Genomic DNA, 212838 nt, shown 5'->3' with positions numbered 1-212838 from the left:
ACGATTGCGTGAACGGACAATTGGAACTACCTCGTCGATCCAAATGGGTTCGCTTGTTAAAATGTTTAACTAGTTTTTGAACCGTTACTTAGTCAATCAACCGGAGCGTCATCCAGTTAAGGAGATATTCGATCTCCAAAAATTCGTAGAGAGTGTCTGTGCACCAGCAAGTGGGCATACGATCTTTATCGCTCTAACACATCGTTCGTTGCGTGAATACGGTTCAAGTACGCAAGCGGGTTTGGATGTCAAGAACCGCCTGGAGACCATTGAGGGACGCTTCAGCAGTTTGCCGGTTGCGTTGAAAAGCTCGGAGGCTGAAGGCTATCATCTTTTGAGCGCGTTGGTTGCGCGTACCTCATTAGGAGATACGCAACTACTACAATCTCATGCCCGGGCTGAGGCACTCGCACAAGCATGTGCAGCCATGCCGCTGTTCTACAATTTGATCACGGATATCAAGCAGATCGTGATCGGCTGCTATCCCTTGCATCCGCTCACAGCGGCCGGACTCTTTGCAATTGCGGCTCATGGCGTCTATTCCCAGGCGAACCGCACCGTCTTCACCTTCTACGCTAATCTAGATGCGGTGACCGCCGGAACCGCCCTTGAGCGTGATGTCGATCTCGACGCACTTTATGGTTCCGAGCTTGTTCGATTGCCGGAACTGCTTAAGGTCTACGAAAAAGATATCTTTGAGGAATACCCTGGTCTTGCCGACGCCTATCAACATGGGGTTGCGACTGTGTCGCAGGGGTTTCCGAACGGGGATGGTATTAAGCGAGATATCCTATCGCTCTTGCTATTGGCTAGGGTATTAGGCGAACAGTTTCAGCCCACTGACGCATTTTTGGGAGCTGCGCTCTATGACACCGCGTCTGAGACTGTAGCACTTAAACAAGAGTTGGAGCAATTACAGCGCGCAGGGTTGATCTGGCGCCGTGAAACAGATGTTCCTGTCTGGGAGTTGGAATCGGAAAGCGGAACTCAGATCGAACCGTTGATCGAGCAGGATTTGAAACAGCTGCGCAAGATCCCGCTCATCAGTTATCTGCAGAATCACGCCGAACTGCGCCAGGAGTTGTTTCCACAGTGTGGAGACATCGACCTCGATCCTTCACCCGCCGGTATTGTGCGTTCGTTTCAGGTACGACTCATCGGGGAGTTTGCGGGCGGCCATGCGCCGACGCCGACCGATCCGCGAATCTCTGCACTGGTCCTATTTCTTGCGCTCGAAGATGCCCGTCAATTCGAATCGGTCGTCCGCGCCTGCGATGTATTGTCGGATCCCACTGTACCGACCTATGTGTGGATTCCTAAGCGGGGACTAGCGGAACTAGTTGACCCGATCCGACGCTATATTGTCGTGACTTCCCTATTAAAGCAGCAGGCTACGGGAGAGGGTGTCGTGCGGCGTTTGCGCAACGAGTTAGACAAGACCCGCCGTCTGCTACGCTCCGAGATTCATGAGCGTATGGGTCGCGCCGCGCTGGAACGTGGCGAGGTCGTCATCAAACGGATCGGTGATCCGGACGAGCATGTCCAACTTGCCAGTTGGCATGGATTCACGGATTACATCGCGAGCCAAGTGCAGGCCTTATATCCGAAAGAGATCCAGGTTCGTGCGATGAATGCCAACCGGCTTTACAATCCGGGAGAGCGCAGGATCAATCGCATTGATACATTGCTGCGCAATATCCTGAATTTTGAAGAGTTGCCTGTGAATTTGCGCAATGATTTGCTTGGTGAAAACAGCGAGAGCAGCGAGTTGGCAGCCTTAATTGACGGCACACTCGGGGTCTACACGAACGCCATCCTGCAGGAGCGCCCCGATAGCTGGGCTATGAAGACGCCCGAGGAGCTTGACGGGCCGGTTCGTGATGTTCTGATGCTCATCCGGGATCGCCTACTTGATAAACGGCGTAAGACTAGTGATGTCGCCGAGCTGCGCACAGTTCTGATGTTGCCGCCTTACGGTATACCGCTAACAGTCATTCCGATTTTCGTGGCCGTCGCTATCCGCAAGGATGCGAGTCGCTTAAAATGGGTAGGCAAGTCGTCCGAATCATTTGAGTCTCATCTCTGGAGTGCGTTCAGTTCGGTCACTGACAAGACGAGCAGGCTGCGGTTTGACACCTTCAAGCCTCGACAGCTCCTCGTACTTGAGGCATTGCATCGGGTGATGAGGTTGCCGCAGGTCAGCGCACTGGATACGGAAGAGCAGGCGCGTGAGGCCCTGTCGGCATTGCGAAAGTACTACCGCGATCTTCCGGATACCGTTTGTAACTCTCCGAGACTGGGCGTCAAGGCTCGAACTCTGTTTGATACTCTCAGGCAACCTGGCACTGATGCACAAGAGGTCGCGGACAGCCTCTTGTCGCTCGTCCATGGTGCGGCCGATATCGAGGAAATAATCCCCATCCTGCGCGACATTCTGGATGAGGTCGAACGAATCCAAGACGAACGCGTCGCAACCGTGCGCCAGGTGGTTATCCCGATTTTGCAGAAGCCAGATCAGAAGCAGCGCATCATCGAGAATCTCGCGAAGACAGGCAACGATCGGATCGCAAAAATCCTTGACGGCCCCGACCCGCATGATCAGGCAGCACTTTCCGAGATAGCATCCGCCATCATCGGAAAATCACTGGATCAATGCAGCGATATTGAGATCGGTCGTTTGAGTGGCGATCTAGAGAGGCGGTTGGAGCAGGCTGCTAAACCGACAGAGGAAGATGCATCGATTGACCAGAATGTCACGTCCATCGTTGGAACTAGCCTGAGCGGCTACGAGGTATCGGCCGTGATGGATGACCTATGCCCCGAGCACGGTTTCAGGCGCGGCCTGTCCATCCTCATCGAGCATTATGGCGTCAATCTGGGACCGGACAAGATAATGCGAGAGTTATACGCCAAGATCACGCAGATTAGCCAATCTGTCTCCGATCTTGAGTCCACCCGCTGAAGATGGCGATCGCCGTACGCATTATTGTCGACGATCTCGGATGCCCACCCGTATCGGATGAGGAATCGTTCAACTCGCCTGATGTGAGGGAGATCCACGCCATGCGTGAACGTATCAGCCGAACGTTGCGCACGCCGCAGACCGAGCCGCTGATCATCCGAATGCCTTCGGGCATTTTCCGGCGCTTCGCGAATCTGGAGGGCCAACCAGGATTGCAGGTCGACCGAATCTCGCCTCGATCTCTGTTGCGCGAGCGCCTCGGTTGCGCGATTCCGCTGTGGTTGACCGACGCAATGGCAGTAGCCCTGCTTGCCGTCGAGAGCAGCGCAGAAGCCCTTAGGGTCTTACCTACAGGTGACGCGGTAGATCGACTCTTGGGTCAACTCGATTCAAGACTCGCGGGCGCACCCGATCTTGCGACCATGCTCCGGGTATTGTGCGCGCTTGCGCCCGATGTCAGAGAAATCCTAACCCAAGCCGAGATCCGAGAGCGCTTGAAGGAGCGCTTCACTAACTTGGGATTGGTCCGGGCGGATGAGGTTCTCGGACTTTTCTTCGATGCCTCACATGATCCAGATGCGGTGTGTCTAGTCCTGGCGCGTGCGTGCATTCGTGATCGCTTAGAGGCGTTGTCCTTGCGTGACGATTTGTCACCGGCGACTGCTCTACCTCCGCGTTTATGCTCACAGGCGCTAGCACGACAACTCCCAACCCTCCCGATCATGGAAGAGGACGCGGCCCCTTTTCCGGTCTATTTGTATCACCTATTGGTGCTCGCCGAGCGACGAACACACAAGGGGGGAATGCCGGTTGAGCGGCTCGCGGATTATGTTCTGCAAGATTGGCCAGGGTTGATAGATGCTTTACAGATGCTGTTCGAGCAGAATCCCGCGATCGCGAGTGAGCCACTCATCCTGGCGTTGCGCCAGTTAAACAACGAGATGGCGCATGATCTCGCGGTACGATTGCGTGAATATTTGGATCACAAGCATTGCGATCCACTGCCTTTGAACGCCGCGGTCAAGGATGTCCTGCGCTGGAGTGAACGCTATTTCCATTACGCGCGTGGCGCGTTCGATCGACTGGACGAGCCAGACGATAGGATTTGCCAGGATTTTGCAAGATGGGTTGTCAGGGAGCAACATCGTATTATCCAGTCCGACTATGACTGGAGGCAGGTGGCACGCACCGTCGAAGAGTTGCTGGCGTCCGATCATGTCGTGATCCTCTGCGTAATCGATGCGTTGAGCGCCATCCATCTCGATCTGATGGAGTTGGAATTGCGCCAGTGCCTAGTCGATCAAGCAACTCCGGTTATCAAACCACTGTTCGCGCCTCTGCCAACGATCACGGAAGTGGGGAAGATTGGTGTCCTGACCGGAAACGAGCCCGTCAATCAGGTAACCGATTACGAGAAAGCTCTATTGGAACGCTTCGGCGCCTACGTGGAGGCCGATAGTTTGCAAATCGTCAGGAGTTGGAAGGAGTTTAGACAGTCTCTGCGACCGGCGACCCGTCTGTTGGTCTGTCTAGACAATCGGGTAGATGACGACCTACATCAATGCACTGATTATCGCCATCATCGTGAACGCGTGCGAACGGTTGGCAAGCAAACCGCAGAGTTGATCGCACAATGGCAAATTGACGCGGCGCGCTATCACAAGCAGTCCGCGATCCTGATCACGGCGGATCATGGCGCTACCAAGATATCGCGGCTCGCTACTCCGCTACCCGGAACACAGGCGGTCGAGCGCCGCTTACTTCGGATCGAGACGGCGCCCGAAACGGAGTCCAAGGACTTCGCATATGTTATCTCCAGGGCTACGGGTTACCTCATTCCCTATAGTCGGGTCGCGTTCGGATCGACCGCTACGCTGCTGCACGGCGGACTCACGCCCGAGGAGGTCTTGATACCCTTCATTTTGATCCTGCCAGGAAATCAGGGCGCCGTATTTGGCCTCCAACTTACGTCTGTGGAGACGCATTGCCCTGCCGCGACCCAAGGGTGGTATGTAAGGCTCTCTCTCTCGAACACGAACCGCGAGACATTCTTCAACCTCAAAGTCGTGGCAAAGACCCCGTTCATTGGTGAAAGTCCAGTGATCGCGCGACTTGAACCGCACGCTAAGAACCAAGAGATTGTGTTCAATCTCCGATCCAACATCGAGCAGCAGGGCCGGACGCAGGTTTCATTCGATCTACGCTATACGAACGGACGCTCTGAGGGTTATCATCGAATCTCATTTAGCCTTGATCTTGATTTGGCTGGACATCTCATGGAGAGGACTGAAGCCGCCAATGAATTTGATGACTCTTTTGATCTATAACGATATCCAAAATAAGCATGGCAATTAATACGAATCTAGATCGAAAAATCGTCGAATTACTTGGTGATCTGACGATCGATAAGGAGCGCGTCCGAAATCTGCGTATTCGCGAGACGAGAACCATAACGACATTCGTCGAGGAGTGGTTGGTTTCGCGATATCAACGTCCCGATAAGTCTGATGATGCAGTCTTCAATGATATTACCAGCTTCATGCGTCAACACTTGCCAACGAAGAGCGAGAAAGAGGTCATCAAGAATCGAATTATTAACGGTGATTCAGTTGTTTTGCTGGATCGCTTCGATGTGCGTGTGGATATCAAGCAGGGCAAACGTTTCGTCACCATCCCGTGTCTCGACGAGAGTCGAGCCGAGGCCAGCAACGTACTGCTAGAAGAGCATTCTGCCCTCCTTAGCGGAGGGCAATGGGGAGCGGGGCGGTTACAATTGAGGCAAGAAAGCAAGGGGCCAAATGTTATCGAATTAATCGAGTTTCGCCCGATGCAATCGGGACAAGTTCGATTGCAAGCGATTATTGACGCGCGCAAGGAGTTTTCCACCGAGGAGTGGTTGGCTGTTCTGATACGAACGATGGGATATGAGCCCGACTCATACTCGGTGTCGCAGCGTCGGCAAATGGTTCTCCGGCTTCTGCCGTTGGTGCAGAAGAATCTGAACATGATGGAGTTGGCGCCTAAGGGGACCGGAAAATCATTCGTATTCTCGAACTTGAGTCGTCATGTCTGGTTAAACAGTGGGGGAGCGCTTACGCGCGCTCAATTGTTCAAGAATATGAACACCAAAGAGGAAGGGCTAATAGCTCGTTTCGATGTGCTCGTGCTCGACGAAGGGCAATCGATCGAATTCAAGGGCGAAAGTGAAATTCATTCAAAGCTAAAAGACTATCTGGAATCCGGGCATTATACGATCGGGCAGGATAAGGTCACTAGTGAATGCGGTCTTATGATTCTAGCCAATATTGATCTAGACTATCACGGACAGCCGTCGAGAGCAGATTTCATCCGGCAATTGCCGGACATGTTCCATGACGACGCCTTGATAGACCGATTTCACGGAATCATTGCAGGTTGGGAGATCCCACGTATCAGCATTAGTCACTTCGCGCAAGGACCTGGCATTAAGGCTGACGTCTTTGGTGAGTATGCGCACCAGCTCAGAACGGAGAGTTTCAGCATATTTCCATATGGTGAAGCGCCCATTTTGAAAGGCGACACCAGGGATGTAAAAGCCGTCGAGCGATTAGCGCGTGCTTTGTCTCGATTATACATGCTGAACCCTGATCAAGCGGATTATGAGGAATTTGTCCTGCAGCCCGCTGTCGAGCTCCGCCAGCGTGTCCGTTCGCAATTAGCTGCGCTGAATCCCAGCGAATTTTCGCCAAGGATCCAGATTGAAATTCACTAAGCTGAGGATTATGGGTGCTGGAAAGCGTCTATATTACATCGATTGCGGTCGGGTAGATCGTCATGCCTCAAGGCGCACTCAAAAAATCTGGCGCCGGCAAAGTCTGCTAAGCAATCGGCGGCTACGAATGCAAATCGGCCATGCTGATCTCTCGGCGCGTTTGCGCAACGATCTGAATCCGCACAAGGATCAACTGATCTTCGGCCAGATCGACTACGCGCCTTGGCAGGGTGTGATCGAGGCGCTGCATGCGAAGGCGCAATGCGTCGCATGCATCGATCCCTTCGTCGACAAACGGCTGTTGCGGGTGGGCGAGGGAGACGAGCGCCGCAAGATCGTCGGCTTCACCTCCGGTCTGGGCGACTACGGCGAGCTGAATCTCTCCATCTCCACCGAACAGGACACGCTCATGCAACTGGCCGGTCTGGTGCGGGGGCAGTTGCCTGATCTGATGCCGTATCAGGTCGGCGGCGCCCTGGACGGCATGGCCGCGAAGGTGGTCAACGAGGCCGAGGAGGTCATCGGCCTCTCGGCGCTGCGGGCGGTCGTCGGCGACGGCGAGCGGGTGCGCGAGGTGGTCGGCTTCGCGGCGATTCGGCGCGCGTTGGCGGTTCCGCCGGCAGCCATGTCGCAGTTGTTGCCGGTGGATTCGCTGTTGCATTGGTTCGCCGGCAGCGAGGTGACTCATCGTCCGGATCTGTTGCAGTTGTCCCTGATCCCGCGCGAGGACGATTTGCCGCTGCTGCACGCGGTGGTGATCGAGTGCAAGTTCGCGCAACACAACCCCGCGCATTTGATCAAGGCGAGCGACCAAGTCCAGGAGGGCCTGGCGCACCTGATGCCGTTGTTGGCGCCGAATCGCGACGATCTGCGGCGGGTGAGCTTCGACCGTCGCTATTGGTGGGCGCAACTGCAACGGGCGGTGACCTCGCGCGCGGTCGTGAATCTCTCCGAGGTGGAGTGGTGCAAGCTCGATCGCGCCTTGGAGAATCTCGCCGAGGGCTATTACGAGATGACCTGGCAGGGCGCCATCTTCACCTTCTGGACCAACGAGGCGGGTCCGGAAGCGGTGATGACGCCGATGAAACTGCCCGTCGGCGTCGTCGGGGCACCCTTCGCTGTGCCGGATGATTTCGCGGTCTGGCATGTGGCGCTCGGCCATGAGGGTCTGACCGCACTATTCGGGGCGGATACGCCGCAGGGCTCGGTCGCCTTGGGCGAGCCGCGGATTGCCATTCGTTCGGCGGCCAAGCGTGCGGAGGACGTGCAGGGAGATGCCGCGGATCGGTTGTCCGTTGCGCGCGAGGGGGTCTCGGCATCCTTGCCCGAGACGGAAGGCGCGGACACTTCCGTCACCGAGACGCCGATTCGTGTGGTGCGGCGGGCAGTGATTCCGCCGGGCTCGCGCGACGAGGACACGCGGGTTGTGATGCCGGGCGAGAAGGCGGGTCGCGCGTCCGCGAAGCCCGGTGCGTCGGACGCTCCGACAACCGCGCTCGAGGGATCCGATACCGCGGAAACGGTTCCCGATGCCTCGAGTGGTGTCGTTCGGCGGATCATGCGCTGGCCGCTGTTCGGGCGGAAGGCCGGTGAAGGGGAGACTGAACCCGCGCCGACGGGGGATCCCGGGAACCCGAAGGAGTCGGGGAAGGGGCATGTGGTCCGACGCATGGAGCCGTTGAAGCCCACAGTGAAGGTGCCGCCGGTCGACGCGTTTCGATACGGTCGTGAGGCCAGGGTGATCCTCCAGGGTGCATCGAACGACGGGGGCTGCGATATCGAGCGGAAGGTGGCAGACGAACCGCTGGATGAATCGCAGGGGCCGGCCGTGATGTCGAATCAGGTGACATCGACGGTTACGGTCAAGGTCGATCCAATACTCAAGAGCCCACCGCCTGCGACCGACCCGGTTCCGGAGAAGATCCTGATCGGCACCCGGGTCAACGGGGAGCCGGTCTATTGGCATTACGGGGATCCGCGTCTTCAGAATCGGCACCTGCTGGCCTTCGGCGCCTCCGGATCGGGCAAGACCTACGGCATTCAATGCCTGCTCGCCGAGATGGCGGCTCAGGGGTTACGCTCGCTCATCGTCGATTACACCGACGGTTTCCTGCCGAATCAGGTCGAAGAGCGCTTCACGGCGATTGCTAAGCCACGGAACCATTTCGTCTTCACCGAGAAGCTGCCGCTGAATCCCTTTCGACGCCAACGCCAGGTCATCGACCCATCGTTACCGGCCGTCGACGAGAAGCCTTACGATGTCGCCACGCGGGTTTCGAGCATTTTTACCTCGGTCTTCGAGACCATGGGCGATCAACAACAGTCCGCGCTGGTACGGGTGATCGACGCCGGCATCACCAGCTCCAGCGCCTTCTCGCTGCCTAAGCTCTTGGACGCACTGCGCGGGGATGGTCAGTACGGCGAGAGCCTGGCCAACAAGCTGGAGCCCCTGATCAAATCCGAGCCGTTCCACGAGGGTGCAGACTCGGCTTGGGCCGAGATGCTCGCCTCGCCCGATGCCTGGGTCCATGTGCTTCAGCTCAAGGGACTGGCGCGCGACATCCAGCGTCTCGTCACCGAGTTCACGCTCTGGGATCTCTACGACTACGCAACCAGCACGGGGAGCCAGTATCGGCCCATCCCGGTCGTGCTCGACGAGATCCAGAACCTGGATCATCGCAGCGATTCACCCATCGATAAAATGCTGCGCGAGGGCCGAAAATTCGGTCTTTCCCTGATTCTAGCTACCCAGACCACGAGCCAATTCAACCAAGAACAACGCGATCGCCTCTTCCAGGCCGGCCATAAGCTCTTCTTCAAGCCCGCCGACACCGAGATCGACCGTTTCGCCGTTCTACTGAGCCAAGCCACCGGCGATTCCAAAGCCGAATGGAGCCAACGTCTCGCGAAGCTGACCAAAGGTCAATGTTGGTCGCTGGGCGGGGTGCTGACATCGAGCGGTGGGCTTCAGACGAAACCGGTGTTGGTGAAGGTGACGGCGCTGGAAAGCCGGGAGTTTGGGCAAGGTGCCTGAGGTGCTTTAAGTTGAACTCGACCCCGCAGGGCGTCTCGTGGGCGGAAGAGGACGACTGCAAGTCGTCTATCCCGGGGGCGTCGGCGCTCCGCGACGGGTTTCACTGTCTTCTGCGAGAGAGCATGTCATGAGCGCCCCGGCCCTGAGAAGCCACGACCATGCGGATTACGACTCCCCGTGGAAGACAGTCCTGGAGCGCTATTTTCCGGATTTTCTGGCCTTCTTCTTCCCCGACGCACATGCCGGCATCGACTGGACGCACGGTTACAGCCTGCTCGACAAGGAACTGCAAAAGGTGGTCCGCGATGCGAAACTCGGTCGTCGCTGGGCCGACTCACTGATCCGTGTCACCAGTCTGGAGGGAGAAGAGGACTGGCTGCTGGTGCATGTCGAAGTCCAGGGGCGTAACCAAGCGGATTTCGCTCAGCGCATGTTTGTCTACAATTACCGGCTCTATGATCGCTATGCCAAGCCGGTGGTGAGTCTGGCGGTGCTGGGTGAACCGAGTCGGCGCAAACACGGCGAGTTTGGCTATGCGCGATGGGGTTGCCGCATGGGTCTGCGGTTTCCCTTGGTCAGCTTGGCCGCTTATCGGACACGTCGCACGGAACTGGAATCCTCGGCCAACCCCTTTGCCGTCGTCACCCTGGCCCACCTCAGTGCCCGGGAGACCGCCCGATCGCCAGCCGATCGATATCAGGCCAAGCTAGGACTGATCCGCAGCCTCTACCGGCGCGGTTTCGCCCGCCAGGATATTCTTGAGTTGTTCCGGTTCATCGACTGGGTACTGACGCTGCCGGAGGGACTGGAGCAGCAGTTGTGGTCCGAAGTCCAGCAATTCGACGAGGAAAAGCACATGCATTACTTGAGCAGCATCGAGCGGATGGCGCAACAAAAAGGCATCGAGCAAGGCATCGAGCAGGGCACCGAGCAGGGCATCGGCCAAGGTCAAGCCAAGCTGCTGCACGCCTTGGTCCAGCAACGTTTCGGCCAGGTCCCGCCCGAGATCGAAGCGCGGATCCGCAGCGCGCGCCCGGATCAGTTGGAACAATGGGCGCTGCTGATTCTGGACGCGCAATGCTTGGACGATGTGTTCGGGGCGACAGGAGAACATTGAATCGTGCCCGGAGTCGGCCTTGTTCACAAGATCCAGAGCAGATTGCTCTGCGCGGAGGTTTTGATTGATCAGTTTCGCAGCACAGAAGAAGACGGTGGACGCCTTATCGCGCGCGCTCAAGCCGCTGTCATCCGAGCAGGCACTGCCGGTCGGAGATCTCGCCGATGCATTCGAGGAGGCAATCAAGGCATGTGCTCATCTCGATCTCTCGTCCCTGGCCAATGATTTGAAAGAAGAGGCGGAAGGCGTCCGGCTGCGACTCGAGAAGGCACTGGCGTCGCGGCGCGAGGACCTATTGAAGGCCGCACGGGAGCATGAGTTTCCGCACAAGCGCTTTTCTGACTACGATCATGTCGGCCCCTTCAAGATCTCCTACAAGGGGCGGTCGGTCCTACTGGCGCTGGGAAGCGAACGCTTCGAGACTCTGAGCGAGGCGAATGGCGCAGCACTCTTCGAGCTGATCCAAGAGCGGACGACCGGACTTGAACGCGATGCCATGCCGCGCGAGGTCTTTTTCCAGACGTTGAAGGATGCGCTGCGATTGGCGAAGACAATGGGACATGCTGAAGACGGGCGCGTTGCCGTCCGAGCCCTCTATCCTTTCGTTGTTCTCGCCCGACACGGTCGCTCCGAAGCCTTCTTGAATAAGCCGGATGGTCGGACGTTTAAGGACTACCCGCTGACTCAGTTCCTGTATGAACTGGCTCGCTTCGGTCGCGACGGCTGGCGCTGCGGTGATGAGCTGCTGCGCACGCAAACCCCGAATATGGCGACGATCAGTCAAGGCAAGACCCTGATGTTACCGAATCTGGATGCGCAAGACGGGACGAGTCATCGCATCGCCGTCCTCTGGATCGAGAAGCGCGAAGGCTAATGGAGCCGATCGAGATTTTGGCTCATCTCGCGAGCGTCGGGACGCCACCGGACGCGCCGTCGGCTTATGATTTGGCCGTGGGCCTGGATGGATACACCGATCACCTGAGCCGCGAAACACTGCCGTTCTTGGCCGGCGGCGGATGCGAGCTGCAGTTTGTTTACGGTCAGTATGGCCGCGGGAAAACGCATTTTCTGCAGACGATCGGCGAGGTTGCGCGTCGCAGCGGCTACGTGACCGCGTATGTGGATTGCCGTATGGGGCAGTCGCCATTCAAGTCCCTCCAGGACACCTATCGCATGATCGCCGAAGCCATGGTCGCGCCCGTGACGAACGGTGATCCGATACACGCGAAGGGCGTGAGCGGCGTGATCAGGCAAGCTCTGATGCAGAGTGATGACGTCGACGACCGGCTGCATGCCGTGCGCACCCATTCCGGCCTGAGCCCGGACTATCGCAATCTCGTCTACGCTTTCGCGAGAGCCGACGCCTCGGCGGGCGCTTTTTCAGCTCTAGCCGAGGCACTGGCTTCGCTGTTGCGCGCCGATTCCGGCTACGCGGTTAGACTCGGTGCGCTCTATCGGGATCATCCTCATCTACCGAAACCGATCGGCAAGCTCGGTCGACGCAACGCCGCGGTTTGGCTGCGATCGCTCTTGTCGCTGCCGTGGGCGCTCGGATATCCCGGGTTGGTGTTGTTGTTCGACGAGACCGAGCGCGGACATTCGTTCGGCTCGCGATTTTCGATCGTTCAACAGGGACATCTTGCAAACCTGCGCAACTTTGTCGACCACATGGCCGTCGGCTCTTTCCGGGGTGTCTCGATCCATTACGCCGTCGTCGAGGATTTTATCGAATTGGCGCGCGAACGCTTGGAGGCATTAAGTCAACGCATCGAGCGGGTGCGCGTCGATATCCGGGATGCGGACGGTGCGCCGCTTGGTAATCCGCGAGCCGTCTGGGTCAGTCTGGACGAGCTGACCCGACCGTCCCCGCGGGAAACGGATTTTTTCCTGCAGCTAGGCTCAGGAATCATCGAGATCGGTCGTCAAGCCGGAGTTCCTGCTGAACGGATTCCGCGCCTGCAGGAGAAGTTCAGCGGAGCAGCCCAGACCTATGCCGAATCGATTTTCGAAGGGTCGGTGCGTGAGTTCGTGAAGTTTGCCGCTGCGGCGGTTGCGCGGGAGGCGAATCGCCGTGTCTGAGAGTCAACTGGAAAGAAGCGAGGCATTGCAGCTCTGGGCCGTGCTGGCAACCGAAGGGAAAGCGCCGACCGAGCTCGGCAGTGCGCGCCAAGTCATTCCGGCCTATTCGGTCGGCATCGATGGCTGGCTCGATCGCTTGGCGGCGCTGTATCTCCAGGACCTATGCCGTCGGTATGCTCACTTCAAGCTGGCTCTAGCGCCGTATGGCGGCGGCAAGACCCATTTCTTGATGTCGCTCGGGACTCGGGCGCTCGACGAAAATTTTGCTGTCGCCTATATCGCTTGTGGTCCCGGAACCAGTCTCGACAACCCTCTGGATCTCTATCGGGCGTTCGCCCGTCAGCTGCAACTGCCCGGCGATGAGCCCACTGCCGGGATCCGTTCGCTTCTGAAACGCATTGTCAGCCGCAAGCGTTTGCAGATGAAGGAGCATCAGGTGTCCAACCCGGATGCTGCTTTTGCGGCTTGGTTGCGCCAGGTTCGCGAGGGGCAGCATCCGGAGAATGCGTTCGGTCGCGTGATGTTCGAGGCACTAAGGGCCGAATGGGATGCCGACACGGCCGTGGCAGGCGACGCCGCGCTGCGATGGCTGCAGGGTGATGTCGACACCTTGACGAAAGACGAGCGCCTGACCCTGAGGCTTGGAACGCTGACCGGAGCAGCGAAAGGCGAACTCGGCCGCAACCTGCTGCTCTCGATGATTCGTTTCGCACGGGAAGCCGGCGTTTATGGGGTTGTCTTGCTTTTCGACGAGGTCGAAACCTTGTTTACCGCGCGAGGCAGGGCGCTGCTGCGCGTCCTCTCCGCAATGCGCGTGCTAGTGGATCTCCCGAACGGGGTGCCCGGTGGGGTGCCGATGCTCGGGATCTTCTCGGCCGTGCCGGACATCCTCAACGAACTGGGTCGCTATCCGGCCCTACAGCAGAGGCTGACGGTCGTCGGCGCCGGATTCGACGAGGGCAACGATTTTGCGGCGCAGCTTCCTCTCGACCGTTTGGATCGTCAGGAGCAACTGCTGGCCGCCATCGGGGTGCGGTTGATCGGCGTGGGCGAGCAGGCGCTCGGGGTGCAGTTCGACCGCACGCTTCAAAGTCAGAACGCGGCCTTGCTGGCGCAGGTTGCCTCGGAGCGCAATCTCGAGGTCGACGCCAGGCGGCTTTATGTGAAGAGCTGGGTGTCGCTGCTGGACTTTCAGAGCCGCGAGGGCGAGCGCCTTGTTTCGGAAACCGAGCTCGCTTCGCGCTATCAAGGCCATTTCAACGACCTGAGATCGGCCGATGCGCAGGAGGACAACGAGCCGTGAACGTCGGGGATGCCGTCTTCCATCGGGATTTCGGACGTGGCTCGATTGTGCGTCTGTATCCGGAAGGTCCAACCGCAATGGTGGATTTTGGCTACATGATGGATCTGATTCCCCTGTCTCTCCTGACGGGAATTGGCCCTGATGGTCTGCCGTTACCCGTTCCGGTGACGCCGACGACACCGAAGTCCGCGCCGGTGTCCCCTCCTGGTTCCACGAGAGCACCGCGCACGCAACCCGGCAAGTTATTACCGCCGGTGAGTGCGACACGATCGCAGCCCGCTAAGACGCGATCGCAGCCCGCTATGACACGATCGGAGCCCGCTAAGACACGATCGCAGCCCGCTAAGCCAAACCCAAACCCAAAGGAATCGCGCACCTCTGTGCCGTTGTCGGACGGCGAAGGCGTGCAGCGTCGGGCCGAGAGCGCCCTGCCGCGCAGCTCCATACCCGTCGCCGCCGTAGCGGCGCGGTCTGCGTTGACATCCGAGACGATCGACGCACGCAGGGCCATCGTGGCGCTGCGTCTGGGTCAGGTCCTGGAATCGCATGTCGATCATCTCAGCGTCGGGCTCGCTGAGGTGTCGAGCCGATTCGAGAGGAGCCTGGAGCAGGCGCAGGCCCACCATCCTGTCTTCATGATGGTCGAGGGTGCGTGGGGCCAGGGAAAGACGCATCTACTGACCCTCTTGACGGCGACCGCAGTGCGTCACGGTTTCGCTGTATCCAACGTCGTGATGGACGGCGTCGGCGTGACCTTGAGCGATCCCATGCAGTTGCTTGAAGCCGTGACGGCTGCGATCCGCTTCCCTGGCGACCATCTTGCCGCGGGGTTGGCGAGCCATCTTGCCGTTGCGCGAAGAAAGGGTGATCTCGAGCGTCTTGGCCATCTGGGTGCAACGACCCTTGCCTCTGTCTTCGATCAAATCCCGAGCATGGCTTTCGATGAGTTCGATACCATGCAAGTCATCGAGGATTACCTGGCGCTCGCCATGCCGGCAAGCAATGCCGTTTACCGTCTGGAGTATCTGGGTCACAGGGGCATCCGGCTGCCGGCATTGCGGGCGCGCTCGGTTGCCGATCGCGCGGCGCGCTTCACCGATTTGCTGTTCAATTGGACGCAGCTCTGCGCAGTGACCGGGGTCCGAGGTCTTGTTGTCATTCTGGACGAGTTGGATGTCGAGTACGCCACGACGGCCCGGCGCGGCCAGCAGCAGGCCCGACTGCGCGAGCGACGGCGTGAGCTGTTGGAGGCATTGAGGCGGCTGCGCAGCCAACGCTTGCCCTTGGTGTTGGCCTTTGCCTCGGCCCCCGCCGGTTTTGACGTCGATCCCGAACACGATGCATCCACCAATATCCCGGAGACGGTGGGAGCCCTCGACCAGCACATCATTGCTCCCGGTCCGAGCGACGAGGGATTGCGCGAGCTCATGACGAAGGTGCTGACCTTGTATGGTCAGGCATATCCCGATGCGCTGACCGGACGAACCTGGACTTCGGCCCGGGAACTGGCCGACCGTTTAATCGAGACCTATCGGAAACAACCGAATCCGGTGCCCCGTTACTTCCTTCGAAGCGCTCTGGAATCCCTTGACCTGCTTTGCGTTCAAGGGCGTTGAGGCGCTGCAGCCATGTTGAAGGATTCCGAGAGGCCAGCCCCGGTGCCGTCCGATCGCATCCTGGTGGAGCGATTGGGTCCGGTGGGCCGTGCCTTCTTCGGGCGGCGCTTTCAGGCATTGACCGAGATTCAGCGCCAGGCGATCGAACCCATCATGTCCGGACACAGCCTGCTTGTGGCCGCCGCGACGGCATCGGGCAAGACCGAAGCCTTGTGTGCGCCCTTGGTCGCGAGACTGCGTCTGCTGCCGACGGCGTCGAAGCCGCGCATTCGCCTGCTTGTCGTTGCCCCGACACGGGCCCTGGTCAACGACCTTTTCAGCCGACTTGCGGTCCCGCTCGCGGATCTCGGCTGGGACTGTGGGCGTCAGACCAGCGACCATCGCGACAAGCAGCGCAGGCCGGCTGTTTTGATCACCACGCCTGAATCGTTCGATTCGATGTTGGTTCGCGACAGCGTGAAGCATGAGGGTCGAACCGTCGATCACCTACTTGCAAGCGTGGAAGCGGTCTTCATCGACGAGGTGCATCTCTTCGACGACACCGCGCGCGGCGATCAACTGATCTGGCTGCTGGAGCGATTGGGTCGCCTACGCCGATTTGCGGTCCAACAGGGGTTGACGTCGACGAGCGCACTGCAGGTTTGCGGCGGAAGTGCAACGGTCTCCGCACCCGATCGGCTCGCGCGCCGGTTGCTCGGCGCCGATGCGCGGGCGCTCTCCGTACCGGGCTCGAGAACGATGCAGATCTTCGAGCCGGATGACGACGTTTGGAGGACGCTCGAGCCTGGATCCACTGCTTCGCAGATTCGCGATCGCATCGCCATTATCCTCGGCAAGACAGCCTCGGCAGCCTTGGTCGACCTGATCTGGCAGGTCTTGCGCAGGTCGGAGGACACGGGCGAGATCTGTCGCAAGCTCCTGGTGTTTGTGCCCACCCGTCGGCTGTGCGACGAGCTCTCGGTTGCGTTGGGCGCTGCTCTGACGAAGCGACGCGCCATGCAGGTTCTTGCGCATCACGGCAGCTTGGAGCGCGTGGCCCGCGAGCGCGCCGAAACGCAGTTTTCCGTCGCGCGCGATGCTGTGCTGGTTGCGACTACGACGCTTGAGGTGGGGGTCGATATCGGTAATGTCGATGCGGTCGTACTCGTCGGGCCGCCGCCGAATACAGGCGCATTGCTGCAGCGTGTCGGACGGGCAGGGCGTCGGACCGGGATCACCCGCATTCTTCCGATTGCGCGCGACGGTATAGAGCAAGCCGCCTTCGGCAGTTTGCTTGCCAACGCCCGAGAGGGCATTCTCGATGAAGGGCATGAGGTTCGGCGCTGGTCGGTTTATGTACAGCAGTGCGCCAGCTTCATTGCACAGCATCCGAAACAACGTCGTTCACGCAGCGACTTGATCGATTTGGCGCGATCGGTCTGGCCCGACACGGCATGCGATTCCGGAAAGCCCGAGCGCATCCTCGATCACCTCTGCCGAGGCGAGCACTTGGTGGCGACACGAGACGCGCTGAGTCTCGGCGATGATTGGAGTAACCGCTTCGGTTCCGGCATGGGCGCTTTTCACGGCAATATTGATGCGGATCGGACCGGACGCCCGGTCGTGGATGCATCGACCGGCGAGGTCATCGCGCACGTGCAGGGCGTAGATGGCATGTCCGGGACGATCGACTTCGGCGGCCAGCGCTGGACGCTTGTCGGAGACTCGAGCGAGATCCTGCTGAAGTCGGCTCGATCCGGCGGTTCAGCGGAAACCTTTCGGTACGGCTCGCGACGCGCACCGACCCGTCGCGCCTTTGCGCGCCATGTCCTGTCGGGGCTTGGCTATGCCCCGGAGGATGCGCCTCTGATCGAGGTCGATGGAGAGATGCTCTGGTGGCACTGCGGGGGCAGTGCATACGAGCGGGTTCTGCTGAAGTTGTTTCCGGATCGGCGTGCCGTCGCGGGCTTTGACGGGCTCGCCATCAGCAACCCACCCGAACCCGAACGGCTGGCCGATGCGGTCCGCCGGGTTGAAACGATTCGTGATCTTGTGGCAAGCATGGCCGATCCTCTTGCGCGCCTGCTTTCCCCCGGACCTTGGTATACCAACTTGCCCGACGATGTCCGGCGCGAGGTCGTCATCGACTTGTTCGGTGTCGAGCAGTTCGCGAGATGGCTCGGGTCAAGGCGCTTAAAAAGGACATATTGAACGCGCCTTTGATTGCGATGCTCTGTTTCAAAAGGAGATTCTCAGCATGAAGCCACTTCCCCTCAACTTCCCGCAAACCTTCCTGCCGGATCGGCGTCTGTTGGGCCAGCTCCTGGCATTCGCCGGACGTGGCGGCTCCGGCACCGTCGAGGAGATCAGCGACGAGACCGGGATTCCGAACGGGAAGAAGACCGGTAAGGTGGAGCCGATGATCCATTTCACGCGGGGCATGGGGCTGTTGAGCGCCGAGAAATCGACGGGCGTCTGGAAGCTTACGCGTACACCGCTCGGTGAGATGGTCTCCCGGGAGGATGCCTTTCTGAGCGAGCCACTGACGATGTGGCTCGCGCATCTGCTGCTGTCACGCCGGCTTGGTCGCGCGGCTCCGGCGACGGGCGTTGCCGATCCCTGGTTCGTCATGTTCGCGGAGGGACGGTTTCGTTTGGGAGAGCGCTTCGATCTTGACGCCTATCTGAGACTGCTATCCGAGCGACATGGCGCGAAGCAATATCTGAAGTCGCTGGCGGGTCTGGTGGCGCGCATGTACAGCGCAGATACGAGCTTTGCCGACGCTGCAATCCTGAGCAGCTCGAAGACTGCCGCGGGCGAACCCTTCTTCAGGCGCGAGTCGGCCCCGGCCGAGATCGTCTTCTATCCTGCGTATGCGGTCTTTTTGTGGTTGATCTGGGACGAAGCCTACAGCGATGTCGAGCAGATGAGCTTCGATGAGCTCGCGAGCGAAACACGTCTGCTGTCGTTGTTGGGTTGGGATGGTGCTCAGACGGCGGTGTGGCTCGATTGGCTGGCGGACCAACACCTCGCGCAGCTTGACCGCTACACTGGGAGCGTGGTGTTGCTTAGGCTGGTGAAGACGGGGCAGGTGATCGATCGCCTCTATAGTGAATTGGTTTAAACCGCGCCCAGCGCGGTATGTGACGTTTCTGGGTGGGATCGGCCTCGACAGACTCCACGATTTTTCGAGCTAGCGCGGTTTAAGATTTTAAAAAATATAGAATTTTCAACCGCGTCTCCGCCAAGGTCGGTGAAATCCCCAAGGCCGAATACAACATGAAAATGACGCATGTCGCTCTGGACGCGGTTTAGTCGAGCGGTAGTCTATCGCTCTGATATGGATTTCATAAGGGAGAAGACGGTGAAGATCGGAAGTCTGGTTCGATTCAATGATGAGCGGTTCTTCGAAGGTGCGGTACAGTTGCGGTGGGTGCAGGATCGCTGGCCGCAAGCCCAGCAGGCCGCGAACGCCTTTGTGTTTCACGGCCCTCGCTATCACGGTGCGGCCGAGGCCGAGCTGGACGGCATCGAGCGCGGCTACCGGCTAAAAGACACGGCAAGCGTCGTTGCGGATCTCTTGGATTCGATCATAGGGGGGCTGCGCGGCGAAGAGCACAATCCCTATGCCCTGGCCGTCGCCGGCTACGGCACCGGAAAATCCCACCTCTCGACAGCGATCGCCTGTTTGCTCGGCGAGCCGCAGGGCGCAACCCCTGGGAAAATCGTCGCGAACCTGACACAAGCCGACGCAGAGATCGGGCGGCGGGTCACGGAGCGGATCGCGCAGCTGCGCAAGCCGGTTCTAGTACTCTGTCTCGATGGTATGGCCGGGTTCCATCTGGGCAACGCGCTGATTCAGGCGGTCTTTGCCCAGTTGGTTCGCTACGGTGTGGATCCTGGCGCAATCCGCGATCTGTCGCCGCGTTTTCAAACAGCCGAGCAATTCGTCGAGCGTAATTTCGACATCCGTGCCGAAGCCTTCGCGCGTCATTGCCCCGGCCTGAAGCGCGAGGAGATCCTGACGCGGCTGCGGAACAACGACGAGGCCATCTACACGCAGGTCGACGCCCTCTATACGGACGCGAACGGCGCCGCTATTCCGGTCATCGGGCAGGAATCGGCCCAAGAGCTGATCAATACGCTCTGCGAGGTCTATTGCGGCGCGGACGGGGCATTTTCGAGCGTTCTGATCCTCTTCGACGAATTCGGACGCTATCTCGAATATGCAGCCGAAAAGCCGCAGCTCGCGGGCGACGCGGCCCTGCAGCAGATCTTTCAAGGCGTCCAGGACAACAGTAATCGGGTGCGTTTCGTCGGGCTGATCCAATACGAGTTGAAAGCGTATCTGAAGCGTTTCGGCAGTGCGGATCTGCGTCAACTGCAACGCTACATCACACGATTCGACACGGCCGAGAAGCTCTATCTCTCAACTAATCTCGAAACCATCTTCGCGCACATGATCGGTAAGGACGAGGGCGCTCTGACGGATGTCTGGCGTCGGGCGGGTGCGGATGCGGCGCAGCACACGAGCTGGCTGCGGATGTCCCGCGCCTTGCCCGGATTCGACCAGTATCCGGTGTGGAACGACCCTGCACGCTTCGAGCAGGTCATCGCGAAAGGCTGTTGGCCGCTGCATCCGCTGGCGACCTGGTTCCTCACGCGTCAGCGCGACATCGTGCAACAGCGTTCGGCACTGACCTTCATCAAGGATGTGATCGACCGTATCGGCGAGGAGGACGCGCTCGTCGGCGGACGTCTGCGTCAGGTCAGCGCCGGTGAGCTGGTGCTGCGCAGCATGCTCCCGGAGATGATCGCTGCCGAGCACGAGACTGGCTCGACCGTCGCCGAGACCCTGCAGCTGCTGCTGGAGAAGTTCCAGAGCCATCTGGGTGCTGCGGACGAATTGACGCTGGCCGGTGTCGCGATTCTGGAGAAGACCCGCGTCGGCAAACAAACGCGCGAGCAGGCCGATGCGCTTTTGTCCGAGGCCACGGCGTTGGATGCCGAAACCCTTCTGACGGCTGTGGGCCGGCTGGGCGACGAGCTGGGTGCATTGGAGTGGAACGGCGATCTCGGGCAATACGAGCTAATCGCCGATGCCTCGACGCGTGGCCAGTTTCAGCAATGGGTGCGTCACCGCACGGCCGCCATCGGCACCGAGGCGGTGCGCGAGCTGTTCGTCGGGCGTGCCGCGAAGGACGCCGAGATCGGCGACATCCCGACCGATTTCGGGCTGAATCAGGGCATCTCCACCTCCGAATGGTTCTTCGAGGCCCAGATCGCCAACCTGCTCACCCTACCGAATATCGTCAAGACGGCCTTCCATGACTGGCAAGCGGCCGCCTCGCCGAAGGATGCGCGCGGACGGGTGGTCTATCTCTACATCCACGCGGATGATGATCCGGCTGCGGTGGACGAAACGGTTTCGAACACATTTCAAGCCGAGTTGATGCGGATCAAACAGTCCGCCGCACCGATCTGGGTTGTCGGGATCGCGGATCCGAAGCAGGTCATCGCAGACGCGCTCAAGCGCCTCTATCTCTTCGACGAGCAGGTCTCGGGCGAGGAGCGCGAGCGTTTTCGCCGGTTCTTGCCGGAGGAAACCCAGCGGGGTCGTGCTGCCCTGAAGGCGTCGGTGCAGGAGGCGATCAAGGAGCGAAGCTACTGGGTCGCGGGATTCGAAGACGTTCCGGACGGTCGGCTGAAGGCGGTGGGCGAGCGGATCTTCGCGCAGATCTATACGCGCACGATTCCCTTTCCATTCGACGGCTTTGCAACAAGCGCCGGAGGTGGTCCTGCGGATGCTGCTCAACTCACGCGCAGCCTGATCGCGCGTCAGGTCGACGGAACTTGGGTGCAGGCGCAGCAGAAGAGGATGCAGAATCGGGTCGGAGAGGTGCTGGCCCGGAGTTGGCGAGCGCTTGCGCCGACGGGGAAGCTTACGGATCCCGTGAACCCAGCGGTTAAGGCGGTCTTCGACGAGCTGCAGTCGGCGCATCTGATTGATCCCACGCGAACCCTCGGGGCCTCCTATCAAGCCTTGATTGCCCCGCCATACGGTCTGAATACCGCCTCGGCGGGCCTGATGCTGGGGCTGCTGATCGGCGGCGCTCATCCGCCGCGCCGCCTCGAGCAGGGTGGACAGATGATCGCGTCGGCCGACTGGCTCAGCGATGCCTTCCCGACTCAGCGTGGGAAGCACGCCTTCGATCCTGCGGTTCTTCGCAAGACATCTCTGCGCTTTCTCTCCGAGGACGGCGAAGGCCGCTGGCGCACCTTGCTGAACCGCTGGGAGTCCGAGCCGAGCTACCGGGCGCTGGTCGCGCTTGCGCACGAGGCCGAGCAGATGCAGCGCGTCGACCCGATGCCCGAGGTGTTGGAAGGCACCTATCGGTATCTGCGCGACAAATCCACGAATGCACAGACGAAGCTGCACCACTTCCGCGTCGAGCTCGACGAGTGGGAGAAGAATATCGAGCGCGCCGAGCGTCAGAACAATGTAGACGAGCTGTTGCGCCATGCCCTGTTGCTGTTGCGACGACGCGAAGAGGTCGAGGGGGCCGCCTGTTGGCCCGAGTCTTTCGGGGTGGACTGCGAGAAACAGTTGGCGATCGTGCGCGAGCTGGTGGCCGAGCGTCTTGCTGACTGGATTCCGCGCCAGGGCTGTCACAACGCCGCCGATGTGGTGTCTTTCCGAGGTCGAATCGAGAAGGCGACCAAGAGTCTGACCCGGCTTGGCTTCACCTCCGAGGCGGTCGCGCTCGAAGAGCAGGCCCAGCGCTCGATCATGCAGGTCGAGAAACGCCAGCACTTCAAGCTGACCTTGGACGAGAGTGATGATTATCCGCGACAGCCCGCGCCCACGGAGTCGACGCCCGTGCGTGAGTTGCACGACGGGATCGCGAAGGGCGACGCCTTGATCGATGCGCTTGACGGCGCGCGATCGGCCTTGAGCGAGGATGAGATTCGCGCGCGCGTGAAGGCAATCCAGGACCGTCAGCAGCGGCTGCGGGAGGCGCTCGATCGCCAGCGGTCTCTACTCGGTGCCCTCTTTGCGGCCGTCCCGAAGACCCAAAGCGCGCTGCAGGAGGCGCTCGCGCGGGTAAATCGACTGCGCGAGATCTTCATCGGCACGCGCGATGAATCCGAAGTGAGCGAGCTGGCGTTTCAGCTCCAGCGGATCGCGGCCGATCTCGGGGCCTGGGAATCCGGCGATATGTCCCCGGAGCGGCTGGCCGAGATCCTCGCTCAGCAGATCGAGCACCAGTCGGCGGCCCTGGCGGAGGAGCTTGCCGCGCGTGAGATCGATCCCGCCTGGGATTTGGCCTCGGTGTATCAGGCGCTCGGCGCCGAACGCATCGATGCCGCGCGTCGGCGCTCCGACGAATGGATGGGCCCGCGTCGCGCACTCACGAACACGATCCCGACACTCTCCCGTGATGGCTGCGCTCGGATCGAGCCCGAGCTCAATGCGGCGCCCGGCTACCTGTCAAGCGAAGACCGTGAGTTGGTCGAGCAACTCCTGGAGATGCTGGCGCAGCGGATCGCAGCACTCGAGGGTGAGGCGCGGCGGGCGCGCATCGAGACCTGGCGCCGCGGTCTTCCCGGAATCGAGGAGATCGGGACGCTCGACAAACATCGGACAGAGGCATTCTTGAAGGATCTGCAGAACCCGCCCGAGGCCCTGTCGCCGGAAGAGCATGCCGCACTCGCACCGCTCGCCGACGCACTTAACGGTCACTACGATCAGATGAGCATGGACGAGATCATGGCCCGGATCGAGCGCTTGGGGATGGAGCGCCGGCAGGAATTGCTCAGGTGGCTTACCGGGAAAGTGGCGCATTGTTGAGCCGGCAGGCTCCAGTGACCGATCGGAGCATGAGCACGGGCTGACGCCTCTGGATCACCTCGTCGAGCTCGGCTCAGTCGGTCGATGCTAACCGATAGGTTCCACGCCCGGCAGCCTTGGCCTGGTACATGGCAAGATCGGCCCGGTTGAGCAGCGCCTTTGCATCGTCGCCGTGGTCGGGGAACATGGCGATTCCGATGCTGCCGCCGATGCGCACGGGTTGATCTGCGATCTCGAAGGGTTCGCGCAGGACCTGGAGCAGCTTCTCGGCGACCGTTTCCAAGAACGCGCAGTCCGCGATCTGTGCTGCAACGACGACGAGCTCGTCCCCGGCGAAACGCGCGACGGTGTCGGTGTCGCGTATGGACTGCCGTAGACGCTCGGCCACTTGGCGCAGCAGGAGATCGCCCGCGTCGTGTCCGAGCGAGTCGTTCACCTGTTTGAAGTCGTCCAGGTCGATGAAGAGGATCCCGACACGCGTGGACTCGCGGCGGGCACGTTTCAGCTCCTGATTCAGGCGTTCGAGAAGGAGGTTGCGGTTGGGCAGGCCGGTGACGGCGTCGAAGTTGGCCCGATAGAGCATCTCCTCTTCGGTCTGCCGCCGTTTGGTGATGTCGCGGAAGACGACGACCGCGCCGGTCGGGGTGCCGTCGAGCAGCATGGGCGTGACGGCATATTCGACGGGGAATCTACTGCCGTCGCGGCGGAGAAAACACTCGCTATCCGAGACCTCGGAGCGGCCGCTTCTCAGTGCGCGCAGCAGGACTGCGTCGTCGGCCCGTTCGGCGGGTCCAGCGTCGGCTCGGAACGGGAATAAGCGGGTGGCGTCTTGTCCTTGAATGTCTGCGCGGGTGTGGCCGAGCATGGTCGCCGCCGCGGGATTGACGAACAGGATCCGCCCGTCGCGATCGATGCCGAAAATGCCGTCGCCGGCGGTCTCGAGGATGGATTCGTAGCGCTGCGACAGCTCGCGTCGCTCGGTTTCGTCCGCGGACAAGCGCCGGGCGAGGCTGCGTGCGCGAAAGGCGAAGACCAGGGTCAGGCCGGCGACGCTCGAGAAGGCCAGCAGTGCAATGGGCAGGACGCTTGCGATCATGGATCGGCCCGGCGCCGACGGGGTCCACGTCAGGACTCCAGCAGGTGTCCCGTCGACGAGCGTGAGCGGCATGCGAGCCTTGCCGGATTCGGCTGCCGCATCGCGAACAAGTCGTACCCCCATGATGTCGCCGAGCACTGGAAGAACCTTCTCATCAAGTGCGAGCGCAAAGAGCATGACGGCGCCGGTGGCCTCGGCTGGCGGTGCGAAATCATCCTGGTCGAGGAATCGGCTCGTGGCCGCCAAATACACCGTTCCGTTCAGCTCGATCAGTCCCGTCGTCGCGGGTTGCAGAGCCGTGTAGGCGGGACTGCGCCGCTCCTTGTCCAACAATGCCGTCGTGGAGGGGGCCAGGGTGAGGTCGGATGGCTCGCGTCGTGTTCCATCGGGCAGCGAGATGAAATAGACCCGGTTACTGCCGTCCGCTGCGAGGGTAAGGGAGAGATTGAATGTCGAGAGCGCATACTGACCGGGGTTGTCGTCCCACCAACCCGTGTCGCGCGCAACGAGCACGCGCTCGATGGCTTCATCCCACGCGGCATAATCTTTGACGTGGTTGGCGAGATGACGACTGGTCATGAGGAGCAGCCCGTCGAGTTGCCGCAAGGATGCCTCCGCAGCGGTCTCGTCCTGGATACGCCCCGCGTGAAGAAGTATCAGCACGGTGAGTGTCAGGCTGACGAGGATGGCGACGATCACCACCTTGATCAGGGTGCCGAGCGTCTGTACGGCCGAGCCGGGTAGGGTTTTGGCCGATGTGCCCTTCGGATCCAGCAACGTCGTTGTTCTCCGAAAACCCCTCGCGAGTCGTCAAAATATCAGACTCTGTCGTCTGTTCCGGTGTGGTGGGGAGTCGCCGAGAGACGGCTCGAGCGCCGGGGTCGACACGCGCGATCGGTCGCGTTCGCGTTGTGATCAATCCTGAGCCGGTGGCTGCGATGCGATTGTGTTCCAAGTCGCTCTCGCTCGTCCAGCCTGCCGGTCGGCGTTATGATCAAGGTCGTCCGGTGCCGATGCTGTTTAAACGGAGAAACTGTCATGCCTCGAGCCGCACTCAAAACCGGTTCTTTCACCTACGGTGATTATTGTCTTTGGCCCGAGGACGAACGCTGGGAGCTGATCGACGGTGAAGCATTCGCGATGGCGCCAGCGCCGACGCGAATGCATCAGGAGTTTGTCGTCGAACTGGCCGCGCAGATTCACCCCAAGCTCGCGGGCAGCGGCTGTCGGGTCTATGTCGCCCCCTTCGACGTGCGTCTGCCGAAGCACGACGAGTCCGACGCTCGGGTCGACACGGTGGTGCAGCCGGATCTCGCCGTGATCTGCGATCCGCACAAGCTCGACGTGAAGGGGTGCCGCGGGGCTCCGGATTGGATCGTCGAGATCCTCTCGCCGTCGAGCGCGGTCCATGATCAGGTCCGTAAGCGGGCACTCTACGAGCGTCAAGGCGTGCGCGAATACTGGCTGCTGCACCCGACGGATCGCGTGCTGACCATTTATCGGCTCGGTGCGGACGGCGCTTACGGGAAGCCGGACGTGCAGGCTTTGGAAGGACAGACCTCTGTCGGCGTGGTCGATGGTCTGGAGATCCACTGGCCGGCTCCCGAGACGGATCCGTTGATGAGCACGGGGGACTGACGAACCGATGGGTTCCGGAAAGGCGGTCGCGGGGCGGCGTTACCTGCATCGAACGCTGCTCGACAGCGCCGAGCCCGCGTTGACGAGCGGCGTGGACGCGGCCTTGGAGATGCTTCGGGCGTCGGTCGAGCCCGCATTCAATGTCGTGCGCGTTGCCGAGGACGGCTCCGAGGTGGCCTTTCTGAATTATCCGGATTTTTTCGAGACCCCCTTCCCGGCGCTCAAGGAGAGCTGGCGTGTGGATCGCACAACAGGGGAGACGGGCTATCGCACTTACGAAGACTCGCTGAATCCGCCCATCCTGCATCGCAAGGAGCTTTTGCTGCCGGGCGATTATCCAGGTCGTGCAGAGTATGTCGCCCTGACCGAGCAAGCCGAATCGATCGGGCTGTTCGATGATCCCAAACGCATCGGCTATCGGCGTCAGTGGGAGGCGCTGGTCGCGGATGCCGGGTACCGGATCGAAGGGCACGCGCTGGTCCCGATCGGCAATCTCGACGGTGTTGCAGGCGAAGCCGCCGACGCCGACCAGGCGGCGACCGGGACGGGGGAGGGCAGCGTCTTATCTCGCGACGTCGCGGGACTCGGCGGTGCGCTCGATTGGGGGGCGGCGCGACACCGCACCGCGATGGTCCGCTACGGTTTCTCGGCGCCGGTGCAGACACTCGCGCGGCATGGCTTCTTGGATGGCCGCTATCGGCTGTTCGACTACGGCTGCGGACGCGGCGACGACGTGCGCGGCTTGCGCGAGAACGGGCTGACCGCCTCCGGATGGGATCCCTATTTCGCGCCGGACGAGCCGATCGCCGCGGCCGATATCGTCAATCTCGGTTTCGTGATCAACGTCATCGAAGACTTCGACGAGCGGCTGGTGGCCTTGACCCGGGCCTGGTCGCTCGCCGAGCGGCTGTTGGTGGTGTCGGTCATGCTGACCAACCAAAACGACCCGCGCGGGGAGCGGTTTCGCGACGGTGTGATGACGCAGCGCGGCACTTTTCAGCGCTATTACACCCAGTCCGAGATCAAGACGTATCTGGAGCAGGTGCTGGACGAGGAGCCGATCCCGGTCGCGCCGGGCGTGCTCTATGTGTTCCGCGACAAGGACGCGGAGCAGCGCTTTCTGGTGGAGCGCTATAGCCGCAGGAGCAATCGGCTCCGGATGCCGAGCACGCGCCCGGCGCCGCCCCCGCGTGAGCGGCCGGCTCGGCGCGATCGGGCAGCTGAACGCTATGCTGCGTACCGCGAGCCGTTGGAGCGCCTTTGGGAGATCTGGCTGCGTCTGGGACGCACGCCGGATAAGAGCGAGGTCGATGATCTGCTGCCCCTGATCGAGGGTTTCGGCAGTCTCGGCAAAGCGCTGCGCTTCCTCGCCATGCAGAAGGGACCGGATGGCGCGGAGGCCGCGCTGGCGGAGGCCGAGCAGGCGCGCATCTCAGACCTGGAGGTCTATTTCGCGCTTCAGCAGTTCAGTCGACGGCGTGCCTACAAGCATCTCGACGCGGGGTTGCAGCGCGACATCAAGGCGTTCTTCGGAGACTATCCGGCCGCGTTGGAGGCCGGTCGCACGCAGCTCTTTCGGATCGCCGACACCGAAGCGATCGCCGACGCCTGCCGATCGGCCGCTGAGCATGGGCTGGGCTGGCTCGATTCGGGCGCCTCGCTGCAACTGCATAGCCGATTGGTCGAGCAGCTCCCGGCGCTCTTGCGGGTTTATGTGGGCGCCGCGTCGATGCTCTACGGCGATATCCGCGAGGCGGATTTGGTGAAGATCCACATCGGCTCGGGCAAGCTGAGCCTGATGCGGTACGACGATTTCGATGGGCGGGTGCTGCCTCGGATGGTCGAGCGGGTGAAGATCAAGCTGCGGGAGCAGGATATCGATTATTTCGCCTACGGCGACGACTTCGAGCCGCCGTATCTCTATCGCAAATCACGCTACATCAACGAGGAATGCGACGGGTATCCGGAGCAGCTTGCGTTCGACGAGGCGCTCGATGCGCTCGGCCTCTTGCCGGCGTCGGGCTATGGGCCGGCGCCGGGTGCTTTTGATGCGTTGCTGGAGCGACAGCGTTGGACGATCGCGGACAACGCACTGGTGCGCTCGCGGACGATCCCCGAGGCGGACGCGCCGTGCGGGCGTGCTCTCACCTACCGTCAATTGATCGAATGCGGCGAGACGCAGGCCGCCACTGGGCTGGCCAACCGTCCCGAGCAACCCGAGACCTATACGGCGCTATGCGATCTGGCCACGCAGGTCCTGGATCCGGTGATCGACTACTTCGGGATGATCCGCCTGACCTATGGTTTCTGCTCCGCGCCGCTGGCGAAGGCGATTCCGGGGCGGATCGATCCGAAGCGCGACCAGCACGCCGCGCACGAGCGCAATCGGCTGGGTCATCCCATCTGTTCGCGACTGGGTGCCGCGGTGGATTTTCTGGTCGAGGACGAGGATATGTTGGAGGTCGCACGCTGGGTCGTCGCCGAGACGCCGTTCGATCGGCTGTACTTCTACGGCAGCGACATGCCGATTCATGTGAGTTATGGGCCGGAGCAGAGCCGTCAGGTGGTACTCATGTTGCCGGGTCCGAGCGGTCGGCTCGTGCCCAAGTGCGTACCGGTCGAGCGGTTTCTCGATGCGGATGGGTGATTCGGGTTCGGGGTTCAGGGGTGTGAAACCCAATCGGGTAGGGCGGCGCCTTCAGGCGGTTTCCCGGGATCGTCGACTTGCAGTCGACCCCGCGGCCGTCAGGCCAGCGGTAGACGATACCGATGCCGATACCGGTGCCGGGAAGAAGTCGACTGCAAGTCGACGATCCCCGGGGAAGCAGGGGTCCACACTGGCTCCCGAATGTTGGCTAATCGAACAGCCTATGCGTTTCCTGGACCTGCGTCGCGGCGACGAGCCAACGTCTCAACTGCCCGGGATCCTGCTCGCCGAGGATGCGTTCGCGTGACGGTGAGTCGACGACAAGCCCACGCTCGGCGAGCAGGGCGAGGATCGACTCGGCGATGCCTTGCGTGACTCCCGCTTGGCGCACGGCGTCCAGACTTTCATAACCCTCGCGTTGCAGGAGATTACGCAGCGTCGCGCGGTGGGCGGCATCGCGGTCGTAGAGCGCCTCGATCGGGACCGGGTTACGCAGCAGACCCGGTGCACTCAGGATCTCGCCGGGACCGACCAGGCGCATCGTCTCGCCGGGCCGATAGATCTCGACCCGCCGCGGACCGATCAGACGCACGACCCAGACCTGTTGGGTGCCGCTCTGCAGCAGCTCCGCGATCTTGTCCTGCAACTCCTGCTCGTCCTGTCCGCGCCCGGCATACTCGACCGCCAAGGGCGGCGCACCTGCTATCCAGCCCCGTTCCGAGCCGGCGGGGCCGATCGCTACATCGGGTGCGCGCAACGTCCCAGAATCCGGGGTAAAACCGGCATCGACACCCGCCCACTCGACATCCGGGTCGGTCTCCAGCGCTGCTGCGCCGATCAGATTCGTTGCGGCATGCTCGCGTCCGGATGGGGCGCAATAGATGGGGTGGCCGCTGGCGAGCTCGTAGCGATCGCCCTCGCGGAGTTGGTCGACGTGAAACGGACCCTGTCGATCGGTGCGTGGTCGGTGCGGCATCGGCGTCTCCGGGCAAGATGAATCTCTTGATATTCGGGCTCAATGATAGACCAATCGCAGCCGACCCTTGTTCCTTGTCTGGATTTGCTGCTGACTCCGGCCATCGTCGTACGTGGCGCAGAGCGCCATGGGACATGCGTGACACCGCGGAGCGGGTGTCACGAGTCTCGCGTGAAGCCGGCTTGGCTAAACCATCACACCCGGCGAGAAGCTGTAGCTGTCCAGGATGTTGACGTAGTTGGCGCGCTCGAGCTCGGCCGGGTTGGGGACCGAGATGGCGCTGACGCGACCGCGGAAGTCGTCCACGGACTCGAATCCCTGCTCCTCCATCCAGTCTTGGATCCCCGCGAGGATCTGCGCGGTGTAAGCCGGTCCTTTGCCGAGGAGCGCGCTGCACAGGTGCACCACGTCGGCGCCTGCGAGCAGGAGCTTGATAGCGTCCGCGGAGGTGTGTACGCCGCCGGTCGCGCCGAGCGAGAGGCCGTCGAAGCGCCCGTAGAGGATCGCGATCCAGCGCATGGCGAGCAGGGCCTCGGCGGAGGTCGAGGGGTGCAGGCTCGATTGAAGACGCAGGCTGTCGATGTTGATGTCGGGCTGGTAGAAACGATTGAAGAGAGCCACTCCGTTGGCGCCTGCCGCCGCGACCTGGCCGACGAAGTTGCCGATGGAGCTGAAGCTCGGGGAGAGCTTCATGTTGATCGGGATCTGGATGTGCCCGCGCAGCGCGCGCAGGAGGTCGAGGTAACGCTCTTCGACCTGGAGTCCGGTTTGGGTCACATCGCCGGCGACATAGTAGACGTTGAGCTCGAGGGCGTCGGCCCCGGCTTGTTGCAGCTCGGTTGCGTGCTTGATCCAGCCGCCGGGCGTGACGCCGTTGAGGCTGGCGATGACCGGGATGTCCAGTGCGTCCTTGAGCTTGCGGATGTTCTCCAGATAGCGCTCGAGTGCGCCTTCGAAGTCATGATGGGCGGGCAGAAAGCCGCTCTCGGCCTCGCCGAAGCCGATGTCCTGGTGGTGCAGAAAGCGCACCATGCTCTCGGATTCGGCGGTGACGGCCTCCTCGAAGAGTGACCACATGATGATGGCCGCCGCACCGTGGTCTTCGAGCTCGCGCGCGATGGCCACACTCTTGGACAGCGGCGAGGCGGAAGGAACCAGCGGATTCTTGATCGTCAGCCCGAGATAGTTGGTGGTGAGATCCATAGCGATTGCTCCGGCAAAGAATAAGGGGTCACCCGTCGGTGATCGAGGGGACTGGTCGCGACAAGGGCCGGGGCGTTCCGCCTCGGTTGCGGCGGGGGCATGATGCCCCGCTCGCGCGATACGCGGCTCCCGGTGAACATCTAAACCGCGTCCAGAGTGAAATGCGTCATTGTCATGTTGTGTCTGGCTTAAGGATCTGTCCGACCTTTGTGGAGACGCGGTTTAAAACAAATCTCTCTTCATTCCTTAAACCGCGCCGGCTCCGACAGTTGTCGGAACCGGCGTGGCTAATCCAATCCAATACACGACGCATATCTCACCGGGCGCGATTTAAGACGCTTTCGGTGTCGGCTCTTTTGCGGACGGCGCAGGTGCCTTTTGCACGGCTAAGTGCGCCAGCTGCTCGTAGAGCGTAAAGCGCGTCTGGACGTGCTTTTGGGCGAGCTGTAGATAGCGCTCGGCGGCCTCCGGATGGGTGCGGGTGAGGACGCTGAAGCGGGTCTCGGACGACACGAAGTCGCGATAGGGGACGCTCGGCGGCTTGCTGTCGATGTGCAACGGATTCTCGCCCGTGGCGAGCCGACGCGGGTCGAACCTGAACAGGCCCCAATGCCCCGAGTTGACCGCCATGTCCTGCTGACGCAGGTTTTTGGACAGATCCACGCCGTGCGCGATGCACGGCGAGTAGCAGATGATGACCGACGGACCGTCGAATGATTCGGCCTCGATGAAGGCACGTACCGTTTGGACGTCCTTGGCGCCGAAGGCGACCTGGGCCACGTAGACGTTCTCGTAGGCCATCGCCATCATGGCGAGATCCTTCTTGAAGGTCGGTTTGCCGGCGGCGGAGAACTTGGCGACCGCGCCCATCGGGGTCGCCTTGGAGGTCTGGCCGCCGGTGTTTGAATAGACCTCGGTATCCAGGATCAAGAGGTTCACATTGCGCCCGCTGGCGAGGACATGATCCACGCCGCCGTAGCCGATGTCGTAGGCCCAGCCGTCGCCGCCGATGATCCAGACGCTGCGTTTGACGACCTGGTCGCAGATGCCTTCCAGGGTGCGTGCGTCCAGATCCTTGATGACCTTCAGCTTTTCCTTCAAGGCAATCACGCGCTCGCGCTGCTCGAAGATGCCGGCCTCGTCGGATTGGTCGGCCGTGAGCAGGCCTTCGGCGCGATCCTCGCCGATCTTGGGTGCGAGCCGCTTGATGATCTCGCGAGCATGGGCGGCCTGCTTATCCACGGCGAGCCGCAGACCCAGACCGAACTCGGCGTTGTCTTCGAACAGCGAGTTGGTCCAAGCAGGCCCGCGACCCTGGGGGTTGGTGGTGTAGGGCGTCGTGGGGAGGTTGCCGCCGTAGATCGAGGAGCAGCCGGTGGCGTTGCCGATCAGCATGCGGTCGCCGAACAGCTGGGTGGCGAGCTTGACGTAGGGGGTCTCGCCGCAGCCCACGCAGGCGCCGGAAAACTCGAAGAGCGGCTCGAGCATCATGGCGTGCTTGATCTTGGTGTTGTCGAGCTTGGTGCGATCGTATTCCGGTAGGGTCAGGAAGAAGTCCCAATTGGCCTGCTCGGCGGCATGCGTCTGCTCGGCCGGGACCATGTTCAGTGCCTTGCGGTTGGGATCCTTGCGGTCGCGGATCGGGCAGACATCCACGCAGAGACCGCAGCCGGTGCAGTCGTCCGGGGCGACCTGGTAGGTGATGTGATGATCGGCAGGGAAGTCCTTGCCCTTGATCTGCACGTGCTGAAAGCTCGCCGGTGCGGTGTCCGTGAGCGCGGCCGGGTAGACCTTGGCGCGGATCGCGGCATGGGGGCAGACCAGCGGGCATTTGCCGCAATGGGTGCAGAGGTCCTCTTCCCATTTCGGCAGCTCGAGCGCGATGTTCCGTTTCTCGTAGCGCGTGGTGCCGGTCGGCCAGGTGCCGTCGGCCGGCATCAGGCTGACCGGGAGACTGTTCCCTTTTCCGGCGATCAGGGTCGCGGTCACGTTGCGCACGAAATCGGGTGCCGAGACCGGCACCACGGGCGGGCGCTCGAAGGCACTGGTCACCTGCGTCGGGACGCTGACCTGATGCAGCCCGGCGAGTGCGGCATCGATCGCCTTGTAGTTGCGATCCAAAAGACTCTGACCCTTCTTACCGTAGGTCTTCTTGACCGCATGCTTGATGTGCGCGATCGCCTCGTCCTTGGGCAGGATGCCCGAGATGGCGAAGAAGCAGGTCTGCATGATGGTGTTGATGCGCCGGCCCATGCCGGTGGCGCCTGCGATCCCGTAGGCGTCGATCACGTAGAAGTCGAGACCCTTGTCGATGATCGCCTGCTGCATCTTGCGGGGCAGCTCGTCCCAGATCCGATCGGGCGGGGTGTGCGAGTTCAGGAGGAACACGGCACCCGGACGCGCGTGATCGAGCATGTCGTAACGGGTGAGGAAGGTCGGCTGATGACAGGCGACGAAGCTCGCTTCGTTCTCCCCGATCAGGTAGGTGCTGTTGATCGGTTTGGGGCCGAAGCGCAGGTGGCTGATGGTGACGGCACCGGCCTTCTTGGAGTCGTACTCGAAGTAGCCTTGGCCGAAGTTGGGCGTCTCTTCGCTGATGATCTTGATCGAGTTCTTGTTGGCCGAGACGGTGCCGTCCGAGCCCAGGCCGAAGAAGACGCAGGCGGTGACGCCCGCCATCGCCGCCGGCTTGAAGTCCGGATCCCAGGCCAGGCTGGTGTGGCCGACGTCGTCGATGATGCCGACCGTGAAGGGGTTCTTGGGCTTTGGCGCGGACAGCTCGTCGAAGACGCCCTTGACCATGGCCGGGGTGAACTCTTTGGACGAGAGTCCGTAGCGGCCGCCGACGACGCGCGGCATGTTGGCGACACGGCCATCGGCGAAGGCTTGGGCCAACGCGGTCACGACGTCTTTATACAGCGGCTCGCCGTCGGCTCCCGGCTCCTTGCAGCGATCCAACACGGCGAGTCGCGTTGCGGTGACCGGGATGGCCGAGAGGAGGGCGCCTGCATCGAAGGGGCGGTAGAGCCGGATCTTGATCAGACCGACCTTTTCCCCGTCGTCTACGAGATGCTCGACCGCCTCCTGCGCGGCCCCGATTCCGGAGCCCATCAGCAGGATAACGCGCTCCGCATCGGGCGCGCCCACATACTCGAAGAGCCCGTATTGACGGCCCGTGAGTGCGGCGAAGCGGTCCATGGTGCGCTGCACGATGCCGGGAACCTCGGCGTAGTAAGGGTTGACCGTTTCGCGTCCCTGGAAATAGACGTCCGGGTTCTGCGAGGTGCCGCGGATCACGGGGTGGTCCGGGTTGAGTGCGCGCGCACGGCAGGCCGTGACCAGCTTCTCGTCGATCAAGGCGCGGATGGTCTCGTGCGAGACCTGCTCGATCTTGGTGACCTCGTGCGAGGTTCTGAACCCATCGAAGAAGTGCAGGAAGGGGACGCGGCTTTCCAGGGTCGCGGCCTGGGCGATCAGCGCGAAATCCATGGCTTCTTGGACGGAGGCCGAGCAGAACATCGCATAGCCGGTGGCGCGACAGGCCATGACGTCGGAATGGTCGCCGAAGATCGACAGGCCCTGAGCCGCCAGCGAGCGCGCCGAGACATGAAAGACCGTCGGGCTGAGCTCGCCGGCAATCTTGTACATGTTCGGGATCATCAGCAGCAGACCCTGCGAGGCCGTGAAGGTCGTCGCCAGCGAGCCGCCCTGCAGTGCCCCGTGGATCGCACCGGCCGCACCGGCCTCGCTTTGCATCTCAACGACATCGGGGATCGTGCCCCAAAGATTAGGAATGCCGAGCGACGACCACTCGTCCGCCCATTCGCCCATATTGGAGGACGGGGTAATGGGATAGATGGCGATGACCTCGTTGGTCAGGTGGGCAACGTAGGCCACGGCCTCGTTGCCGTCGAGGGTTACCATGAGCTTTTGCGACATCGAGCTTTCCCGGATTGGTGGGTAGAGGAGGCCGGCAACGCGGCCGAGCTGCGCCTTACTCCGACTCGGCGGCTGGCGCAGCCCGAAGCGAGGCGGGAGCCGAGTAACGGCGTCAACTATAGCCCGAAACGCTGCCGGATTGACCGTTGTTTTCGAGTGCTTTCAAGCGAATCGACCTCGGCATGATCCGGATCAGGTCGGCATTTTGCGCACCCTTATGGTGCCGATCTCGGGATCCGCGTGAGCACCGCCGTCCATCCGAGTGCAGGATCCTCGCTTACGCATGATCATGACGATTGGGTTACGGTTGTGTTTCTGGAACAATACCCCGCGACTCATCGGCATGCGGATCGGATATGGAGCTAACACACCTCAACGAGCTGGAGAAGGCGACCAAAAAAGGTCGGGCGCAGCTCTTTCGCCTCGGTATCGGCTTGCTCTTCATCATCGGGGTCATGCTCTACACCGTCGTCAGGATCGATGCGACGCACGGCGGCAGCCTCTTCATCGTGATTGCCGCCATGATCGGCGGCTACATGGCGATGAACATCGGCGCGAACGATGTCGCCAACAACGTCGGTCCGGCGGTCGGCTCCAGGGCATTGACCTTGGGCGGTGCGCTGATCATCGCGGCCATCTTCGAGGCGGCCGGGGCGATTATCGCGGGCGGCGAGGTGGTCGGGACCATCCGCAGCGGCATCATCGATCCGAACCTCATCCAGAGTGCCGACACCTTCGTCTGGATCATGATGGCAGCGCTCTTGGCCGCCGCGGTTTGGCTCAATATCGCGACCGTTATGGGTGCCCCGGTATCGACGACGCATTCGATCGTCGGTGCCGTGCTGGGCGCCGGGATCGCCTCGAGCGGGCTTGGCATCGCCGACTGGGACACCGTGGCAAAGATCGTCGCGAGCTGGGTGGTCTCGCCCCTCATGGGCGGGGCGATCGGGGCCGGCTTTCTGTATCTGATCAAACGCAGCATCACCTATCGGACCGACTTGATCGCCTCGTCGCGTCGGGCTGTGCCCTATCTGGTCGCTGCCATGGCGTTCGCCTTCGGCACCTACCTGATGATCAAGGGGCTCAATCGGATCTGGAGCGTGAGCATCGTCCAGGCCCTAGGCGTCGGTCTCGTTCTCGCGATTTTGGTTTTCTGGGGCGCACGCCCGATCATCGATCGTCAGGCACGGCTGATCGGGAACTCCAAGGCGGGTGTCAATCGGCTTTTCACGGTGCCTTTGATCTTTGCAGCGGCCTTGCTGAGCTTCGCCCACGGTTCGAACGACGTCGCCAACGCCGTCGGACCGCTGGCCGCGATCGTCGAGGTCGTCGGATCGGGCAGCGGCACGATCACGGCTGCGGCGCCGGTCCCATTGTGGGTGATGATCGTGGGTGCGCTCGGGATCGCGGTCGGGCTCTGGCTTTACGGACCAAGGGTGATTCGCACGGTCGGCTCCGAGATCACCGAGCTCGACCAGATGCGAGCCTATTGCATCGCCATGGCGGCGACCCTCACCGTCATCCTCGCCAGCCAACTGGGGCTACCGGTCAGCACGACGCATGTGGCCGTCGGCGCGGTCTTCGGCGTGGGTTTTCTGCGTGAATACCTCAAGAGCCAATACGCCAGGATGCTCGAGACCATCAAGTCGCATCACCCGGAGGGCGATCAAGCCGCCATCGACGCCTTTCTGGCGAAGTTTGCCAAGGCATCGATCGACGAGAAGGGGCGCATGCTGCGCGAGCTCAAACGCAAAGCCAAACGCAGCATGGACCCGGCCCATTTCTCCAAGCTCGAGCGCCAAAGCCTACGCAAGGTCTATCGCCATGAGCTGGTGAAACGCTCGCAGGTGCTGAAGATCGTCGCCGCTTGGGTCGTGACGGTGCCCGCGTCCGCGTTCATGGCGGCGATGCTGTTTTTCACCATCAAGGGGATGCTGACGGGTTGAGGCGAGCGGGACGGGCGATCATCCCGGCGACAGACCTTGCGTGCGCATGAACCCGGCCACGGCGCTGAGCCGATGATCGAAGGGGCAGGGTGGGCAAGCGCGGCGCAGTCCACCAAGGCTTGCGCGCAGGGCTCGGTGGCTGCGTGCTTACCGGCGTCGGCGCAACCTACAGTGCGCGCGCCAGCACGACCGCGTCCTCGCGTCCCTTGGTGGCGGGGTAATAGCCGGGTCGCTGACCGATCTCGCAGAATCCCTCGGAAGCATAGAGCGCGCGGGCACGACTGTTGGATGCACGCACCTCCAGGAAGGCGCTGTCCGCGCGTCGCGTGCGCGCGAAGGTCATTAGATGGCGGAGCAGGCGGCGCCCGAGTCCTCGGCCTTGCCAATCGGGATGGATGCAGAGATTGAGGATGTGACACTCGCCCACGGCGACCGCCATCGCGGCATGGGCGACGATCTTCCCCTCGATCTCGCCCACCCAGCAGGAGTAACCGACCCGCAGGCAGTCTCGAAAGATGCCCTCAGTCCACGGATACTCGTACGCCGCGCGATCCGCTGCGCAGACGCTCTCGACATCCCGCTCGGTCATGGCCCTGAGGCGAAGGGCGAGGGGGAGGGCGGACTCCTTGCGTGCGCTGTGCATCGTCGAACGGGCTTCTTGCATCGGCTGAAGGACTCGAATCGTCTGTTTCGGGTGATGGTGCTGCGTCGTGGCGTGTGCCTCGCGCCCGACAGTATACCGACCGGAGCGTTCGGCTGAAGCGCGAAGGCGCGTGGACGCGGTTTAGGTGAACGGCGGCCCGTTCGAGTCTATAATTCCGCGGTTTAGTCGCACGCAGCCCAGGCCGCACGAATCCCACATGAGCGAGCTCCAAGAACAACTCAATCGGCGTCGCACCTTCGCCATCATCTCTCACCCGGACGCCGGCAAGACCACCCTGACCGAGAAGCTTTTGCTGTTCGGGGGCGCCATCCAGCTCGCAGGGACGGTCAAGGGGCGCAAGGCCGCGCGTCACGCCACCTCCGATTGGATGGAGCTGGAGAAGGAACGCGGCATCTCCGTGACCTCCTCGGTCATGCAGTTTCCCTATGGCGAGAGCATCGTCAACCTGCTCGACACACCCGGACACCAGGACTTCTCCGAGGACACCTACCGGACGTTGACTGCCGTCGACTCGGCACTGATGGTGATCGACGTGGCTAAAGGCGTCGAGGAGCGGACCATCAAGCTGATGGAGGTCTGTCGCCTGCGCGACACGCCGATCCTGACGTTTATCAACAAGTTGGATCGCGAGGGCCGCGACGCCATCGAGGTTCTCGACGAGGTCGAGGAGATCCTCAAGATCCAATGCGCGCCCGTGACCTGGCCGATCGGGATGGGCAAGCGCTTCAAAGGCGTCTACGACCTGCGCTTCGACCGCACCCATCTCTTCAGCGCCCAGCACGGAGGGCGCATCACCGAAGGCGAGATCATCCAAGGGATCGACAATCCGCGGATGGACGATGTCCTCGGCGATCAGGCCGACGAGCTGCGCATCGAGATGGAGCTGGTCCAAGGCGCGAGCTATCCGCTCGACCTCGAGGCCTACATCGCCGGTCGGCAGACCCCTGTCTTCTTCGGTTCGGCAATCAACAACTTCGGTGTGCGCGAGCTGCTCGATGCCTTCGTCACTTACGCGCCGCCGCCGCGTGCGCGCCAGACACTGCAACGCCCGGTGGATCCCGCCGAAGAGCCCTTTACCGGCTTCGTCTTCAAGATCCAGGCGAACATGGACCCGGCGCACCGCGACCGAGTGGCCTTTCTGCGGGTCTGCTCGGGAAGCTACAAGAAGGGCATGAAGATGCGGCACGTGCGCATCGGCAAGACCATTCAGGTCGCCAATGCCATCACCTTCCAGGCCGACGAGCGTCGCCACGTCGAAGAGGCTTGGCCCGGCGACATCATCGGGCTGCACAATCACGGCACCATTCAGATCGGCGATACCTTCACCGAGGGCGAGGAGCTGAAATACGGCGGTATTCCGTACTTCGCCCCGGAGCTGTTCCGCCGCGTCGTGCTCAAGGACCCGCTGCGCATGAAGGCCTTGCAGAAGGGCGTGGTTCAGCTTTCCGAAGAAGGCGCGACCCAGGTGTTCAGGCCGCTCAAGAACAACGACATGATCCTGGGCGCCGTCGGCATCCTGCAATTCGATGTCGCCGCCTATAGGTTGAAGGACGAGTACGGCGTCGAGGCACTGTTCGAGCCCGCCAGCGTCAAGACCGCGCGCTGGGTCGTTTGCGAGGACTCGAAACGTCTCGAGCAGTTCAAGGAAAAAAACTACGAGAACCTTGCCCTGGACGGCGACGACCAGCTGGTCTATTTGGCGCCGACTCGCGTCAACCTGGACCTAGCCCAAGAGCGTTGGCCCGACGTGCGGTTTCTGGCGACGCGCGAGCTGTAATCGACAAGCAACTCAGGCGCTGTTGCAGCGCCCGGGGCTTGGTCGGATTGGCCGCGAAGCCTTCGGCCAACAGCTCTGCATCGGACCAATCCGTCCTGTCACGGAGCGGGTCCGGACGCCCCCGGTCCTTGTCCTTGATTTCGCATAATGTATATTATGTAAATTTATGTACGTGTCGATTGGATCACGTGGGTCGAACGTACCAACATGGACCATCCGACCCCGACCTCGGCAGATCAAGCATGTCCATCGGATCGACACCTTCGACTGCGGTAAACCGGCACTCGACATCTGGCTCGTGCGTCATGCCCCTCAGGCGCGCGCGCGGCTCGGCCAACACCTTCGTCGTGGCGGATCCGGATCGGGTCATCGGCTACTACAGCCTGACCGTCGGCCAGATCGACTGCCTCGACACCCCGCAGCGGGTCCGTCAGGGACTGGGCCAGCATCCGATGCCCGTCGTCATCCTGGCCCGGCTGGCCGTGTCGCGCGCTGACCAGGGCCGCGGCATCGGCCTTGCGATGCTGCGCGATGCGATCCGCCGCACACTGACCATTGCCGAGCAGGTCGGCATTCGTGCCCTGCTGACGCATCCGATCGACTAGGCATGAGCTGCACTCCGATGGTTCTTACAGGCGGATTTAGACCCGCCTGGTGGTTTTCGTCAATGCCCGATCAATTGAGCATCGGACCCGGTGCAATCGAGACCGGGTCGGCACCCGTGTGCTCGGCGAAGGCGCAGACCAGCCGCGAGAGCTCGAGGTCCCCGAATCGAACCAGCGCACGGACGAGCTGGCGCCGACGGATGTTCTGCGTGCGGGCATCGATGAGCTCGAGGTAAGCGACCTGGGCCGCCCGATCGTCGCGCAGATCGAGAGGGGACTCGGAGGCATCGTCCGGCCAGATGACCGACCCCGCCGGGTCGTCCCCCGAAACGGACCCGGGTGCAGCGGGTCGCTGTCGCCGATCCGCGAATCGATCGACCTCCACAAGTCGACTCAGGGCATCGGCGAGTGCCCCTGTCGAATCGGCACGACTGTGCTGTAATCCATGCAGGAGCGCCGTCTCGCGGGCCGAGGGCACCAGAATTGCTCCCGTACGTGCGATGACGGCGAGCAGGGTTTCAACCAACTCGGATCGCGGGTCGAGCCCTCGGGTATCGAGGAATCCGAACTGGTCGATGAGGCCGCTCTCGGTCTGGACATGGCACGACCATTGGTAGGGCAGCGGCTCCGAGGAGCGGACGCCGGTCGACGTCTGCAGCGGCGTGTCCAGGATGCCGATGCGCAGATAGTGGCGCGGGAAGGCGATGTCACACGGGAAAGCGGGGTTGGAGGGCTGGCGAGTCGTCATGATCCTTGGACTCCGGTCCGTTGTTCGGGGAAGTCGCGCTCGCCGCGACCCGAGACGTGTTCGCTCGGGAGCCGTGCGCGATGGACCTAGAGTGCACTCATGGCGCGACAGCTCTTGTCGCATCTCGGAAGGGTCAGGGGTGAGTGAGTGGTGAGCGGGCGCTTTGCTCGCTACTGCAACCTAAGGGCGTCGGATGCTGCGGCGACTGTGCTTGTGCAGGAGGTATCCGTAGAGGAGTCCGTTGCCGATCAGCAGGGCCAGTCCGAGCAGGATCTGGATCCCGCGGGTCAGGCCCGCAGGGTAGATCGCAGGCATGACGTAGTGGTCGATGAAACCGCCGGTGTAGCTGCCCTCGCCTGCTGCAAGTCGCCACTGGATCTCGAGCGGCGTGAGCGGGCAGATGAAACCGCCGAGCTCGATGGCGATGCCCCAGAGCAGACAGGGCAGATGCAGGTAGGCCAGGCTCGGCCAGCGCAAGACCAAGAGCCCGCCGAGTGCAACGAACACGATGAAGAAGGCATGCACCAGGACGAGACCGTCGGCAACGAGGCCCGGGTTCATGGGACCGCGGGCCGCGCGACGGTCGCGGGACGGACGGCCCCGGTGTCGGCCTTCGTGTCGACCTTCGTGTCGATCAGCGTCTCCAGAGGAGCTGGTCGACATAGCGTTTCACGAGCCGATGTCCGGGGGAGTCAATGGTCGTGAACTCGAGGTTGGTGCGGTGGAGTCCTTCGCTCGGGTGGGTTCGCAGGACCCGCGCATAGACCTCGGTGGCCGGATCGGCACCGAATTCAGGCACGAAGGTGAGGATCACCTCCGAGTAGGGCGGCAGAATCAGGGGTAGATCGGCGTTCATCCCGAAATAGCTCAGATCATTCGCCTTGCCCATGAAGCGTTGCTCCAGGATGCATTTGGACTCGACCCGGCGGAAGGCGATCGGAAAGTCCACCAGGACGCGAGGCGAGCGACGAACCTCGACCTGCGGAACCGTCAGGCGCCGAGGAGCGTTGACGGCGAGCAGCTCGTAGAGCGTAATCTCGCGGACCTTGCCCTTTACGAAGAGCGAGTTGGCGCTGCCGATATCGATGTAATCGCGGGCGGAGGCGTAGCTGGCGTCGCTGAGCAGTACCTGCCCGCGCAAGCTGTAGCCCTCCATCCGCGCGGTCAGATTAACCGTGTCGCCGATCACGGTGTACTCGTTGTAGACCCTCGAACCGAAGCTGCCCGCCATGACGCTGCCGCTGTTGACGGCGATACCGGCGTAGATGCTGGGCTCTCCGATGATTTGGCTTTCGCGGTTGAGCTCGAGCATCGCCTGCTGCATTTCGACCGCACAGGAGAGTGCGCACTGGAGGTGGTCGTCGCGACGCAGCGGTGCGCCGAAGAGCGCCATGACGGCATCGCCCATGAACTTGTCGACGACGCCCCCGTGATGATGGACCAGCTGCACCATTCGCGCGAAGTACCGATTGAGCAGTCTGATGATGGTTTCAGGGGGTTGGGATTCGGTCAGCGACGTGAAGCCGCGGATGTCGGCGATCAGTACGGTCGCCTCGACCGCCTCGATCGGCTGAGATTCGAGCAAGAAGGCGTCGAGCAGTGGATTGAGCCGCTGGGTCATTGCCTCTTCTTGTTGGTTCGGTGCCACGCTCTCGTAGACCTGCTGCGCCAGGCTCGAGATACCCGCAACCAACGACTGTCTGTCTCTGTGCTGCATGTGACGAAACTGCCTCTAAACCGGGTCCCGAGTGAAATGCATCGTTTCCAAGAATGGCACAGGTTCGGCGACGTTGGGACAGGAAAAGGAGTGATTGACGTTTTTCATGGGAGAATTGTCGGCATCCAGGCAAGCTGCGAGCTTCTGACGGGGATATCTTCGGTACCCCGGCCATTCACGCAACACATTCAGGAGTCAGCCACCGGATGGATCGTTTCACCCGTATCTACAGTATCGTAATCGGCATCATCGTGATCGGTGCCTTGGCGGTTTGGATCGGCTCGGCTTGGAAGCCGCAGGTTTGGGAGCTCGATCAGGTGTTGGAGGCCGATCCGCTGGTCTCGTCCTATCCGTATCGGTTCCGGGTCGTCTCGTTCGAGAACGGGGTCGCGACGATCTCGACGCCGCGCTCCTTCGACGTGCCGGCGTACCGTTTCCTCGCCATTATCCACCCGAATCTGACCAACAAGGCGGACAATGATCCAGAGATGATCGCCGCCCAACAGGAGCTGATCGATCACCAGAAGCGCGCCCAGGGTCTGATGCTGGCGCAGCCGCAGGTCGAGTCCGTTGAATGGGAGCTCGATACTCAGTGGCTCGCGGCGCGCGGGATTTCCGTCTCGCCCACGCCTTGATACGGCGGTCGAGAGACCCTGCTTCGCGCCCGGGGTGAACGGCTCCCGAGACGATCGGCGCCGCCGCTTGGTTGTCGCGGCATCGGTCGGTCATCTCTTCCGCTTGCGGCCGATGGGCGGATCCGGCGAGAGCCGCTATACTTTGCCGTCTCGCAGCCCGTTGGGCCGTTCAGGGGTCCTTCCGGATGGTGCGGAGCCCTCGGTGAAGCGCCCCGGATTCGGGCCGTCGAACCTCGGTGTCCCGTCGGAAGTCGATTCTCAGCCTGGAGCTCCAGATGCACGGCAATATTCCCGAGCAAGATCCTCTTGTCGCAAGCGTAGGCCGGAGCCGCCGCCGTTTTTACAACCTGTTGGCCTGGCTGTGCTTCGGATTGGGCTTTTTGGGGTTGGTCTTGCCGCTCATGCCGACTACGGTTTTTTGGATCTGTGCGACCTGGCTGTGGCTGCGAAGCTCGCCCAAGCGCGTGCGCTTCCTCGTCGAGCATCCACGGTTCGGAGAATCGATTCGTGGGTTTCTGGAGCGCGGCGAGATGTGCCGAACCGGCAAGACCGCGGCGATCGGCAGCATGGCGATCAGCTGGTCGGTCTGGTACGGGCTTGCCGCTCCGGGCCCCGTGTTGTCGCTGTCCGTCGCGGGCATTCTGGGCTTGGTGGCGCTGTGGATCGGAACGCGCCCGGAGGGCCCCAAGCCGCAAACGCAGGTCCGGGTCAGCTTGGACCTCAACACCTTCTCGCGTACGCCCGATCCCGCGAAACCGCCTCGCAACCCGCCGAGCTGAGCCGCGTAGGATGAGTCGGTAGAGCGCAGCGAAACCCATCCACCCCGCACCAACGCCCAAAAGAACCCGAAGGCTGGACGAACGCCTTAAGCCGAACAAGATCCGTAGGGTGGACAAGCGAAAGCGCAGCCCACCAGCGCCGGCGCTGGGTTCGGAGGACTGCGCTTTCGCTTGTCCGCCCTACGGACCGGTCGGTCAATCCCCGAGATCAATCGTAAATCAGCTCGGACCAATGTCCCTCGTCGATCATCTTTTGCTTGATCGCCGTCCACTCCTCGGACGATCCAACCCGATCCGCCATCACCTTATCGAACACCGCTGCAATCTTGCCCAGTCCAGACAGGAAGACATGCGTGTCGGGTTCTTTGATGAGCTGCAACGCATCCTCGGCGTTGTCGGATAGACCGCGCTCCAAGGCTTGCGAGGACGTCATCAAGGGGCGCGTGCCGAGGGCCCGGAACGCCTTGAAGGTCTTCTCGTCGTAATAGTTGGCGAGATCGGTGCTCTCGTCGTTGGTGTACATGAGATCCAGCCCGCTGCGGCCACCGTAATAGAGCCGAACCTGCCCCTTCCAATCGCCGCGCCGCTCGTAAATCAGCTGCGCGAAGGCACGGAAAGGTGCGATGCCGGTCCCGGTCCCGATCATGAGCAGGTTGGCGCGATTGTCCAACGGCATCTTGAAGGGACTCAGATAGGGGCCGTTGATCGTCAATGCGGCGCCCGTCTTCGCGTCGCAAAGATAGTTCGAGGCGATGCCCGGATAGCGCTCTCCGCTGACCTCGTCGATGTAGAAGCAGCGGCGTACCAGAAGATCGATCTCGACCCCGGTGTCGACCGGAAGACTGCGTGCGTTTGCAATCGAATAACGCCGGATATGGTACGGATTGCCGAACGGATGCGGGCCGGGAACGATCACGCCGATGCTTTGACCTTCGACGAATTGAAAAGCCGGATCGGCCACCTGAAGGGTGATGTGGCGGACCTCTTCGGATCTCTCGGGTGTGATTCGCCTGGAATCCTTGATGAACGCCTGAGTCGTCGGGCCCAAATCGGCCGGGGCTTCACTCATGGTTTAGCTGCTCCTTATAACTTTGTCGGCCCCATCGGAGCCGAGACGAGATGGATGTGATGATTCGCCGTCGCATCCGCGACGAAGAAGCTGAAAAATGCCCGCTTTCGGTCTCAGGCCCGAATCGGCCCGGCGATTGACAATCACCGCCGTTCGCAACTCCCGCTGCCGCATGAACAGCCGCCGTCGTTGCGTCGGAAGGGTCCGAGCTCCGGATGACGGGCGGCGAAGCCGGCATAGATGCGTTCCACCAGGACCCACGCCGCGAGCACCGCAAAGATGACCAGCGAGGCCGAGAGCACCTTAACCATGCGAGCCTCCGAGCCCGGCGAAGCCCATGAAGGCGAGCGAGAGAAGTCCCGCCAGCATGAGGCTCATGGCCGCGCCCTGGCTGACGCTGGGTACGCGGGCGAGCTCGAGCTTCTCGCGCAGCCCGGCCATCAGCATCAAGGCCAGCATAAAGCCGGCCCCCGCGCCGAGCGCATAGATCAGACTCTGTATGAAGTCGTATTCCTTCGCGGTTTGAAAGAGCGCGAGACCCAGGATGGCGCAGTTGGTTGTGATCAAGGGCAGGAAGATACCGAGCGAGCGAAACAGCGCGGGGCTGTAGCGCTTGACGAACATCTCGACCAATTGCACCGCCGAGGCGATCACCGCGATATAGCAGATGAGCCGCAGGAAGAGCAGATCCAGCTCGGTCAAGAGCCAATTGATCCCGTAGGCGCTCATGGAGCTCACCAGCATCACGAAGATGACCGCCAGCCCCATGTTCCAGGCGGTGTCTTTTTTCGCCGAGACACCGAGGAACGGGCAAATGCCGAGAAAGAGCGCCAAGACGAAGTTGTTGACGACAGCGGCATTCAGAAAGATGAAGTAGAGCGATTCATCCTGCATTTGCGGCGACTCCGGATTGTTCCATGACCTTGCGTTCCTTGCGCAGACGTAGCCAGTTGAAGAGCAGCAACCACGCCCCGAGCACGAAGAAGCCGCCCGGCGGAAGAATCATCACGACCCAGGGTTGGAAGCCCTCTCCGAACAGCGCGACACCGAGAATGCTTCCGCTGCCGAGGATCTCCCGAACGGTGCCGAGTGCGAGCAGTGCGATGGTGAATCCCGCGCCCATCCCGAGACTGTTGACGAGCGTCGTATGCAGTCGCTGTTTCGAGGCATAGGCCTCGGCGCGCCCGAGGATGACGCAGTTCACCACGATCAGCTGAATGAAGGCACCGAGTGCGGCGTAGAGCTCGAGGCTGATCGCCTGAATCCCGTAGTCGACGATGGTGACGAAGGTCGCGATGATGATGATGTAGCTGGCGATGCGGACCTGTTTGGGGATCCAGTTGCGCAGCAGCGAGATCAACAGGCTCGAGCACACCAGCACGAAGGTCGTGGCCAGCCCCATCGCGATGGCGTTCATGGTCGAGTTGGTGACGGCCAGCACCGGACACATGCCGAGCAGCATCGCGAAGACCGGATTCTCGGTCCAGAGCCCCCTCAGGAAGGTATCCAGGCTCAGGTTTTCTTGCGGATTGGGCAATTCAGCCATGGGTCGTGCCTCGTTGCGCGAAGAGGGTTCTGATCACGGCGCTGCCGCGGCGAGCTTGGCGAGATCCCTGCGAATGCTCGGCACGAATCGCTCCGCGGCGTCGTTGGCCGCACGTGCCATCGCCTTGCCGGAGATGGTCGCGCCCGAGATGCCGTCGATCTGCCAGGGTGCGGTCTTGGTGCCGTGCGCGACCAGGACAATCGGATTGGCCAAGGCGGTGCCCGCGGGGTTCAGGCTGGCGTCGAGCGCAACGAAGTTCTCGAGAAAGACCGGATCCGTGTCGATCTTGTCCCCCAGCCCCGGTGTCTCGGTCGATCGCAAGACCTTGCTGCCGACGATACATTCGCAAGCGGGATCGTAGCCGAAGAGGAACTGGATCACGTCCTGATAGCCCCGCGCCGCGCCCGGGAAGGCCACGCCCCGCAGCTCTGCATCGGCCCCGAAACCGACGAACACGGCCATGCCGACGGCCCCCTCGCCCGCCGGAGCCAAACCTTGCTCGGTCAGCACGAAATCGACCTTCGAAACGGCGCCCGGCAGGACTTCGAAGACCGCCTGCTCGGTCAGGATCCGCTCGTTCTCGGTAATGATGGGCTTGGTCGCCTGATAGACGAGGACCACCAAGAGGCCCGAGAGGATCGCGATGCCGGCCAGGGTGCGCAACATCGGCCAGCTCGGTGCGACCTGTGTACCGGGGCCCGGTTGTGATTGTGTTTGAAGCTCGACCTTGATACTCATCGGCTATTCCGCCTCCCGCGTCTTTTTGAGCGCACCGTAGACCCGTGGCTGTGTCCAGCTCGAGATCAAGGGTCCGGCTGCATTGGCGAGCAGGATCGCGTACATCACGCCCTCCACGAGCCCGCCGAACAGTCGGATGACAACCGTCACGATGCCGATGAAGAGCCCGTAGAGGATGACGCCGCTGGTGGTGACCGGCGAGGCGACCATGTCGCTCGCCATGAACCAGGCCCCGAGCATGAGTCCGCCCGAGAAGAGCACGAACCAGGGGCTCGGATAGAGGCTGCTGTCCATGAGCCAAAACGGCAGCGCCGTGAGTGCGGCACCAGCCATCACGGCGACGGGGATGCGCCAGTCCAGCATGCGTTTGAAGGCAAGCCAGAGTCCGCAGATCAGGATCAAGAGCGCGGAGGTCTCGCCGGCGGAGCCCGCGATCATCCCGGTGAAGACATCGGTAACGGATGGCTCGATCTGCTGGAACTTCTGCAACGCGAGCGGCGTGGCGCCGGTCCAGGCATCGAGCTGCAGAGCCGCGACCCAATCCTTGACCGGGATCGGCTGCATGAAGGGCAGCGTGAAGGTCGAGGGGATGACCTCGGTAAAGCGGCCGGGCGCGAACGCCGGCGTCCAGGTCGTGATCGCGACCGGGAAGGCCGCCTGCACGAAGGCGCGTCCGACCAAGGCCGGATTCATGACGTTGTAGCCCAGCCCGCCGAAGAGCGCCTTGCCCAAGGCCACGCCGACGAAGGCCGCGACCGCCGCCATCCAGAGCGGGAAGCCGGGAGGCAAGGTCAACGCAAGCAGGATGCCGGTGATGACGACCGACCAATCCGAGACGGTGTTGCCCCGCCCGCTCGCCCGCGCGAAAAACCACTCGGTCGCGATTGCCGCACCGGTGGTGGTGAGGATCAGGAGCAGGGCGCTCAGCCCGAATTGAAAGACCGCGAAGGCGCAGATCGGCAGCAGCGCAAAGACCACATTGCGCATGATGCGGTCGACGCTGAGCGCCCGCTTCAAATGCGGGGAGGTTCTGATTTCGATGGGTTTAGGCATTGCGATCTCGATTGATCGATTTGGCGATCCGGAAATACTGCGTCAGCGGGATGTTGGATGGGCACACATAGGCGCAGCAGCCGCATTCGAAGCATTGATCCAGGTTGAATTCCTCGGCCATGCGATCGTATTGGCGGGCCAGCGCGAGCTCGCCGAGCATCGACGGATTGAGCGAGACCGGACAGGCCTTGAGACATTCGGCGCACTTGATGCAGGGGTAGACCTTGCGCCGGTCCAGATCCGGGTCCTCCCGTTCCAGGGCGACGACACCCGAGACGGCCTTGGTCACCGGCACATCGAGCGAGGCGACGGCCATGCCCATCATGGGACCGCCGAGGATGACCTCGCCGACGCGATCCTCTGCGAGCCCGACCTGTCCGAGCAGGAACCGCAAGGGTGTGCCGATCGGGACCATGAAGTTGCCCGGATTGGATACCGCCGGACCGCTCACGGTGACGACGCGCTCGATCAGTCCCCTGCCCTGCGGCAAGAGATCGCCCATTTGGGCGAGTGTTCCGACGTTGTAGACCGCGACACCGATGTCGGCCGGCAGACCACCGACCGGAACCTCTTTGCGCAGAAGGCTCTTGATGAGCATCTTCTCCGCGCCCTGCGGATACTTCGTCTCCACGGCTTCCGCGGTGATGGGAAGATCCTTCGGGATGACCGCTCGTAGATGGGCGACCGCATCGAGCTTGTTGTCCTCCACACCGATGATCGCCCGCTTGGCGCCCGTCGCCTTGAGCGCGAGCTTGATGCCGCGAATCAAGGCATCGCTCTGCTCGAGCATGATCCGATGGTCGCAAGTCAGATAGGGCTCGCACTCGCAGCCGTTGACGACGACCGTCTCGATGAGCTTGCCCGCCGGGGGCTTCATCTTGACGTGGCTCGGGAAGGCCGCGCCCCCGAGTCCGACCAGCCCTGCATCCTGCACGGCCGCGACGATCTCCTCGGGCGTCATGGCGTCGAGGTCGCGCTCCAGGTCATAGAGGACCTCTTGGCTTGCGGCCTCGTAGACCTTGAGAAAGATGGCCGAGGTCTTGGGGCCGTCGGCGGTGGGCGTCAGTGCGATCGCCCGGATCACCCCGGTCGCAGGGGCATGCATGGGCACCGACACGAAACCTTCGGCGCGGGCGATCGGCTCGCCGCGGACGACCTCCTGGCCGACCTTGACCAGAGGAACGGCCGGCGCCCCCTTATGTTGGGCGAGCGGGATGACCAGCTCGGGCGCGAAGGGGAGCCGCCGGATCGGCTTGTCCGCCGTCAGCTCCTTGTGCTCGACCGGGTAGATGCCGTGGTCGAAGGTGCGATGGCGCTGGAAGAGACTGAAAAGACCCATGCGTGACTGCTGTGTTGGGTTGGGATCGGGATCGCGCACCGCATCGGGCCCGACGGGTCCGATGCGATTGCGCGTCGTGGTGAGCCTACTGGTACTTCGCCGCCCGCTTGAGCAGCTTATCGAGTCCCGCCTCGGCCGGATTCCACGGCGTCCCGGGGTGGATGCAGCCGGCTGTGCACTTCTCGGCGGCCTTGACGATGTCCTGATAGGAGCCGCCCTTGGGATCGATCACCTCGACCTTCTTCTCGCCGTTGTACTTGAAGATCTTGGGATTGATCGTGATGCACTCGTCGCAGGCGGTGCACTCGGGTGTTTCGACCCAGACCGCCTCCCAGTCGGACGCCCCGTTGCCGTTGCCGGCGCCGTTGCCGCCGGCTGCCGCGGCACCGTTGCCGTTGCCGCCGCCCGCCAAGGTCGCCAGCGCCCCCGCGTCGCCGCCCGCCATGGCGAGTAGGCTACTGGTGAGCTTCTGCGCCATCTCGGCCTTGGCCTGGTTGCGTACCTGCTCGACGTCGACCTTGTTGAGGTGTCCGCAGATCCCGCGCAGCTGCGTCCAGAAGGCGCGACGCTCTTCGCAGGACTCGACCAGTTCTTGGGAGACCAGGACGCGCATCAAGCGGTTCTTGGCGTCCACGCCCCAGACGTAGGGGAAGTGTCCGACGCGCGCGTCCTCGTCCATCTCCAGGAACTCGGCCATGGGGATCATGGAGTCGTTCCAGGTCTCGGGCGGGGCCTTGCGGAAGTGCTTGCGGAAGCGCCCCTCGGTCATCGCGAAGTCCGCAAAGGTAAAGGGGACGGTCATCTCGGCCGGCTCGCCCTTCTCGTCGGTGTACTTCAGCGTCCAGTTGATCCAATCCTGGTCGATGCTCGGGTTGCCCTCGATGGAGCAGCATTCCTCGAAGCTGGTGCCGGCATCCGGGTCGAACCGGAACAACGGATAGGCACGCGACTCGATCGCCATGCGGCTTTGGTGCGTGGACATCTCGTCACCGATGCCGTGCTCGGGCTGACAACTGGTGTAGATGTTGAACAGCGCCGGGTGACGGGCATTGAGTCCGTCGATGAAGCCTTCGAGCAGGTGCGTGAGGTTGGCGGCCGCACCGTTGAGCACGAAGCTGGTGCGATGGGCCATGCCGATCAGCCCCATCTCCTTGCGGATCTCGGTCTTGCCCTTGCCGACCTTGCCGTAGGGGGCCATGTCCGCGACCTGGCCGATGAAGCCGGAGGTGCAGGACTGACCACCCGTGTTGGAGTAGACCTGGGTGTCGAGCACCATGATCTTCACCGGATGGCCGGACATGAGCGCACGCGAGAGGTTCTGGAAGCCGATGTCGTACATAGCCCCGTCGCCGCCGACCGCGACGACCGGGGGACAGAGCAGCCATTCCTCGTCGGAGAAGTCCTTCCAGCCGAAATAGGTCAGGGCCTCGCCGTGCTCGGCCGGATTGTAGCCGCGCTCGAGCTCCAGGCGCGCCATGCGGATCGCCTTGAAGCCCTCGCCCATCTTGCGCATGTGGCCTTCGAAGAGACCGAGCGCCATCGAGGGCGAGTCCTGGAAGAGGTGGTTCGACCAGGGGAAGGGATACGGGTTGAAGGGGAAGGTCGCACCCCAGACCGAGGAGCAGCCGGTGGCGTTGACGATGCCCATGGCCGAGCGCGGCTGGGCGGCGGTGTACTGGGCCTTGAGGTGCCGGAGTTTGTCGAGCACACCGGTCACCCAGGTCAGCCACTCGGGATCGACGGGCTCGGCGCTGCGATCCTGATCCAGCTCGGCCGACAGATCCGACAGGCGCAGATCCGCGTCCTTGTGCGCGTTGACCGCTTTGCTGATGGCGGCGCTGTTGGTCAGGTCGATCTTGGCCGCCAGCTTAAGCCGCACATGGGTCTCGAGCCGATTGATCAGGTCGTCGATCTCGGCGAGGTGGCGCTTCACGCGGGTCTGCATCAGCGCGGCGACGGTGGCCGTGAAGAGGTGGATCACGGTCTTCTCGCCGCAGCCCATACAGGAGCCGTCGCCCGAGACCATCGCCTGATAGTTGGACTTGTCCAGCAGCAAGGTCTCGAGTGCGCCGATCTTGTCGTCCAGATCATCGATGCGGATGAAGTCCGGAGCCGTGGTCGGCAGATCGAGCCAGAAGTCCCACTTGGCGCGCATCTCTTCGATCGTCTGCGTCGTCTGGGGCTCGGAGACGAGGGCGCCGTCGTCGCAGACCTCGATACACTCGTTGCAGCCCTTGCAGGTATAGGGATTGACGGTGATGCTGAAGAGTCCGCCGCTACCCTTTTGCTTCTTCTCGCGGTTGCTCCAATAGGGCTTGGTCACGGCGAATTGATAGTCGCCGAGGGCCTGCATCATGAGGCCGAACTCCTGCTCCACTACGGCCTTGTGCTCGGGCTCGCCTTGATAGGCGGCCAGGGTCTCCAGGACTGCTTGGTCCATCAACGCGCGCATGTCGGGCGAATCGCCGGCCGCGTCGATGAGCTTGCGCAGACGTTTCTCGACGTTGCGGGTCTCGCGACGCAGATGCTGGGTGGGCATGCCGCGCTCCACCCGTGCGATGGCGGCGGCGAAGATGTCGGAGACCGAGTTGACCAGGCCCGGGATGGCGCTGTCGGGGCAGACCGAGAAGCAGTTGCCGCAGGCGGTGCAGTTCTCGGGCACGTACTTGGGGTAGGTGAAGCGGATCTGCGTCATGTCGCGATAGACGCCGCTGGAGGCGGGCATCAGCGACAGGGCCATGTGCGGATCGGCCAGATTGTCGCTGCCGCGACCGCTGGCGTAGAAGGCGCCGGTCTGCTCCCAGAAGCGATGCACGTCGGTCACGCCGCCGTCGCCTTCGGGCAACTGCTTGAGCATGACCGGGAGACCGACCTCCTTACGCGGCAGCAGCTGGCCGCTGATCATGGGTTTGTCGACGATCTCGACGATCTCGTCGAAACCGCGGCGCACGATGCGCAGGTTGTCCTGCACGACGCGCTCGCCCTTGGCGCCGAACTTATGACGGATCTGCTCCTCCATGGCGGCGAAGAGTCCGGCCTCGTCGAGCCCGGCGCGCTCCATCAGCGGCGATGCGGCAAAGAAGGCGCCTTGGAAGGTGTTGCCCTGCATCCGGATCTGCAGCTCCGGATCGGATGCCTCTTCGCGGGCGATCTTGAAGCCGTCGATGTAGTAGACGCGGATCTCGTGCTCGACGATGTATTTGCGCGCGGCCGGCGGGAAGCTGGCCCAGACCTGCTCGGGGTTGTCGAGGCTCGACTGGACGATGAAGCGCCCTCCCCGATCCAACCCGGCGAGCGGATTGGAGTGCGTGAAGACGTTCGGATCCGGGCTCAACACCACGTCGACATAGGTGTACTCGCAGTTGAGCCGGATCGGCTCGGGTGCGGCGGAGAGGAAGTAGGTGGTCGGTTGCCCCTTCTTCTCCGAGCCGTACTTGGGGTTGGCGCGGATGTCGAAGCCGAGCAGATCGTATAGGGTCATCGCCAGGTTCTTGCCTGTCGTGACCGCGCCCCAGCCGCCGACCGAGTGCATGCGCACCGTGATGGCGCCCTTGGGCAGGAGGTTGGGGTTTTCGCTGCCGCGCAGGGCGAGCTCGCCGATGTGCGGATAGGCGTCCTTGAGGGCTTGGATGCGGATCTCGTCCTTCGGATCAAAGGGTTTGCGGATGAAGTCGACCGACAGGTAGAAGAATTTACGTTGCGCGGCACCGGGGAGCATGTTCTCGATCGCCGCGATCAGGCCCTCGGGCTGAAGATCCCGCGAGCCCAGACCGTAGCAGCCCGAATAGAGCCGCGGCATATCGCCCTGACGGTAGACGGCGTAGTCCGGATAGGGCAGGCGCTCGCCCTTCTCCATACTGCCGTTTTCCAGACACTTGGTCAGGGCCGCTCGGATCTCGCGCATGACGGGAAGGTCTTCGGCCAGCGGCTGGTCGGTGCGCTCGAGCACGGCCACGCCCTTCCTGCCCTTGAGCATCTGCCCGACGAGATCGCCCGGGAAGGGGCGATACATGGTGAGGTTGACGATGCCGATCTTGAGCTTGCGGGTCTCGCGCAGATAATCCGCAACCGCCTCGGCCTGGGTGATCATGCTGCCTTGGCCGAGGATGAGGTAGTCGGCATCCTCCGTGCGATACCCGCTGACGCGCTGATAGCGCCGCCCGGTCAGTGCATGGAACTCATCCATGACCTGCTCGGCAATCGGCTCGATGTGATCGAAAAAGTACGGGCGCTGTGCGGCGACCGCCTGCATGTAGGCGTCTTGGTTCTGCACGGAGCCCGACGTCACCGGGTTGTCGACGTCCCAAACCATGGGAACGCGGCGGCGAGTCGGTCCGTAAACGAGCTTTTGGGCCGGCGTCGGACACGCGATGATGTCGTCCGGGCGGCCGCAGAACTCGGCGATCAGCTCACGCTCGGGCACGAGCAGCGGCTCGATCAGATGGGTGGTCAGAAAGCCGTCCTGGCCGACCGCGGCGGGGGTGAGGGTCAGCTCGGCGATCTTGCGGGCGATCAGATTCAGATCCGCCGCCTCTTGGGCGCTTTTGCCGTAGACCTGGGTGAATCCGGTGTCGTCGATGCAGTGGTAGTCGTCGTGAGCGCAATGGACGTTCAGACTGGACTTGGTGATCGCACGCGCGCCGATATTGAGCACGTAGGGCAGACGCTTGCCGACGGCCGCATAGAGCGACTCGTGCATGAAGGCCACACCCTGAGCAGAGGAGAAGTTGACCGCACGCAGGCCGGTCATGGACATGCCGGCGGTGACGGCCGCCGCGGCATGCTCGGATTCGGGCTCGACGAAGATCAGCGGGTTTCCCGACACGTTGAGATGGCCTTTCGCGACCTCCTCGGCCCAATACTCGCCCATCTGTGTGGAGGGCGTAATGGGATAGGCGCCGGCGGCGTCCGAGGCTTCGCGCTCGCACATGATGACGGCGGTATTGCCGTCCATCGCCATCCGTGTGCCGGGATACTTGACCTGTTTCTCGTCCTTATTTCCGAACATAGGCTTTCCGAACATGGGGCTTCTCTGTGGTTGACCCGGTGGCCCGGCCGTCGGCGATAAGCCGGCGCTCGAGGGCACGACAGGGTGGATGCTTCGATTCTTCGAACGACCGATTCCGGGGCGCAGCGGTTGCGGCGGATGTCATACCGGCCGAGGCGTCAAGCCAACGGCAATGCCTCTTTGCGGACCACCTTTCTGGCGTCCTTCCCTTTGATGATCCGACCGTCGGGTTCGAGCCAAACAATGGCGCCGGTCGGGCAGCGCTCGATCGCGACCTTCGAGGCGAGCGCGTTCTTGGTGTAATCCACGACGGCCAGGTTGTCGCGAATCTCGATCAAACCCTCGGGCGAATCCTGAGCGCAGCGCCCGCACGCGGTGCAGACGACATCGCATTCATGCTCGCCCTCGTCTCCCGGGTCCAGGTTCTTGCAGGCGACCCAGAGGCGGTGACTGATCGCATGCAGACTGAAGAGATCCTTCGGACAGACGGTGACGCAATCACCGCAGGCGGTGCACTTGGCGGTATCGACGATCGGCAGGCCGTGACGATCGAGTCGGATCGCATCGAAGTCGCAGACCTCGGCACAATCGCCCATCCCGAGACAGCCCCAGGAGCAGCCCTTGCCGCCGCCGGAGACCAAGGCGGCTGCGCGACAGGATTCCAGGCCGCCGTAAGAGGCCCGCAGGAAGGCGACGTGTGCCCCCCCGGAGCATGCAAGCCGTGCGACCCGCTTCTCGTCGGCGCCGAGCGCGACGCCGAGAAAATCGGCGATGAGTTTGTTCGTCGCGGGCGAGTTCACGGTGCATCGACCGGGCGCGATCTCGCCCTTGACCAGCATCTCGGCGAACGGGCGACAGCCCGCAGTCCCGCAGGCACCGCAATTCGCGCGCGGCAGCAGGTCTTCGACCTGATCGATGCGCGGGTCTTCGTAGACGTAAAGCCGTCGATTCGCCAGGATCAAGATCGTGGCGAGCAGCAGACCAAGAGCGGCCATGAAACCGACAGCGGTGAAGATGGATGCCATAAACAGCTCGAATCAGGCAAAGGTCGGACGGCGCGGACGAAGACCGCATGATGAACCGAACGCGGTGACCGTGCTTGTGACGCGAGCCCCGAAACCATTCGCGTCCGGCGCTCGCGAGCATCGACCCGCTCCGCTCAGAAGACTCCGCTAATTTTACGGAATTATGATCTATTAAATTTCATAATTCTGTAAATCGTTACTATTGGAGATCAATAGAAGGCTTTGATCCAGATGTTTTTTTTGATCCAGCGCATTGAAGTCGCGAACTCTACTCCACGCGCTCGATGACGTCCGTGATCAGGCCGGTCTGCAGCGCATCGGAAAGCGAGATCAGAAGGATCTTGTTGTTGGGTACGGAGGCGGCGGCGATGGCGACATCGGGATCGATGCCCATCTCGCGAAGATAGAGGAAGGCGTCGGCGACATAGCGCTGTCCGCCCTCGTGGCTACTGAAGCGTCTCGGGACCTTGCTTTGATGGATCCCCAGCGTCGCATCGGGCGTCACGTAGCGTTCGGCGCCTCCCGCGAGCACATCGATGCAGGCCGAGGTACAGGCCTGATCGACGGCAGTGCGCAGACCCATGGTGCGCAGGTAGCGTCCGAGCTTGCGCGCCTCGAAGACCGAGCCGCCGGGGCTGTTGATCACCAGGCCGACGGCACGTTGTCGGCGCAACTCGCCGATGGTCTGCTCTGCGAATCCGTCCGCGATCTCGGCACCGTCGATGCGCAGCCAATTCATCCTCAGGGTCCCGTCCGGCTCGAACCGCACCAGGGTCGATGTCACGCCGGTGGCTTCCGAGACTTGCCGACAGGATTCGGTCGCGAAGGCGAGCAGTGCCGGCCCGCGCGATCCGTACTCCACGACCAGCTGGTTGGATCGATCGATGATCGCATCCACCCGAAAGCCGTACTTGTCGGCGGCGGCGATCACCGCCGAATCGGTCACGGCGACGTCGAGATTCTGTCCGACACGCAGGAGATGACAGGCCGCGATCCTGCTCAGCCAGTCGTCTCGGCTCATACCTTGCGGGGGGCGGGTCGAGCCCGAGATCAGGCCGCCGTTCCGCTCCGAGCCGCGATCGGATGTCGGGCCGGGTGCCTGCCCCGGCATGGCGCAACCGAACAGGACGGTCATCGCAACGCAGAGAAAGAGATGCGAGATTGTCCGGGCCATCGGGGTGTGCTGCCCCCTTCCCATCAGGCTCGGATCTCGATCCCCCGGGCGAGGAGATAGGCCTTGACGGCCTGAATCGGCACCTCGCGCCGGTGAAAGATCCCCGCGGCCAGCGCGGCTTCGACATCGGTCGCGTCAAACACCTCCGCAAAGTGCTCGACACAGCCTGCGCCGCTCGAGGCGATCACCGGGATACCGACGGCCGATCTGACGGCATGAATCAGCTCGAGATCGAAGCCCGCGCCCGTGCCGTCGCGGTCGATCGAGTTGAGCAGGATCTCGCCTGCTCCCAGGATCTCGCAGACCCGCGCAAGCTCCACGGCATCGACGTCGCGACCCTCGCGTCCGCCCTTGATCGTGCATTGAAACCAACAGTAGCGCTCGCCATCGGGTCCCGGCACAGCGGTCTCGACGGTGTAATGGGGCGTCTCCTCGGGCGTGCGGACATAGACGCGACGCGGGTCGATGGAGATGACCACGGCCTGGTTGCCGTAGACCCGGGCGATCTGCTCGATGGCCGTGCTGCCGTCTTTGGCTCCTCGTTGCCGATAGCCTTCGACGGCCTCGACCGCATCCGAGCCGATCGAGATCTTATCGGCACCGGAGCGGAAATAGGCGTCGGCGACGTCCAATGCGGAATAGTCCTTCCCGCGGGCATCGCGAAAGGCACGGATTCCCCCGCCGATGGTGAGCGGAACGAAAACGCGCTCCGAGGTGCGCTCGAGGATCTCCAGCATCGGCTGATCCTCCAAGGGGAAGTCACGGAAGGCGGTGATGTTGAGGAAGGTGATCTCGTCGGCGCCCTCCTCGTAATAGCGCTGGGCCAGCGCAACCGGCTTGCCGAGATTGCGGACCTCGCCGGCCTCGCGCACGTCGTACTGATCGCCTTTGGTCACGACCAGATCACCGGCATCGTTGGTGCGCACGTCCAGACAGGCGATGATGCGCTTGGCCAGATGCGTCGGACTGCGATCGACGGAGGGGGTCGTCTCGGGGAGCGGGCGATCCTCGCCGCCGAGAAAGCGTCGCAGCAGCCGCAACCCGGCGCTTGCGCTCTTCTCGGGGTGAAACTGAACCGCGGAGATCCGTCCTCGCTCCACCGCGCTGAGAAACGACCGACCGTAGTCGGTCTTGGCGAGCTGCCAGTCCCGATTCTCGGCGGTGGGTTCGGCATAGTAGGAATGCACGAAGTAGAGCTTCTCTCCGGCGTAGTCGGCGAACAAGGGGGAGTCGCGCTCGACGCGCACGTCGTTCCATCCCATGTGCGGAACGGCGAGTGCGCCCGCGTCGAAGCGTCGTATCCGCCCCGGAATGATCCCGAGCCCGGGCACGCCGGGGGACTCGTCGCTGCCTTCGAAGAGTGCCTGCAGGCCGATGCAGATCCCCAGATAGGGTCGCCCCGCGGCGAGATACTCGCGCAAGGGCTCGAGATAGCCCAGCGCATGCAGACGCTGCATCGCCGCCCCGAAGGAACCGACGCCGGGGAAGATCAGCCGCTCCGCCTTGAGAATATCCGCCGGCTTCTCGATCTCGGTCAGCGAGAAGCCCAAGGAGTGGATGGCGTTGCGGATGCTCCGCACATTTCCGGCGCCGTAGTCGAGCAGGGAGATCATGGCTCTGAATCCGAAGCGGTCGTGTTGATATCGGATACGCGGGTGGCTCGACCCGCGGACGAAACCGCTATCTTAGCGCTATCGGGCTATCGGATTCAGATTTCTCCGTCCGGGTTGGCGAGCTCGATCCCCTCGGCCGCCACCACGCGCGCAAGTGCAACCTCCATCATGGACCGCGCCTGCGCAGTCGCCGCATGCAGATAGGCGTGCAGTGCTGCATCCTCCGCGTTGCGATCCTCGCATTCGGCGCTGTAGCTCTCGAAGGCATTCAGGGAGAGCACCAGATCGACGAGGTGATGCGGGCACTCGCAGCGCACGCTCGGCGAGGCGGCGGCGATCCGAAGCAGATCCGCGTCGGTGAAGTGTCGCTGCGGGATCGGCAAGGACAGGTCCAGAGCAGGCTCCTCGCTGCCCCGGGCGGGCGCCCTCCCAAATTCGCCCGCGCACCAGTGCCGCAGCTCATGCAGCTCGACCGGCGCGCGCTTGGGGATCATTCTTCGGGCATCGAGCCGCTCGATGGTCGAGCGCGTTGCGAAGCTGTAGACGAGGATCGCGCGGGCAGCGCCGGACTTTGCGACCAGCTCGCCGATCTCGCGCACTTGGTCGCCTTGGATCGTGGGGTACTCGATCACGGCCACATCCGGTGTCGGCGGCGGCGGCTCCGCCGCGAGAAACGCCCGGCGCGACCCGAAGAGCCCCACGATTTCGATGTCCCCCGAGATCGGGTTCTCGCGCCTGAAGCGCTCGGCGAGCGAAGAGCCGATCACTAATACGCGGCACGGGCGCTCCGGCGCGCCGGTCGTCTCGGGGAGGTCCGTTCCGCGGATTCGCTCGCGCAGTTGATCGAGGCTGAGGTTCGCGACACTGCTGATCGCATCGCCCCGGTCGACCAACCGCTTGATGAGGGTCAATCGACTCACATCGTCGGGCCCGTAAAGGCGGGTACCCGATTCCGACCGAAGCGGCGAGACGACGCTGTAGCGACGCTCCCAGACGCGCAGCGTATCGGCGGGAACCCCGGTCAGCCGCGATACGGCGCCGATGCGGTAGGTGTGACCCGGTAAGGCAGCGTCCTGGTCGGTCAATGCGATCTCCTCGTGATCCTAAGCTTGGGGTTGTTGTTCATATTTTGTTTATGTTTTAGCCTTGACAAGCGCCAAAAACGCGCCTAATGTCGACTATGAAAGTTGGTCAATATCGGTTCATCAGGGAGAGAAGCGTTGAGTAGAAACCCGCCGGCGGTGGCGAAACGGTCCGCAGAGCGCATATTGGGTTCAGCGCAAGGTGGGACTGTGACCGCCCTTGTCCAAGCCTTGTCCATGACTGATGCCGACGAACCCCGCATGCGGATCTCGGCAGAACGAGCCAGGCAGACCGAACGAGACATCCCGACCTTCCCCTTCCATGTCGACAAGCAGGAGAAACCGTCATGCATCTGCAGCAGACTCGAGCAATCCGCAACACCTTTGACGTCGACATCCCGCTCCACCCGGATACCCGCTCTTACGAGGATGTCGCGAGATTGGTCGAAGGCTTCTTGAGGAGCATCGACAGTTACCGTCGAGACGCGCGAGATCTATCCCAAGGCGATGTCCTTCAAGCACTTTCGATCGTGACCGCTGTACAGAAGGCGAAGGACGAGGCGACCGGACGCTACGGATCCGGTTTGCGAATCGAATTGCACGCTCTGTCTGTCGAGGGTGATTCGACGCGCGTCTAAACCGCGCCAGCTCCGACAGTCGTCGGAGCTCGCGCGGCCAAGCCGATCCAACAAACGACGCATACCGCTTCAATCTGAAGTAGCATTGCAGCCCTGTCGAGGCCGATCTTCGGCTCACCCCCAACGTCATTCCCCCGGGGACTGTATGCAACGGACTTCCACCGCCTTTTTGTTTGTTTCCGCACTCGCCGTACCGATGATTTCGCCGGTCACCCTCGCGGACGAGACCCTCCATCTCTACAACTGGAGCGACTACGTCGCCGAGGACACGCTCTCCGGGTTCGAATCCGAGACCGGCATCAAGCCGCGCCTGGATGTCTACGATTCAAACGAGGTCCTCGAGGCGAAGCTCTTCGCCGGGAGCAGCGGCTACGATCTGGTCTTTCCGACCGCGCGCCCCTTCGCCGCACGTCACATCAAGGCCGACCTCTACCTGCCGCTGGACACGTCCAAGCTCCCGGGTTTGGACCGACTCGACCCGGCGATCATGAGCCAGCTGGCGAACATCGATCCGGACAACGCCCACCTGGTGCCCTACATGTGGGGAACCTCGGGCTTGGGCATCAATCGCGACAAGATCCAGGCCGCCTTGGGCGAGACCGCCGACCTGGACACCTGGGCACTGGTCTTCGATCCCGAGACGGCATCCAAGCTCGGCGATTGCGGGATCAGTTTGCTGGACGACCCCACCGAGGTCTACTCCGCCGCCCTCGCCTACCTGGGCAAGGATCCGAACAGTCTCGACAAGGACGATCTCGACGCCGCCTCGGCGTTGATCAAGGCGATCCATCCGCATGTGCGCTACTTCCACTCCTCCCAGTACATGAGCGATCTGGCCAACGGCGATCTGTGTGTCGCCATGGGCTACTCCGGCGATGTCTTTCAGGCGCAGTCGCGCGCCGAAGAGGCAGGCAAAGGCGTGGTCATCGACTATGTCATTCCGCGCGAAGGCGCGGCGGTCTGGACCGACGTCATGGCGATCCCGAAGGACGCGCCCAATCCGGCCGCGGCGCATGCCTTCATCGCCTACATGTTGCAGCCCGCCGCCATCGCCGCGGTCTCCAACGAGGTCTACTATGCCAACCCCAACCTTGCCGCCACGCCGCTGTTGGACGACGCGGTTCGGGAGGATCCGGCCATCTATCCGCCGACCGAGGTCAAGGAGCGTCTGTTCGTGCCGTCCGAGCGCAGCGATCGTGAGATCCGGGATCTGAACCGTCTCTGGACGCGCCTCAAGGCGAACCGCTGAGCTGGATCGGGGATCTCGCCGATGGCTACGCTCGCCGAGCGGCGCTCGCTTGAGCCTTGGCAGGATCCCAAGGCAGTTCCCTATCTGCGCATCGACCGGGTCACCAAAAAGTTCGGTGACGTCTATGCCGTAGACGACGTCAGTCTCGAGATCTTCCAGGGCGAGTTCTTCTCGCTGCTCGGAAGCTCGGGCTGCGGCAAGTCCACGCTGCTGCGCATGCTCGCGGGGCTCGAGTATCCGAGCGCCGGACGCATCTACATCGACGGGGTGGATGTCACGGATGTCCCGGCCTATTCGCGGCCGGTGAACATGATGTTCCAGTCCTACGCCCTCTTCCCGCACATGAGCGTGGAGCAGAACGTGGAGTTCGGGCTCAAGCAGGATCGGATGCCGAGGCGCGAGCGTGGCGAACGTGTCGGCGAGATGCTGGATCTGCTGAAGATCACCGAGCTGCGTAAGCGTCGGCCCGATCAGCTCTCGGGCGGACAGCGCCAGCGCGTTGCGCTCGCCCGCAGTCTGGCCAAGCACCCGAAGCTCCTGCTGCTCGACGAGCCGCTCGGTGCGCTCGACAAGCGGCTTCGCGAAAACACTCAGTTCGAGCTGGTCAACCTGCAGGAGCGTCTCGGCATCACCTTCGTGACCGTCACGCACGATCAGGAAGAGGCCATGACCATGTCCACGCGCATCGCGGTCATGGATGCCGGTCAGATCATGCAGGTCGACACCCCGACCGCCATCTACGAGTTCCCGACCTGTCGTCTGGTGGCCGAGTTCATCGGCTCGATCAACCTGTTCGAGGGCAAGGTGGTTGCGACCGAAGGCAATCAGGTCCTGGTCGAGACCCGGGTCGGCCGACCCATGCGCATGCGTGCCTTCCATCCGATGGTGCTCGGCACCCCGGTCACGGTCGCGGTAAGACCCGAGAAGATGCGGCTCTGTGCGGACTTCAGAGACGACGGCGTCAATCAGCTCAAGGGCCGGGTGGAGGACATCGCCTATCTCGGAGACGTATCCATCTATCGCATCCGCGTCGGCGACGGGGCCTTGGTCGAGATGACGCTGACCAATGTCCAACCGCGCACCGAGCAGGCCCTGACCTGGGAGCAAGAGGTCGCCATCGAGTGGTCGCCGACCAGCGGCGTCGTCTTGACCGAGTAGCCGCCCCGGTCCGAGATCGGACCGCAACCGAGCAGCACCATGCCCGCACCGCTTCCCAGCGCATCCGTCCGCCACCGTCGCATGAGTCGACTGGTCAACATCGGCATCCCCTACCTGTGGCTGGGGCTCTTCTTCCTGCTGCCCTTCGCCATCGTGCTGCAGATCAGTCTGGCGGAGCCTGCGCTCGCTCAGCCGCCCTACACCGCGCTCTGGCAGTGGGTCGACGAAGGTTTGCTGCGCATCGAGATCAATCTGCGCAACTTCATGATGGTTGCGCAGGACGACCTCTATCTGAGCGCCCTGCTCAACTCGCTCCAAGTCGCCGTCATCTGCACCCTGCTCTGTCTGCTCCTCGGCTACCCGATGGCTTATGCCATCGCAACCGCCCCCGAGCGCTGGCGGATTACCCTGCTGATGCTGATCGTCCTGCCCTTCTGGACCTCGTTCCTGATCCGCGTCTACGCCTGGATCGGGATCCTCAAGCCCAACGGGCTCCTCAACGATGCGCTGATCTGGCTAGGCCTGATCGACACCCCGTTGGCGATCCTGCATACCCAGACGGCCGTCTATATCGGGGTGGTCTACTCCTATCTGCCCTTTATGATCCTGCCGCTTTACGCCAATCTCACGCGTCTCGACCCGAGCCTGCTCGAGGCCGCCGCGGATCTGGGCTGCCGTCCCATGCGGGCCTTCCTGCGGGTCACGCTGCCGCTCTCGATGGCCGGTATCGTCGCCGGGAGCATGCTCGTGTTTATACCGGTGGTGGGGGAGTTCGTGATCCCGGATCTGCTCGGCGGACCCGAGAGCCTCATGGTCGGCAAGCTGCTCTGGAGCGAGTTCTTCTCCAACAAGGATTGGCCGCTCGCCTCGGCGCTGGCGATCCTGCTGCTTGCGCTGCTGGTCGTTCCCTTCGTGATGATGCAGCGTCTGCAGCAGCGCATGGAGGGAAGCCGTCCATGAGGCGCCGACGCTGGCCATTGCTGACCCTGCTCGCCTTCGGTTATGCCTTTTTGTACGTGCCGATCTTGCTGCTGATCATCTATTCGTTCAACGAGTCGCGCTTGGTGACCGTCTGGACCGGATTCTCGACCAAATGGTATGGCGAGCTCTTGCGCAACCGGCAACTGCTCGATGCCGCCTGGTTGAGCGTGCGTATCGCCGCCGTGAACGCGACCCTGGCGGTCGTGCTCGGGACCCTTGCGGCCAACGCCCTGGTGCGCCATCGCAACTTTCGCGGACGCACCGGATTCGAGCTGCTGCTCACCGCACCGCTGGTGATGCCGGACGTCATCATCGGGCTTTCGCTGCTGCTGCTCTTCGTCGCGATGCAACAAACGATCGGCTGGCCCGGCGGTCGCGGCTTTACGACCATCACGATCGCCCATGTCACCTTCAGCATGGCCTATGTGGCCGTGGTGGTGCGCGCGCGCCTCTCCCAGATGGACCGCTCGCTCGAGGAGGCGGCCATGGATCTGGGCGCCCGCCCGCTGCGCGTCTATCTGACGATCACACTCCCGCTGATCGCGCCCGCCCTGTTCTCGGGCTGGCTGCTCGCCTTCACGCTCTCGCTCGACGATCTGGTCATCGCCAGTTTCGTCGCGGGGCCCGGCTCGACGACGTTGCCGATGGTCATCTATTCGAGCGTGCGCATGGGGGTCTCCCCGCAGATCAACGCCCTGGCGACCATCATCGTCGCGGTCGTCACGCTGGCGGTCGTGATTGCGGGGATCTTGATGCGCCGGGGCCGCGAGGTGCGGTGAGTTGGTTTCAGCAAAACGCGTGTGCTGAAAATCCGATGCCGGACGTCTTGCCGAACGGTTTCCAACCACGCGGCGGCACCGCAGCCGAACGGTTCGAGCAGAGCGCGGAAACCCATTGTCGAATTGATTCAGGATAAGGATCGACCCCGGCATCCCGCTTTATGGTGTCGACCGCACTCGTGGGGCTGTCGAGGGGTGGGCCTTTTACCGAGCGCGCCGGGCGAGGAGATCGGAACATGCGCGTGTCGCCTTCCGGTCGAGATGTTGATCACGACGGCCATACGGATTCGGCTGAGAGGGTACCTACCTCGCATAGGGTTCCCTTCAGCAACCCCTCGAATCCATCGGCCGCAGTCGAGGAGGTTACGCGGAGGTTATGATGAATCGAGATACGCCTCACGTTGCCGGGGCGCCGGCCGTCGGCCAGGCGCAGTCGGATCGGCTCGCGGCGGCGGTAGCGTCGCGCGACAACCAGCCGTCGAGGAGACTCGAGGGGCCGGTGCAGACCCCGCTCATGTGGCGGGACGAATGGTGCATGGGTATTCCCGCATTGGACGCGGACCATCGCCGGCTCGTCACCCTGGTGAATGCATTGCTCGCCAGCCAACCGGGCGCCCGGCATGATCGAGGCAGAACCGGCGATGGCCTGGAGCAGAACACCGCCCAGAGCGAGCCCCTCGCGCGTTTCGAGGCACTCTTGAGCCACCTGAGGCATCATTTCGAGCGCGAGGAAGCCATCATGCTGTCGATCGATTACGACGACTTCCAAACCCACAAATGCGAGCACAGCCTACAGTTGGCGGAGCTGACCGAGCTGCACCGACAAGTCGTTCGCGAGCACGGCGACGCCTTCGGCCAGGAGTCCCTGCAGTGGGTGAAACAGTGGTGCTTCGATCACTTCGTTGCCGAGGACCGGCGTCTCGCCCGTGCATACGCGGAGGCGACGCGACCCTGAGGCGGTGACGTCCGTGAGCGCTGCGGCTAACCGGGCTGTGCGCCGAGCCTGCCGTTCGACGCGCCCGACAGGCGCGCGATCAGACGCTTGAGCCAAAGACTCTCGGGGAGCAAGAGCAGATAAACCATGCCGAGGATCACGGCCTGGTACCAGAAGCTCGTCAACCACACCGGGGTGACCCCCGTCGCCAGCCAGTTTTCAGCGAGACGCTGCAGATTGAAGAAGCTGAAATAGGCCAAGAACGCAAGAAAGAGCCGCCCGGAGCTGCGCTGACGAGGAGAGAGCGCGACCAGCGGAATCGCGACGATAGTCAGGACGAGAATCGCCAGGGGCGCCGCAAGCCGGTGCTCGAGCTCCGCGCGGTCGGCCGTCTCGGGGGACGCCAAGAGCTCACGCGAAGGCGTGGTGGAACGCTTGGAGATCACGCCCGGCGCGGCGTCGGACGACCGGATCCGAACACGATATTCCTCGAACTCCCCGATCATGAAGGCGGCCGACCCCGGATCGCCGTCGAAGCGGTGCCCGCTCGATAGGGTCACGATGTGGTCGCCCGTCTCCCCCTCGATGCGATGCTGCCCACCCCGACTCACCACCAGCCGGGCAACATCCTCGCGACGGTCGAGGATAAAGACATCGCCGAGCGACTGCCGGCGGTCGATGTCGCCGATATAGAGGACCAGCTCACCGCCTTGCTCGAGATAGAACCGACCGGGTTGAAGGCCCGCGATCTGTGCCGCCTGCTCCTTCTGTTGCATCCGGATTTGATGGATCCCGGCCGCAGCCCAAGGCTGCAGAAACAAGGAGATCCCGGCGGTGACCACAGCGACCGGCACGGCAAGGATCAGCAACGCCCGCAACACCCGGCGCGGGCCGATGCCGCAGGCACTCATCGCAATCAGCTCGCTGTCGCGCGAGAATCGGCTCAAGGTCACCAGCAGCGCCAGAAAAAACGCCGGCGGCAACAGGTTGGGCATATCGCGCAGAACCTGAAAGGCAAGGAAGTTGATCACCAGATGCGCGCTCAGCGCTCCGACGTTGACCTCCTCGAGGGTGCGCAAAAAAAGCATGCTCGCAACCACCAGAACCAGGATCGCCACAATTGCGGAGAAGACCTTGGTCGCTTCCGACAGCAGATAGCGATCGACGATTCCGATCATGTCCTTCTCTAAGATGATGTCCGGGAAAGCATGGACCAAGAAGAAAGGGCGGCTTTAGGCGCCCGGCAAGCGTTGGTGATCCGCACGGCCGGGATGGTCACTCCCGGAAATCGCCCAAGGAGTCGTCCGGAGGCCATCGAGGGCCGTCGAGGATCATCGGGCCGGATGCTCCGTATCCTCCAACGCCTTGGAGGCAACCTCGAAGGTATCGCTGGAGAGCTCCTCGGCCGCGAGGATGCGCTCGATCTCGGTGCGCATCAGCGCCTGACGGCCCGCGTCGTATCGGCGCCAACGGATGAGCGCCTTGAGCAGCCGCGCCGCGATTTGCGGATTGAGCGGATCCAGCTCCAGGACTCGGTCGGCGAGGAATCGATATCCGCCGCCGTCGCGGGCATGGAAGCGGGCCGGATTGGCGGTGCAGAAGGCGCCGACGAGGCTGCGTACCCGATTCGGATTGCGCAGCGAAAAGTCCGGGTGCTGCAGGAGGCCGGTCACGATGCCCAGGGTTCCTGCGCGGCTGCTGGTCGCTTGGACACTGAACCATTTGTCGATCACCAACGGCTCCTTGGACCAGCGCCGGTGGAACGCCTCGAGGGCAGAGGTGCCATCCTCGCCGCCGTGATCCACCAGCAGACGCAGCGCGGCGATCGCGTCGGTCATGTTTCCGGCACCCGCGAATTGGGCGCGGCACAGGGTCAGCGCCCGGGCGTCTCCCGCAGCCATCAGATATCCCAGGGCAAGGTTCTTGAGCGCACGCCGGCCGATCGCATCGGGTGTCGGTGCATAGCGCTCGACGTCGGCGTTGTCGCGATAAACGCTCAACAGCTCTTCGACGAGCCGCTCTCCCAGGATCTCTCGAAGCGTGTTCCTTGCACGATGAATCCCATCGACGTCGACGGTCTCCATCTGATCTCCGAGAAACGATTCGGAGGGCAGGGTCAGGACCTCGGCCAGCAGGGCCTTGTCGGTCTCCGGATCGGTGAGGGCGCCGCGAAATGCCTCCACGAAGCGCCCCGGAACCTCGGCCTCGGGATCCGCGATCATCGTCGAGAGGACACGCTGCATCAGGATGCGCGCGGCATTCCAGCGGGAGTAACCGTCGCTGTCGTGACGCAAGAGAAGGAGCAGGTCATCGTCGCCGTAGTCGAACCTCGGCTGCACCGGAGCGGAGAATCCACGCAGCAGCGAGGGCACGGGGCGAACGGGAACATCCACGAAACACAGGCGGGTCTCCCAATCGCGCAGCTCAAGGATCCGTGTTCCCGGCTCCCCTGCGTTCGGCTCGCCCTCGAGGCGAAGCGCCAGCTCCCGTCCCTGCGGATCCAGCAGGGCGATCGCGAGCGGAAGATGCAGCGGATCCTTGTCGGGCTCGCCCGGTGTCGGCGCGATCGCTTGGCGAATCAGGAGGCTGTAGGTCGCGCGCTCTGCGTCGTAGGCGGCCTCGATGTGCAGATGCGGCGTCCCGGCTTGGGAGTACCAGCGACGGAACTGCATGAGGTCGCGCCCGCTCACGTCCTCCATGCAACGGACGAAATCATCCGTCGTCACGGCCTGGCCGTCATGCCGCGTGAAATACAGATCGGTGGCCTTGCGGAAGAGCTCGGGGCCGAGCAAGGTCGCCTGCATCCGCACCAGCTCGGCGCCCTTGTTGTAGACGGTCGCGGTGTAGAAGTTGTTGATCTCGAAATAGGAATCGGGCCGCACCGGGTGCGCCATCGGGCTGCTGTCCTCGGGGAACTGATGGGCCTGAAGCAGGCGTACGTCGGCGACACGTTTTACGCCGCGCGAACCGACGTCGGCCGAGAACTCCTGATCGCGATAGACGGTGAAGCCTTCCTTGAGGCTGAGCTGAAACCAGTCACGGCAGGTGATGCGGTTGCCGCTCCAGTTGTGGAAATACTCGTGCGCGATGACGCCCTCGATACCCTGAAAGTCCTCGTCCGTGGCGGTATCGGCGCGGGCCAGCACGAACTTGTCGTTGAAGACGTTGAGGCCCTTGTTCTCCATGGCCCCCATGTTGAAATGACTGACCGCCACGATCATGTAGACATCGAGATCGTATTCCCGACCGAACCGCTCCTCGTCCCACCGCATCGCCTTCTTGAGCGACTGCATCGCGTGGTCGCATCGGTCCAGATTGTGCGGCTCGACGAAGATCTGCAGGACGACATCACGGCCTGACGCCGTCGTAAAGCGATCCTCGATCGCGCTCAGATCACCTGCGATCAGCGCGAAGAGGTAACTGGGCTTGGGAAACGGGTCCTCCCAGGACACGAGATGGCGGCCATCCACGAGCTCGCGCTCCTCGACCCGGTTGCCGTTGGACAGGAGTACCGGGAAGCGTCCTTTGTCGGCGATGAGCGTGGTTCGATAGCGGGCCATGACATCCGGGCGATCCAGAAAATAGGTGATGCGCCTGAAACCCTCCGCCTCGCACTGGGTGCAGAGCATGTCGCCGGACTGGTAAAGCCCCTCGAGGGCGGTGTTGAGGTTGGGATGAATGCGCACACGGGTGTCGAGCCGGAAACGGTCCGGAACCCGCTGCAGCGTAAGCGAATCGGGTTCCACCCGGTACTCGGCAGGCGCGAGTCTGTGTCCGTCGATCGCCACCTCCTCCAGATCCAGCTGCTCGCCGTGGAGCCTGAGCGTGCCGTCGCCGCGAGTTGCCGCTGGATTCCGGCGCACCTCCAAGCTCGCCTCGACCCGTGTGCGGTCCGGATCCAGATCGAATCGGAGCTCGACATGGTCGATCAGAAACTCGGGCGGACGATAGTCTCTGCGATGGATCGGGTGCGGCGTGTCGCGGTACATGATGATGCTGCTCCAGGTTCAAGGTCGGGTTGACGGCCGGTACCCCGGACGGCGAAGCTTCGCCATCATCTCCAAACCGTCGTTGAACGTCCACCGCCTGTAAGGTGAAGGCCGAGATGCCCCATATCACTATCTATACCACGATGATTTGCCCCTACTGCTCCCGCGCCCGGCACTTGCTCCAGCGCAAGGGCGTCGACTTCGAAGAGATCTCGGTCGACCGGGACCGCGAGCAGATGGCCATCATGCGCCGGCGCAGCCGCCGGCACACGGTGCCGCAGATCTTCATCGACGATCTCCACATCGGCGGTTACGACGACCTCGCAATGCTGGATGCCCGCGGCGAGCTCGATCCCTTACTCGCCCCCGGCGATGCGCAAGGCGGTGACCCCGGAGGTCCCGATGAGTGAGGGTAGCGGCGCGCCGGAAGGCGTCCGTCTGGATAAGTGGCTCTGGGCGGCACGCTTCTTCAAGACCCGACATCTCGCCGTCGAGGCCATCAACGGCGGCAAGATCAAGGTCAACGCGCTGCGCGCCAAACCGGCACGGGCGATCGCGATCGGCAACCGTATCGAGATCCAAAAAGGCGGCCTCGTCTGGGACGTCGAGGTCCTCGGCCTGAGCAAGCAACGCCGCTCGGCCACCGAAGCGGCCTTGCTTTACCGCGAGGAGGAGGCAAGTCGACTTAAACGCCAAGAGATCGTGCGCGAGCGCCGCGACACCGGCGTCGGTGCAGGCGACACCTCCGGGCGACCCACCAAGCGCGATCGCCGCCTGATTCAGCGCTTCAAGATTCCTACTGACTCCGGGAGTTGAAAGCCACTTGGACAGCGATGCCTTTCGTCGAACCTATCGCGCCATCAACGAGCGCTACTGCGCGTTCGAGAAAGGCATCCTGACCAATCAGTGCAGCTGCTCGGAGGCCGAGAAGTTCTGTATTGCCGAGCGCGAGGGCGTGCATTGCGGCTCCGACGAGGCACAGGAGACCTGCGTCGCCCTACTCGACCTCTTGCGTCGACAGGCCAGATTCGCGCTCAAGACCAGCGAGCAGCAGCGCACCCTGCCCTATGCAAAGGCGATGCGCCTGCAGATCGGCGGGTTGCGGGGAATCGCCGTCGCACTCGATCCCGAGGCCCCGGCCCCCGCCGAGATCGCCGACGTGCGCGAATTGCTCCTCGCCGCCATCGCGCGTTTCGGCGCCCTCGAGCATCTGCCGTTTCCGCAGATCATGCAGCAGATTGCGGCCTATCGAGCGCGCCGAAGGCGGCGTGGATCCGACGCCCCCAAATAACCACCGCATTTTCTTGTCTTCCTTTGCGTCCTTTGCGTCCTTTGCGCCTGTTGAACCGCGCCGGCTCCGACAGTCGTCGGAGCCGGCGCGGCCAAGCCACTCCAAAAAATTACGCATACCGTACCGGGCGCGCTTTGGGCTCACCCGTCCCAAACAACAGGACATGCGTCCCGGCAGGCGTACGGTCGAAGAGCTCGATCAGCTCCGGGTCGTGCATGCGGATGCAGCCGTGCGAGCGCGCGACACCCATCGGCTCGGACTGCGGGCAGCCGTGGATGTAGATGAAGCGGCGCAGGGTATCCACGCAGCCGCCGCGGTTGCGGCCCGACTCGCACCCGGTCAACCAGAGGATCCTGGTCAGGATCCAATCGCGTCCCGGATGCTGCGCGGCGAACGCCTCGTCGTAGATCTCGCCGGTCGGTCGACGCCCGCGGAAGACAGTCCCGATCGGGCAGTGGTCGCCGATCCGCAGGCGCACGCGATGCAGCCCCCGGGGCGTACAGCCGCTACCGTGCTGTTCCCCCACACCTTTCAGCCCGGTCGATATCCGATACTCGCCCAGTCGACGCGCACCCTCGTACAGGCCGAGGGCCTGGCGGTCGATATCGATCAGGACGTGTCTGGAGCGCCACCACATATCTTCGTTGCACCGCACCCGCTTCACCAACGGCAGAATGGATGGCGCGCCAGGTTCGAGTTGTAATAGCGCGGATCGTCCGACACCTCCGCCCCGGCCCAATCCGGCAGCTCGAAGGACTCGTCCTCGGATGCCAGCTCGATCTCGGCGAGTACCAGCCCGGCGTTCTCGCCGGCAAAGACATCGACCTCCCAGAGATGGCCGCCGCACCGCACCCGATGACGCACCTTGTCGATGACCGGCAGACTGCTCAAGGTCTCCAGCATGGCCCGAGCGTCGTCGATCGGGATCTCGTACTCGAATTCGGAGCGGGTCACACCCGTGGTCCTGCCCTTGATGGTCAGGAATCCGCGATCACCCTTCGTTCTTACACGGACCGTAGCCCGCCCCGCCTCCGCCAGATAGCCCTGGAGGATCGGCTTGCGGTCCTCGACGGCATTGCGCCAAGACGCGTTCTTCACCAGAAATTTACGCTCGATTTCAAGGCCCATAAACCGCGCCCGGAGTGAACACAATAAAACGATCGGGACTCGCATGCCGCGAGCGACCAGAAGCCTTTTCGTCGGCGCGGCTTAAAAGTGAACCGGAATTCGTCAATTTCTTCGCGGCCTCGCGGGTAAGACCGGCCACCCAAGACATCACTCGCTCGTGACACCCGCTCTGCGGTGCCACGCATGCCCCTTGGCGCTCCGCGCCACGATGGCCAGAGTGACGAACAACGCCTTCTTCGCGCAAAGCGTGCTTCATGCGAAGGGTTAGGCAGCCTTGACGATCCTAATTCATGCGGTGGCTCGCCGGCCGGGTGATGCCCCATGCACCCTACCGAAAATTCCTGAATCGCGTCGGCTCCGACCATGCGGGTCGGACACACACTCGCACCGAACCAACAGCGCCGAATGCCGCGGCGAGGACGCGATTCAGCAACGCTCGAACAGGGCCATCGACTCCACATGGGCCGTTTGCGGAAACATATCCATAACCCCTGCCGAAACCAGCCGATATCCAAGCCCATTGACGAGACGATCGGCGTCGCGCGCAAGGGTCGTCGGATAGCAGGAGACATAGAGCACCCTCTCTACCCCGAGCCGCGGCAGCCAGTCGAGCACCTCGAGCGCGCCGCTGCGGGGCGGATCCAGCAGTGCCTTGGTGAAACCCTCGCGCGACCAGGGCTCCTGATCGAGCGCGCCGTAAAGATCAGCCATATAGAAACGTGCGTTCCCGATCTTGTTCAAGAGGGCGTTCGCCTGCGCGCGTGCCACCAAGCCGGCGTCGCCTTCCACCCCGACCACCGTCTCGGCCTGACGGGCGAGCGGCAAGGTGAAATTGCCAACGCCGCAGAAGAGGTCCAAAACCCGCTCGTCGGCCTGGACATCCAGGAGTGCGAACGCCTGGTCGAGCATCGATCGATTCAGCTCCAGGTTGACCTGGGTGAAGTCGGTCGGCTCGAACTCGATCCGAAGGTCGTAGCGGGGCAGCTCGTAATGCAGGGCGATCCCCTGACCGGGCAGCGGCCGGATGCTCTCCGGGCCAGCCTCCTGAAGATAGATATGGAAACCCTCGCTCTCGCCGAGCGCCTCGAGCACGCCCAAGTCCGCCGCACTCGGCGGACTCAAGGCACGGAACACCAAGACCGGCGGTGTGTCGCCCATCGCCACCTCGATCTGGGGCACCTGCTCGCGGATGCTTAAGGCATCCACGGCGGCCCCGATCGCCTGCAGATGCGCCCCGACACTCGGGTGAAGTACCTCGCAGCGACCGATGTCGGTGATGAAGGCATTGCCCCGCTCGCGAAAACCCACGAGGGTTCGGCCCTTCTTCGCCACATAACGCACGCCGAGCCGCGCCTTGCGCCGGTACCCCCAGGCGCCCGCCGTCAAGGGCTCAAGCCAGGTCTGCGGGGTCACCTTCCCGATGCGCGCGAGCACATCCGCAAGGCTGTCCTGCTTGGCGCGAATCTGGGCACCTGCCTCCATGTGCTGCAGGCTGCAACCCCCGCAGATGCCGAAATGGCTGCATTTGGGCACCACGCGCTCCGGCGACGCTCGCAGCACCTCGACGACGGCACCTTCGTCGAAGCGACGCTGGATGCGCGTGTACCGGAAACGCACCCGTTCCCCCGCCAGCGCCCCGTCGACAAAGACCGCCTTGCCGTCGAAGTGCGCCAATCCGCGACCCTCGTGCGTAAGGCCCTCGATCTCGGCCTCGACAGGCTCCTGCGGAAGTGGTTTGCGTTTTCTCGACACGGACTGCGTCCTCGACACTCAAGCTATAAACGGAAACAACCGCGGTCGGCCCTAGGCCGGAAAGACCCCGGTCGAGAGATACCGATCGCCGCGGTCGCAAACGATCGCCACGATGACTGCATCACGCACCTCCCGGGAGAGCCTCAATGCAGCGGCGATACAACCACCGGAGGAGACCCCGGCGAAGATCCCTTCCCGCGCCGCCAACGCGCGGGCGGTCTGCTCCGCGAGCTCCTGAGAGACGTCGATCACGCGGTCCACACCGGCAGGATCGAAGATCTTCGGCAGGTAGGCCTCGGGCCAACGTCGAATCCCGGGGATGCTTGAACCCTCCTCGGGTTGGACGCCCACGACCCGGATCGCGGGATTGCGCTCCTTGAGGTACCGTCCGGTGCCCATGATGGTGCCGGTCGTCCCCATCGCGCTGACGAAATGCGTGACCTGTCCGTCGGTATCGCGCCAGATCTCCGGACCCGTCGACTCGTAGTGAGCGGCCGGATTGTCGGGATTCGAGAATTGATCGAGCCGGATCCCCTGCCCGCGGGCCTCCATCGCATTGGCTAGATCGATTGCCGCCTCCATGCTTCCGGACTTGGGCGTCAAGATGATCTCTGCCCCGAAGCTTCGCATGACGCCGCGTCGCTCTAAGCTCATGTGCTCGGGCATGATCAGAACCATCCGATAACCCTTGATCGCTGCCGCCATGGCGAGCGCGATTCCAGTGTTGCCGCTCGTTGCCTCGATGAGCGTATCGCCGGGTTTGATGGTCCCGCGCTCCTCGGCACGACGGATCATGTTCAAAGCCGGTCTGTCTTTGACCGACCCGGCGGGATTGTTGCCCTCGAGCTTGGCCAAAATGAGGTTGCCGGTGTCGCCCTGAAGACGCTGGAGTCTCACGAGCGGCGTATGGCCGACGAAGTCTTCGATCGTTGGATAGGACATCTTCTGCTCACATCGGCGTCGCGCCGGGGGGACGGGGTTGGCTGTGCTCATTCTGCACCAGCATCGGGCATCGACCAAGCCGCAACAGCGCTCGGTCGTCTCCGTCTGGACGTTCCGGGCCGAATGCCCTTAGAGTACCGGGCGGGTCGTGAACTTTTTCGGACGGCGGTGCGCATGATGGATCAAGGCTCCAACTTTGACGGCTTGCCTGCTCGAGACGACGCCGCTGCGCTTGCGAGTGCGGGCGGCGATGCCGATCTCGCTCGCGAGCTGCTGGACGTCTTGTTGGCGGGATTACCTGCCGAGATCGAGGCGCTTCGTGCCTGCATCGCGGAGGCCGATTGGAGCGCTCTGGCCGAGCACGCGCATCAGGTTCGCGGCGCCACCCGATACTGCGGCGTACCGGCGTTGGACGACGCAATCGAAACGCTGGAACGCACGGCACGGCGCGGCGATGCCGATCTCGTGTTGGAAGATTTCGCCGCTGTCGAGGCCCAAGCGAATCGTCTCGCCGAAACGTTACGCGTCTGACGAGGGTCTGTTCGACGCAGATCTGCCCTGCTCCGAGCCCCGAGACAATCGAGCAGTGACGCAGTTTCGAAACATTCCGACGATTTTTGACGCTCCCGGATACTGCAAAGAACCGTCACGGCCATCGGCACAGCCATTCAGGCATGAGTATCGCCGCCCGGGAGGTCCCCCTAAGTCATAAAACCGCCGCTTAGAGTCGAGAAATGCGGTGTACAATCGAAGCGTTTAATGCTCGCGCGTCGATTTTAGAGTCCGGCGCAATCTTTGCATCGGGAGCGTCATCCTTTCGATCAAGTCGATAATCGCCCGATCCGAGGTCGATCATGTTTCCGGAAGAACTCTCCGCGAGGTTGCACAAACGCGTGACTATGGTCGATCCGAGCGCGAAAGACCAAGGGATTTTCAGGGACGACGACCCGAGCCAAAAGACCCGTAAACTCTCCGATCAAGCCCTGGCTGTTGCAGAAAGCCTCAGGGCATCCACGATATCCGCCTCCGTCTTGACCGGAGTCGTCCGTGTTGTCGATGCGGTGACCGTTGCATCGCTCGGCACACTGACGCTGCTCTCGGCGTCCGGCGAGCTTACGGTCCACCCCCTCGCCGCTGTCGGGATCCTTCTCGGCGTTGTTCTGGTCACGCTGGTTTTTCAGGCGGCGGACTGTTACCAAGTCTCCGTGATGCGTACCCTGCTGCCGCAGCTCACGCGCATCACCATCAGCCTCTCGGTGATCTTCGGCGCTTTCCTGACGATCCCGTTGCTGCTCGATGATAGGCCTGCACTCCCACCGGATTGGCTCGGACTCTGGTTCGGCCTGACGCTGTTGGCGCTGCTCACGATGCGCCTCGCGCTCGCTTTTCTGCTGCGGCGCTGGACCAGAGCCGGCCGCCTGGAGCACCGCGCGGTCATTGTAGGCGGCGGCGAAGCTGCCGCCGATCTGATTCGGGACATCCAAAAGCAATCAAGCCATGCGATTCGCATCTGCGGGATCTTCGACGACCGAAAAAACGACCGGTCGCCGGCCATCGTCGCGGGATACCCAAAACTCGGCAGCGTCGCCGACTTGGTCGAGTTTGCCCGAATTGCCCACGTCGACATGTTGATCGTGACGATACCGATCAATGCGGAGCGGCGGCTGCTCGAATTTCTCAAACAGCTCTGGGTGCTGCCGGTGGATATCCGTCTCTCGGCACACACGGCCAGTTTGGACTTTCGCGATCGCGCCTCATCGTTCATCGGAGGCGTTCCGTTTGTCGATGTCGTGGACAAACCGGTCGCGGATTGGGATGCGATCGTCAAGCGGACGCTGGATCTGCTGGTTGCCAGTACCGCCTTGATCCTCTTGTCGCCCGTGATGCTCGCAACGGCGCTCGCGATTCGGCTGGACAGTCCCGGTCCCGTTCTCTTTCGCCAGAAGCGCTACGGATTCAACAACGAGGTCATCGATGTCTTCAAGTTCAGATCGATGTATCACCACCTGTCCGACCCACTCGCCAAGCGCGTCGTCAGCAAGGGCGATTCGCGCATCACGCGAGTCGGACGGTTCATCCGCAAGGCATCCATCGACGAGCTCCCGCAACTGTTCAACGTCTTAAGCGGCGAGCTGTCTCTGGTCGGTCCGCGCCCTCACGCGGTGAATGCACACACCAACGAACGTTTGTGGGAGCAGGTCGTGGACGGCTATTTCGCCCGCCACAAGGTCAAACCGGGCATCACCGGATGGGCGCAGGTCAACGGATGGCGGGGCGAGGTCGACACCCCCGAGAAGATCCATAAGCGCGTCGAGTACGACATCTATTACATCGAAAACTGGTCGATCCTTTTCGACATCTACATCCTTCTCCGGACGCCTTTCGCGCTCTTCAACACCGAAAACGCCTATTGACCGCGCGTCGGAAGGAACCGAAAACGACGCGAAGAGACCAAGACGCAGGCTTTCGGCCCGGGATTCCGGGGTTCGTAATCGCACCCCGGCCACCGTTTTTCGATGCCTCAGGGTTTGGCCGCCTCGACCGAATCGACCGTTTGTAGCGTCTTCGCCAAACCCGCGACCGCTGCACCGATGTTGCTGAGCTCCGCGGGCAAGATCAGGGTCGTTCCCGACTGTGCGATGCGCCCGAACTCACGCACGTACTGCTCGGCGATGCGCAGACTCACGGCATCCTTCCCGCCGGGCTTCTCGATGGCCGCGGCGATCCGTTCGATCCCGATCGCGGTCGCCTCCGCGAGCATCTGAATCTCGCGCGCCTTGCCCTCGGCCTCGTTGATCTGTTTTTCCTTCTCTGCTTCCGAGAGATTGATGACCTGGATCTTCTGACCCTCGGAGATGTTGATCTTCTCTTGGCGCTCGCCCTCCGAGCGCGCCACGACCGCCCGGCGCTCGCGCTCGGCGCGCATCTGCTGCTCGAGTGCGTCGGTGATGGTGCCCGGCATCACGATGTCGGCGATCTCGTAGCGCATGACCTTCACGCCCCAGGGCTGCGCGGCGTCGTCGAGGGCGCTGACGACCTCTTCGTTCAGCCTGCTGCGCTCCTCGAAGGTTCTGTCCAGCTCGATCTGGCCGATGATGGAGCGCAGCGTCGTCTGCGCCAGGCTCATGGACGCGAAGCGATAGTCCGTGATGCCATAGCTCGCCGACTGGGGGTCGATCACCTGAAGGTAGAGAACCCCGTCCACGCTCACGGCGATGTTGTCCTTGGTGATGCACTGCTGCTTGGGGACATCGAGCGCCTCCTCCTTCAGGGTATGTCGGTAGGCGACGCGATCCACGAAGGGGATCAGGATGTGGAAGCCGGCATCCAGGGTGCGCGAGTAGCGCCCCAGACGCTCGATGATGTAGGCCGAGCGCTGGGGGACGATCTGCGCCGTCTTGGCCAAAGCGATCACGATCACCGCCACCGCGACGAGCGAAATCAAGGTACTGATGCTGAGGTACATGTCATCCATCGTTCGGTCTCTCCTCTAAACCGCGCCGGTCGCGGTATGTGTTGTCTTCGGATGGGGTCGGCCCCGGTAGACGGGACGGTTGTCGGAGCAGGCGCGGTTTAGACGAGAACCGAAAAACCGACCTTTTCCGCACGACGTGTCTCGCGGCCGGCCTCAGGATTCGGGCGTTCTCGGAGGCGCTGCACTGACGTGCAGAACGAGTCCCCGCCGACCGGTGAGCCAGACCGGGTCGCCCGCATGGATGGGATCAGAGGACTCGGCGTTCCAGCGAACGCCGTTGAGGGACACGACACCCGCGCCGCGCACGAAGTCGGTCTGCGCCCGGGCCCGCGTCCCTTCGGGAAGCACTTCGCTGCCGCTCCCGCCGGTCTCCACCTGCCCGCGGAACCAGGGCTTGAGGCGATGCCGCGCAAACAGCAAAAGCGCGGCGCCCAGCACACCGAACAAGAGGATCTGTGCCGGCGGACCGATCGGGACATCGAGGAACAGCAGCAGTCCGACCAATAGCGCGGCGATCCCGAAGAAGACGGCAATCACGCCGGGCAGCGCGAGCTCGGACAAGATGAGCACGACACCGATCAAGGTCCAAAGAGAGGCGGGGGTAAAGGTCCAGTCGATCATGGCAAAGGCTCGTGCGGATCGCTCCATCCTTCATCGGGATCAGACCGAACTCTACCATCGCAGAGACTGCGTGGCACACGCCGATTGGAATGAAGTCGTCACAACGCTTGCTCGATCCGTCCCATGCGCAGACCATATCCCCGAAGTCGGCCGTTTCGCGCCTGGAGTACCCGGGACGCGGAAGTGGATCCCGCATCATGAGGAAATGACGCATGTTCGAATCGACAAAAGTAGGCCGCTCGGTCAGCAAGGACGACTTCAAGGAGCAGCAGGAGGCGCTGCGTACCGAGCTCCTCTCGGCACAACGTGATCTGAAGGACTCCGATATCCCGGTGATCGTTCTCATCTCGGGTGTCGAGGCGGCAGGTAAAGGCGAGGTGGTGAATCGGCTGAACGAATGGTTGGATACACGCGGCGTTCAAACCTTCGCGTTCTGGGACGAGACCGACGAGGAGCGCGCACGTCCGCGCTATTGGCGCTTTTGGCGTTCGATGCCGCCCCGCGGGGAGATCTCGATCCTTTTCGGCGGCTGGTATCAGACCCCGATCGAGCATCGTTTTCAGGGTCATTGCAGCGATGCGGAGCTCGACGGGGAGCTCAATCGCATCGTCGATTTCGAGCGCATGCTCATCCAGGACGGCGCACTCATCCTGAAGTTCTGGTTCCATATGTCCGAAGACGACCAGAAGGCGCGCCTGAAGGAGCTCTCGCGCGACGACAAGAGTCGCTGGAAGATGCTCCCGGACAAGAGCAAGTTCTCCGAGCAGTACGCCGCGTTCGAGCAGGTTGCCGAGCGTGTCATCCGCCACACCGACCGGGGTGTCTGCCCCTGGTATCTGGTCGAGGCCGAGGACAGGCGATACCGCGACTTGACCGTCGGCAAGACCCTTCTGCACGCCATCCGCTCGCGGCTGGCCGAGGCCCCCTCGGACAGCATCAGAAGCAGCAGCGGAAGCCCGGAGCTCCCGAGCGGGGCGAATGCCCAGATTACGCTTCTCGATCAATTGGATCTCTCGCTTTCCTTGGACAAGGACACCTACAAGGCCGAGATGAAGCGCCTGCAGACCGAGATCAACGAGTTGGCTTGGAGCGCCTACAACAAGAAGCGATCGACTGTTCTGGTCTTCGAGGGTGTCGACGCCGGCGGTAAAGGCGGCGCGATCAGGAGGATCACCACCGCGGTCGATGCACGCCTCTATCGCACCATCCCGGTCGCCGCGCCCACCGACGAGGAGAAATCGCATCACTATCTCTGGCGCTTCTGGCGTCATGTCCCGCGGGCGGGCTACATCACCCTTTACGACAGATCCTGGTACGGACGCGTTCTGGTGGAGCGGGTCGAGGGCTTCGCCGATGATGCCGAATGGAGACGCGCCTACTCCGAGATCAATCGTTTCGAAGAGCAGCTCGTGGACAGTGGCGTCATCCTGCTCAAATTCTGGATCCACATCAGTCAGGACGAGCAGCTCAGGCGGTTCAAGGATCGCGAGAATGTTCCCTACAAGCGTTACAAGATCACGGACGAGGATTGGCGCAACCGTGAGAAGTGGCCCCAGTACAAGGATGCGATCAACGAGATGGTGGTGCGCACCAGCACCAAGCACGCGGCCTGGACCCTGGTGGAGGGCAACGACAAGCCCTACGCGCGCGTGAAGGTGCTCAAGACCGTCTGCGACACCGTGCGCGAAGCGCTCAAGCGCGATCCCGAGCCGACGGCCGGATACCTGCCGTGCGGTGAGAAGCGTCCCGACGAGGGGAAAAAGGGATCGAACGGCAAGTCGGAGTCTTGATCCTAAACCGCGCCCAGCGCGGTATTCGATGTTTTAAGGTTGGATCGGCCCCGGCAGACTTGGCGAGCGTTGGAGTCGGCGCGGTTTAAGCGATGGCGAACAAACGGAAGTAATTCTCCCGCGTGACCGAGGCAATTTCTGCCGGATCCATCCCGCGAAGTTCGGCGATTCGGCTCGCGACATGGGCGACCATTTTCGGCTCGTTGGGTTTGCCGCGATGCGGCATGGGCGCAAGGTAGGGCGAATCCGTCTCGACAAGAAGGCGATCAAGGGGGACGCGACGCGCGACGTCGCGCAGCTCCTCGGCGTTTTTGAAGGTGACGATCCCGGAAAAGGAGACATAGAAACCCAGATCCATGCCCGCCTTGGCCATCTCCCAATTCTCGGTAAAGCAGTGCAGCACCCCGCCGACGGCATCGGCGCCCTCCTCGCGCAGGATCGCGATCGTATCCTCGCGCGCATCGCGCGTGTGGATAATCAGCGGCTTGCCACATGCGCGTGCCGCTGCAATGTGGACGCGGAAACGTTCGCGCTGAAGGGCCGGATCAAGATTGCGATGGAAATAATCCAGTCCCGTCTCCCCGATGGCGACGTTTCGCGGATCGGCCGCCAAAGACACCAACCGCTCCACGGTCGGCTCTTCGCCATGCTCCTGGTTCGGATGCACGCCGACCGAGACGTCGACCTGATCGAAGGGATCGACCAGGCGCCGCATGGCCGGATAGTGCTCCAAATCGATCGAGACACAGAGCATACGGGTGACCCCTGCCTCGGCGGTCGCCTGCATGAGCCCGTGAAAGTCGCCATCGTATCGACGAAGATCCACGCGATCGAGATGACAATGGGAATCGACGAGCATCGGCTCTCCTACATGGTGTGTGTGGGGCGATCCGAGTTGAGTGCCCCGACGAGATAGTCCTCGATCTTGCGGCGGGCCATCCCCTTGTCCTGCTCGCTGAACTGCACGCCGACCCCGATCGCACGGCTGCCCTCGGCACCCGGCGGGGTGACCCAGACCACCTTGCCGGCAACCGGGATACGCTCGGTCTCCTCCATCAACTGCAGCAGAAGAAAGATCTCGTCGCCGAGCTGGTAGCGCTTCGTCGTCGGGATGAAGAGCCCTCCGTTCTTGACGAAGGGCATGAATGCGGCATAGAGCGCAGCCTTGTCCTTGATCGCGAAACTGAGGATACGCTGCTGTCCCGCGAGGGACCCAGTGGACGCGCCCGGTGTCGCCATGGGTCAAGATCTCCTGATGGCTTGGCCCGCGCCGACGCGGAGCCATTCGATCGACAAGGATTCCAGCACCAGTTGGCTGTTTGCCCTGGTTTCAACCAAGGCGCGCGCACGCTGGACGCGTTGCAGGAGCCGATGCAACGAGGTCGGCTCCAGACTCCGAGCAAGCACCCGCAGGGCGTCGCGTTGATCCGGATTGTCGAGTTGCGTCGAATGCTCGCTTGCGCCCAAACGCACCAGGTCGACCAGCCAGCCTGCCAACCAGTCCAAGGATAGCCTCGGTCCGAGGGCGTTCCAAGCCGACGCCTCCACGAGCGGGTCGCGCTGCCCGCGGGCGATCGCGAGAAACCCGTCGATCCGCTCGCGCCGCTGCGCGAGCCGCGCCTCGTCGAGCTCGCTCAATGCTCGCAGCGGCCCGCCATGCGCAAGACAGAGGCGCAATGCCGCGGTCTCTTCCGGGATCCGCCCGGACAGCCATGCCAGCGCATCCGCCGTCGACGGGGTCGGGATGCGGATCTGGCGACAGCGGCTGCGAATGGTCGCCGGCAGGCGTCCGGGTTGTTCCGTCACCAGAACGATGAGCGCGGCTCCAGGCGGTTCCTCGAGGGTCTTGAGCAGGGCGTTCGCGGCGGCGGCATTGAGATGATCCGCAGGATCCACGAGGGTCACCTTCCATGCGGCCCGGCTCGGTGTCAGTGCGCCCCGTTCCACGAGCGCGCGGATCGCCGCCACCGGGATCTCTTCGGATTTCGCCTCCGGGTCGGGCCCGACGCGCAACAGGTCGGGGTGGCTCTCCGCGGCGATCAAGGCGCAATCCGCGCAGCGCCCGCAGGCGAGCCCATCGGCCGTGGGCGCGCCGCACAGCATCGAGCGCGCGAGCAACTCGACGAGATGGCGTTTGCCGATACCGCGCGGACCGCTGAACAAGAGGCCGTGTGCAAGTCGCCCGTCTCGCCTGGCTCGATCCAAACGCGTCCAGTCCTCGGCCAGCCACGGCAGAGGGGCGTCGAATGGGAGCGGTGTCGGTTCGGTCACATCGCGGCTCCGCCGTCGGACGCATCGGCGGACTCGCTCCGCCGGGTCTCGACGAGGGCGCGCAACGCTCGGCCCGCCTGCTCGCCGACGACGCTCAAAGGCGCAGCGGCATCGATCAGACAATAGCGACCGGGACTCGCATGCGCCCGTTCGAGATAGACTGCGCGTACCGCTTCGAAGAAGTGCAGGGTCTCCGACTCGAAACGATCGGCGGCCCCGCGACCGCGTGCGCGCGCGAGCCCGAGCGCCGGGGCAAGATCGAAGAGGAGGGTCAGATCCGGCCGCAGATCGCCCTGAACCAGGGTCTCGAGTAAGCCGATACGCTCCGAGCTCAACCCGCGCCCGCCGCCCTGATAGGCGTAGGTCGCGTCCGTAAAACGATCGCAAAGCACCCAGGCGCCGGATTCCAGCGCAGGTCGGATCGTCGTGCGCAGATGCTCCGCGCGTGCCGCAAACATGAGGAGCAGCTCGGCGGTCTCGTCCATCCCGGTATTGGCCGAATCGAGCAGGAGGGCGCGGATCCGCTCGGCGATCGGCGACCCTCCGGGCTCGCGCGTCGTCACGACGCGAAGACCCAGCGAGGACAGAAGCGTCGCGAGCTGCGCGATGTGCGTCGACTTTCCAGCACCCTCGATGCCTTCCAGCGTGATGAAACAGCCTCGCTCCGGCTTCGGATTCACCGCGGTCGAAGCCTTCATGGCTCACCCAGGATATAGCGGCGAACCGCTCGGTTGTGCGCGTCGAGCGTGGCCGAAAAGACATGCGTGCCGTCGCCGCGCGAGACGAAATAGAGGCTATCCCCGTCCGCGGGGTTGAGGACGGCACGGATAGCGGCCCGTCCGGGCAAGGCGATGGGTGTCGGCGGCAGACCGTCGATCACATAGGTATTGTAGGCTGTGGCCTCCCGCAGATCGGCGCGTCGGATGCGCCCCTCGTAACGATCGCCCATGCCGTAGATCACGGTCGGATCGGTCTGCAGGCGCATCCCTTTGCGCAGGCGGCGCACGAAGACATCCGCGATCTGCGGCCGCTCATGTGCCGCGCCCGTCTCCTTCTCGACGATCGAGGCCAGGATCAGGGCCTCGTAAGGGCTGTCGATCGGGAGCCCTTCGCGGCGCCCCGCCCATTCCTCGGCCAGGATCTGCTCCATGCGATCGAACGCACGCTCCAGAACCGTCAGGCGCGGCGTGCCGCGCGGGAATCGGTAGGTGTCGGGGAAGAAGCGCCCTTCCGGATGCTCTCCGGGTCGCCCGAGGCTGGCCATCAGATCCTCGTCGGAAAGATCCGACAGGGTGCCCGTGAAACGATCCTGGGCCTCGATCGCCGCGACGGCTTCCCGGAAGGTCCACCCCTCGACCAGCGTCACGGGATGTTGAACGACCTGGCCGGAGGTGATGCGCGCCAGGACATCGACCGGGGTCATCCCGGCGGTCAGCTCGAACTCACCGGCCTTGATCCGAGCCTGATCGCCTTGTCGGTAAGCCAAGGCGATGAAGTAGTAGGGGTGTCGCAGAATTCCCTCGTCGGTCATCCGACGTGCCAATCCGCGCAACGAGGTCCCGCGGGGAATATCCAGGATGGTGCTCTCCTCGGGCAAGGGTACCGGCGCCTTCAGAAAAGCGCCGTAGTCGAGCCAGAGACCGACGCCGAGGACACCTGCAGCGAGCAGGGAAACGAGCAACACGCGCGTAATCATGGATCGGGCCATTCAGGTGTCTGTGCCGCTTGGCGGATCTGATGCAAGAGATCGACGGGCAGCCGTTCGGGGTCGAACGACTGCTCCTCGAGGCGGACAACCGGCCAGACGCCGATCCGCGCGTTGGTCAGAAAGAGCCCGACGGACTCCTCGATCATCCTGCGCGTGATCGGGCGCTCGACACAGGCAATCCCGGCGCGCGCGGCCGACTCGAGTGCAACCGAACGGACGGTTCCGGCAAGGCCGCTGCGCGTCACCGCGGGTGTAGCGAGCGCAACACCGTCCCACACAAAGAGATTCGTCATGGTCCCGCCCACGACGTCGCCCGCGTCGTCGCACATCAGGCCCTCGGCGATCTGCGGGTCATCCCATTCCTGCCGGGCGAGCACCGCATCCAAGCGGTTGAGATGCTTGATTCCGGCCAGACGTCGGTTCACGGACGCAGGGGTCGCGCAATATCGGATCACGACACCGCCCTGCGCAGACGGATCGGGGCTCGGAGACGATGCATAGGACAACAGGATGCGCCGAGGGTGCGGCGAGGCGGGAGGGCGATACCCCCGGCCCCCGACGCCGCGGGTGACGATCAGCTTCAGAAGCCCGTCGTCGAGCCCGGCACATATCCGAGCTGCCTCTTCGCGCAAAATCGATCGAGAGGGCTGCGCGAGACCGAGCCGATCGGCGCCGAGCGCGAGACGCGCCAGATGGCGGTTCCACAGACAAGGCATACCGTCGCGGATCAGGATGGTCTCGAATAGACCGTCGCCGTAGTGCAGGCCGCGATCTCCGACCGAGAGTCGGTCCTGCTCGCACCCATCCGTGAAGACACGCAGCACACCCGTTGCCGCCGAGACGCCGACCTCGTAGGACGGCTCGGCAACCGGAGATGGTGGTGACGAACCGCCCAATCGCGGTCGAACCCGACGCAAAAACCGACCCTAGGGCCGCCGGAAAGCGAGGGTTCCGTTGGTTCCGCCGAATCCGAAGGAGTTGGTCAACGCGACATCGATGCGCATCTCTCGGGCGGTATTCGGGACGTAATCGAGATCGCAGGCCGGGTCCGGTGTCTCGTAGTTGATGGTGGGCGGTGCGACCTGATCGCGAATGGCGAGGATCGTGAAGATCGCCTCTGCCCCGCCGGCGGCACCGAGCATGTGACCGGTCATGGACTTGGTCGAGCTCACCGGGATCTCGTAGGCGCGCTGACCGAACGCACGTTTGATGGCCAGGGTCTCGGCCGCATCGCCCGCGGGCGTCGATGTGCCGTGCGCGTTGATGTAGTGAACCTGGTCCTTGTCGAGACCTGCGTCCGCGAGCGCGAGCAGCATACAGTCGCTGGCGCCTTCGCCGTTCTCCGACGGCGCGGTCATATGGTAGGCATCGGAGTTCATACCGACACCCACAAGCTCGGCGTAGATGGTTGCGCCGCGCGCTTTGGCGCGCTCGTACTCTTCGAGCACCACGACCCCTGCACCGTCGCTGAGGACAAAGCCGTCGCGATCGCGATCGAAAGGACGACTGGCCGCCTCCGGCGCGTCGTTGCGCGTGGAGAGCGCTCGAGCCGCCGCAAATCCGCCGAGCCCGACCGGCGAGGTGGCCATCTCGGCCCCGCCGGCGATCATGACGTCCACATAGCCGTGGCGGATCATGATCGCCGCCTCTCCGATGTTGTGCGTCGCCGTACTGCAGGCGGACACGATCGAGTAGTTTGGACCTTTCAGCCCGAACTTGATCGAGAGATTGCCGGCAACCATGTTGATGATGTTGGCGGGCACAAAGAAGGGTGAGATCCGACGCGGACCCTTGGTGCGGTAGGCTTCGTAATTGTTCTCGATGCCCGTGATTCCGCCGATCCCCGATCCGATCGCCACGCCGATGCGGCGACGGTTGGCGTCATCGATCTCGAGCCCTGCGTCGGCGATCGCCTGACAGCCGGCAGCCATACCGTAATGGATGAATTTATCCATCTTTTTAGCTTCTTTCTCAGAGACATAGTCGCTGATCTCGAAGCCGTAAATCGGGCCGCCGAAGCGGGTGCTGAACGGCTCGATATCGAAATGGGTGATGGGTTTGATCCCGCTTTTGCCGGCGAGGATGTTGTCCCAGGAGGACTTGACGTCCAAACCGACCGGCGCCACGAGGCCTAAACCGGTGACCACGACCCTTCTGCCTGACATTGCCTACCCCTTTCGTTCGAAACGCGCTATTCGACGCTCGCCGCCGCACCGGCTTCCAGCTGCGGCCGACGGCTCTCGAGCCTCGGAGCACCCGATCCGGGTGCCGGACACCTGCCTAGGCTTGGTGTTGGTTGATGTAGTTGATGGCCTGCTGGACGGTGGTGATCTTCTCCGCGTCCTCGTCCGGGATCTCGGTTTCGAACTCTTCTTCGAGGGCCATGACCAACTCAACCGTGTCGAGTGAGTCCGCGCCCAGATCGTCGACGAAGGACGCCTCCGAGGTCACTTCCTCTTCCTTGACGCCGAGTTGTTCGACAACGATTTTGCGGACTCGATCTTCAACGCTGCTCATGGAACTGATTCCTCCGGATGAATAAAGGTGGCCCTCGCTGGACCAGGCGGTATTCTAGTGACAATCGACGGCCGATGAAAGCCGTATCAGTCCTCGGCAAAAAGCACAAGGATCTGATTTAGTTGACCTTAATCATATCGAGAACAACGCATTTCATGCCATATGCATGCCGCCGTTCACGTGCAGGGTCTCGCCGGTGATGTAAGCTGCTGCGGGAGAGGCCAAAAAGACCACGGAGCCTGCAATTTCCTCGGGATGTCCCAGGCGTGCTAAGGGGATGCTCCCGATCAATGACTGGCGTTGCGCATCGGGCAGGTCGCGGGTCATGTCGGTGTCGATGAACCCCGGGGCAACACAATTGACCGTGATCGCGCGCGATCCGACCTCGCGCGCCAACGCCTTGGTGAAGCCCATCATGCCCGCCTTGGCGGCCGCATAGTTGGTCTGGCCGGCGTTGCCCATGGAGCCCACGACGGAGGCGATATTGATGATCCGGCCTTTTCGTGCCTTCGTCATCGCACGCAAACAGGCCTTGGTCACGCGGTAGAGCGAGCTGAGATTGGTCTCGATGACCGCATCCCACTCCTCGTCCTTCATGCGCATCAGGAGGTTGTCGCGTGTAATGCCCGCATTGTTCACGAGAATGCCGGGCGCACCGAGGCGCTCGGTGATCTGCGTCATTGCAGCATCGACCGAGGCTTGATCGGAGACGTCCATCACGACGCCGATGCCTCGGTAGCCCGCTTGAGTCAAGGCGTCCTCGATCGAGCGTGCACCGGCCGCCGTGGTTGCCGTTCCGGCCACGGCGGCACCTTGCTCGGCCAGCGCCATCGCGATGGACCGACCGATCCCGCGCGAGGCGCCCGTTACAAGCGCGATTTCATCGTTCAGCATTCGCTATCGCCTCCAGTGCCGCTTCGAGTGACTTCGGGTCGAAGACCGGCAGTGTCGTCAGATTGTCGTCGATTCGTTTGTTCAGACCGGTCAGCACCTTGCCGGGACCGCACTCGATCGCGATACGAAGACCTTCGGCGGCGACGGCACGCACCGTCTCCACCCACCGGACCGGGCGATAGAGCTGTTGGACCAATTGATCGCGCAACGCGGCGGTGTCGGGGGCGCTCTTTACGCTGGCATTGTGCAGGACCGCAACCTCGGGGACCCGAATCTCGATCGCAGCCAACCGCTCGGCGAGGCGCTCCGCGGCGGGACGCATCAATGCGCAATGCGAGGGGACACTGACCGGCAGGGTCACGGCACGCTTGGCGCCGGCCGCCTTGGCGGCGCCGAGGGCTCGGTTCACGGCCGCGGTCTCGCCCGCGATCACGACTTGGCCCGGTGCGTTGAAGTTGACCGCTTCGAGCACCGCGCCTTCGGACTGCGCGGCGCAAAGTGCCACGACGTCGGTATCGCCCAGACCCAGGACGGCGGCCATCGCACCCTCCCCCGCCGGAACGGCCTCCTGCATGAAACGCGCACGCTCGGCCGCCAGACGCACCCCGTCGGGAAAGCTCATGGCTCCGGCAGCCACCAAGGCCGAATACTCGCCGAGGCTATGACCCGCCATGATACCCGCGGCCGGTCCGCCGGACTGCAACCAAGCGCGCCAGACCGCGAGACCGGCGGTGAGCATCACGGGTTGAGTATTCCTGGTGAGATCGAGATCCTCCTTGGGACCCTCATGAACCAGACGCCATAGGTCGAAACCCAAGGCATCCGACGCCTCATCGAAGGTCCTGCGAACATCCGGATACGATTCGGCCAGGGCGTCGAGCATCCCGATCGATTGGGAGCCTTGGCCGGGGAAGAAAGCGGCAATCATGTGTGTCATCCTTATCGGCAACGACCCTAAGACAAATCGAACGGCAACAAATCGAACGCCAACAAACCGATCAGTAACGAACCAAGACCGAACCCCAGGTGAAACCACCCCCGAAGGCTTCCATCAAGAGGAGCTCGCCACGTTGAATGCGCCCGTCACGCACCGCTTGATCGAACGCCAGCGGAATCGAGGCCGCAGAGGTATTGCCGTGCTCCGCCACCGTGACCACGACGCGCTCCATCGGCAGATCCAGCTTGCGCGCGGTTGCCTGAATGATGCGAATGTTCGCCTGGTGCGGAATCAACCAGTCGATGTCGGACTTGGACAGACCGGCCGCCGCCAGGGTCTCGTCGACGATGCGCCCGAGCGTCGTCACCGCGACCCGGAAGACCTCGTTCCCCTTCATCTCCATGAATCGGGCTTCGGGATGGCCGTTGCCGAGCCCCCCGGGGACTTGGAGCAAGTCCTTGTAGGAGCCGTCTGCATGCAGATGCGTGGAAATGATGCCCGCCTCGTCGGCCGCCTCCAAGACCACCGCTCCGGCCCCGTCTCCGAAGAGCACGCAGGTGCCGCGGTCCTCCCAGTTGAGGATGCGTGAAAGCGCCTCGGCCCCGACCACCAGTGCCCGTGTGGCGGCACCCGTGCGGATGAACTTATCGGCAACGCTGACCGCGTAGACGAAACCCGTGCAGACCGCCTGTAGATCGAAGGCGGGGCAACCGCGAATACCGAGACGCTGCTGCAGAAGGCAGGCTGTGCTCGGGAAAAACTGATCCGGTGTCGTGGTGGCGACGACGATCAGGTCGATGTCGGAAGGCTGCAGACCGGCAGCATCCAGCGCTCGACGTGCCGCCACCTCGGCGAGGTCGCAACAGGTTTCCCCTTCGGACACCAAATGGCGTTTTTCGATGCCGGTGCGTTCGAAGATCCAGGTCGCCGTGGTGTCGACGATCGCCTCGAGATCGGCATTCGTCATCGTCCGGGCCGGGAGGTGACTCCCGGTCCCCAGGATGCGCGAGTAAATCATCAGGCAATCGCCTTGTAGTGTCCGCTGTCGAGGTGCCGGCCGACTTGCTCGCCGATCCGCTTGGGGATGTTCGCGTGAATCTCCTTCAGCGCGATATGGATTGCGTTCTCGAACGCGATCTCGTCAGCTCCGCCGTGACTCTTGATCACGATTCCGCGCAGGCCGAGGAGGCTGGCGCCATTGTAGCGACGGGGATCCATCGTGCGCCGGAATTGCTTGAGAATGGGCATCGCGGCAAGCCCGGCAAGCCTGCTGAACCAGGTCCGCTTGAATTGCGTGCTCAGCGAGTGACGGACGAATTTGGCGACGCCTTCGCTGCACTTGAGCGCCACGTTCCCGACGAATCCGTCGGCGACGACCACGTCGATGTCGTCGAGAAAGATTCCGTCTCCTTCGACATAGCCGACATAGTTCAAGCCGCTGCGCAGGAGCAGCTCGTTCGCCTGCTTGACCTGCTCGTTGCCCTTGATTTCTTCTTGACCGATGTTCAGGAGCGCCACACGCGGCGCCGCGACACCCTCGACGGCGGTGACCAACTCACTGCCCATGACCGCGAACTGAAAGAGATGCTCTGCCGTGCAATCGACGTTCGCACCCAGATCGAGCATGTGGGTGTGTCCGTGAAGAGAAGGCACCGCCGTGATGATCGCCGGGCGATCGACACTCGGCAGGGTCTTGAGCACGAATCGCGCGGTCGCCATCAGGGCGCCCGTGTTGCCCGCGCTGACGCAGGCGTCGGCCTCCCCGCTCTTGACCAAATCGATGGCGACGCGCATCGAGGAGTCCTTCTTACCCCGTAGGGCCTTGGAAGGCGCCTCGTCCATGCCGACCTCTTGAGTCGTCGGACGGATCTTCAGCCGGGTCCGATCCGCGCTTCCGAGGTGCCGACCGATCTTCGCCTCGTCGCCGACGAGGATCAGATCGACTCGATCCGAGGCGGCGAGGAAGCGCAGCGCAGAGGCGACCACGACACCCGGGCCGTGATCGCCGCCCATCGCGTCGAGCGCAATTGTCGAGACAGGTCCCATCCCGAGAACGTTCGAGCTGCGGTCTTGCGCTGTTTTCGAGGCTCCGAGGCGACCGCGTACGGTCACTCAGAGCGGTCCAGAACCTTGCGGCCGCGGTAGAAACCGTCGGGCGTCACGTGGTGGCGAAGGTGGGTCTCGCCGCTGGTGGGGTCGACCGACAGGGTCGGCTTGCTCAAAGCGTCGTGCGAGCGACGCATGCCGCGCTTGGAGGGGGTTTTTCGATTCTGTTGAACGGCCATCTGTAATCTCCGAATAACGCGCGGCCGCCACTCGAGCGGAATCGCGATCTGTTTACCAAAACTATCAACGAAAAATGTCGGGCAGCTTCGGCGCAAGAGACGGTGCACCGAGATCGTCTCCCTACGATCATTCCCCCCGGGGTCGCTTGAGAGCGGACAAGATCTCGAAGGGTCGGCGCCTCGTTTCCGATCCCGCCTGCGCAGCCCCTGTCTGTCCCGAAGCCGCGTCACCCTCGACCGGCACCGACGCGCAGGATCCGCGTGGATGTCTCGGAACCACCGGAACCGCCAGCAGCAGCTCATCCTCGAGGATATCCAGAGGATCGAGCCGCTCTTCGTTCACCAGCCAAGGGTCGAGATGCTCGGGCAGATCGAGCGCATCCTCGTCGCGGCGAATCAAGGCGAGCTCGATCCGGGCGTCGACCGGAACCTCGAGCGGGTCGAGACAGCGTTGGCAGAGTAGCCGCAGAGTGGCGCGTACCCGACCCGTTACGATACACCGGCCTTCCCGATCCCGGCCGAACTGCAACTCGTAACCGACCGTGTCGCCGATTGCCGAATCCGCGAGCGCCGAATCGATCCGCCGCGCCGCGCCCTCCGGGGCATCGACGGCAGCGTTGAGCCGCCGCATCCGGCTCAACGGCACCTCGCCGTTGATGGCAATTTCACGGCGGCAAGCTCGCCATGGGTCGATCGGCTCAAGAGGTGCACTCGACATAAGCGCGCCAAAATAGCGTATTTACGGCCATAACGTCAACCTAAACCGCGACCGGACTGACGTCCTCTATGCCGCGGTGCAGCTCGGCTGACCCTGACCCTCAGGTGCCCACGAGAGCGAGCAGCACGCCTGCGGCGACCGCCGAGCCGATCACGCCGGCAACATTCGGACCCATAGCGTGCATGAGCAGGAAATTGTGGTGGTTCTCGGACAGCCCGACCTTGTTCACCACCCGCGCGGCCATGGGCACCGCGGAGACGCCGGCAGCACCGATCAAGGGATTCACCTTTCCTCCGCTGAGACGACACATGATCTTGCCCATGATCACGCCGGCTGCCGTACCGATGCTGAAGGCAACGGCGCCGAGCACCAGAATCCCCAACGTCTGCGTCGTCAGAAAGAGTTCGCCGGAGAGCTTGGACCCGATCGCCAGCCCCAGGAGGATGGTGACGACGTTGATGATCTCGTTTTGAGCCGCTCGACTGAGGCGCTCTACGACGCCGCTCTCGCGCAGGAGATTGCCCAAGGTGAGCATGCCGATCAGCGGGGCAGCCGAGGGCAACAGCAGGGCGCAAAGAAAGAGGACCGCGAAGGGAAACAGGATCCGCTCCAGGCGCGAGACCGGCCGCAGCTGCTCCATCACGACACTGCGCTCGGCCTTGGTCGTCAAGGCGCGCATGATCGGCGGCTGAATGATCGGCACCAGCGCCATGTAGGAATAGGCGGCAACCGCGATTGCGCCGAGGAGATCGGGTGCAAGGCGCGAAGCCAAAAAGATCGCCGTCGGCCCGTCCGCGCCGCCGATGATGCCGATGGCGGCGGCGTCGGCCAGGCTGAAATCGAACCCGGGCAGCAGGTTGAGGGCAAGTGCACCGATCAGCGTCGCGAAGATCCCGAACTGCGCTGCGGCTCCGAGCAGCAGTGTCGAAGGCCTGGCGATCAAGGCGCTGAAATCGGTGAGTGCACCGACGCCGAGGAAGATCAGCAAAGGGAAAATGCCGGTCTCGACACCGACGTGATAGATCATCCCGATCATGCCGTCCGGCCCCGCCATTCCGGCGACCGGAATGTTCGAGAGGATCGCGCCGAAGCCGATGGGCAGCAGCAGGAGCGGCTCGAAGCGTTTGGCGATCGCCAGATAGATGAGACCGAGACCGACGAAGAGCATCAGCAGCTCGCGCCACGTGACGTTGGCGATACCGGTGGACTGCCACAGGGTGAGAAGCGCCTCCATTCCGCTCAGCCCAGGGTCAGCAGTGTCTGGCCGACTTGGAGGCTGTCGCCCTCCTTCACCGAGATCGCAAGCACGGTTCCGCCTTGCGGCGAGCGGACCTCGGTCTCCATCTTCATGGCCTCGAGCAGCATGATCAGCTCCCCGGACGCGATGACCTGCCCGGGCTTGACCTTGACTGCAACCACGGTGCCCGCAAGCGGGGCCGGCACGTCGCGACCCGCGGCGGGGGGCGATGACGTGGCGCTCGCAACGGCCGCCTGCGGCTCCACGGCCACGGCGCCCTCGGGAGAGACGACGACGTGATAGTTGCGACCGTCCACCTCGACCCGATAGCGCTCGGCGACGGGAGGGACCGCAACCGGCGCAGCGGCAGACTCGACCAAGCCGGGGCGTACCGGCTCATCCCACGGCGGCGGCTCGAAGAAACCGGGATTGTTGCGATTTTCCAGGAACTTGAGTCCAACCTGAGGGAACAGGGCATAGGTCAGCACATCATCCACGACATCCGAGGCAAGCGTCAGGGAGCGCTCCTCGGCCAGGCGTTGCAGCTCTGCGGTGAGCACGTCGAGCTCGGGGGTGAGGTTGTCGGCCGGACGGCAGGTGATCGGTGCCTCGCCCTCGGCCAGAACGCGCTGCTGAAGCTCGACGTTGACCGGGGCCGGGGTCGCACCGTACTCGCCTTTGAGGACGCCGGCTGTCTCGTTGGTGATGCTCTTGTAGCGCTCGCCCATCAGGACATTGAGGACGGCCTGGCTGCCGACGATCTGGGAGGTCGGCGTGACCAACGGGAGAAACCCCAGCTCTTCTCGGACCTTGGGGATCTCGATCAGGACCGCGTCGAGACGGTCGGTGGCCCCCTGCTCGCGGAGCTGGTTCTCCATGTTGGTGAGCATGCCGCCGGGCACTTGAGCGACCAGGATGCGCGAGTCCACCCCCTTGAGCGCGCCTTCGAATTTGGCGTACTTCTTCCGTACCTCGCGGAAATAGGACGCGATCTCTTCCAGCAGGGGAAGATTCAACCCGGTCGAGCGATCCGTATCCTCCAGGATGGCGACGACGGACTCGGTCGGCGAATGACCGTAGGTCATGCTCATCGAGGAAATGGCGGTATCGACCATGTCGATGCCCGCCTCGGCGGCTTTCAGGATCGTGCCGGTGCTCATTCCGGTCGTGGCATGGCTCTGCATCGCGATCGGGACGCTGCAGGTCTCCTTCAATCGTGTCACCAAGGTCTCGGCGACATAGGGTTTGAGCAAGCCGGCCATGTCCTTGATGCAGATCGAATGGCAACCCATATCTTCCAGCCGACGACCCATATCGACCCAGTACTCCAGATCGTGCACCGGGCTGACCGTGTAGGACATGGTGCCTTGGGCGTGCTTGCCGGTCGCCAAGGCGGCCTTCACGGAGGTCTCGAGGTTACGCACGTCGTTCATGGCATCGAAGATGCGGAACACGTCGATTCCGTTGAGGGCGGCGCGCTCTACGAAGGTCTCGACCAGATCGTCCGCATAGTGCCGATAGCCGAGCAGGTTCTGTCCTCTCAGCAGCATCTGCTGAGGCGTTTTCGGCATCGCGGCCTTGAGCAGGCGCAGTCGCTCCCAGGGGTCTTCACCGAGATATCGGATACACGCGTCGAAGGTTGCCCCGCCCCAGCTTTCGATCGACCAATAGCCGACCTCGTCCAGCTTGGGTGCGATAGGGAGCATGTCCTCGATGCGCAGACGCGTCGCGAGGAGTGATTGGTGAGCGTCGCGCAGGACAACATCGGTGATCGCAAGCGGGTTGGATGGCTTCATGCGGAACTCGGTCTCGGGTTAAGTGATGATCGATCGGCATGGCACGCGCCCGCCGCCGGCCCGCAGACGCAGGAATCCGTCATCCTCAGACGGCGGGGCACGAAAAAGACGTGACGCGGGAGGCTAGCGGAAGAACCCGGTCGCGGCACGACACGGCGCGATCGTTGCGTCAAGGTCGATGGCGTCGGCGATAGGCCTGGATCGCCGCGCCGACGACCGCAACCAGTCGATCGCCGTCTGCTGCCGGGGATGGTGCGATCGAATGGGCCGCGACGCCGGTCGCCGGGGGCGCATCCTCGGGACCCCAGCGCGCCACGGCCTTCGACATCAGCATGAGCAGGCCAACCAGCGTCACCAGGAAGGTAAAGACGATCCCAAGGCCGATGGCCATCAGCCAGAGCCCCTCGATCAAAAGGTCCGCGACGGCAGTATCCATAGCGTCAGGCGCGCATCAGACATCGAAGGGGTTACGACGGACCAGGGTCTCGACCCGGTCCGGACCCGTGGAGACAAGGTCGATCGGGACCCCGCCCAGCTGCTCGATGGTCTCGAGATACGTGCGTGCCGCAGCGGGCAACGCCTCGTAAGAGGTCGTACCGACCGTCGACTCGGACCAGCCCGGGATCTCGATATAGCGAGGCTCGCAACGCTCGAGGGCGTCGGCCCCGATCGGAGGCGAATCGAGGGCATCGCCGTCCAGGACATAGCCCGTGCAGATCTTGATGGTCTCGAGACCGTCGAGTACGTCGAGTTTGGTGATGCAGACGCCGGTGACGCTGTTGATGGCGAGCGATCGTTTGAGTGCGACCATATCGAGCCAACCGCAACGCCGCTTGCGACCGGTGGTCGCGCCGAACTCGTTGCCCCGCTTGCCGAGAAGCTCTCCGACGTCGTCGAACAGCTCAGTCGGGAACGGGCCTGCGCCGACACGCGTGGTGTAGGCCTTGACGATCCCGAGGACATAATCCAGATCTCGCGGGCCGACACCGCTGCCGCTGGCTGCCCCGCCGGCCGTCGTCGTGGACGAGGTCACGTAGGGGTAAGTGCCGTGGTCGATATCGAGCAATGCACCCTGCGCGCCCTCGAACAGGACGTCTTTGCCTTCGGCGCGGCAGCCGTGCAGAAAGCCGGGCACATCCATGACCAGTGGCCGCAGGACCTCGGCGTGGCCGAGGTACTCGTCGAGGACCGCCTCGTAGGACACCGTGGGTGCCTTGAAGTAGTGCTCGAGCGTGAAGTTGTGATACTCCATGACCTCGCGCAAGCGCTCCGCAAAGCGCTGCGTGTCGAGAAGCTCGCCGAGGCGGATGCCGCGACGTGCCGTCTTGTCCTCGTAGGCCGGCCCGATCCCTCGGCCGGTCGTTCCGATCGCCTTGACTCCGCGAGCGAGCTCGCGCGCCTGATCGAGCGCGATGTGGTAGGGCAGGATCAGGGGACAGGCCGCGCTGATGCCGAGGCGCTCGCGGGCCGGCACGCCCGAGGCCTCGAGCATGGCGAGCTCTTCCTGCAACGCCGAGGGCGAGAGCACCACGCCGTTGCCGATCAGGCAGCGCACGCCTTCGCGCAGCACGCCGGAGGGAACCAGATGCAGGACGGTCTTCACGCCGTCGATGACGAGGGTGTGCCCGGCATTGTGGCCCCCCTGAAACCGCACCACGACCGATGCACGGTCGGTGAGGAGGTCCACCACCTTACCTTTGCCTTCATCACCCCATTGGGTGCCGATTACAACGACGTTGTTGCCCATCTTTAGTCATCTACTCCGCGAGGATATCGTCTAGTTCCCAACGCCCGTCACGCTCGACCAGCATCTGCCGGCAGTCCGGATCCCGCAGATCCCGCTCGATCCCGGGCAGCGCATGGACGACCCGCCGACCCGAAGCGCGAAGCCGATCGACGGCCTCCTGCAATGCCGGCGACGTGGACCAGGGCGCGCAGATCGCCGGTGCATTCGGGTCGGACCGCTTTCCGTGACGCAGCAGCTCCTTCAAATCCGTGCTGAAGCCGACGGCGGGTCGTGCGCGACCGAAGACGCGCCCGATGTCGTCGTAACGCCCGCCGCGCGCGATCTCCAACCCCCAGCCGGGGACAAAGGCAGCAAAAACCGCCCCCGTCTTATACCGGTAACCGCGCAGCTCCGCCAGATCGTAATGGATGGAGACGTCCGGGAGCCAGCGACCGAGCTCGTCGGCGAGTCGGCGCAAGTAGTCGACGGCCTCGCGAACCGGGCGATCGGCCTCGCGCAGGAGCGTCTCGGCCCGCGTGAGCGCGTCCGCCCCGTTGAGCTCCGCCAAGGCCGACAACATGCGCGCCGGGGCACCGCCGAGGCCGAGCTGCGCGATCAGCGTCTCGATCTCCGGAACCGCTTTGCGCTGGAGCGCGTCGAACAAGGCGTGCTCGCCGGCGGGCGACAATCCGGCTTGACGCGCGAGACCGCGATAGATGCCTACATGCCCCAGGTCCAGATAGGTTTCCCCGATCCCGGCGGCTCGCAAGGTCAGCATGATCAACCGCAGGATCTCGGTATCGCTCTCGATCCCCGAGTGTCCGTAAATCTCGGCCCCGATCTGCAGGGGGCTACGGGTCCCGGCGAATCCGTCGCTCCGGGTGTGCAGAACCGTCCCGAGATAACACAACCGAGTCGGTGCATCGCGTCTGAGGTGGTGGGCATCGATCCTGGCGACCTGCGGGGTCATGTCGGCGCGCACGCCGAGCAGCCGCCCGCTGAGCTGGTCGGTCAGCTTGAAGGTCTGAAGGTCGAGATCCTGACCGGTTCCGGTCAAGAGCGACTCCAGATAATCGATGAAAGGCGGGATGACGAGCTCGTAGCCCCAGCTCGCGTAGAGATCCAACAGCTCGCGCCGCAGGGTCTCCATGATGCGTGCCTGTGCAGGCAGTACCTCGTCGATCCCGGCCGGCAACAGCCAGCGTTCCTCGTTCATGCGTTCTGTAGCCCCGATTCTTCAGTCTCGATGGGCGCGCCTCGGGCGCGGTACCGCCAGTTGAGCAGCCCAGTTGATCAGCCTTAGTTGACCAAGTAGAGCAGGCCCACGCCCGCGAGCATACTGGCGAGGCCGGCGATGCGCAGCGCACGCTTGTCCTCGGCAGCCATCAGAAGGAGGACGCGTCGAAACCCGTCCGGATTCAGAAAAGGCCAAATGCCTTCGATAACCAACACAAGCGCAAGCGCAACCAAGACATCATGCACCAAGGCGTGACCCCGAGACACTCAATGCGGATCCGAGTGCACCCTGAGCGGGCACGCCGGCCAAAGGCGGGCATCTTTTCAGACGTCGGCGCGTTTGTCCAACGCTAAACCGCGTCGGCGCCGGATACGCGAACGCCTCGGACAGCCGAGGCGTTCGGTGAAGCACGAAGGTCAGGGGGTTACTCCCCGGCGGGGTCGCGGAAGAATCGGAAGAAGTCGGAGTCCGGATCCAAAACCATCACGTCGCGTTCCTGCCCGAGTGCCGATCGGTAGGCACTCAAGCTCCGGAAGAAGGCGTAGAACTCGCGATCCTGGTTGAATGCGTTCGCAAAGATCTGAGCGGCCCGTGCATCGCCCTCGCCTCGCGTCTCCTCGGACTCTCGAAAGGCTTCGGCGACGATGACGGTGCGCTGGCGATCGGCATCCGCGCGGATACGTTCCGCCGCCTCCCCGCCTTGCGCCCGAAGATCCCGGGCGACGCGTTCGCGCTCGGCACGCATCCGCGAGTAGACGGATTCGCTGACCTCGGGCGGCAGGTCGATCTTCTTCACGCGCACGTCCACCACCTCGATCCCGAGATCCTGGGCGTTCTCATTCACCTCCTTGGTCAGCAGGGCCATCAGAGCGAGACGATCGTCGGAGACGACCTCTTGGATCGTGCGCTTGCCGAACTCGTTGCGAAGGCTCGTGTTGACGCGTTCCGACAGAAGGCGAGAGGTTCGTGCAATGCTGCCGCCGGTCGAGCGGAAGAATTGCGCGGCGTTGGAAATGCGCCATTTGGTGTAGGAGTCGACGATGACATCCTTCTTCTCGATCGTGAGGAAACGCTCCGGACGCGAATCCATTGTCTGGATCCGCCGATCGAACACCTTGATATTGTTCAGGACCGGCACCTTGAAATGCAGACCGGGCTGATAGTCGTCACCGATGATCTGACCAAGTCGCAGCTTGATCGCGACCTCGTACTGCTGTACGACGAAGGTGAAGGCATAGACCGCGATCACGAGACCGGCCAAGCCGAGCGGCAAGAAGGTTTTCAGCTTATTCATTGCCGCACCCTCCGATCACGGTCGACCGAGCGTTGCGGGCGATCGGCAGCCTCCGATGCAATGGCCGGGGCGGATGGCTCGGGCTTCGACAGGGTCGCCGCCGTGTCCGGACGCTGCTTGATGAGTTGGTCGATCGGTAGGTAGAGAAGGCTGTCGCCGCCGTTTTCCACATCGATGATGACCTTGTTGCTATCACCCAAGACCTGCTCCATCGTTTCCAGGTAAAGACGCTGGCGCGTCACCTCCGGTGCCATCAGATACTCGGTGAGGATCGCCGTGAAGCGCGCCGTCTCACCTTCGGATCTGGCGACGACCTGATCGCGGTATGCGCGAGCGTCGGCGATGATGCGAGCCGCCTCGCCGCGTGCCTGCGGGAGGACCTCGTTGGCGTAGGCCTCGGCCTGATTCTCCAGCCGCTCCTTGTCCTCACGCGCCTTGATGGCGTCGTCGAAGGCCGCCTTGACCTGCTCCGGCGGTTTTGCCGGCTGCATGTTCACCGACGTCACCAACAAGCCTGTTTGGTATTGGTCCATCAGCGCCTGAACGCGTTCCTGAATGGTGACGGCAACGGCGCCGCGACCTTCCGTCATGACGAAGTCGAGCTTGCTCCCGCCCACGGTCACGCGTACCACCGTGACGGTGGCATCGCGCAGGGTCTGATCCGGATCGGCAACTTGAAACAGGTAGTCGGCAGCGTCTTGGATGCGGGACTGAACGGTCAGCTCCACATCGACGATGTTCTCGTCCTGGGTCAACATCGAGGCGGAGTGGCTGAAGGTCGAGATCTCGTCGACATTGACCTTGGTAACCGTCTCGAATGGCCAAGGGACATGCCAGTGAGGGCCCGGACCCGTGGTATCGACGTAAGCACCGAAGCGCGTCACGACTCCTCGCTCGGCAGGCTCGACGATGTAGATGCCGGTCGCCAGCCAGATGATCAGCAGGATCCCGACGATGATTCCGACGGCGCGCGAGCTGAAGTCTCCGCCGGGGAGATTGAAGCCGCCGCCACCGCCGGACGATCCGCCGGAGGGTTTATTCCCGCCGAACAAACCACCTAGGCGCTCCTGGAGCTTCCGCACGACCTCGTCGAGATCGGGGGGGCCCTGGTCACCGCCGCCCTTGCCGCTCCAAGGGTCTTTGTTACCGCCACCTGGCTCGTTCCAGGCCATAGCTTCTCCGTCTGTCGAATTCGACTGTTGAGTGTTGGATTGAGAGGCGCTCCCGCAAACAGAGGAGCGGGATGCGAGAGAGGCGCACGGACCGATTTTTCCGTGGCCTGTACGCTTTGAGCCCCGAAGCACCCCTTCAGAGTGCCGACGAAGCGCGACGATATCAAGCGATGACGCGATCGAGACCCGATCGACAAGATCACGGATTCTAGGGGAACCAAGGCGCCGAGGGCAAACAGCGTCGGGCGATCGGGCGCGGCCGGCCATGAGGGTACCGGGAAAGGGATCGATCGGGCCGAGCCTTAAACACCCTCTTTGTCCTCCGAGAACCGCGTGTTTCTGGCCGCGAGACGCTCCCGATCCGGTCGCCCGATGATGAGATCCATGGACCATCCCCCGGCCGGTTTGGGCACGTCCGAGAGGATCTGCGCATGCTCGAATAACCAGGCACGCAGGCGCCCTTCATCCGGTTCGAGATCCAGCGAGCAGCGAATCCGGTCGCGCCCCAACCACTCGGAGATCGCCTGAAGGAGTAGATCGACCCCCGCCCCCGTGTGCGCGGACAACCAGACACGGCTCGGGAAACCGGCCGAATCCCGTTCGATTCGCGGCGACTCGTCGGGGAGCAGATCGACCTTGTTGTAGACCTCCAGACGCGGGATCTCGTCGCTGCCGATCTCGGCGAGCACCTGCTCCACGTCGGCCGCGAGACGGGACCGATGCGGCGCCGAGGCCTCCACGACATGGAGCAAGAGCGAAGCGTTGCGCGTCTCCTCGAGCGTCGAGCGGAACGCCGCCACCAATTCATGCGGGAGCCGGCCGACGAAGCCCACCGTGTCGGCGACGAGCACCCGGCCACCGTCCGCAAGGGTCAGGCGGCGCAAGGTCGGATCCAATGTCGCGAAGAGCTGATCGGCCTGAAAGACACCGGCCTCGGTCAAGCGGTTGAAGAGCGTGGACTTGCCCGCGTTGGTGTAGCCCACGAGCGAGAGCACAGGCAGCTCGGCCTTGTCCCGCGCCTTGCGCCCTTGGGCGCGCTGGACCTGGATGCGGTCCAGACGCCGATCGAGCACCGTCATCCGCTTGGCAAGGAGCCGCCGGTCGGTCTCGAGCTGCGTCTCGCCGGGTCCACGCAGGCCGATGCCGCCTTTCTGGCGCTCCAAGTGGGTCCATCCGCGCACCAGCCGGGTCGACATGTGCTTGAGCTGCGCAAGCTCGACCTGCAGCTTGCCTTCGAAGGATCGCGCACGCTGCGCGAAGATGTCGAGAATCAGGCCGGAGCGATCCACGACCCGGCATTTCACGAGGCGCTCGAGGTTGCGCTCCTGGCCGGGCGAGAGCGGATGATTGACGATCACCAGCTCCGCTCCCGTACCCGCGACCAGCGCGATCAGCTCGTCGCACTTGCCGGTTCCGATGAAAAGCTTCGGATCGGGCGCCGAGCGCGATCCGCCCAGGGTGCCGACAACCTCGGCGCCCGCGGCGACCGCCAGGCGTCGAAACTCCTCGCGCTCGTCGGGCTCGGCGGTCGAGCCGATGTCCAGGTGCACCAAAACAGCGCGCTCGCCGGCGCTCGGGCGTTCAAACACGGCAACCTCCTTCGCGGCGACGAAGGTCCGTACGCGGGCCGATCAGCGCTTCAGCTCGATCATGTGTTGCCCGGCTCGGGCAGCGCCCCTTCGGCCGGTGGGAGCTTGACGTTTCGCGCAGGCACGACGGTCGATATCGCATGCTTGTAAATCATCTGGCTGACGTTGTTTTTCAACAACACGACGAACTGATCGAAGGACTCGATCTGGCCCTGTAATTTGATCCCGTTGACCAGAAAGATGGACACGGGGACGCGTTCCTTCCTCAGGGCGTTCAGAAAAGGGTCTTGGAGGCTTTGGCCTTTAGACATGGAGTGACTCCTTATTGTTGTGGTCGCCCAACTGTGGTGGTCGCCCGATTGTTGTGGTCGCCTGGTGTTGCCCGGCAAAAATGCCCGGCTGTGATCGCTGCCGATCAAGCCGGGGATGGAGCAGGCGGGACAGCAGCCGGGACAGGCATACCCGCCGAAAAAGCCTCGTTTAAACCGCGTCTCACCGGGATCGAGGATGTCTCCGAAGCCAAACGCACGATGAAAACGACGCAGGTCGCTCCGGACGCGGTTTAGTGTCGTCGAAAAGCTGCACTTTCACCAGACCACCGCGCATCGCTCCGATCCTTGTCGAAGCAAAAAAGCACATCGGCATCGTCGCCGCAACACCTTGACGATGTTGACGACAAACGCTAGCAAGTAGAGTGCCATGTATCCGACGACAACGCCGGACGGCGCCGCGATCAAACCGACGGGTAGAAGACACCGGAACGCGCCAGGCGTTCAACCCGGAAGACTCGCATCGAAATGCGTCAACGCGGATGCGGCGACGTTGATCGCACGATCCCGATCAGACGCAGTGCCGCGTCGAGCGGATCCGGATCGTCGGCGAGCCAATGGGTCGCCGTCTCGGCACGCAGCCAGGTGAGCTGGCGCTTGGCGAGTTGTCTGGAGGCAACGATGCCTTTCAGGCACATCGCCTCGGCATCGAGCGCGCCGTCGAGATAGCTCCAGACCTGACGATACCCGACCGAACGCATCGACGGGAGGTCCGCGGCGAGATCGCCGCGTGCGCGCAGACGCGCGACCTCATCGACCAGACCTTGCTCCAGCATCGTGCGGAAGCGCGATGCGATGCGCTCGCGCAGCACGTCGCGATCCGCCGGGGCGCGCACCAATTTGAGGAGGCGATACGGCAGCTCGGCGCTCTCGGCGGCCGAGGCGATCAGTGCGCTCATCGACCGGCCCGTCAGGGCGTGAATCTCCAACGCACGCTGAATGCGCTGCGGATCGTTGGGGTGGATCCGAGCCGCCGCGGGCGGGTCCAGCCGCTTCAGTCGCGCGTGCATCGCGGACCAGCCGATGAAGGCGGCCTCGTCGGACAAGGCTTGGCGGAGCAGCGGATCCGCGCTCGGAAGTCGGGCCAAGCCCTGTTGCAGCGCCTTGAAATAGAGCATGGTGCCGCCGACCAAGAGCGGGATCCGGCCCTGCGCGCTGATCTGCGCCATGGCCGCGAGGGCGTCATCACGAAAGCGCGCCGTCGAGTAGGCCTCGGCGGGATCCAGGATATCGATCAAGCGATGCGGCGCACGGGCAAGCACATCGGGCGTCGGCTTGGCCGTACCGATATCCATGCCCCGATACACCATCGCAGAATCGACGCTGACGATCTCGCACGGCAGGCGCTGCACCAGCTCCACGGCCAGATCCGTCTTGCCGGACGCGGTCGGGCCCATGAGCAGGATCGCGAGGGGACGTTGCTCGGGCACGTCGCTCGATCCTGCGTGCACGGGGCCTTCGGATGAATCCGTCACATGGGTATCCCGACTCAGCGCCCGCGCGAGAACCAGCGATCGAGCTCGTCGTAGCCCACCCGGATCCAGGTCGGACGGCCGTGATTGCATTGATCGATCCGCTCGACACGCTCCATGTCGCGCAGCAATCCGTTCATCTCCTCCAGGGTCAGGCGTCGATTGGCCCGCACGGCGCCATGGCAGGCCATGGTGGAGAGGACCGCGTTGACGGCCTCGTCGAGTCGGGCACTGCTGCCGTGGACGGCCAGATCCGCGAGAAGATCGCGCACCAGGCCCTCGTGATCGGCTTGCCGCAGCAATGCCGGGACCTCGCGCACCACCAGGGTACCGGCATCGATACGGTCGATGACCAGACCCACCGCGATCAGGTCATCTCTCCGGGATGCGATCAGCTCGGCCTCGCGCGGGGCTACCGAGACGGGCACCGGGACCAACAGCGGCTGGCGAATCACGGCGCCGGAGCGCCAGCTCGTCTTCAGCCGCTCGTAGCCGATGCGTTCGTGGGCTGCATGGATGTCGACGATGATCAGACCGTCCGGTGTCTGGGCCAGAAGGTAGACCCCGTTGATCTGTGCAACGGCGTAACCGAGCGGATGCGCCTGTCCGTCCTCGCGGCTTGTGCGCTCGAGCGTGCCGTCGTCCCCGGCTCCCGCGGGCGGCTGCTGAAACGCCAGATCGGCACGCAAGCGTTCGGAATATCCGCCGCGTCCGTCGCCGACGCTCAGGGGAAGATGCAGCGTGGGGCCCGAAACGCCCCCGAAACGGGCCGGCGGCCCCTCGTGCCCGCGCGGCGCCGAGCCCGGCGCAAACGTGCTCGGCGTCTCGGCGACTTGCACCGGCTCGCCGAGTACCCCGGCCGAAAGACGCCGCTGAAGCACCCGAAAGATGAAGTCGTGCACCTGTCGGCCTTCCCGGAAACGCACCTCGTGCTTGGCCGGATGAACATTGCAGTCGACCATGCGCGCAGGCAGCTCGAGAAACAACAGATAGGCGGGATGCCGGCCGTGATGGAGCAGGTCGCTGAAGGCCTGTCGCACCGCATGGCTCACCAGCTTGTCGCGGACCATGCGTCCGTTGACGTAGAAGAACTGCTGATCGGCCTGACTGCGGGAGAACGCGGGCCGCACGACCCAACCCCGCAGGCGCAGATCGATGGCCTCCTCGTCCAGGGTCAATGCCTGCTCGGCAAAGGCGTTTCCGAGCAAGGTCTCGAGACGGGCGCGTTGCCCCGCAGCGTCGGCCGCGGCCGGCAGGTCGTAGACTGTTCTGCCGTTGTGGCGCAACTGAAAGGCGATCTCCGGACGCGCCAAGGCGATGCGCCGCACCACCTGCTCCAGATGGCCGAGCTCGGTCTTTTCGGTGCGCAGAAACTTACGGCGTGCCGGGGTGTTGTAGAAGAGATCCTGGACATCCACGCTGGTCCCCGGCGGATGTGCGGCCGGCCGCGGCTCCCCCAAGGCCCCGTCGCTGCCGACCGTGACCTCGAGGGCCGTGGACGCGTCGCGGCTGCGCGAGATCAGACGCAGCCGACTCACCGAGGCGATGCTCGGCAGTGCCTCGCCGCGGAACCCAAGGGTCGCGACCGCCTCCAGATCGCTCAACTCGGCGACCTTGCTGGTGGCATGACGCGAGAGCGCCAAGACCAGCTCGTCCGGCGGGATGCCGCGCCCGTCGTCGCGCACGCGCAGCCGCTTGATGCCGCCGCGCTCCACATCGATCTCCACCCGTGTGCACCCGGCGTCGAGACTGTTCTCGATCAACTCCTTGGCAACCGCGGCCGGACGCTCGACAACCTCGCCCGCGGCGATCTGATTGACGAGATGACTGGAGAGGATCCGGATCGGTCTGGACATGCACGGATGGGAACAGAAGCGCGGGGCGCGGGCAAGGGGAGCCTCCTGCCTCCTGCCGCCTGCTATCAGCACAGCACGACTCCGAACGCACGTACGGTCGAGGTCGGACGCTGTGTAACCGCAGGGGAATCGCCCTTATGCCGAACAGGTGCGGCACGCCCGTCGCCTGCAGCGCGAGGCTGACGACTGACGGCTGACGGCTGACGGCTGGAGGCAGGCGGCTGAAGACTCGGCGCAACCGGCCTCAGGAATCCTCCGGAATCGCCAGCACTTGCCCTACCCGGATCATGTCGTCGTTCAGACCGTTGCGGGCGCGCAGGGCCGAGATGCTCACGCTGTGCCGCTTGGCAATCCCGGAGAGGGTATCGCCCGGACCGATGACGTATTCGCGCGCGCCTGCACCGCCCTGCGACGAGGCATCGACGAGCATCCCGTGAGGCGGATACTTGCGGAAGTACCCCGACACGCCGGCCATAATCGCCTCGGCGAGCTCCCGCTGATGGCCGCGATCACGCAGTCGCTTCTCTTCTTCGGGGTTGCTGATGAAGGCGACCTCGACCAGGACCGAAGGCACGTCCGGCGCCTTGAGAACGGCAAACCCCGCTCGCTGCACGTCGCCGCGATGGACCACGCCCAACCGACCGAGATTGGCGAGAACCATGGCCGCGGCCTCGGTGCTGTGCTCGATGGTCGCGTTCTGCGTCATATCCATCAGCACCGTCGCCAGCAGGTCATCGTTGGTCGCGAGATCGACGCCGCCGATCAGATCCGCGCTGTTCTCGCGACTCGCCAGCCATTTCGCCGCCTCGCTGCTCGCCCCGCTGAAGGACAGCGTGTAGACCGACGAGCCTCTCGCAGTCGCGTTGGTAAAGGCATCGGCATGGATCGACACGAAGAGATCGGCGCGACGCTCGCGCGCGATCGCGATGCGTTCCTGCAGCCCGACGTAATAATCGCCGTCGCGGATCAGCAGCGCCTCGAGACCCGGCTCGCGCTCGACGAGCTTGGCGAGCTCGCGCGCGATCGCAAGGGTGACGTCCTTCTCCAGGGTTCCCGCGGCACCGATGGCACCGGGATCCTCGCCGCCGTGACCGGCGTCGATCGCGACGACGATCGTAGGACCGTCAGCCCGACGCGCCCCGCTCTTGCGAACCGCCGAATTCGGAAACGATGGAAGCGCGACACGCCGCACGCTCGAACCATTCTTCGGTGTCAGGTCGATGATCAGCCGATGTCCGTAGCGCTCGTTCGGGCTCAGTGTAAAGCTCTTGGCCCTGACAGCTTGCTTGAGATCCAGGACGATACGCAGGTGTGAGCTGCCCCTCACCCCGCCGCGCAGGCCGACCAGCACGGGGTCGCCGAGGTCGACCTTCGGCAGATTGCTCTGCATGCGTGCATCGTCGAGGTCGATGACGAGACGATCGGGCTCGTCCAGCGGAAAGATCCGGTGGGTGATCGCCGAGGAGGTCTCGAAGACCAACCGGGTCTTTTCCGGATCGGTCCAGACCCGCGTACCCTGCACCGATGCCTGCTCCGCGTAGACGGCCTGCGCCGAAACAGCGAGCAGCATCAAAAAAAGAAGCGGCGAGATCAGCCTGTTCACACGCACGGCCTTCCGGTTGCTCCCGATCCGATCGATCGTACGTTGAAAGATAGCATGCCGAGAAACGGCTTTCCACGTTGCATCATTGGATTACATCCGACTTCTCAGGAGATGCGCAGCTCGCCGAGTCCGCGCAACCGAGACCGACCAACCCCTCGAGCACGGACTCGCCAGACGGCGTTCGGGCCGAGAGAAGCAGGCGACGGCCGGCGGCGGCGTATTCGATCGCGATCACCAGGTCGGGCGACGGCAACATCCCGAGACCGCGTTCGGGCCACTCCACCATCCAGACCGCATCCTCGGCGAGCAGGTCGCGCAGGCCCAGATACTCGAGCTCCTGCGGATCTCCGAGGCGATAGAGATCCAGGTGATTGAGACGCCTCTCCCCGATCTCGTAGGGTTCGAGCAGGGTGTAGGTCGGGCTGCGCACGGCGCCGCGATGACCGAGTCCCGCGAGAATGCCGCGGGTGAGGGTCGTCTTTCCGGTCCCCAGGTCGCCCTCGAGGTAGACGATCAGTCGCGGCGGCAAGAGCGCGGCGAGCCGTGCTCCGAAGGCCAGCTGTGCATCGGGATCGGGCAGCCGTTGCTCCATCATGATTCCTCCCGCCCAGCGGGCACTCGGTTGGCCACCGGGCGTAGGGCGGCGACGATATCGCCCGCAACGAGCCCGCGCTCGCCCGTCCGCGCGGCCCGATCCCCGGCGGCCGCGTGCAGACAAACGCCGGCGCAAGCGGCGTCCTCCGCATCGAGACCCTGAGCGCGCAAGGCGCCGATGATCCCGGTGAGTACATCCCCGGAACCGGCGGTGGCCATCCCGGGGTTGCCGTCGCTGCAGACCGCAAGCGGGCGTAAAGGCTCGCTCCCGATCAGCGTCCCGGCGCCTTTCAGGACGACGACACCGCCGTAGCGTCCCTGCAGCGCGTGCACGGCGGCCGGACGATCCTGCTCGATCGCAGCGACGCCGGTCCCGAGCAGGCGTGCCGCCTCCCCCGGATGCGGCGTCAGCACCCAATCCGGCCCCGACCGCGGCGCCTCGGCGAGGAGATTCAGGGCGTCGGCATCGACGACCATCGGCCTGTCGAGGCCAAGGACATGCTCCGCGAGATCGCGGCCCCACGCCTCGCGACCCAGCCCGGGGCCGATCGCGACGACATCGGCCCGTGCCATCAGGGGGGCGAGGTCCGCCGACGTCTCGACCGCCGAGACCATCAGCTCGGGGCGCGAGAGGTTCAGCCAAGCGGCATGTGCCGGATGCGTCGCGATCGTGACCGATCCGGCGCCGGCCCGGAACGCGGCCTCGCCGGCGAGGCGCACGGCGCCGGACATTCCGGGTGCGCCGCCGATCACCAACAGGTGTCCGAAGGTGCCCTTGTGCGCGGTGCGGGGGCGTCGCCCGAAACGCCCCGATTGCTGATCCCAGTCGATGCGCCGCGCCGAGGCCACCTCGCTGGAATAGACCATGGCCGGGACCGCCAGCGCGCTGAAGCGGATCTCGCCGCAGTACTCCGGCCCGGCCCCGATGAAGAGACCTTGCTTGAGTCCGATGAAGCTGACGGTGAGATCCGCGCGCACCGCCACGCCCATGACCTGCCCGGTATCGGCATGTAGACCGGAGGGAATGTCGACGGCCAACACCGGCGCGCGCTGGCTGTCGAGTGCTTGAATGGCCTCGGCCCAGAGCCCCTCGACCGGACGTTCCAGCCCGGTCCCGAAGACGGCATCGACCAGGACATCCGATCGCCGCGGCAATCCACGATAGGGCTCGATCGTCCCGCCCGCGTCGCGCCAGCCGGCGCGACTGAGGGCCGCATCGCCCGTGATGCGTTGCGGATCCCCGAGCTGCAACAGGCGCACGGATAGACCCTCGGCCCGTGCCAAGCGCGCGATCACATAGCCGTCGCCGCCGTTGTTGCCGACACCGACCAGAACGGTGAGGTCACGCGCGTCCGGCCAGCGTTTGCGCAGGGCTCGATAGGCGACCTCGCCGGCCCGGTTCATCAGCTCGATGCCCGGGATGCCGTGCCGCTCGATCGCGCACCGGTCGAGGTTGCGCACCTGCTCGGCGCGATAGAGCGCATGCGGCAGTCGATCGCTGTCGGGCATCGGATTAATCCGCGGCGGGGATGGCATTCGAGACTCCAGCACGGAATCGATCGCAGACGACGCGAGACACATGACTCCGAAGACGGGTCGCGTCGATGAGGCAGGGTATCGTGAGGCGCTCGGCGTTCATGGCTCCCGATATGCTCGATGGGTTGAGTCGACGGCGCCGTTCCCGAACAAAGCGTTCGAGTCGGCTTCGAATGCGGTCTATTCTTGCCGGAATCCGCAATCGCCGAGACACGACGACCTCGAATGATACCGCCCGCAGAGCTTGTCGCCCGCATCAAGCACCGGGGTCTGGAGCTCGGCTTCCAGCAGGTCGGGATCACCGACACCGATCTGGCGTCGGCCGAGTCGCGTCTGCTGGCCTGGCTCGCCGAGGGCCGTCAGGGCACCATGGACTACATGGCCCGCCATGGCGTCAAACGCTCGCGCCCCGCGGACCTGGTGCCCGGCACGGTCCGGGTGATCTCGGTGCGGATGGACTATCTGCCCGAGTCGCACCGGGCGATGCAGACCGCGCTCGAGGATCCGCCGCGCGCCTTTATCTCGCGTTACGCGCTGGGTCGCGACTATCACAAGCTGCTCAGACGGCGGCTACAGCGCCTCGCCGAGCATATCCTCGCCGAAATCGGCCCCTTCGGCTACCGGGTCTTCGTCGACTCCGCACCCGTGCTCGAGAAACCGCTGGCCGAGAAGGCCGGACTCGGCTGGATCGGCAAGCACACCAACCTCATCCACCCCAAGGCCGGCTCATGGTTCTTTCTCGGCGAAATCTACACCGATCTCGCGTTGCCGATCGACACCCCGCTGACCGATCACTGCGGCCGCTGTCGGGCCTGCATCGATGTCTGTCCGACCCGCGCGATCGTCGCACCCTACGAGCTGGATGCCCGCTTGTGCATCTCGTACCTGACGATCGAGCATGCCGGCACCATCCCCGAGCCGCTGCGCCCCCTGATGGGCAACCGCATCTACGGCTGCGACGACTGCCAATTGGTCTGTCCCTGGAATCGCTTCGCACGGCTCGCCGTCGAGCCTGATTTTCAGGCGCGCCAAGGACTGGATACGGCCTCGCTCGTCGAGCTCTTCGGCTGGGACGAGACGACCTTTCTCGACCGGACGCAAGGCTCCGCAATCCGTCGCATCGGCCACATCCGTTGGCTGCGCAATATCGCCGTCGCCCTCGGCAACGCCCCGGCGTCGCCCGAGGTCAAACAAGCCCTGGTCAGCCGTGCAGACCATCCGCAGGCCCTGGTTCGGGAGCATGTCGGCTGGGCGCTGGAGCGGGTCGGTTAAACCGCACCAGCTTCGACAGTCACCGGAGCTGAGGCGGCCGAACCATGTCAACACATCACGCATACAACACCGGGCGCGGTTTAAAGCTCCCGCAAAAGATGCGTGCGATAATGCTTGAGCTCCTCGATGGACTCGCGGATGTCGTCGAGGGCCAAGTGTCGCGACTCTTTCTTGAACGCGCTCGCAACGTCGGGCGCCCAGCGTTGCGCGAGGATCTTCAGCGTGCTCACGTCCAGATTGCGATAGTGGCAATAGGCCTCGAGCTTCGGCATCCAGAGCGCGAGGAAGCGGCGGTCCTGACAGATGCTGTTTCCGCACAAGGGCGAGGCGCCCGGCGGGACGACATCCGCGAGGAAGCGCAGCGTCGCCGATTCGGCGTCGGACACGCTTTGCGTGCTCGCGCGCACCCGATCGAGCAGGCCGGAGCGGCCGTGATGGTCGCGATTCCACGCGTCCATGCCGGCAAGAACGGCCTCGGGCTGATGGATCGCAACGACGGGACCCTCGGCCAGGATGCGAAGATCGCTGTCGGTGATCATGGTGGCGATCTCGAGGATACGATCGGTCGCGGGGTCGAGCCCCGTCATCTCGAGATCGAGCCAGATCAGATTATTCTCGTTCTTGGTCAAATGCCTGCTCTCCTGCGATCCGTGAACGGGTGAGCCGCCCGCCTGGTCAAATTCGGCGGTCGACACCATGATCGGCTAGGGTAGCGGCGTTATCGCCTGCTGGCGACCCTTGCAGCTCCCCGGCTGGACATTGCCGGAATCGGGCACGATGCCCCGGACGACCGAGATCGCCCTGTCGTTTTCCAACAACCCTCCGGAGTCCCATCCATGAAGATCCAGTCCATCCTTCTCGGCGCGGGCACGGCCGTGCTTCTCGGCCTCGGCTCGGTCAGCGCTCAGACTCAACCGAGCGAGAACGCCGAGTCGCTGTACGAAGAGAACTGTCTCAGCTGCCACGGCAGCGAGATCTATACGCGCGACGGACGCATGGTCACCTCGCCCGACGGACTCGAGCGGCAGGTCCAACGCTGCGAGACCGCGCTCGGGCTGCGCTGGTTCGATGAAGACATCAAGGACGTGGCCGCCTATCTGAACCATCACTTCTACCAGTTCGAGCGCTGAGCCGGTGACGAAACGGCGGCTCTCGGGGCGCCAGATCGAGCGGATCCAAACCATCCAGGACCGCCGCCGCCAGCGCCTCGCCTCGCGCATCGACATCGCCTTGTCGGAGATCGAAGGCGAGCCGCTTCCACTGGAAGGCCGGGTGGTGGTTCGCCACGGCGCGAATCTGGCGGTCGAGGACGTCGAAGGCGACATCACCCATTGCCTATCGCGTCAGAACATCGGTCATCCGGTCTGCGGGGATCGCGTGGTCTGGCAACGCACCGCGAATCATCAAGGTGTCGTCACGGCCATCCTGCCGCGGCACACGGTGCTGAGTCGTCCGGACTTCGGCGGTCGCGACAAGCCCTTGGCGGCCAACCTGACACGTCTGGTGATCCTGATCGCGCCGCGACCCGAGCCGAGCGACTATCTGATCGATCAGTATTTGGTCGCGGCGGAGGCCATGGGTGTCGAGGCCATCATCCTGGCGAATAAAATGGACCTGCTCGACACGGACGATCGCGCGGCCTTTCAGGAGCGCTTCGCCTATTACGCGACCATCGGATATCCCCTCCTCTGGGCCAGTCTGCGCACGCCGGAGACCCTGGTGGCTCTGATTGATCACCTCCGCGGTCAAACCAGCATTCTGGTGGGTCAATCCGGCGTCGGAAAATCTTCCTTGGTGAAGGCCCTGCTGCCGGATCGCGAGATCCAGATCGGTCGACTCTCCAAGGCTACGGGGTTGGGGCGCCATACCACCTCGGCGGCGACCTGCTATCGCTTGGCCGACGACGGCGCCTTGATCGACTCGCCCGGCGTGCGCAGCTTCCGCACAGGTCCGCTCGAGCGCGACGTCTTGCAGCAAGGCTTTCGCGAGCTCCGCCCCTACATCGGACACTGCCGGTTCGCCGACTGCCGACACGACCAAGAGCCCGACTGCGCAATCCACCACGCCGTCTCGGAGGGCCTGATCGATCCGCGGCGGCTCGCCAACTTCAAACATCTGCTCGCCGAAACGGAGCAGGCACGCACTTAAACCGCGCCCGGTGCGGTATGCGATGTTTTTGGGTGGGGTCGGCCCCGGCTGATTTGACGACCGCTGGAGCCCGCGCGGTTTAAGAGATTAAAAAATGGATGGTTTTGAACCGCGCTCCGCTACAAGCTGCGGATGCACCAAACGTCGAACTCACGCGAAAGTGAGCATCTCGCTCTGGACGCGGTTTAAGCCCCGTCACGCGATGCCGAATCAGGACACGACAGGATGAACTACTGGCTGATGAAATCCGAACCGGACGCCTTCGGTCTCGACGACCTGGCCGCACGACCGGAGGGGACCGAGCCCTGGGACGGGGTCCGCAACTACCAGGCCCGCAATATGATGCGCGATGGCATGCGTGCGGGTGATCGAATCCTCTTCTATCACTCCAACTGCGCGGTGCCCGGCGTGGTCGGGATCGCCGAGGTGGCGAGCGAGGCCTATCCGGACAGTACCGCCTTCGATCCCGAGGCGAAATACTTCGACCCCAAGAGCGATCCGGAGAAGCCCCGCTGGTATCTGGTCGATGTCCGATACGTGCGCCACCTGAAGCGCACGATCTCGCTCGCCGAGCTCAAGACGCATGCCGAGGGCGCCCTCGCCGGTTTTCCGCTCGTGCGCAACGGCAATCGGCTCTCCGTCATGCCGGTCACACCCGAGCAATGGGACTTCATCCTCGGCCTCGAGTCCGACGCCGACGCCGACGTCGGGCCTTAGTCGAGGAGGAGAGGCCCAGGAAGGTCGAAACCCTCTGAGTCCGCCGGCCGCAGATGTCGGTGAACGCGGGCACTGCCCGGCATGTGATCAACGCGGTGCGCATGGACCCCGAGGGCGTTTGCCCGGGTCACATCAGTCGCACGACGGAGGTCTGCTGCAGCCCGAGCGCCTGCTGGCCCAGCTTGAGTGCCTGCTCGGAGAAGACATCCGCATCGCCCCACCGGTCGTCGGTGTCGACGACCTCGGACATGATCTCCCCGACGATGCGCAGGCGATAGGCCCCTTGGTCTCGTTCGGCGGCCGGACTCGGCTCGGCGCAGACATAAAAGACCGGCTCGCGTTGCCCTTGGGGCACGAAGGCGAGGATATGGCGGTAGTGACGACCGTCGCCGCTCTCGATCTCGCCGAGCAGCGAGGCGCTGTGGCTGCCGACCTGATAGCGGCGTTTCGGGATGGCGGTCTTGATGACGGGGCGCTCTTGCATGGGACGGCTCCTGAAACATGTCGAATCGGGGGCGGTTTTATCGCCCTGCACTGCATGTGGGGACGTTTGTGCGGTAACGCAGGCCGAAGCAACAAGCCTCCGTCCGTTCTCCGGGCGTCTATTGAAGCGGTGCCGCGATTCCTAGACCATCCGAAATCAAGTTCGTTGTCGTTGTCGTTGTCGTAATCGACCAACGATACGACAACGACAACGAACGATATCGACACATCTGCCGTAATGCCCTATCCAGATAACTCCGCCGCCATCTCGCCGAGGACGGAGACGACCGATGCGCAGAGTGTTGCAAGCTCCTCCTCGCCGATGACGTAGGGCGGCATCAGATAAACAAGCCGGCCGAACGGGCGCACCCAGACCCCGCGCGCGACGAAACGGCGCTGGATCTCGCGCATGGACACGGGCGTGCGCATTTCGACCACGCCGATCGCGCCGAGCACGCGCACATCGGCGACGCCCGGAAGGTCCCGGCAGCTCGCCAGTCCGGCAGTCAGACCACGCTCGATCCGCGCGATGTTGGCTCGCCAGTCGGAGGCGAGCAGGAGATCGATGCTGGCATTGGCGATGGCGCAGGCAAGCGGATTGCCCATGAAGGTCGGGCCGTGCATGAAGACGCCGGGATCGCCCGAGGAAATGGTCCGCGCGACCCGATCGGTCGCGAGCGTCGCCGCCAGCGTGAGATAGCCGCCTGTCAGGGCCTTGCCGAGTGTCAGGATGTCCGGTGAGATACCGGCATGTTCGCAGGCGAAGAGCGCCCCGGTACGCCCGAACCCGGTCGCGATCTCGTCGGCGATCAAGAGCACCTCGAATCGATCGCAGAGACGGCGAACCTCGGCCAGATAGTCCGCGCTGTAGAACCGCATGCCCCCGGCACCCTGCACGATCGGCTCGAGAATCACCGCGGCCAGCTCGGCGTGATGACGTTCGATCAAATCCGCAAACTCGGCGATCTGCTCGGGCCGGCAGGGCTCGCCGAATCGGCACGCGGGCGCCGGTGCGAAGATCTGCTCGGGCAACACGCGGCTGAAGAGATGGTGCATCCCGGTCACGGGATCGCAGACCGACATGGCCCCTTGGGTATCCCCGTGATAGCCAGAGCGGATCGTCATGAGCCGATGCCGCTCGGGTCGTCCGGCGGCCTGCTGGTATTGGATGGCCATCTTGATGGCGACCTCCACCGAGACCGATCCCGAGTCGCAGAGAAAGACGTGCTGCAGCGGCTCCGGGGTCAGGGTCACCAGGGTGTCGATCAGGCGCACAGCCGGCTCGTGGGTGAGCCCGCCGAACATGATGTGCGACATGGCGTCGAGCTGATCGCGCGCCGCCTGATTCAAGACCGGATGGTTGTAGCCGTGGATGGCGCACCACCAGGAGGACATGCCGTCGATCAGCTCGCGTCCGTCCATGAGCCGGATCCGACAGCCCGACGCCGAGCGCACCGCATAGACCGGATCGCGATCGATCGTCGAGGTGTAGGGATGCCAGGCGTGGGCCCGGTCGATCCGGATCAGCTCGTCTTCCTTCATCCTAAACCGCGTCCAGCGTGAAATGCGTCATTGTCATCTTGTGTCGGACTCAAGGATCTTTCCGATCTTTGTCGTAACGCGGTTTAAACCGCGTCCAGAGCGACATGCGTAGTTTTCATTGTTCATTTAGCTTCGGAGATATCCTTGATCCCAGTGAGACGCGGTTTAGAATTTAAGATTTTTAATCCTTTAAACCGCGCCGGCTCCGACCGTCGTCGGAGCCGGCGCGGCCAAGCCATCCACCAAATGACGCATACCGCACCGGGCGCGGTTTAAAGATCCGCACGACTGTCGATCTCGCTCACCGCCAGTCCGTGCAGAATGTCGCTGATGATGGCGCGACACTCCTCCTCGCGCTCGGATTTGCCCTTTCTGGCGGCGTTGAAGAATCGCGCCAGATCGCGCTGCTGTGCGGCGGGCAGCTCCTCGGTAAATCCGGCCCGGCGGATCTCCTTGTCGGGGACCTTATCGGACGCATCTTCCTCCGCGGCCTGACGACCGTGCGACCAGTTCATGGCCCGCGCGCTGTACAGCACGATGCGATCCAGAAGGACGAAGGGAAAGCGTGGGTTGTGCACCGGACCGGCAGTAAAACGCTGCGTTCCCGGGGCTCGCTCGATGTCGAGCTTGGCCAGCGCCTTGCTGCCGACGAATCCCAGGACGCCGCCGGTCGCCGCACCGATCAGGGCGCCGGCACCGAAGGTATGCCCGGCCGTCGAGATGTCGATGGTCGCGCCCGAAGCCGCACCCGCCGCCATTCCGACCAAGGCAAGCTGGCGTTTGGAGAGCCCCAGCGCCTGATTCACGTCCTCGGAGAGCAGATCCTTGCCGAGGATCGAATCCGGGGGCATGTGCCAGACATGGTGGCGAAAATTCGCACGGATCTGCTCCTGCGCCTTCACCTCGAGCTGGCGCAGCCCGTTCTCGAATGCCGCCATCACGTCGTCCTTCACCCGATCCCGTCCGCTCTGAAAGACCAGCTTGCTCTCCTTGACCGTCTTTGATGCCTTGAAGGTGAGCGACTCCTTGAGCAGATCCAGGATCGTGGTCACGGCCTGATCGGTACGCCGGTTCCAGTCGTGCTCGAACGCATGGATGGCCTCCTCGACGAGCGGCTCCCAGCGCTGATCGATGCTCTTGAGCGCCTGAAGCAATCGCACGCGCTCTGCATAGGTGGCGCGATGGGCGTTGAAGTCACGCACCGAGTTGAACGCCTTGCAGAGCGCATCGCGCCACTGGGTCATATAGCGCGTGTTGTTGGTCAGGTTGTTCAGAATCGCCATGCGCGGGCGTGCGGTCAGCCGCAACAGCTCGATCTCGACCCGATCCTTTTCCTTGATGCGTTTTGAGCCGTCGACCACCAGGATGATGGCGGCACCCTCGGCAACCGGCTCGAGGAGCTCGCAGTCGTGCGTGAAGAGGGGATCCGTCCGATGGGCGGCCACGAACGCCCGCGCCAGATCGCGTTTGCCGCTCTGGGCCTGAAACCATTCGAGGATCGCGTTGGGATTCTGAAAGCCGGGGGTATCGATAAATTCGATCACCGGCCGTCCGTCGATGATGACCGGGTAGACGTTGGATTCGATCGTCGTACCCGCGCGTTTATCGATCTGAATCAGATCGTTTTCGGTGAGGGTCGCAACCACGGAGGACTTTCCGGCATTCGGGTGCCCCATGATCGCCAGTCTTGGAATCTTCCCGGACATCAGTCGTCTCCATCCTCGTGAGGCGGCGCAAGCATCTCTAGTCGCAGATAAGGGTCGGCCATCTGATCGATCTTGCGCTGCCAATCCGTATAGTCGAAGGGACGCATCGGCGGCAGACGATCATCGTCGGTCGGATCGCCGACCAAGGCGAGTAGGATCTGAGCGTGGGCCCCAGCCGCGGCGCGCAGCTCGCGCAGGAAGCGCAGGCTCTCCGTGATCGGGGGCTGAGAGCCGTCCTCGACCACGACGACCCGGGGCGGCGGTGCCTGCCAGTCGCCGCGCTCCAGGATGCCGAGCGCCTCGTCGGTCATCGCGGTGCCGGCGCCGACGGTCGCCGTCGCCGCAACCTGCCACCCGGTGAGGTGCATCAGCATCTGCTCCAGACGCGGGCGGTCCTCGGCTTCGAGGATGTCGTCGACGTCGACGTGAAGCAAAAGCAGACAGGCGTCCGGAGCAAAACGAATGCCTTGCGCGGGCAACGACGTCGGCGGTGTCGGAGCAACAACGGCCGCCTGTGACGGAACCGGCGCGGAGGGATGTGTCGGTGTCTCCGAGAGCTTCGCCCGAGGCGAGGGTTGCGAAGGCGGCTTAGCCGGCGGCTTTTCTGGGCCCTTCAGCTTCGTTTCCTTCGAAACGGCGGGTGGTGCCTTCGCCTCTTTCGGCTTGGCTGGGGGCGTCGCAGGGATCGCGGGCGCAGCAGGTCGCTCGACCGGACGAGCTTCCGCCTCGGCAGGCCTTTGCGCGGTCTCATCCGTCTTCGGCTCGGCACACGGCCGGGGCTCGAGCCGAGCAACCGACCGCGGAGGGACCGCCGGCTCTGCAGGATCGGATGCCGGTCGATCACGGACAGGGGTCGGTTCGGGTTCCGGTGCGGGCTCGGGGATGACCGGCGCAGCAGGCGCAGGCTCTGCCGGCACCGCCGGCGATTCGGGCTCGGGTTCCGGCTCGGGCTGGAGAACCGACGGCATGGTCACATGCTCGGTCCTGCCGGGTGCGGGCGCTTCGACACCACCCTCGGCAACAACCGCTCCGGTTTCTTCCGCAAGCCGCGAGGACCCCTCGTCCTCGCGCGGCTGCGCCGGTCGCTGCTCGGGCTCCGCGCGGGGAGCCGGCGCGGGAGTCGGTTTCGGAGTATCGACAGGGGGGGCAACGCCGGGCGGGGGCACCGGCGGCGCCTCGCCCCCCGGCTCGACACGCCGAACCAGCGCATTGCGCCACGGGCGCGCCGATGTCGGCGGCGCCGGCTCGACCGAGCCGTCCGTCCCCGAGGTGCGGGTCCTGCGCGCGCTCGATGCGGCCGGAATCGGCATCTCGGTGCCTCGCTCGCCGCCCGCGCGTTCCCCGCTCGGCGTCGTCTCGAGGCGCGGCGAGAGCATGCGGGCATAGAGCGCCTGGGTGCGGCTGTGGGTGAAAGACAGGCGGGAGAGAATCAGGCGCCGAGCCAAGACAGACCCGCCCCAAAGCATCAGCCTGGGCAGAAGCCCGTAAGTCGTCACGGCCAGGACCAGGAAGGAGCCCCAGGATCGCAGATGCGCCGGATCCGGTTTAAGCGTCGGCGTGGCGCTTGCCCAGTGCTCGAGGAAGATGCGCGAGCCGGCCACCTGCTCGAGGCTCGGGTAGCCGACACCCTCGCCGAGCAGCCAACTCCAGGGCAGCGCGATCAATCGGGTCATGTCGAAGATCGTTTGGGGATGGACGTTCAGCGTCGAACCCCAGCCGAAGGCCAGATCGGTGAACCATTCCAAAAGGATGGTCGTCACGATGACGCCGACGTTGAACGCAACCCCGAAGATCTGGGCCGGGATCAACAAGGGCAGATAGGAGACCGGACCGTAGACGGCGTATTGTGACTTGAGCAGCCCCTGCCGAGCGCGCGCCTGATCCTGGATCTCGGCCGCGGCATGACCGATCCGTTGGCGCTGAAGCCAGCTCGCGGCCTTGGCGACGAGCGGGCGTACGACGTGCGTGAGGAGGCCGGGCGGCGCAGCGGCGCCTCGACCACGGGCCTTACGCAGTGCCAGGGCCGTCGCGACCGAGGCCGCCAGCAGAAACTGCACCATGACGAGCAGAAAAAGATACCAGGAGACGCTGACCGGGCGGGTTCCGTCGTAGCTGAGCAGCGCGGAGGCAACGCCGATCCCGGCGAGGACTCCGAGGATCGCAAGCAACAGGGTGACCAGGCGCTCGGCGCTCCCGAACGCCGCACCCGGCAGGATACCGCGCATCTCGGGGCGCTCCGCATTGCGGCGGTCCGCCAGCCAGCGGCGCAGGCTGAGACGCCGATGCGCCGGGGTATGCGGCGGCTGATCGCCGATCTCGGGCGCGATCGCGTCGAGATAGAGCGAGCGATCGCGCTCGGCGAGGCGCTTGCGCGCCGACGGATGCTCGCGCAGCTCGCGCTCGTCGGCATCCAAGTAGTATTCGAAGTCGATCAGATCGGCGACTGTCCAATCGCGCGCGTCATCGGGCGCAGCCTGGACCTTGCTCGAATCGGTCGGATGATGTCTGAATTCCATAGGGATGCGTCAAGACTCCTCGGTGCTGGTCCCTCGGTGCTGTTCAGGCACCCTTCGATGGTCGCATCGGCGGCCCGCCGCCGCCCGCCGGGTCGACGCACCGAGCGTGGCGAAGGGCTCGGACGCGCCTCGTGCGTTATTGTTCTCGGTCGGGTCGACTTGGGGCGAGCACAACGGCGACCGACCGGCGCTTGAAATATCCCACAGTCCGGCTTTCAATTCACGTTTACGGCATCGACAGGCAAGCATACACCCGCGATCGGTGCGGACGCCTCGGGAGCCGCGAATTCGCCTCGAGATCCGATGGGGTCCGTCGAACGATCCATTCTGCGCTCGTGCAATCGGATCCCCGGACATGTCATCATCGGGATCCTCGGTGATTCCTCGGAGCATGCCATGACGCGCGATTCAAGCCCTGCCCTGCCGCGTCTCGCGATCCTCGCCGCCGCGCTCGTCGCCGGCGTCGCATTTCTGTACATGGTCAAGCTGATGCACGACATGTCGGCAAGCGTCGCGCTGATGGCTGGCGAGATGTCATCCATGTCGGCCGACATGGGCCGGATGCGCGAGGACATGAGCTCGCTCGCCCGAGACGTCTCCGGCATGCGCGAGCAGGTCGCCACCTTGCCGGCCATCGCCGATGACATGGGGCGTATGCGCGTCGGCATGGAGCGCCTCTCGGGCATCGTCGGCGGCGGCGACCAGATCCCCGCGGTCAACCCGATGGGCGTGATTCAGCAGATGATCCCCGGCAGCGATCGGCGTTGAACCGCGCCCGATGCGATAGACGATGTTTTTTGGATGGGATCGGCCCCGGCAGACTAAGCGAGCGCTGGAGCCGGCGCGGTTTAAGTGCCGATCGGTATCATTCGATCCGGCGGACGTCCCGATGGCCCCACGTCAGGAGAACGCGGATGGCGAAAGCGAGACACTCGATTCGACCCGGCAACTGGGACCATGCCGGGGCCAGTGCAACGGACGTCGGGGTCAACTTCTGTATCTTCTCGCGCTATGCGGAAGAGATCGAGCTGCTGCTCTTCGAGACGCACGCCAGTCCCGAGCCCTACGAGATCATCGCGCTGGATCTGCAGGTGAATCGAACCTTCTTCTTCTGGCACATCTTCGTCGAGGGTCTAGACGAGGGAATCTTCTACAACTGGCGCATCCACGGTCACTGCGACACCCGCGAGATCGGGTGTCGAATCGATGGCGAGAAGGCACTGCTCGACCCCTGGGCCGTCACCGTCGACGACCGCCTGTGGAACCGCGAGATCGCCGCTCGCCCCGGCGACAATGTCGCCACCGCGATCCGTGCGCAAGTGGTGCGCGACCGCTACGACTGGGAGGGCGACACGCCCCTGCACATCCCGCTGAACGCGGCCGTCATCTACGAGATGCACGCCGGCGGCTTTACGCGCCATCCGTCGTCCGGGGTCGCGCACCCCGGCACCTTCGGTGCCGTGATCGAGAAGATCCCTTATCTACAGGACCTCGGAATCACCCATGTCGAGCTGATGCCGATCATGGCCTTCGACCCCCAAGACGTCCCGCCGAAGACCGCGGCGATGGGCTTGGAAAACTACTGGGGCTACAGCACACACAGTTTCTTCGCTCCGCATCCCGGCTTCGCGCTCGAGCCTTCGCGCGCGCGCGACGAGTTCCGCGATCTGGTCAAGGCCTTGCACCGCGCCGGCATCGGCGTGATCCTGGATGTCGTCTTCAACCACACGGCCGAGGGCGGGGCCGACGGACCGACAATCAGCTTCAAAGGGATCGGCAACGAGGTCTTCTATCACCTGGATTTCTCCGATCGACGCCTCTATCGCGACTACACCGGGTGCGGCAACACGGTGAACTGCAACCATCCGATCGTGACGCGCTTTCTCATCGATGCCCTGCTCTACTGGGTGCGGCAGATGCATGTCGACGGCTTTCGTTTCGATCTGGCCAGCGCCCTGGCGCGCGGCGAGGACGGCCACCCGCAATATCACGCGCCGATCCTCTGGGCGACCGAGCTGTCGCCCGCGCTCGGTCGTTCGCACATCATCGCCGAGGCCTGGGACGCGGCCGGCCTGTATCAGGTCGGCGACTTCCCCGGCTTTCGGTGGGCGGAATGGAACGGACGCTATCGCGATCTGATGCGCAGCTTCGTGAAGGGCGATTCCGGCCTGGTCGCCGAGGTGGCAACCCGCATGACCGGCTCGAGCGACATGTATCAAAGCCGTGGACGGATGCCGAGCAACTCCATCAACTTCATTACGTGCCACGACGGCTTCACCCTCTGGGACCTGGTGAGCTACAACCATAAGCACAACGAGGCCAACGGCGAGGACAATCGCGACGGACACAACGACAATCTGAGTTGGAACTGCGGTGTCGAAGGTCCAACCGGCGATCCGGCGATCCTGGCGCTGCGTCGACGCCAGGCCCGTAACTTCATCGCCATTTTAATGCTGAGCCAAGGCGTGCCCATGTTGCGGTCCGGCGACGAGGTGCTGCAGAGCAAACAGGGCAACAACAACAGTTACTGCCAGAACAACGTCATCTCCTGGTTCGACTGGACCCAGCTCGAGGACAACTGCGGGATGCACGACTTCGTTCGGGGTATGATCGCGTTTCGTCAACGCCACCCGACACTGCATCGCAGCCGGTTCTTGACCGGCGAGCCCGCAAACGGCCAGACCTTGCCGGATATCACCTGGCACGGGGTCGGACTCGGCTCACCGGAGTGGGACGACCCCGCGGCGCAATCCTTGGCCTTCACCCTTGCCGGAATTACCGCCGAGGAGCCGCCGTTGCACATCATGCTCAACATGGGCAAGGCTCCGTTGGAGTTCGCGGTTCCACCGATCCCGGGATGGTCCTGGACTGTCGCGATCGACACCGACCGCGAGCCCTCGATCCTGGATCGAGCCGATCCGAGTCCGTCACCCGGGTTGCGGATCCGGGTCGCAGAGCGCAGCCTGATGGTGCTCGAAGGCCGCGCCGCTTAAACCGCGCCGACTCAAACGGTTGTTCATTCTGCCGGGGTCGACCCCATCCACGAATACCGCAACCCGCGCCGAGCGCGGTTTAATCTCCGACCCTCCAGCCGCCAACAGGGGAAACGCCTCATGCAACTCGCTATGATCGGGCTCGGCCGAATGGGCGCCAACATGGTGCTCCGTCTCATGCGCGCCGGCCATCGGTGTGTCGTCTATGATCGGGATCCCGCCGCCGTCGCGGCGCTGGTCGCCGAAGGCGCCGTCGGCGCGAAGGATATGGCCGATCTCTGCGCCAAGCTCGAAGCACCGCGCAACGTCTGGATCATGGTCCCGGCGGCCGTCGTGGACCGCGTCATCGACGACCTGATCCCGCATCTCGCCGCCGGCGACACCATCATCGACGGCGGCAACTCGAACTACCGCGACGATATCGCCCACGCGAAGCGCCTCGCACCGAAGGGGATCCACTTCGTCGACTGCGGGACCAGCGGAGGCGTCTGGGGTCTGGAGCGGGGCTATTGCCTGATGATCGGCGGGGAGGACGAGGCGGTCGAGCGGCTCGATCCCGTCTTCGCCGCCCTCTCGCCCGGCCCGGGCGAGATCGAGCGCACGGCGGGTCGCAGCGGCGACTTCAGTCGCTCCGAGCAAGGCTATCTGCACTGCGGCCCCAACGGTGCGGGTCACTTCGTGAAGATGGTCCACAACGGCATCGAGTATGCGCTGATGGCCGCCTATGCGGAGGGCTTCAACATCCTCAAGCACGCAGGGGTCGGGCTGAACGAGCACACGGTGGATGCCGAGACCGCGCCGCTGGCTAATCCCGAGCATTATCAATACAGTATCGACGTCGGCGAGGTCGCCGAGGTCTGGCGTCGTGGCAGCGTGGTCGCCTCCTGGCTCCTGGACCTGACGGCCACGGCGCTGCGTGCAGACCCGCAGCTCGAAGGGTTCGGCGGTCGGGTCTCGGACTCGGGCGAGGGCCGCTGGACCTGCCTCGCCGCGATCGAGACCGGAACACCTGCCCCGCTGCTCACGACGGCGCTCTTCGAGCGCTTCAGCTCGCGCGGCGAGGCGGATTTCGCCAATCAGATCCTCTCGGCGATGCGCTACCAGTTCGGCGGTCATCACGAGAAGCCCGAACGTTAGACCGCGCCCGGCGGGGTATGCGACGTTTTTGGGTGGGGTCAGCCCCGGCGGACTTCACGAGCGCTGGAGTCGACGCGGTCTAAGATCTTAAAGCATTTATATTTTAAACCGCGTCACTGCTAAGGCTTTTGGACGCCTAAAGGTCGAGATCGCTCGAAAATGAGTATCTCGCTCCGGACGCGGTTTAACTTGAGGAACAAAAAGGAGAGCTCCCTTGCCTACGCAGCGCTTGACCGCCGAAACGACACCGCCCGCCCCGCCGAACGCCATGATCATCTTCGGTGCCGCGGGCGATCTGACCAAGCGCAAGCTGATCCCCGCGCTCTTCCATCTGTGCCACGGAAACCTGCTCCCCGAGACCTTCGCGGTCGTCGGGTTGGACCGCATGGAGATGGATGACGCGACCTTTCAGTCGATGATGGGCGAGGAGGTGAAGCGGAACGTCGGAAACGCTTGGGATGCAGAGACTTGGTCGCGCTTATGCGAGCGTCTTCACTACATGACAGGCAACATTACGGAGGAGGCGACCTATATCGCGCTCTGCGAGCGTTTGTCCGGAATCGACGCCGAGCGCGGAACGGACGGAAACTATCTCTTCTACCTCGCTGTCCCCCCTTCGCTCTTCGGCGACATCACACGCCTGCTCGGCGCCGTCGGGCTGACGGCGGAGAGCGAGAACGACTGGCGGCGGGTGATCATCGAGAAGCCCTTCGGGATTGATCTGGACAGCGCCAAAGCGCTCAACCGGATGCTCCACGAGACCCTGGACGAGGACCAGATCTACCGGATCGACCACTATTTAGGCAAAGAAACCGTTCAGAACATCATGGTCTTTCGGTTTTCCAACGGATTCATCGAGCCGCTCTGGAATCGCCAACACATCGATCACGTCCAGATCACCGTGGCCGAATCCGTCGGCGTGGAGCATCGCGGCCCCTACTACGACACGGCCGGCGCCTTGCGCGACATGATCCCCAACCACCTCTTGGTTCTGCTCGGTTTTCTCGGGATGGAGCCACCCAACTCGTTCGACTCTCAAGCCGTGCGCGACGAGATCAACAAGGTCCTCGACGCCGTCCATCCCTTGACGCCCGAGCAGGTCCTCACCAATGCAGTGCGGGGGCAATACGGCGAGGGCGTGATGCCGAACGGCGAGAAGGTGCCCGCCTACCGATCTTCTCCAGGCGTCGATCCAAACTCCCGTACGGAGACCTTCGCCGCACTCAAGCTGACGATGGACAACTGGCGCTGGGCCGGCGTGCCCTTCTATCTGCGCACCGGCAAACGCTTGACGGCGCAATACACGGAGGTCGTCATCCAGTTCAAGCGCGCACCCAAGATCATGTTTAAGGACGCCGACACCGCCCAGATGAACCCGGACATGCTGGTGCTGCGCATCCAGCCGAACGAAGGCATTCAGATGAGCTTCGGGGCGAAGATCCCGGGGCCGCGGATGCGTGTGGGCACGGTCAACATGGATTTCTGCTACGCCGACTACTTCGGTAATGCCCCGGCAACGGGTTACGAGACACTCATCTACGATTGCATGAACGGCGACGCCACGCTCTTCAAACATGCCGACACGGTCGAGAAAGGCTGGGAGATCGTCGAATCGGTCCAGGACGTCTGGGCGGCCATGCCGCCCCGCGACTTCCCCAACTATGCCGCCGGGACCTGGGGCCCGGCCGCGGCGGGCGATCTGCTCAAAAACGACGGGCGCCTCTGGCGGCGGATTACGACCCCCGATGAATCCACTTGAGGCCCGCGACGCCCGTTGTCCCTGGTGCGACGCCCCGATCGAGCTCACGATCGACCTGAGCGCCGTTCCCCAGACCTACATTGAAGACTGCCAGGTCTGCTGCGCACCGATCGTCGTCCAGGTCGCCATGGACCCGGACCTGGAAGACGACCTGGTCATCACCCTGGAGCGTGACGGCGATTGACACCCTGCGGACGGCGGCACGGTCGCTTGCCCATCCCGGCTGCGAGCTGGTCGCCCATGCGCGATCCGATCGTCTCAAGGCGCCTTAATGCTTGATCATGAACCCGGCCAGGTCGCCGTAGGGTGGACAAGCACGGCGCAGTCCACCAGCGCCAGCGCGGGGTTCGGTGGACTTCGCTCTCGCTCGTCCACCCTACGGCCTGGATGATGAACAATGCGTGGGTCTTGCATACCGAGCCCGCCTCGGGTGAAATTCGCGCCCGAACGGCGTCCGAGACCCGGCGGACGCTCGACCGCGCCAAGATCCGATGAGCCGAGTTTGTCCCGAGACAGGACACGGCGTTAGCGAATCGCTCGATCCTCGACGCGGTTTCCATTCCCAACAAAAAAGTCCTGAACCGCGTCCGCTCCGACGGACCCGGAATCGCCGAGGCCCGATCCCGGACGATTCCGACGTCGAGTGCCCGGGACGCGGTTCAGCAGGAGACATCATGATCGAGGTTCGCGAGCTGAGTCGCAGCTACGGCGAGCTCAAGGCGGTTCAACAGGTGTCGTTCGACATCGGCCGCGGCGAGATCGTCGGTCTGCTCGGCCACAACGGGGCCGGCAAGACCACCATCATGAAGATGATGACCGGTTATCTGGAGCCGAGCAGCGGCTCGATCCGCATCGACGCTCTGGACATCGCCGAGCAGAGGCGCGAGGCGCAACGGCGCATCGGCTATTTGCCCGAGAACTGCCCGCTCTATCCCGAGATGCGGGTGATCGACTACCTGGACTATCAGGCCGCACTGCACGGCATGCCCGACAACCGCCGTCCCGCAGCCATCCGCCGGGCGATCGAGCGCACGGACCTCGGCCCGAAGGCGACCGCGACCATCGCCACCCTCTCGCGCGGCTATCGCCAGCGCGTCGGCGTCGCCCAGGCGATCCTCCACGAGCCTGCCATCCTGATCCTGGACGAGCCGACCAACGGCCTGGACCCCTCGCAGATCCAGCACATGCGCAGCCTGGTCCGCGAGCTGGCCAAGGACGCGACCCTGATCATCTCCACCCACGTCCTGCAGGAGGTCGAGGCGGTGTGCAGCCGGGTGCTCATCATGCGCGGCGGACAACTGGCGCTCGACAGCGCGCTGGATGCCATCGGGCGGCCCAAGCGGCTGCTCGTCACGCTCGACCGCGCGGCAGAGGAGGCGCGGCCGGTGCTCGCACGGATCGAGGGGGTCACGGCCGTAGAGTCTTGGGACGGAGACGCGGGGCTTCGCCATTTCGCCCTGAGCGCTGAGGATCCGCAGGCGCTCGCGCCTGTGGTCGCGAAGGCACTCGGCCGACAACCCTGGAACCTCTACGCGCTCGCACCCGAGCGTCGTGACCTCGAAGACCTCTTCGGGGCCGTGACCTTGGAGCAGATGGAGGTGGCTCATGTCTGACATCCTGCGCGTCGCGCGCCGCGAGCTCGGCGCCTTCTTCGGCTCCCCGGTCGCCTATCTCTTCATCGGCGCCTTCCTGGCGGTCTCGCTCTTCGTTTTCTTCTGGGTCGATGCCTTCTTTGCGCGCAACATCGCCGATGCGCGCCCCCTGTTCGACTGGATGCCCGTGCTGCTGATCTTTCTCTGCGCCGCCCTGACCATGCGCCTCTGGAGCGAGGAGCGACGCGCCGGGACGCTCGAAACACTCATGACCCTGCCGGTGCCGACCCTGCATCTGGTCCTCGGCAAGTTCCTCGCGGGTCTGGCACTGGTCGCGATTGCCTTGGCGCTGACGCTGCCGATCCCGCTGACCGTTTCGGTCCTCGGGCCGATGGACTGGGGCCCGGTGATCGGGGCCTATCTGGCGACACTGCTGCTGGCCTCGGCCTACCTTGCGATTGGTCTGTTCGTCTCCTCGCGCACCGACAACCCGATCGTCGCCCTGATCGGGACCACCTTGGTCGGCGCCCTCCTCTATTTGATCGGCACCCCTGCGCTGACCGGACTGGTCGGGCACGGCGGCGGCGAGCTGCTCCGACTCATCGGCAGCGGCTCGCGCTTCGAGTCCGTCACGCGCGGTGTGATCGATCTACGCGATCTCGTCTACTACCTGAGCATCGTCGGCGCCTTCCTCGCCCTCACCCTCTACAGTCTGGAGCGGCTGCGCTGGGCCGAATCGGACGCCAACCGGCGGCATCATCGACGCTGGACCCTGGTGACCGGGCTCGCGGTCGCCAACCTCTTGGCGGCGAACCTCTGGCTCGGCGCGATCGGCAATGCACGCGTGGATCTCACCGAGGGCCGCGTCTATTCGATCTCGGAGGCGACCCGAACCTATCTCGGTCAGCTACAGGAGCCGCTCCTGATCCGCGGCTATTTCAGCGCGGACACGCACCCTTTGCTGGCCCCGTTGGTTCCCCAGATTCGAGATCTGCTGCGTGAATATCAGATCGCGGGCGGCGGCCGAGTGCAGGTCGAGTTCGTCGATCCTCAACGCTCGCCCGAGCTCGAGCGCGAGGCCGGCGAGCAATACGGGATCCGCCCCGTCGCCTTCCAGACCGCGACCAAGTATCAGGCCTCCGTGGTCAACTCCTATTTCGACCTCTTGATCAAGTACGGCGATCAGTTCGAGACGCTCGGCTTTCAGGACCTGATCGACGTGAAGGTCCAGGGCGAGACCGATCTGGACGTGCGTCTGCGCAACCCCGAGTACGACCTCACCCGCGTGATCCGCAAGGTTCTCTACGGCTATCAAGGCGCCGGTGATCTCTTCGCAAATCTGACCGAACCGGTGCATTTCCGCGGCTTCATCTCGCCGGCCGATCGCCTGCCCGAGCCCTTGCCCGAGCTACGTGCCGACCTGGAGTCGATCCTCTCGGAGCTGGCGGCGAAGGGCGGCGAGCGCTTCCACTTCGAGATCCAGGATCCTGCGGCCGGCGACGGCGCGCTGGCCCAAACGATCGCCGAACAGTTCGGCTTCGAGCCGCTGGTGGTCAGCCTGCTCGATCCCACGCCCTTCTATTTTTACATGGTGCTCGAATCCGGCGATCAGGCCGTTCCGGTTCCGCTCCCCGAGTCGCTCGATCGGGCGGGTCTGACACGCACCATCGAGGCCGGCATCAAGCGATTCGCACCGGGCGTGTTGCGCACCATCGCGCTCTACACGCCGCCGTCGACCCCGGGGATGTTCGGCGAGCCGGCCGCCGGGCCCGGTTACGGCCTGTTGCAGGAGACCCTGCGCACCGGATTCAACCTGCGCGAGACCGATCTCACGTCCGGCCAGGTCCCCGAAGAGACGGATCTATTGATGGTGGTGGGACCCGAGGCCCTGGACGAGCGCCAGCAGTTCGCCATCGACCAATTCCTGATGCAGGGCGGGACCGTCATCCTGGCCGCATCCAGCTTCGATCTGGACCTGGCCGGGGGCTCGATCGCGGCGCAAGCCGCCCCGACCGGGTTGGAAGACTGGCTCGCCCATCAGGGCGTAACACTCGAGCCGAGCCTGGTGCTCGACCCTAAGAACACACCCTTTCCGATCCCGGTGCAGCGCGATCTGGGTGGCTTCACCGTCGAAGAGATTCAGACGCTCGACTATCCCTATTTCCCGGATGTCCGCAGCGACGGACTTGCGCAGGACTCCGGAATCACCTCGGGCCTCGGCCAGATCACCATGAACTGGTCATCGCCGATTCAGGTCGATGCCGAGAAGAATGCCGATCGGCGCGTGATCGAGCTGATCCGCAGCTCGTCCGGGTCCTGGACCAGCGAATCGGAGAACATGCAGCCCGACTTCGAGACCCACGGCACTCTCGGTTTCGCGCGCGGCGAGGATCGCGGCAGCCGAGTGCTCGCCGTCGCGGTCGAGGGACACTTCGACTCGGCCTTCGCGGGGCGTCCCTCGCCGCTTCTGGAAGACACGCCGTCCGAAGAGACCGCGCCTGAAGACGCCGACGCGCACGCGATCGACCCCGACACTGGCGAACCTGTCGAGGAGAAGACCCCTGTCATCTCGGGCGTCGTGGAGAGCTCGCCCGCATCGGCGCGCCTGATCCTGATCGGCTCTTCGACCTTCCTCTCGGATACCGCCATCAGTCTGGCGACCGAGGCCACCCAGAGCCGTTATCTCAAACCGCTGGAGCTGATCCAAAACGCCGTCGACTGGTCACTGGAGGATCGAGGCCTGCTCACGCTGCGCGGACGCGGTCAGTTCAACCGGCTGCTCGAGCCGGTAGGCCGCGAGGGTCGCCTCTTCTGGGAGACCCTGAACTATGTCCTGGCGCTCGCCGGTCTGGCCTTGGTGTATTGGCTGTACCGACGCTCCAGGGCACGGCGCGAGCGAACCGACGAGGCGATTCTGGGCGATCTTCCGCGTGCTTGATCCCGGGTTAAACCGCGTCCAGAGCGACATGCTAACTTTCGAGTCAGTTCGACGTTTGGTACAACCACAACCCTTAGCAGAGACGCGGTTTAAAATAATAAACTTTTTAATACCTTAAACCGCGCTAGCTCCGGCGGTCTTCAGATCTGCCGGGGCCGATCCCATCCAAAACCTTCGCATGCCGCGCCGAGCGCGGTTTAAGACGAGAATGACCGACATGAGTGTTCAATCCGACACCGGCTGGCGCCCGGACCTGCTCGCGCCGATCGTCATGGGGCTGGCCGGGTTGCTGGTCCTGCAGATCCTGCTCGCACTCGGTTTGAATCTGGGGGGCGGTCGCGCACTCGCACCGAGCGCCGCGGACATTCCGCTGCTCGGGATTGCGCCCGATCAGGTCCAGTCCCTGCGCATCGAGAACGGTGACGGGACCGAGTCCGTGACCCTGGTTCGCCGCAACGACACCTGGGTCGACGTGGATCTGGACGAGCTCCCGGTTCAGAGCGCCAAGGTCGAGCAAGTCCTCGAGGAGCTTACCGCGCTGAAGCGACCCCTTCCGATCGCCACCAGCGAAGAGGCCCGCGAGCGCTTCAAGGTCGCCGACGACGCCTTCGAGCGACGCCTGACGCTCGACGGCGAGGCGGGACCGATCGCCGGTCTCCTGATCGGAGACTCGCCCGGCTTCCGGCGCGTCTTCGCGCGCCTCCCGGGGGAGCCGGCCGTCTATGAGCTGCGGCTCGCCTTGTCCGACGTCTCCGCGCGACGAGATGATTGGATCGAGGTCGGGCTGCTGCGCTTGGAGGGCGAGCAGATCACCCGCATCGCCGCTAACGAGTGGATTCTGAGCAAGGACGAAGCGGGCGTCTGGGCGCTCGCGGACGAGGATCGGCCGATCGATGAAGAGACGGTCTCGGCCCTGGTGCTGCGCCTCGCCAATCTGGGTTACCGGGGCGTGCTCGGTGTCGTGGATGATCCCGCCTACCGTCAGCAGGATCCCCTGATGGATCTCGAGATCGGGCTCGCCGACGGATCGAAGCGGCGCTATCGGATCTCGCAGGCCGAGGATAGCCAGGACTATGTCCTGAAGGCTGCCGATCGGCCCTGGTTCTTCAAACTCTCCGAATTCGATCTCGGGGAATTGCTCGACATCGAGGTCGCGGATCTTCTTGGGGCCGACGACTCGGCCGATCCATCCGCAAGCGTCGAGCCCTCGAGCCCCCCGGAGACACCGCCGATGCCGGAGGAGCTGAGCGAGGAGCCGCAACCCGCCGAATGACGCATGACGAGTGTGGGTCCGACTCCGGACCCGCTCCGCACCGCCGCGGCGTTGCGCCCACTTACGGGAGGGGACGGTGGGCCTCGCCGGCGTGCCTTGTCCCGATACGCATGGACTCCCCGCTCGCACCTTGCGTAGATGACCGGCCGGAAGTAACGCCAACCGTCGTCGCGAAGCGGCGACACCTCCCGGGATAGACGACTTGCAGTCGTCCTCTTCCACCGGAGCCACAATCGGCAGGCTCGCGCTCCACGCGACGCTCTAGCAACCCGCCCTGAACCCGCTTCTGCTGGGCGTCGAAGCGGCTTCCAGTCGCTTGACGCGCCGGCATAGCGCCTCTCGGATGGGCGGAGGTCAAACGCCGACGTGAGCGCCGTTAGGGCCTTCCGGCGGTCTCGCCGGGGACAAGGACGACTGCAAGCATCGTGCATATAGATTCTGAGACATCCTCGATCCCAGTGAGGCGCAGTCTGGAATTTTTTATTTTTTGATACGTTAAACCGCGCCAACTCCAACAGTCGTCGGAGCTGGCATAGCCAAACCAGTCCAACACATGCCGCATACCGCACCGGGCGCGGTTTAAGATCCACCAGCCCAACACGCCCGGACGGTCCTCTGGTGGAGGATCCCGCCCTTCGCTATCCTTGCGGACCGATCGCCCACTCTCGGAGTCCATCGTGTCCGACCGTCTGCGCATCACCTGGTACGGCGTCACCATTTTTCTCAGCTCGGCCTTCCTTCTGGTCCTGGAGATCCTCGCGGGCCGCCTGATCGCGCCGTACGTCGGGGTGTCGCTCTACACCTGGACCGCCATCATCGGCGTCATCCTCGCCGGGTTGTCGCTCGGAAACTGGCTCGGCGGCATCTGGGCCGATCGCGGCGGCAACGAGCTGGCGGCCGGCATCACGCTGGCGCTGGCCGGGCTCTTCAGTCTCGGCATCCTCTTCCTCTTGACGCTGGTCGCACCGCTCATCGAGGCGCGCGAGATGACCCTGCTGGGCGCGAGCTTTTTCTATGTCCTCGCGCTCTTCTTCATGCCGGCCGTGTTGCTCGGTGTGGTGACGCCGCTTCTGACGACGCTGGCCCTGGGGATGGATCGACGCACCGGCCATATCGTCGGACGCATGCACGCGCTGGCGGCGCTGGGCAGCATTCTGGGCACCTTCATCACGGGCTACGTGCTGATCCAGTATCTGGGCACGCGCGGCATCGTCATCGGGACCGCGCTCGGGCTCTTTCTGCTCGCACTGCCGTTTTTCAAAGGGCGCTCGCGCGTGGCGCCCGTCGCCGCGCTGGTCGCGGCGGTCGGTCTGATCCTGGTCACGGATGCGCGCAACGGCTTCTCCAATCCCTGCGACCGCGAAAGCAACTATTTCTGCATTCGGGTCATCGACGATTCCGAACGCGCTCCCCTCGGCGTCGCGCGCAGCCTGGTGCTGGACCATCTCATCCACGGCACCAATCACGATAGCGAGCCCGGCATGCTGATCTCCCCCTATGTGCAGTTGATGGACGAGCTCGCACTCGAGCACTTCGGAGAAGACAAGGCCGAGACGCTACGCTGGTTCTTCGCGGGCGGCGGCGCCTACACCCTGCCCCGCTCGGTCCGCTCGCGGACCCCGAACGCGACCGTCGCCGTCGCCGAGCTGGACCCGCTGGTCACGCGCACGGCCGAAGATGGGCTGTTCCTGGACACCGAAGGGATGCGCGTCGTCCACGCGGACGCGCGGATCGTCCTCACCCGAGAGCCCTCCGAGTGCTACGACGTAATCGTCTCCGATGCCTTCCACGACATCTCCATCCCCTATCACCTCGTGACCCATGAGTACGCGGAGCTTGTAAAATCCCGGCTGGCCCCGGACGGGATCTATCTGCTCAACGTCCTGGACGCCTTTCCGGATCCGCGCTTGGTCAAGAGCATGATGAAGACCTTGTCCGAGTCGTTCGAGCACGTGCATGTCTGGATGGACATGGTCCCGCCCGAGGCCGAGCGCATGACCTTCGTCATCTCCGCGAGCGATGCCCGCGAGCCGCCCGAGACGCTCGTCGCCCGGCGTGGTTTCGATCATCGCTGGCTGCGCGTCACCGAGCCCATGATGCGGACCGGAACCGCCTTCGACGCGCTGCCGCTCTTGACCGATAACTACGTCCCCGTCGAGCGGTTGGTCTCGGAGTTCTATTTCGAGGATCTGGGGCGGTGAACAACAACACCTCTCCGGCGTCGAATCAAGGCGCAGGATGCCGATCGGCTCGGCATCGAGCCAATACCGCGAGCAAGGTGATTTAAACTAAACCGCGCCCAGCGCGGTCTTTGAGATGTTTTAGGATGGGATCGGCCCCGGCAGACTCGACGATTTTTGGAGCTGGCGCGGTTTAAAGTTTTTAAAAAATATAAAATTCTGAACCGCGTCTCCGCCATGGGTGGTGAAATCACCAAGGCCGAATACAACATGAAAAAGACGCAGGTCGCTCTGGACGCGGTTTAGAGCGCATCTCCGGACGGCGCGCGACGGGAGGGACACATGGCCCTGGCACGGGAAGACATCGAGTTCATCAAGGCCCATTTAGGCGAATGGCTGGCCGAGCAATCCTTCGCCAAGCCGCCGGCTGTCTACGAGATCGAGCTGCGCGAACGCATGGTGCGGGTCGAGGAGGAGCTCAGGCACCAGCGCGAGCTGATCCAGACCATCCTGGTGCAGATGGACAAGCGCTTCGACGCGGTGGAGAAGCGTTTCGAGCAGATGCAGTTGAACATGGACAAACGCTTCGAGGCCGTTGATAAGCGCTTCGAGCAAATGCAGCTGAACATGGATCAGCGCTTCGATGCAGTCGACAAACGTTTCGAATCCATGGACAAACGTTTCGAATCCATGGACAAACGCTTCGAAGAGCTGAGCCGGCGGCTCGACCGCTTCATGTTCTGGTCTCTCGGTCTGACGATCAGCGTCGGCGCGTTGGTGGTCGCAGCCATTCGCCTGTGGCCTTAAACCACGCACGGAGCAGAGACGCCGCGCGCACTGTTTTAGCCCGACAAGGTCTCCATCCGAATCCGCGTCACCTCACCCTGCACCGAGTCCAGCGCCTCGATCCGCGCGATCGCCTCGTTCATTTGCCGTTCGACGACACGATGGGTCAGCATCACCAGCGGAACATGGGTCTGACCCTCTTCCGGCTCCTTCTGCTTGATCGCCTCGATACTGATGCCCTGCTCGCCCAGGATGCTCGCGATCCGGGCCATGACGCCGGGCTGATCGAGCGCCGCAAGACGCAGATAGTAGGCGGTCTGCACCGCCTCCATCGGCATGACCGGGGTGTCGGCCAACTCATCGGGTTGGAACGCGAGATGCGGGACCCGGTTGTTCGGATCCGTGGTCAAGGCGCGCGTCACATCCACCAGATCCGCGACCACCGCCGAGGCCGTCGGCAGTGCGCCCGCCCCGGCGCCGTAGTAGAGGGTCGGTCCGACCGCATCGCCCTTGACTAGAACGGCGTTCATTACCCCGTCGACGTTCGCAATGAGACGGCGCTCGGGGATCAGCGTCGGGTGCACTCGCAGCTCGATCCCGTCCTCGCTGCGACGCGTGATCCCGAGGTGTTTGATCCGGTAGCCCAGCTCAGCGGCGTAGGCCACGTCCAACGCACCGACCTTCGAGATGCCCTCGGTAAAACACCGCTCGAACTGGAGCGGAACACCGAAGGCGAGGGAGCTGAGAATCGTTAGCTTGTGCGCGGCGTCGATACCTTCGACGTCGAAGGTCGGATCGGCCTCCGCGTAACCCAACGCCTGAGCCTCGGCGAGGACATCGGCGAAATCGCGGCCCTTGTCGCGCATCTCGGTCAGGATGAAGTTGCCGGTGCCGTTGATGATGCCGGCGATCCACTCGATGTGATTTGCCGCCAGACCTTCGCGCAAGGCCTTGATGATGGGAATCCCGCCGGCGACCGCCGCCTCGAAGCCCACCATGACGCCGCGCTCGCGCGCTGCGGCGAAGATCTCGTTGCCGTGGCGTGCGATCAGCGCCTTGTTGGCGGTGACGACGTGCTTTCCGTTCTCGATCGCCTTGAGTACGAGCTCGAGCGCAGGCGAGTATCCTCCGATCAGCTCGACGACGATCCGGACCTCGGGATCCTCGACCACGGCGAAGGCATCCGAGCCGATCCGAGTGATCGCCTCCAGACCTTCAATATGCTCCGGATCATAGTCACGTGCCGCCGCGTGCGAGATCTCGATCCCCCGACCGGCGCGACGCGCGATCTCCGCGGCATTGCGCGACAAGACCGTCACGGTGCCGCCGCCGACCGTCCCCAAACCCAGAAGTCCGACCTTCACCGGTTCCATTCATGCACCCCTTGTTCGCAAATCGGTTCGCCGAAGCGGACACCTACCTGTTCGAAAGCTCAGCTCCCGGCCCGCGACTCGCGGCGGAACATCTCTTTGATCCCGCGGATCGCCTGACGGGTACGATGCTCGTTCTCGATCAGCCCGAAACGCACGTGGCCGTCCCCGTATTCGCCGAAGCCGATCCCGGGCGAGACGGCGACCTTGGCCTCCTGCAGGAGCTTCTTGGAAAACTCAAGCGAGCCGAGCGACCGATAGGGCTCGGGAATGGGCGCCCAGACGAACATGGTCGCCTTCGGCGGCTCGATCGGCCAACCTGCGGCGTTCAGTCCGCTGCAGAGGACATCCCGCCGGCTCTCGTAGGTGTCGCTGATCTCGCGCACGCAATCCTGCGGCCCCTCGAGTGCCGCGATGGCCGCGACCTGGATCGGCGTGAAGGTCCCGTAGTCGAGATAGGACTTGATGCGCGCGAGCGCGGCGACCAGGGTTCGGTTGCCGCACATGAAACCGACACGCCAGCCCGGCATGTTGTAGCTCTTGGACATCGAGAAGAACTCGACGGCGATGTCCTTCGCGCCCGGGATCTGCAGAATCGAGGGGGCACGATAGCCGTCGAAGACAATGTCGGCGTAGGCGATGTCGTGGACCACCCAGATCCCGTGCTCGGAGGCGATGTCGATGACCTTTTGGAAGAATTCCAGCTCCACGCATTGCGTCGTCGGATTACCCGGAAAATTCAGCACCAGCATCTTGGGCTTCGGCCAAGAGTCCTGGATGGCGCGTTGCAGCTCCTCGAAGAAGTCCACGTCCGGCGTCAGTCGCACATGGCGCACGTCCGCGCCGGCGATGATGAATCCGTAGGGATGGATCGGATAGGCCGGATTCGGTACCAAAACCGAATCCCCTGCCCCCATGGTGGCGAGCGCCAAATGGGCGAGCCCTTCCTTGGACCCGATGGTCACGATCGCCTCGCTGTCCGGATCCAGATGGACATCGAAGCGATCGCGATACCAATGACAGATGGCGCGGCGCAGGCGCGGGATCCCGCGCGAGACCGAATACCGATGCGTGTCCTTGCGGACCGACGCCTCGACCAGCTTGTCGACGATGTGCTGCGGGGTCGGCTGGTCGGGATTCCCCATCCCGAAATCGATGATGTCCTCGCCCCGCGCTCGCGCCTCGGCCTTCAACTCGTTGACGATGTTGAAGACATAGGGCGGCAGCCGCTTGATGCGGTGAAATTCGGGCTCGGGGGCGACCACTGGACAACCTCTTGACGCTGGGAGTGGGGAAAACGTTGAAGTCTACAGTCCCGCCCGCCGGATTCAAAGTCGATGCATCAGTACTTCACCGAGCACCCGTAGGGCCGTGTCACCGGGGTCGCGATCGGGTTGCCGGCAGCCAGATCCGCCATGGCGAGACGCACGTAGTTGCTCGCAGCCGCGATGTCCGCCTGATCGGTCGTCGGCTTATCGTCGATGCCTCCCATGTAAACCAGTGTCCCTGCGGGATCGATGATGTACATGTGCGGCGTGGTCTTGGCATCGTAAGCGCGGCCCATGGCCCCGGAGGTATCGAGCAGGACCGCCGTGGGCGCAGCGCCTCGATCGTCGGTGAGATCATCGGCCTTCGCCGGACTCACATGCCCCTGTTTGCCGGAGGCCGAGGAGATGACCGAAAGCCACACATAACCCGCGTCGGTCGCCTCCTTCTGCACGGCCTGCATGTTGCCGGAGGCGTAGTGTTTAACCACGTACGGGCAATCGTGATTGGTCCATTCCAGGATGATCGTCTTGCCCGCAAGACCGCCGAGGCTCCAGGTCTCGCCTGCGGTGTCGACGACGCTGAAATCCGGAGCCGGGGCGCCGACCTTGGGTGCCGCGACGGCGACGCCGACGGACAGTGTCGCCGCCAAGGCGACCGCGCCGAAGACAAGGGTCTTCGAAAAAGCCTGCTTCATGGTTCTCTCCTTCGCTCTGGTGGGTGATCGGTGATCCCTATGCTTCGGGCCACGCAGACGCGACGTCTCGGGCTCGACTCATCCATCGCGCCCCGGCGATCCCTGTGTCGACGTGCGGATCGCGCGTCGAACCAGGTCCTCGGTCAGGATCTGCGGGAGAACCTGCGGATCCCCGTCGGGCGGATAGAAGACATAGAGCGGGACGCCGTTGCGCCCGTGCTCGGCAAGATAGGCGGTGATCGCGGGGTCGCGATTGGTCCAATCGCCCTTGAGATACAGTACCCCTGCATCCGAGAAGGTCCGCGCGACGTCCGACGCGCTCAAGGCGACCCGCTCGTTGACCAGACAGGTGATGCACCAGGCGGCCGTCATGTTGACGAAGACAGGTCGGCGCTCCGCGCGCGCCGCGGCGAGGCGCTCCGGCGAATAGGGCTCGCTCGCGAGGCCGCTCCCGGATTCGTCGCCCGGGGACGGTACAGGAGCGGTCAGCCGATCGGTCGTCACCCCGAGATAAAGAGCGCCGATCAGCGCTGCGGAGGTGGCGGCGACACCGAGGCGCCGTCGCGCCGATGGCAGACTGCGCGTACGCTCGCGCAACCAAAGCCCGAAGGCCGACAAGACTAGACCGCCGAGCACCAGCGCGACCCCGCCCGATCCGGTCTGCACGCTCAGGACCCAGACCAACCAGGCCGCGGCCGCGAACATCGGAAAGGCGAGCGCCTGTTTGAGGGTCTCCATCCAGGCGCCCGGCTTCGGCAGCAAACGGGCCAACCGCGGCACCAGCGACAACACGAGAAAGGGGAGCGCCAAGCCGAACCCCAAGGTCAGCATGATCGCCAACGCGAGCGGCCAGCTCAGGGTGACGGCATAGCCCAAGGCGGCGCCCATAAAGGGCGCGGTGCAAGGCGCGGCGACCAAAGCCGCCAAGGCGCCGGTCCCGAAGGCACCCGCGGTCCCCGATCCGGTTCCGGTGCCACCCAGGCTCATCAGCCGGGCGCCGATGGTGATCGCGCCCGACAGGCTCAGGCCGATGACGAAAAAGACGTAGGCCATGAAGGCGACGAAGGGCGGATACTGGAGCTGAAAACCCCAACCGACGGCCGCCCCGCCGGCCCGCAAGGCCAACAAGAGCGCCGCGAGCCCGGCGAAGAAGAGGAGCACCCCCGCGGTGTAGGCCAAACCATGGAGGACGCGCTCGCGCGCCGCCTCCGGGCCCTGTCCGGACAGGCTATGGATCAGACTCAATGCCTTCATCGCCAGGATCGGAAAGACGCACGGCATCAGGTTCAGGATCAGGCCGCCGAGCAAGGCGAAGACGAACGCCAGCGGCAACCCGATCGGACGATCGGGCGGGATGGTGCCGGGGAGCGACCCGCGCACGGCCGCGATCTCGTAGGACCGCACCTCCCCGCGCATGTCAGCGACCACCAGCAGGCCATCGGGCGCGGCTTGATCCGCCAATGCACCGGGCGACAGATCGATCCGCAGCTGGCCGTCGACCAGCCGCCAAGACTGCTGCGCGGCGTGCTCGATCAGACCCCATTCCCCGGCGAAGAACCAGACCCCGTCGATCTCCTGCGGCAACCCGTCTGCGGGGATGACGAGACCGAGTCCCGTGCCCGCAGCGCCGAGCACGGCGCCCTCGATTCGCCCCCGGGGCAATTCCGCACGGGCCGCAGCGAAGACCTCGGCCTGCGCCGGATCGATCGGGGCCGGTCCGACCGCCTCCCCTGCCCCTGCCGCCGTGGCAAGTGTCAGATCGAATCGGCCCGATTCCGGGATGCAGTGCTCCTCGCACACCAGCCAATCGACATCCGCGCGGATGCGCACGGGCTCGCCGATCGGCCAATCCGCAGGTACGGAGAGCGCGATCAGATGAACGGCGCGCTCGGAATAGCCGTAGTTGGTCAAAGGACCGACCGGGATCAGCTCGGGTCTCGGCCAACGCAGAGGGCCGGCTTCAACACCGTCCGGCAAGGTCCATTCAATGCGTGGGGGATCGCCCGAGTCGCCCGGATTGCGCCAGTAGGTGTGCCAGCCCGGTCGGATCTCGAACACCAGGGCCAGGTCGAGGGTTTCGCCCGGCGCAACCTCGATCCGCTCCGCGACCAGGCGCGCGGTCACGTTTTCGGTCGTCACAGGATTGGCCGGCACCGCGCTCGACCAGACGAGCAACAGAACACAGAGGGCAAAGCCGGCCCGAAAAACCCCGCGAAATGCCGATCGACGCCGAAGAAAGTCCGACGACGGCTCGGTATACATCCCCGCCATCACCGGCGCCGCCCCGCTCTCCGCTCCAGTTTGAACGCCGTCATATCCTCGCCCAACGCCGCGTACGGGATGCGATCGGCCCCGCCGAAATGCGCCGACGCACGCGCCACCAGATCGCCGATATCGGCTACGCGTGCATCCGCGTTGGACTCCCCGAGTAGACGTTGCAGGCCGAGCAGTCCGCCGGACTGGATCTTGACCAGCAGGCTGTGGGGCATCTGTGTCGGATCGTCCTCGACGCCCGCCGCAGCCAGAGCACATGCCCTGAGACCGGAGAATACCTGCTCGCAAAGGTCATGCGCGGGCTCGGACAGGCAGTCGAATTCCGAGCCGCCTCGGCGGACGACCTCGCGGGCATGCGGGCAAGCCGCCGTGGACTTGATGAGCGGGGAGGCGAAGGGGCATTTCATCGCGGAACAGTCTCCTCTGGATCGATCGCGTCAAGAAGCGGAACGACCGCATCGCCGAGCCGGATCATCCCGCCCCTGACCACGCGCGCGTTCAACCCGCCGTGGCCGCGCATCGCGTTGTAGCCGCCCGGGCCTAAAGTCTCCTCCATGCGCGAGCACGGAGGGCACGGACCCGTTCCCTCGAGTACTGCCGTCCCGATGCGAAACCGTTGACCTTTCAGCGCGGTGAGATTGACACCGGAGACAACGAGATTACGCCGCAACAGGGCGGGATCGATCGCATCCCGGCGCAAGAGTGCGGCCAAGACCGCGAGATGTTCAGCCTGCATAAGCGTCACGCCGCGCGCGCCCGACCGGCCCGCGTAGTGATCGCCCTCCAGCCCCTGCCCGGCCAACGCCGTAACGGCCGTACAGACGATGACGTCCGCCCGGCGGGCCGGTCGTCGGCCGATCCACGCCACCTCGCCCGGATGCGGAAATCGTGCGAGCAAAACCGAAAGTGAATCCATGCGATGGCCTACGGCTTGAATTTCCCGACTCGAGCCAAGATCGGGGCAATAAGAGCGCGGACAAGACGCACACCTCGCCCGCGGGATCCTTTCGGCCTTCGCGCCGTCAAACCGCGGACAGCCGTCGTGCCGGCTGATGCGGTTGACGTCCGCGCCGTCTTCCGTCCAAAAACAACCTCGATCAGACGTGACTCGCCATGCCCCGAATCTCTCTCCCGCTCCGCCTCGCCGCGGCTATCGTCGCAACCGCACTGACACTTGCGGGATGCAGCCGCGTCGGCATCGCCTACAACACCGGCGATTTCCTCGTGACGGCCTACGCGAAGGACTACCTTGACCTAGAGCAAGGCCAACTTCAGCGTTGGGAGCCGCTTCTCGACGCCGAGCTGTCACGTCATCGCGCCGAGGAGCTGCCCTATTTGGCGGCCTATTTCGACCAAATCCTCGCCGCAAGCGAGGCGGGTTTCGATACGCGCAACATGGACTGCCTGACCGGCCAATTTCGGGACATCTACCGACGCCAGGCGCGTTTCGCGGTCAATCTCGCAGCACCGCTTCTAGCCGAGCTGACTCCGGCGCAAATCGAGCGACTGGACCAGCGCTTTCGCGAAGAGGCCGCGGAGGACCGCGCCGAGATTGCGGGGCGCAGCACCGCGCGCGAAAAGGAGAAACGCGCCCGACGCTACGTCAAATCCATCGAGGACTGGACCGGCCCGCTGAGCGCGGAGCAGCGGGCGATCGTCGCCGAGGTGACCGGGCGCATGCCCGACACCCAGGCGAGCCTGGTCGACTATCGCACCGCCAAACGAGAGAAGCTGATCGCGCTGATCCGGAACAAGGCTGCCGAGCCCCAGATCGAGCAATTCCTCGCTGATTGGCTCGTCGACTTCGACGACCTGCCGCCGGAACTCGATCAAGGTGGCCGCGAGTTGGGAGAGCGGATCGACGAACTCTTTGTCAATCTCGGCAGGACCTTCGACGCCAGTCAACGTGATCGATTAAACAAGCGCTTACGCAGCCTTCGCGATGACTTCATGCAGCTTCAGAAGCAACCGAGAATGGCGCCGATGACCTGTTGAACCAGCATTGAACCGCGTCAGGAGGGACATGCTTGGATCGCACGAGCTTCATTGGGTTCGGTACCCGTTCGTCAAACAGCCGAACGACCCTATCACTCGAGACGCGGTTTAGGTCTAGAAGAGGTCGTCCATCACCCGGGGCGCGGATCGACGCACGGAGGTATCGGCCTTTCTGGTCGGGCCCGCGACCCTGACCGGCTCGGGGCCGAGAAGCGCATTGCTGAATTCCTCGTTGACCATCTCGAGGATACCGCTTTTTGCCTTGGTCTCGGTGCCACGGGTCGGGTCGACACGCACCTGTACCATGCCGGGAGGCGGATCGAGCTGCGCGATCGGGAGGTTCTCGAGTGCGGTGCCCATGAAATCAACCCACATCCCGAGCGCGGCCCGACCGCCCTCCTCGCCGCGGCCGAGCTTCTCGAAGTCATCGAAGCCCATCCAGGCGATCGTCACGAAGTCGGCCTGGTAGCCGGCAAACCAGGAGTCGCGCACGTCGTTCGTCGTACCCGTCTTGCCCACAATGTCCTCGCGCTTCAGCTTCTTGGCGCGTGTTCCCGTTCCGGCCTCGACAACCTCTCGCAACAGCGAGGTGATCTGATAGGCAATCCTCGGGTCGATGACCTGCGGCGCGTCGGCGCCGGTCTGCGTGCCCTGCACCAGGGCCGGTTCATCGCCGTAGCGGTACCAACACTCGGAGCAGGATCGCGGCGCTCGCGACTCGAAGAGGATCCGCCCGTCGCCGGTCTCGATGCGTTGGATGAAATAGGGCGTCACATGGTAGCCGCCGTTGGCAAAAACGGCATAGCCTTCAGCCAGCTTCATCGGCGACATCTCGCCGGTTCCCAAGGCCATGGAGAGACCCAAAGGCATGGCGTCCAGGTCAAATCCGAAGGCACGGATGTAGTTCTGCGCATCCTCCAAACCGACGCTTTGCAGCAGATTGATGGCGGCCAGGTTGCGCGAGAGCGCAAGGGCACGCCGCATCCGGATCGGCCCCATTTCCTTGCGATCGGAATTGCGCGGGTTCCAATCTTGCTCGCCGATCAGCTTCACCGTCTCGTCCTTGATCAAACTCGCCGGCGTCCAACCCTCATGCAGGGCGGCGGCATAGACGAATGGCTTGAAGCTCGAGCCCGGCTGACGGCGCATATCGACCGCTCGGTTGAACTTGCTCGCGTTGAACGAATAGCCCCCGACCAAGGCACGCACCGCGCCGTCCTGCGGCGCGATCGAGACCAATGCCCCCGCGACACTCGGTAGCTGCCCGAGCTCCCAACGCCCCTCGCCGTCCTTGCCCGGCCCCTCATTGTGGAGTCGAACGAGGTCCCCGACCGCAAGGACATCCGTCACCCGCCGCGGTCGGGGGCCGCGCCAATTCGCATTGCGGAACTCCTGCGCCCAGGCAACCTGTTTGAGGCCCAGCTCGACGCGGCGCCCGGAGCCGATATAGACCTCCGCCTCGCCGGCGGAGGCGCGTGTCACCAGCCCCGGCGTCAAGTCCGGGATCCCGATGACGCTCTCGAGATAGGCGTCCATGTCGGCCTCCGTCGCGCCGTCGAGGTCGATCTTCGCCTCGGCGCCGCGATAGCCGTGGCGTCGATCGTAATCGCGCAAGGCCCGGCGCACCGCCGCCTGTGCGGCGCTCTGCAAACGTGAATCGACCGTCGTGGTAACCCGAAGGCCCTGACTGAGCGCCTCCTCGCCGTAATGTTGAACAACGGTCTGACGGGCCATCTCCGCGATGTAACCTGCATCGAGATCCGGTTGACGCCGATGCAAGCGGGCCATGTCGGGTGTCAAGACCGCAATCTCGTACTCCTCCCGGTCGATCTGACCGAGCTCGAGCATGCGCGAGAGGATGTAGTTGCGTCGTTCGAGCGCCCGTTCCGGATTGGTGACGGGGTTGTTGCTGGAGGGCGCCTTCGGGATACCTGCCAACATCGCCGCCTCGGCGGGGGTGAGCGCGTCGAGATCCTTGTCGTAGTAGAGCGCGGCCGCGGCCGAGATGCCGTAGGCACGGTGGCCGAAAAAGATCTGATTCAGATAGAGATCGAGGATCTGATCCTTTGTCAGGGTCCGTTCGACCTGGAGCGTGAGCAAGACCTCTGCGAGCTTGCGTTGGAAGGTCTTCTCGGAGCTGAGCAGGAAGTTACGCGTCACCTGCATGGTGATGGTGCTTCCGCCTTGCGCCTTGGTGCCGGTGGAAACGAAGCTCAGCAAGGCACGACCGATGCCGATCGCATCGACCCCGCCATGCTCGAAGAAGCGGGCATCCTCGGTCGCGAGGAAGGCATTGATCACCAGCGGCGGGATGTCTTCGTAGGCCACCGGACGGCGCCGCTCGACGCCGAACTCCGCGATCAGGCCGCCGTCGCTGCTGTAGACACGCAGCGGCTCCTCGAATTGGACCTGAGTGAGACTCTCGACGCTCGGAAGCTCCGGGGCATGGACCGACACGAAAACACCTGCCCCGAGGAGACCCAAGGCAAGGAGTTGAAGGGGCGCACCCAAGACCGCGAGAAAGCCCGTAAACCAACCGAAAACGGAGCGGCGACGCCGCGCAACCCGGCGGTCGCCGCGATGCTTGGTCCGTGCTGCGCGTGCCGAGCGCTTCCCGTCCCTCGGCGGTGCATGCGGCGGATCGGAGCGCAGATCTCCCTCGAGACCCAAGCGCGCGCCGGAGTCGAGCATCTCGCGATTTTCCGCGGGCTTTTGGAAAGGTCGAATCCCTCCGGACCCCGGCGTCGAGCTATCGGACTTTCGGTTCACCTGCACCTCCGCCCGCCTCGCCCGGTCGACGCAGATGTCGCCCGGGTGCAGCAAGTCTCTTCATCATTTTTGTCGGGAGCGATTGTACACTAGGGCTCTTCGAACCGGCCGTGCTGGATCGGGCGTCGAACGCGATCCGATCGTCAGGCCCTCGGCATCGTGGCGTCCAAAGATTGGAGAGAGCTAATCATGCGCGAACTGGACCCGCCCCCCCGCAATCCTCTGCCGAGCGCGAGGCCGAACCGGGAACCGAGGCAACAGACTCGGCAAAGACCTCGTTTCTCATGAGTTTTCTTCGACTCACTGCCTCCGCGGCTTGGCTGTCGATCGCCGTCTTCGAGGGCGTCGCCGCCGCCGACGCCCCAGAGCCTGCCTTGGTCACGGCGGTCCCCGCGATGCGCGAGGTCGCGCTTGTCGGGTTCACCCGCGCCCTCGCGGAGGCACCCTTGGTCGCAGAGACGGACGGGCGGGTCCAAGCGCTCTTCGCCGATATCGGCGACCGGATCGACGAAAGCGGGCGCTTCGTTCAACTGGACACGACCTTCCTTCAGCTCGATCTCGAGGAGATCGACGTCCAAGAGGAGCGCCTGCGCTCGCAGATCGAATACGATCAACGCGAGGTCACCCGATTTCGGGAGCTGGTGCGCCAAAACAGCGCTTCGGCCTCCCAATTGGACACGCTCGAGCAATCGCTGCGCGACAACAGTCACGCCTTGAGGGCGCTGGATGTCAAACGGCGCATGCTCGAAGAGCGTTTGGCGCGTGCGACCATCTCCGCGCCTGTCGGTTGGTCGGTCACCGCACGCAGTGTCGAGCTCGGACAATGGGTCCGCGGCGGCGAGACGGTCGGTCGCGCGGCGGACTTCTCCACCCTCTTGGTCCCCTTCGCCTTGACCCCCGAGCAGTTCAGTGCTCTCGAGCAGACACGCTCGGATCTCGCCTTGGAGGTCCTGGACGTCGGCGACACGGCCGACGACGCGGTCCGGGCGCGCATCCACCGCGTCAACCCCGGGTTCGATCCGGAGACCCGCAAGATCGCCGTCGAGCTGGCCCTGACCGAAGCGCTGGAGCCCGCGCGCGGCGGGCTGCGCGTGCGCCTGCGCCTGCGTCTGCCCGAGGCTACGGGCGCCGTCAGTTTGCCGCCCTCGGCGCTCGACTCGAGCTACGAGGAATCCTGGGTCATTCGCGAGAGCGGCGAGCGGGTCTCGGCGCTGACGCTTGGACCCGATGCACTGAACCCGGACCTTATTCGGGTGACGGCCCCGGGGCTGAAGCCCGGGGATCGGGTGCGCGTGGGCGGGAGTCGCTGACGCGTGCGCGCCGTCGTCGGCTTCACGCTACGCCAGCGGGTGCTCTTCAACCTGCTGTTCGTGCTCATGATTGTCGCGGGCGTCTTCGCGCTCGATGCCCTGCCGACCGAGCGCTATCCCGAGGTCAACTTCGGCAAGGTCGTCATTACCACGGTCTATCCGGGCGCCTCTCCGCGCGATGTGGAAGCCCTGGTGACGCGCGAGATCGAGCTGGCGCTCGACGGGCTGGAGCACGTCGAGTTTATCCGCGCCAACTCGGTGCGCGAGCGCTCGACCCTGGTCGTGAAATTTCGCGACGATACCGATTACGGCGCTCTTTACGACGAGCTGCGCTTTCGCGTGCTCAGTATCCTCGAGCGGCTTCCCGAAGGTGTCGACCCGCCGCGCTTCGACCTGATCCGCACCTCCTTCTGGCTGCCCGTTGTCGCGGTCAACCTCGTCGGCGATCGCTCCAACCGCGCATTGTCCCTGATCGCGAAGGAATTGCAGATTCGTACGGCCCAGATCCCCGGGGTCACCGAGGTGAAGCTCGACGGGGAGCAGCGTCGCGAGTTCCACATCTTTCTCGATCCCTGGAAGCTCAAGTCGCACGGGGTGAGCCTGGATCAGGTCGCCGCGGCCCTGCAGGACGCCAACGTCACCCTCCCGGCCGGCGACTTCAACGACGGCACCGGCGAGTACGTGGTGCGCGTGGACGAACGCTTCCGCACGCGCGATCAAGTCGTCGCGACCGTGGTACGCCGCGACGCCGATGGCTCGTTCGTGACCGTCGACGACCTGATCTCCGATGCCGGCCTCGGCTATCGCACCCCGAGCGTCGTTACCTCCGCCGACGGGAAGGACGGCGTCGCACTGCGGCTGCTCAAGGCCGAGGACGGCAATGCGATGGAGATCTACGCCGCGGCCGAGGCAATCCTCGAGGAGGTCGCGCCCCTTCTCGAGCAGGAAGGGATCGAGGTGGTCCTCACGCTGGACTCGACAACCTACATCAAGGAATCGATCCAGACCCTCGGCTGGAACATGATCGTCGGGGTCCTGCTGGTCAGCCTGATCCTCTGGTACTTCATGGGGATACGCAACGCCGGCCTGGTCACCGTAGGGATTCCCTTCTCCTTCATGGTCACCGCGGTGATGATGCAGCTGACCGGCAACTCGCTCAACGAGTTCACCCTCTTCAGCTTCGTGCTGGTCTCCGGGATCATCGTCGACGACGCCATCGTCGTGGTGGAGAACATCTACCGGCATGTCCAAGACGGCGAGCCGATCGAGCAGGCGATCGTGGAGGGCACCGCAGAGGTCGCCTGGCCGGTGATCTCCGCGACCGCCACGACGGTCGCGGCCTTTCTGCCGATGCTCATCATGACCGGCTCGACGGGCGAGTTCTTCGCGCTCATCCCCAAGGCGGTGAGCTTTGCCATCGTCGCTTCGCTGTTCGAGTGCTTGTTGATCCTGCCCCTGCACTACCTTGATTTCGGACCGCGCCCCAAGGCGAACGCGACTGGCTCAGGTGCGGTTCAGGGCGAGCGTGAGAACCGCTTGATGCGGCTTCTCCGGGACATGACCGAGCGGCTGATCCGGGTCACCATGGGCTTTCGGGTGCTGAGCCTCTCGGTGGTGCTCGTCGCCTTCCTGACGGCCCTCGCCGTCCTCGGCGTCTCGATCGCCGGCATTGCGCCCTTGGTGCGCATCCAGTTCTTCCCGGACGACTATTCCACCTACTATGCCTTCGTCGAAGGCGCGCCCGAGACGCCGATCGAGCAGACTCACGAACGCGTGAAGGCGGTCGCTCGCTTCATCATGGCCGACGGCCCCGGCTACGCACGCTCCGCTGCGGGCTTTGCCGGCTTCACCGTCAGCGAGGACTACGAGGACGAGCTGGGCCGACATCTGGGCACGGTCATGGTCGCGCTGCCGAGCAAGGCCGATCAAGCCTTCGACGACCCGCTGGACCACCTCGACCGGATGCGCGAGCGCCTGATCGAGCAGTTCGCCGAGCCCGGAGTCAGAATCCGCGTCCGAGCCGAGAAAGACGGTCCACCCACCGGAAAGGACGTCAACATCCAGATCGCCGGATCGAGCGAAACGGCCGTGCGGGGCATGAGTGCGGACTTGTTGCAGCGCTTGCGGGACCATCCCGAATTCGGCCCCGACCTCATTGATCTTCAAGACGATCGCGGCATCCCCTCGCGGGTCTTTCGGCTTGCGGTCGACGAGTCACGTGCCCGCGAGCTCGACCTCACCGCGGGCGATGCCGCGCGCATGGCCGCGTCGGTCCTGGACGGGCGCTACATCGGTAAATACCGTCTGAGCGACGAGGAGGTCGACCTCAAGCTCCGCGTCGACCCCGCCTACCTGGATGCGCCCGAAGCCGCGCTCGATATACCCGTCCTCGAGCACCCCTCCGGGCCGGTCTTGCTGCGCGACATCGTCCAGCCCATCGCCGAGGTCCAGCCCGGCGAGCTCAAACGCTATCAACGCCAACGCAGCCTGACCGTCACCGCGAATATCCGCTCCGGCGCACCCATCTCCTCCGCCCAGGTCACGGCCTGGGTGCGTGCTCAGTTTCCGGAGCTACGCACCCTCTACCCGGGGGCTACGCTGATTTTCGGCGGCGAGTTCGAAGAAACCCAGCGCTCCTTCGACAGCCTCGCGCAGGCATTCGGCCTCGCCGTACTGCTGATCTACCTGATCCTCGCAACCCAGTTCAAGTCCTACACCCAACCGCTGATCATCCTCTCCGCGGTCATGTTTTCGATCATCGGGATCGTTTTCGGCAAGGTCGTCACCCAGTCGCTGTTCACCATCAACAGCTTTATCGCCGTGGTCGGCGTCACCGGCGTGGTCGTCAACGACTCCCTCGTCCTGCTCGCCTTCGTCAACCAACGCTACCGAGACGGTCTCGACCGCCACGCAGCCATCCGCGAAGGCGTAAGACTGCGTCTGCGACCCATCGTCCTCACTACCCTCACCACCACGCTGGGACTCATGCCGATGGCCCTCGGCATCCCCAGTTACTCCGTCATCTGGGGTTCGATGGCCTCCACCTTCGTGACCGGTCTGGCGACGGCGACATTTCTCACGCTCTTTATCGTCCCGGTCGCGTGGGATCTCTTGACCGAATGGGAAGAGAAACGAGATGCCAAAAGGGCAGCGCGCAGCAAAAACCGAGGCGATCGCTCGGAGTTGAATCACCCGAGCAATCGTTGACCGCGCTTTCCCACAACAGTGATCCGCTGTTGCCGGTCTCGAAAGCCAAGTCCCACAGGATCACGGGGCAAACGCCCCGCCCTTTTTCCTCTTGTCAACCCGCGATGGTCAGATTCCGGCATTTTTTGTCGGTTTTGTGAGCTGACCGAAATCTCGAGTCCGCGCGACCGGCCATACTCAATGCGAGGTCAAGGATCGGTCATCGGCTTCTGTGCTCCACCGACGAGCCTGCTCCCCTGGGTTCGGAGTCGATCTCACGGACTCACCGCACGACGATTCCCTGTTCGGCGGAAACTCCATGGATGGTGATCTCCACCATTAAGAGACCCCGCGACAGTACTCGTGGGATCGAGAACCGAGCCATCTGTCATGTTCAGAGCAGCCCCAGAACCCGCAAGCCCGCTCACCGGTCGCAGGGGCGGCTTCACCCTGATCGAACTCATGATCACGGTCGCCATCATCAGCATCCTGGCCGCGGTAGCCTATCCGAGTTATCAGGAGTATTTCCGCAGAGCCAATCGCACCGAAGCCCAGTCATTTTTGATGGATCTGGCGCAACGGCAACAGCAATTTCTGATGGACGCTCGCAGATATGCCTCGTCGGTCGCTGATTTGAATTCGACGATCCCGGAGCATGTCGCCAAGTTCTACACGATCACGGAGCCCTTCACCATCGTGGTCAGTCCACCGAGCTTCACGATCAGTGCGGCGCCGAAGGTCGGCACACAGCAAGTCGCGGATCTCGGCGGTGTGGTCCTGACGATCAATCAGGCCGGCGCCAAGACTCCGGCGGATGCCTGGTGAAGTACGAGGGCATTTGGAGAAATAGACATGTGCAAATGTCATACTGCCGTTTATCGTCCGAGCGCGGGCGATCCTCCCCGGCAATGCGCTGGCTTCACGCTCCTTGAGCTCATGATCGCGGTGACGATTCTGGTGATCCTCACGGGCATCGGGGTGCCGTCGTTTTCGAACTTCGTCGCTTCGCAACGCACCATCGCCGCGGCCGGCGGTTTTCAGATGGCACTTTGGCGAACCCGTTCAGAGGCGATCCGACTCAATCGTGATGTCACATTGTCGCCAACGGATGCCGACATCGGTTGGGAATCCGGGTGGGTGGCGAATGATCCGAGCGATGACGACCATGCCCTGATTCATGGCGATGCATTGGATGGCGTGACGATAAGCGGTGGACCGGCCAGCATCATCTATCGTGCCTCGGGGCGGTTGCGTGGCAGCAGCATCGCGGGGATCGAGTTTGCATCCAAGACGACTAGCTCGGCGGATAAACGCTGTATCGGGGTCGATCTCAGCGGTCAGCCGACGCTCATGAGGACAGGTTGCCCGTAATGATCAATCGTCCGCTCCAAGGTTGTCGACAATCCGGTTTCACGCTGATCGAGATCCTTGTGACCGCTGTGATCATTGCGTTCGGTATGCTGAGCCTGGCGGGACTCCAGGCTAAGATGACGGCCACACAGATGGAGTCATATCAACGCGCCCACGCCCTAGTGCTGGTCGAGGACATGGCGGCACGCATCGCGACGCAGCGGCGTGCGGCCGAGGCCGGCGCCTATGCAACCACGGGGACGACCACCACTGTTGGAGCCGGCGATGCCAATGATCCGAGCAATGACTGTCGCGACGAAGCAAACCTACCGGCACAGGATCTCTGCGAATGGAGCCAGGCGCTTAAAGGCGTGGGCACAACGGGCAATGACGGCCGCTTCCTCGGCGCCATGCTCGGAGCGCGCGGCTGTATCGATCGCATCAATGAGGATCCGGCCACCTTTCTGGTCACTGTGGCCTGGCAGGGACTCACCGAAACCGTCTCCCCGAGTTTGAACTGTGGAAGCGGCGAATACCCTGACGACACCATGCGTCGGGTTCTCGCGGTGCGGGTCACGCTCGCGGATTTGGACTGAGGCGGCTAAACATGTTCAGCATCACCTCTCCTCACGTCGCGGCATTGCAACAGCCGATAACGGGACCGGCGCGCGCGCGCGGCTTCACCATCATTGAGTTGATGATCGCCATGACCATCGGGCTTTTCCTGCTCGGCGGCCTCGCGCTCGTGCTTTCCAACAACAGCCGAACTCGTTACGAACTGCAGAAATCCATCGGCCAGATCCAGAATGCTCGCTATGCCCTGCAAACCCTCGCCGATGATCTGAGCAATACGGGGTTCTACGGCGAGGCCGGAATACCACACACATCCGGATGGTTAGTTTTGTGTCTCGATCTAACTAACAACGGTTTGCCGCTAACCTGCCCGAACGAGGTCTGTATGAAGCTGGAACGGGCATTTCCGATCCAGGGTTCGGACGATATCGCAAATCGACCAAACGGATGCAGTGCAATGGATGACGTCCGCACGGGCAACGATGTCGTCGTTGTCCGCCGTGCTAGTACCTGCGACATTAACGAGGACGAGTGCGATGCCTTTCATGACGGTGCCCTGCACATCCAACAGCCGGCCTGTATCGCAGGTGCGCAGCCCATCGTTGCAACCGCTACAGCTGCCTTCGCAGGCGGTATGACGCGGGTCTGCGACCCGAACCTCTTGGCACCCATCTACCGACTGCTCAATCACGTCTATTATGTAGCGCGCAACAATCGCCCCAACGACGGCATCCCGACTCTGAAGCGCGCTGAATTAGCTGCGGACGGCTACATTATCACACCAATCGCAGAAGGGATCGAACACCTGCAGATTGAATACGGCGTCGATGCCGATGAGAACGGTGATCCCGATCTGTACAGCCAGGCTAGCGCGCTGCATTGGGATGATTGGCGAAACGTCGTTGCTGTTCGAATCCATCTCATTGCTCGCAATGTACTGCCCACCGACGGCTATGAGGATGAGCGGACCTATCGGCTCGGGAGCGAGGGCGAGTTTGGCCCATTCCAGGACAGCTTTAAGCGCCAAGCCTACAGTAAGACCGTACGATTGAACAATATCGCCGGTCCTCGGGAGACCAACTGATGGACGGCCATCGAGGCATCAACTCTCGACACAGCGGCGCAGTGCTCATCATCGCCCTCATTATGCTATTGGTGACCACCTTGATCGGCATCTCGGTCTTCGAGATGGGCAGCAATAATCTTGTCGTGGTTGCGAATCTGGAGAGTCGTGAGCAAGCTAGAAAGGCCGCGGAAGACACCTTGGAAGTCGCGATCGAAAATCTCGCCCTGTTGATCGAAAGCCTCGCGCCGGATAGTCCAAAGGCCGTCTTCTTCTGTGAAGGTCATAAGAATCACCAATGCCATGACATCGACGGAGACGGTCTGCTCGATATCGAGGTCTCACTCACGGATCCGCAGCCGAGTTGCATGTTGGTGACACCGACGCGTAACGATGAGCTCGACGTGACCGACATCAATGATCAAGGCTGCTTCATCGGCACTCAACAAGGAGGCGCGGTCGATGGCGCCGGCGCCACTGGTCAGTCGATGTGCTCCGCATCGGTATGGGATCTCAGGGCCGTTGCCGTTGACGTCATGACGCAAGCCGAAGCACGGGTGAGGCAGGGCGTCAGTGTTCGGGTGTCGAACAACGACGTCGCGACCGAGTGCCCGTAACAGATGAACAGGAGAACTCACATGTTCACATTCGTAAGGAGCCATCAAGCGATCGGCCTTACGGCCGGCCTGCTCCTGATCTGTCTCTCGACCCGGGCGGAGGACATCGATATCTTCGTGGGCGGAACCGGCACGGAAACGACGACGCCGAATATCCTGTTCGTGCTCGACAACTCGGCGAACTGGAGTCGTAACGCTCAGCACTGGCTGCCCAAAGGGGTGGTCCAGGGGCAAGCCGAGGTGCGCGCGATCGGAAATGCGCTATCGGGCTTGACCAACAAGGTAAACGTCGGCGTGATGATGTTTGCAACGCAGGAGCCCGATGTGGATGCCGGTTATGTCCGACATGCGATCAAGCCCTTAAACGCGACGAATCAAGCCGTCCTGAACGCAAAATTCGATCGGATCTACACCAACATTAACGAACCGACTGAGAAGCGTCCGGCGCAACCAAAATATGGCTATCTGATGCAGGATGTCTACCAGTATCTCATCGGAGGAAACGCAGTCAATAATGGTTCCGGAACGCCAAGTCTAGCAGACGCCGCGGGCTACCAGACGAATTACTCAAGATTCGCCTCACCATTGACCAGTGATAATCTTTGCGCCGACACCTATGTGATTTTTATCGCCAACGCGGTTCAATCAGGTGTAACAGACGATGATCTTGAGAATTCAAGCGCGCTTGGGTCGCTCGTAACCGCCGCGGGCGGTACCCCGGATGGACTGGCGCCCAGCGGTACCGGACCCATTCCGATTCCTGAATTCATCATCGACAGCCGCGGTGAAAACGTCGACCTGGGATACACTGACGCCTGTTACAAGAAACAGACCGATTGCACGGCAACCGAGAATACTGAAGGCGGCTCCTGCCGGGAAGCTGGTTATTCCCAGTGTGTATGCGGTTCCAATGTTAAGACGCCTCATACATGCAGCAAGAGCAACGAAGATAATTATGATCTAATAGGAAGAATCACCACGGATACAGCTATTCCAACCGGCGATTTCGACAGCCGGATTGGGGCGGCTTGGAATCTTGACGATTGGGCTAAGTTTATGTTCGTGCATGGTGTGCCGATTCCGGGCGCCACCACGAATGATCCGCGGGGGCGTGTGATCACATATACGATCGATGTCTTCAACGCCCAGCAAAGCAAGGAGCATACCGGCCTACTCTTAAGCACGGCGAAGGTCGGCGGTGGTGGCTATTTCATGGCAAAGAGTCAGGAGGCACTTGAGGAGGCGATCGGGACCATCATCTCAGAGATCATCTCAGTCAATTCCACCTTCGCATCCGCGTCATTACCGATCAGTGCCACCAACCGGGCTCAAAACGAGAATCAGGTCTTTATAGGGATGTTCCGGCCCGAGCCACTCGCGCGTCCGCGCTGGTTCGGTAATCTGAAGCGTTATCAATTGGCCCATTTTGACGACCGAATTGACCTTGCCGATGCCGAGGGCAGGCGCGCCGTCAACAACCTGAGTGGTTTCGTGGCCGAGTGCGCAGCGAGTTATTGGACGACGGACTCGGACGATTACTGGGCCTTATTGGGTATTGTTCCCGAACCCATGAGTCAGTGCCTGGGCACCACGGAACCCTATTCGGACAAGCCGGACGGACCTTTCGTCGAGAAGGGCGGCGCCGGTCAGGTCTTGCGCGGTGCAACGATCGCGGATCGCAACGTTTATACGCGATCCGGAGATACACTGGTTGCATTCAATACGTCGAATACCAGCCTAGATTCCGACCTCGTGGACTATACGCGCGGCATGGATATTGACCACATCATTAAGGACAACGCGCTGACGGACCCGCGCCCCACGATCCACGGGGACATCGTACACTCGCGTCCTTTGCCAGTGAACTATGGCTCGTACCATGGCGTCACCGTCTTCTATGGTGCAAATGACGGAACACTACGAGCGGTCAATGCGGCCAATGGGGCCGAGCGCTGGTCATTCATAGCACCGGAGCATTTCGATAAATTGACGCGACTGCGTGCCAATGAGCCACTTGTGGCCTATCCGAATCAAGATCAGGCCGCGAATCCGCTGCCGAAGGACTATTTCTTTGATGGCTCGATCGGTCAGGTCGTGCGCTATGGCTTGGACAATCAGGCCACTGCGGTGTGGATCTTTCCGACAATGCGGCGAGGCGGACGTGTGGTCTATGCCTTCGATGTCACGTCGCCGGACAATCCCACCATCAAGTGGTACGCCGGATGCCCGAACCTGACGAACGATACGAGTTGTTCGAGCGGGTTTACCGACATCGGCCAGACTTGGTCCATTCCCAACGCCGGATATGTCGCGGGGTATGGGGGCGGCGCCGATCCGGTGCTCGTCATGGGCGGCGGCTATGACCCCTGCGAGGACGCAGATTCGGCCTCGCCGGTCTGCGGGAGCAGCAAGGGCCGGACGGTCTACGTTCTTAGCGCGGCTACCGGCGCGATCATCCGAACCTTCGCGACGGATCGCCCCGTCACTGCAGACGTCAGCCTGGTTGATCTGGATTATGACGGCGCGATGGACCTGGCCTATGCCGCTGATACCGGAGGAAATCTCTACCGCATCAGCTTTATCGATCCGGCCAACGACGACGCACCGCTCTCGCCCGAATCCTGGTCGATACTCAAGATCGCAACGACGCAGGGCGCCGGCCGTAAGTTCCTCTACGGTCCGGCGGTCATGCCCTACAAGGGCTACGTCTACCTCGCGCTCGGCTCCGGTAATCGGGAGCGTCCATTGGAAACGAACTACCCTTACACCTCCAGCATCCAGGATCGCTTCTATGTTTTCCTCGACAGGCCCCGCGAAGATCCGACAACCGTCCCTGGAGGAACCTATCCGATCGATCTCGACGACACTGCGATGATGTTCGACTACAGCACCAATACGACATGTGCGGACGAAAGTCTGACGCCCGATTCTCAGCATCGGGGCTGGTTCATGAACTTGCAGAATCGCGGCGAGCAGACCGTGACCAACGCGCTTATCGTCGCCGGCATGGCGACCTTCAGTACCTCACGCCCCGGTGGTTCTGGCGTCGGGATCTGCTCACGACCGATCGGGATCGCCTCGGGCTATTGGGTGAACCTGTTCAACGGCTCGGGTGCGATCGGTGTAGCCGAGACATGCGGCGGACGCAGATCCAGCGATCTTGCCGGCGGTGGTTTGCCACCCGCGCCCGTGCTAGCAACCGTGCCGGTAGATGGCAAGCCCACCACCGTAGTCATCGGTGCACCGCCTCGAGACGGCTCGACCGGTACGCCCATCAGCCCGCAGGAAATCCGACCGGCCATCGCGAACAAACGCGGCCGGGTCTTTTGGAGCAGTGATTCCGATCGCTGAGCAATCAGTGATCCCGCACTCAGGCATCGAGATCCTCGAACGAGCAAAAATCCAGCACTCACGCCATCGATCAGGAAAGCGCCCCGTTTCACCTCGGCGGCTTTCAAGCTCGGCTTGATGCGCCGGAGACGACCGCGGTCGTCGCCGGCGTCAAGCTGCTCTAACCACCCGACTTCGCCCAAAAGCCGTCGAGAGCAGCAACGGTCTCGGGTAGGCGTTCCCATTGCGGCAGTCCCATGTTGGGCGCCAACCGTTGGCGTGACCAATTCGGGTGACGTGCGACGAAGTCGTCGAGCCGCTCGAAGTCGATGTAGGGATCGCGGTCGGCGATGGCGAGCACGGGCAGATCGGTGAGCTTGGCGTAGAGCCGATCGACCGCTCCGGGCGTGAAGAGCTGCATCGAAAGAAAGACCAGCGGAGCGTGTCGAGCACCAGGCTGATGGGATGTGGCGTAGGCGTAGTCGAGGATCTCCTGCGGCGGCTCGCCGACGAAGGATTGTCCAAGGTAATGGCGGATGCTGCGCCTGGATGCGACGAGATCGAAGAGGAATTGACTCAGTCCCGGGGTCTTGAGGATCGGATGGACGATCCGACCGAAACCAGGCCCCGGCGGGACGCGTTGGCTGAATCCGGTCGGTGCGATGAGCGCCAGGGAGGCGACCGAGCCGGGCTTATCAACCATCGCCCGCGCCATGAACTCCGAGCTCAGAGACAGTGCAGCCACATCCGCGGGCTGCCCGACGACCTGTTCCAGGAACCGGGCGAGCACGTCTGCAAAGAGCTCCGGTGTATAGCCTGCGGGACGACGCTCCGAGTGGCCGAAACCAGGTAGATCGAGGCTGTAGACAGGACGCTTCGAGCGATAGTGCTCGAACAGCGGTTTGACCTCGAAGCTGCTCGGCGCGGCGTTGACGCTGTGCACCAGCACCAGAGGCCGCCCGCCGGCCCCGGTGTCTGCGTAGTAGGCGATCCGCCAGCCGTCTGCGCCCGTGAACTGCGAACGCGGTGCATCGACCGCCTCGCCGAGAGGAATCTCGCGTGCCTTTTGATCGGCGGTTCTCTTCGTCGCGATCCTGGTCTCTCCGGTCATGGTCAAGTCTTCCGCCTCTGAATTGTCGATGAATTTCGGCCGTTGTCTGATGGGCAGCTCGTCAGAAGCCAATCCTGGGCCGGTCTAAATCCGGATATTTTGTACGATTATACGCCGAGGCACCGGGGGGGCGACGATGTCGAATACACTGTCGGATCTGCCGTGACGGGAAGCGTCCGAATGCCGCACGAGCACCTCCACGGATCACAGCCCCATGGTCCGGGCTTCGGCCCGACGCCACCGGCAAGGCATGGCTGCGTGCCCTCCTCGGACTCAAGTCCGACCCACAGGGCGCCGGGATGCGCTAGCATGCGCGTAATGCCCCGATAACCTGTTCACGAGCGACGATGCCGACCGACAACACACCTGCCTTCAGCGACCGCTACATCTCTTTCCTCGGACTCGACTGCGACGCCAGGGCGCAGCGTTTCGTCGCCGGGCTCCGCGACCTGATGCTCGACCCCGACCGCCGGGATCCCTTCTGGACCTACCTCGTGGCCAAGCTCGACGGCGAGAAAGGGCCGGCGCACGACGAGCTCTATCACATCCACTGTCATCTCAACGATATCCGCGACCTGCTGGATCGCCTCGAGGCGCCCGAGCTGATCGCCGAGCTCGATATCCTCGAGACGGAGTGTTGTTGAACCGCGTCCCGTGCTTCCGGTGCGGGTCGGGGCGGGTCTCAAAAGCTCGCATTCTCCCGCGACCTCGGCGCGGACGCGGTTCAAGATGACGAGTCCCAGACAGATTCCTTAGCATGTCAACGGCTTGAGTCATGCTCGTCCCCGGCGAAGACGTGGTTCATGGAGTTCTCAACACCCTGAAACGCGCCCTGCCGAGGTTGTTTGTCGCACGCCGGCAAACCTAAATTCCGAACCCGCCATGCCCTACCGGGCGCGTTTCAGCCGGGTATACTTAGCGGGATCCGATCCCCCGCCAGGTAGCCTCCCATGCCCCAGTACCGCTCCCGCACCACCACACATGGCCGCAATATGGCCGGCGCTCGCGCACTCTGGCGCGCCACCGGCATGACGGATGGAGATTTCGACAAACCGATCATCGCGGTCGTCAATTCCTTCACCCAGTTCGTTCCCGGCCACGTGCATCTCAAGGATATGGGCCAGCTCGTCGCGCGCGAGATCGAGGCCGCCGGCGGCGTGGCGAAGGAGTTCAACACCATCGCGGTCGACGACGGCATCGCGATGGGGCACGGCGGCATGCTCTATTCCCTGCCCTCGCGCGAAGTGATCGCAGACTCGGTCGAGTACATGGCCAATGCCCACTGCGCGGATGCCCTGGTCTGCATCTCAAACTGCGACAAGATCACGCCCGGCATGCTCATGGCCGCGCTGCGCCTGAATATCCCGGCGGTCTTCGTCTCGGGCGGGCCGATGGAGGCCGGCAAGGTGATTCGCAAAGGCGAAGAGCTGCATCTGGACCTGGTCGACGCCATGGTCGCCGCGGGTGACGAGACCCAGAGCGACGCATCGGTCGCCGAGCTCGAGCGCTCCGCCTGCCCGACCTGCGGATCCTGCTCCGGCATGTTCACCGCCAACTCCATGAACTGCCTGACCGAGGCGCTCGGGCTCAGCCTGCCCGGCAACGGATCGCTGCTCGCCACCCATGCCGCGCGCAAGGATCTCTTCCTGGAGGCCGGACGGCTGATCGTCTCGCTCGCACGCCGCTGGTACGAGCAGGACGACGCCAGCGCGCTGCCCCGCTCGATCGCGACCTTCGAGGCGTTCGAGAACGCCATGAGCTTGGACATCGCCATGGGCGGATCCACCAACACGGTGCTGCATCTGCTCGCGGCGGCCTACGAGGGCGGCGTGCCCTTCAGTATGGAGGACATCGATCGGCTGAGCCGCCGCGTGCCCAACCTCTGTAAGGTCGCGCCCTCGACCCAGAAATATCATATGGAAGACGTCCATCGGGCCGGCGGCGTGATCGGCATCCTGGCCGAGCTGGACCGCGCGGGGCTCATCCATCGCGATCTGCCGACCGTGCACAGCGCGTCGCTCGGCGAGGCGCTCGCGCGCTGGGACGTGCGCTACACGGAGGATGAAGAGGCGCGTCGGCGCTATCTGGCTGCGCCGGGCGGCATCCCGACCCAGGTGGCCTTCAGCCAGGCCCAGCTCTGGCCGGATCTGGACCTGGATCGCGCCGAGGGCTGTATCCGTGATCTCGAGCACGCCTACAGCCGCGACGGCGGCCTGGCGGTCCTCTTCGGCAATCTTGCCGAGGACGGTTGCATCGTGAAGACCGCCGGCGTCGACCCCAGCATGTTCGAGACAGACGCGATCGAGAAGGACGAGCTGCGCTATACCACCAGCGTGCCGACCTCGGTGCTCCGTGCCTTCGTAGGTCCGGCCCGCGTCTTCGAGAGTCAGGAAGACGCCGTGACCGCCATCCTCACCGATCAGGTCAAGGCGGGCGACGTGGTCGTCATCCGCTACGAAGGGCCCAAGGGTGGACCCGGAATGCAGGAGATGCTCTATCCGACCAGCTATCTCAAATCCAAAGGGCTCGGGAAACATTGCGCGCTCATCACGGACGGGCGATTCTCCGGCGGGACCTCGGGACTGTCGATCGGCCACGTCTCGCCCGAGGCCGCAGAGGGCGGCTTGATCGCGCTCGTGGAGGACGGCGACAGAATCGAAATCGAGATCGCGAGCCGGCGCATCCATCTGGATGTGGACGACCAAACCCTCGCCGCCCGCCGGGCCGCGATGGAGGCGCGCGGTTCAGCGGCCTGGGCGCCGCTCGACCGGCAGCGCCAGGTCTCGACCGCGCTCAAGGCATACGCTCTGTTGACGACCAGCGCCGCCCACGGCGCCGTGCGGGATTTGTCGCGGCTCGGATGACCTAAACCGCGCCCGGCACGGTATGCGGATCTGTTTGGATCGGATCATCGACTTGATGAGGCTGATGTCCGACCGAACAGGCGCAAGCACGATCAGAAGGTCTTTCTTTGTGGTCAGCTCTGCTTCTCCGGACGCATCCCGGACTGGATTCAGGGGTCGGCGAACCTCAGGGAAGGATCCGGCGGGAATTGCGTCCAGACCCTGGCGGGCAGTGCGAGTCGCCCGGCGGAATTAAAGGCTTATGCTGACCATCATCGAAATCGGCGCCATCATCGCCTTCGCCATATCAGGCCTCATCGAGGCCGCGCGGCGGCGGATGGATATCGTCGGGGTCTTCACGGTCGCCTTCGTCACCGCGTTCGGCGGCGGAACGCTGCGTGACGTCCTCCTCGAGCGCCGCCCGCTCTTCTGGGTACAGCATCAGGAGTATGTGTGGCTGGTCTTGGGGCTGACCGTGATCGGCTCGCCCTTGCTCGGCTTGATGCGGCATCGCTGGGCGGATCGGGTCATGAACCTCACGGATGCCCTTGGGCTGGGGCTGTTTGCGGTCTCGGGGGCTGCGCTGGCGATGGCTGCGGAGATGCCGCTCATCGTCGTCGTCATGATGGGTGTCGTGACGGGCGTCTTCGGCGGGGTGTTGCGCGACGTGCTCTGCAACGAGATCCCCGTCGTGTTCCAGGATCATCGCCCCTATGCACTCTGCGCCTTCGTCGGCTGCTGGATCTTCATCGGTTTCGACGCCGTCGGCGCAGAGCCTTGGCTGGCGGTGATAGCCGGCGCCGGCACCACGACCGGACTGCGCCTCTTGGCACTGAGCATGGATTGGCGAATCCCGCCCTGGCCTCGGAACATGGAGGATTGAAGCGGGATGCCCACAACCGGGCCGGGTGCACCTGTTGGTTCGGCCTCGGCGTCGAGCTTGGGCAGGTCGGCCGTCATCAGCCCGGCTCACGCATGAACCATCGCGTGTGCCAGGCGGTTCTCGAACGGGCCTACGGCCGCACGACTCCGTATCCTGGTTTGATCGCCGGACCGTCGACAGCATCCCGGGATCCCGAACAGATCACAGGCCGATGACCGCGCTCGGCCGGCTCATCCCGATCGGGTTTTTGGCCGCGCTTCCGCCGCTGTTTTGGGCCGGCAATTTCGTGTTGGCCAGAGCCCTGCGCGCTGACATCCCTCCGATCGCCCTGTCCTTTTGGCGCTGGGCAATCGCGCTGCTCGTTCTGCTGCCGTTCGCGTACTCCGGTCTTTGGCGACAGCGTGCTCTGCTGCGCCGCCATTGGGCCGTGCTGACGCTGTTCGCCCTGTTGGGGGTCACGGGCTACAACACCTTTGCCTACTTGGGCCTTCAGCACACCACGGCAACGAACGGCGTGCTGCTCACCTCGGTGACGCCGGTGGTGATCATCGGGTTGTCCGTCGTGCTCTTCCGCGCCCCGCTGCGGATCACACAGGTCATCGGAGTCCTGCTTTCGCTTGCCGGGGTGGTCGTCATCGCGATCGAAGGTCGGTTCAGGCTATTCGGTGAACTGCAGCTCAACCAAGGCGACCTGTGGATCCTCGCCGCAAGCCTGGACTGGGCGCTCTATTCGGTCTTCCTGCGCTGGCGTCCGGCCGAGCTGGAACCCAAAACCTTCCTTGCCGCGATCATCGCCATCGGCCTCATCCCCTTGTCGGGACTCTATATCTGGGATCTCGCCTCGGGGCATCGGTTCGAGCCGAACGCAACCAACCTCGCCGCGATCGGCTACGTGGCCGTGTTTCCGTCAGTGCTTGCCTACGTGTTCTGGAACCGTGCCGTGACGGAGTTGGGGCCGAATCGCACCGGGCAGTACATGCACCTGATCCCGGTTTTCGGCGCCGGACTCGCCGTCCTGCTGCTCGGTGAGCGGCTACATGCCTACCATCTGATCGGCGGACTGATGGTCGGCGCGGGCATCGCTCTAGCCAACGGCATCCGATTGCGGAAATCGGACGGACGGGCGGATCGGCACGTCCGTTAGCGCCCGCCCCGAAAGCTCTCCACCGGCCCGGTTCCTCAGCAGGTCTTGCAGCTTTCCACCGGCAACCCTCGGCGCACCCAGCCGGGACCGGCCTTGCTGCCCGCCATGCCCTCCGCGACATGCGAGACGTTGGTAAACCCGAGCTTTTCGAGCGCGTCTCGAGTGTAGCCGGTCCGGTTTCCGGTGCGGCAAATGAGCACGATGGGGGCGTTCCGATCACCATCGACGGCCTTCAGAACGTCCTGCACGAAGGTCGGCGCGGTCATGTCGATCGTGAGCGCACCTTCCGCAACCCCGGTCTGTCGCCATTCGGGCGGGGTGCGGATGTCGATGAATGTGATCTCGCCGGCGCGAGCCTTCTCCATCGCCTCGGTCGCGGTGAGGGTCGCATCGGCTTGCGCCACGCAGCCGATCAGAGAGAGCGCCGCGAGTACGACGACTGTATTGTGGCGGACGGATCGTAGAACGGACATGGTTAGAGGCTCCTTATCAAAACTGCTCACGTTGGATGGCCTCGGAGATCGGGTCCCGTGCCGTCAATCCAAGTCGCAATCGTGCACGGCCTCGCGAAGACAGAGGTCATGCGATCGAAACGGATGAGGTTCTTGGCCTCGCGGGTCCGTTGAGGAGGGCGTCGACCGCCGCAATCTACTCGTCGGCGACGCCGATACCCTCCGACCGATCCGCGCTTTGATGATGGAAGTCAGCATGCACACCCTAAAGACCACGCGCCCCCCGGCCCTGGCCGACGTCAACGCCGACACGTCTCAGCGCGTGGTGGTCGAGACGAGCTCGATGCCCTGGGAGTCCAGCCCGAGCGGCACCGTCTCGCGTAAGCCGCTGTACCGAGAGGGGGGCGAGTCGGGCCCCGTAACCAGCCTGGTGCGCTATGCTCCCGGCGGGGCCTTTCCGGAGCACGCCCATCCGGAGGGCGAGGAGATCCTGGTGCTGGACGGGATCTTCTCCGACGAGCACGGCGACTACCCGGCCGGGACCTTCCTGATGAACCCCCACGGCAGTCGACATTCACCGCGTTCGCAGACCGGCTGCACCCTGTTCGTGAGGCTGCGCCAGTATCCGGGACTGGATCGGCCGCGGCTGGTCGAGGACACGATCGCGAGGGACAGTTGGCGACCCGGACTCGTGGACGGGCTCGAGGTACGCCCCCTGTATTCGCAGGACGGCTATCCGCAGAGCGTCGCGCTGGTGCGGTGGGCACCCGGGACGCACTTCCAGCGCCACACGCATTGGGGCGGCGAGGAGATCCTGGTGCTCGAGGGCGAATTCGCCGACGAGCACGGCCGCTATCCGAAAGGGACCTGGATCCGCAGTCCGCACATGAGCCAACATACCCCCTTTTCCGATGCGGGATGTCTGATTTACGTGCGCGTCGGCGGGCTATGACGCGCGGCTGATCGGTCGCACGCGCACGCTCAGCTCCGGGCCGTCAGGGCGCGAGCATGATAGGCCAAATGCTCCCCGATAAAGGTCGCGATGAAGTGATAGCTGTGATCGTAGTCGGGCTGCATCCTCAGGATCAACGGGATGCCGCGTTCCTTGCAGGCTTGCGACAAGGCCTCGGGTCTGAGATGGCCTTCGAGCAGGAACTCGTCGTCGGTGCCCTGATCGATGAATAAGGGCATGGGCTCGGCACCGGCGCGGATCAACTCGGTGGCGTCCCAGTCCTTCCAGCTCGCCGGATCGTCGCCCAGATAGGCGGCGAAGCAACCGCGACCCCAGCCGGATTCGACCGGGTTGCAGATGGGCGCGAAGGCGGACACCGATCGGTAGAGGCCGGGGTTCTTCAGCGCACTGATCAGGGCGCCATGCCCGCCCATCGAATGGCCGGTGATGGAGCGCCGCCCCGGGATGACCGGCAGCTCGCGCTCCACCAAGGCCGGCAGCTCCAGATTCACGTAGTCGAACATCCGATAGTGCGCGGCCCAAGGCTCACGCGCGGCGTTGACGTAGAAACCGGCGCCCTGTCCCAGATCGTATCGGTCCGGTGCGTCGGCCACCTGCTCGCCGCGCGGACTGGTGTCCGGCATCACAAGCGCCAGACCCAGCTCGGCGGCATAGCGCTGGGCACCGGCCTTGACCCGGACGTTGTCGTCGGTGCAGGTCAGCCCGGAGAGGAAATAAACCGTCGGCACCGCAGCGGCCTCGGCCTGCGGGGGCAGGTAGACCGAGAAGGTCATGCGGCAGTTGCAGACGGCGGAGTCATGGGTATAGCGCTCCAACCAGCCGTCGAATTCGCGAATGCGTTCGATGCGCTCCATCGTGACCTCCTTAAACCGCGCCCGGTGCGGTGTGCGTGATGTGTTGGAATGACTTGGCCGCGCCAGCCCCGACGACTGTCGGAGCTGGCGCGGTTTAAAGTCTTAAAAAATATTAAATTCTAAACCGCGTCTCACCGGCGTCGAGGACATCTCCGAAGCCAAACGCAGAATGAAAACTGACGCATGTCGCTCTGGACGCGGTTTAGAACAGGATCACGGAGCGAATGCTCTCGCCGCTGTGCATGAGATCGAATGCGCGGTTGATGTCCTCCAGCGGCATCGTGTGGGTCACCATCCGGTCCACCTCGATCTCTCCGGCGAGATATTGCTCGACATAGCCGGGCAGTTGGCTGCGACCCTTGACGCCGCCGAAGGCGCTGCCCTTCCAGGTGCGGCCGGTCACGAGCTGAAACGGCCGTGTCCGGATCTCCTGACCGCCACCCGCCACGCCGATGATGGTGGACACGCCCCATCCCATGCGGCAGCACTCGAGCGCCTGTCGCATCACGTCCACGTTGCCGATGCACTCGAAGGAGTAGTCCACGCCGCCCCGGGTCATCTCGACGATGGCCTCGGTGACGCTGCCGGTGAGATCCCTCGGGTTGATACAGTCGGTGGCGCCGAGCTGACGCGCCATCTCGAATTTGGCCGGATTCAGGTCGATGCCGATGATGCGGGCCGCCTTCGCCATCACGGCGCCCTGGATGACGGAGAGGCCGATCCCGCCGAGTCCGAAGACCGCGACCGTCGATCCGGCCTCCACCTTGGCCGTGTTCAAAACCGCACCGATGCCGGTCGTGATTCCGCAGCCGAGCAGGCAGACCTTATCGAGCGGTGCGGCGGGGTTGATCTTCGCCAAGGCGATCTCGGGCACGACCGTATATTCGGAGAAGGTCGAGCAGCCCATGTAATGGAAGATCGGCTTGCCCTTGTGCGAGAAGCGACGTGTCCCGTCCGGCATGTAGCCGGTCCACACCGTCGAGGCGATGGATTGGCAGAGGTTGGACTTGGTCGAGTGACAGTATTCACAGTCGCCGCACTCCGGGATGTAGAGCGGGATGACGTGATCGCCCGGCTTCAGACCCTTCACGCCCGGCCCGCACTCCACCACCTCGCATCCGCCTTCGTGTCCGAGCACGCAAGGGAAGGCACCCTCCGGATCCTGCCCGGACAGCGTGAAGGCGTCCGTATGGCAGACGCCCGAGGCGATGACCTTGAGCAACACCTCGCCCTCCTTCGGACCCTCGACATCGATCTCTTCGATGGACAGAGGCTTCGCGGGCTCCCAGGCGACGGCGGCGCGTGCTTTCATGGTTCTCTCCGGTGGTGATCGGCGGAAGGTGGCGCCGCGGGCGCGACGCGCAATCGAGTGTTCCCGCATTAAACCGCGCCCAGCGCGGTATGCGACGTTTTTGGATGGGATCGGCCCCGGCAGACGTGTCGACCGCTGGAGTCGGCGCGGTTTAAGATTCTAAAAAATATGTTATTTTAAAACGCGTTATCGCCAAGCGTTGTGGATGCACCAAACGTGGTGCGCACTCGCAAATAAGCATCTCGCTCTGAACGCGGTTTAGACCGATCGCGACGCGACGACACGACCGAGTCCTGCATCAGGCTGCGCCGATCCGACCGGCACGGGATGTCTGCTCCATAGGAGAAGACGCCCGAATCTCTTGCCAGGCCGAGTGCGCGTCGATCAGCGCCAGCGCTCTCGCGAGCAACGTCTTGCCCGGCTCCATCTTGAACCAGGTCGAGGCTCCCGATGGATGCGGGAGCGGGATGAGGTCGGCCTCCAAACCGCTCGGCGAGCGATAGGACCATTGGGCTCCGACGACATCGTTCAGACGCTTGGACGCCATGAACTGAACGATAGCGAGCTTGCCGACCGGAATGATCAGTCGGGGCTGCGCGAGCTCGACCTCCGTTCGCCACCAGCCGCTGCATCGCTCCACCTCCGCGGCATCGGGGACCCGGTCGCCGCCTTTCGGGGCTTTGCCGGGAAAGCAGCGGCAGACCGCGCTCATGAGGGCACGGCTGCGGAAGGTCGGCTCGTCGATCCCGATGGATTCGAACCAACGAAAGAGCGTCTTTCCCGCGGTCCAACAAAACGGGATGCCCTGCAGGATCTCACGCGTGCCCGGGGCCTGACCGACCATCATGACCGGCGAGATGACGGCCTGACCGTGCACGGGAGGCCCCTGCATACCCGGACAGCGCCGACAGTCGACGAGATCGCGATACAGGTGCACGAGGGCGCCGGCGCCGCGCGTGTGCGTATCCGTCGTCATGATTGGATGCGCCGCAGGATCTTTTCGATCTGCGCACGATGCGTTCGATTGTGAATCGCGGCAACGGCGTGCCACTGACGTGCATTGAGCGGACCGAACCAAGGATGCGGGTGGCGCTCGCGCGAGCGCAGCGTGCCCAGTCGCTGGATCACATCCGTGTAACGCTCGACCGCCGCTTCCAACGCAACAATCCGGTCCGGCCCGGCATCATCGTGCGGCCGGACGTCCTCCAGACCGATCTCGGCGCCATGATTGTGATCGGTGCAGATCGCGTGGATCAGGACCATCACCGCGGTGTTGACCATGACGAGATGGTCGAGCGTCATGTAGACGGACCAGTCGCGGCTGCTTTCCTCGATCCCCGGAAAACGCACGATCCTCACCCGAGCCCGCCCCTGCTCCTCCGAGAGACCTTGAGCGAGTGTTCTGGCCTGCAGAGCGTCGCGCCGGAACGCCCGCAGGATCGCCGCCGGGGAGACGAAGGAGGCGTAGAGACGCAGCCCGAGATCCGCGGCGCGGCGCTCGTGCCAGGGAATCCCGGCAGAAGCGGCATCGAGATCGTCGCGCGCGTCGGTCATGACCGGCTCTTGCCCCAAGTATCGCGGAGCCCGACGGTGAGGTTGAAGACCGGTCGCTCGGGCGTCGAATCGGTGTCGACGACGAAGTAGCCCTCGCGCTCGAACTGAAAACGCGTGCCCGCCTCGGCGCCCTGCAAGGCCGGCTCGAGGACGGCGTCGCTGAGGATCTGCAATGAATCGGGGTTGATGTCGGTCCGAAAATCCGCGCCGCCGGCGCCCGGGACCGCGACACGGAACAGCCGATCGTAGAGCCTGACCTCGGCCCGCACCCCATGGTCGGCCGACACCCAATGGATGACGCCCTTCACCTTGCGGTCTTCGGGGTTGCGGCCGAGGGTGTCCAGATCGGCACTGACCCGAAGCTCGACGATCTCGCCGTCGGCATCCTTCACAACCTCCTCGCAGCGGATCACGTAGGCGTTGCGCAGTCGCACCTCGCCGCCCGGAATCAGACGCTTGAAGCCCTTGGGCGGGATCTCCTCGAAGTCCGTCCGGTCGATATAGAGCTCTCGCCCGAACGGGACCGCACGCAGACCCAGTGTCTCGTCCTTGGGATGATTGCGCGCCTCGATCGACTCGGTTCGGCCCTCCGGATAGTTTGTGATGACCACCTTCAGCGGACGCAGCACGGCCATCCGACGCGGCGCCGTCGCATCCAGGTCGTCGCGGATGGTGCTTTCGAGCAGGGCCATTTCCACAAGATTGTCGGACTTGGTCACCCCCACCCGCTCGCAGAAGTCACGGATCGCACCCGGCGTGTAGCCGCGACGCCGCAGTCCGGCGACGGTCGGCATGCGCGGGTCGTCCCAGCCGTGGACATGACGCTCGCCGACCAACTCGGTGAGGCGCCGCTTGCTCATGACGGTATATTCGAGATTCAGCCGGCTGAACTCGATCTGGCGCGGTTTGCAGGGCACCGAGACGTTGTTCACGCACCAGTCGTAGAGCGGGCGATGGTCCTCGAACTCGAGCGTGCACAGCGAGTGCGTGATGCCTTCCAGTGCGTCGGAGATGGGATGGGTGTAGTCGTAGGTCGGATAGAGGCACCAGGCGGAGCCGGTCTGATGATGGACGACCCCGTGCTTGATGCGATAGAGCACCGGGTCTCGCAGGTTGATGTTCGGGGAGGCCATGTCGATGCGCGCACGCAGGGTACGGGCGCCGTCCGGGAACTCGCCGGCGCGCATCCGTTTGAAGAGGTCCAGATTCTCCTCGACCGTGCGATCGCGATAGGGGCTGTCCCGGCCGGGCTCGGTCAGGGTCCCGCGATAGCTGCGCGTCTCCTCGGCGTTCAGGTCGCAGACGTAAGCCAATCTCTTCTCGATCAGCTCGATGGCGAATGCGTAGAGCTGCTCGAAATAATCGGACGCGAAATAGACCCGATCGCCCCAGTCGAATCCGAGCCAACGCACGTCGGCCTTGATGGAGTCGACGAACTCGACGTTCTCCTTGTGCGGATTGGTGTCGTCGAAGCGCAGGTTGCAGGTCCCGCCGAACGTCTGTGCAAGCCCGAAGTTCAGGACGATGGACTTGGCGTGCCCGATATGCAGATAACCGTTCGGCTCCGGAGGAAAGCGCGTGACGATTCGCGCATGCTTGCCGGCGGCCAGATCGGCCTCGATGATCTGGCGGATGAAGTTGGTGCGTGGCGTCTCGACGGTGTCGCTCATTGATGCTCTTAAACCGCGCCCGGCGCGGTATGCGATGTGTTTGGATGGGATCGACCCCGGCAGACTCGACGAGCGCTGGAGGCGACGCGGTTTAAGGTATGCAAAATTATATTTTTCAATATCTTAAACCGTGCCTCACCGAGACGTCCGTCATGGCGTAAAGCTGGAGCAAGCCAATAAACTACATTTCTCGCTCTGGGCGCGGTTTAACCGAGATTGGCGGGTGGGCCGTGCGCTCCCCGAAGCGGCCCCGAGCACCGCATTCTAGCGTCTGTCGCCGGGATTGAAAGGGTCACCCGGCGACCCGCGATGCGCACCCGACACGCTCAGGACAAGAAACCACTCGACGCGGCGAGTTGCGCTAACCTGACCTGCCGTCCACCCAGGACACACTCAGCCCGGTCGAGGTCCCTATGCTGGTCACATTCAGAACCAAAGCGTACGCCAACATCACCATGTTCGGCGACGTGGCCGTCGCGCTCCTCAAGCTGATGGGACACAGCGGGGCGGTCCCCGGAGCGCTCATGCCGGAAGATATCCCGGCGGCCTTGTCAAGACTGAAGGCCGCGGTGGAGGAGCACGCGCAGGAACCGCTCGACCCGGCTCCCGGCGGCACTCAACCGAACCCGCAGGACGGCAAAGAGGGCCAGTACGTGAGTCTTGCCCATCGGGCATTGCCTTTGATCGAGCTGCTCACCGCAGCGGCGGCCGACGGCGAGTATGTCATGTGGGACTGACGCGCGCCCGAGGCGGTTGTAGATTTCCATGAAAAGGACAGCGTTGAGTCACGGTCCGGTCGAAACGATCTCCTGAGAGTCGCGGTGCGCCAGCGAAAGGCGCAACAGGAAGGCGGCGGCAACATATCCCATCGTCAAACCACTCTCGAGCCGACCGGAGGCTAGATGGATTACTCCACCTTCAAATCGCTTCAGGCCCTATTGTTCTTCGGCAGCGCCATGGGCTTTTGTCTGTGGCAGCTCGCCGTGATGCGACGAATCCGGCGCGAGGACGCCGAGGCGCGCGAAAAGCAGCAGGCCAAGACGCCGGGCGCGGCGCGGATTCTCTCCGAGCAATCCGCCGAGACCCGTTGAGAGAGGCCGGTATGCTCGTCGTGTGCGACCCGACGAGCATCGATCTCGGCTAAACCCGGAATTGCAGCACCCGATCAAGGGTTCGTCGCGGTCTCCGCAACCTCGACCATGACCTCGTTTCGACGCATGAACCAGAGCGAGAAGGGCGAGTTGTAGCGTGCATAGACAGGGGCGGCGAGAGGCTTCAGACCGACGTCATCGACGGCACGCAGCAGACGGGTCTCGTTCTCGCGATAGCTCTTTTCGGTCCAACGGCCGGAATAGCGGCGCACCGCCATCAGCTTGCCGGGCTCTTCACGCAGGCGCACACGGGGGTCGCTCGGCTCGGGCAGGGTATCCAGCGTAAACCGATCCGGCATGATGAAGCTGACAACGAAGCTCGCGCCTTCCGTCCCGCTCGCCGGGCGCTGCACTACGGGCGCGGTCATCTCGATACGCTCGCCCTCGCTCATCGCAGGCCGTTGGCTGACCGGCGCCGTCATCTCGATCTTGGCCTTCGCGCGATTGTCTCCGAAGATGTAGCCGGCGAGGATGCGAAACGCCTGATTCCCGGCCTCGTCGAAGGGACCCGCGACCTCGGTTTCCGCAACGGCATAGGTCGGATAACGACGAAGCTCGAAATCCGGAAAGGTCCGAACAAGCGTGTAACTCGGTTCCTCGACGGCCATCGCAGTCGTCCCTCCGAACACGGCAATAAGGGCGCAAACCAGGGTCGTCGCCCTGCGCAGAGTATTGAATCTTGATCCGATCATCAGAAGTGCACCTTGTTCCCGTTATCGACATCGACTTCAACGGGGTACTAGTGGCCGTGCCTTTCCCGCCTGCGCGCTTAAGCGTCCGTAGAGCGATCGGGCAGGTTCGGCGGATTGAGCTCGAAAGCCCGCTTGATCAATTCCGGATCATCGACCCGAATGACCAGCTGGAAACGGCCTCCCGGTCCCACACGGTAGGGGTGTCCGAAGAGATCGATCAGCGAGCCGGGTGCGGCACAGCCGTTGATACGAAGCTCGGCCTCGATCATCAGCTCGGTGCTGCCTGGCGTCGGCTGGCCGTAACGCATGGGCGCGGTGGGAGACGGGCTGGAGCGCCGGCCGGGTGAATGAGCCGGCTCGGGGCCGGCAACTTCGCTTCGCGATCCCGACACCGGGTTTCGCGACGCTGATGCTTCGGAATCGAAATCCGACGGCGTGGTCGTCGATCGATCGGTGCGATCAGGTTGTAACGGGCCCTCAGCGGACGGCTTGGCCTCGCGGCGGTGAGCAAGGCCCGGATCGCGATCGGGGCCCTGATCGAGGCCCTCACGGCGCCGTGCCAAGACGTCGACAGCGCGGATCCCCGGCTGCTCGGGAACATCAGGCGGCGCGTTGAACTGCTCGCGCGGCTGTTTTGACGGCAGCACTGCAGATCCCGTCTGCGGTTGATCGGTCCGTGGCGTCGCAGACGGCGCCGGCGCCGTGATCGACCTATCGGTGGGTATCTCCCGGAGCCCGGCTGGCGACAAGCGGACATCGACCCGCGCGCCATGCTCCAGAACGTTGGATCGGGCGAGCATCAGCCAGCCGCCCGCCGCATCGCTCAGACCCAGCTCGGCGTCGTAACGCGCCGGCCCGACATCGACCGCGAAGAGCTGCTCTCCGGAACCACCCGGAGCGCGCAACGGCAAGGTGATTTCCTTCACCTGAGCGGCGCCGTCGGCGTGAAGACGGCGTAGACGCAGCACGGGCAAAGGCTCGGCACCGTCGCGCCCGAAACCGGCCACGGCGGTCATGAGATCGTCGCCCGAAAGATGCCAGAAGGCGCACAGAGCGCCGTCTCCTGCGCTCGCGAGAACGAGATGCGTCCCTCGTTCGCGTAGAGGAAATCGTGGCGCCAGAGTCCGCTTCACCCCGCGAAACCGCCCGGATCAAGCTCGGTCGCATCTACCGAGGACGTTGATTTCAGAGCGATCTCCGCCTCGTCCAATGCGAGCGACGCGTCACGCGTCCGCGCGTGCAGGTGGGGGATCCAAGAATCGCCCCAAAAGAGAAAACAGCTCGTCTCGGCCTCGAGGATCGCACGGCGGGCACGCGACAGGGCCTCGCCGCCCCGAGCGATCGCATCGGACGATCCACGCATGATCTGCCAATAGCGGGCACTGAGCCGTGCGACCTCCGCGACGGCTTCGCGTTGGCGCTCGCTGCCCGCCCACTGCGAGAGATCCTCCCCGGAGGTGGATCCGACGTTCCAAGCACCGGTTTGCACCTGTGCGTGCGCCGTCGGCGTCACCCGTCCGAGATAGTCTGCAAGACGCACCGGGATGATCGGGCAGGTCCCGTCGCGCACCTGCTCCATGTAGGGCGCGAAGAAATGACCGAAGAATCCGGATGGCTCGTGGGTCTGTCGAAACCAGCCGCCGTTCTCGCCGTCCGACCAGGTCGTGACCAGCCGCCTCTCGTCCGGCCGCGGCGAACCCACGGTCCGCCACACGACCTCGTCGCGAAACCAACGCGGATTGAGCCCGCTCTCCTGGGCGTTGGAGACATCGCGATCGCGCGGAACGACACTGATGCAGACGCCCTCGTGGCAGGCCAGATAAGGACGAAAGACGTCGCTGATGCCGTCCTCCGGGCGGACATGCACGCCGTCGACGACCACGTAGTCATAGCCGGCCTGAACCAGTGCCGGGATCATCGCCATGGAGAAGGCCATCTCCGGGGGCCAAAAGCCGCGCGGGGCGCGACCGAAGATCTGTTCCATCTGCATTCGCCCCAAGGCCAGCTGTTCCGACCAATCGGCATGCGGGATCAACGGAAAGATGGGGTGGTAGTAGCCCATGCCGATCAGCTCGATGTTGTCGGCTTCGCGGTAGCGCTCGAGCATCTCCGGGATGTCGACGATGTGACGATACCGGTCGACGATTGCGGGGTCGAGAAGCTGCTCGAGCAACACACCTGAAAAACCGACGTGAATTCGCGCCACATCGCGATACCGCAGGGCATAGCGCGGCACGCGCTCGTAGCAGCGGATGATCTCCTCGGCCTCCCAAGGATTGGCATCGATGAGCAGGCGCAGGTTGCCCGGCGGCTGGTGCATGTGCAACCCGAGGGCGTGATAAATGTCGGTCCGAGTCATGAATCACCACAGTCAGGGGGATGCCTGTCTGGTTCGTCGGCGCCGGAAAATGGTTCTCGCGGCGGCGGAGCTCGTTCTGATTGCCGGCGACCGGGCGTTGTCGTTGGCGTTGTGCGACCTCGCGACGATGTGTCTCGCTGCGCCCTACCCATCCTACACCCGTGTAGCGGCACGTTTTCGCTCAGCGTCCCTCGAAGATCTGAATACTGCGCGAACGGACCAGGACTGAGGCTGTTTCGAGCGCGATCTGATCCTCGGGAAGGATCAGATCGGTCGGGCTCGCCCGTCCGGTATCGAGCGCGGTGTACCACCGACATTGCGCGATCGTCGGGATCTCGAAGCGCTTCGACTCGGCGTCCATGTTGACGAGCACGCATAGCGAGTCCTCGTCTTGGCGGGCGCGCGCCAAGGTGAAGGCGAGCACCCGGGCCTCCGGGTCGTCCCAAGGCGGATTGCCCGGCGTGGTCCCATGCCAGACCACGTCCGGAAAATCGCTGCCGTTGCGCGGCTTTCCGGACAGGAAGTGGCGGCGGCGCAGACTCGCATGACGCTTGCGCAATGCGATCAATCCGCGCACGAACCGCAGCATATCGCCGTTACGCTCGACCAACGACCAGTCGAACCAGCCCAGCGGGTTGTCCTGGCACCAGGTGTTGTTGTTGCCCTGCTGGGTGCGCAGCACCTCGTCGCCGGCCAACAGCATCGGGACGCCTTGGCTCACGAACATCAAGGTCAAGAGATTCTTGGCCTGACGCCGACGCAGCGCGAGGATCTCCGGATTCTCGGTCTCGCCCTCGACACCGCAGTTCCAGCTCAGATTGTTGTCGGTCCCGTCGCGATTCTCCTCGCGGTTGGCGCGATTGTATTTGCGCTCGTAGGAGACGAGGTCCCAGAGGGTAAAACCGTCGTGACAGGTGACGAAGTTTACGCTGTTGATGGGCTGACGCAGGTTGGCCTGATAGAGGTCGCTGCTTCCGGCAAGCCGGGTTGCGATCTCCGGAACCAGCCCCGGATCGCCGCGAACGAAACGCCGCACGCTGTCGCGAAAGCAGCCGTTCCATTCCATCCAGCGATAGCCTGGAAAGCTGCCGACCTGATACAGCCCTGCGGCATCCCAAGCCTCGGCGATGATCTTGGAGGCGTTGAGGGTATCGGAGAGTTCGATCGCCCAGAGCACGGGCGGATTGGCCATCGGCCGCCCGTCCGAGTCGCGCGCCATGGCGCTGGCGAGATCGAAGCGGAAACCGTCGACGTGCATCTCGCGGACCCAATACTCGAGGGCGTCGATGATGAAACGAGAGACGACCGGGTGATTGGCGTTGACCGTATTGCCGCAGCCGGTGAAATCCAGATAGATGCGCTTGTCCAGGCTGTCCAGGCAATAGAAGGTCTCGTTGCCCAGCCCCTTGAAGCTCATGATCGGGCCGCCGTTGCCGCCTTCGCTGGTGTGGTTGAACACCACATCCATGATGACCCCGATGCCGGCCTTGTGCAGGGCCTTGACCATATCGCGGAACTCGCGCCGATGCGTGCCCTGCTCGGGTGTGACACAGTAACCGGGATGGGGCGAGAAGAAGCCGAAGCTGCTGTAGCCCCAGAAGTTGCGCAGCCCCGCCTCCCAAACACCCGGCGGCACATCCTGCTCGTCGAACGCCATGACCGGCATCAGCTCGACATGGGTAATGCCGAGGTCCCGCAGATAGGGGATCTTCTCGATCAGACCGATGAAGGTCCCGGGATGATGCACACCCGAGCTGGCATGGCGTGTAAACCCTCCGACATGCAGCTCGTAGATGATGGTCTGCTCGGTGGGGAGGCGGATCGGAGCGTCGCCTTCCCAATCGTACTCCTCGGCGAGGACCAGGGCGCGGGGTGAATCATGGGGCTGCACCCCCTTGTTCAGGCGATTCCAACGATCCCAATGCGAGAGATTGACGGCGCGCGCCCAGGGGTCGAGCAGCTCGGTCCCGGCATCGAAACACCAGCCGTGGGCGCGGGGCTCGAACGGACCTTCCATGCGCCAGGTATAGTGAGTCCCGGGCGGCAGATCCACGACCAGGACGTGCCAGTAGAAAAATGTGTGGTTGACCTCCGGATCCAGCCGGACAACCTGAAATGGCTCGGCACTGTCCGCGCTCCGATAGAGCAACAGCTCCGCCCCGCAGGCATGGCGACTGAATACGGAGAAGTTGACCCCGTCGTCTTCGACGCTGGCCCCGTTGGGGTAGCGACGACCCGGAAGGATCTGATAAGGACCTTGATCGACTGGCATGGCTGTGATGAGTGAGCTCAAACCGAGCAAGCTCGGTGCGGTTGGCGGCGTCGGCGGACCCGCGAAAGGAAATAGAATAACACGCGACCCTTGAACCCGGATCCATGATAAGTCCCCGGATGCGCGCTGATTGGACCTCGGGATGGATAGAGCCCGGCCAGCGTCGTGACCAGTGCAGCATGGCGGATCTGTCGAAACCGTTCGTTGCCGTTGTCGACTATCGATACGACTACGACAACGAAAATGATCTCGGACGGTCTCGAAATCCCTGCACGGCTCCACTAACGGCCGGCTAACTTCGTCGGGGAGCGATCCACCCAGCGCCAGGTCGCGAGCAGTCCAAGCGCAGCGGCACCCGATGCGATCCCGAACGTGACCCCGGCGCCCTCGGCGCTCCAGAGCAACCCTCCGATCAGACTGCCGAGCGCCCCGCCCGCGCCGAAGCTCAGGCTGTTGTAGAGCGCCTGTCCGCGCCCCTGGGTACGTCCGCGAAAATACTGATGTACCAGATGGATCGCGGCGGCATGGAAGGTCCCGAAGGTGGCTGCATGCATGAGTTGGGCAAAGATCGCAACCGCCGGGATCGCCACGAAGGCACCGATGAGAAGCCACCGCACGACCGCGATCCCCAGACTCCAGATCAGGACATGACGCGCACCGAAACGCTCGAGCAGGTTGCGCATCACGAGAAACACCAGCACCTCGGCCACCACGCCGAGTGCCCAAAGGGCACCGATCGCGGAGGTCGAGTACCCCTCCGCGGCGAGATGAATGGAGTAAAAGGCGTAATAGATCCCGTGGCTCGCCTGCATGAGAAAACAGGCTGCGAGGAACGCCCTGACGTCCGGACGCGCCAGGAGCACCCGCAACGACAGGGTAGCGTGCCCCCCCGTAACGGGCGCACTGTCCGGGACCGTGAGGGTCGAGAGCCAAATGCCGACGAAGAGGATCAGCACCCAGATCGGCACCACGCTCATCGGCGCCGACTCCAACTGGACGCCCAGAATCGCAACCACCAAGATGAACCCGACCGAGCCCCACAGCCGAATCAGGGCGTATCCCGCAGGCCGATGACGCAGATGATTGAAGGTGACCGCCTCCATCTGCGGAAGCGATGCATTCCAGAAGAAGCTGAACAGGACCATGGCTGCGGCGATGGTCCAGAAGCCGTCGGCCGGAAAGACGCCGACAAAGGTCACCGCCGAGACCAGCGCAGCGAAACGCACGATCGGCATACGCCGACCGGTGATGTCGACGATATGCCCCCAAAGCATCGGGGCAACGATCTTGGTACCCACCAGGATCGCCATGAGCTGGCCGATCGCCAGGGCGTCGAACCCCTTCGATTGCAGATAGGGGCCCCAAAAAGGCACCAGGGCCCCGAGGGCGGCGAAATAGAAAAAATAATAGCCGGAGAGTCGCCAGTAGGGCATCGCGTCTGGCCAAGCGCTGAACCGCGTCCGTCGTGACATGCTTACTTGGGGTCCTGAATCGACCTCGCGCGGGCCCTTGGGGCCACAGTCGACGCGCTTTCGTTCATCGAGGCTTTCCCGCCCCGCGCCTCGTGAAGGTCGCGGCCCGAGATCACGGCGAACAGGTGTCGAATCGACGCCTGTTGTTACGGATGCGGCTCAGGCGGGGATAGGCGGTGTCGGCGGGACGACCCCGGCGTTCTGGCCGCGATGGCGCAGCAGGTGGTCCATCAGGACCAATGCGAGCATGGCCTCGGCGATGGGTGTGGCCCGAATGCCGACGCAAGGGTCGTGTCGTCCCTTGGTGACCACCTCCGTCGCATGACCGGCCGTGTCGATGGTGCGACCCGGCAGCCGAATGCTGGAGGTCGGCTTCAAGGCGATGCGCACCAGCACGTCCTGGCCCGATGAGATCCCGCCGAGGATGCCGCCGGCGTGATTGGAGAGAAACCCCTCGGGGGTCATCTCGTCGCGGTGCTCGGTGCCCTTCTGCTCGACGCAGGCAAAGCCGGCGCCGATCTCGACACCCTTCACCGCGTTGATGCTCATCATGGCGTGGGCGATGTCGGCATCGAGCCGATCGAATACAGGCTCGCCGAGACCCGTCGGCATGCCGCTCGCCACGACCGTGATCGCCGCGCCGATGGAGTTGCCTTCTTTGCGCAGGTCGTCCATGTACGCCTCGAGACGCGGCACCGTCTCGGCACAGGGACAGAAGAAGGGGTTTTGCTCGACCTGATCCCAGTCGAGGCTTGCGGGGCGGATCGGGCCGAGTTGCGACAGATAGCCGCGCACCAAGATACCGGCGTGTTCGGCCAGGTATTTCTTGGCGATCGCACCGGCGGCGACGCGCACGGCGGTCTCGCGTGCCGAGGAGCGTCCCCCGCCGCGATAGTCGCGTCGACCGTATTTCTGGTCGTAGGTGTAGTCGGCGTGTCCCGGCCGATAGCGCGCGGCGATCTCCGAGTAGTCCTTGGAGCGCTGGTCCTCGTTGCGGATCAGCAGCCCGATGGGTGCTCCCGTGGTCACGCCTTCGAAGACACCCGAGAGGATCTCCACGGTATCGGACTCGCGCCGCTGGGTGGTGTGACGCGACTGCCCCGGCTTACGTCGATCCAAGTCACGCTGCAGATCCGCAGCCGAGAGTGCAAGGCCGGGCGGACAGCCGTCGACGACGCCGCCGATGGCCGGACCGTGGCTCTCGCCGAAGCTGGTGAAGACGAAGACCCGACCGAAGCTGTTCCCGGACATCTTCAGTAGGCCGGAGGCTGGACGGTGTCCGCGGGGTCGAGCCAAGCATTGCCCCTCGCGAGGATGTCGCGCGTCAGGGTGCTGGTCGCCTGGTGCAGACGCACGCCGTTGAGGATGTAGTCGTAGCGCGAGCTCAGGTAATCAAACTCGGCTTGGAACAGGGAGCGCTGCGCATTCAGCACGTCGACCTGGGTGCGAGTACCGACCTCTTGGCCGGCCTCGGTGGACTCGAGCGAGGAGCGCGCCGACACCACTGCGGCTTGTCGCGCCTGCACATCGGCGATGCTCGACATGACGCCGCGAAAGGCGTCCTTCACCTGTTGATCGACCTGACGGCGCGTCGCGTCGAGCTGGTCCTGGGTCGCGCGGAAGGTGTAACCGGCCTGTCGCGTCCGCGACGCGACCGCGCCTCCCTGATAGATGGGCACGTTGACCGTCAATCCGACGAAGCCCGTATCCGAGTCGGTGTTGAACTCCGCCCCGGATCGCGCGATGTCGTAGCCCGCCTGGAGATCCAATGAGGGATAGAAACCCGAACGCTCGATCTCGATGGACTTCTTGGCCGCACCGACCGCCTCGCTCGCGGCGATGATGCCGTAGTTTCCGCGCATGGCGGATTCGGCCCAGACATCGATGTCGTTGGGGTCCGGCGGCGCGAGCGGCAGCTTATCGCCCAGACGCGCGAGCGGCACGCGGATCGGGCCGACGATCCGGCGCAGCGCCTCCCAAGCGTTGTCGAGGAGGTTTTGCGCCGAGATCAGGTTGGCGCGCGATTGATCGTACGCGGCCAAGCTGTCGTTGACGTCCGTGATGGCGACCAATCCGACCTCGAAGCGCTGCCGAGACTGCTCGAGCTGGCGCTCGTTCGCACGCACCAGCGCGGCCTGCACGGTCACGGCGTCGGCCGTACGCAAGACCTCGAAGTAGGCATCGGTCGTATCGACCATCAAGGCAATCTGGGCGTCGCGGTATTGCGCCTCGGCCTGGGCGATGATGTTGTCGGTCTGGCTCAGGGTCATCCAGTTGGCTCGGTTGTACACCGATTGGCTCACCACGGCCTGGACCCCCTGGGTACCGTAGGTGTCGTTCCGCTTGAAGCTGGTCCCGAAACTGGTGGTTCCGCTGGCATCGACGTTTTGGTAGTCCGCCGTGCCGACGACGCTCAGATTCGGCAGCAGGAGCGCTCGCGCTTGAGGTTTTACCTCGCGGGTCGCGAAGAGGTTTTGCTCGGCCTCGCGAATCGTCGGGTCGCTCTGAACCGCCAAGTCGTAGATCTGGAGGAGATCTTCGGCTTGGCTCGCCGATGCCAGACCGCAGAGTAGTGCGGCGATCAGGGTCGAAAGGCGTGTTTGCATGTTGGATTCCTTGGCCGGACTCGCGGGGTCAGGTGATACCCTGAAGGCCGCCAGTATAGGGGACAACGGGGCCGGCTCTCAATCCGAGGACCTCGGCATCCGCAGCCGAAACCGATGCAACCGCGCGAACGCATCGTCCTGCCTCGCACGTTGCCATCGAGCAGCCGCCGAGAGACCTGTGGGCTCGGAGGGCGGCGGCCACGGCTTCGCGCCGCCGGTTGAATGAGTCAGAACCAAAACCTCCAGGAGACAGCGTGAACCATGGGCGCGATCACCCGCAGCACCTTCCGACCGGCCTGGTGGCTTCCAGGGGCGCACCTGCAAACACTGTGGCCGAGCCTGTCGCGACCTCGTCCGCGACCCGATCTCGCGCGCCGACGCATCGAGCTGGCGGACGGCGATTTCATCGATTTGGCGATCGGCCGCGGGGCCGGCCCCCGCATCCTGGTGATTCACGGCCTGGAAGGCGGGCTCGACTCGCATTATGCGGCAAGCCTGGTCGCACGGCTCGAGCGAGAGGGATTCCAGCCGATCTTCATGTTCCTGCGCGGTTGCTCCGATGAGTCGAATCGGCTCGATCGCGCCTACCACTCGGGCGCCACCGAAGACCTTGCGGAGGTACTGGCCGTCCTCGCCGGCGACCCCCGGGGCGTACCCGCCGCCGCGATCGGCTTCTCGCTCGGCGCAAACCTGCTGCTGAAATATCTCGGGGAGACCGATCGGCCGGCCGTTGGATCGGCCATCGCGGTCTCCGTCCCTTTCGTGCTGCGCGATGCCATGCTCAGACTGGATATGGGATTTTCCAGGGTCTATCGGCGCCACCTCCTGACCAAGCTCAAGGCCAGTCTAAGGCGCAAGTTCCACGGGCGTCGCTTTCCGCTCCAGGTCGATCTGGACGCCATCCGAGACTTCAACGCATTCGACGACCGCATCACCGCGCCGCTGAACGGGTTCGAAGGCGTCTTCGATTACTACAGCCGCGCGAGCTGCCGGCAGTTCTTGCCGAGCATCCGGACACCGACGCTCATCATCCACGCTATCGACGATCCCTTTATGTTCCCGACCACCATCCCCTGGGAGCATGAGCTCGGCCCCGAGATCACCCTGGAGCTCTCCGATCATGGGGGGCATGTCGGCTTCATCGCAGGGCCTTGGCCATGGCGTGCGCAGTATTGGCTCGAAGACCGGATCGTCGCAGGCCTGAGCGATTTCGTTAAGCGCTGACGGTACGGCTCGTTCAATTGGGCCGAACCCCGGATGGAGCGGTCGTGGACGGCGGGTTCGCTCGGCTTATCCCGTCCTGTCCAAGTCGTGTCCGGTCAGTCTGCGCAGGACATCCAGCCCGGCAGCCCGATCCGAGCAACGCAAAATGGCCGACCGATCGGCCGTGCGGGTGTCGAGATCGATCCGAACGCCCTGCTGTGCCGCAGCCTCGCGCTGTGCCTCGTCGATCACGACCTCGCCGAAGACCGAGATGACGAAACCGCCCGGAATCGGCGGCGGCGGCCTGAAATCGCCCCCGTCGACCAGCGCAACCCAGGTAGGGATGAACCCGGGACCGTAGAAGTCGAAAAATCCGTTCGAGCCGCGCAGGTGCACTTCGATCGGTTGCCCGCCGATCATCTCCAGATTACACAGACCGCTGTAGCCCTCGAGATGGCGGTGGACCCACTGCGCAAGCGAAGGCTCGAGCTCGGCGAGATCGGCTCCGATCTCCCAGTAGATCGGACGCTCCCGATCCTTTTGATCCGAGCCGCGGGTATGCGCAAACCACACCGCCCGTCCGTCCTGCACCAGGCAATCGCTGCTGGTATGCGGACCCTCGAGCCGCTCGCACCAAAAACTACCCGGCTCGATCGGCACGGCGTCGGCCGGAACCGCCCGCGCCCGCACGGCCATACCGGCAAGGTTGACGATCGGTTTGACGAACACCCGCGCATTGGGGGCGATCCCGCAGTCGCGCGGGTCGACCCCGCACGGTGCCGCGCGCAACCCCGCGTCGAGCGCGAGCCGCAGCTTGTCGTAGACATGCCGATGCGTCGGGTTGAGGCGCCAAGCGGCAGCATCGTTCACGCCGACATCGCGCCGCGGCGAGGGTTGAAACAGGGGTTCACGTTCGGGTAATACGCCGATGAAGGGCACGGTTCGGGATCTCGGTTGGGATTAGCTTACGGCCTTCTGCCTTGGGCCTTCTGCCTCCGGCGATCAGCCATTCGATGTCAAATGACCTCCAAGGCTCACATCCTGAGGCCCCCAGCCCATCATCTTCGCGGCAGGCGGCTGGCGGCTGGAAGCTCTAAACCACCAGCTCCACCTGACACAACAGCGACTTGAACGGCGGAAACCCGCTGATCGGATCCAGGTGCCGGTCGTCGGTCAGCTCGTTGATGTTGGCGTCGTTCCGACCATGGGTGCAATGCACCACGCCCGGCTTGATCCGGTCGGTCACCTTGGCGAGGAATCGCACCGCCCCGCGCGGGGAGCTGACCATGACCTGATCGCCGTTCTCGATGCCGCGCGGCGCGGCGTCGTCCGGATGGATCTCGGCCAACGGGTGCGGGACCGCTCGCCGCATCCGTTCGATGTAGTTGTGTTGCGAATGGGTGTCGAACTTGGTGCGTGCCCCGCTGGTCAGGACCAGCGGGTAATCGACGGCCAGTGCGGGGGTGGAGATCGGGCTCTCGGCCGGCTCCCGATAGATCGGGAGTCCGTCGTGACCGGCCTCGCGCAGCTCGACCGAATCGAACTCGACCTTTCCGGTCCGCGTGCGGAAACCGCGTAGCCGGTAGAGTCGATCGGCGTCCATGTACCCGCTCTCGACCAGATCCTCGATCGCATCGGCGTAGACGACCACGCCGTCCGGGTTGTCGTAGACCTCGCGCCGGATCTCTTCGGGGATGCCTTCGGCCGCCTCGGCCCAAGAGGCCGCCAGGTCGCCGTTCCAGAACTGTTCGGCCATGCCGAGCCGCACGCCGAGCTCCAGGAAGATCTCGCCGTCCGGACGTGCCTCGCCCTTGGGCGCGACGACCGGCCGGCGATAGCGCAGCTCGCCTTGATAGGCGCAGCCGGGGTAAGCGATCAGCGCAGGGCGCTCCAGACTGGTGGCCGCCGGCAGCACGAAGTCGGCCATACGGGTGGCCGGATTGTGAAAGAAGTCGGTCGCGACGAAGAAATCGAGCGCGCCGAGCGCCTGCTCCATCCGCTTGGAGTTGGGCCACATGGCGGTGTTGATGCCCATCGCCAGCAGGGCCCGAATGCGTTGCGGACGCCCGTCAAGAATGCAATCCGGCAGCAGCATGCTCTGGGCCGCCGGCCAATAGCGTGTCCAGACCGGATAGACCTCGTCGCCGACGCGCGGCGGGAGATGTTCGCGGCAGTAGTCGAACAGCTCGATCGGCTTGGGCGCGGCCTTGTCGTTGAAGAAACGGTTGCCGCCCTCGCGGTCCAGGTTGCCGGTCACCGCCGAGAGCAGGATGACCGCACGGTGGTTCTGAAAGCCGTTGCTGTGCTGCACCGTCGCGGTGGGCGAGAGCGTGATCTGGGCCGGCGGCGTGGTCGCGAACAGCGCGGCGGCGGTCCGCAGATCTTGCTCCGAAATGCCGCAGATCTCGGCGACACGCGCCGGCGTGAAGTCGCGGACATAGTCTCGGAAGCCCTCGACACCGTTGGCCCATTCGTCCAGGAAGGCCTGATCCTGCCAGCCGTTCTCGAAGATAAGGTGATGGAAGCCCAAGGCGAGTGCGCCGTCGGTGCCGGGGCGGATCGCCAGATGGATATCGGCCTCCTCGGCGAGCGGCGTGCGTCGCGGGTCGACCACGATGAGGGTCTTGCCCGGCCGGCGCAGCACCAGCGGGTGCGTGTCGAAGGGCGGAATCGAGCCGCGCGGGTTGGTCGACCAGATCAGATGACAGCGCGTCTTCGGCGAGACGACCGTGGATGTCGTCTTGATCTTGTAGCCGAAGGTCACCTTCTCGGCCACCATGGTCGCGGAGAAGCAGCAACCGCTCTCGGTCAGGTAGTTGGGAGAGCCGAACGCGTGCGCCAGACGTTGCAGCTGGGGACGCGCCTCCTTGGTGTAACCGGCGAAAAAGCCCACGGCGGGCGCACCGTGCTCGGTCCTTGCGGCGCTCAGGCGCGCGGCGATCGTGTCGAGCGCCTCGTCCCAAGAGACACGCTCGAACTCGCCGCTCCCGCGCGGCCCGACGCGTTTGAGCGGATAGAGGATGCGGTCGGGATGATTGCGCCGGTCCAGCTGCACGTAGCAGCGCGGACAATCGGGGCCTTGGACGCGGATCGGCTCGCCGTCGTCGTCGAGCTCGACCTGAATCCCGCAGTTGGCATCACACTCGTAACAGGTACTGGTTTTCCACGACATACGGCGAGAATCCTGAAGCTCCTTTTGACGATGCACTGGAATTCGAGCCGAGAGGCACGAATTCAAGCGCTCATGCACAGCCGACCGGGATCAAATGATGCTGCGATTCGAAGGGATCTTCAAAGACTACGGCGGGACACCGGCGTTGGTAGGCGTCGACCTGGATGTGCCGGAGGCGCAGACCACCGTTCTGATCGGCCCGAGCGGTTGCGGTAAATCCACGCTGCTGCGGCTCGCTGCCGGCCTGATCCGGCCCGACCGCGGCCAGGTGTGGTTCGAGGGCGCCCGACTGGAAACGGCCAGCCTGCGCCCTGCCCGACTGCGCATGGGCTACATGATCCAGGACGGGGGGCTCTTCCCCCATCTGAGCGTACGCGACAACGTCACCCTGATGGCGCGCCGACTGGACTGGCCGCGCCAGCGTCGCGAGCAGCGTCTCGCCGAGCTTGCGGACCTGGTGCAACTCCCGCCCGCGATGCTGGCACGCTATCCGATCGAGCTTTCCGGTGGCCAGCGTCAGCGCGTCGCCCTGATGCGCGCGCTGATGCTCGACCCCGATCTGTTGCTGCTCGACGAGCCGCTCGGGGCGCTCGACCCCATGATCCGTTTCGAGCTGCAACGCGAGCTCAAGGGCATCTTTGCACGACTCGGCAAGACGGTGCTGATGGTGACACATGACTTGGCCGAGGCCGTCTTCTTCGGGCATCGGATCGTGCTGCTGCGGGCCGGTCACATCGTCCAACAGGCCGAGCCGCGGGTGCTCCTCGACAGTCCCGCCGAACCCTTCGTTGCGCAGTTCGTCGCGGCACAGCGCGAGCCGCAGCGGGTTTTGCTGGGAGCGGGAGGATGAGGCGCGGCGCATCGATGAGAGCCTCCAGCCGCCGGCTTCCCGCCACCGGCCTTGCGCTTGCGACGGTCGTCGCGCTGCTGCTCGCGGTCGGATTCGCCGCGTGGTCCCCCGAGCCGTCTGCCGAGGAATCGACACCCCGCCCCGTCACCATCGGCTCGAAGAAATTCACCGAGTCGGTCATCCTGGGCGAGACGTTGCGTCTGCTGGCACTCGACGCCGGCCACCCGGCGCGTCATCGTGCCGAGCTGGGCGGGACGCGCATCCTCTGGGGCGCGCTGTTGAGCGGCGAAATCGACATCTATCCGGAATACAGCGGCACGCTGGCCCGCGAGATCCTGGCCGGCGAGGACGTGTCCTCGCCCGAGCGGCTGGAGGCGGCGCTCGCGGCGCGCGGGGTGCGGTCCTCGGCGTCGCTGGGCTTCGAGAACACCTACGCGATCGCGGTCCCCGAGGCTTTGGCGGAGCAGCTCGGCCTGGAACGCATCTCCGATTTGCGCGAGCATCCGGATCTGCGACTCGGCTTCAGCAGCGAGTTTCTGGAGCGCGCCGACGGCTGGCCGGGCTTGCAACAGCGCTATCGACTCCCTCAGACCCGCGTGCAGGGTCTGGATCACGACCTGGTCTATCGTGGCATCGCCGCGGGGCATCTGGACGTCACGGTGATCTACACCACGGATGCCGAGATCGCCCGCTACGGGTTGCGCATGCTCGACGACGATCTGGGCTATTTCGAGGACTACCAAGCGATCCTGCTTTACCGCGCGGAGCTGGCCGAGGCGGCGCCGGACGCCGTCGCCGCCTTTCGCCGTCTGGAAGGCGCAATCGACGCGCCCGCCATGGCGGGCATGAACGGGGCGGTCAAGCTCGAGGGCGACTCCGAGCAGGCGGTCGCCGCACGGCTCTTGTCGGAGGGCCTCGGGCTCGAGGTCACGGTCTCGGGTCAAGGCTTCTGGAGCCAGCTCGGCCAACGCACGCTCGAGCATCTGGGACTGGTCGGGGTCTCGCTCGGCGCCGCGATCCTCTTCGCCGTGCCGCTCGGGGTGCTGGCGGCGCAGCAGGCGCGCCTAGGTCATCTGATCCTCGGCATCACCGGGATGATCCAGACGATCCCCTCGCTCGCGCTGTTCGTCTTTCTCATCCCCTGGCTCGGGATCGGCTGGCTGCCGACGGTGGTCGCGCTCTTTCTGTACAGCCTGCTCCCCATCGTGCGCAACACCCACGCCGGGCTGATGGACATCCCGGTACCGATCCGCGAATCGGCCGACGTCCTCGGACTGACCCGCGGTGCTCGCCTGCTCCTGATCGAGCTGCCGCTGGCCGCCAACACCATCCTGGCCGGGATCAAAACCTCGGCCGTGCTCAATGTCGGCACCGCCACCGTTGCGGCACTCATCGGTGCCGGCGGCTATGGACAGCCGATCCTCACCGGGATCCGCCTGGACGACACCGCACTCATCATGCAGGGCGCCGTCCCGGCCGCCCTGCTCGCACTCGGACTCCAAGGCCTTTTCGAGTTCGCCGAGCGTTGGGTGGTGCCGCGCGGGCTGCGCTTGAAACCGACGGACGGGGTCAGGGCAGACGCGGATCCCGATCTCGAAAGACCCCGGCCATGAGCGTTCCGGGCGTCCTTGCCCCGGCTCGGGCAGGCGACTAAACCGCGTCCGGAGCACGATGCGTATCGTCGAGAGAGCTCGACGTCTAGCCCATCCACAGCCCCTAGCGGGGACGCGGTTTAGAATGATAAATTATTGAATATCCTAAACCGCGCCTGCACCAGTAATTGTAGACTCTGCCGCAGCCGATTCCATTTAAGACCATCACATGCCGCGTCGGGCGCGGTTTAGTCGTCGACTCGACAGCGGCTAGAGCACTGCATGCGATCTCACCGAGAGCGACCACAGCCATGATGCCCGCCAACCAGCCTTCGTCCGTCTGCGACGTCGATCATGTCGACCAGCGTGTATTTCTGCGCGACGTTGGCTGGGACGACTACGAGGCCCTGCTGTCCGCCCGCGGCGACGACGGCGGGGTCCGCATCACCTATTTCAACGGCGAGCTGGAGCTGATGACACCTTCCGTCGATCACGAATCACTCAAGAAGCGGCTCGCCCGTCTACTTGAGACCTATGCCGAGATCAGGAACATCGAGCTGGAAGGCTACGGCTCCTGGACCCTGAAAGAGAAGGCGAAACAGCTCGGTGCCGAGGCCGACGAGTGTTACCTGGTCGGCCCGGTCCGCCCGGCACCGAAGGTCCCGGATATCGCGATCGAGGTGATCTGGACGAGCGGCGGTGTGGACAAGCTCGCGGTCTATCGCGGACTCGGCGTACCCGAGGTCTGGTTCTGGGAGGACGGCACCCTGCGCGTCTTCGTCCTGCAAAACGAGACCTATCTCGCCGCGACGCGCAGCCGCGCGCTGCCCGAGCTGGATCCTGCACTCATCGTCCGGTGCATGGGCGAGCCGACCCAGACACGCGCGATCCGGGCGTTGCGCACTGCACTGCTCGGCGGCACCCCCGCGGCGCCGGATTCCGGCCGGTGAGCCGCTTCCAGACCCCGGATGCGGTCGAAGCGTCCTTCTATGCCGCCTTCCAGACGCTCGACATCGCCTTGATGGGAGCGGTCTGGGCGGAGGAACCGAGCCCGGTTTGCGTCCACCCCGGCGGCGATCTCCTACAGGGTCGCGGCGCGGTCCTGCAGAGTTGGCGCGAGGTCCTGACCGGCGCCGAGCGCCCCGAGCTGCATTTTCGCGTCATCCAACGCACGGCGACCGATGGACTTGCCGTGCATCTGGTCGAGGAGTTGATCCGCCCGAGCCGCTCGCGCGAGGAGCCCAATCGGATCCTGGCGACGAACGTCTATCGGCAGACGGCAGAGGGCTGGCGGATGACGGCCCATCACGCCTCCTTACCGCTGATGCGAAGACAACCCGAGACGGCGCCCTCCGAGCCTCCGAAGCCGCGTATGCATTGAGCCTAAACCGCGCCCGGCGCGGTATGCGGTGTTTCTGGATGGGATCGGGCGCGGCAGACGCGACGATTGTTGGAGCTGGCGCGGTTTAGGGGTTAAAAAATACAGAATTTTAAACCGCGTCGTCCCAGTCGTTGTCGTTGTAGAGATGACGATTGCGACAACGACAACGGTCGGATTCGGCGCTGAGCCTCTCTCCGACAGGTTACTCAAGCTCACCTCGGCCGAGGACCCGCGGCCAAACCGCGACACCCAAGTAAAGCGCAGCGGCAAGCGGCATGATCGGCCAGGTCGGAACGCTCAGCACCCAAAGTGTCGCTCCGCTGATCAGGCACCAGGCGAGCGGGATGATCGACAGCAGCCAGCGCAACGGGTGACGGATCATCAGCAGCAAACCGAGCGTCGCGAGCGCCGTCGGATCCGGTGCGCTGCCGAAGACCTCGAGACCGTACCAGGGTCGACCGGACACGAGTCCGAGCAGGGGTTGCAGCGCCAGTGCAAAGACGAGGATCCAGAGCGCCGGGCCGGGATCGCGATGCGTGCCTTCCGGCGCGCCCGCGAGCGGTCGCCAGCCGAGCACCACGCCCATGAGAGCGCCCTGCAGCACGAAGCCGATCCCGAAGTACGTCCCCGGCCAGCTCAAGGGTGCGTGCCAGTGGATCTGAAAGACCCAACCGATCCAAACCCAGCAGGCCGCGGTCAGAAGAAAGGGCGCGCGAAGCACCTTGCCCTCTACCCGACGCGCCGTGAACAGGGCCGTCAGTCCAATCGCCAGTCCGATGATGGGCGCCGGCCAGACCCCGACGTTGTAGCGCTCGAACAGTCTGAAATAGGTCTCGCGCGAAAACGGGATCAGGTCGACGAGCGAGTAGCTCAAGAGGTCCATCAGAGCGCGGCGACGTCGGCGGCCATGCGCCGACGCAGCGCGGCATCCGGCACGCCGCCGCGCGCGGCCGCCATATTCTCCTCCATATGATCCACCCGGCTGGTCGCCGGGATCGCACAGGTCACGGCCGGGTGCGAGACGATGAATTTGAGCAGAACCTGCGACCAGTCGGTGCAATCGATCTCGCGCGCCCAACCCGGCAAGGGGTAGCGCTGGAGGCGATCGATCAGTGAACCGCCCTGAAAGGGCCGATTGGCGATCACCGCAATCCCCCGCTCCGCCGCCAGCGGAAGCAGACGGGCCTCGGCCTCGCGATCGGCGATGTTGTAGGTCAACTGCACGAAATCGATCGGCTGCGTCTCCATGATCTGCGCAAGCTCCGCATGGCGACGCCCGTGCGAGGTGGTGATACCGATGTAGCGCAGCTTCCCGTCGGCCTTCATCGCCGACAGGGTCTCCAGATGGCTCCGCCAGTTCAGCAGGTTGTGGACCTGGAACAGGTCGAGTCGCTGTAGGCCCCAGAGGCGCTCCGATGCCGCGATCTGCTCGAGCCCCTCCGCGGTCGAGGATGTCCAAACCTTGGTCGCCGAAAACAAACCCTTGGGGTGATCGAGCCGCGCGAGGCAACTGCCGACGACCGCCTCGGCCGTGCCGTACATGGGCGAGGAGTCGATCATGCCGCCGCCCGCGGCAAAGAAGGCACGCAGGACATCGGTGCGTGCATCCCGCGCCGTCGGATCGTCCCCGACGTTGAAGGTGATCCAGGTTCCCATGCCGACCACCGGCAACAGTTCGCCGGTCGAGGGTATCGGTTTTGCAAGGGGTCGACCATCCACCGCCCGGCCGTTGCCCGGCAGCGTCACAAAGGACAGAGGCGCAACCGCGAGGGCCGCAAGGAACGCACGCCGACTCGATACGCAAGATCGATTCATGGACATCCTCCGGGTACCGTACCGTCCGCCGAGCGGACTCCAGCATCCCGGAGTTTGACCATGATCGCGAGGATGGTTGCACTCGTGAACGCGCTGGCCCATCGGGCCTGGACGCGCATCGAGGCTGTGAAGGCCGTGGCCTATGTCGAACGGCTCTGAGATCGTCGCGTGCGATCGGCTCCGGCAGGCTCAGCTGGCGAGCATGAATCATGAGGCTCAGTCATCGGCTCACCCCCTGTCTCATTCATGTGCCTAAAGATGATCGGCTTCGCCGCCAGGTCGAAGTCATGTCCCTGAGGCTTGAATCCGATCGCCTTGACGATGGCCTTCTTAACCGCCTCGTCGTCGAGCGGGTTCGCGCGCAGGGCCCGCCGTAGATCCGCCGAGAATTCCTGCCCCAGGCACAACAACAGCCGACCTTCCGCGGTCACCCGCACACGGTTGCAGTCGCCACAGAAGTTATGGGTGTGCGGCGAAATGAAGCCGACGCGTGTCTCGTCATGGTTGCGGTTCTTCAAGATCACGCTGTTGAGCTTGATCCGGGCGAAACCCGCGGCCATCGCAGCATCGGTGCCCGCCAGGGTCTTATCGAGCGCGCCGAGTCGCGTGATGGCGCGAAAGCGTTCGGGTCTCAATGAATCAAGACTGATATTGATTTGGGTCACGCCGGCATCGCGCAGCGCCGTTGCGAAGTGCGGCAGCTGGGTACCGTTGGTCGTCAGCGTCAGATCGCTCAGACCGGGCAGCCGACCGAGACTCCGGAACAGGCTCAAAACGTCGCGACGCACCAGCGGCTCCCCGCCGGTGATACGCAGCTTGGTCACCCCGAGCTCGGTGAAACAGCGCCCGAGTCGGGCAATCTCCTCGAGCGTCAGCACCTGTGCCCGCGGCAGAAAGCGCATATCCTCGACCATGCATATAGATGCGGCGCAGATCGCAGCGATCGGTGACCGAGAGCCGGACATAGGTGATACGGCGGCCGAAGCGGTCGATCAGGGTCGGATGACTGGAGGTCTCGGTCATGGGCAGGTGCGGCATCGGCAACAGGTCGTTGTGAAGGCAGGGCGTCGGCGGTGCGGCTTCTTGCGCGCTGCCCCGCAGCCACCGTGGGGGCTCGCTCCCCGCATTCGGGGAAGCCGCGCGCCGGAGAGCCGCAACGCCCTGTTCAGGCGAGGTCGAAGCGACGTCGCTTGAAGGAAACCGTGCGCTGGTAGTCGCGCATGGTGCCGACCTTGCGCATGTCCGCCCAGGTGCCCTTGTAGTAGGGGATCAGGTTGCGGTCGGTCCAGGGTGTGACGACATCGCCGACCACGCCGTTGTCGTAGCCGAACATCATGAACAACTGCCCGCGCCCGATATCCGGCTCCGGATACGCCATCGCGAATGCCGAGCCGTAGTCATTGTGAAGCTCGACGATGTCGCCGGCCTCGATGCCGAGCTCTTTCGCATCCTCGGGGTTCATCTCCAGCGGAGACATCGGGAAACGGTCGCGCCGGAACGCCAGCAGGCGGTCATGATAGGCGCTCTGCCAGATGTGGTTGGTGCGGCCGTTGTTGACCCAGAAGCGGTATTTCTCACGCTGGGATTCGACGGTTTGCGGCATTCCGTTCCATGGGGCCGGCATGAAGCGGGCCTTGCCGTCGTCGGTGTCGAACCGGTAATCGGCATAAATCATCTCGGTGCCGATCAAGCGGCCGTCCTTGTATTCCTTGACCGGAAGTTGCACGCCGTTGTTGCCCATGGCCCGGAGCCGCTCGTAAGTGACCAAATCGCCAGTCGCGCCGCCTTGACTGTCGATGCCTTGCGGCCGACGAAAGCCGTCGTTGAAGGCGTCCTCCTCGGTCTTCCAGTCGAAGCCGTCGAAGCGTGCCGCCATCTCGGCATTGCCCTCGGCCTCGTACAAGGCTTTCAGCGTGTTGGCGATGTCCGCGGCAATCAGGCAGTCGGGCTTGGCCGCGCCGGGCGGGTCCATGAAACGCTCGGTGAGACGCATGCGCCGCTCGCCGTTCATCGACGTCAGGTTCATCTCGCCCGGATGCGCGGCCGGCAGCAACAGGTGCGCGGCATCGGAGAACTTGGTGCGATACAGGTCGATATTGGTGACGAACAGCCCCCCGCGGTTCTCGACCGCGTCGTAGATCAGGTCGACGAGATCCTCGGCGGTCGCCCCGCGCGCGCGTGCAACGGTCTCGCGGACGATGTTGGATCGGCGATAGACCGCTTCGCGGTACTGCTCGGCGTTGAGCGTGCTCTGAAAGGCGTTGCAGGCCCAGACCGTGAGCATGCGGCCGTTGCCCTTGATGATCTCGTCGTCGACATAGATCGCCGGGCGAGCGCCCGGATAGGGTGGACGCGCATAGCCTTCCTGGTGTCCGCCCATGCGCACGACGCCGGTGCCGCGTCGCCCGACGTTCTCGGTGGTCAGGACCAGATCGACCAGCGCCGCCTGGATGCGGTAGTTGTCGTTGCCCCAGATGATGCCCTTCTCGTAGCCGTGCATGGTGCGCGGATAATGACCGGACGCCTTGGGTTTGTAGGCCCACTCGGCCGCCTTGACGATGTGTGCCTCGGGCACACCCGTAATGCGGCTGCATTCGGCCAGGCTCATCCGGTTGGCCGCGAGCGCCTCCTCGAAGCCGCTGGTGTGCTCGTTGATGAACTTCTCGTGGTGCCAGTCCTGATCCACGACATAGGTCATGAGGCCGTTGAACAGGGCGGTGTCGGTGCCGGGTGCGATGGCCAGATGCAGGACGTTCTCCTTGCCGGCGATGTGCTCGGCCACCGAGACGGTCAGTGAACGGCGCGGATCGACGAAGATGACCCGGGCCTTCTCTGCGGTCTCGTCGGGGAACCATTTCTTTTTCTTCGCGATCGTCTCGCCGCGCATGTTCGGCATCGCGTGGGCGAGGAAATAGTTGGTCTGCGTCTCGTAACCGTTCGCGCCGATGAAGAGCAGCGTGTCGGCCAGCTCGCTGTCCTCGTAGCTGTTGTTCAGCTCGCCGATGCCCATGTCGCGGGTGGCATGGCACTCGGAGTTGTAGGCCGGGCGGTTGTGGATGCGTGTCAGCGGCGTGCGCAGCGCGCTGAACATCAGCTTGCCGCTGCCCCAGGTATTCTCGAAGCCGCCGCCGGCCCCGCCGTGATCGAAGGCGTTGAAGGCAAGCGACTCCGGACCGTGCTCGTCGAGGATGCGCTTGGTGACACCGGCGTAGACGGCCAGCGCGGTGGCCCAGTCGGTCTCGACCCAGTCGTCGCCGGTGAACAGCATCGGATAGGACAGACGCTGACGCGAGGCGCCCTGCCCGTTATACATGACACTCGCCATCTGGCCGCCGCGGGTCGAGGACAGGCCTTGGTTCACGCTACACTCTTTGTCCGGCAGGATCATGATGTTCCAGCGCCGGCCGTCACGATCGGCGATGACGTTGTGCATCGGCGGCGTCATGATGATCTGCTGGGGACCGATCTGCCTGCGGAAATCCATCCCGAGTGCATTCTCGCTCGGGGCGCGACCGCCCTCGCGATTCTCCGGCCACTTGTAGACGTGGTAGCCGCAGCCGACGATGCAGAAGTGGCAGGTCATGTTGGTGCGATCCGCGTCGGTCGGCGGCAGCGGGACGCGGTCCTTGAATTGGCTCATGGGTGATGACTCCGTCGATGGGTGGATGCAGCTCGGCGCGAGCTCACAGAACGTTGCACTGGCGACCGTAGATCAGTCCCTCGACCGCGACGGCATAGAGGGTGTCGTCGGACGGGTCGTGTTCGAGCAGAATCCGCGGGAGATTCTCGGTGGCCTGACCGTCCACCATCTGGCCGTGCATCTCGGGGTCGAAGATGCTGAAGTGGCAGCCGCACTTGAAGGTGCGTGCTTGCTTGTCGTAACTGAGCGGGCAGCCCATGTGCGTGCACTGGGTGCTGAAGGCGACGATGTCGCCGTCGGGACCAACGCCGCCCGGCACCGGAGCGCCGAGCCTCAACATCTGGCAGAAGGAGTCATCATCCGGATAATTGAACGCCTTCGGCTCGTTCACCTTGAGTGCGGCGGCCTTGGCGATTCCGGCGCGCGGATAGGGCAGCGTGGTCGCGCCTGGATTCGCGGCTGTGGTCTCGGCCCCCGCCAAACCGGTGCCGAGGAGCGTTGCACCCGCCGCCGCTGCCGTGCCACCGGCCTTGAGAAATCGTCGTCTGCTGATGCCTGTCATCGCGTCGAATGCCTCCTGTGGTTTGATGAGGACGCCGTGCCGGCCGTAATGTTCTGCGCAGACCGTCAGGCCCGGGCTCGACATCGCGTTAGCAAGGTCCATACCCGGACATCCAGGAGAATAGAATCAACTGTTTGGCGCCAAAGACGTCACGCCTTGGTAACAGCATCCGCAAGACGTTGTTACCAAAAGGTAACACTCGGGCCGGAGACTTGATCCGATGACATCATGGTCACGCCGCACCTTCATCACGGGCCTTCTTGCCCTCGGCCCATCGCTCATCGCACCCGCAACGGCTCGCTCGGCGCCCGACCGAGCCGACTGTGGAGAGGCGTTGCGTTTCGGCGTCACGCCGGTGATCCTGGACAATCAGGTCGGGTTCCTGAATCGATGGAGCAGTTGGCTCTCCGCTCGGCTCGGTTGCCCGGTGGAGTTGGTCCAACGCACCCGCTACCAAGACATCCTCGACCTCCTGCTCCGCGAGCAGCTCCATCTGGCTTGGATCTGCGGCTATCCATATGTGCAACAGCAGGAACAGCTTGAGATCCTTGCAGTGCCCCGCTGGCATGGTCAGCCGCTATACCGCTCCGAGATCATTGTCGCAGGCGCATCACCTGTGCAGCGGCTCGAGGACCTCCGCGGCGGTCTGTTTGCGTGGACCGATCCGCTGTCGAATTCGGGCTGGCTCTACCCGCATTTCCTGCTGCATGACCGCGGCGTCGACCCGGACCGTTTCTTCCGCCGGAGCATCTTTACTTGGGGTCATGCGCGCAGCGTACAGGCCGTTGCAGACGGCTTGGTCGACGGAGCGGCGGTGGACAGCTACGTGCGCGAGACCTTGCTGCTTTACAAACCCGCACTGGCGCAAACCACCCGGGTCATCGAGCGCTCCCCTTGGTTCGGCTTCCCGCCTATCGTCGCCGGCCCAGCACTGGCGGCCGCACACCGCAGCGCGATCCGCTCCACGCTGCTCGGACAATCCAGCGACGCGGCAGGCCAAGCCCTCTTGGCCGACCTGAACCTTGACGGGTTCTCGATCGAACACCCGCAGCTCTACGTCGAGATCGCGGCCATGGCCGAGCGGCTCCAGCTCCGCCCGCAGCCATGACCCCGCTCGTTGCCAGTTATCGTGTCCGGGTACCGCTTGCGTTGAGCATGACAGCCGTCATGACGGCAACCTCGATGGCGTTGGCGCTGGGTTTGCAGACCCTGCACAACCTGCGCGAGGATCAGGGCCGCGACGCCCTTCAGTTGGGCCATGCCATGGCCGGCCTGCTGGTGAGCGCGCTGCGTCAGGATGACGTCTGGCTCGCCTACTCCCTGCTGCGCGGGCCCGACGGCGCCGATAGCCAAATCACCTGGGTCTTGGCGGACGCACGAGGTCGCGTCTTCGCGAGCAACCGACCGCTCCGCTATCGGCTTGACCAACCCCTGGCACATACACTGCCGGCCGCCGATGCGACCTCCGCTACCGCCTCCGAGAGCGCACCTGACGGCGGGCCGGAGACCGGAGCAGCGGCTCGGCCGGCGAACCGACCAGACACCGGCTCCGCAGTCAACTCGGCCTCTGGCCCGGGCAGCAGCGTATCGGCGACCGCCGATCTCGGTGCACAGGTGCTCGCCCTGCAGGACGATGCCGCGATCCGGCGTCTCGTCCATCTCCCGCTCGACAGCGAGGGGACGCGGGTCGGTGATCTCTTCGCGGTGCTCTCCGACCGGCCCTTCCTGGCCCGTTTCTACGAGATCCTGCTCGGCGGCGTCTTGGTCACGAGCGCCGTGCTTGCACTGCTCTTGCCATTCGGCTGGCTCTGGGGGCGACGCATGGTGACGCCGCTGGTGCGGCTCGCGGAGTGCATGCGGCGGGTCGAACGCGAGGATCTGCGCAGCCTCGAGTGCCCGGTCCCGACCGGCGACGACGAGATCGGCCAACTCGGACAGCGGTTTGCCGCGATGCTCGGCGCACTGTCCGAGCAGGCGGCACTCGAGCGCCGGGTGCTGCAGTCCGAGCGCTTGGCCGCGGTTGGCCGGGTCGCTGCGGGCGTTGCCCATGAGATCAACAATCCCTTGGGCGGCATGCTCATGGCCATCGACACCTATCGGGGCCGCCGTGCGGGCGACGCGGGCACCGATCGACTGCTCGACCTGCTCGATCGCGGCCTCCAGCAGATCCAAGAGACGATCTCGGCTCTGCTGGTCGAGGCCCGAGCCGACCACCGCACCCTGAAAACAAGCGATTTCGAGGATGTTCGAACCCTGGTCGAGCCGCAGCTGACGCGCCGCGGGACAACACTGACTTGGTCCATCAGGTTGCAGACCGCCAGCTCGCTGCCGGCCACGCCGGTGCGCCAGCTGCTCCTGAACTTGGTCTTGAACGCGATCAATGCCGCCGGCGAGACCGGCTCGGCCGCGGTTCGGATCGACACCACCGTGGATCAACTGCTGATCAGGGTCGAGAATCGAGGGCGGCCGCTGCCGCCGGAGCGACTCGAGCATCTGTTCGAGCCGTTCGCGGCGCCGCGCGGACAAACACCGGGACTCGGGCTCTGGGTCTGTTATCAGATCGTCTCCCAGCTGCACGGGCGTATCGAGGTCGCAGCACAAGACGACCGCACCCGGGTGGATGTCCAACTCCCGCTGCATCCGGACACGACCGATGACTAAACTCTGCCTCATCGAAGACGATGCCATCATGGGCGAGGCGCTCACCCAGCGTCTCGAGCTCGAGGGCTTCGAGGTCGACTGGCAGCGCAACGGCGCCGCCGGTCTCGCGGTCCTGCTCAAGACCGGACCTGCGCTTGCCGTCATCGATATCAATCTACCGGACATGTCGGGTATCGATCTGTTCGAGCGGCTCCTGGCGGAGAGTGCGGACCCGCCTCGGTGCCTGTTCATCACCGGCTATGGCACCATCGACGATGCCGTCCGGTTGCTCAAGCTGGGAGCGGCCGACTATCTGACCAAGCCGTTGAATCCGGCACAGCTGATCGCTCGCCTGCGCGCACTGACCCCTGCTCGGCACAGGACATGCGTCGACGACCCATGCCTCGGCCTGTCCCCGGCCATGCAGCGTATCGAGGTCGAGCTGGAGCGCGCGGCGCGGCATCCGGAATCGCCGGTACTGATCCGCGGAGAGTCCGGCGTGGGCAAGGAGGTCGTCGCGCAGCGCCTGCACCAGCTGCAGTGTCCGCGAGCACACTTCGTCGCGATCAACTGCGCGGCCCTGCCCGAGGGCATCATCGAATCGGAGCTTTTCGGTCACGAGAAGGGGGCGTTTACGGGCGCCGCCACCCTGCGACAGGGTGTGTTCGAGCGCGCCGGCGATGGGTTGCTCTTTCTCGATGAGATCGGAGATATGCCGATGCCGCTGCAGCCGCGGCTGCTGCGCGTCATCCAACAGCGGCGGCTGATCCGTCTCGGCGGAGACCGCGAGATCGAGATCGCTGCTCGGCTGGTTTTCGCGACCCACCAAGACCTCGAGGGCCTGGTCCGTAGCGGGCGTTTTCGCGAAGACATCTACTATCGAATCAACGTCTTGGAGATCGTGATCCCGCCGCTGCGCGAACGTCCGGAGGATATCCTCTGGCTCACCGAGCGCTTCATCGACGACTTCGGACGTCGTTTTCCGGACGAGCAACGCCGTCCGACAGACGATGACATCAGCCGGCTGCTGCGTTATCACTGGCCCGGGAACGTGCGCGAGCTCCGGCACCTGCTGGAGCGAGCCTGTATCATGGGCGACGGCACACGGCTCGCGCTCAGGCTGCCGGGCGAGGCCGAGCCAGGAGGTTCCGCGGAGGTGACCGCGCTCAAGGCCCAGGCCCGAGCCGGCGAGCGCGCGGCGATCTTGGCCGCGCTCGCCGATCAGGATCGCAACCTTTCCGAGGCAGCGGCTGCGCTCGGCGTCAGCCGCAAGACACTCTGGCAGAAGATGAAGCGGTACGGCATCTCTCGCTGATGCATCGAAAGGTGTGTTTTAGCCGATCGATCCGAGCTGTTAGCCGACTGGAGCCAACGGGTCGACAGGACCGACAACCGAGACGTCTACATCTTCACCGCCGGTGCGAAGGCAAGGCTCGGTGATCGACCCATCCCCTACCCTCGTCTGTTCGCACACCCTGGCCGAACCGCCGCACCACTCAACGCTCAACACGCCATCAGAGGAGACCATCATGTCGCACAGATTGTATCGGGCCGTTCTGCCCATCGGGTTCGCGGCGCTGTTTGCGCTGGCGCTTGCACCCGTCCAAACGTTCGCCGATCCGGACTTTCTGGTCGATGCCGATTGGCTCGCGGACGGGTTGGACGAGGAGAACCTGATCGTTCTCGAGGTTCGTTATCACCCACATCGTTTCTTCACGGTCGGACATATTCCGGGCGCGGTCCAGGTTCAACGCTTCAAGGATCTCGGCGACAACGAGGCCAGCCCGATCATGCGCTTCCCCTCCCGCGAGACCTTCCAGGAGACCCTGCGCGGCTGGGGCGTGAACGACGACTCGACACTCGTGATCTATGACGATTCCAGCACGGCGCTGGCGGCGCGACTCTATTTCCTGCTCGACCTCTATGGCTTCGACATGGACCGGGTGAAGATTCTCGACGGCGGAACCCTCGAATGGACGGGCTTCAACGAGCTGGCGACGGAACCGACTCCGCCGAAAGCACCCGGCACGGTGACCCTGATGGACGCAGATCCGGCGCTCTACATCGAATGGCCGGCGGTTTACGACGATGTCGTCTCGCGTCGCGATCCGAATGTGGTCCTGCTCGATGCGCGCCCGAGCGACATGTACACCGGCGAGGTGATCCGGCACTCCATCATGGGCGGTCACATCCCGGGGGCGATCAATATCGTCAGTCTCGACGGGGTGGACGGTCAGACGGGCAAGTGGCGGAGCGACGAGAGCCTCGCCGCGCTCTATGCGGCGATCCCCAAGGACAAACGGATCTACGTCTACTGCCACGACGGCTTCCGCATGGGGCTGGCCTATCTGCAGCTCAAACATCTGGGCTACGAGGACGTCCGGCTCTACAACGGCGGCTGGTCGCACTGGGGCAACGAGCTGACTCTGCCGGTCGTTGAAGGATCCGAGCCTTACGGCGGGGACTTCGCGCTCTGAATAATCAGCGCGACGTCAACCAGGCCGATCTCCGGCTGGGGACCGAGTAGCGGGTCACGCGCTTGATGGTCTTGAGCATGCCCAGGATCATACGTCTAGAAATTCGGTTTTCCATATATACGAATGACCGGATATGATCCTCGGCAGCACGCGCGCCGATCCGGATTCGGGCCCGGCGCGCCCATCTCGATTCCAACCGCGAGGGCAACATGAGCAGCCAATGCGAAACCACGGCTAAACATGCCGGCGGCGCACCTATGGGGGTTTTCGAACGCTATTTGACCCTCTGGGTCTTCCTGTGCATCCTGATCGGCATCGGACTGGGTCACCTTGCGCCCGGAGTCTTCCACGCGGTCGCGGCGATCGAGGTCGCACGGATCAACCTGCCGGTCGCGGTGCTCATCTGGCTGATGATCATCCCGATGCTGCTGAAGATCGATCTGAAGGCACTCAAGGGCGTGACCGAACACTGGCGCGGGGTCGGGGTTACGCTCTTCATCAATTGGGCCGTGAAGCCCTTCTCGATGGCCCTGCTGGCCTGGCTCTTCATCGGCGTGCTGTTTCGACCCTGGCTGCCGGCCGAGCAGATCGACTCCTACATTGCCGGGCTGATCCTGCTGGCCGCCGCGCCCTGCACGGCGATGGTCTTCGTCTGGAGCAACCTCTCGCGCGGCGAGCCGCACTTCACGCTGACCCAGGTGGCGCTCAACGACGTCATCATGGTCTTCGCCTTTGCACCGATCGTCGGACTCCTGCTCGGGTTGGCCGCGATCACGGTGCCCTGGGATACCCTGCTGCTGTCGGTGCTGCTCTATATCGTCGTGCCGCTGATCATCGCGAACGTCTGGCGAACCGTCCTTCTGATGCAGGATCCAAGCGGCGAGACGTTGCGTCGGGTCCTGGCGGTCATGCAGCCGCTCTCCCTGATCGCGCTCCTGGTCACGCTGGTCCTGCTGTTCGGCTTCCAGGGCGAGCAGATCATCGCGCAGCCGCTCATCATCGCCCTGCTGGCGGTGCCGATCCTGATCCAGGTCTTCTTCAACTCCGGACTCGCCTATCTCCTCAACCGGGCGGTGCGCTCACCGCATTGCGTGGCCGGTCCCTCCGCCCTCATCGGCGCGAGCAACTTCTTCGAGCTGGCGGTTGCTACCGCCATCGCGCTCTTCGGGTTCAACTCGGGGGCGGCACTGGCCACCGTCGTGGGTGTGCTGATCGAGGTGCCGGTGATGCTGCTGGTGGTGAATCTGGTCATGCGCACCCAAGGCTGGTACGAGTCGCGCCCCGGGATTCCGACCTACGAAGAGTGCTGCCCGCCGATCGCACCCGCTCCCGCGCGCGCCGGCTCGTCCGGCGGCGGGAACTAGAGTCGGGCGAGGCGCGGTCGAGCAAGACCGACGCACACCAAGATAAGGCCGCCGGCAGGCAAACAGCGCCTTTCGTTGAGCGTCGAGTCGAAGTCGACGTCGACGTCGACGTCGAATGGTTCCAGGTCGCGCAAGGAATGCACGCGCCCTTCGGGAATGGACAAACAAAAGCCGGCACGAGGCCGGCTTTTGGGTTCTTGCTTGATTTGGAGCGGGAAACGAGATTCGAACTCGCGACCCCAACCTTGGCAAGGTTGTGCTCTACCACTGAGCTATTCCCGCTTTGGAGCCGTGCATTTTAATGCCTTTCTCGATGCTGTCAACCCCCGATTGCATCGATCTTTCATCGCCTCGACACGGGCCGGTCATGCCGGGTCTAAACCGCATTCCCGCCAAGGGCCGTGGATGCGTCAAACGTCGAGCTTACCCTGTGTATCAGGCTCCGGACGCGGTTTAAGTCCCGAGCCCGGACTCAATCACGCCCTGTGCGATCGATCTGACCGGACAGGCTCGGCCAGGCCGCGCGCAGATAGAGCATCATCGACCAGAGGGTGAGGACGGCCGCGACGTAGAGGAGAACGACGCCCAGCTCGTAGACCCAGGGTCCGAAGACAGTCTCGCGCAGGATCAGGAGCACGATCGAGATCATCTGTGCCGTGGTCTTGATCTTGCCGGTCATCGAGACGGCGACCTTGGCGCGCGCACCGATCTCGGCCATCCACTCGCGCAGGGCGGAGACCGTGATCTCCCGTCCGATGATCACGATCGCCGGGAGCGCCAGGAGCGTGCGCGGGTCGTATTGGACCAACAGCACGAGCGCAACCGCGACCATCAGCTTGTCGGCGACCGGATCGAGGAAGGCGCCGAGCGGCGAGGTCTGCTCCCAGAGGCGCGCGAGATAGCCGTCCAGCCAGTCCGTCAAGGCAGCGGCGCCGAAGATCGCGGCAGCGACATAGGGTGCCCAGTGTGCCTCGATGTAGAAGACGACGACAAACACCGGGATCAAGACAATCCGGAGCATCGTCAGAAGGTTGGGGATATTCCACATACGTCAGGGCCCCGCGGCTTCCTCGTGAAAGGCATCGTAGATCTGTTGTGCCAATTGTCGGCCGATGCCGTCGACGCAGGCAATGTCCTCGACCCCTGCGCGGGCCAGACCGCGGATGCCGCCGAACTGCTTCAGAAGGCGCTGGCGGCGACGTGGCCCGATCCCGGCGAGCCCTTCCAGCGTAGAGGTCGTGCGTGCCTTGGCACGGCGCTGGCGATGACCGGTGATGGCGAATCGATGGGCCTCGTCGCGGATCTGCTCAACCAGATGCATGGCGGGGGAATCGCTCGGCAGTATAAGCGGCGACTCGACGTCCAACAACCAAAGCAGCTCGGTTCCGGGGCGACGATCAGGCCCCTTCGAAATACCCACGACCTGCACGCCGGCGATACCGAGCTCTTGGAGCGCATCGCCGACCGAGCGGATCTGGCCGCGTCCGCCGTCGATGAAGAGGATATCCGGGATCGGGTACTCGCCCTGCTTGACCCGGGTGTAGCGCCGTGTCAGGGCCTGATGGAGCGCCGCGTAGTCGTCGCCGGGGGTAATGCCCTCGATGTTGAAGCGGCGGTAGTCCGACTTGCGCGGCCCCTCGCCGTCGAAGACCACGCAGGAGGCGACGGTGCGCTCGCCTTGGGTGTGACTGATGTCGAAGCACTCCATGCGCTGGGGTCGCTCGGGGAGATCGAGCGCATCGCGCAGCGCCTCGATGCGGCGCCCGTAACCGGCCTGGCTGCCGAGCCTGGATTTGAGCGCGACCTCGGCATTGCCGCGGGCCATCTCGAGCCAGCGGGCGCGCTCGGCGCGCACCCGCCACTTGATGTGCACCCGCCGCTCGGCGCGTTGCGAGAGCGCCGTCTCCAGGAGTTCGCGCTCCTCGGGCTCGACGCTGACCACCAGCTCGGGCGGGATCTGTTTGTCGGCATAGAACTGGGCCAGAAACCCGGCCAAGAGGGTCGCGTCGTCGGTCTCGTCGGGGGTCTTCGGAAAGAAGGCCTTGTTGCCGAGGTTGCGACCGGCGCGGATGAAGAAGACCTGCACGCAGCTCGTCCCGCCCGCTTGGGCGCAGGCGATGATGTCGAGGTCGCCACCCTCCCCGCTCACGTATTGGCGCTGCTGGATACGGCTCAGGGTCGCGATCTGGTCGCGCAGGACGGCGGCGCGCTCGAATTCGAGCGCGGCCGCGGCCTGCTCCATGCTGCGTCCGAGATCGGCGATCGCCTCCTCGGCGCGCCCGTCGAGGAACTGGATGGTGTGGGCTACATCCTCGGCGTATTCCTCGCGACTGACCAGTCCGACACAGGGGCCGCTGCAGCGCTTGATCTGATATTGCAGGCAAGGCCGCGAGCGGTTGTTGAAGAAGCTGTCTTCGCACTGGCGCACCGGGAACAGCTTCTGCAGCAGCTGAAGCGTCTCGCGCACCGCCCATGCGCTCGGATAAGGACCGAAGAGGCGCCCTTTGGATTTACGCGGCCCGCGATAGAAGGCGAGTCTCGGGAAGTCGTCCTGCGTGCTGAGATAGATGAAGGGATAACTCTTGTCGTCGCGCAGCAGGACGTTGAAGCGCGGACGCAGTGACTTGATGAGGTTGCTCTCGAGCAGCAACGCCTCGCCCTCGGTGCGGGTCACCGTGACCTCGATGTCGGCGATCTGGCTCACCATGACCTGAAGGCGGCGCGTCAGGGCTCGGCTGAAATAGCTCGACACGCGACGTTTGAGGTTCTTCGCCTTACCGACATAGAGCACGGTGCCGTCGGCATCCAGCATCCTGTAGACACCCGGGCTTTGGGGGATGCGTTCGAGGAGGGCGCGCGCGGGCACGTCGAGTACGGGCCGAGCGCCCTCGGCAGCTGAATCTGCAGTGATGTCGTTCATGTGCGGATTAGAGCGCAATCGAGCGATGCCGATCCAGACCAAACCTCGAGACAACACGAGCTTCATCTTGACCCGCATCAAGGACGCACCGCTAGGCCATCGCTAGGGTGAAGGGTCGCGACAGCGCGCCACGACCGGACGCCGTCCCACTCGCGCGCTCGCTCCGGGTTGCGCCGACCACCGATAAGGACAACCAACCCGATGCGTGTCGACTCGCTGACCAAGACCAAGAGATCGATCAGCGTCCTCGCACTCGGCTTCCGGCCGTTCTTCCTGGCCGCGGGAATCGCTGCCGTCGTGTCTGTCCTGGTCTGGCTCGCGATGCTGACAGGCCATGTCCCGCAGCCCGGCTATTTGGCCGGACCGGCCTGGCACGCCCACGAGATGCTCTTCGGTTATCTGGCGGCCGTGATCGCCGGTTTTCTCCTGACCGCCGTGCGCAACTGGAGCGGCATGGACACGCCGACCGGCCCGGCACTCGCGGGGTTGGTCGCGCTCTGGCTGGCCGGGCGTCTGATGCCCTGGCTCGGGCTGCCGCCCTTGGCGGTCGCGTTGACGGATCTTGCCTTCTTCCCGGTGCTGGCCTTCGCACTGCGACGGCCGCTCTGGTTCGGTCCCAATCCGGTGAACCGCGTCTTTTTGCTGCTGTTTGCCGGCATGACACTCGCGAGCGCACTGGTCCATCTCGATGTGCTCGGCGTCCTCCCCGGCGGGGCGGCGCGGGGGCATCGTCTGATGTTGGACCTGGTTATCCTGACGATGCTGCTGGTCTCGGGCCGGGTGATGCCCTTCTTCATCGAGCGCGGAATCGCCGGCGCCAAGCCCAAGAGCTTCAGGTTGGTCGAGCGCCTGACCTTCCTCCTCGCCGCGGCACTCCTGTGCGCGGACCTCATCGCGCCCTACGGGGCTCAGGCGGGCGGTTTCGCAATCGCTTTGGGCCTGGTGCTGTCGGTGCGGATCGCCGGCTGGCACGATCGACGTGTCTGGACAACACCCATGTTGACCATCCTCTATGTCGGCCTGCTCTGGCTCGCGCTTGGCCTGATCCTCGACGGTCTGCCTGCCTTCACCACCCTGCCCGCTCGCGGTGCATTGCATACGCTGACCATCGGGGCGATCGGCGTGGTGACGCTCGGGATGATGGCTCGTGTCGCCGTCGGCCACACGGGTCGAGCAATGCAGGCCGCTCGCCTGACCATCGTCGCCTTCGTCCTCGTCAACCTTGCCGCGGGCCTGCGCGGTCTCGCACCGCTCATCTACCCGGCCGGTTACCACGCCTGGCTGATGAGCGCGGGGCTCTGCTGGATCCTCGCCTTCGGACTCTTTCTCTGGGTTCATGCACCCATGCTGGTCACGCCCCGACCGGACGGGCGACCCGGCTGACGCGCATCACTCGGACGATGTGTCCGACCCTGCGTTGTCGTTCTGCGCACGCGTCTTCTTCAACGTCGGCGCAGGACGGAGTTTGTCGAGGATATGCCCTAGACTCAGGATCGGATGAGGCCAAAGCATGCGCGGGCCGGCGTAGCGCATGACATCGCGCACCCGCTCGCGCATCACGGCGCTGTAGCAGTGCACCTCGCAGAGGTTGCAGGCCGGCTTTTCGTCCTGGAAAGGACAGGTGTCGAGACGGCGATGCGAATAGTCGAGCAAGGACATGCACTCGGCGCAGAGTCCCGTGTGCCCGGGGTGATGGTCCCGGCAGTAGATGGCCATCATCGCGGTGATGGTCTTCTTCTCGCGGGTGATACGTCGGCCGAACGTCATCGGGGTGTCCTCGGATTCGGATCGGGAGCAGGTCGTCGAGAGTCAGTCGTCGAGGATCGACACGTAGGCGAAGATGTCGCGCAACTCCTCGGCGGTAAAGGCGGCGAGCAACTCCTCGGCGTCCGGGTCGAATGGGTCGTGCACACGTCTCTTGTCGATGTATTTCTCGACCTGCCGCTCCAGATAAGCGGTGTACTGACCAGCCAGCATGGGTACGGCATCGCGATCGCGGCCCTGCCCGTCGCGCCCGTGGCAGGAGGCACACTCCTTGTCGTAGAGGCGCTCGCCGGAAACCGGATCACCCTCGGCGCGAGGGATCTGGACGATTCGTTTGGTGGCCATCAGCCGCTCGTAGGCGTTGAAATCCGCCGCCGTCTCGTCGACCGGCGGGAGCCGACTCGGCAGCTCGATCGCCGCGAGAAAGGCCGAGATGTCGCGGATGTCGGCGTCCGGCATCTGCCGCTTGTCCGTGTGCTCGACCATGGCGAGGTTCTCGCGCTCGCGCTCGCGAAACAGCTCGAGCTGTCGTGCGATAAAGGCGGCCGGGAGACCCGCCAACCGGGGATACTCGCCGTCTTTGCCGCCCTGGCCATGCTCGCCGTGGCAGCCGGCACAAACCTCGTTGATGTCGAGCGCGTTCTCGAGGTCCGCATCGGCGAACCGATCCTCGGCTGCGTCGGCGGAGGCCGGCGGTGCGCCGACCATGGACACGAGACCGAGGCCTAAACCTGCGACAAGACGCAACGCCTGGCTCGTCATATCCAGTTCTCCGGATAGCGTCGTGTTGCGGGGATGTTGTTCACGAGCAGCGCCACCGCCAAAAGGATCAGCGGCCCGAGCGTCGCCGGAACCAGCACGTAGTAGTATCCCATCGCATGAATCTCATCCGAGCCGATCACCGCAATCAAGGCGGTAGCGCCGCCCGGCGGATGCAGGGTCTTGCTCAGATGCATCAACGCGATCGCTGTGGCTACCGCACCGGCCTGAGCAAGCCAGGGATCCGCGGACAGCAGTTTCCAGCAGGTCACGCCGACCAGTGCCGAGATGACGTGTCCGCCGATCAGATTGCGGGGCTGGGCCAACGGACTGCGCACCGCACCGTAGAGCAGAACCGCAGAAGCACCGAGCGAGCCGATGGTCAGGGTCAGATCGGGGCCCGAGAAGAACGCCTGATTGGCCCACCCCACCGAGCCGATCCCGATGAAGGCGCCGATCCAAGACCAGAAGACCTCCTGGTTGCTGACCCTCGGCGGACTTCCGCGAGTCGTCCCGCGCATCTTTCGGACGTAGGCCTTCAAGCTCAAAGCATGCCTCCGGTTGGCTTGCGTACGCGGTTTCTCGATACGACTGCAGGGCGACTCGGGGGCACCACCGACCCGGTCCACAACCGCGGGAGCCCGATAACTCGGATTTGAATCTCGAGGCGCGACGAGGGCCTTGACCCACATCAAGGTCTCGCGCGGCACCTGAGCCTGCTCGACGACGGTCGCGGCGTGAATCTCGGACGAGTCGCCCGAATCAGCCTGGAGCAGCCCTTCGGTCCGACGCCCGAGCAGGTCCTCCACCAAGGTCGGAGCCTTGTTCGGGACCTGTTGTTTGCGCAGCGGCGCCTCTCCGACTCGGGTAGGTGGTCGGGATGGACCCCGGATTGACCTGCCTCAAGGTTGTTTGCGCATGATCCGAGCCTAATCCGTCACGACAGCGGCGATGAAGCCGATCATTCGGGAGTCATCCGATGACACAGAGCCATCTTCATCTCTTCGAGCAACCAGACCACGCCAACATCGACGAGGTCTCGGGGCTCGAGCTTTCCGACGCCGACATCATCGACGCGATGCGGGAGATCCCCGGCTATATCGACATCACGACGACGGACTTCAGAACCGTCTATCACCTCGCCCATGCCCATGCCGTCGAGCGCATGAACAGCCGCATGTGTGCGAGAAACCTCATGCGCGCGCCGATCCAACCCCTGCATCCGTCGACTCCACTCTACCGAGCGGCCGAACTTTTCGTGCGTCAAGGCGTCAAGGCGCTGCCGGTCGTCATGGGCGGCGGACGGGTCACCGGCATCTTGACCGAGACGGATATTCTCGAGCGGCTCGGGGCGGAGAGCTTCCTGGAGCTGCTGCCGCGCTTGCTCGAACACTGCGACCGGCTCGCCGACTGCTGTCACGAGACGGCGACAAGCGCCATGATGACGTCCCCGGCGGTGACCGTGACCGAGCACGCCGGTTTCGCGCAGATCATGGCCGCCTTCAAGGACCACGGCGGACGCAGCACGCCGGTTGTCGACGACGGCGGTCGTCTCGTCGGGCTCCTGATGCGCAAGGATTTTCTCGCTGCCTGCCAGCTCGATGCGCAGTCGCTCGGATGAGGGACGCTCTGAAAAACGCACACAGGTGCGCGTTTTATTGCGAAATCTCAGGGTATTAAAGTCGGAAACGGTTCGATACTGGCACCGTGATCCGCCCCTGATGCGCTGCACTGAAGCCTCGGTGTTCCGATCCCTGTCGGTTCGACGTTCGCTGCATCCAAAACTCGGCGAAGACGCGGTTCAAAAAATATATTTTTTAATATGTTAAACCGCACCGGTTCTGCCGGTCGTCAAGTCTGCCGAGGCTGATCCCATCCAATCCCATCCGAAAACATCACCTACCGCGCCGGGCGCGGTTTAGAACGGAAAGAAACGCCTCGTGTCGTCCAAACCGAAGATCAAAGAATTGCTCGTCGAGAGCGCATGCGAACACAGCACAGACAAAAAGGGGTCGTGCAATGCCCCCAAACCCGGAGCGACCACCGGCGGCTGTGCCCTTGACGGTGCTCAGATAGCACTGTTTCCCTTTGCCGATGCCGCCCATCTGGTCCATGGCCCCATGTCCTGCGTCGGGGGTGCCTGGGAAACGCGCCTGACACCGACCAGCTGGTCCGGGCGCGACCTGACCCAGACCGGTTTCGCCACCGATATCAATACCAACGATGTCGTCTTCGGCGGTGAAAAGAAGCTGGCCGCAGCCATCGACCATATCATCGCGCAGTATGCGCCAGAGGCCGTGTTCGTCTATTCGACCTGTGTCACCGCCCTGACCGGGGATGATCTCGACGCCGCCTGCAAGCAGGGAACCGAGAGACACGGCATCCCCTGCGTGCCGGTGCATGCCCCCGGTTTCGTCGGCGCCAAGAACCTCGGGAGCCGCATCGCCGGTGAAGCCGTGCTGCGGCATCTGATCGGGACCAAGGAGCCGGAGGAGTCGACCCCCTTCGATATCAACCTGATCGGGGAGCACAACAACACCGGTGAGCTCTGGCGCTACCGACATCTGCTCGAAGAGCTCGGCATCCGCGTGCTCTCGACCTTCAGCGGCGATGGCCGCATCAGCGAGATCCGCACCGCCCACCGGGCCAAGCTCAATGTGATCGTCTGCGCCAAATCCCTGGTGTCCATGACCCGCAAGATGCAGGAGCGCTACGGCATCCCTTGGATCTCCTGTTCGTTTTACGGGATGACCGATACCTCGAACAGCATCTTGGCCATTGCCGAAGCCCTAGACGACGCCGATCTGATCGAGCGTACCCGCAGGCTGGTCGCCCGCGAAGAGGCTCGGCTGGAAGAGAAGCTGATCCCTTACCGAGAGATCTTCTCGGGTAAGAAGGCGGTTCTCAATACCGGCGGCAACAAGTCCTGGTCCATCGCCTCGGCGCTTCAGGATCTGGGGATCGAGGTGGTGGCGACATCGGTTCGCAAGTCGACGGAGGAGGATAAGGCCAAGGCGCGGAAATACCTCGGAGAGAACGCCGTTCTGATGACCGAGCCGGCGAGCCAGCAGGCGAAGGTGATCGATGAGACAGGCGCCCATCTGCTGCTGGCCGGTGGCCGTTCACTCTATACCGCAATCAAGAAGCGGATCGCCTTTACCGACGTCAATCAGGAAAAGAAGAAAAGCTACGGCGGTTACGATGGGCTTCTGGTCCTCGCCGAGGATCTCAAGAACTCGTTGCAGAATCCGGTCTTCGAGCTGGTCGATAGGAAGGCACCATGGCAGAAGTAAGACGCAAGTCGGGCAAGCCCCTGCAGGTAAACCCCCATAAACTCTCGCAGCCGATGGGGGCGACCCTGGCGTTCCTGGGCGTCGACCGCTGCATGCCCTTGATGCATGGTGCTCAGGGCTGCGCCAGTTTCACCAAGGTGATGTTCACCCGTCATTTCTGCGAACCCATCGCCCTGCAGACGACCGCGGTGACCGATGTCACGGCCGTGCTGGATGGCGGTGATTACAGCATCCTCGAGTCGATCAAGACTATCCGCGAGAAAGTCACCCCTGAACTGATCGGGGTGCATACCACCGGACTGACGGAGACCAAGGGCGACGACATCCGCGGCGTCGCCGGGAAGATCGACGTGCCTGTGGTCTATGTCGGTACCGCTGATTTCAAGGGCGGCCTGGAAAGCGGCTGGACCCTGACGGGCCAGGCCTTGATCGATCAGCTCACCGCACGCTGCGACCGGATCGATGCGCAAAAGATGGTCTTGGTCCCCCATGTCAGCATGCAGCCCATCGAGGTGGAAAAGATCCGGGAGCTCATCGAGGCATTCGGCTTCAAGGTCGTTGCCGTGCCCGATCTGTCCTCCTCGTTGGACAATCATCTGGGTGAAAAGCAGGCGTCCTTGAGCAGCGGCGGGGTGACGGTCACCGAGCTCGAACAGCTTGCGGATGCGGCCTTCATCGTCACGCTCGGAGCCTCCGTCAAGGGCGTCGGCGCGACCTTACAGACCAAGAATCCGGCAATACGGCACCGGCACTTCAATCACGTGAGCGGTCTGATCGGAACCGACGCGCTGGTGGCCTGGCTGCTCGAGGTGAGCGGCAGGGATGCGCTTCCGGCGGCGGTGGAGCGCTGGCGCAAGCGGCTTCAGGACGCCATGCTCGACAGCCATTTTTCCATCGGGCAGACCCGTTTCCTGCTGGTCGCGGAACCCGATCATCTCGCGGCCATGGCCGCTTGCCTGCGCGAGGTCGGGGGCAAGGTTACCTTGGCTGTCGCCACTGTCGATTCACCGATCCTCGCCGACATCGAAGCGGACCAGGTGATCGTCGGGGATCTCGAGGATGCCGAGAACATGAGCGATGCCTACGATATGATCATCGGCAACTTTCACACCGAGGCCTTGGCGCATCGCCTGGGGAAAACGGCTGTCATGAGAGGCTTTCCGAATTACGAAGAGATCGGAAACGCCTTGAAGAACGACGTGCTTTACGAGGGCGGCGCCTATTTTCTCTTCGAGATCGCCAATGCCGCCGAGAGAATGAGGCAAGAGCAGGTTCACCGCGAGCGCGAGCAGATCAGGTTGCAACGTATCGCTGATTCGAACCTGGATTCGCGACCGCTGCCTAACCACGCATAGAATGAACGAGACTGGACGCTCAGCGCCAACCGCAGCCCGCCGCAGCACAGGACAACACCATGCCGGAGCACTTCGAAGACCAAGATTTTCTGCCCCTGGGGATCGCCGTCCTGACCGTTTCGGACAGTCGTACCGAGGACAACGATACCTCCGGGCGACTTTTGGTTCAGCGCGCCGAGGCGGCAGGACACCGGATCATGGCTAAACGAATCGTTCCGGACGACATCTACCGGATGCGTGCGGCCTTTTCCGAATGGATCGCCGACCCCGAGATCCAGGTCGTCCTGAGCACCGGAGGCACGGGCGTTACCGGCCGGGACAGCACGCCGGAGGCCGTTGCGCCGTTGCTCGATAAGCCGCTCGAGGGCTTCGGGGAGTTGTTCCGGAGCTTCTCGCTCGAGGAGATCGGCACCTCCACCTTGCAGTCGCGCGCGCTCGCGGGACTCGCCAACGGGACCTTCATCTTCTGCCTGCCGGGCTCCAGCGGGGCCTGCCGCACCGCCTGGGATCGTATCCTGCTGGCGCAACTGGACAGCCGCACGCGGCCATGCAATTTCGCGCAGCTGATTCCGCGTTTGCTGGAGCGTTGAGGATGAGCATGGATCCTTGCGGGAGCGACACGCCCGGGCGTGCAGCATTGACCAAAGAGCAGGTCCTCGACCGTCTGCTCGCGCGCGTCGCACCCCTCGGCGAGACCGAGACCGTCTCCATCGCCGAAGGACTTGGACGGGTTCTGTCCGAGCCTGTGAAGAGTACGATCGACGTCCCCGCCTGGGACAACAGCGCGATGGACGGCTATGCGATCCGTCATGCGGACCTTGCGCCCAACGGCGGGCGCCTTCGCGTGGCTCAGCGAATCCCCGCCGGCGCCGCCGCGAGCGCACTCCAACCCGGTACCGCGGCGCGCATCTTTACAGGTGCACCGGTCCCGGAAGGCTGCGACACCGTGGTCGTCCAGGAGATCTGCGAGACCGCAGAGGACTGGGTCCAAGTCCCGCTCGACTGCAAGAGCGGCGCGAATATCCGCCGTCTCGGCGAGGACATTCGAGCCGGCGCCGAGGTCATCGCCGCCGGCACCCGTCTCGCGCCGCAGCATCTTGGACTCGCGGCATCGATCGGTGCTGCGCGGATCCGTGTCTATCGGCGTCTGCGCGTCGCCGTCTTCTCGAGCGGCGACGAGCTGGTCATGCCGGGCAAGGCCCTCGGCCCCGGGCAGATCTACAACTCCAACCTTTTTATGCTCTCCGCACTGGTAAAGAGACTCGGCTGCGAGTTGGTGGATCTGGGCATCGTGGAGGACACTCAGGCAGCCACCGAGCAGGCGTTGATGCGCGGTGCGGCGCAGGCCGACCTGATCGTCGGAAGCGGCGGCGTCTCGGTCGGCGAAGAGGACCACATCAAGGCCGCACTCGATCGAGTCGGTACATTGGAGTTGTGGAGCGTCGCGATCCGCCCCGGCAAGCCGCTTGCCTTCGGGCATATCGGCACGACGCCCTTCATCGGCAACCCGGGTAATCCGGTCTCGCTGTTCGTGACCTTTTGTCTCTTCTGCATCCCGGTGATCAGGCGGCAGCAGGGTGTGGTCGGGGATCAACGCCCGGTGACGCTTCGGATTCCCGCGGGTTTCGACTGGCCGCGCCCCGACAAGCGTCGGGAATTTCATCGGGCACGGGTTCAAACCGGCGAAGACGGCGCGCAGGAGCTCGCGGTTTTTCCCAGTCGCTCCTCCGCCGTGCTCTCCTCCGTCGCCTGGGCGGACGGTCTGGTGGAGATCCCCGAGAATCGGATCATCCGCAAAGGCGACCTCGTGGACTTTATCCCGTTCCAGGCCCTCTTCGGTTGAACGGCTTTCGGCGAGGCATGCATCGGACGACACTATGATCGATATCTTGTATTTCGCTCGGCTCAGAGAGAGCCTTGGCGTGGCGCGGGAGCAGCTGGATGTCTCGCAAGACATCGACTCGATCGCCGACCTCCTGACACACCTGCGCGCGCGTGGCGAGCCTTGGTCGAGGACATTGGGCGAGGGAGAAACCGTCCTAACCGCCGTCAATCAAGAGATCGCCCGGCCGGACACACGCATCAAAGACGGCGACGAGATCGCAATCTTCCCGCCGGTCACCGGCGGATAGCGCACGCGGACCCTCAACATGGCCCCGTAGGTCGGGCAAAGCGCAGCGTGCCAAAGACCCCTGCGAGGTCACGGCGACCCCGATCGACGGGTCCAGGGACGGACCTCGGCAAATCCCGATCGAGAACGAGACCCGGGTCGCGTTTATGTTTCTGTCGCTGGCATACGCTCTAGACACAGAGACAGGAACAGCGAAGCCGGAGTCGATCGTCCCGTCGAGCGGGACAGCTCCCGATGCTTGACCTGCCGATTGCGACCGCGAGCGAGCGACGAAAGGACGTCATGGCGAGCACGTCGCCCAATAGGAGCAGTATCATGACCTATACGTATCAGTTGTTCGGTGCGATGACGGGGTGGTCATTTTTCTATGGATGTATGCTCGGAATGGCGTCGCCCGCGACGTACATCCGGAGACAAGCACGTATTGATCCCGTCGGCAGCGACGATGCAGTGGCCATTGTTACCGCCGACGTCATTCTGTAGCCAAACAGCCGATTTGAAATTGTGGCGGGCAAATGAGGC

The 212838-nt window shown here is 63.7% G+C and carries 174 protein-coding genes and 1 tRNA gene; 79 read left to right on the top strand and 96 right to left on the bottom strand.

Translation table 11 applies throughout. The annotated features are described in order from the left end of the window. The first annotated feature begins 76 nt into the window (after positions 1-76). The 12 genes from THIMADRAFT_RS19070 to THIMADRAFT_RS19015 all read left to right on the top strand — a co-directional run bounded on the left by THIMADRAFT_RS19070 (position 77) and on the right by THIMADRAFT_RS19015 (position 23693). Positions 77-2962 carry a hypothetical protein gene (locus THIMADRAFT_RS19070; protein WP_139052913.1) on the top strand — a complete coding sequence of 962 codons (2886 nt, stop codon included), beginning with the start codon at positions 77-79 and terminating at the stop codon, positions 2960-2962. A 101-nt stretch (positions 2963-3063) separates the two neighbouring features. Continuing rightward, complete coding sequence (locus THIMADRAFT_RS19065) at positions 3064-5289, top strand: hypothetical protein (RefSeq protein ID WP_007194733.1); 2226 nt, start codon at positions 3064-3066, stop codon at positions 5287-5289. Positions 5290-5306: 17 nt separating this feature from the next. After that, complete coding sequence (gene brxL, locus THIMADRAFT_RS19060) at positions 5307-6713, top strand: BREX system Lon protease-like protein BrxL (protein ID WP_007194732.1); 1407 nt, start codon at positions 5307-5309, stop codon at positions 6711-6713. Positions 6714-6840: 127 nt separating this feature from the next. Then, positions 6841-9747, top strand: coding sequence for an ATP-binding protein (locus THIMADRAFT_RS25875; protein ID WP_007194731.1), 2907 nt, complete (start codon positions 6841-6843; stop codon positions 9745-9747). 127 nt (positions 9748-9874) lie between these two features. Next, positions 9875-10864 (top strand): DUF4351 domain-containing protein, encoded by a 990-nt coding sequence (locus tag THIMADRAFT_RS19050; RefSeq protein WP_007194730.1) that lies wholly within the window; start codon positions 9875-9877, stop codon positions 10862-10864. 64 nt (positions 10865-10928) lie between these two features. Next, the gene (locus tag THIMADRAFT_RS19045) at positions 10929-11738 is read left to right on the top strand and encodes a hypothetical protein (protein ID WP_007194729.1); all 810 of its coding nucleotides are present in this window, start codon (positions 10929-10931) and stop codon (positions 11736-11738) included. Continuing rightward, entirely contained in the window at positions 11738-12943 is a 1206-nt protein-coding gene (locus tag THIMADRAFT_RS19040) for a BREX system ATP-binding domain-containing protein (protein ID WP_007194728.1), read from the top strand. Before THIMADRAFT_RS19045 ends, THIMADRAFT_RS19040 begins: the two co-directional genes overlap by 1 nt. Then, entirely contained in the window at positions 12936-14246 is a 1311-nt protein-coding gene (locus THIMADRAFT_RS19035; protein WP_007194727.1) for a BREX system ATP-binding domain-containing protein, read from the top strand. Before THIMADRAFT_RS19040 ends, THIMADRAFT_RS19035 begins: the two co-directional genes overlap by 8 nt. A gap of 380 nt (positions 14247-14626) precedes the next feature. Further along, entirely contained in the window at positions 14627-15862 is a 1236-nt protein-coding gene (locus THIMADRAFT_RS19030) for a BREX system ATP-binding domain-containing protein (RefSeq protein ID WP_158308398.1), read from the top strand. A 12-nt stretch (positions 15863-15874) separates the two neighbouring features. Beyond that, positions 15875-18052 (top strand): DEAD/DEAH box helicase, encoded by a 2178-nt coding sequence (locus THIMADRAFT_RS19025; RefSeq protein ID WP_007194725.1) that lies wholly within the window; start codon positions 15875-15877, stop codon positions 18050-18052. Between the two features lie 46 nt (positions 18053-18098). Beyond that, entirely contained in the window at positions 18099-18965 is an 867-nt protein-coding gene (locus THIMADRAFT_RS19020) for a hypothetical protein (protein ID WP_007194724.1), read from the top strand. 240 nt (positions 18966-19205) lie between these two features. Then, entirely contained in the window at positions 19206-23693 is a 4488-nt protein-coding gene (locus THIMADRAFT_RS19015) for a hypothetical protein (protein ID WP_139052912.1), read from the top strand. Positions 23694-23766: 73 nt separating this feature from the next. Here the strand turns inward: THIMADRAFT_RS19015 and THIMADRAFT_RS24960 are convergent, their stop codons facing one another. Continuing rightward, on the bottom strand, positions 23767-25566 hold the full coding sequence (locus tag THIMADRAFT_RS24960; RefSeq protein WP_007194722.1) for a sensor domain-containing diguanylate cyclase: 1800 nt from the start codon (positions 25564-25566) through the stop codon (positions 23767-23769). A 261-nt stretch (positions 25567-25827) separates the two neighbouring features. On the opposite strand from THIMADRAFT_RS24960, the gene THIMADRAFT_RS19005 reads away from it, so the two are divergent. Next, positions 25828-26427 carry a Uma2 family endonuclease gene (locus THIMADRAFT_RS19005; RefSeq protein WP_007194721.1) on the top strand — a complete coding sequence of 200 codons (600 nt, stop codon included), beginning with the start codon at positions 25828-25830 and terminating at the stop codon, positions 26425-26427. Positions 26428-26434: 7 nt separating this feature from the next. After that, complete coding sequence (locus tag THIMADRAFT_RS19000) at positions 26435-29074, top strand: DNA phosphorothioation-associated putative methyltransferase (protein WP_007194720.1); 2640 nt, start codon at positions 26435-26437, stop codon at positions 29072-29074. Positions 29075-29282: 208 nt separating this feature from the next. Here THIMADRAFT_RS19000 and THIMADRAFT_RS18995 read toward each other — a convergent pair whose 3' ends face one another. The 3 genes from THIMADRAFT_RS18995 to nifJ form a co-directional block, all read right to left on the bottom strand. Beyond that, entirely contained in the window at positions 29283-30050 is a 768-nt protein-coding gene (locus THIMADRAFT_RS18995) for a Uma2 family endonuclease (RefSeq protein ID WP_007194719.1), read from the bottom strand. 186 nt (positions 30051-30236) lie between these two features. Beyond that, positions 30237-31253, bottom strand: a complete 1017-nt coding sequence (locus THIMADRAFT_RS18990) for a dihydroorotate dehydrogenase-like protein (protein WP_007194718.1) — start codon at positions 31251-31253, stop codon at positions 30237-30239. 330 nt (positions 31254-31583) lie between these two features. Beyond that, the gene (nifJ, locus tag THIMADRAFT_RS18985; RefSeq protein WP_007194717.1) at positions 31584-35192 is read right to left on the bottom strand and encodes a pyruvate:ferredoxin (flavodoxin) oxidoreductase; all 3609 of its coding nucleotides are present in this window, start codon (positions 35190-35192) and stop codon (positions 31584-31586) included. 356 nt (positions 35193-35548) lie between these two features. Here nifJ and THIMADRAFT_RS18980 point away from each other — a divergent pair, with 356 nt between their 5' ends. Next, positions 35549-37138, top strand: a complete 1590-nt coding sequence (locus THIMADRAFT_RS18980) for an inorganic phosphate transporter (RefSeq protein WP_007194716.1) — start codon at positions 35549-35551, stop codon at positions 37136-37138. Between the two features lie 166 nt (positions 37139-37304). On the opposite strand, the gene rimI is transcribed toward THIMADRAFT_RS18980, so the two are convergent. After that, the gene (gene rimI / locus THIMADRAFT_RS18975) at positions 37305-37802 is read right to left on the bottom strand and encodes a ribosomal protein S18-alanine N-acetyltransferase (protein WP_007194715.1); all 498 of its coding nucleotides are present in this window, start codon (positions 37800-37802) and stop codon (positions 37305-37307) included. Positions 37803-37998: 196 nt separating this feature from the next. Between rimI and THIMADRAFT_RS18970 the strand changes: the two genes are divergently transcribed. After that, positions 37999-39579, top strand: a complete 1581-nt coding sequence (locus THIMADRAFT_RS18970; RefSeq protein WP_007194714.1) for a peptide chain release factor 3 — start codon at positions 37999-38001, stop codon at positions 39577-39579. 305 nt (positions 39580-39884) lie between these two features. After that, complete coding sequence (locus tag THIMADRAFT_RS18965; RefSeq protein ID WP_007194713.1) at positions 39885-40184, top strand: GNAT family N-acetyltransferase; 300 nt, start codon at positions 39885-39887, stop codon at positions 40182-40184. 70 nt (positions 40185-40254) lie between these two features. Here THIMADRAFT_RS18965 and THIMADRAFT_RS18960 read toward each other — a convergent pair whose 3' ends face one another. The 3 genes from THIMADRAFT_RS18960 to THIMADRAFT_RS18950 form a co-directional block, all read right to left on the bottom strand. Next, positions 40255-40932 carry a DUF2779 domain-containing protein gene (locus tag THIMADRAFT_RS18960; protein ID WP_007194712.1) on the bottom strand — a complete coding sequence of 226 codons (678 nt, stop codon included), beginning with the start codon at positions 40930-40932 and terminating at the stop codon, positions 40255-40257. 180 nt (positions 40933-41112) lie between these two features. Next, a complete protein-coding gene (locus THIMADRAFT_RS18955) occupies positions 41113-41493 on the bottom strand; it encodes a DUF2784 domain-containing protein (protein WP_007194711.1) in 381 nt (126 codons plus the stop codon). Positions 41494-41566: 73 nt separating this feature from the next. After that, the gene (locus tag THIMADRAFT_RS18950) at positions 41567-42649 is read right to left on the bottom strand and encodes an adenylate/guanylate cyclase domain-containing protein (protein ID WP_007194710.1); all 1083 of its coding nucleotides are present in this window, start codon (positions 42647-42649) and stop codon (positions 41567-41569) included. A gap of 206 nt (positions 42650-42855) precedes the next feature. On the opposite strand from THIMADRAFT_RS18950, the gene THIMADRAFT_RS18945 reads away from it, so the two are divergent. Both THIMADRAFT_RS18945 and THIMADRAFT_RS18940 read left to right on the top strand, forming a co-directional pair. Then, complete coding sequence (locus tag THIMADRAFT_RS18945) at positions 42856-43284, top strand: hypothetical protein (protein ID WP_007194709.1); 429 nt, start codon at positions 42856-42858, stop codon at positions 43282-43284. Positions 43285-43559: 275 nt separating this feature from the next. Next, complete coding sequence (locus tag THIMADRAFT_RS18940) at positions 43560-44063, top strand: YbaN family protein (RefSeq protein ID WP_007194708.1); 504 nt, start codon at positions 43560-43562, stop codon at positions 44061-44063. Between the two features lie 208 nt (positions 44064-44271). Here the strand turns inward: THIMADRAFT_RS18940 and THIMADRAFT_RS18935 are convergent, their stop codons facing one another. The 12 genes from THIMADRAFT_RS18935 to THIMADRAFT_RS18885 form a co-directional block, all read right to left on the bottom strand. Beyond that, positions 44272-45132: a ferredoxin reductase domain-containing protein gene (locus THIMADRAFT_RS18935; RefSeq protein WP_007194707.1), complete on the bottom strand. Its 861-nt coding sequence runs from the start codon at positions 45130-45132 to the stop codon at positions 44272-44274. 143 nt (positions 45133-45275) lie between these two features. Continuing rightward, the gene (locus THIMADRAFT_RS27520) at positions 45276-45443 is read right to left on the bottom strand and encodes a hypothetical protein (protein ID WP_007194706.1); all 168 of its coding nucleotides are present in this window, start codon (positions 45441-45443) and stop codon (positions 45276-45278) included. Beyond that, positions 45436-46026, bottom strand: coding sequence for an electron transport complex protein RnfA (locus tag THIMADRAFT_RS18930; protein ID WP_007194705.1), 591 nt, complete (start codon positions 46024-46026; stop codon positions 45436-45438). Before THIMADRAFT_RS18930 ends, THIMADRAFT_RS27520 begins: the two co-directional genes overlap by 8 nt. Further along, entirely contained in the window at positions 46016-46678 is a 663-nt protein-coding gene (gene rsxE, locus THIMADRAFT_RS18925; protein ID WP_007194704.1) for an electron transport complex subunit RsxE, read from the bottom strand. The genes THIMADRAFT_RS18930 and rsxE overlap by 11 nt, the downstream gene beginning before the upstream one ends. Positions 46679-46711: 33 nt before the next feature. Then, complete coding sequence (locus THIMADRAFT_RS18920) at positions 46712-47416, bottom strand: FMN-binding protein (protein WP_007194703.1); 705 nt, start codon at positions 47414-47416, stop codon at positions 46712-46714. Between the two features lie 3 nt (positions 47417-47419). Continuing rightward, on the bottom strand, positions 47420-48469 hold the full coding sequence (locus THIMADRAFT_RS18915; protein ID WP_007194702.1) for an RnfABCDGE type electron transport complex subunit D: 1050 nt from the start codon (positions 48467-48469) through the stop codon (positions 47420-47422). After that, on the bottom strand, positions 48462-49808 hold the full coding sequence (gene rsxC / locus THIMADRAFT_RS18910; RefSeq protein ID WP_007194701.1) for an electron transport complex subunit RsxC: 1347 nt from the start codon (positions 49806-49808) through the stop codon (positions 48462-48464). The genes THIMADRAFT_RS18915 and rsxC overlap by 8 nt, the downstream gene beginning before the upstream one ends. A gap of 85 nt (positions 49809-49893) precedes the next feature. After that, the gene (locus tag THIMADRAFT_RS18905; RefSeq protein ID WP_040732300.1) at positions 49894-54816 is read right to left on the bottom strand and encodes a 2-oxoacid:acceptor oxidoreductase family protein; all 4923 of its coding nucleotides are present in this window, start codon (positions 54814-54816) and stop codon (positions 49894-49896) included. Positions 54817-54974: 158 nt separating this feature from the next. Beyond that, positions 54975-55841: a (Fe-S)-binding protein gene (locus THIMADRAFT_RS18900; protein ID WP_007194699.1), complete on the bottom strand. Its 867-nt coding sequence runs from the start codon at positions 55839-55841 to the stop codon at positions 54975-54977. Positions 55842-56109: 268 nt separating this feature from the next. Next, the gene (locus tag THIMADRAFT_RS18895; RefSeq protein WP_139052911.1) at positions 56110-57015 is read right to left on the bottom strand and encodes a COG3904 family protein; all 906 of its coding nucleotides are present in this window, start codon (positions 57013-57015) and stop codon (positions 56110-56112) included. A gap of 23 nt (positions 57016-57038) precedes the next feature. Then, the gene (locus THIMADRAFT_RS18890; RefSeq protein ID WP_007194697.1) at positions 57039-58628 is read right to left on the bottom strand and encodes an imidazole glycerol phosphate synthase HisHF; all 1590 of its coding nucleotides are present in this window, start codon (positions 58626-58628) and stop codon (positions 57039-57041) included. A gap of 95 nt (positions 58629-58723) precedes the next feature. Then, positions 58724-59713 carry a MerR family transcriptional regulator gene (locus tag THIMADRAFT_RS18885; protein ID WP_007194696.1) on the bottom strand — a complete coding sequence of 330 codons (990 nt, stop codon included), beginning with the start codon at positions 59711-59713 and terminating at the stop codon, positions 58724-58726. A 344-nt stretch (positions 59714-60057) separates the two neighbouring features. Here THIMADRAFT_RS18885 and THIMADRAFT_RS18880 point away from each other — a divergent pair, with 344 nt between their 5' ends. The 6 genes from THIMADRAFT_RS18880 (at position 60058) to THIMADRAFT_RS24955 (ending at position 65470) form a co-directional block, all read left to right on the top strand. Next, positions 60058-60348, top strand: a complete 291-nt coding sequence (locus THIMADRAFT_RS18880; protein ID WP_007194695.1) for a hypothetical protein — start codon at positions 60058-60060, stop codon at positions 60346-60348. Positions 60349-60493: 145 nt separating this feature from the next. Then, the gene (locus THIMADRAFT_RS18875) at positions 60494-61597 is read left to right on the top strand and encodes a polyamine ABC transporter substrate-binding protein (RefSeq protein ID WP_007194694.1); all 1104 of its coding nucleotides are present in this window, start codon (positions 60494-60496) and stop codon (positions 61595-61597) included. Between the two features lie 21 nt (positions 61598-61618). Continuing rightward, on the top strand, positions 61619-62755 hold the full coding sequence (locus tag THIMADRAFT_RS18870) for an ABC transporter ATP-binding protein (protein ID WP_007194693.1): 1137 nt from the start codon (positions 61619-61621) through the stop codon (positions 62753-62755). Positions 62756-62794: 39 nt separating this feature from the next. Beyond that, on the top strand, positions 62795-63715 hold the full coding sequence (locus THIMADRAFT_RS18865; protein WP_007194692.1) for an ABC transporter permease subunit: 921 nt from the start codon (positions 62795-62797) through the stop codon (positions 63713-63715). After that, complete coding sequence (locus tag THIMADRAFT_RS18860) at positions 63712-64515, top strand: ABC transporter permease subunit (RefSeq protein WP_007194691.1); 804 nt, start codon at positions 63712-63714, stop codon at positions 64513-64515. The genes THIMADRAFT_RS18865 and THIMADRAFT_RS18860 overlap by 4 nt, the downstream gene beginning before the upstream one ends. Positions 64516-64894: 379 nt before the next feature. Continuing rightward, positions 64895-65470 carry a bacteriohemerythrin gene (locus THIMADRAFT_RS24955; RefSeq protein WP_007194690.1) on the top strand — a complete coding sequence of 192 codons (576 nt, stop codon included), beginning with the start codon at positions 64895-64897 and terminating at the stop codon, positions 65468-65470. A gap of 26 nt (positions 65471-65496) precedes the next feature. On the opposite strand, the gene lptF is transcribed toward THIMADRAFT_RS24955, so the two are convergent. Further along, entirely contained in the window at positions 65497-66627 is a 1131-nt protein-coding gene (gene lptF, locus THIMADRAFT_RS18850; protein ID WP_007194689.1) for an LPS export ABC transporter permease LptF, read from the bottom strand. 153 nt (positions 66628-66780) lie between these two features. Beyond that, positions 66781-69438 (bottom strand): aminopeptidase N, encoded by a 2658-nt coding sequence (pepN, locus tag THIMADRAFT_RS18845; RefSeq protein WP_007194688.1) that lies wholly within the window; start codon positions 69436-69438, stop codon positions 66781-66783. Between the two features lie 116 nt (positions 69439-69554). Here pepN and grxC point away from each other — a divergent pair, with 116 nt between their 5' ends. Genes grxC through THIMADRAFT_RS18830 form a run of 3 tightly spaced genes read left to right on the top strand, consistent with a single transcriptional unit; the run spans position 69555 to position 70729 of the window. Beyond that, positions 69555-69848 (top strand): glutaredoxin 3, encoded by a 294-nt coding sequence (gene grxC, locus THIMADRAFT_RS18840; RefSeq protein ID WP_007194687.1) that lies wholly within the window; start codon positions 69555-69557, stop codon positions 69846-69848. Next, entirely contained in the window at positions 69841-70254 is a 414-nt protein-coding gene (locus THIMADRAFT_RS18835; protein ID WP_007194686.1) for an RNA-binding S4 domain-containing protein, read from the top strand. Before grxC ends, THIMADRAFT_RS18835 begins: the two co-directional genes overlap by 8 nt. A 7-nt stretch (positions 70255-70261) precedes the next feature. Then, positions 70262-70729, top strand: coding sequence for a hypothetical protein (locus THIMADRAFT_RS18830; protein WP_007194685.1), 468 nt, complete (start codon positions 70262-70264; stop codon positions 70727-70729). Between the two features lie 109 nt (positions 70730-70838). Here the strand turns inward: THIMADRAFT_RS18830 and THIMADRAFT_RS18825 are convergent, their stop codons facing one another. The 4 genes from THIMADRAFT_RS18825 to cysM all read right to left on the bottom strand — a co-directional run bounded on the left by THIMADRAFT_RS18825 (position 70839) and on the right by cysM (position 74551). Continuing rightward, positions 70839-71366 (bottom strand): L,D-transpeptidase, encoded by a 528-nt coding sequence (locus tag THIMADRAFT_RS18825; protein ID WP_040732436.1) that lies wholly within the window; start codon positions 71364-71366, stop codon positions 70839-70841. A 23-nt stretch (positions 71367-71389) separates the two neighbouring features. After that, positions 71390-71857 carry a CYTH domain-containing protein gene (locus THIMADRAFT_RS18820; protein WP_007194683.1) on the bottom strand — a complete coding sequence of 156 codons (468 nt, stop codon included), beginning with the start codon at positions 71855-71857 and terminating at the stop codon, positions 71390-71392. Between the two features lie 426 nt (positions 71858-72283). Then, the gene (gene rlmD, locus THIMADRAFT_RS18815) at positions 72284-73609 is read right to left on the bottom strand and encodes a 23S rRNA (uracil(1939)-C(5))-methyltransferase RlmD (RefSeq protein ID WP_007194682.1); all 1326 of its coding nucleotides are present in this window, start codon (positions 73607-73609) and stop codon (positions 72284-72286) included. A 51-nt stretch (positions 73610-73660) separates the two neighbouring features. After that, the gene (gene cysM / locus THIMADRAFT_RS18810) at positions 73661-74551 is read right to left on the bottom strand and encodes a cysteine synthase CysM (RefSeq protein ID WP_007194681.1); all 891 of its coding nucleotides are present in this window, start codon (positions 74549-74551) and stop codon (positions 73661-73663) included. A 174-nt stretch (positions 74552-74725) separates the two neighbouring features. Here cysM and THIMADRAFT_RS18805 point away from each other — a divergent pair, with 174 nt between their 5' ends. After that, positions 74726-75082, top strand: a complete 357-nt coding sequence (locus THIMADRAFT_RS18805) for an Hpt domain-containing protein (protein WP_007194680.1) — start codon at positions 74726-74728, stop codon at positions 75080-75082. Between the two features lie 323 nt (positions 75083-75405). Next, positions 75406-76965 carry an undecaprenyl-phosphate glucose phosphotransferase gene (locus THIMADRAFT_RS18800; RefSeq protein ID WP_007194679.1) on the top strand — a complete coding sequence of 520 codons (1560 nt, stop codon included), beginning with the start codon at positions 75406-75408 and terminating at the stop codon, positions 76963-76965. Positions 76966-77072: 107 nt separating this feature from the next. On the opposite strand, the gene THIMADRAFT_RS18795 is transcribed toward THIMADRAFT_RS18800, so the two are convergent. Further along, positions 77073-78026, bottom strand: coding sequence for a stomatin-like protein (locus tag THIMADRAFT_RS18795; RefSeq protein ID WP_007194678.1), 954 nt, complete (start codon positions 78024-78026; stop codon positions 77073-77075). 153 nt (positions 78027-78179) lie between these two features. Further along, positions 78180-78647 (bottom strand): NfeD family protein, encoded by a 468-nt coding sequence (locus THIMADRAFT_RS18790; protein WP_007194677.1) that lies wholly within the window; start codon positions 78645-78647, stop codon positions 78180-78182. A 212-nt stretch (positions 78648-78859) separates the two neighbouring features. On the opposite strand from THIMADRAFT_RS18790, the gene pap reads away from it, so the two are divergent. Then, on the top strand, positions 78860-80437 hold the full coding sequence (pap, locus tag THIMADRAFT_RS18785; protein WP_007194676.1) for a polyphosphate:AMP phosphotransferase: 1578 nt from the start codon (positions 78860-78862) through the stop codon (positions 80435-80437). Between the two features lie 85 nt (positions 80438-80522). On the opposite strand, the gene THIMADRAFT_RS18780 is transcribed toward pap, so the two are convergent. The 29 genes from THIMADRAFT_RS18780 to THIMADRAFT_RS18640 form a co-directional block, all read right to left on the bottom strand. Continuing rightward, positions 80523-81296, bottom strand: coding sequence for a TatD family hydrolase (locus THIMADRAFT_RS18780; protein ID WP_007194675.1), 774 nt, complete (start codon positions 81294-81296; stop codon positions 80523-80525). An 8-nt stretch (positions 81297-81304) separates the two neighbouring features. Further along, positions 81305-81676, bottom strand: a complete 372-nt coding sequence (locus tag THIMADRAFT_RS18775) for a PilZ domain-containing protein (RefSeq protein WP_007194674.1) — start codon at positions 81674-81676, stop codon at positions 81305-81307. Positions 81677-81679: 3 nt separating this feature from the next. Beyond that, the gene (gene holB, locus THIMADRAFT_RS18770) at positions 81680-82708 is read right to left on the bottom strand and encodes a DNA polymerase III subunit delta' (RefSeq protein ID WP_007194673.1); all 1029 of its coding nucleotides are present in this window, start codon (positions 82706-82708) and stop codon (positions 81680-81682) included. Continuing rightward, complete coding sequence (gene tmk, locus THIMADRAFT_RS18765; RefSeq protein ID WP_007194672.1) at positions 82705-83406, bottom strand: dTMP kinase; 702 nt, start codon at positions 83404-83406, stop codon at positions 82705-82707. The genes holB and tmk overlap by 4 nt, the downstream gene beginning before the upstream one ends. Beyond that, positions 83403-84416: an endolytic transglycosylase MltG gene (gene mltG, locus THIMADRAFT_RS18760; RefSeq protein WP_040732296.1), complete on the bottom strand. Its 1014-nt coding sequence runs from the start codon at positions 84414-84416 to the stop codon at positions 83403-83405. Before mltG ends, tmk begins: the two co-directional genes overlap by 4 nt. Next, positions 84401-85312, bottom strand: a complete 912-nt coding sequence (pabC, locus tag THIMADRAFT_RS18755; RefSeq protein WP_233490298.1) for an aminodeoxychorismate lyase — start codon at positions 85310-85312, stop codon at positions 84401-84403. Before pabC ends, mltG begins: the two co-directional genes overlap by 16 nt. Positions 85313-85342: 30 nt before the next feature. After that, positions 85343-86581 carry a beta-ketoacyl-ACP synthase II gene (fabF, locus tag THIMADRAFT_RS18750; protein ID WP_007194669.1) on the bottom strand — a complete coding sequence of 413 codons (1239 nt, stop codon included), beginning with the start codon at positions 86579-86581 and terminating at the stop codon, positions 85343-85345. 115 nt (positions 86582-86696) lie between these two features. After that, the gene (acpP, locus tag THIMADRAFT_RS18745) at positions 86697-86933 is read right to left on the bottom strand and encodes an acyl carrier protein (RefSeq protein ID WP_007194668.1); all 237 of its coding nucleotides are present in this window, start codon (positions 86931-86933) and stop codon (positions 86697-86699) included. Positions 86934-87086: 153 nt separating this feature from the next. After that, positions 87087-87827 carry a 3-oxoacyl-ACP reductase FabG gene (fabG, locus tag THIMADRAFT_RS18740; protein WP_007194667.1) on the bottom strand — a complete coding sequence of 247 codons (741 nt, stop codon included), beginning with the start codon at positions 87825-87827 and terminating at the stop codon, positions 87087-87089. Continuing rightward, a complete protein-coding gene (gene fabD / locus THIMADRAFT_RS18735) occupies positions 87814-88764 on the bottom strand; it encodes an ACP S-malonyltransferase (RefSeq protein ID WP_040732292.1) in 951 nt (316 codons plus the stop codon). Before fabD ends, fabG begins: the two co-directional genes overlap by 14 nt. Positions 88765-88825: 61 nt before the next feature. Then, a complete protein-coding gene (locus THIMADRAFT_RS18730; RefSeq protein WP_007194665.1) occupies positions 88826-89782 on the bottom strand; it encodes a beta-ketoacyl-ACP synthase III in 957 nt (318 codons plus the stop codon). Next, the gene (gene plsX, locus THIMADRAFT_RS18725; protein WP_040732289.1) at positions 89782-90810 is read right to left on the bottom strand and encodes a phosphate acyltransferase PlsX; all 1029 of its coding nucleotides are present in this window, start codon (positions 90808-90810) and stop codon (positions 89782-89784) included. Before plsX ends, THIMADRAFT_RS18730 begins: the two co-directional genes overlap by 1 nt. Positions 90811-90872: 62 nt before the next feature. Further along, positions 90873-91049, bottom strand: coding sequence for a 50S ribosomal protein L32 (gene rpmF, locus THIMADRAFT_RS18720; RefSeq protein ID WP_007194663.1), 177 nt, complete (start codon positions 91047-91049; stop codon positions 90873-90875). A gap of 127 nt (positions 91050-91176) precedes the next feature. Beyond that, positions 91177-91680, bottom strand: coding sequence for a YceD family protein (locus tag THIMADRAFT_RS18715; RefSeq protein ID WP_007194662.1), 504 nt, complete (start codon positions 91678-91680; stop codon positions 91177-91179). 187 nt (positions 91681-91867) lie between these two features. Beyond that, positions 91868-93001, bottom strand: coding sequence for a sodium ion-translocating decarboxylase subunit beta (locus tag THIMADRAFT_RS18710; protein WP_007194661.1), 1134 nt, complete (start codon positions 92999-93001; stop codon positions 91868-91870). A gap of 5 nt (positions 93002-93006) precedes the next feature. Then, positions 93007-94800: a sodium-extruding oxaloacetate decarboxylase subunit alpha gene (gene oadA / locus THIMADRAFT_RS18705; RefSeq protein WP_007194660.1), complete on the bottom strand. Its 1794-nt coding sequence runs from the start codon at positions 94798-94800 to the stop codon at positions 93007-93009. Positions 94801-94969: 169 nt separating this feature from the next. Continuing rightward, positions 94970-95236, bottom strand: coding sequence for an OadG family protein (locus THIMADRAFT_RS18700; protein ID WP_007194659.1), 267 nt, complete (start codon positions 95234-95236; stop codon positions 94970-94972). A gap of 15 nt (positions 95237-95251) precedes the next feature. Continuing rightward, a complete protein-coding gene (locus tag THIMADRAFT_RS18695; RefSeq protein ID WP_007194658.1) occupies positions 95252-96547 on the bottom strand; it encodes an adenylosuccinate synthase in 1296 nt (431 codons plus the stop codon). 10 nt (positions 96548-96557) lie between these two features. Then, positions 96558-97742 carry an ATP phosphoribosyltransferase regulatory subunit gene (locus THIMADRAFT_RS18690; protein WP_007194657.1) on the bottom strand — a complete coding sequence of 395 codons (1185 nt, stop codon included), beginning with the start codon at positions 97740-97742 and terminating at the stop codon, positions 96558-96560. Between the two features lie 83 nt (positions 97743-97825). Further along, positions 97826-98029 (bottom strand): DUF2065 domain-containing protein, encoded by a 204-nt coding sequence (locus THIMADRAFT_RS18685; protein WP_007194656.1) that lies wholly within the window; start codon positions 98027-98029, stop codon positions 97826-97828. 158 nt (positions 98030-98187) lie between these two features. After that, entirely contained in the window at positions 98188-99057 is an 870-nt protein-coding gene (hflC, locus tag THIMADRAFT_RS18680; RefSeq protein ID WP_007194655.1) for a protease modulator HflC, read from the bottom strand. Next, on the bottom strand, positions 99054-100229 hold the full coding sequence (hflK, locus tag THIMADRAFT_RS18675) for an FtsH protease activity modulator HflK (RefSeq protein ID WP_007194654.1): 1176 nt from the start codon (positions 100227-100229) through the stop codon (positions 99054-99056). The genes hflC and hflK overlap by 4 nt, the downstream gene beginning before the upstream one ends. Before the next feature lie 302 nt (positions 100230-100531). After that, positions 100532-101818, bottom strand: coding sequence for a ribosome rescue GTPase HflX (gene hflX / locus THIMADRAFT_RS18670; RefSeq protein WP_007194653.1), 1287 nt, complete (start codon positions 101816-101818; stop codon positions 100532-100534). A gap of 59 nt (positions 101819-101877) precedes the next feature. Next, positions 101878-102129: an RNA chaperone Hfq gene (gene hfq, locus THIMADRAFT_RS18665; protein ID WP_007194652.1), complete on the bottom strand. Its 252-nt coding sequence runs from the start codon at positions 102127-102129 to the stop codon at positions 101878-101880. A gap of 491 nt (positions 102130-102620) precedes the next feature. After that, positions 102621-103544 carry a tRNA (adenosine(37)-N6)-dimethylallyltransferase MiaA gene (miaA, locus tag THIMADRAFT_RS18660; protein ID WP_040732414.1) on the bottom strand — a complete coding sequence of 308 codons (924 nt, stop codon included), beginning with the start codon at positions 103542-103544 and terminating at the stop codon, positions 102621-102623. Between the two features lie 92 nt (positions 103545-103636). Next, positions 103637-105475: a DNA mismatch repair endonuclease MutL gene (mutL, locus tag THIMADRAFT_RS18655; protein ID WP_040732285.1), complete on the bottom strand. Its 1839-nt coding sequence runs from the start codon at positions 105473-105475 to the stop codon at positions 103637-103639. A 244-nt stretch (positions 105476-105719) separates the two neighbouring features. Then, on the bottom strand, positions 105720-107084 hold the full coding sequence (locus THIMADRAFT_RS18650) for an N-acetylmuramoyl-L-alanine amidase (protein ID WP_007194649.1): 1365 nt from the start codon (positions 107082-107084) through the stop codon (positions 105720-105722). Positions 107085-107160: 76 nt separating this feature from the next. Next, positions 107161-107670, bottom strand: a complete 510-nt coding sequence (gene tsaE / locus THIMADRAFT_RS18645) for a tRNA (adenosine(37)-N6)-threonylcarbamoyltransferase complex ATPase subunit type 1 TsaE (RefSeq protein WP_007194648.1) — start codon at positions 107668-107670, stop codon at positions 107161-107163. Then, positions 107670-109181 carry a bifunctional ADP-dependent NAD(P)H-hydrate dehydratase/NAD(P)H-hydrate epimerase gene (locus THIMADRAFT_RS18640; RefSeq protein WP_040732280.1) on the bottom strand — a complete coding sequence of 504 codons (1512 nt, stop codon included), beginning with the start codon at positions 109179-109181 and terminating at the stop codon, positions 107670-107672. The genes tsaE and THIMADRAFT_RS18640 overlap by 1 nt, the downstream gene beginning before the upstream one ends. Before the next feature lie 252 nt (positions 109182-109433). Between THIMADRAFT_RS18640 and queG the strand changes: the two genes are divergently transcribed. Continuing rightward, positions 109434-110480 (top strand): tRNA epoxyqueuosine(34) reductase QueG, encoded by a 1047-nt coding sequence (gene queG, locus THIMADRAFT_RS18635; RefSeq protein ID WP_007194646.1) that lies wholly within the window; start codon positions 109434-109436, stop codon positions 110478-110480. Positions 110481-110560: 80 nt separating this feature from the next. Here queG and orn read toward each other — a convergent pair whose 3' ends face one another. After that, positions 110561-111109 carry an oligoribonuclease gene (gene orn / locus THIMADRAFT_RS18630; protein WP_007194645.1) on the bottom strand — a complete coding sequence of 183 codons (549 nt, stop codon included), beginning with the start codon at positions 111107-111109 and terminating at the stop codon, positions 110561-110563. Positions 111110-111316: 207 nt separating this feature from the next. Here orn and THIMADRAFT_RS18625 point away from each other — a divergent pair, with 207 nt between their 5' ends. The 3 genes from THIMADRAFT_RS18625 to THIMADRAFT_RS18615 all read left to right on the top strand — a co-directional run bounded on the left by THIMADRAFT_RS18625 (position 111317) and on the right by THIMADRAFT_RS18615 (position 113345). After that, positions 111317-111610: a c-type cytochrome gene (locus tag THIMADRAFT_RS18625; RefSeq protein WP_007194644.1), complete on the top strand. Its 294-nt coding sequence runs from the start codon at positions 111317-111319 to the stop codon at positions 111608-111610. A 4-nt stretch (positions 111611-111614) separates the two neighbouring features. Next, positions 111615-112628, top strand: coding sequence for a ribosome small subunit-dependent GTPase A (gene rsgA / locus THIMADRAFT_RS18620; protein ID WP_007194643.1), 1014 nt, complete (start codon positions 111615-111617; stop codon positions 112626-112628). A gap of 225 nt (positions 112629-112853) precedes the next feature. Further along, positions 112854-113345, top strand: a complete 492-nt coding sequence (locus tag THIMADRAFT_RS18615) for an EVE domain-containing protein (protein ID WP_007194642.1) — start codon at positions 112854-112856, stop codon at positions 113343-113345. Positions 113346-113472: 127 nt separating this feature from the next. Here the strand turns inward: THIMADRAFT_RS18615 and THIMADRAFT_RS18610 are convergent, their stop codons facing one another. From THIMADRAFT_RS18610 to THIMADRAFT_RS24950, 4 genes are all read right to left on the bottom strand, one after another. Continuing rightward, positions 113473-113829: a hypothetical protein gene (locus tag THIMADRAFT_RS18610; RefSeq protein ID WP_007194641.1), complete on the bottom strand. Its 357-nt coding sequence runs from the start codon at positions 113827-113829 to the stop codon at positions 113473-113475. A 242-nt stretch (positions 113830-114071) separates the two neighbouring features. Continuing rightward, positions 114072-115370 (bottom strand): adenosylmethionine--8-amino-7-oxononanoate transaminase, encoded by a 1299-nt coding sequence (bioA, locus tag THIMADRAFT_RS18605; protein ID WP_007194640.1) that lies wholly within the window; start codon positions 115368-115370, stop codon positions 114072-114074. Positions 115371-115642: 272 nt separating this feature from the next. After that, positions 115643-117076 carry a GTPase/DUF3482 domain-containing protein gene (locus THIMADRAFT_RS18600; protein WP_007194639.1) on the bottom strand — a complete coding sequence of 478 codons (1434 nt, stop codon included), beginning with the start codon at positions 117074-117076 and terminating at the stop codon, positions 115643-115645. Continuing rightward, a complete protein-coding gene (locus THIMADRAFT_RS24950) occupies positions 117076-119592 on the bottom strand; it encodes a DUF2868 domain-containing protein (RefSeq protein WP_007194638.1) in 2517 nt (838 codons plus the stop codon). Before THIMADRAFT_RS24950 ends, THIMADRAFT_RS18600 begins: the two co-directional genes overlap by 1 nt. Positions 119593-119895: 303 nt before the next feature. On the opposite strand from THIMADRAFT_RS24950, the gene THIMADRAFT_RS18590 reads away from it, so the two are divergent. The 10 genes from THIMADRAFT_RS18590 (at position 119896) to THIMADRAFT_RS18545 (ending at position 134271) form a co-directional block, all read left to right on the top strand. Continuing rightward, on the top strand, positions 119896-120360 hold the full coding sequence (locus THIMADRAFT_RS18590) for a hypothetical protein (RefSeq protein WP_007194637.1): 465 nt from the start codon (positions 119896-119898) through the stop codon (positions 120358-120360). Between the two features lie 146 nt (positions 120361-120506). Then, positions 120507-122585: a glycogen debranching protein GlgX gene (glgX, locus tag THIMADRAFT_RS18585; RefSeq protein ID WP_007194636.1), complete on the top strand. Its 2079-nt coding sequence runs from the start codon at positions 120507-120509 to the stop codon at positions 122583-122585. 120 nt (positions 122586-122705) lie between these two features. Continuing rightward, the gene (gene gnd / locus THIMADRAFT_RS18580) at positions 122706-123722 is read left to right on the top strand and encodes a phosphogluconate dehydrogenase (NAD(+)-dependent, decarboxylating) (RefSeq protein WP_007194635.1); all 1017 of its coding nucleotides are present in this window, start codon (positions 122706-122708) and stop codon (positions 123720-123722) included. Positions 123723-123990: 268 nt separating this feature from the next. After that, complete coding sequence (zwf, locus tag THIMADRAFT_RS18575; protein ID WP_050799624.1) at positions 123991-125481, top strand: glucose-6-phosphate dehydrogenase; 1491 nt, start codon at positions 123991-123993, stop codon at positions 125479-125481. Continuing rightward, positions 125468-125665 (top strand): CPXCG motif-containing cysteine-rich protein, encoded by a 198-nt coding sequence (locus THIMADRAFT_RS18570; protein WP_007194633.1) that lies wholly within the window; start codon positions 125468-125470, stop codon positions 125663-125665. Before zwf ends, THIMADRAFT_RS18570 begins: the two co-directional genes overlap by 14 nt. A gap of 490 nt (positions 125666-126155) precedes the next feature. After that, the gene (locus THIMADRAFT_RS18565; protein WP_007194632.1) at positions 126156-127094 is read left to right on the top strand and encodes an ABC transporter ATP-binding protein; all 939 of its coding nucleotides are present in this window, start codon (positions 126156-126158) and stop codon (positions 127092-127094) included. Further along, positions 127087-130011, top strand: a complete 2925-nt coding sequence (locus tag THIMADRAFT_RS18560; RefSeq protein WP_007194631.1) for a Gldg family protein — start codon at positions 127087-127089, stop codon at positions 130009-130011. The genes THIMADRAFT_RS18565 and THIMADRAFT_RS18560 overlap by 8 nt, the downstream gene beginning before the upstream one ends. Before the next feature lie 217 nt (positions 130012-130228). Continuing rightward, complete coding sequence (locus THIMADRAFT_RS18555; RefSeq protein ID WP_007194630.1) at positions 130229-131284, top strand: DUF4340 domain-containing protein; 1056 nt, start codon at positions 130229-130231, stop codon at positions 131282-131284. Positions 131285-131961: 677 nt separating this feature from the next. Continuing rightward, on the top strand, positions 131962-133485 hold the full coding sequence (locus THIMADRAFT_RS18550) for a fused MFS/spermidine synthase (RefSeq protein WP_007194629.1): 1524 nt from the start codon (positions 131962-131964) through the stop codon (positions 133483-133485). Between the two features lie 321 nt (positions 133486-133806). Next, entirely contained in the window at positions 133807-134271 is a 465-nt protein-coding gene (locus THIMADRAFT_RS18545; protein WP_007194628.1) for a hypothetical protein, read from the top strand. A 35-nt stretch (positions 134272-134306) separates the two neighbouring features. On the opposite strand, the gene THIMADRAFT_RS18540 is transcribed toward THIMADRAFT_RS18545, so the two are convergent. The 6 genes from THIMADRAFT_RS18540 to THIMADRAFT_RS18515 all read right to left on the bottom strand — a co-directional run bounded on the left by THIMADRAFT_RS18540 (position 134307) and on the right by THIMADRAFT_RS18515 (position 140773). Then, entirely contained in the window at positions 134307-135623 is a 1317-nt protein-coding gene (locus tag THIMADRAFT_RS18540) for a homoserine dehydrogenase (protein WP_007194627.1), read from the bottom strand. A gap of 59 nt (positions 135624-135682) precedes the next feature. Then, the gene (gene alaC / locus THIMADRAFT_RS18535; protein WP_007194626.1) at positions 135683-136885 is read right to left on the bottom strand and encodes an alanine transaminase; all 1203 of its coding nucleotides are present in this window, start codon (positions 136883-136885) and stop codon (positions 135683-135685) included. A gap of 77 nt (positions 136886-136962) precedes the next feature. Continuing rightward, positions 136963-137583 (bottom strand): redoxin domain-containing protein, encoded by a 621-nt coding sequence (locus tag THIMADRAFT_RS18530; protein ID WP_007194625.1) that lies wholly within the window; start codon positions 137581-137583, stop codon positions 136963-136965. A gap of 78 nt (positions 137584-137661) precedes the next feature. Next, the gene (locus THIMADRAFT_RS18525; RefSeq protein WP_233490297.1) at positions 137662-139722 is read right to left on the bottom strand and encodes a protein-disulfide reductase DsbD family protein; all 2061 of its coding nucleotides are present in this window, start codon (positions 139720-139722) and stop codon (positions 137662-137664) included. A 131-nt stretch (positions 139723-139853) separates the two neighbouring features. Then, positions 139854-140264, bottom strand: a complete 411-nt coding sequence (locus THIMADRAFT_RS18520; protein WP_007194623.1) for a hypothetical protein — start codon at positions 140262-140264, stop codon at positions 139854-139856. Then, positions 140261-140773, bottom strand: a complete 513-nt coding sequence (locus tag THIMADRAFT_RS18515) for an MOSC domain-containing protein (RefSeq protein ID WP_007194622.1) — start codon at positions 140771-140773, stop codon at positions 140261-140263. Before THIMADRAFT_RS18515 ends, THIMADRAFT_RS18520 begins: the two co-directional genes overlap by 4 nt. Positions 140774-140970: 197 nt before the next feature. Here THIMADRAFT_RS18515 and THIMADRAFT_RS18510 point away from each other — a divergent pair, with 197 nt between their 5' ends. Beyond that, a complete protein-coding gene (locus tag THIMADRAFT_RS18510; protein ID WP_007194621.1) occupies positions 140971-141852 on the top strand; it encodes a DUF6279 family lipoprotein in 882 nt (293 codons plus the stop codon). Between the two features lie 114 nt (positions 141853-141966). On the opposite strand, the gene THIMADRAFT_RS18505 is transcribed toward THIMADRAFT_RS18510, so the two are convergent. Next, positions 141967-144543: a penicillin-binding protein 1A gene (locus THIMADRAFT_RS18505; RefSeq protein WP_007194620.1), complete on the bottom strand. Its 2577-nt coding sequence runs from the start codon at positions 144541-144543 to the stop codon at positions 141967-141969. A gap of 362 nt (positions 144544-144905) precedes the next feature. On the opposite strand from THIMADRAFT_RS18505, the gene THIMADRAFT_RS18500 reads away from it, so the two are divergent. From THIMADRAFT_RS18500 to THIMADRAFT_RS18465, 8 genes are all read left to right on the top strand, one after another. Continuing rightward, positions 144906-145931: an efflux RND transporter periplasmic adaptor subunit gene (locus THIMADRAFT_RS18500; protein ID WP_007194619.1), complete on the top strand. Its 1026-nt coding sequence runs from the start codon at positions 144906-144908 to the stop codon at positions 145929-145931. A 3-nt stretch (positions 145932-145934) separates the two neighbouring features. Then, complete coding sequence (locus THIMADRAFT_RS18495) at positions 145935-149138, top strand: efflux RND transporter permease subunit (protein WP_007194618.1); 3204 nt, start codon at positions 145935-145937, stop codon at positions 149136-149138. A gap of 369 nt (positions 149139-149507) precedes the next feature. Then, complete coding sequence (locus THIMADRAFT_RS28035; protein WP_007194617.1) at positions 149508-149942, top strand: type IV pilin protein; 435 nt, start codon at positions 149508-149510, stop codon at positions 149940-149942. A 27-nt stretch (positions 149943-149969) separates the two neighbouring features. After that, positions 149970-150488: a GspH/FimT family pseudopilin gene (locus THIMADRAFT_RS18485; protein ID WP_007194616.1), complete on the top strand. Its 519-nt coding sequence runs from the start codon at positions 149970-149972 to the stop codon at positions 150486-150488. Then, positions 150488-151063: a type IV pilus modification protein PilV gene (gene pilV / locus THIMADRAFT_RS18480; protein WP_007194615.1), complete on the top strand. Its 576-nt coding sequence runs from the start codon at positions 150488-150490 to the stop codon at positions 151061-151063. Before THIMADRAFT_RS18485 ends, pilV begins: the two co-directional genes overlap by 1 nt. Before the next feature lie 11 nt (positions 151064-151074). Further along, on the top strand, positions 151075-152124 hold the full coding sequence (locus THIMADRAFT_RS18475; RefSeq protein ID WP_007194614.1) for a PilW family protein: 1050 nt from the start codon (positions 151075-151077) through the stop codon (positions 152122-152124). 41 nt (positions 152125-152165) lie between these two features. Beyond that, positions 152166-152720: a pilus assembly PilX family protein gene (locus THIMADRAFT_RS18470; protein ID WP_139052908.1), complete on the top strand. Its 555-nt coding sequence runs from the start codon at positions 152166-152168 to the stop codon at positions 152718-152720. Between the two features lie 21 nt (positions 152721-152741). Next, the gene (locus THIMADRAFT_RS18465; RefSeq protein ID WP_007194612.1) at positions 152742-156071 is read left to right on the top strand and encodes a pilus assembly protein; all 3330 of its coding nucleotides are present in this window, start codon (positions 152742-152744) and stop codon (positions 156069-156071) included. A 160-nt stretch (positions 156072-156231) separates the two neighbouring features. On the opposite strand, the gene THIMADRAFT_RS18460 is transcribed toward THIMADRAFT_RS18465, so the two are convergent. After that, the gene (locus THIMADRAFT_RS18460; RefSeq protein WP_007194611.1) at positions 156232-157161 is read right to left on the bottom strand and encodes an alpha/beta fold hydrolase; all 930 of its coding nucleotides are present in this window, start codon (positions 157159-157161) and stop codon (positions 156232-156234) included. 347 nt (positions 157162-157508) lie between these two features. On the opposite strand from THIMADRAFT_RS18460, the gene cowN reads away from it, so the two are divergent. From cowN to THIMADRAFT_RS18440, 4 genes are all read left to right on the top strand, one after another. Further along, a complete protein-coding gene (gene cowN, locus THIMADRAFT_RS18455; RefSeq protein ID WP_007194610.1) occupies positions 157509-157805 on the top strand; it encodes a N(2)-fixation sustaining protein CowN in 297 nt (98 codons plus the stop codon). Positions 157806-158111: 306 nt separating this feature from the next. Further along, complete coding sequence (gene ilvD, locus THIMADRAFT_RS18450) at positions 158112-160025, top strand: dihydroxy-acid dehydratase (RefSeq protein WP_007194609.1); 1914 nt, start codon at positions 158112-158114, stop codon at positions 160023-160025. Between the two features lie 241 nt (positions 160026-160266). Further along, entirely contained in the window at positions 160267-160887 is a 621-nt protein-coding gene (locus THIMADRAFT_RS18445; RefSeq protein ID WP_007194608.1) for a trimeric intracellular cation channel family protein, read from the top strand. Between the two features lie 211 nt (positions 160888-161098). Continuing rightward, positions 161099-162031 carry a DMT family transporter gene (locus tag THIMADRAFT_RS18440; RefSeq protein WP_007194607.1) on the top strand — a complete coding sequence of 311 codons (933 nt, stop codon included), beginning with the start codon at positions 161099-161101 and terminating at the stop codon, positions 162029-162031. Between the two features lie 35 nt (positions 162032-162066). On the opposite strand, the gene THIMADRAFT_RS18435 is transcribed toward THIMADRAFT_RS18440, so the two are convergent. After that, entirely contained in the window at positions 162067-162504 is a 438-nt protein-coding gene (locus tag THIMADRAFT_RS18435; protein ID WP_007194606.1) for a rhodanese-like domain-containing protein, read from the bottom strand. Positions 162505-162739: 235 nt separating this feature from the next. On the opposite strand from THIMADRAFT_RS18435, the gene THIMADRAFT_RS18430 reads away from it, so the two are divergent. Then, positions 162740-163435, top strand: a complete 696-nt coding sequence (locus THIMADRAFT_RS18430; protein ID WP_007194605.1) for a cupin domain-containing protein — start codon at positions 162740-162742, stop codon at positions 163433-163435. 29 nt (positions 163436-163464) lie between these two features. Here the strand turns inward: THIMADRAFT_RS18430 and fghA are convergent, their stop codons facing one another. The 5 genes from fghA to THIMADRAFT_RS18405 form a co-directional block, all read right to left on the bottom strand. Continuing rightward, the gene (gene fghA, locus THIMADRAFT_RS18425; RefSeq protein WP_007194604.1) at positions 163465-164310 is read right to left on the bottom strand and encodes an S-formylglutathione hydrolase; all 846 of its coding nucleotides are present in this window, start codon (positions 164308-164310) and stop codon (positions 163465-163467) included. A 202-nt stretch (positions 164311-164512) separates the two neighbouring features. After that, positions 164513-165622 (bottom strand): S-(hydroxymethyl)glutathione dehydrogenase/class III alcohol dehydrogenase, encoded by a 1110-nt coding sequence (locus THIMADRAFT_RS18420; RefSeq protein ID WP_007194603.1) that lies wholly within the window; start codon positions 165620-165622, stop codon positions 164513-164515. A gap of 298 nt (positions 165623-165920) precedes the next feature. Beyond that, positions 165921-166598 (bottom strand): uracil-DNA glycosylase family protein, encoded by a 678-nt coding sequence (locus THIMADRAFT_RS18415; RefSeq protein WP_007194602.1) that lies wholly within the window; start codon positions 166596-166598, stop codon positions 165921-165923. Next, positions 166595-167176 carry a DinB family protein gene (locus THIMADRAFT_RS18410; RefSeq protein ID WP_007194601.1) on the bottom strand — a complete coding sequence of 194 codons (582 nt, stop codon included), beginning with the start codon at positions 167174-167176 and terminating at the stop codon, positions 166595-166597. Before THIMADRAFT_RS18410 ends, THIMADRAFT_RS18415 begins: the two co-directional genes overlap by 4 nt. Next, positions 167173-168846: a glutamine--tRNA ligase/YqeY domain fusion protein gene (locus THIMADRAFT_RS18405; protein WP_007194600.1), complete on the bottom strand. Its 1674-nt coding sequence runs from the start codon at positions 168844-168846 to the stop codon at positions 167173-167175. Before THIMADRAFT_RS18405 ends, THIMADRAFT_RS18410 begins: the two co-directional genes overlap by 4 nt. A gap of 413 nt (positions 168847-169259) precedes the next feature. Between THIMADRAFT_RS18405 and THIMADRAFT_RS18400 the strand changes: the two genes are divergently transcribed. Both THIMADRAFT_RS18400 and THIMADRAFT_RS18395 read left to right on the top strand, forming a co-directional pair. Next, positions 169260-169583 carry a DUF1840 domain-containing protein gene (locus tag THIMADRAFT_RS18400; RefSeq protein WP_007194599.1) on the top strand — a complete coding sequence of 108 codons (324 nt, stop codon included), beginning with the start codon at positions 169260-169262 and terminating at the stop codon, positions 169581-169583. Between the two features lie 165 nt (positions 169584-169748). After that, positions 169749-169937 (top strand): hypothetical protein, encoded by a 189-nt coding sequence (locus THIMADRAFT_RS18395; RefSeq protein WP_007194598.1) that lies wholly within the window; start codon positions 169749-169751, stop codon positions 169935-169937. A 74-nt stretch (positions 169938-170011) separates the two neighbouring features. Here THIMADRAFT_RS18395 and THIMADRAFT_RS18390 read toward each other — a convergent pair whose 3' ends face one another. The 7 genes from THIMADRAFT_RS18390 to THIMADRAFT_RS18360 all read right to left on the bottom strand — a co-directional run bounded on the left by THIMADRAFT_RS18390 (position 170012) and on the right by THIMADRAFT_RS18360 (position 179398). Further along, positions 170012-170605, bottom strand: a complete 594-nt coding sequence (locus tag THIMADRAFT_RS18390) for an SOUL family heme-binding protein (RefSeq protein ID WP_007194597.1) — start codon at positions 170603-170605, stop codon at positions 170012-170014. Between the two features lie 161 nt (positions 170606-170766). Continuing rightward, positions 170767-171705, bottom strand: a complete 939-nt coding sequence (locus THIMADRAFT_RS18385; RefSeq protein ID WP_007194596.1) for a hypothetical protein — start codon at positions 171703-171705, stop codon at positions 170767-170769. Between the two features lie 113 nt (positions 171706-171818). Continuing rightward, entirely contained in the window at positions 171819-173048 is a 1230-nt protein-coding gene (locus THIMADRAFT_RS18380) for a polysaccharide deacetylase family protein (RefSeq protein ID WP_050799621.1), read from the bottom strand. A 181-nt stretch (positions 173049-173229) separates the two neighbouring features. Beyond that, on the bottom strand, positions 173230-175320 hold the full coding sequence (glgX, locus tag THIMADRAFT_RS18375) for a glycogen debranching protein GlgX (RefSeq protein ID WP_007194593.1): 2091 nt from the start codon (positions 175318-175320) through the stop codon (positions 173230-173232). A 281-nt stretch (positions 175321-175601) separates the two neighbouring features. Further along, complete coding sequence (locus THIMADRAFT_RS18370; RefSeq protein ID WP_040732269.1) at positions 175602-176753, bottom strand: MFS transporter; 1152 nt, start codon at positions 176751-176753, stop codon at positions 175602-175604. Positions 176754-176951: 198 nt separating this feature from the next. Next, entirely contained in the window at positions 176952-178043 is a 1092-nt protein-coding gene (gene aroC / locus THIMADRAFT_RS18365; protein ID WP_007194591.1) for a chorismate synthase, read from the bottom strand. Between the two features lie 2 nt (positions 178044-178045). Continuing rightward, entirely contained in the window at positions 178046-179398 is a 1353-nt protein-coding gene (locus THIMADRAFT_RS18360; protein ID WP_007194590.1) for a TolC family outer membrane protein, read from the bottom strand. Positions 179399-179659: 261 nt separating this feature from the next. Between THIMADRAFT_RS18360 and THIMADRAFT_RS18355 the strand changes: the two genes are divergently transcribed. Continuing rightward, complete coding sequence (locus THIMADRAFT_RS18355; protein ID WP_007194589.1) at positions 179660-180622, top strand: hydrolase; 963 nt, start codon at positions 179660-179662, stop codon at positions 180620-180622. A 66-nt stretch (positions 180623-180688) separates the two neighbouring features. Here the strand turns inward: THIMADRAFT_RS18355 and THIMADRAFT_RS18350 are convergent, their stop codons facing one another. Continuing rightward, on the bottom strand, positions 180689-181540 hold the full coding sequence (locus tag THIMADRAFT_RS18350; protein ID WP_007194588.1) for a hypothetical protein: 852 nt from the start codon (positions 181538-181540) through the stop codon (positions 180689-180691). Positions 181541-181694: 154 nt separating this feature from the next. Further along, positions 181695-183773: a molybdopterin-containing oxidoreductase family protein gene (locus THIMADRAFT_RS18345; RefSeq protein ID WP_007194587.1), complete on the bottom strand. Its 2079-nt coding sequence runs from the start codon at positions 183771-183773 to the stop codon at positions 181695-181697. A gap of 94 nt (positions 183774-183867) precedes the next feature. On the opposite strand from THIMADRAFT_RS18345, the gene THIMADRAFT_RS18340 reads away from it, so the two are divergent. From THIMADRAFT_RS18340 to THIMADRAFT_RS18325, 4 genes are all read left to right on the top strand, one after another. Beyond that, positions 183868-184623, top strand: coding sequence for an ATP-binding cassette domain-containing protein (locus THIMADRAFT_RS18340; RefSeq protein WP_233490296.1), 756 nt, complete (start codon positions 183868-183870; stop codon positions 184621-184623). A 14-nt stretch (positions 184624-184637) separates the two neighbouring features. Further along, the gene (locus THIMADRAFT_RS18335) at positions 184638-186236 is read left to right on the top strand and encodes an ABC transporter permease/substrate-binding protein (protein WP_050799620.1); all 1599 of its coding nucleotides are present in this window, start codon (positions 184638-184640) and stop codon (positions 186234-186236) included. A 290-nt stretch (positions 186237-186526) separates the two neighbouring features. Beyond that, positions 186527-187165 carry a Uma2 family endonuclease gene (locus tag THIMADRAFT_RS18330; protein ID WP_007194584.1) on the top strand — a complete coding sequence of 213 codons (639 nt, stop codon included), beginning with the start codon at positions 186527-186529 and terminating at the stop codon, positions 187163-187165. Next, positions 187162-187596: a YybH family protein gene (locus THIMADRAFT_RS18325; protein ID WP_007194583.1), complete on the top strand. Its 435-nt coding sequence runs from the start codon at positions 187162-187164 to the stop codon at positions 187594-187596. The genes THIMADRAFT_RS18330 and THIMADRAFT_RS18325 overlap by 4 nt, the downstream gene beginning before the upstream one ends. 202 nt (positions 187597-187798) lie before the next feature. Here THIMADRAFT_RS18325 and THIMADRAFT_RS18320 read toward each other — a convergent pair whose 3' ends face one another. The 5 genes from THIMADRAFT_RS18320 to THIMADRAFT_RS18300 form a co-directional block, all read right to left on the bottom strand. Continuing rightward, a complete protein-coding gene (locus THIMADRAFT_RS18320) occupies positions 187799-188479 on the bottom strand; it encodes a DUF6064 family protein (RefSeq protein WP_007194582.1) in 681 nt (226 codons plus the stop codon). Continuing rightward, a complete protein-coding gene (locus tag THIMADRAFT_RS18315; RefSeq protein WP_007194581.1) occupies positions 188479-189411 on the bottom strand; it encodes an aldo/keto reductase in 933 nt (310 codons plus the stop codon). Before THIMADRAFT_RS18315 ends, THIMADRAFT_RS18320 begins: the two co-directional genes overlap by 1 nt. A gap of 140 nt (positions 189412-189551) precedes the next feature. Next, positions 189552-190325, bottom strand: coding sequence for a GTP 3',8-cyclase MoaA (locus tag THIMADRAFT_RS18310; RefSeq protein WP_007194579.1), 774 nt, complete (start codon positions 190323-190325; stop codon positions 189552-189554). A gap of 251 nt (positions 190326-190576) precedes the next feature. Beyond that, complete coding sequence (locus THIMADRAFT_RS18305; protein WP_007194578.1) at positions 190577-193051, bottom strand: arsenate reductase (azurin) large subunit; 2475 nt, start codon at positions 193049-193051, stop codon at positions 190577-190579. A gap of 43 nt (positions 193052-193094) precedes the next feature. Further along, on the bottom strand, positions 193095-193715 hold the full coding sequence (locus THIMADRAFT_RS18300; RefSeq protein ID WP_007194577.1) for an arsenate reductase (azurin) small subunit: 621 nt from the start codon (positions 193713-193715) through the stop codon (positions 193095-193097). Between the two features lie 118 nt (positions 193716-193833). Between THIMADRAFT_RS18300 and THIMADRAFT_RS18295 the strand changes: the two genes are divergently transcribed. The 5 genes from THIMADRAFT_RS18295 to arsB all read left to right on the top strand — a co-directional run bounded on the left by THIMADRAFT_RS18295 (position 193834) and on the right by arsB (position 200094). Beyond that, positions 193834-194721: a substrate-binding domain-containing protein gene (locus THIMADRAFT_RS18295; protein ID WP_007194576.1), complete on the top strand. Its 888-nt coding sequence runs from the start codon at positions 193834-193836 to the stop codon at positions 194719-194721. 59 nt (positions 194722-194780) lie between these two features. Then, positions 194781-196274 carry a sensor histidine kinase gene (locus THIMADRAFT_RS24945; RefSeq protein WP_158308396.1) on the top strand — a complete coding sequence of 498 codons (1494 nt, stop codon included), beginning with the start codon at positions 194781-194783 and terminating at the stop codon, positions 196272-196274. Further along, positions 196267-197568 carry a sigma-54-dependent transcriptional regulator gene (locus tag THIMADRAFT_RS18285; RefSeq protein WP_007194574.1) on the top strand — a complete coding sequence of 434 codons (1302 nt, stop codon included), beginning with the start codon at positions 196267-196269 and terminating at the stop codon, positions 197566-197568. Before THIMADRAFT_RS24945 ends, THIMADRAFT_RS18285 begins: the two co-directional genes overlap by 8 nt. Positions 197569-197782: 214 nt before the next feature. Then, positions 197783-198730, top strand: a complete 948-nt coding sequence (locus THIMADRAFT_RS18280) for a sulfurtransferase (protein WP_007194573.1) — start codon at positions 197783-197785, stop codon at positions 198728-198730. Between the two features lie 209 nt (positions 198731-198939). After that, the gene (gene arsB / locus THIMADRAFT_RS18275; protein ID WP_007194572.1) at positions 198940-200094 is read left to right on the top strand and encodes an ACR3 family arsenite efflux transporter; all 1155 of its coding nucleotides are present in this window, start codon (positions 198940-198942) and stop codon (positions 200092-200094) included. A gap of 207 nt (positions 200095-200301) precedes the next feature. Here arsB and THIMADRAFT_RS18265 read toward each other — a convergent pair. From THIMADRAFT_RS18265 to uvrC, 3 genes are all read right to left on the bottom strand, one after another. Then, positions 200302-200376: transfer RNA gene (locus THIMADRAFT_RS18265), tRNA-Gly, on the bottom strand. Positions 200377-200566: 190 nt separating this feature from the next. Beyond that, complete coding sequence (gene pgsA, locus THIMADRAFT_RS18260; protein WP_007194571.1) at positions 200567-201142, bottom strand: CDP-diacylglycerol--glycerol-3-phosphate 3-phosphatidyltransferase; 576 nt, start codon at positions 201140-201142, stop codon at positions 200567-200569. Positions 201143-201145: 3 nt separating this feature from the next. Then, a complete protein-coding gene (uvrC, locus tag THIMADRAFT_RS18255; RefSeq protein ID WP_139052907.1) occupies positions 201146-203014 on the bottom strand; it encodes an excinuclease ABC subunit UvrC in 1869 nt (622 codons plus the stop codon). Positions 203015-203215: 201 nt separating this feature from the next. On the opposite strand from uvrC, the gene THIMADRAFT_RS18250 reads away from it, so the two are divergent. Then, positions 203216-204397: an NnrS family protein gene (locus THIMADRAFT_RS18250; protein ID WP_007194569.1), complete on the top strand. Its 1182-nt coding sequence runs from the start codon at positions 203216-203218 to the stop codon at positions 204395-204397. Between the two features lie 6 nt (positions 204398-204403). On the opposite strand, the gene THIMADRAFT_RS18245 is transcribed toward THIMADRAFT_RS18250, so the two are convergent. Genes THIMADRAFT_RS18245 through THIMADRAFT_RS28030 form a run of 3 tightly spaced genes read right to left on the bottom strand, consistent with a single transcriptional unit; the run spans position 204404 to position 206346 of the window. Beyond that, positions 204404-204781, bottom strand: coding sequence for a nitrous oxide-stimulated promoter family protein (locus THIMADRAFT_RS18245; protein ID WP_007194568.1), 378 nt, complete (start codon positions 204779-204781; stop codon positions 204404-204406). Positions 204782-204823: 42 nt separating this feature from the next. Then, the gene (locus tag THIMADRAFT_RS18240; protein WP_007194567.1) at positions 204824-205540 is read right to left on the bottom strand and encodes a c-type cytochrome; all 717 of its coding nucleotides are present in this window, start codon (positions 205538-205540) and stop codon (positions 204824-204826) included. After that, positions 205537-206346, bottom strand: coding sequence for an HPP family protein (locus tag THIMADRAFT_RS28030; protein WP_007194566.1), 810 nt, complete (start codon positions 206344-206346; stop codon positions 205537-205539). Before THIMADRAFT_RS28030 ends, THIMADRAFT_RS18240 begins: the two co-directional genes overlap by 4 nt. Positions 206347-206516: 170 nt before the next feature. On the opposite strand from THIMADRAFT_RS28030, the gene THIMADRAFT_RS18230 reads away from it, so the two are divergent. The 7 genes from THIMADRAFT_RS18230 to THIMADRAFT_RS27170 all read left to right on the top strand — a co-directional run bounded on the left by THIMADRAFT_RS18230 (position 206517) and on the right by THIMADRAFT_RS27170 (position 212799). Continuing rightward, the gene (locus THIMADRAFT_RS18230; protein ID WP_007194565.1) at positions 206517-207158 is read left to right on the top strand and encodes a CBS domain-containing protein; all 642 of its coding nucleotides are present in this window, start codon (positions 206517-206519) and stop codon (positions 207156-207158) included. A gap of 319 nt (positions 207159-207477) precedes the next feature. Continuing rightward, on the top strand, positions 207478-208830 hold the full coding sequence (nifE, locus tag THIMADRAFT_RS18225; RefSeq protein WP_007194564.1) for a nitrogenase iron-molybdenum cofactor biosynthesis protein NifE: 1353 nt from the start codon (positions 207478-207480) through the stop codon (positions 208828-208830). Then, a complete protein-coding gene (gene nifN, locus THIMADRAFT_RS18220; RefSeq protein WP_007194563.1) occupies positions 208818-210185 on the top strand; it encodes a nitrogenase iron-molybdenum cofactor biosynthesis protein NifN in 1368 nt (455 codons plus the stop codon). Before nifE ends, nifN begins: the two co-directional genes overlap by 13 nt. Positions 210186-210244: 59 nt before the next feature. Then, complete coding sequence (moaB, locus tag THIMADRAFT_RS18215) at positions 210245-210775, top strand: molybdenum cofactor biosynthesis protein B (protein WP_007194562.1); 531 nt, start codon at positions 210245-210247, stop codon at positions 210773-210775. Positions 210776-210777: 2 nt separating this feature from the next. Then, positions 210778-212028, top strand: a complete 1251-nt coding sequence (locus THIMADRAFT_RS18210) for a molybdopterin molybdotransferase MoeA (RefSeq protein WP_007194561.1) — start codon at positions 210778-210780, stop codon at positions 212026-212028. A 34-nt stretch (positions 212029-212062) separates the two neighbouring features. Further along, complete coding sequence (gene moaD / locus THIMADRAFT_RS18205) at positions 212063-212317, top strand: molybdopterin converting factor subunit 1 (RefSeq protein WP_007194560.1); 255 nt, start codon at positions 212063-212065, stop codon at positions 212315-212317. 314 nt (positions 212318-212631) lie between these two features. Continuing rightward, positions 212632-212799, top strand: coding sequence for a hypothetical protein (locus THIMADRAFT_RS27170; RefSeq protein WP_007194559.1), 168 nt, complete (start codon positions 212632-212634; stop codon positions 212797-212799). Positions 212800-212838: the final 39 nt, after the last annotated feature.

It is taken from the genome of Thiocapsa marina 5811 (assembly GCF_000223985.1).
In the GTDB taxonomy this organism is placed as follows: Bacteria; Pseudomonadota; Gammaproteobacteria; order Chromatiales; family Chromatiaceae; genus Thiocapsa; species Thiocapsa marina.
Note: the sequence above shows the minus strand (reverse complement) of the source record. Positions and strands in the feature narration are given on the sequence as shown.

Coding starts and splice junctions, on each gene's coding strand:
- THIMADRAFT_RS19065 (WP_007194733.1), top strand. CDS start 3,064: ATGCGTGAACGTATCAGCCGAACGTTGCGCACGCCGCAGACCGAGCCG.
- brxL (WP_007194732.1), top strand. CDS start 5,307: ATGGCAATTAATACGAATCTAGATCGAAAAATCGTCGAATTACTTGGT.
- THIMADRAFT_RS25875 (WP_007194731.1), top strand. CDS start 6,841: ATGCAAATCGGCCATGCTGATCTCTCGGCGCGTTTGCGCAACGATCTG.
- THIMADRAFT_RS19050 (WP_007194730.1), top strand. CDS start 9,875: ATGAGCGCCCCGGCCCTGAGAAGCCACGACCATGCGGATTACGACTCC.
- THIMADRAFT_RS19040 (WP_007194728.1), top strand. CDS start 11,738: ATGGAGCCGATCGAGATTTTGGCTCATCTCGCGAGCGTCGGGACGCCA.
- THIMADRAFT_RS19025 (WP_007194725.1), top strand. CDS start 15,875: ATGTTGAAGGATTCCGAGAGGCCAGCCCCGGTGCCGTCCGATCGCATC.
- THIMADRAFT_RS19020 (WP_007194724.1), top strand. CDS start 18,099: ATGAAGCCACTTCCCCTCAACTTCCCGCAAACCTTCCTGCCGGATCGG.
- THIMADRAFT_RS19005 (WP_007194721.1), top strand. CDS start 25,828: ATGCCTCGAGCCGCACTCAAAACCGGTTCTTTCACCTACGGTGATTAT.
- THIMADRAFT_RS19000 (WP_007194720.1), top strand. CDS start 26,435: ATGGGTTCCGGAAAGGCGGTCGCGGGGCGGCGTTACCTGCATCGAACG.
- THIMADRAFT_RS18995 (WP_007194719.1), bottom strand. CDS start 30,050: ATGCCGCACCGACCACGCACCGATCGACAGGGTCCGTTTCACGTCGAC.
- THIMADRAFT_RS18990 (WP_007194718.1), bottom strand. CDS start 31,253: ATGGATCTCACCACCAACTATCTCGGGCTGACGATCAAGAATCCGCTG.
- nifJ (WP_007194717.1), bottom strand. CDS start 35,192: ATGTCGCAAAAGCTCATGGTAACCCTCGACGGCAACGAGGCCGTGGCC.
- THIMADRAFT_RS18980 (WP_007194716.1), top strand. CDS start 35,549: ATGGAGCTAACACACCTCAACGAGCTGGAGAAGGCGACCAAAAAAGGT.
- rimI (WP_007194715.1), bottom strand. CDS start 37,802: ATGCAAGAAGCCCGTTCGACGATGCACAGCGCACGCAAGGAGTCCGCC.
- THIMADRAFT_RS18970 (WP_007194714.1), top strand. CDS start 37,999: ATGAGCGAGCTCCAAGAACAACTCAATCGGCGTCGCACCTTCGCCATC.
- THIMADRAFT_RS18965 (WP_007194713.1), top strand. CDS start 39,885: ATGCCCCTCAGGCGCGCGCGCGGCTCGGCCAACACCTTCGTCGTGGCG.
- THIMADRAFT_RS18960 (WP_007194712.1), bottom strand. CDS start 40,932: ATGACGACTCGCCAGCCCTCCAACCCCGCTTTCCCGTGTGACATCGCC.
- THIMADRAFT_RS18955 (WP_007194711.1), bottom strand. CDS start 41,493: ATGAACCCGGGCCTCGTTGCCGACGGTCTCGTCCTGGTGCATGCCTTC.
- THIMADRAFT_RS18950 (WP_007194710.1), bottom strand. CDS start 42,649: ATGCAGCACAGAGACAGACAGTCGTTGGTTGCGGGTATCTCGAGCCTG.
- THIMADRAFT_RS18945 (WP_007194709.1), top strand. CDS start 42,856: ATGGATCGTTTCACCCGTATCTACAGTATCGTAATCGGCATCATCGTG.
- THIMADRAFT_RS18940 (WP_007194708.1), top strand. CDS start 43,560: ATGCACGGCAATATTCCCGAGCAAGATCCTCTTGTCGCAAGCGTAGGC.
- THIMADRAFT_RS18935 (WP_007194707.1), bottom strand. CDS start 45,132: ATGAGTGAAGCCCCGGCCGATTTGGGCCCGACGACTCAGGCGTTCATC.
- THIMADRAFT_RS27520 (WP_007194706.1), bottom strand. CDS start 45,443: ATGGTTAAGGTGCTCTCGGCCTCGCTGGTCATCTTTGCGGTGCTCGCG.
- THIMADRAFT_RS18930 (WP_007194705.1), bottom strand. CDS start 46,026: ATGCAGGATGAATCGCTCTACTTCATCTTTCTGAATGCCGCTGTCGTC.
- rsxE (WP_007194704.1), bottom strand. CDS start 46,678: ATGGCTGAATTGCCCAATCCGCAAGAAAACCTGAGCCTGGATACCTTC.
- THIMADRAFT_RS18920 (WP_007194703.1), bottom strand. CDS start 47,416: ATGAGTATCAAGGTCGAGCTTCAAACACAATCACAACCGGGCCCCGGT.
- THIMADRAFT_RS18915 (WP_007194702.1), bottom strand. CDS start 48,469: ATGCCTAAACCCATCGAAATCAGAACCTCCCCGCATTTGAAGCGGGCG.
- rsxC (WP_007194701.1), bottom strand. CDS start 49,808: ATGGGTCTTTTCAGTCTCTTCCAGCGCCATCGCACCTTCGACCACGGC.
- THIMADRAFT_RS18905 (WP_040732300.1), bottom strand. CDS start 54,816: ATGTTCGGAAATAAGGACGAGAAACAGGTCAAGTATCCCGGCACACGG.
- THIMADRAFT_RS18900 (WP_007194699.1), bottom strand. CDS start 55,841: ATGGCATCCATCTTCACCGCTGTCGGTTTCATGGCCGCTCTTGGTCTG.
- THIMADRAFT_RS18895 (WP_139052911.1), bottom strand. CDS start 57,015: ATGGCCCGGACAATCTCGCATCTCTTTCTCTGCGTTGCGATGACCGTC.
- THIMADRAFT_RS18890 (WP_007194697.1), bottom strand. CDS start 58,628: ATGATCTCCCTGCTCGACTACGGCGCCGGAAATGTGCGGAGCATCCGC.
- THIMADRAFT_RS18880 (WP_007194695.1), top strand. CDS start 60,058: ATGCATCTGCAGCAGACTCGAGCAATCCGCAACACCTTTGACGTCGAC.
- THIMADRAFT_RS18875 (WP_007194694.1), top strand. CDS start 60,494: ATGCAACGGACTTCCACCGCCTTTTTGTTTGTTTCCGCACTCGCCGTA.
- THIMADRAFT_RS18870 (WP_007194693.1), top strand. CDS start 61,619: ATGGCTACGCTCGCCGAGCGGCGCTCGCTTGAGCCTTGGCAGGATCCC.
- THIMADRAFT_RS18865 (WP_007194692.1), top strand. CDS start 62,795: ATGCCCGCACCGCTTCCCAGCGCATCCGTCCGCCACCGTCGCATGAGT.
- THIMADRAFT_RS18860 (WP_007194691.1), top strand. CDS start 63,712: ATGAGGCGCCGACGCTGGCCATTGCTGACCCTGCTCGCCTTCGGTTAT.
- THIMADRAFT_RS24955 (WP_007194690.1), top strand. CDS start 64,895: ATGAATCGAGATACGCCTCACGTTGCCGGGGCGCCGGCCGTCGGCCAG.
- lptF (WP_007194689.1), bottom strand. CDS start 66,627: ATGATCGGAATCGTCGATCGCTATCTGCTGTCGGAAGCGACCAAGGTC.
- pepN (WP_007194688.1), bottom strand. CDS start 69,438: ATGTACCGCGACACGCCGCACCCGATCCATCGCAGAGACTATCGTCCG.
- grxC (WP_007194687.1), top strand. CDS start 69,555: ATGCCCCATATCACTATCTATACCACGATGATTTGCCCCTACTGCTCC.
- THIMADRAFT_RS18835 (WP_007194686.1), top strand. CDS start 69,841: ATGAGTGAGGGTAGCGGCGCGCCGGAAGGCGTCCGTCTGGATAAGTGG.
- THIMADRAFT_RS18825 (WP_040732436.1), bottom strand. CDS start 71,366: ATGTGGTGGCGCTCCAGACACGTCCTGATCGATATCGACCGCCAGGCC.
- THIMADRAFT_RS18820 (WP_007194683.1), bottom strand. CDS start 71,857: ATGGGCCTTGAAATCGAGCGTAAATTTCTGGTGAAGAACGCGTCTTGG.
- cysM (WP_007194681.1), bottom strand. CDS start 74,551: ATGTCCTATCCAACGATCGAAGACTTCGTCGGCCATACGCCGCTCGTG.
- THIMADRAFT_RS18805 (WP_007194680.1), top strand. CDS start 74,726: ATGATGGATCAAGGCTCCAACTTTGACGGCTTGCCTGCTCGAGACGAC.
- THIMADRAFT_RS18800 (WP_007194679.1), top strand. CDS start 75,406: ATGTTTCCGGAAGAACTCTCCGCGAGGTTGCACAAACGCGTGACTATG.
- THIMADRAFT_RS18795 (WP_007194678.1), bottom strand. CDS start 78,026: ATGGATGACATGTACCTCAGCATCAGTACCTTGATTTCGCTCGTCGCG.
- THIMADRAFT_RS18790 (WP_007194677.1), bottom strand. CDS start 78,647: ATGATCGACTGGACCTTTACCCCCGCCTCTCTTTGGACCTTGATCGGT.
- pap (WP_007194676.1), top strand. CDS start 78,860: ATGTTCGAATCGACAAAAGTAGGCCGCTCGGTCAGCAAGGACGACTTC.
- THIMADRAFT_RS18780 (WP_007194675.1), bottom strand. CDS start 81,296: ATGCTCGTCGATTCCCATTGTCATCTCGATCGCGTGGATCTTCGTCGA.
- THIMADRAFT_RS18775 (WP_007194674.1), bottom strand. CDS start 81,676: ATGGCGACACCGGGCGCGTCCACTGGGTCCCTCGCGGGACAGCAGCGT.
- tmk (WP_007194672.1), bottom strand. CDS start 83,406: ATGAAGGCTTCGACCGCGGTGAATCCGAAGCCGGAGCGAGGCTGTTTC.
- mltG (WP_040732296.1), bottom strand. CDS start 84,416: ATGGCCCGATCCATGATTACGCGCGTGTTGCTCGTTTCCCTGCTCGCT.
- fabF (WP_007194669.1), bottom strand. CDS start 86,581: ATGTCAGGCAGAAGGGTCGTGGTCACCGGTTTAGGCCTCGTGGCGCCG.
- acpP (WP_007194668.1), bottom strand. CDS start 86,933: ATGAGCAGCGTTGAAGATCGAGTCCGCAAAATCGTTGTCGAACAACTC.
- fabG (WP_007194667.1), bottom strand. CDS start 87,827: ATGCTGAACGATGAAATCGCGCTTGTAACGGGCGCCTCGCGCGGGATC.
- fabD (WP_040732292.1), bottom strand. CDS start 88,764: ATGACACACATGATTGCCGCTTTCTTCCCCGGCCAAGGCTCCCAATCG.
- THIMADRAFT_RS18730 (WP_007194665.1), bottom strand. CDS start 89,782: ATGATTTACTCGCGCATCCTGGGGACCGGGAGTCACCTCCCGGCCCGG.
- plsX (WP_040732289.1), bottom strand. CDS start 90,810: ATGGGACCTGTCTCGACAATTGCGCTCGACGCGATGGGCGGCGATCAC.
- rpmF (WP_007194663.1), bottom strand. CDS start 91,049: ATGGCCGTTCAACAGAATCGAAAAACCCCCTCCAAGCGCGGCATGCGT.
- THIMADRAFT_RS18715 (WP_007194662.1), bottom strand. CDS start 91,680: ATGCGGCGGCTCAACGCTGCCGTCGATGCCCCGGAGGGCGCGGCGCGG.
- THIMADRAFT_RS18710 (WP_007194661.1), bottom strand. CDS start 93,001: ATGGAGGCGCTTCTCACCCTGTGGCAGTCCACCGGTATCGCCAACGTC.
- oadA (WP_007194660.1), bottom strand. CDS start 94,800: ATGAAGCCATCCAACCCGCTTGCGATCACCGATGTTGTCCTGCGCGAC.
- THIMADRAFT_RS18700 (WP_007194659.1), bottom strand. CDS start 95,236: ATGGATACTGCCGTCGCGGACCTTTTGATCGAGGGGCTCTGGCTGATG.
- THIMADRAFT_RS18695 (WP_007194658.1), bottom strand. CDS start 96,547: ATGGGCAACAACGTCGTTGTAATCGGCACCCAATGGGGTGATGAAGGC.
- THIMADRAFT_RS18690 (WP_007194657.1), bottom strand. CDS start 97,742: ATGAACGAGGAACGCTGGCTGTTGCCGGCCGGGATCGACGAGGTACTG.
- hflC (WP_007194655.1), bottom strand. CDS start 99,057: ATGAATAAGCTGAAAACCTTCTTGCCGCTCGGCTTGGCCGGTCTCGTG.
- hflK (WP_007194654.1), bottom strand. CDS start 100,229: ATGGCCTGGAACGAGCCAGGTGGCGGTAACAAAGACCCTTGGAGCGGC.
- hfq (WP_007194652.1), bottom strand. CDS start 102,129: ATGTCTAAAGGCCAAAGCCTCCAAGACCCTTTTCTGAACGCCCTGAGG.
- miaA (WP_040732414.1), bottom strand. CDS start 103,544: ATGGGCCCGACCGCGTCCGGCAAGACGGATCTGGCCGTGGAGCTGGTG.
- mutL (WP_040732285.1), bottom strand. CDS start 105,475: ATGTCCAGACCGATCCGGATCCTCTCCAGTCATCTCGTCAATCAGATC.
- tsaE (WP_007194648.1), bottom strand. CDS start 107,670: ATGGAGCAACGGCTGCCCGATCCCGATGCACAGCTGGCCTTCGGAGCA.
- THIMADRAFT_RS18640 (WP_040732280.1), bottom strand. CDS start 109,181: ATGCCCGACAGCGATCGACTGCCGCATGCGCTCTATCGCGCCGAGCAG.
- queG (WP_007194646.1), top strand. CDS start 109,434: ATGATACCGCCCGCAGAGCTTGTCGCCCGCATCAAGCACCGGGGTCTG.
- THIMADRAFT_RS18625 (WP_007194644.1), top strand. CDS start 111,317: ATGAAGATCCAGTCCATCCTTCTCGGCGCGGGCACGGCCGTGCTTCTC.
- THIMADRAFT_RS18615 (WP_007194642.1), top strand. CDS start 112,854: ATGAACTACTGGCTGATGAAATCCGAACCGGACGCCTTCGGTCTCGAC.
- THIMADRAFT_RS18610 (WP_007194641.1), bottom strand. CDS start 113,829: ATGCAAGAGCGCCCCGTCATCAAGACCGCCATCCCGAAACGCCGCTAT.
- bioA (WP_007194640.1), bottom strand. CDS start 115,370: ATGAAGGAAGACGAGCTGATCCGGATCGACCGGGCCCACGCCTGGCAT.
- THIMADRAFT_RS18600 (WP_007194639.1), bottom strand. CDS start 117,076: ATGTCCGGGAAGATTCCAAGACTGGCGATCATGGGGCACCCGAATGCC.
- THIMADRAFT_RS24950 (WP_007194638.1), bottom strand. CDS start 119,592: ATGGAATTCAGACATCATCCGACCGATTCGAGCAAGGTCCAGGCTGCG.
- THIMADRAFT_RS18590 (WP_007194637.1), top strand. CDS start 119,896: ATGGGGTCCGTCGAACGATCCATTCTGCGCTCGTGCAATCGGATCCCC.
- glgX (WP_007194636.1), top strand. CDS start 120,507: ATGGCGAAAGCGAGACACTCGATTCGACCCGGCAACTGGGACCATGCC.
- gnd (WP_007194635.1), top strand. CDS start 122,706: ATGCAACTCGCTATGATCGGGCTCGGCCGAATGGGCGCCAACATGGTG.
- zwf (WP_050799624.1), top strand. CDS start 123,991: ATGATCATCTTCGGTGCCGCGGGCGATCTGACCAAGCGCAAGCTGATC.
- THIMADRAFT_RS18570 (WP_007194633.1), top strand. CDS start 125,468: ATGAATCCACTTGAGGCCCGCGACGCCCGTTGTCCCTGGTGCGACGCC.
- THIMADRAFT_RS18565 (WP_007194632.1), top strand. CDS start 126,156: ATGATCGAGGTTCGCGAGCTGAGTCGCAGCTACGGCGAGCTCAAGGCG.
- THIMADRAFT_RS18560 (WP_007194631.1), top strand. CDS start 127,087: ATGTCTGACATCCTGCGCGTCGCGCGCCGCGAGCTCGGCGCCTTCTTC.
- THIMADRAFT_RS18555 (WP_007194630.1), top strand. CDS start 130,229: ATGAGTGTTCAATCCGACACCGGCTGGCGCCCGGACCTGCTCGCGCCG.
- THIMADRAFT_RS18545 (WP_007194628.1), top strand. CDS start 133,807: ATGGCCCTGGCACGGGAAGACATCGAGTTCATCAAGGCCCATTTAGGC.
- THIMADRAFT_RS18540 (WP_007194627.1), bottom strand. CDS start 135,623: ATGGAACCGGTGAAGGTCGGACTTCTGGGTTTGGGGACGGTCGGCGGC.
- THIMADRAFT_RS18530 (WP_007194625.1), bottom strand. CDS start 137,583: ATGAAGCAGGCTTTTTCGAAGACCCTTGTCTTCGGCGCGGTCGCCTTG.
- THIMADRAFT_RS18520 (WP_007194623.1), bottom strand. CDS start 140,264: ATGAAATGCCCCTTCGCCTCCCCGCTCATCAAGTCCACGGCGGCTTGC.
- THIMADRAFT_RS18515 (WP_007194622.1), bottom strand. CDS start 140,773: ATGGATTCACTTTCGGTTTTGCTCGCACGATTTCCGCATCCGGGCGAG.
- THIMADRAFT_RS18510 (WP_007194621.1), top strand. CDS start 140,971: ATGCCCCGAATCTCTCTCCCGCTCCGCCTCGCCGCGGCTATCGTCGCA.
- THIMADRAFT_RS18505 (WP_007194620.1), bottom strand. CDS start 144,543: ATGCTCGACTCCGGCGCGCGCTTGGGTCTCGAGGGAGATCTGCGCTCC.
- THIMADRAFT_RS18500 (WP_007194619.1), top strand. CDS start 144,906: ATGAGTTTTCTTCGACTCACTGCCTCCGCGGCTTGGCTGTCGATCGCC.
- THIMADRAFT_RS28035 (WP_007194617.1), top strand. CDS start 149,508: ATGTTCAGAGCAGCCCCAGAACCCGCAAGCCCGCTCACCGGTCGCAGG.
- THIMADRAFT_RS18485 (WP_007194616.1), top strand. CDS start 149,970: ATGTGCAAATGTCATACTGCCGTTTATCGTCCGAGCGCGGGCGATCCT.
- pilV (WP_007194615.1), top strand. CDS start 150,488: ATGATCAATCGTCCGCTCCAAGGTTGTCGACAATCCGGTTTCACGCTG.
- THIMADRAFT_RS18475 (WP_007194614.1), top strand. CDS start 151,075: ATGTTCAGCATCACCTCTCCTCACGTCGCGGCATTGCAACAGCCGATA.
- THIMADRAFT_RS18465 (WP_007194612.1), top strand. CDS start 152,742: ATGTTCACATTCGTAAGGAGCCATCAAGCGATCGGCCTTACGGCCGGC.
- THIMADRAFT_RS18460 (WP_007194611.1), bottom strand. CDS start 157,161: ATGACCGGAGAGACCAGGATCGCGACGAAGAGAACCGCCGATCAAAAG.
- cowN (WP_007194610.1), top strand. CDS start 157,509: ATGCCGACCGACAACACACCTGCCTTCAGCGACCGCTACATCTCTTTC.
- ilvD (WP_007194609.1), top strand. CDS start 158,112: ATGCCCCAGTACCGCTCCCGCACCACCACACATGGCCGCAATATGGCC.
- THIMADRAFT_RS18445 (WP_007194608.1), top strand. CDS start 160,267: ATGCTGACCATCATCGAAATCGGCGCCATCATCGCCTTCGCCATATCA.
- THIMADRAFT_RS18440 (WP_007194607.1), top strand. CDS start 161,099: ATGACCGCGCTCGGCCGGCTCATCCCGATCGGGTTTTTGGCCGCGCTT.
- THIMADRAFT_RS18435 (WP_007194606.1), bottom strand. CDS start 162,504: ATGTCCGTTCTACGATCCGTCCGCCACAATACAGTCGTCGTACTCGCG.
- THIMADRAFT_RS18430 (WP_007194605.1), top strand. CDS start 162,740: ATGCACACCCTAAAGACCACGCGCCCCCCGGCCCTGGCCGACGTCAAC.
- fghA (WP_007194604.1), bottom strand. CDS start 164,310: ATGGAGCGCATCGAACGCATTCGCGAATTCGACGGCTGGTTGGAGCGC.
- THIMADRAFT_RS18420 (WP_007194603.1), bottom strand. CDS start 165,622: ATGAAAGCACGCGCCGCCGTCGCCTGGGAGCCCGCGAAGCCTCTGTCC.
- THIMADRAFT_RS18415 (WP_007194602.1), bottom strand. CDS start 166,598: ATGACGACGGATACGCACACGCGCGGCGCCGGCGCCCTCGTGCACCTG.
- THIMADRAFT_RS18410 (WP_007194601.1), bottom strand. CDS start 167,176: ATGACCGACGCGCGCGACGATCTCGATGCCGCTTCTGCCGGGATTCCC.
- THIMADRAFT_RS18405 (WP_007194600.1), bottom strand. CDS start 168,846: ATGAGCGACACCGTCGAGACGCCACGCACCAACTTCATCCGCCAGATC.
- THIMADRAFT_RS18400 (WP_007194599.1), top strand. CDS start 169,260: ATGCTGGTCACATTCAGAACCAAAGCGTACGCCAACATCACCATGTTC.
- THIMADRAFT_RS18395 (WP_007194598.1), top strand. CDS start 169,749: ATGGATTACTCCACCTTCAAATCGCTTCAGGCCCTATTGTTCTTCGGC.
- THIMADRAFT_RS18390 (WP_007194597.1), bottom strand. CDS start 170,605: ATGGCCGTCGAGGAACCGAGTTACACGCTTGTTCGGACCTTTCCGGAT.
- THIMADRAFT_RS18385 (WP_007194596.1), bottom strand. CDS start 171,705: ATGACCGCCGTGGCCGGTTTCGGGCGCGACGGTGCCGAGCCTTTGCCC.
- THIMADRAFT_RS18380 (WP_050799621.1), bottom strand. CDS start 173,048: ATGACTCGGACCGACATTTATCACGCCCTCGGGTTGCACATGCACCAG.
- glgX (WP_007194593.1), bottom strand. CDS start 175,320: ATGCCAGTCGATCAAGGTCCTTATCAGATCCTTCCGGGTCGTCGCTAC.
- THIMADRAFT_RS18370 (WP_040732269.1), bottom strand. CDS start 176,753: ATGCCCTACTGGCGACTCTCCGGCTATTATTTTTTCTATTTCGCCGCC.
- aroC (WP_007194591.1), bottom strand. CDS start 178,043: ATGTCCGGGAACAGCTTCGGTCGGGTCTTCGTCTTCACCAGCTTCGGC.
- THIMADRAFT_RS18360 (WP_007194590.1), bottom strand. CDS start 179,398: ATGCAAACACGCCTTTCGACCCTGATCGCCGCACTACTCTGCGGTCTG.
- THIMADRAFT_RS18355 (WP_007194589.1), top strand. CDS start 179,660: ATGGGCGCGATCACCCGCAGCACCTTCCGACCGGCCTGGTGGCTTCCA.
- THIMADRAFT_RS18345 (WP_007194587.1), bottom strand. CDS start 183,773: ATGTCGTGGAAAACCAGTACCTGTTACGAGTGTGATGCCAACTGCGGG.
- THIMADRAFT_RS18340 (WP_233490296.1), top strand. CDS start 183,868: ATGATGCTGCGATTCGAAGGGATCTTCAAAGACTACGGCGGGACACCG.
- THIMADRAFT_RS18335 (WP_050799620.1), top strand. CDS start 184,638: ATGAGAGCCTCCAGCCGCCGGCTTCCCGCCACCGGCCTTGCGCTTGCG.
- THIMADRAFT_RS18330 (WP_007194584.1), top strand. CDS start 186,527: ATGATGCCCGCCAACCAGCCTTCGTCCGTCTGCGACGTCGATCATGTC.
- THIMADRAFT_RS18320 (WP_007194582.1), bottom strand. CDS start 188,479: ATGGACCTCTTGAGCTACTCGCTCGTCGACCTGATCCCGTTTTCGCGC.
- THIMADRAFT_RS18315 (WP_007194581.1), bottom strand. CDS start 189,411: ATGAATCGATCTTGCGTATCGAGTCGGCGTGCGTTCCTTGCGGCCCTC.
- THIMADRAFT_RS18310 (WP_007194579.1), bottom strand. CDS start 190,325: ATGGTCGAGGATATGCGCTTTCTGCCGCGGGCACAGGTGCTGACGCTC.
- THIMADRAFT_RS18305 (WP_007194578.1), bottom strand. CDS start 193,051: ATGAGCCAATTCAAGGACCGCGTCCCGCTGCCGCCGACCGACGCGGAT.
- THIMADRAFT_RS18300 (WP_007194577.1), bottom strand. CDS start 193,715: ATGGACCTTGCTAACGCGATGTCGAGCCCGGGCCTGACGGTCTGCGCA.
- THIMADRAFT_RS18295 (WP_007194576.1), top strand. CDS start 193,834: ATGACATCATGGTCACGCCGCACCTTCATCACGGGCCTTCTTGCCCTC.
- THIMADRAFT_RS24945 (WP_158308396.1), top strand. CDS start 194,781: ATGACGGCAACCTCGATGGCGTTGGCGCTGGGTTTGCAGACCCTGCAC.
- THIMADRAFT_RS18285 (WP_007194574.1), top strand. CDS start 196,267: ATGACTAAACTCTGCCTCATCGAAGACGATGCCATCATGGGCGAGGCG.
- THIMADRAFT_RS18280 (WP_007194573.1), top strand. CDS start 197,783: ATGTCGCACAGATTGTATCGGGCCGTTCTGCCCATCGGGTTCGCGGCG.
- arsB (WP_007194572.1), top strand. CDS start 198,940: ATGAGCAGCCAATGCGAAACCACGGCTAAACATGCCGGCGGCGCACCT.
- pgsA (WP_007194571.1), bottom strand. CDS start 201,142: ATGTGGAATATCCCCAACCTTCTGACGATGCTCCGGATTGTCTTGATC.
- uvrC (WP_139052907.1), bottom strand. CDS start 203,014: ATGAACGACATCACTGCAGATTCAGCTGCCGAGGGCGCTCGGCCCGTA.
- THIMADRAFT_RS18250 (WP_007194569.1), top strand. CDS start 203,216: ATGCGTGTCGACTCGCTGACCAAGACCAAGAGATCGATCAGCGTCCTC.
- THIMADRAFT_RS18245 (WP_007194568.1), bottom strand. CDS start 204,781: ATGACGTTCGGCCGACGTATCACCCGCGAGAAGAAGACCATCACCGCG.
- THIMADRAFT_RS18240 (WP_007194567.1), bottom strand. CDS start 205,540: ATGACGAGCCAGGCGTTGCGTCTTGTCGCAGGTTTAGGCCTCGGTCTC.
- THIMADRAFT_RS18230 (WP_007194565.1), top strand. CDS start 206,517: ATGACACAGAGCCATCTTCATCTCTTCGAGCAACCAGACCACGCCAAC.
- nifN (WP_007194563.1), top strand. CDS start 208,818: ATGGCAGAAGTAAGACGCAAGTCGGGCAAGCCCCTGCAGGTAAACCCC.
- moaB (WP_007194562.1), top strand. CDS start 210,245: ATGCCGGAGCACTTCGAAGACCAAGATTTTCTGCCCCTGGGGATCGCC.
- THIMADRAFT_RS18210 (WP_007194561.1), top strand. CDS start 210,778: ATGAGCATGGATCCTTGCGGGAGCGACACGCCCGGGCGTGCAGCATTG.
- moaD (WP_007194560.1), top strand. CDS start 212,063: ATGATCGATATCTTGTATTTCGCTCGGCTCAGAGAGAGCCTTGGCGTG.
- THIMADRAFT_RS27170 (WP_007194559.1), top strand. CDS start 212,632: ATGACCTATACGTATCAGTTGTTCGGTGCGATGACGGGGTGGTCATTT.